The organism is Neorhizobium galegae bv. orientalis str. HAMBI 540, from assembly GCF_000731315.1.
Lineage (GTDB): Bacteria > Pseudomonadota > Alphaproteobacteria > Rhizobiales > Rhizobiaceae > Neorhizobium > Neorhizobium galegae.
Genome location: NZ_HG938353.1, coordinates 2,364,235 through 2,587,777, shown reverse-complemented (window position 1 = coordinate 2,587,777; position 223,543 = coordinate 2,364,235). Strand labels below are relative to the sequence as shown.

Below are 223,543 nucleotides of genomic sequence, written 5' to 3'. Positions count from 1 at the left end.
CGGTGAAATACGGCGCGCTCTCCAACGATACGGGGAGGGTTGCAATCGACTGGCGCATCGAAGGCACGGGAGACAGCGCGATCTTCTATCTCTCCTGGCGGGAAACCGGCGGGCCGCCCCCACGCCAGCCGGAGCGCAAAGGTTTCGGCTCAAAACTTATTCGCATGGGATTGATCGGAACCGGCGGTGTTCTTGTTAGTTATGATCATCCGGGGTTCAGCGCTGAGATGACAGCTGTGCTCCTTCAGCTAGCACAGGCAGACTGACCGGATGGGACGATCCGCACCGCCAAAAAAACAGGCTGTCCTCGTCGTCGAGGACGAGCCCATCCTGCGCATGATGGCAATCGACCTCGTGGAGGATGCAGGATTCGAGGCGGTCGAGGCAGCCGACGCCGATGAGGCGGTGACGATCCTGGAAACGCGCACGGATATCCGGATCGTTTTTACCGATATCGACATGCCTGGCAGCATGAACGGCATGAAGCTGGCGGCTGCCGTGCGCGACCGCTGGCCACCGATCGAGATCATCATCGTTTCGGGACAGGTCCGCTTGAGCGAGGAAGACTTGCCCGATCGCAGCGTGTTCTTTTCCAAACCCTATGATTGGCAGAAGGTGACCGCGACGCTGCGTCGCATGGCCTCGCATTAGGCGCGGTCGCACGAATCCGGAGCGTCATATCCGGTCGGCAGGCGGTCATGGAAATGCCCCATCCCCGGCGTCACGCCGGAGGCTGGGGCAGGTCAGCGTGACCTCATGTCAGCGCTGTCATTCCTACGCGGCTGCGGATTTCTTCTGCACCGGAGCACAGTAGATTTCTTCCAGCGTTTCAAGGACCTTGAGAACCGACTCGGACGAGCTGGAGTAATAAATGGTCTGCGCATCGCGGCGGGTCTTCACCAGCTTCTGAGCCCGCAGTTTGGAGAGGTGCTGAGACAGCGCAGATTGGCTGAGGCCAACTTGCGACGCGAGCGCACCCACGGCGACTTCGCCCTTCACCAAGCAGCAAAGGATCATCAACCGTTTCGGGTTGGCCATGGCCGACAGCAGGCCTGCGGCCGCGTTGGAATGCTCAGATAGTGCCATCGTATCCATACGTTTTAAATTCCCCTCGTATTCCAAAGCGGCCCCCGGCTTCAAAATCCGGCCCATCGTCCTATGGGTGAAAATTAGCAAGGAGCAAAAGGGATTGTATATCCCTAAATTTCAGGTAACCAGTTATCGTATTTTAGTGATCTCAAAAACATAATCAAGAACGGCTTCGGGAGTCTTTGCAAGAACTTCGAATTCGTGCCTGAGTTGAAAATCCCCCGCAATAAGGTCGATTCCCGCTCGATCGACGCCTCCGAAGCGCCAGAGTTTCCCGTTTTCCGTGCCGATATGGGCAGCAAATTTCTGAGCCTGCTCGGTCATATTTTTTACATTTTCCTGGAGGTCCAGCCACTCCGCCGTGATTCCCGGCTCGGGAATCACAAGGTCAGATCCTGTCAGCATGTATGCACGGCCGAATCCTCCATTCAGGGATGCTGCCTGTGGAGTGATTCGGAAAAAGCGAAAATCACCGAAATCTGCATACAATGCAGCCTTGGGATGACGATCCAGAAAACGCCGGCGTATGCGTGCATGTTCGGGCGTGTCGCGGGCGACGCCCTCGGCGAGACATTGAACGGTGATCCGCGGATGGGCGAGCGGATCGCCCTTGCCGGGCTCGCCGGCCAAAAGCGAGCAGCGCGGGTCGGCGATGAGGCCTTTCGTATGGCCGGAGAGGCCGGACACGAGAATGACCGGCACGCCGTCGACGTCGGTGCCAGTGAGGGCCCGGCTGGCGAAGGGAAAACCGGTTTCCGGATCGAGGACCGCCAGCGCCATGTGACGCGCTCCACGGACCAACGTGCGGGCAAGCCGGCGGGCCTCGTCGTCGGTGTCACGCAGCACCTGCGGCCTGTCGGTCTTCCCGGTCTGCTGTTCGTCCGCCAACGCTTCCCTCTCCTTGTTCAGTTGCCGGGAAAGCGACCCGGCTCAGCCGTCGGCATACCATTCGGCGGCACTAAACGAAAGGTGATTTTGCGGCTCAGCTTATCAGCTGTCGCGTCGGCGATGACGGGTCAGGCCGGCAATCACGTCATCGGACGAAATGGTGCCGACGATCACGCCGTTGTCGACCACCCCGATGGCGCCCGGCTGACGCGACAGCGCATCGAGGATATCGACGAGCGGCGTTGTCGATAGCGCGGTGCCAGCGACAGTCGTGGTGCCCGCCGTGGTGCTTACGCCGGCCCGCATCACGTCGCCGGCGGTCAGCATGCTGATCGGGTTGAGGTGCTGCACGAAATCGGCGACATACTGGTCGGCCGGCGCCCGGACGATCTCCTGCGGCGTGCCGCATTGGATGATGTGCCCGCCCTCCATGATGGCGATGCGATTGCCGATCCGGAAGGCTTCGTCGAGATCGTGGCTGACGAAGAGGATAGTCTTCTTCAGCCGGCGCTGGAATTCGAGAAGCTCGTCCTGCAGGCGGGTGCGGATTAGCGGATCGAGCGCTGAGAAGGGCTCGTCCATGAGCAGGATCGGCGCACCGGTCGCAAAGGCGCGAGCAAGGCCGACGCGCTGCTGCATGCCGCCGGACAGTTCGCCGACTTTGCGGCCGGCCCATTTCGTCAGGTTGACCAGTTCAAGCTGCTCGTTGACCCGCTTGGCACGCTCGGCATCCGCAACGCCGGCAAGTTCCAGCCCAAAGCCGACATTTTCCGCGACCGTGCGCCAGGGGAGAAGGCCGAACTGCTGGAAGACCATCGAGACCGTGTGCATGCGCAGATCCCGCAGAACCTTGGGGTTCGACTTGTAGGGATCGACCGGGCCCGAGGATGTGGCGACGCTGACATTGCCGCGCACGACCGGGGCCAGCCCGTTGACAGCGCGCAGCAGCGTCGACTTGCCCGAGCCGGACAGGCCCATCAGGACGAGGATTTCGCCCTCGTGGATGGTGAGCGACGCATTGGCGACGCCCAGGACGATGCCGGTCGCGGCACTGATCTCGTCGCGGGTCTTGCCCTGGTCGACCATCGCCAGCGCCCGTTCCGGCTTGTCGCCGAAGACGATGTCGACATTGTCGAAAACGACGCAATCGGTTTTCTGGGTTGTCATTGGCCGTCTCCCGTCGATGTGCGGAACATGCGGTCGAGAATGATCGCCAGGATGACGATGCACAGGCCTGAATCGAAGCCGCGGGCGACGTTGACGGTATTCAGTGCCCGCAGCACCGGCACGCCGAGGCCGTTGGCGCCGACCAGCGCGGCGATGACGACCATGGAGAGCGACAGCATGATCGTCTGAGTGAGGCCGGCCATGATCTGCGGCATCGCGTAGGGCAGTTCCACCTTGCGCAGGATCTGCGACGGAGTGGCGCCGAAGGCGACCGCCGCTTCCCGAAGCGAGCTCGGGGTCGAGACGATACCGAGGCGGGTGAGGCGGATAGGCGCCGGGATCGCGAAGATGACGGTGGCGATCAGGCCCGGAACCATACCGAGGCCAAAGAGGATCAGCGCCGGGATCAGGTAGACGAAGCTCGGCAGCGTCTGCATCAGGTCGAGGACCGGCCGCATGGCTTCGTAGAACCATTGGCGCCGGGCAGCGGCAATGCCGAGCGGCACGCCGACCACCATGCTGACGGCGGTCGATGCGAGCACCAGAGCCAGCGTTTCGGTCGTCTCTTTCCAGTAGCCCTGGTTGAAGATCAGGAGCAGGCCGAAGAAGGTGAAGGCTGCGAGCACGAGGGAACGGCGCAGCCACCAGGAAAGCCCGGTCATGGCGGCCATGACGAACAGCGGATGCGGTGTCGCAAGACACCACAAAAGCCCGTCGATCACGGCCAGGAGAACGGAAGAAAGCCAGTCGAAAAACCAGTCGGCATTCGCCGTCAACCAGTCAACGACCGCCTTCGCCCAGGAACCTATAGGTATTCGATGGTCTGCGATCCAATCCACGAGAAAACTGCCGTCCATAAGGAGAGAAAGGGCGGGCTCCGGGGCAGGCGGTGCGCCGCCCCGGAAACATTTTCGGGACTGTTAGAGGCCGAGCGCCTTCTTGACAGCGGCAAGGCCATCCTTGCCGTCATAGGTGGTGACGCCGGCAACCCACGGCTCGATGACCTTCGGATTGGCTTTCAGCCAAGTCTTGGCCGCGGCGTTGGCATCCTCGCTGTCGTTGAGGATCTTGCCCATGATGGTGTTTTCCATGTCGAGCGAGAACTTCACGTTCTTGAGCAGCTTGCCGAGATTCGGGCATTGGGCGACAAAACCGCCGCGCGCCACGGTATAGACCGTCGCGCCGCCGTAGTTCGGACCGAAGACGGTGGCGTCACCGCCGGCGAGATAGGTGATCTCATGGGCGACGTTCATCGGATGCGGCGCCCAGGCGAGGAAGACGACCGGCTTGCTGTCCTTGTCGGCGCGGGTGACCTGGGTCAGCATGCCCTGCTCGGAGGATTCGACGACTTGGAAACCCTTGAGGCCGAATGTGTTGGCATCGATCAGCGAAACGATCATGCCGTTGCCTTCGTTGCCCGGCTCGATGCCGTAGATCTTGCCGTCCAGTTCTTTCTTGTGGGTGGCGATATCCTTGAAGTCCTTGATGCCGAGCTTGGCGCCGGCGGCATTGGTGCCAAGCGTGTACTTGGCGCCTTCAAGATTGACGGCGACGCTCTCGATCGACTTGTCGTCGAGATAAGGCTGCAGCGCGTCCTTCTGCGCCGGCATCCAGTTGCCGAGGAAGAGGTCAATATCCTTGTTCTTCATCGAAGAATAGGTGACCGGGACGCCGAGGGTCTTGACGTCGGCCTTGTAGCCGAGCGCCTCGAGGACCTGGATGAAGGATGCGTTGGTCGAGGCGAGGTCGGTCCAGCCCACATCCGAGATTCGGACGGTCTTGCAGGCTTCCGGTTCGGCGGCAGATGCCGTGCCGACGATCGCGAGGATCGATGCGGCAGCGACGAGCGTGGTCTTCAGTGAGGTAGTCATGCGCATGGGCTGCTCCCGTTTTTTTGGTTCCCGCCATTATCAATATATGCTGCGACGAGGCAAGCGCGCGCATTCGCGGCGGACAATGGGGTGCATTTGCGACATTTGTGACTTTCTCGCCCAGCGTTGCGCAGTCTACAGTTTCCTGTGGTTTTCGGCAAAACCCGCTTTTTTCGAATCCCGATCGCGATCAGAAGGCAGATATGGCCAAGCTTTATTTCCACTACGCGACCATGAACGCCGGCAAGTCGACCATGCTGCTGCAGGCTTCCTATAACTACCGAGAGCGCGGCATGCGCACGGCGATCTTCACGGCGTCGCTGGACGATCGCGCCGGCCGGGGCCGAGTGGCCTCGCGGATCGGGCTCTCCTCCGACGCCATTCCCTTCGAGCCGTCCGACGATCTCTTTATGGGCATCGAGGCGATGCACCGGGAGGAGCCGATCGCCTGCGTGTTCGTCGACGAGGCGCAGTTCCTGTCGCCCGAGCAGGTCTGGCAGCTCGCCCGGATTTCCGACCGGGTCGGCATCCCGGTGATGACCTATGGCTTGAGGACCGATTTCCAGGGCAAGCTGTTTCCCGGCTCGCTGGAGCTGCTGGCGATCGCCGACGAGCTGCGCGAGGTGCGCACCATCTGCCATTGCGGGCGCAAGGCGACGATGGTGGTGAGGCTCGACGAGGACGGCAAGCTGGTGCGCGAAGGTGCCCAGGTCGATGTCGGCGGCAGCGAAAAATATGTTTCGCTCTGCCGGCGGCATTGGGAAGATCAGATGCATTGCGATTGATGCTCGGAATTTAAACCTCCGTTCACCGTACGCAACGGAAGACGGCGGCGGCGCGGCAAAATTGATGCTGGTCAAAGTCTGCGGCCGGAAACATATTTATGTATCACATCCGAAACGTCCCGGCCTGACGGGGCGGTGGTTCCCAGCAGGAGTTCCCCGCATGCGCAAGACCACCAAAACCTTTACCCTTGCCACCAGCCTCGCCCTGTTCGCTCTGCCGGCCTTCAGCGCCGAAATCGAGGTGAAGATGCTCAACAAGGGCAGCGACGGCGAGGCCATGGTGTTCGAGCCGGCGGCCGTGAAGGCGCAGCCGGGCGATACGATCAAGTTCGTGCCGGTCGACAAGGGGCATGACGTAGTTTCGATGCCCGGCCTGGTGCCGGAAGGGGTTGCCGAAATCAAAGGCAAGATCAGCCAGGAAGTTTCTTTCACCGCCGACAAGCCGGGCGTCTACGTCTTCAAATGCACGCCGCATTTCGGCATGGGCATGGTCGCGGTGATCGTCGTCGGCGACGCGCCGGCCAATCTCGACGCGGTGAAGGCTGCCAAGATGCCGAAAAAGGCAAAAGATCGCCTCGATGCGGAGATCGCCAAGCTCAAGCTCTGATCTTTTCAGGACTTTTGCCATCCTCCGATTTTCCGGCAATCGAGCCGGGACGGCGTGGCATAATTCTGCAGCGGCGTTATCTTGGTCCTCCGACGGTGGGAGAATGCGCGTGGCGGCACCTGGGAATTTCGACAGCGAGATCGAGCGGATCGGCAACGTGCTGGCTGCAATGCGCGATGCGCTCGGCCCGACTGGTGAGCTGCTTGCCGAAACCGCGCAGAATCTCGCACTGCCGGATGAGGAGACGCTGGCGGCGGAAGCCGAGCGGCTGACGGCGGAGCGGCCCGAGCGGCAGGCGATCGAGTTGGCAACGGCCCGACTGGTCGCAGATTTGGCAGCAGAGATCGGCATCTGCGCCCAGGAATTCGACGATCGGGAGGTGCCGACGCGCTTCGAAACGCTGATAGGCTACGTTTCCGGGGCTGCCAAACACCGCCGGCAGCGGGCGCGCTGGCGCAGCCCGGCGCCGCTCAACCGGCTGGCTGAGCTCCTGCGGCGCGCCGACCTGCTTGCCGGTCTGGTGCGGCAGGAGCGGGACTTCCTGATTGGACAACGCAGGGAGAGCGAAAGCGACCTGGTGACGTTCATCGACCACCGCCCGGAGATCACCGAAAAGCTGCGCGGCGAGGACGGTGTTGCGAAGACAGGCACGGACCTGGTCGGCCGCACGGAGCCGGCGATCCAGGTCTTTCAGGACTTTGTCGCAGGATTGAACGCGCGGATGGGCACCTGCAACATCCTCCTGCACAAGCTGATCGGCGATACGGAAAACCTGCTCATCCTCTACCGGGTGGTTGCCGATGCCGGGGGGCGCGGCGATGCCGGCCTGAAGCCCGAACTTTTCCCGCATCTGGTGCCCGAGGTCGAGCGTTTCGCAAACGGCATGCTGACATTGCACGGGCTCGACCGGCGGCGGCATCGCGCCGACCAGGCCTTTGCCGAGCGATTTCCCGCCGAGGCCACCGGGGAGGTGGCAAAATCCGGCGGCGGGCAAGGCGGCTTTCGACTGCCGACGATTGCCGGCTTCAAGCTTGTCCGGTCCCGGTAGGGCTCTCGAGAGGCCGGCTACGCATTCGTTTCTTGCGGTTGCGACGAAACGCTGCGCCCCGTTGTGCTTGTGAGCCCGAGCACATATGTGTGAGCCAAGCCCAATCGGATGCACCCCGCCTCACGAGGAGACAGCGATGCTCGACCGGATTACCGCCTTCTTTCAAGGAATCGGCCAGGCCGTCGGGCGAGGCATAGGGCTGTTGATCGCCTGGATCGTCTGGCCGTTCATGGCAGCGCATGGGTGGTACCGCCAGCGTCACTGGATGGTGAAGGGGCCGATCCTCGCCTTCCTGGTGCTGATGATCGGGCTCTACGGCTATTTCTTCTGGCAGACGCAGGTCTGGACCAATTTCAACCCAAATTTCGTCGACAGCTACCGCTGGTCGGAGCGCAACGTGCCGGCCGGCCAGGAATTGCCCGCAACGGCCCCCGCAAGCGCCAATGCGACCGCTCCGGCGACCGGCGCGAAACAATGCCAGTCGTCGGCGATCGTCGATGCGGCCGCCGATCTCACCGACATGAACGTCAACCAGAATGCCTGGATCTCTTCGATGCTGCTCTACCGGCTCGGGTTCTTCGGCATCGACTGGGATCACACGCCTTTCCTCGACAACAAGGCCTCCTTCCAGCGCGGCGTCAACCAGGCGGTGCGGCGCACCTCGACGGAACTCGTCGATTCGCTTGGGCGCGTCCGCGGCACGTCGGGCATCAACAACAACCTCCAGGACGCCCGTGGCAACCTGCAGTTCGATGAATTTTCCTGGTATTTCGGGCTCAGCCCCTTTGGGCCGAAGACCCCGACCCCAAGCTATTATCGCGCGGCGATCAGCAAGCTGAGGGCGTTCAATACCGATCTGACCTCCTGCAACGCGACCTTCGACAGCCGCGTCGACAACCTGATCCAGTTCATCGACCGGATCGCCAACGATCTCGGCGGCACGTCGGCGATTCTGCGGGAGCGCTCGGAGAACTACAATGCCGGCTGGTTCGATACACGCGCCGACGATCGCTTCTGGTTCGCCTACGGCCAGCTCTACGGCTATTATGCGGTGCTTGCAGCGGCAGGAGCGGATTTTTCCCAGGTGATCCGCGAGCGCAATATCGGGTCGCTGTGGACCGATACACTGTCGCAGTTCAAGTCGGCGCTGCGCATCCAGCCGGCGATCATCTCCAACGGCCGCGAAGACGGCTGGATCATGCCGAGCCATCTGGCGGTGATGGGTTTCTACACTCTCAGGGTTCGCTCGAACCTGGTGGAATTGCGCTCGGTGCTCGACCGGTAAGCCGGCCGGTGCCGGTTGGGTTTTTAGGGAGTCAGGTTTTCGGGAGACTTGGTTCGTCGAGAAAGAACGTCACGCCTGGACGCTCGGCAAAGAACTCGTAGGTCATGCCGACGACCTCGCCGCTCGTGCCCGGCTTGTCGCGGAATTTGCCGACGCTGCGGACATATTTGTAGTCCTCCGCATCGGCTCGGATACGATAGATATTGTGGTAGGTCAGGCGCTCGCCGCTGGCGCGCTCGAAGGTTTCCATCAGTTGCGGCATGTCGTCGGGATGGATGCGCGCGGTGAGGGCAACCAAGTTCAAAGGACCGTTCTTCGGCTCCAGTCCGAAGATACGGCAGACGTCTTCGGTCGCGAAGAAGTGGCCGGTATCCAGGTCGATTCGCCAATAACCATAGAAACGGAAGGCCGAGGCAAGTTCAACCACCTCGTCTGTCGTAAGTCCCACTTCCCGGTATTGAGTATTGACGCGTTTTTCGGTGTGTTCGACCCAAAACGTCAATCTTTTTCTCCCATAGGCCGGGAGATAACGCCCCAACCTCACACTATGAGTCTCAATCTCAGAGCCTTAGCTACCAACTGGGTGCGGTTGACGCAATCCAGTTTCTTTATGGCATTGGTCATATATGCGTTAACGGTGTGGTCCGAGAGGGAAAGAATCCGCCCGATTTCGGAGGATGTCTTGCCCTGCGCCGTCCAGCGGACCACCTCCAGTTCGCGGGTGGTGAGGGGGCCGGCGGTACCGGTCCTGGCGCTGCGGCGGATCTTGTCGAAGACATCGAACGCATGCAGCACGATCATGCCGATCTCGTTGAGCTCCACCTGGCTCAGCCGATGCCGGACGCCGTCGAAACGTAGCATGAAGCGGCCGCCATCGATCGAATGCACCGCCATCGCGACGCTGGTGATGATGTCGTAGCGGCGCTGCAATTCGTCCATCTCGACAGGCACCGGGAAACCGCGCACGCTTTCCGGATCGTCGATCGACCAACAGTAGGGAAGGGCGGATTTCGAGATGATCGGCGCGACCGGACAAAGCTTCAAGAGCCGGCGTCGATCGAATTCCTGGACATAGCTTACGGGCAGCGTCGTCTCGACGATCATCCGCGACAAAAGCGTCTCATCCGCTCTGGTGGCGGCGAAAAGCGTGATGTGGCGAAACCCGAACTCGTGGGCAACGCGCTTCATCGCAGCAAATATTTCCAATCGCGAATCCGCGGCGGAAATCTCGCTGTTCAGAATCGATTGCCGTTCCAAAGTGATCATGCGGGCGAGCAGACAGGTGATTTATGTGATCGTTAACAAATATACAAATCGGTTTGAATAGCCAGCGAAATTTCCTGCGCTGCAGCAGAAACCGGCGCGGTTTCCGATATAGGCTCACTTTATTTCCATGAATTCATGGAGTTACGGGGTCAAGATTTATACGGGGATATATCCGGTCCCTTTAATTTCCTCCATGACTGCATAAGTGTGGGTCTCCCTGACCCCCGGAAGCGGGAGAATCACCTCCGAGAGGAACTGCCGGTAGGCTTCCATTCCGGCGACCCGCGCCTTCACCAGATAATCGAAGCCGCCTGCCACCATGTGGCATTCCATCACGTCGTCGCTGCGCTTCACCGCGGCGGCGAAAGCGTCGAAAACGTCGGGCGTGGTGCGGTCTAGCTTGACCTGCACGAAGACGAGCAGATTGCGTCCGAGCTTTTCCGGCGACAGCAAAGCGCTATAACCGGTGATGTATCCTTCGCGGGTCAGCCGCTTGACCCGTTCGGCGGTCGCCGTGGGTGAAAGCGACACGCGATCGGCTAGTTCGAGATTGCTCAGGCGCCCTTCTTTCTGGAGCGCGCGGAGGATTTTTCGGTCGAGACGGTCGATGTCTTTCATATCTCGCTACATTTTGCTGAAATTGCCGCGATATGTCTCGTTAATGCCATAAAAATCCGCCGAAATCACCACGAAATTCCAGCTATGGGGAGAATGCAACGGAGATGCATATGAGCCAGATTCTGACCGAGCCCTTCATTCCCTTCAATGCGCCCTATGCCGGCGACGACGACCGGCTGATCCGGCAGTTCGCCGCCCGCACCAGCTTCACCTCGGCGCAGGACGCGGCGATCGATCAGCGGACGCGGCGGATGATCAATGCCATCCGCGACGGAGCCGGAAAGGTCGGCGGCGTCGAGGACTTTTTGCGCGAATACGGGCTTTCGACGCGGGAAGGGCTGGCGCTGATGGTGCTTGCCGAGGCGCTGCTCCGCGTGCCCGATGCGTTGACCCAGGACCGGCTGATCGAGGACAAGCTGCGCGAAGGTGGCTGGAGCACCCATGAGGCCTCCGGCGAAAGCTGGTTCGTGTCGGCATCCGCCTGGGCGCTTGCCGTTTCGGCGCGCGTCATCGGCCCAGGCGAGACGCCGGAGGGAATTTTGCGCGGCCTCGTCAAGCGCGTCGGCCTGCCGACCGTGCGCACCGCCACCAAGCAGGCGATGCGTTTCCTCGGCCACCATTTCGTGCTCGGCGAGACGATGAAGGACGCGCTGGTGCGCGCCGCCAAGAGCGAGGAGAAAGGCTACCGCCATTCCTTCGACATGCTGGGCGAGGGCGCCCGCACCGCCGAAGACGCCAAGCGTTATTTCCGCTCCTATGCAGACGCGATCCAGTCGATTGGCGCGCATATGAAAAAGCACGGCAAGGGTAGGCAACTTCCCGACCGGATGGGAATTTCCGTCAAGCTTTCGGCGCTGCATCCGCGCTACCTCGCCACCCACCATGACCGGGTGATGGCCGAGCTAGTTCCGGATCTCCTCGACCTTGCCCGGATGGCGAAGGAACATCAGCTCAATTTCACCGTCGATGCGGAAGAGGCCGACCGGCTGGAACTGTCGCTCGACGTGATCGCCGCTACCTTCTCCGACCCGTCGCTTTCCGGCTGGGACGGGTTTGGCCTGGCGATCCAGGCCTATCAGAAGCGGGCACCCCAGGTGATCGACTATATCGACCAGCTCTGCACCACCCATGGCCGGCGGATGATGGTGCGGCTGGTCAAGGGCGCCTATTGGGACACCGAGGTGAAGCGGGCGCAGGAGCGGGGGATCGAGGACTATCCGGTCTGGACCCGCAAGCCGGCGACCGACCTTGCCTATCTCGCCTGCGCCCAGCAGCTTCTCGCCAAGCGGGCGCGGATCTTTCCGCAATTTGCAACCCATAACGCGCTGACCGTCTCGACCATTCTGGAACTTGCCGGCCCCGACCGCACCGGCTTCGAATTCCAGCGGCTGCATGGTATGGGCGAGGCGCTCTACGACGACCTGCTCGAAAGCAACGACCGGATCGCCTGCCGCATCTATGCGCCGGTCGGCGGTTATCGCGACCTGCTTGCCTACCTCGTGCGCCGGCTTCTCGAAAACGGTGCCAACTCGTCCTTCGTGGCGGTTGCCGGCGACAAACAGGTGCCGGTCGAAAAGCTGCTCGAACGACCGGCCGCGCGGCTCGGTCTCGATGACGGCATCAGCGCGCGGCACAAACAGATCCCGCTGCCCTCCGACATCTACGGCCGCCGCAAGAACAGCGCCGGTTTCGAATTCGGCCACCGGGTCGAGCTCGAAAGGCTGATGGCCAGCGTTTCCAAGCCGTGGGGCGAGGTGAAGGCCGGGCCGCTGATAGCAGGCGTCACCTCCAGGGCGGAGGAAAAGCCGGTTCGGTCTCCCTCAGATCGCTCGAAGATCGTCGGCACCGTGCGCGATGCGACGCCGGCCGATGTGGACGCAGCCTTCACGGCTGCGGCCAAGGCATTCCGGGCCTGGGCGCGCCAGCCGGTGGAAATCCGCGCCGCCTGCCTGGAGCGGGCCGCCGGGCTGATGGAGGAAAACCGCGACCGGCTGCTGGCACTTCTCGCCGCCGAGGCCGGCAAGACGCTGGACGACGGGATTGCCGAAATCCGTGAGGCGGTGGATTTCTGCCGCTACTACGCCGATAAGGGCCGCGAGCTGTTCGCCATGCCGAGCCTGATGCCGGGGCCGACCGGCGAGGACAACCGCCATTTCTGGCGCGGCCGCGGCGTGTTCGGCTGTATCTCGCCGTGGAATTTCCCGCTGGCGATTTTCCTCGGGCAGATCTCGGCAGCGCTGGTGGCCGGCAATACGGTCGTCGCCAAGCCCGCTCCGCAAACGCCGCTGATCGCCTACGAGGCGATCAAGTTGTTCCATCAGGCAGGCGTTCCGGCCGAGGTACTGGCGCTGGTGCCGGGCGGCCCGGATGTCGGCTCGGCGATCACCGCGCATAGCAAGCTCGCTGGCATCGCCTTCACCGGTTCCACGAAGACGGCGCATGCGATCAACCGGGCGCTGGCCGCCAAGGATGGGCCGATCGTGCCCTTTATCGCCGAGACTGGCGGCATCAACGCGATGATCGTCGATGCGACGGCACTTTCGGAACAGGTGGCGGACGACGTGGTCGTTTCCGCCTTCCGCTCCGCCGGCCAGCGCTGCTCGGCGCTGCGCATCCTCTTCCTGCAGGAGGATATCGCCGACGGCATGCTGAAGATGATCGAGGGGGCGGCGGCCGAGCTCAATCTCGCCGACCCAGCGAAACAGAATACCGATGTCGGACCGATCATCGACGAGAACCAGACAAAGATGCTGACCGATCATGTCGCGGACATGCGGGCCAAAAAACAGAAGATACGTTATGCCGGAGGCGCGCCGGCGACCGGCAATTTCTTCGCCCCTCACATCATCGAACTCGACAGTGCCGCTGTGCTGACCAAGGAAGTGTTCGGCCCGGTCCTGCACGTGGTGCGCTGGAAGGCAAAGGAGTTCGACAAGGTGCTTTCGGCGATCGATGCCACTGGCTACGGCCTGACGCTCGGCATCCACAGCCGCATCGAGGCGACGATCCGCAAGGTGACGGAGGCGCTCGACACCGGCAACGTCTATGTCAACCGCAACATGATCGGCGCCGTGGTCGGCACCCAGCCCTTTGGCGGCTCCGGCCTTTCCGGCACGGGCTTCAAGGCGGGCGGGCCTGCCTATCTGATGCGGTTTGCCGAAGAGCAGGTGATCTCCGTCAACACCGCTGCCGCTGGAGGGAATGCGAGCCTGATCGCGATCGGGGAAGGGTGAGACGCGACGGCTTAGCCGTCAAAACGCTCCAGTGAAGCGTTTTGAGCGTCGAACGCGCCGAGCCCAAGCGAGGCGCCAGGGGGCGGTTTTGGAGCCAGATGCGGCAGACCATCTCTAGCCCCCGAAGATGGCGCGATTGTCCAGAACCAAAAGGCTCGGAGCGATCCGGGCCTTTTTTGCATTCGGTCCTGTTGTATTTTTGCCATGGAACCGGGCTCGCGTAAATATGATCATTAGAGTCATGTTTTAATAATTGACAATAATACTCATGTTTTCTAATGGCATGAATAAGGCATCTTCTGCCTCCCGCCACATTCTTGCCAGAATTGAAAAAGGGCCGCCGCCTTCCGGTGCGTTCGCGCGCGCCGACGGTTTCGTGTGCCCTGTTTGAAAGGACAGTCATGGTCACCCGGCGCCTGCGATCCACCCTCACCACCTGCACCGCGCTCGCGGTGTTTTCCCTCGCCCACGGTGCGGCCGCCCAGCAGGCCGCACCGCCACAGGCGGACACGACGCTGAAGCCGATCGTGCTCAAGGGGAAACGGGTGAAGGCGGGGAATTTGGCCGCGGCCACGCCGCTTGCGAGCACGACGACGGCGGAGGAGATCAGGAAGAAAGATATCGGCAACCTGCAAGATCTCGGCAGAACGACCGAGCCCGGCGTGGACTATGTCGACACCAAGCCCGGCCAGCGCGGCGGCCTGTTCATCCGCGGCCTCGGCGGCGCTCGCGTCGTCACGCTCGTCGACAACATTCCGATCCAGTATTTCGAGAACTTCGCCCGTGAAGGCCAGGCGACGACCGGCCTCAGCAGCACCAATTCCACCTTCGACTTCTCCTCGCTTTCTACTGTCGACGTGGTCCGTGGCGCGGATTCGAGCCGCGTTGGCTCCGGCGCCCTCGGCGGCGCGCTGGTCCTGCGCACGCTGGAGCCCGAAGACTTGATCGGCGACGACAAGGATTGGGGCGGTGTCGCGAAGGCAAATGCCGACAGCGAAGACAAGAGCGTCGGGGGCTCTGTGGCGGTTGCCAAGAACATCGGCAATACCTCGATCCTCTTCCAGGGTTCCTACAAGCATGGACAAGAACGTGACAACCGCGGCGTCAGGGATATAGACGGATCCACCCGGACGGTTCCCAATCCCTCCGACACGGATCAGAGCAACCTGATGGTCAAGATCCGCCACGACATCGAGGGCGGCCACCGCATCGGCATCACCGCGGAAAGGTTCCTGTCGAAAAGCGAGACCGACTTGAGGACGCTGTGGGGCGGCACCACACCCACCTCCTACTTGACGGGCGAATATAGCGGGGACGAAAACAGAGAGCGCGACCGCGTATCCCTCGACTACGAATACGAGGCGCCGGAAGCCGGTTCTCCAGTCAGTCGCGCCAATTTTTCGCTCTATTGGCAGCGCCTTGCGCAGGAATCCGGTTCGGGCAGCCTCCGGAACAACGGTACCACTTATATCCGCAACGACAGCATGCAGAACAATGCCTATGGTATCACTGGCGGACTGGAATCCGATTTCGCCACCGACGGCATCGGCCATACCGTTCGCTTCGGTGGCAGTGCTTCGCTACAGTATTTCAACGAGTATCTTTTTGCCAACACGGCCGGTTCGACCGCGGCATCTGAATCCGACATGCCGGATATCACAGGCAAGTCGCTCGGCATCTATCTCGAAGACCAGATGGCTTTCGGCAACAGCGGCTTCACGCTGACGCCAGGTATCCGGTTCGATGCCTACAGCTACGACCCGGATGCGTCTCTGGCGGGCAATACCGGCTACGGTCCGCTTGGCATTCCGACCGCCAACGATGGCTCGCGGTTCTCCCCGAAGCTGCTCGCAACATACGATCTGACGCCGGAAGTGCAGCTGTTTGCGCAGTGGTCCATGGCGTATCGCGCCCCGACCATGAACGAACTGTATCTGATGTTCCCGAACATCGCGACGGCAGGCTATGCGGTGGTGGGCAATCCCACCCTGAAAGCGGAAACCAGCAATGGCTTCGAAATCGGCGCGACTTACACGGATGCCGACCTTACTGGAAAGCTTACGTTATTCCACAACAGATACAAAAACTTCATCGACCAGGTCACCGAAACCACGACACTGTGGGCAAGCCCGTTCCCTCCTTTTGGGCCAGGATCGATCTTCACCTATCGTAACCGCGCCAGTGTCGAGATTTCCGGCGTAGAGGCCAAGATTCGCAAAGAATTTGCCAATGGCTTCTTCACGCATGCCTCGCTGGCTTACGCTTTCGGCAGAGATACCGATACAAATGAGTACATCCGGACTGTCGCGCCGTTCAAGGCGATCCTCGGTATTGGTTACAATCAGGAATCATGGGGCACTGAGCTGACCGGAATCTTCTCTAGCGGTATGCGTCCTGACGGACAGAGCAGCACATTCGAGGCGCCCGGCTACGGGATCGCCAACCTGACGGGCTGGTGGGAGCCAGAACAGGCCAAGGGGCTTCGGGTTCAGGCTGGCGTCTACAACATCTTCGACACGCGATACTATAACGCGGTTGGTGTGCGCGGCATCAATCCCAACACCACCAGCGGCACCAACCAGCCGGTTGCCTTCTATTCCGAACCTGGCCGGTCGTTCAAACTCTCTCTGACTCAGCGGTTCTGAACCAATCCAACGGCGGGGGCGCCTGGGGAGGGTGGTGCGAGAAATCGCGCCGCCCTTTTCTTTGTCCGGGAGAAGTTGTGGCTGGCCGCCCCGCCGCTATTCACACATTGCCTTTCCCCCGCTAATCATAACCAAACGGGCATATTTGGGTTCGTCCAATGAACGGGGAGCGAAGCTATGGCAGAGGTCAGATCCGACATCGAAATCGCCCGTGCCGCGAAAAAGAAGCCGATCGCGGAGATCGGCGCGAAGCTGGGGATTCCCGTCGAGGCGCTTGCTCCCTATGGCCACGACAAGGCGAAGGTTGGGGCGGAGTTCATCGCGTCGCTTTCGGGAAAGAAGGACGGGAAGCTCATCCTCGTGACCGCCATCAACCCGACGCCGGCGGGTGAGGGGAAGACAACCACTACCGTGGGCCTCGGCGACGGGCTGAACCGGATCGGAAAGAGGGCCGTCATCTGCGTGCGCGAGCCGTCGCTTGGCCCCTGTTTCGGGGTCAAGGGCGGGGCGGCCGGCGGCGGGTATGCGCAGGTCATTCCGATGGAAGACATCAACCTGCATTTCACCGGCGATTTCCACGCCATCACGTCCGCCCATAACCTGCTGTCGACGATGATCGACAACCATATCTACTGGGGCAATGCCGAGAACATCGATACGCGGCGGATCAGCTGGCGGCGGGTGATGGACATGAACGACCGGGCGTTGCGCCAGACGGTCGTCTCGCTCGGCGGCGTCGCCAACGGCTTTCCGCGCGAGAGCGGTTTCGACATCACCGTCGCCTCGGAGGTGATGGCGATCCTGTGCCTGGCGGCCGACCTCAAGGACCTCGAAAGGCGGCTCGGCGACATCGTCATTGGTTACCGGTTCGACCGCTCGCCGGTGTTTGCCCGCGACCTCAAGGCCGACAAGGCGATGACGGTGCTGCTGAAGGACGCGATGCAGCCGAACCTGGTGCAGACGCTGGAAAACAATCCGGCCTTCGTGCATGGCGGGCCGTTTGCCAATATCGCCCATGGCTGCAATTCGGTGATCGCCACGCGCACGGCGCTGAAGCTCGGCGACTATGTGGTGACGGAAGCAGGTTTCGGGGCCGATCTCGGTGCCGAAAAGTTCTTCGACATCAAGTGCCGCAAGGCGGGGCTGAAGCCGGATGCGGCCGTCATCGTCGCCACGGTGCGGGCATTGAAGATGAACGGCGGGGTGAAAAAAGAGGGTCTGGGCCGGGAGAATGTCGAGGCGCTGAAGCGCGGCGCGGCCAATCTCGGCCGCCACATCGCCAATGTGCGGAAATTCGGCGTGCCGGTCGTCGTCGCCATCAACCATTTCACTTCGGATACGGAGGATGAGATCGCCGCCGTCAAGGATTACGTGGCGCGGCACGGCGCAGATGCCATCCTCTGCCGGCACTGGGCTGAGGGTTCCGCGGGCATCGAGGAGCTTGCCAACAAGGTGGTCGAGCTTGCCGAGGGCGGCCAGGCAAAATTCCAGCCGCTCTATCCCGATCACCTGCCGCTCCTCGAAAAGATCGAGATCATCGCCTCGAAGATCTATCACGCCGGTGAAGTCACCACCGACCGGGGCGTGCGCGACCAGCTGAAGGCCTGGGAGGAGCAGGGTTATGGCGACCTGCCGATCTGCATCGCCAAGACGCAGTATTCCTTCTCGACCGACCCCGCCCTGCGCGGCGCGCCGGAGGGGCATGTGGTGCATGTGCGCGAGGTGCGGCTCTCGGCCGGCGCCGGTTTTGTCGTCGCGATCACCGGCGAAATCATGACCATGCCCGGACTGCCGCGCGTGCCGTCTGCGGAACGCATCTTTCTGAACGAGGATGGGTTCGTGGAGGGGCTCTTCTGAGGGCTTGAGCGCCCGAGCCGCCTTGTGTTAAAGCTCTTCCGTCGAAAAAGGCAGGGCCGGATATGGTAAGCACGGCCCCTTCCGCAAGGAAGCTCTGATCCTTCGGTCCACCGTTGAGAACCCGCGACGAGAAACGGCACATCCCGTGCCGCTCTCGGCGGATTCTCGTGGCTTTTTTCACGTCGCGTACCGCCGGGGTAACCTTGCGAGAAAACGATGCGTATGAACCATATCGATATCCACGTGGCCGACGTTGCGGCAACCACTGCCTTCCTCGTCCGGCATTTCGGCCTGACTCTGCGTGAGACGCGCGGTGGGAATGGCCTTGCCATCCTTACCGACGATGCCGGGCTCGAAATCGTCATCAGCCGGCCGGTCGAAAAATTCGGCGGGGCCGAGCAGCAGGCGCTCGGGGTCGTCACCTATCATCTCGGTTTCATCCAGCGGGAGCGAGCCGAAGTCGATAGGCTCTACCGGGAACTCAAGGAGGGCGATGCCGAACTGGTGGGGGAGCCGCGAGAGATGCGCGGCGGGTACCTCTTCTACTGCCTAGCGCCCGGCCGGGTGTTGGTCGAGGTGGGGTGGCGAGAATGAAGGTATTGCCTGCCCGGACTGTCCGGGCGGGCTTTCCATTGCGAAGAGTTTTATGCGCGCAGTTGGGATGAGGTGGTTGCCAGCTTCAGAAGCGCTATGAACAGATGAGTGCCGCGCTCGAATTCCGGCCCGACGCCATGTGCGTGCTTGATCCCGTCCATCGCGGCGGCGATCAGGGCCGCCAGAGCTGCGGGCTGGTTTCCCACAGCGGTCAGGTCAATTTCTCGATTCTTGTCCGCTTCGGCCAATGCTTTCGTCAGCAAGTCCAGCAGCGTCGTTCGTGCGTCAGCCGTGATGTCCTGAGCCAGTTCCATATTGGCCGCAAACAGTTCTTCAGCATTGTCGCTCCCGCCGAACGGAGCGATCAATCCATCCTGAAAGGCGAGTATGGCGGTCGAAATGCGGTCGAAAATGGTTCCTGACCGACCAAGCGTTTTCGCGACGTCATTCATGGTCTGGGAATGGGCACGTATCGACCCGGCGCGGAATAGCTCTTCCTTGCTGTTGAAGCAGAGATAGAGCGAGGCGCGCGATATTCCTGCCGCACGGGCAATATCGGCCATCGTCGTCTTTCGAAAACCGAAACGGATGAACACGGGAAGTGCGGCATCCAGGATCTGGGCCGATTTGGAGTCGATTTCGTTCATCTAGACACATTGACATTTCTTGTCTTTTTCGTCAAAAGACGATTAGACATATTTTGTCCATATGTCTAATTGACTTAAGTTTCCCAGGAGCCGACATGATCGAAGAAGAGCGTATTCGTGAAGCCGAGCGTGCCAGGCTGCGCGCCCTGGTGAGTGCCGATATCGTTACCGCGCAGCGCCATCACGCGCCGGATTTCCAGTTGATTACGCCGATCGGCGTTGTCCTGTCGCGAGAACAATATCTCGGCGCGATTGCGGCCAGGCAACTTAGATACCTTTCCTGGGAGCCGGAGGAGATCGCGGTACGCGCTTATGGTTCTGCGGCCGTCATCCGCTATCGCTCGCAGCTAGAGGTCATCTTCGGTGGGCATCATGTACCCCTCAGCGGCTACTGGCACACTGACAGCTATGAGTATCAGGACGACCGCTGGGTCGCCGTCTGGTCGCAGGCGACCGCTGTTAACCGGGAATTCGGATGATCTAGCTCGGGCCGCTGCATTCAACGGCAATACCGATATCCGCCCTTCCGCTCCAGCACATCGAGATGCAGGTGGTTCTGGTGGGCGGCGTCGCTGCCTGGTGACAGGACGGTGGTGAAGTGTAGGCAGGCGCCGGCAGTGGCGGTGCGCTGGAAGGCGCCTTCCATGGTGGAGTCCTCGGTCCGTGGCTTCATCTCCAGCTTCTCGCCGTTATCGAGCTTGAACGCGGCGACGTCGAAGGCGTTGCCACGGGCGTGTTCGGAAATCTTGCCGGTCGAGGCGCTGTTGCGCAGGCGGCAGGCGTAGGTGGAGCCGGGCACGAGGCCGGTGATTCTGCGGCCAGGCATGGCGATGTTGAGCGCCGGCTGGACGGTGTCCTTCAGCCAATGCGCCAGGCTGACCGCCGTCTTGCAGCGCATCGTTGCGCCGCCGACCTCGACCCCCGGCAGCACTGTGGCAACGTCGATCGGGCTCTCGATGCCGCAGCCATTGCCTTCGTCGATCGGATCGGTGGCTTCGAATTTCGCGCCGAGCGAGGTGAGTTCGGCAAGGCAGGCCTTCAGCTCTTCGGGATCTTCCTTGACAAGCGGTGGCGGTGGAGGTGGTGGAGGGGCTTCGGCCTTCTGCTCGTCCGGTTGCTTGCCGTCTTCTTGGCCGTCAGGCTTGGTTTCGCTCTGCTTGGTCTCCTCCGGCTTTGCCGCATCCGTTTTGGGCGTCGCCGCCTGGCCAGGTTTGTCAGTCGGCTGCGCCTCGGCGGCCGTCGTGCCTGGCTTTGGCAGGGGCTTCGGAACTTCGGCTTCATGGGCCGGCTCGGAAGCGGTGCCGGGCTGCTCGACAACGGGCGGCGTTTCAGGGGGCTTGGCCGGATTTTCACTCGGCCGGTTCTGCGCCACGGGTGCCGGTGCCTCGGGAACGGCGGGTTTTTCGGCGGGGCGCTCCGCCTGCTGAGGGGCCTCGGTCGGCTTCTCCACCTCTTCAACAGGCTTCGGGATCGGCAGGGGAACGTTTGCTAGCGCCGGCGGTTCGGGAATTGCAGCACGTCCCTGTGATCGCGGGGACGCGCGGCGGCGAGGCGCGCGATCGCGCGATCCGTCCTGCAGGAGGCGGGTCAGGAAGTTCACCTCCACGACGCCGGGCGGGACGTTGGAGTGTTGCGGTATCGGTCTTTCGGGCGGCAACCCGGCTCCGATGATCAGGGGCAGGCCTGCCAGAATAGCGATCCACGGATGCTGCATGCCGTATCCTTCTCGGCTGCGTTTCTTCGATCCTTGCGGGACGCTAAACGCCTCTCTCCGGTTTTGGTCGCATCGCAGCGCCAGAATTCTGTTTCCGGCTCGTGGAAATTTGCTTGCGCGGCTCGAAAACCCCAGCTAACAATTCGGCCCATGATGAATTCGATGACCATTGCTAACTGGTGGCCGGCACGCTCAACGCGGCCTTGACCAGTCATGTCCATCGACAAGACCACAAGCCGCCCGGAACCCGAGGCGGCTTTTTTGTTATCCGCCGCAGGCACCCGGGCAAAGACATTGGAGAGGCAGGACAATGGTAACGATCATTCGGGATGACGGTTCGGAAGTCTACGAGACGAGGGGCGGGATTGCGGTCAGCCGCCAGCGGCGCGCAGCCCCTTATGCAGATGCGATCTCCTCCTATGTCGACAGGCTCGACGAGCGGCGCGGCGCGGTATTTTCCTCCAACTACGAATATCCGGGCCGTTATACCCGTTGGGATACGGCGATCGCCGATCCGCCGCTCGGGATCTCCTCGAATGGCCGCCGGGTGTGGATCGAAGCCTTCAACGGCCGCGGCGAAGTGCTGCTCGGTTTTGTCGCGGACAAGCTGAAGACGGTGGCCGAGTTGACGCTCGGGGCGCGGACGGACCGGCGCCTCGACCTCACCGTCAACGAGCCGACGCGCGTGTTCACCGAGGAAGAGCGCTCGAAGATGCCGACGGTGTTTTCCGTGCTGCGGGCTATCGTCGACCTGTTCCATTCGGAAGCGGATTCGGCGATCGGCCTGTTCGGTGCCTTCGGTTACGACATCGCCTTCCAGTTCGACGCGATCAAGCTTTCGATGCAGCGGCCGGAAGACCAGCGCGACATGGTTCTGTTCCTGCCGGATGAAATCCTCGTCGTCGACCATCATGCGGCCAAGGCCTGGATCGACCGCTACGACTTTTCCAAGGATGGCGTGACGACGCAAGGCAAGGACCAGGAGATCGCGCCCGATCCGTTCCAGCGCAATGACACGATACCGCCGAAGGGCGACCATCGGCCCGGCGAATATGCGGCCCTCGTCACCAAGGCCAAGGAGAGTTTCCGGCGCGGCGACCTGTTCGAGGTGGTGCCGGGGCAGAAGTTCATGGAGCGCTGCGACAGCAAGCCTTCGGAAATCTCCAACCGGCTGAAGGCGATCAATCCGTCGCCCTATTCCTTCTTCATCAATCTCGGCCACCAGGAATATCTGGTCGGCGCCTCGCCGGAAATGTTCGTGCGGGTGTCGGGCCGGCGCATCGAGACCTGCCCGATTTCGGGCACGATCAAGCGCGGCGAGGATCCGATTGCCGACTCGGAACAGATACTCAAGCTCCTGAATTCCAAGAAGGACGAGTCCGAACTCACCATGTGCTCGGATGTCGATCGCAACGACAAATCCCGTGTCTGCGAGCCGGGCTCGGTGAAGGTGATCGGCCGCCGGCAGATCGAAATGTATTCGCGGCTCATCCACACGGTCGACCATATCGAAGGGCGTCTGCGGCCGGACATGGACGCGTTCGACGGCTTTCTCAGCCACGCCTGGGCCGTCACCGTCACCGGTGCCCCGAAACTGTGGGCTATGCGGTTCATCGAGAACCACGAAAAGAGCCCGCGCGCCTGGTATGGCGGGGCGATCGGTATGGTCGGCTTTAACGGCGACATGAATACCGGCCTGACGCTGCGCACCATCCGCATCAAGGACGGCATTGCCGAGGTGCGCGCCGGCGCGACGCTGCTCAACGACAGCGATCCGAACGAGGAAGAGGCAGAAACCGAACTGAAGGCGTCGGCTATGCTGACAGCGATCCGTGATGCAAAGGCCGGCAATGTGGCCAAGGCCGGCCGCGACGTGGCGCGGGTAGGCCAAGGGGTCAAGATCCTGCTCGTCGACCACGAGGACAGTTTTGTCCATACGCTCGCCAACTATTTCCGCCAGACGGGGGCTATGGTTTCGACCGTGCGCACGCCGGTGCCGGAGGAGGTGTTCGACCGCTTCGATCCGGACCTCGTCGTGCTCTCGCCCGGGCCCGGCAATCCGAAGGATTTCGACTGCAAGGCGACGATCAAGCTGGCGCGCTCGAAGGGCTTGCCGATCTTCGGCGTCTGCCTCGGCCTGCAGGCGCTGGCCGAAGCCTATGGTGGGGAACTGAGACACCTGGCGGTGCCGATGCACGGCAAGCCGTCGCGCATCCGGGTGCTGGAGCCGGGCATCGTCTTCTCCGGGCTCGCCAAGGAAGTCACTGTCGGGCGCTATCACTCGATCTTCGCCGATCCGAAGACGCTGCATCCGGATTTCATGATCACCGCCGAAAGCGAGGACGGCACGATTATGGGTATCGAGCACGTCAAGGAGCCGGTTGCGGCGGTGCAGTTCCACCCGGAATCGATCATGACGCTCGGCGGCGATGCCGGCATGCGGATGATCGAAAACGTCGTGGCACATCTGTCGCGGCGGGCAAAGACCAAGGCGGCGTAAGGTGTCGGCCGAAGCCATCGCGATCGACTCTATCCGCGAGGACCATATCGAAAGCTTCCACAAAGCGCTCGACACGGTCTCGCGCGAGCGGAAATATCTGACCTTCCTGGAGGCGCCGCCGCTCGAAAGCGTGCGGACATTCGTGCTCGACATGATCGAGAACGGCCATCCGCAGGTCGTCGCCGTTGCCGGCGGCGACGTAGTCGGCTGGTGCGACATCCGCCGGTATCCCCAGCCGACGCATGCCCATTGCGGCACGCTCGGCATGGGCATCATCCCCGGCTATCGCGAAAAGGGGCTCGGCACGCGGCTGATCCGCGCCGCGGTCGGGCAGGCCCGAGACCGCGGCTTCCACCGCGTCGAACTGCATGTGCACGCCGACAACCTGCGCGCCATCGCGCTCTATGAAAAGGTCGGCTTCGTGCGCGAGGGCGTGGCGCGCGATGCGGTGAGGATCGACGGGCGGTACATCGACAGCATCGGGATGGCGGTGATATTGAGTTGAATGGTTAGCGCGCAGCTTTCTCAATCAAAGCAAACAATTGATTTAGCGTATTATCATCTGGTTTCTTTACAAAGATACTCCTGAACGTGAGTTTCATCTCAGGCGAGTATAAAAAGTAAGCTGCGAGATGAGCTAACAATTGATTTGTGTATTTCACTCTAGCTGAAAACTCGCGCAGCGCATGAATATCGAGGGCTGATTTATCCGTTCCAACGAATGTTTTCCACGGCACTAGCTTTGAGACGGTGGGAGAAATCACTTTCCCAGTGTCATCGCGCGGACCTTCTTGATATACCTCTATCCAATGGACAATTTTATTCCGCATAATATCGAGCCTCTCGATACGCTCTCGGACTTCTTGCCAAAAAGGCATGGCTTCGGTGGCCAATGGCTGGATCAAATCTCCCACTAAAACTAAACGAGATTTTGAATTTAACATGCCAGATGCGATGGAAATGGCCTGTTCATGTGGTATTTTCAGTAATATTGAAATTATCGCAATATAATTGTGCTCCATTGCTATATAATTTTCGATAGCGTCAAGCCGCGCCGCTTTGAATGCAGGTATCTGAACTTGTTCTTGTTCCATAATTCAGTTTAGCGAATCTCAAGGCAAATCAACAGAGACCTTTTTTTGACAATGGGTGTCATACTGGTACGAAACGGTAGCCACTTACGAGGAAAGCTTCTCGCACGTCTCCGTGAACAGTTTCTCGCTCAAAAAATCGACCAGCACCCGCACTTTCGGCGACAGGTGCCGGCTGGAGGGCCAGAGGAGGTGGAACTGGCCAGGGGCGTTGAGGTGTTCGTCGAGGATCGTCCGCAGCCGGCCGTCGGCGACGGGTGCCCTTGCCAGGAAATCCGGCATGCAGCCGATGCCGAGGCCGGCGATGACGGTGCTGCGCAGTGCCTCCATGTTGTTGCAGGTGAGCGCCGTGTGCAGGTGCGGCTCGGCGCCTTCGGGCGGCAGGGTGATCGGCAAATCCTGGATCTTGCGGCTGTTCGGATAGCGGAAACGGATCGCCAGATGGCCATCGAGCTCGCGCGGGCATTCGGGAGTACCGTGGCGTTCGAGGTAGGAAGGCGCGGCGCAGAGAAGCATCTGGAAAGGCCTGAGTGTCCGTGACATCAGCCGCGAATCCGGCAGGTTGCCGCTGCGGATCGCCACGTCGACCTCTTCGTCGATCAGGTCGACGACCCGGTCGTTGAAATCGAGATCGAGTTCGATCTCCGGGTAGCGCTCGACGAATTCCGGCAGCACCGGCAGCAGAAGATGATAGGTGACGATCGGCACGCTGACCCTGAGTTTTCCGCGCGGCACGGCGATGGCGCTTGCCAGCGAGGCTTCGGCATCGTTCAGCTCGTCGAGCACGCGGCGGCAGCGTTCGTGGAATAGCCGGCCTTCTTCGGTCAGGCGCAGGCTGCGCGTCGAGCGCTGGAAAAGCCGGACGCCGACATCCTTTTCGAGATTGGTGACGGCCTTGCCGACCGCCGAAGCCGAAAGACCGAGCACCCGGCCGGCTGCGACGAAACTGCCGAGATCAGCGGTGCGCACGAAGGCCGTCAATCCACCCAGGCGATCCATAACCATCTCCCATTCGAGCGTTTTCTTCCGTCATGTAAGGAACAGACGGAGGATTTTCTAATCATTGTGTCAAAACTATCTTGTGTTGGTCAATCGATACCCTTCCGGCCGGATCGGTTTAGGTGACGGCTTCTCCCAGGCCGCCAGCCTTTCCTTTTGCTCCAAAACAGCGGAATCTCCGATATGAGAGACAACACACATGCTGCAACGCCAGCCGGACGGCTGTTCGTTCTGTTCGCAGTCTGCTGCGCGGCGGCCGCCATGCCGCTCACCTTCACCGGCACGGCCGTCGGCCTGCCCGCCATCAGCCGGGCCCTCGGTGGCAGTCCGATTGCCCTCAACTGGGCCACCAATGCCTTCATGCTGACCTTCGGCAGCACGCTGATGGCCGCCGGCGCGCTCGCCGACAGTTATGGGCGCAAGCGAATTTTCCTGAGCGGCCTCGGTATCTTCGCGCTATTTTCGATCGGTCTCGCCTTCGCGGGCGATATCGTCTGGTTCGACGTGCTGCGGGCGCTGCAGGGCATCGGCGCGGCGGCCGCCTTTTCCGGCGGCATGGCGTCGCTCGCCCAGGAATTCGACGGCGCGGCGCGGCTCAGGGCTTTCAGCATCGTCGGCGCCAGTTTCGGCATCGGGCTCGCCTTCGGGCCGATCGCATCGGGATGGATGATCGCCATGTTCGGCTGGCCGGCAATCTTCATGCTGGTCGTCGCGCTGGCGGCGGTGGCGCTCATACTCGGTGCAATCTTCGTGCGGGAATCGCGCGATCCGGACGCGTCCGGTCTCGACTGGAAAGGGGCGCTCAGTTTCACCGCGGCGCTGACCGCCCTAACCTTCGGCGTGCTGCAGGCGCCGGAAAGCGGCTGGGGCGATCCGCTTGTCATCGTCATGCTTCTGGCGGCAGTCCTGCTTTTCCTCGCCTTCGGCCTGATCGAACGGACCGTGGCACGGCCGATGCTCGACCTCACGTTGTTTCGTTATCCGCGTTTCGTCGGCGTGCAATTGCTGGCGGCGGCGCCGGCCTATGCGTTCGTGGTGCTGCTCATCCTCCTGCCAGTGCGGTTCATCGGCATCGAAGGCATGGACGAGATCGCTGGCGGGCGGATGATGATCGCGCTGTCCGGGCCGCTCCTCGTCCTGCCGATCGCCGCCGGACTGCTGACGCGCTGGTTCGCGCCGGCGACGATTTGTGGCGCCGGCCTTGCGATTTCGGCGGTCGGCCTGTTCTGGCTCAGCCAGTTTCCGGTGGGCTCCGTGCCAGTGGCGCTGATTGCGCCGCTCTTGACGATCGGCGTCGGCATCAGCCTGCCCTGGGGCCTGATGGACGGTCTCGCCGTCAGCGTCGTGCCGAAAGAAAGAGCCGGCATGGCGACCGGCATTTTCAGCACCACGCGGGTTGCCGGCGAAGGTGTGGCGCTTGCGGTGGTGACGGCGGTACTTTCGGCGCTCACCAGCGCGAACCTCGGCAGTGGCGCCGGCGACCAGGCGGGCGCGATTGCCCAACGGCTGGTGACCGGCGACCTGCGGGATGCGGCGGGACTGGTGCCGTCGATGGGGCAGGCGGCCCTGCTGCAGGGTTATAGCCACGGGTTCTCCTCGCTCCTGTGGCTGCTGACCGCGATCACGGCACTGACGGCGGTCGTAGTGTTCCTCTTCCTCGGGCGGGGAGGTGAGACAGCGGAGGATATCGCGGAGGAGGCGGAACTGGCCGCGGTTGCCGCGACGCGATCCGACGAGACCTGACTACGCCAGCCGGCCCTTTGACAAACGCCCTTTGACAAACAGGTTCATCTGCGCCATATGCAGGCCATCCGAAACCGCCGCAGCGAGACCATCTCGCTGCGGCGGTTTCGCCGTTTTGGGCCTTCGGTCCTGCAAATCATTCGCACGCGCAAAAAGGAAGACATCGTGGCGAGGGAAGTCAAAATCGTCGAGCGGCTGGCCTTCTGGGGCATGCCGCTGTCGCTCGGCGTCATGTCCTTGAAGATGCTGGCCTGGTGGGTGACCGGTTCCGTCGCGCTGCTCTCGGACGGGCTGGAATCCTTCGTCAATGTCGCCGCCGCCTTCATCGCCTATTTCGTCATCCGCTATGCGCAGCGGCCGGCAGACCACGACCATCAGTTCGGTCATCACAAGGCGGAATATATCTCGGCGGTCGTTGAAGGCGGGTTGATCATCGTCGCGGCATTCCTGATCATCAGTGAGGCCTGGGACGGGCTGCTCGCGCCGAAACTGCCGGATGCGCCGGTGCTGGGCCTTGCGATCAACGGACTGGCAGCGGTCATCAATGCCGTCTGGGCGACGACGCTGATCCGGATCGGCACCGCCCATTATTCGCCTGCAATGGCAGCCGATGGCCAACACATCATGTCCGACGTGGTGACTTCGGCCGGGGTCTTCGTCGGCCTCGTCCTCGCTGTTGCTACGGGATACGCGATACTCGACCCAGTGCTCGCCATCCTGGTCGCGATCAACATCCTCTGGCAGGGCTACAAGGTGATCGCCCATTCCATCGGCGGGCTGATGGATCGGGCGCTGGAGCCGGACGAGGAGGCGGCGGTGCGCGAGGCGATCGCCACCCATTCGGTCGGCGCGCTTGGTGTCCACGACTTGAAATCGCGCCGGGCGGGGGCGGCTGTCTTCATCGATTTCCATCTGGTCGTGCCGGCTGGCATGAGCGTCGCAGAAGCGCATGCGATCTGTGACCGCTTGGAAGATGCGATCAAAGCGAGTATTGCCGGCGCCACATTGGCAATCCATGTGGAGCCCGAAGGCGAGCGCGCCCATGGACAGAAAGTAGACGTTGAAGGAACAGGCAAATGACGATGACCGATGTCACAGGGCTCTCGCAGCTCGGATCTCACGTGGAAGCCCCGCAGAGCCCCGAAACCGCGGTTCTCGAAAAGGTGCCGAACGGCAACCAGGGCACCGATTACGTGGTGCGCTTCACCGCGCCGGAATTCACCTCTCTCTGCCCGATGACCGGCCAGCCGGACTTCGCGCATATCGTCATCGACTATATTCCGGACGGCTTTTTGGTGGAGTCGAAGTCGCTGAAACTATTCCTGCATTCGTTCCGGAACCACGGCGCGTTCCATGAGGACTGCTCGATCTACATCGCCAAGCGGATCGTCGATCTGCTCGCCCCGAAGTGGCTGAGGATCGGCGCCTACTGGTATCCGCGCGGCGGCATTCCGATCGACGTGTTCTGGCAGACGGGCGAGGCGCCGGCAGGCGTGTGGCTGCCGGAGCAGGGGGTCGCGACGTATCGCGGGCGTGGGTGAGGCGCGACGGCTTGCCGGCAAAACGCTCCAGTGGAGCGTTTTGAGCGCCAGGCGAGCGCATTCCGGCGTAGAAAACCGGCCCTCCGCCCGCACATCGAGGAAAGGCCCGGCGGCTTAGCCACCGTAGACCACTCACACATCCATCGAATCGTCGCTGCCCATGTCGCTGTTGTCGAAATCCGGCTGGTCGTCGGAAAAGTCGTCGTTGCCGTAATCGGCCTGCTGCAGGCCGGCATTAGATCCGGAATTGTCGGCTGGGTCATTGGTGTTGGCGGCTGTGCTGTCGTTACCGGAGGCTTGGCGCACCGCATCATCCCCGAAATAGTTGTTGTTGATGACGGTTTCCTCGACGGGACCGTTGCCGCTGCCGAAAGGGTTGCTGCCGGCAAGCGGCGAGCCCAAGCCGAGGGAGTTCATGTGGCTGCCGAAAATGCCGGAGAGCGAATTGGCGAGCAGCATGCCGCCCGCGACGCCGGCTGCGGTGCCGAGCGCGCCGCGCAAGAAGCTGCCACCACCGGCTGACGGAACCGACGTCTGGCCGCTCCAGGAGGCGGCAGGCGGCTGGGGCGCGCGATAACCGTCATCATAGTCGCTGCCGGTGCGGTAGTTCTGGCGTGGGGCGCTACCCCATGGGCCGGACGAGGGACCTGCCTGGGGCGCTTGCTGCGGACCGGGACCGGTTCGAAGACCGGGCTGCGGGGCGGGGGATTGCTGGGCCTGGCCAGTGCCGAAGATCGAACTCAAGAACCCGCCGCTCTGTTCGGCACGGTGATGATCGCTCGTCTCTGCTTCAAGCTGGCGGACGCGGTCTTCCAGTTCCTTGATGTGGTTGGAGGCGGCTTCCAGGCCCTTTTCCTGCACGATGACGGCCTGTGCCAGGTAGTAGGTGGCGTAGGGCTGTTCGCGGGTGGCCTGGTCGATGAGGGTTTCGGCGTCGCGGTCGCGCGGGGTGGCTGCGGCGGTGCGGACGCGGTCGAAAAGGGCGGTCAGGAGCTGGCGTTCTTCGGGTGACATGCTTGCCTCCTTGGGGGCGTTTGCCGTGGACAAGAAGGTAGGCAGGGATTCCGGCATTTCAAAGCCGGGATCCCTTACATTTCGGTAATCTTGGCTCGTGACCGGGGCTCAGGCGAAGGCCAGCGACAGGCCGAGAAGCGCGGTCGCGGCGCCGAGGATACGGGCGATGTAAGGGCTGACGCGGGCAATGCCGAGGCCGAGCGCGATGCCGGCTGCATGCAGGAGGGCGGTGGCGATCATGAAGCCGATGCCGAACTGCAAGGCACCTGCCGAGCCGAGTTCGCCGCCATGGGCGTGGCCGTGGAACAGCGCGAACACGCCGACGACGGCAGCTGCCGCCGAAACCGGCAGCTTCACGGCCGCTGCGACGAGCAGGCCAAGGCCTATCACCGAGGCGAGGATGGCCGGTTCGACGAAGGGGAGGCCGATGCCGCCGAGTGCGAGCAGGAAGCCGGCGGCCATGGTGCCGACGAAGGCCAAGGGAATTTGCCACAGCGCATTGCGGCTGCTGTCGCTAGCGATCTGTGCCGCCCACAGGCCGACGGCGACCATGACCAGGATATGGTCGGCGCCGAAAAGCGGATGGGAGAAACCGGCGAGGAGCGATCCGTGTTCTGCCGGATTGAGATGCGCGAAGGCAGGTGCGGTGGCGGCGGCAAGAATGGCAGCGGCGAGCGAAAGGCGTTTCAGCATTTGGTTCCCCTGGAAATTATGTGCATGCGGAATGACTGCGAAGATAGGCAAGCGCTTTGTGGCTGTCCATCGGCAATTGCCGCGACAGAAGGCTCGGTACTACGTCATTCACCTTAGTCCGTGGAAGGTACCGTCTTAGACTCTACGCTCCATTGTTTTACGGCGGCGAACACATTATGTCCGGTATATGAATCTGATGCAGGAGACTCTCAGCGTGCTCGACGACGAAGACGACAAGGACGACAAGACCAAGGAACTGCCGCTCGGCAAGGAAACGGAAGCGAATCTTTTCAAGTCGCGTTCGATCTTCATTTATGGAACGATTACCCAGGAACTGGCGCAGAAGGTCAACACGCAGCTCGTGGCGCTTGCCGCCGCCAGCGACGAAGACATCCGCGTCTATGTGAGCTCGCCCGGCGGCCACGTGGAATCGGGCGACTCGATCCATGACATGATCAAGTTCATCAAGCCGAAGGTCTGGATGATCGGTACGGGCTGGGTCGCATCGGCCGGCGCGCTGATCTACGTGTCCGTTCCGAAGGAGCGCCGCATCTGCTTGCCGAACACCCGCTTCCTGCTTCATCAACCGTCCGGCGGCACCCGCGGCATGGCATCCGATATCGAGATCCAGGCCCGCGAAATCATCAAGATGAACGAGCGGCTGAACAGGATCATGGCTGAAGCCACTGGCCAGTCGGTCGAGAAGATCGCCGCCGACACGGACCGCGACTACTGGCTGTCCGCCGAAGAAGCCAAGGTCTACGGCCTGGTTTCGAGGATCGTGACGTCGCAGAGCGAAATCTGATCGCTCTGCGCCATTTGAATTTGAAAAGCCCCGCCGGTTGCCGCCGGCGGGGCTTTTTGTTGTTTGCGGCTTGCGTTACCGCAGATGGCGTCCGCCGGACCAATCCGGCCGCTTTCCCGTCTGCGGTTCAGGCGACCTGCGGGCGCCAGGCGATGACGCCTTCGGTGCGGGCGCGGACGTCGGGCGCGGCAAGGCAGGTGGCGACGGCTTCGTAACCCGGGGCGCCCGGAATGGGCGCGACGCGGCTCGGCGGGTTGTGGTTGGCGGGGCAAAGGATGATCGCCTCGTCCGGTCCGATGGCGCCGAGATCGAGGATCGCCGAGGAGCGGGTCATGATGAAGAGCGGGCGGGCGCCGGGACCGCGATTGCGCAGATAGGCCGAGATCGCCTCCTGCGATGGCTGGTCCAGACCCTGCTCGATCATGTCGACGACCGGGATGCGGGCCGCGTCAGCTTCGATCGCGACGAGGAGGGCGATGAGGGCAGGCGTCACGGCTGCGCCTTCCTCGACGAGCCAGGCGAGCGCCTGCTCGACGCGCTGCTTCAGCGCCGGATCGGTTTCCATCGGTGCCCGGGCCTCGGCGGCATCGTTGGCGGCGCGATCGAGGTCGACGAAGACCGCGCCCGGCAGATGTTCGGCGATCGCCCGGGCGAACCGGGTCTTGCCGCTGCCGAGCGGGCCGATGACGTAGTTGAGCGGTCTTATATCCCTGAGCTCGAAGCGTTCGCCGCACCAGGGCCAGGGAAGGTCGAAAGCCGCGACGATCTCGGCCGCCGGCCGCGCCAGCCGCGTCAGCTCATGCAGCCGCGGCGGTTCGCCGGCGGCAAGGCCCGCGCGCAGGTTGCGGACTTTTTCGACCGTCTCGGCGATCCGGCGGGCTTCCGTTTCAAGCCGCGCCTGATGGGTGGCCAGCGCTGTAGCAAGGTCCTGCGCCTCACGTTTCAGCACCCGCGCCACCTGTGCGAGGCTGAGGCCAAGGGCTCGCAATGCGGCGATCTCGCCGGCGCGGGCCATTTCGACAGGCCCGTATGTTCGCCATCCGGCCGCGGTGCGCACCGGGGCGATCAGGCCGCGCTGTTCATAAAGGCGCAGCGCCTTCGGGGATATGCCGAGCCGTTCGGCGGCGTCGGACGGATTGAGGTAGCGTGCGGAAGAACTCAAGGAATCACCTCGTCGGTTGTTGACCGCTCCTCCTATCGGGGCAGCCCCAGGGGCCGGGTCAACAGGTGTTTTGTGAGGTTTCGATTTTTTCCGGCGGCAGTTCGCTCAGTCGACCAGCGCCGCCGATGACGCGAACCGGGAATGGTTGCCGGCCTCCCAATCGATCGCGAACGTGATGAACTCGTTGGCAGGCATCGGCTTGGCGAAGACGTAACCCTGCAGGGTCTGGCAGCCGAGGCTGCGCAGGATGTCCACATGGGCTGCCGTCTCCACTCCTTCGGCAACGATCTCAATGCCCTGCGAGCGACCGATCTCGATAATCGAGGCGACCAGCCGGCGCTGCGAGCCGGCGGCTTCGAGCGGGGCAATCAGCTTGCGGTCGATTTTCAGCCGCTTGGGCCCGAGTTCGATAAGGCTGACGATCGAAGCGTGGCCGGTGCCGAAATCGTCGATCTCGATATCGATACCAAGCGCCTTGAGGCTGAGGATGGCGGACCTCAGCTCCTTGTCCTGATCTTCGAAGGAGATCGATTCAAGAAGTTCGAACGACAGGGTCCCAGGAATGATCGGCAGGTCGGCCAGCCGTTTGAACAGCCTTTCGTCCTTCAGGCGCTGCGCCGAGATGTTGACGGAGAGATGCGGGATGTCGAGCCCTAGCGCACGCCATCTCACCGACTGGAAGAGCGCCTTTTCAAGGATGATCGCATCGATATCGGCCGACCGGTGCAAGCTCTCGGCGATCGCCAGGAAACTGTCCGGCGCCAACAGGCCGCGTTTGGGATGCTGCCAGCGCGCCAGCGCCTCGACGCCGACGATAGCGAGCGAATGCGCGTCGAATTGCGGCTGGAAGAAGGGGATGATCTGGTCGCCTTCGAGCGCTGTCAAGAATTCGTCGGACATGCGCTTGCGCAGCACCACTGCCGAACGCAGTTCCTTGGAGAACAGCTCGACGCGGTTGCGGCCGCGCTTCTTGGCCTCATAGAGCGCGATATCGGCATTGATCAGCAACTGGCTCAGTTCCTCGCCGGCTGCGGTCTGGCATGCGATGCCGGCGCTGCAGCCGATGCGACATTGATGCCCGTCGATATCGATGGGGCGGGCAAGCGTGCTGACGATCGACTGGGCGAGATATTCGGCCCGGCGTTGCGGCTCCGCGCCCCCGGTCACGACGACGAATTCGTCACCGCCTATACGCGAGGCGAACTCGTCGTGGTCGATCAATTCGAGCAGGCGGGACGTGGTGGCCTTCAGGACCGCGTCGCCCGCCGCATGGCCGAGCGTGTCGTTGACTTCCTTGAAGCGATCGAGATCGATGTGGATGAATGCCAGCCGGTGACCTGCAGCCTGTTTCTCCCCGGCAGTCATGAACTGGTCGAGGAAGCGCCGGTTCGGCAGGCCCGTCAAGGCGTCGTGCAGCGACTGATGTTCGAGCGTGCGCCTTGCCGAACGCAATTCGTCGTTCTGCAACTCGGCCTTCGTCTGGGCCTGCCGCAGTTCGGAATGCAGCGTGACGTCCCTGGTAACGTCCCAATTGGCGCCGACGACCCGCTTGACGCCGCTCGCGGTCCGGTAAGTGGCGCCGTGTGCACGGATGTGGCGAACCTGGCCGTTGCCGGACATGACGCGGAACTCGGTGCGGTAGCTCGTTTCGTTCTTGAGCGCGTCGCGGAAGTACGCTTCGGCGGCTTCCACGTCGTCGGGATGCAGCGCATTGCGCCAGTCCGCGTATTCGCGAGCCGTGCGGTCCGGGGCAGAGTCGTAGAGCTCGCGCATGCGCCCGTCCCAGATCAGAGTATCGGTCGAAGGCTCATATTCCCAGACGCCGACGCCCGAGGCCTGGAGCGCCAGTTCGAGGCGCTGGGATAGCGTTTCCAGCTGTTCCTCGCGCTGCTGCAGAGTGAGAATGTTACCGTGGCGCTGCTTCATCAACAGGCCCGCCCAGAGGAGCGGCGCGGCGATGCAGAAGGCGATCAGAAGGGCGGTGACCCGGAAGCCGAACATGTCCAGCGGCGAGCCCTCCCATCCGCCCTTCGGGACTGCTGCGAGATACCAGGTGTCGTAACCGAGCTCGATCCTTGATTTGACCGGGTCTTGCGAAAATATCGCAACGTTTCCGAGGAAGATGTCGCGCTCGGCGGGGATGGGCCGCTGCGAGATTGCGATGTCCAGCGTCTGTCGCTGGGTATTGACATTGCTGTCCGTATAGAGCCGATCGAGATCGATGACAGCCGAAACGACACCCCAGAACCGGCCATTGGCAAGCGAGAAGACCGGATAGCGGGCAATCAGCCCCTGGCCGCCCTGCACCAGATTAACCGGGCCGGTGATGACGAGTGTCCGTCGCTCGACGGCTCTCATCACGGCATCCCGCTGCAGCTCATTGGTGCGGTAGTCGAGGCCGATGGCCTTTTTGTTCGGCTCTTCGGGATAGACCAGGCCGACTACCAGGTCCTTGGCGGCGACAACATTGCGCAGCTGTGACGGAACGTCGAAAACCCGCTCTGAAAGCGCCGTGAATTGGGGTTGGTTGATGTTCGGATTGGCGGCAATGGCGGCGACCAGTCCGTAGATCAGATTGACGTTGCCATGAATATTGGTCTCGAGGCCTGCGGCCACTTTGGCGAGCTGTTCAGCCGCCTTGACCTGCTGCGCTACATGGTACTGTTCGCGTTTCTCGATATCGGCACGGACCACGCCGACCAGCAGGCCGGCGACCGCAAGGATGGCCGGGAAAAAATAGCCGAGGCCGAAGAACTGAAGACGAGATGATTTCGATTTCGAGAGAAATGGCAGCGAGGTCATGGAGATTTCCGATGGTGTCCCCCACTGTCGCCGACAAAATTTAAGATTGTCTAATTTACCTGCGTATCAACTACGCAACGATGTGCTGAAGAGGCACAAATTTTTCGTTTGTACGGAAATGGGACCTCGGCCGTGCCTATGCGGGGCTGATCCGGTTCCTGCCGGCACGCTTGGAACGGTAGAGGCCGTCGTCGGCCCGTTTCAGAATGTCCTCGGAGGAGGCATCCGCCGACAGAAATTCGCTCAAGCCGCCGCTGATCGTGGCGTGGTGGCCAAGCGTCTCCCGGACCTCGGTTGCGACGCGCTGGCGCAGCCGGTTGGCGATGACGATGCCGTGCTCCTGCCGGGTGGCGGGCATGACCACGACGAACTCATCGCCGCCGAGGCGGGCGAGAAAGTCGGTCTTGCGCAATTCCAGGCGACAGACGCCGGCAATTGCTTTCAGAACCGCATCGCCCATCGCATGTCCAAGCTCGTCGTTGACGGTCTTGAAGTGGTCGATGTCGAACATGAAAACGGATGTCGGGATATGCTCGTCCCGGAAAAGCTCGAACTTCAAGGCGAGCACGTCCATCAGCTTGCGGCGGTTGAAGAAACCGGTCAGCGCGTCGGTCTCGCTCTGATGACGCAACTGGTTTTCGACGGCGTTCTTTTCCGTGATGTTGCTGGCGACCCAGACGATCGCATCCTCGCCGTCGACCTGGAAATCAAGCGCCTGCAGGCGACCCTCGAACCAGATCGGATGTTCGGGGCCGTCGTTCTGCAGCCCCTTCACGTCGCTGCCGGAGAGGCTGTATTCGATGATATGCAGGGCACGCGAGGCGAGCGCCTTTTCGATCTCTCGCACGAAGCGTTGCGCCTTCTCGACGACGAGGACGTCGTAGAGGCTCTTGCCGACGAGATAGCTACCCTCATGATAATAGCGCGTGTCCTGGCCGCCGAAGAGCGCGGCATAACGGCCGCTGCGGGTGAGGACGAAACAGGGATCCGGGAGCGCCGACAGAATGAAATAGAGCTGATCGCGGGAAAAGGCGGTTTCCCGTCCGATCTCGATACTTGGCGCTTGGTGAGCTGGCGATGCCGTCATTGAGTTCCCGGGGGCGTTCGATGCGATCCGAGCTTCGTGGCCGGATCGACCGGAAGCAACGGGCGCACAGTTCCGAGACTATCGCCAAACTCCTTCGAAATTATCAACAGATGCGAATATTCGCATGCACGAACAAAGGACGGTTGCTCGCGGCCCGGCAAAGCCGAATGGCTGACTGCAGCCATGGCTTTCCCACTCGGCCGTACCCTTTTGCGGCAAACGCGCCTTGCCTTTGCGGGGAGGCTTATGTTCGATTGCGGACTTTCAAGCTCACGAGTCCCGCCTGCATGATCAAGGATTTCTCCGTCTCGGCCCTGATGATGGGGCTGCTCACAGCCTTTGTCGGCTTTATCAGCTCGTTTGCCGTCATCATGCAGGGGCTGCAGGCGATGGGTGCGACCGCGCCGGAGGTCGCCTCGGCTCTCCTGGCTCAATCGATTTCGATGGGCTTGCTGGCGATCGTGTTCTCGAGTTGGTATCGGATGCCGGTCAGCATCGCCTGGTCGACGCCGGGCGCAGCGCTTCTATCCGGCATCAGCGTGATCGAGGGCGGGTTTCCGGCCGTTGTCGGCGCCTTCGTGGTCTGCGGCGTGCTGATCATTCTTTCCGGTCTGTTCCGGCCGCTCAGCCGGGCGATCCGGCTGATCCCGGCGCCGCTTGCCAATGCCATGCTTGCCGGCATTCTCCTGAGCCTCTGCCTCGCACCTGTGAAGGCCGTCGCCTTCAATGCGGCGCTCGGCCTGCCGATCGTGCTGACCTGGATGGTCGTCGTTTCCAGATGGCGCCTCTGGGCGGTGCCGGCCTCGCTCGGCGCGCTGATCCTTGTGCTTGTCTTCGGTGTCGATCTTCCCCCGGACGCGATGGCGCAGATCGGTCAGGCGATCCATCCGAGCCTCACCTTCGTCACGCCGGTCTTCACCCTGCATGGGGTGATCTCGGTGGCGCTGCCGCTCTTCATCGTCACCATGGCCTCGCAGAACATACCCGGCATGGCGATCCTGAGGGTGCATCATTACGAGCCGCCGCCGGGTGTGATGTTTGTCGGCACCGGCATCTTCTCGATCCTCGGCGGGCTGGTCGGCGGTGTTCCGGTCAACATGGCGGCGATCACGGCGGCGATGTGCGCCAGCGAGGACGCCAATCCCGATCCGGCCAGACGCTACTGGGCGGCGATCGTCGCCGGCTTCGGTTATATCGTGTTCGGCCTGATCGCCGGGGGGATCATCGCCTTCGTGTCGCTGGCTCCGCCGATCCTGCTGCAGGCGGTGGCGGGCCTCGGCCTCGTCGGCGCCTTTGCCAATGCGGCGTTTGCGGCCTATCGCGACCCGGAGACCCGGGAGGCTGCGGCGATCACCTTTCTCGTGACGGCATCGGGCCTCTCCTTTGCCGGGATTTCCGGGGCCTTCTGGGGCCTCGTCGCCGGTGGCGTGATGATGACGCTGCAGCGTTTTATCCAGACTCTGAAAAAGTAGAGGGCACTTGCGTCATTCGGGACACGCGGCTATACATCCTGCCCATGACCATGACAGGCGCAATCATGTCCGACCGTTCGTCTATCCGCCGCACCGCGGCCGGGACGATGGTCTTTGCGCTTTCCTCGCTTCTTAGCCTCGACCTTACGCGCGGTTGCCGGGTCCGTTGAGGAGCGCCCGGCGGCCGAAAGCCCGCCCGGCATAAGAGCTCCTCTCACGAACATTCAAGACCGAGCCACAAAAGACCGCTAAAGGTCCGCATCGACGACGGCCAATTCCCCAGACGGATGCCGAGCGACGCGTGAAGCGAGAAGAGACGACGACAATGGACGCCAAGACTCATTCCCCCAAATCCGGCCCGAAATCCGGAATGCCCGATGCGGCAGTGAAGTATCGCGCTTACCCGACCATCAACATTCCCGACCGCACCTGGCCTTCGAAGGTCATCGACAAGGCGCCGATCTGGTGTTCGGTCGATCTGCGCGATGGCAACCAGTCGCTGGTCAACCCGATGGGCCATGACCGCAAGGCCCGCATGTTCCGCATGCTGCTCGACATGGGCTTCAAGGAGATCGAGATCGGTTTCCCGTCCGCCTCGCAGACCGATTTCGACTTTGCCCGCTGGTGCGTGGAAGAGGGCGGCGTGCCGGAAGACGTGTCGATGCAGGTTCTGGTCCAGTGCCGGCCGGAGCTGATCACTCGCACTTTCGAATCTTTGGAAGGCGCCCACAAGCCGATCATCCATTTCTACAATTCAACCTCCGAACTGCAGCGTCGCGTGGTGTTTGCCAAGGACGTCGCCGGCATCAAGCAGATCGCGGTCGATGCGGCCAAGATGATCACCGACATGGCGGCCAAGGCTGCCAATGGTGCAAATGGCGGGTTTCGTTTCCAGTATTCGCCGGAAAGCTTCACCGGCACCGAACTGGAAGTGGCGTTGGAGATCTGCAATGCGGTCACCGAGGTGATCAAGCCGACTGCCGAGGACAAGCTGATCCTCAACCTGCCCTCGACGGTCGAGATGGCGACCCCGAACATCTATGCGGATCAGATCGAATGGATGTGCCGAAATCTCGACAACCGCGAAAACATCATCATTTCGCTGCATCCGCATAACGACCGCGGCACCGGCATTGCCGCGACCGAACTCGGCCTGATGGCAGGTGCGGATCGTGTCGAGGGCACGCTGTTCGGCAATGGCGAACGCACCGGCAATGTCGATGTGGTGACACTCGCTTTGAACATGTACACGCAGGGTATCGATCCGGAACTGGATTGCTCCGATATCGAGCGGATCAAGGCGGTCTACGAATATTCCAACCAGATGGTCATTCCCGAACGCCATCCTTATGTCGGCGAACTGGTCTACACGGCCTTTTCCGGCTCGCATCAGGATGCGATCAACAAGGGCATGAAGGCGATCAAGGTCGCCAATCACCCGGTCTGGGAAGTGCCCTATCTGCCGATCGACCCGCGCGATGTCGGCCGTTCCTACGAGGCGATCATCCGCATCAACTCGCAGTCGGGCAAGGGCGGCATCGCCTACATCCTGGCGGAGGATTACGGCTTGAACCTGCCGCGTAACCTGCAGGTCGAGTTTCGTGAGGAAATCCAGCGGATCACCGACGAAGAGGGCGTGGAGCTTCCCGCCAAGCGCATCTACGAGAGCTTCATCGAGCGCTACGTGGAACAACCTGGCGCACGGCTGAAATTCGTCGACCACCACACCTATCCGGCAGGCGCCGACCATAAAGGCATCCGCATCGTTGCAGCCGAGATCATCGACGGCGGCGAGGTGAAGCGGATCGAAGGCAAGGGCACGGGGCCGATCGACGGCTTCATCAACGCGCTCTCGACCTATCTCGGCATCGAGCTGTCGGTCGCCGACTATTCCGAACATTCGCTGCAGCACGGCTCGAACGCGTCCGCCATCGCCTATGTGGAGATGGAGCACCCGAACGGAAAACTGTTCGGCGCCGGCATCAACAAGAACATCGTCGCGGCTTCGCTGGAGGCGATCGTCTCGGCGGCGAACCGGGTGCTGGCGGCGCGGTGAACGCTTTGACATAGTCCGCGTATCAAAAGAACAGGCCGCCCGAAATCAAGCGGCCTTTTTTGATTGTGGAAGGTGGTCATTCGGTGCTGAGCATTTAGGTGACGAAAGGTGGCGCATGCCTTTGCGTCCTAGCTCAACCTGATGCCGCGATAGAGTTGGGGATACCCGTAGGCTGCGTAGATTGATGATGCATATTCCACGGCATCGTCACGTGTTCGAAAGCGTTTGATAGGGCCTCTCCAGGTCGATGAGCACCAATACACGATATGGTAGCCTGCTCGGCCTTCACATCGAACAGTCACGATGATGAGAATTGGTAAATCCATGCTTCGTTCTCCTTTGATTGGAGAACAATTCATCGCGAATGGTTGCCGGCACCAATCTGGTGTCAGGGAGGTGTCAACTCGATCGCCCGAAGGGCGGCACATTTTCCGAGTCTCAAATGCTTAGCCTGAATTGAGCAGAATAGTCGGATGCACTTTCGGCTAACAACCGCCCTAAATCAACCCCGCCGCCTTTGCCGCGATATCATCCAGATCTGCCGCAGACGAGGGGCCGACGACCATGTAGGTGGCGAGCGGCGTGACCCAGGAGACGAGGCCGGTATCGTTGCGGATTTCCTCGATCGAGCGGTTACCCTCGGGCCGGGCCTTGGTGAAGGAAATGGCGATCACGTCGCCGTCTCCATCGCCGTCGGTGCGCCGGTAGAGAAGCTGGCCGACCGGCGCGCCGCCAGCGGCAAACAGGCGGGCACCCTGGAAGGTCAGGCCGCTGTCGCTGAGATCGGGGATACGAAAACCGACGCCGGTATTGGTGGTCAGCCATTCGAGGATATCGGCTGGCCTTTCGGCGGGGATTTCGGCGAGATGATTGGTCTGGCGCGCATAGAGGCGGTAGTGGGCGATGATATCGTCCAGCCAGTCGCGGCTGCTGGTGCCGGGAATGGAAATCATCGAAAACTGCGGAGCCGCCGGGTTGCCGCCGACCATATAGCCGATACCGCCGCCGAACACGAAAAACAGGGCGCAGGCGGCGACCGCCTGCAGGCCGGACGGTTTGAAGGAAAGCGTCGGGCGCGGCCCCTGCGGCAGGCGTATGGCCCGGCGCGGCAGCGGTGCATTCTTGATGGTGCGCACCAGATTGAGCGGAACCGGTTCCTTCAGCATATCGTCAAACGCGCGCCGGCCGAGATCGGCCCCGCGCTTCAGGGCATCTTGCAGGGACCGTGCCTGCGGATCGTTGACCAGCAGTTCCTCGACATCGTGCCGGTCCTGCTCGTTGATCTGGCCATCGATATGGGCGGAAAGCCGCAGTTCGAGCGACGACGGATGGGGGATGTTCATCCTCACGCTCTCCGCTCGCTCGTCTGGGCGGCGGCGGTCGCCAGGCTAAGACGTGCAGCGCAAAGACGGGTGGCGAAGAGATCCGGCTGGATGCCGAGGATGGCGGCCGCCTCGGCATAGGCGAACCCCTCCACGTCGGCGAGCAGGAAAACGCTTGCCAAGCCGTCCGGCAGGCAGACGAGGGCGGTCGACGGACGGGAGTTTTCGGCCGGGGAGGTATCGTCGACAGCATGGATTTCGGCGCGCCGGCGCTTCTTGGATTCGTCGACGAAGGTGCTGCGGATCATGCTGAAAAGCCAGCTTTCCAGCCGGCCTTCGCCCTTCCAGTGATGGCTTTTCTGGATCGCCCGGCCAGCCGCTTCGCGAACCAGGTCATCGGCCTCGACAGCACTTCCTGTCAGCGTCAGCGCAAAACGGCGCAGGCGCGGCAGGAGCGCTACGAGATCGCGCCGAATGTCGGTCGATGGGCTCGATTGGGTCATGGATAGGAGCGGCTTACCTGTGATTTACTGCAATAACCGGAACGAAGTAATAGCTATGACGAGATTGTGGCGATTCCGCAACAATCGCGCCATTGATTCTACAACATTCTCGCGACTTGCGGAATCGACATCGTCGCCGGCTCTTCACCATAGAGGAGGCGGCTGTTGTCGAGCGCGACACCGTCGCCCCATTCCGTCAGGCCGTAGCGTTCGCAGAGCAGGTTCCAGGCGCCGGCTTCGCCGGAAAGCGTGAAGAGGTTATAGGCGGCGCGCGGCTTGTGTCCGCCGGGCCCCTGGGAGGCCGATGCGATGCCGACCACCGGCACGTTGCCGCTATGACTTCGCAGCCAGTACAGCGTGTTGAGATGCGTATGCCCGTGCAGCACCAGTTCGGCGCCGCCGGTGGAGATCGCGGCTGCGAACCGCCGGATGCCGAGCATGCGCTTGTGCGAGGAGGCGGCGCCTCGGATCGGGGGGTGGTGGATCAGCACGACCCGGAAGAGACCCTCATCTCCCGCTTTCTTCAACAGATTGACCGTCTCGCGCGCCTGCCGCGAGCCGTAATAACCGGACGCCGAAAAGGGCAGGGTGGCATTGGAGGTCGAGCAGCCGATGATGGCGAGCGGTCCGCGCCGGCGCAGCGTCGGGAAGATATGATCCTCCTCCGGCCATTCAGCCGGGTCGTCGTCGCTCTTGATGAAGGGGTACCATTCGTTGACCGACTTGTCGTGCGCGCCGGGTACATAGGCGTCGTGGTTGCCGGGCACCACAGTCGTATCATAGGGGTCGCCGATGGTGCGCAGCCACTCGCCGGCAAGCCGCGTCTCGATCTTCGTCGCCAGGTTGACGAGATCGCCGGTGATGACCAACTGGTCCGGTTCGCGCGTCTTCAAATCGCTCAAAAGCAGGTCGAGCGTGTTGACGAAAAGGTGCTTGCGCCGATTGCGGTGCCAGTTCACAAAACCGGTGATCCGCTTCGAGAAAAGCTCGCGAAGCGTCAGGTTTGGAAGCGGCCCCAGATGGATGTCGGAAATATGCGCGAATTTGAACATGGCGCACACATAACGCATGAGCGCAGAAATCGTTATCGATTTTCTGGGCGCTCCCGGAGTTATGAATGAGCGGCGAAGGGGTGCCGGAAATCCGCAGTTGGCGCACCCGGATCGTCGTCTGGCTGCTCCACCGCGTCTTCATGCTGACGCGCGGCATGACGCTTGGCGTACGCGCCGCCTGTTTCGACGCAGAAGGCCGCATCTTCCTCGTTCGCCATACCTATGTGCCCGGCTGGTACATGCCGGGCGGCGGCGTTGAGCGCGGAGAGACGGTGCTCGATGCGCTACGCAAGGAGTTGCGCGAAGAGGGCAATCTGGAAATCCGCGGAGAGATCGCGCTTTTCCACGCCTACTACAACCGCAATGCCAGCAGGCGTGACCATGTGCTGTTCTATCGGGTGACCGTGGAGCAGACGAAGCCGCGTGCGCCGGATCGGGAGATTGCCGAGAGCGGGTTCTTTACGCTCGATGCGCTGCCGGAGGAGACGACCGCGGCGACACTGCGGCGGTTGCGGGAGTTGAAGGACGAGGTGAAGCGGGCGGATTATTGGTGAGGGTCGTGGGGTGCCCCTCATCCGCCCTGCCGGCACCTTCTCCCCGTTCTGACGGGGAGAAGGACAGATGCCGCACCGTCTCATCCTATCCTAAACGCTTTGGTTTGAGGGAGACTGGGGAGCTTGCCGCTTGCCTCCTTCGCCCCGCTTTGCGGGGAGAAGGTACCGGCAGGCGGATGAGGGGCAGATGCGTCTCGGTCAAGCCGCTCGCTTCACCTTCTCCCGCCCATGCGGCGCGTCGAGGTCCACTACCGGGCCGACGGGGACGATGCCGGTAGGGTTGATGGTCTTGTGGCTCTCATAATAGTGGTGCTTGATGTGGAACAGGTTGCAGGTCTCTGCGATGCCGGGTTGCTGATAGAGATCAGCGAGATAGCCGGACAGGTTCGGGTAGTCCGCGATGCGGCGGATGTTGCACTTGAAGTGGCCGACATAGACCGGATCGAAGCGCAGCAGCGTGGTGAACAGGCGCCAATCGGCTTCAGTCGTGGTGTCGCCGAACAGGTAGCGGCTGCCTGAGAGGCGCCTTTCCAGCATGTCGAGCGTCTCGAACAGGCGGGCGACGGCACCCTCATAGGCGTCCTGGGCAGTTGCGAAACCTGCCTTGTAGACGCCGTTGTTGACGGTGTCGTAGACGACCGCATTGAGTTCATCGATTTCGCCGCGCAGCGCCTGCGGATAGAAATCCGCCGTCGAGCCCGTCAGGCCGTCGAAGGCGCCGTTGAACATACGGATGATTTCCGAACTCTCGTTCGAGACGATGGTGTTCTCAAGCTTGTCCCAGAGGACGGGCACGGTGACGCGGCCGGAATAGTTCGGATCGGCCTTCAGGTAGACCTGGTAGAGATAGTCCGAGCCGAACAGGTCGTCGCCGGTGGCGCTGTCGCGTTTCTTGAACTCCCAGCCGTTCTCCAGCATCAGGTAGTCGACGACCGAGACCGAGATCAGGTCTTCGAGCTTCTTCAGCTTGCGGAAGATCAGGGTGCGGTGCGCCCAGGGACAGGCATAGGAGACGTATAGGTGATAACGCCCGGCCTCAGCCTTGAAGCCTTGCTTGCCGGTGAGACCGGCGGAAGCATCCGCGGTCACCCAGTTGCGGAACTGCGATTCGGCGCGCTTGAAATGGCCCTTGTTTTCCTTGGTGTCGTACCAGACGTCCTGCCATTTTCCTTCGACGAGCCTGCCCATGGTTATCTCCTTGGATTTTCCTTGAGGGGATAGATACGGCACTGTCCGCCGAATGCGAGGCAGGATTTTATGAACGGTGTGTTTTTGCGTTGGACGCGGGAAATTTTTCCTGCTAATTCGCTTTCCGGATTTTAAGGATACTTTCCTCTATGACCGAAGTGCGGACACTGCGACGACGCTGATCATCGACCACGACGCTAGAACAAGCGTCATCGATATCCCTTGTCCTGTCCGCTCTTTATCCTACGGCTTCGGTCCATCCATGTCTCAGCACAACGTTCTCTACAAGCACGACCTCGTTTACCTCACGGAAGATACGTCTCACGACGAGGTCATCGAACTGATCAACGCGGAAGCCTTCGGCCCCGGCCGGCATACCCGCGCCGCCGCCCGCATCCGCGAGCAGGGGCCGCATGACCGGACGCTCTCCTTCGTCTGCGCCGACGATGGCGAAACGATCGCTTCGGTCAGGATGACGCCGGTCTATGCCGGTTCGGTGAAGGGCCATCTGCTCGGGCCGCTTGCGGTCCGGCCGTCGCACAAGAACCGGGGCATCGGCCGCGAACTGGTGCGGATCGCCATCGAGGCGGCAAGACGCAAGGGTTCGGAAGCGGTGATCCTGGTCGGCGACCCGCCCTATTATGGCCCGCTCGGGTTCGAGAAGGTTGCCTACGGTGCCCTGGAATTCCCGGGGCCTGTCGATCCCGGCCGGGTTCTGGTCGTGCCGATCGCAGCCGACGTGCATGCCCGGCTCAAGGGCGTCATCGGCTGGCGCGGATAGGCCATTTCCTTTAAGCAGATGATGGATCGGTCGGTGAAAGCCGGCTGGAGGTGTCGTCGAAGCGAGGGACAGGCGGATGGCTGCAATCACCATGGACGAGGCGCTCGACCGCGCCGGAGCGGGGACCTATCAGCGACGATTGATGGGCATTTTCGGGCTCGTCTGGACGGCGGATGCCATGCAGGTTCTGGCGGTCGGTTTCACCGCTGCTTCGATCGCGGCAAGTTTCGGGCTGACCGTGCCGCAGGCGCTGCAGACCGGCACCGCCTTCTTCCTCGGCATGCTGCTCGGCGCGCTCGGTTTCGGCAGGCTCGCCGACCGGATCGGCCGGCGGCGGGTGCTGATCGTCACGGTCGCCTGTGACGCGGTGTTCGGCACGCTCTCCATCTTCGCGCCGGATTTCACCATCCTGCTTCTGCTGCGCTTCCTGACCGGCGCTGCCGTCGGCGGTACGTTGCCGGTCGACTATGCGATGATGGCGGAATTCCTGCCAGCGAAGAACCGCGGCCGCTGGCTGGTCCTGCTCGAAGGGTTCTGGGCGATCGGAACGCTGATCGTGGCGCTCGCCGCCTGGGCCGCAAGCCTTGCCGGCGTCGCGGATGCCTGGCGGTATATTTTCGCGGTCACCGCCATTCCGGCGATCGCTGGCATCGGCCTGCGTTTCCTGGTGCCGGAATCGCCGCTCTACCTGATGCGCTCCGGGCGTCACGACGAGGCGAGGGAAATCGTCGACCGGATGCTCGCCGTCAACGGACACACGCCGCTCGGGGCAGGCACCAGCCTGGTCTCGCCGCCGCCGGTCAAGACGACCGGCATCTTTTCGGGCGAGCTTCGCCAGCGCAGCATCATGATCCTGGCGATCTGGTTCCTTGTCTCCGTCTCTTATTACGGCGTCTTTACCTGGATGCCCGCGAAGCTTGCCGGCGAGGGTTTCGGTTTCGTGCGCGGTTACGGTTTCCTGGTTCTGGTCGCGCTTGCCCAGATCCCGGGTTATGCGCTTGCCGCCTATGGCGTAGAGAAATGGGGCCGCAAGCCGACGCTCATCGGTTTCTGCCTTCTATCGGCGCTCGGCTGCCTGATGTTCGTCGTCGCACCCAGCGCCCTCCTGGTCGGGGCTGCGCTGCTGATCATGAGCTTTGCGCTGCTCGGCACCTGGGGTGCGCTCTACGCCTATACGCCGGAACTTTACCCGACCGCGTCGCGGGCGACCGGCATGGGGGCAGCCGGTGCCATGGCGCGTCTCGGCGGACTGCTGGCGCCGTCGCTGGTGGGTTATGTCGTGGTTCAGGGGCTCGGCCTGACGATCGGCATCTTTGCCGGCCTGCTGGTGATCGCGGCGATTGCCGCGACGATGATCAATGCGGAGACGCGGCAGGTCTCTCTCGCCTGAGCTAGAAGCGTTTTTGCAGCCACGTCACCGAATGGCCTCCTTCGAGGCCTTTCAGCGTGCCGATCTCGGTATAACCCTGTTTCAGGTATAGCTTGAGCGCTTCCGGGTTCATCGTGTCGATATAGGCGCCGATCGCGCCGCGAGCTTTGGCTTCGACTTCGGCCATGTCGAGCATGCGGGCGCCGAGGCCTTGGCCGCGCAACTCGTCCGGCACATAGAGCATCGAGATATAAAGCCAGCCGCGGCCGGTATAACCTGTCAGCCCGCCGATCAGATTGCCGTCCCCGTCATGCAGCGGCACCGCCAGTTCGCGGCGGTTGCTGGGGCCGAACGTTGCGGCATTGTGGGTCATCAGCCGTTCGAGGATGAAATCCTCCTCGTCGGCGTTCATGCCTTCGGTGAGTTTCAGGTCGATATCCATGCGGCGATTCTTCGTCCCCATTTTTCGGAGCGAATGGATAACCTACAGAGCTTTCCTGAGGAAGGTGCGGGTGCGGCCCTTCGGAAATTCCGGCAGTTCCCCGAAGATTTCGTAACCCTGGCGCATATAGGCCTTGCGGGCGAGCGGGCTGAACGTGTCGATCCAGGCGCCATGGCAGCCGCGGGCGCGGGCTTCCTGTTCGGCTTGGCTCAGCAGCTTGCCGGCCATGCCTTCACCCCGCAATGTTTCCGGGACGAACAGCCATTGGGTGAAGAGCCAGCCCCAGGCGGTGTAACCGGAAAGCCCGCCGATCACCTTGTCCTCCACATCGCGGATCAGCACGGCGAGCGGCTTGCGGTCGGATGGGCCGACATCGGCGTCGTTGAAGGCGGTCAGTCCTTCGCCGATCACGGCCAGTTCCTCGGGCGAGGGCGAGGCGGTCACATCAAACTGCGTCATATGTCAGCGACCCTCGCGCCACCACATGGCCGCGACCGCGAAGAGCAGCGCGGAGAGGCCGGCGAAACCGGCAAACAGCGGCAGCGTGTTGATGCCGCGCAGCACCGTCTCGTCGGTCATGCGGATGACCATGCGGTTGGGATCGTTGACGCGCACTTCGCCGCGAACCGGCAGGATGTCCGGCAGCGAAATACCATCGCCCGAGGCGATGCGGGTGACGAGGCCACGGGTCTTGTCGGCATAGGGTTTCAGCGTGCTCTCGGTCGAGATCATCGCCTTGAATTCCGGCGCGTCCACCGTGCCGACATGTACGAGCGTCGAGAACTGGCCGTTGGTGACTTCGAACAGGCCGGTCTCTTCCATACGGCGTTCCAGCCGGTACTGGCCGGGGCCGGCAGCCGTCATCGGCACGGTCTCGGTACGGCCGGACGGGTATTTGATCGTCGCGGGACCCGGATCGTCGCCGATCGTCTGGCGGGTCGCTTCGAGCGTGCGGCCGACGGCGCGGGCGGTCAGCGCTTCTTCTTCCAGCTCCGGTTCCTTCATCAGCCAGTGGGCGATGCGGCGATAGAGCGACACATGCGGGCCGCCGCCTTCGAAACCGCGAGCCCAGAGCCAGCCCTGGTCGGAGAGCAGCATGGCGACGCGGCCTTCGCCCTGGCGGTTGAGGACGAGCAGCGGGCGGTCGCCGTCGCCTTCCATGACCGTCTGGCCCTGCGGCGTGTCGACGTCGATGGTGCGGAACCAGCGGCCCCAGGCGGGCGGATTCGAGTTGGAGCCGTCGAGGCCGCGGGTCACGGGGTGCTTTTCACCCTCCGGCGACAGATGCGGATAGAAGGCGGCGCTGTGGATTTCGCCGGTCGGGGCGGCCGGCAGGACCTGTTCGAGCGGCGTGGACGCAATCGAATCCTCGCCGGCATGCTCGGGGCCGGCGGCGATCAGCAGTGCGCCGCCATTGTTCACGTACTGGGCGATGTAATCGTAATAGAGGATCGGCAGCACGCCGCGATGCTTGTAGCGGTCGAAGATGATCAGGTCGAAATCCTTGATCTTCTCGACGAACAGTTCGCGGGTCGGGAAGGCGATCAGCGACAGCTCGTTGATCGGCGTGCCGTCCTGCTTTTCCGGCGGCCGCAGAATGGTGAAGTGGACGAGGTCGACCGAGGCATCGGACTTCAAAAGGTTGCGCCAGGCGCGCTCGCCGGCATGCGGTTCGCCGGAGACGAGCAGCACACGTAGGTTCTGACGGATGCCGTCGATGACATGGACGGCGCGGTTGTTGGCGATGGTCACCTCGCCCGGAAGCTCGGCGACCGAAAATTCCATGACGTTGTTGCCGCCGCGCGGAACCGTGAACGAGAAAGGCGTCTCCTGGCCGGGCGTGGCGCGCAGCGTCGCTGTCTGCTGACCGTTCATGCGCACCGTGACCTGGGCCGGGCCGCCACCGGTGCGACCGTCGTCGAAGACCCGCAGCGTCAGTTCCTGTTCCTCGCCGACAATGCCAAAGCGCGGGGCGCGGACCACTTCAACGCGGCGGTCGAATTCGTCCGGCTTGCCGGTGATCAGGCCGTGGACGGGGGCGTTGAAGCCGAGGTCCTGGTTGATGCCGGGCAGGTCGTGGATCTGGCCGTCGGTCAGGAAAACCGCCCCGCCGATACGGGCCGGCGGCACGTCGGAAATGGCGGAACGCAGGGCAGTGAAGAGCTTTGTCGAGGGAGTGTCGGTATCGCCATCGTCATCGACCTCGACGATACGCGTCTCGATGCGCGGGTAGCGGGAGAAGCGGTCCTTGAGGCTTGCGAGCGCCTCGTCGGTCTGTTGCTTGCGCTGGGCGGTATCCTGGCTCTGCGAGCGGTCAACAATGACCGGCACGACGGTCGAAAGCTGGTCGCGGTCCTCCTGCAGCAGCGTCGGGTTGGCGAGCGCCAGGAGCAGGGCGGCGAGCGCCAGCGTGCGCAAGGCGGCGCCGCGAATGCCGCGCCAGAAGGAGAGGCCCGCGAGGATCAGCGCGAAGACACCGAGGGCGGCCAGGATCGGCCAGGAGAAAAAGGGGGCGAATTCGATGGTCATGTTCGGCTGTCCTTACTGGCCAAGCCGTTCGAGAAGCGCCGGGACATGCACCTGGTCGGCTTTGTAGTTGCCGGTCAGCATGTACATCATGATGTTGACGCCGGAGCGATAGGCATATTCGCGCTGCATCTCGTCCGGGGGCACGGTCGGCAGGACCGGGGCGCCCTGGCTGTCGACTGCCCAGGCACCGGCGAAATCATTGCCGGTGATCAGCAACGGGGTCACCCCGTCGCCGCTGGAGGAGAGCTGGGCGCCGGTGTTTTTCGCTTCCTGCCGTGCCTCGACCCAAAGCGGGCTGCCGGTATAACGACCGGGGAAATTGGTGAGCAGGTAGAAGGAGCGGGTCAGCACGTGATCGGTAGGCGTCGGCTCCAGCGGCGGGATGTCGATATTGGCGAGGATCGCCTGCAGGCGCTCGCCATTCGGCGTGGTGCCGCCACCGCCGAGCGACGAATATTGATCACGGGTGTCGAAGAGCACAGTGCCGCCATTGCGCATATAGGCGTCGATGCGAGAGATCGCCGCCTGCGACGGCATCGGCGCCGTGGCAGAGATGGGCCAGTAGATGATCGGGTAGAAGGCGAGCTCATCCTTGGTGATGTCGAGGCCGACCGGAGCGCCTGGTTCCAGCGTCGTGCGGTAGGTGAGGAACTGGCTGAGACCCTCGAGACCCTGTTCGGAAATCCGGTCGACATCCTGCTCGCCGGTGGTGACATAGGCGAGGTGGGTCGTGTCGAGCCGTTCGAGGATCTGCTCGTCACCCGGCTTGGCACCGGCACCGGGCGCCATTTCTTGCGCTTTGGATTGGCCGGGCGTCAAGGCAAATAGGCCGAAGGCGAGGGCGGCGATCGCTGCTGCGGCAGCACCGCTCGGCCTGCGGCGTCCGCCGGGGCCACGGGAGAAAGTGCCGTTCATGAAGAGCACCACGAGGCTGTCGAGGATCAGCAGCGCGAAGGCGGCGGCGAAAAGGGCGGGGCGCAGCGATACGGCTTCGCCGCCGGCAAGGCCTTCGCGCACCAGCGGCCGGCCCGCTGTGGTCGGGTCGAAGCGGGCGATGACGGTCTTTGGCGCCAGCAGGTTGACGGCGGTGAAACCGTCCTCGGTGCCGTAAAGACCCGGCGGATGGTCGAAACTCGCGACCGGCACCTGGTTTGCGGCGATCGCGATCGGACGGGCCGTGCCGGTTTCGGTGGTGAGGACGCCGTCGGCGGTGAGCAGCCGATAGGGCGCGAGTGTCGCAGCGGCTCCCTCTGCTGCCGCGCCGGACGCGGCACCTCCGGCGCGGGCGAGCTGGACCAGGCGGCGGAGCATTTCGACGAAATTGCCCGACAGCGGCAGGTTCGACCAGGTCGCCTCGGCGCTCGTGTGGAAGAGCACGATGCGGCCGGCATCGACTTCCTTTTCGGTGACGAGAGGCGTGCCGTCGGAAAGGCTTGCCCAGGTGCGTTCGGCAAGGTCCGGCGTCGGTTCGGCGAGAACTTGGCGGGTGACGGTGATGTCCGCGGCGCGCGGCATGCCGGCGAAGGGGCCGAAACTCGGGAAATCGGCGAGCGACTGCGGCTCCGACCAGGACATGGCGCCGCCGAGCGCGCGTTCACCCTGGCGCAGGATCACCGGCACCAGCGGATCGTCGGCGGGGGCGGCGGCAAGGCGCGGGCCGGCGAAGCGGATCAACGTACCACCCTGAGCGATCCATCGCTGCAGTGGCGCGTAGGTTTCTGACGGCAGGCGGCCGACATCGGCAAGGATGATGGCGGAAGGGTTTCCCTGGAGGATCTGCGGGATGGCGACCGAAAGATCGGCGGTATTCGGCTGGATGACATCCGCATAAGGCAGGAGCGCGCGGCTGATGTAATAGAGCGGCTGCAACAGCGGCTGGAAATCGCTGCCGCTTTCGCCAGCGAGAAGCGCGATGCGGCGGCGCTTGAAGCCATCATCGAGCAGGTGTGCTGCGCCGGCGGTGGCGAGACCGTCGATGCTGAGGCGCGCGAAATCGTTGCGAAGCTCGAACGGCGAGGTGATCTCGGCCGTGGCGGTCGCAGCACCGGCCGCAAACTGCAGCGTGCCTGAGGCGAGCGCGCGGCCCTGCGCGTCGAGCGCGTTGACGTTCATCTGCTGTGCCGATGCGGTCGAAAGGCGTGTTGCGGTCACCGACATGGCGGCGGCGTTGTTCACCGCGTCGGTCAGCGCCACGGCGCTATGGCCGTCGCCTTCGATCAGGCGCATTTCGGCGGGCGACAGGGCGGCGAATGTCGACATGGCCTCGTTGTCGCTGGCGGCCGCCATGCCATCGGAAAGGATGACGAGCGTGCCGGGACGGGTGGTGTTCATGGCCTCTCTGACCGCCTGGGCGGCGCGGGCGCGATCGGGAACCAGCGGCTTGGGGTTGGCGGCCGTCAGCTTGTCGCGGGCGGCGGCGGCGGTCCCGGGTACCGCCTCATGGCTGGCATCGGCGGTAAAGGTGATCGAGACCGGCACGTCGGCGCTTTCGGCGTCGTCGATCAAAAGGTTGGCGGTCTGGACGCGGCGTTCCCAGTCGGCAGCGGTCGCCCAGCCGTTGTCGACGACGAGCACCAGCGGGCCCCCTGCATTCAGAGAATTGGCGCGCGGGTTCATCACCGGATCGGCGATCGCCAGGATCACGGCGGCGGCGAGAAGCATGCGCAGCAGCGTCAGCCACCAGGGGCTTTTCGAGGGCGTTTCCTCGCGCTTCAGGACCGTCGCAAGGATCCGGAGCGGCGGAAAGATTTCCGCCTTCGGGCGCGGCGGGGTGAGCCGCAGCAGCCACCAGATGACCGGCAGCGCGATCAGGCCGAAGAGGATGGCGGGATTGGCGAAAATCAGCGCGCTCATGACCTGTCTCCGACCGGTTTCGGTGACGGCATGCCGGAAAGATAACCATGCACGGCAACCAGCGCCTCGGAGGCCAGGTGGTCGGTCCGGTGGAAAACGAAGCTCCAGCCGAGACGGCGCAGCGATTCACCGAGTGCATCGCGACGGGCGAAATAGGCGCGCTGATAATCCTCGCGGATCATTTCGGCGCGGCCGGAGACGAGCTTTTCGCCGGTCTCGGGATCGGTGAACTCGGTGCGGCCGGTATAGGGGAAGGTCTCTTCCGCCGGATCGGCGATCTCGACCACGTGGCCGCGTAGGCCGCGGCGGCCGAGCGGGGCAATGCGTTCCATCACCCGGTCGGCGTCGTCGAGGAAATCGCCGATCAGCACGATGTCGCTATGGCCGCGGATCATCGCGGTATCCGGCAGGCCGGTGGTCAGCGGCGCGTGCATGATCGAGGCGGCGAGCCGCTCGGCGGCGTTGCGGGCCGATACCGGCTCCATGATGCCGGGGCAGCCGATGCGCTCGCCGGACCGGGCAAGGATTTCGGCCAGCGCCAGCATCAGCACCAGCGCCCGGCTTTCCTTGGAAGCGATGGCAAGCGTCGACTTGTACATCATCGACGGCGACATGTCGGCCCAGAGCCAGACGGTGTGGGCGGCTTCCCATTCGCGCTCGCGGACATAGGTATGGTCGTCGCGGGCGGAGCGGCGCCAATCGATGCGAGACAGGCTTTCACCCTCGGCATAGGGCCGGAACTGCCAGAAATTTTCGCCGACGCCGCGCTTGCGGCGACCATGCCAACCGGCGATCACCGTGTTGGCGATGCGCTTTGCTTCCACCATGCAATCCGGCACAAGCGTCGCGCGGGCCTGGGCTCGAGAGAGGAGTTCGCTACTCGGTGTCTGCTCTACGATCTGGCCAATGGTGGAAGCCACGCATTATCCTTTCTAGCCGGCGGACTTAGCCGCGGGCCTGCTTCACCAGGCCGGCGATGACGTCGCGCACCGACATGCCTTCGGCGCGGGCCGCAAACGTCAGCGCCATGCGGTGTTCAAGCACCGGTTCGGCAAGCGCGTAAACGTCGTCGAGCGACGGGGCCAGACGGCCTTCGTAAAGGGCGCGGGCGCGGGCCGTCAGCATCAGCGACTGGCCGGCGCGCGGGCCGGGACCCCAGGCGACGTGCTTGTCGGTATGGGCATTGCCGTGGCCGGGGCGGGCAGAGCGCACCAGCGACAGGATCGCATCGACCACCTTGTCGCTGACCGGCATCTGGCGGATCAGCATCTGGATTTCCTGGAGCCGGGCAGCATCGATGACGCCGCGCGCCTTGGCTTCCGAAAGGCCGGTGGTTTCGAGCAGGATCTGCCGCTCGGCGGCAAGTTCCGGATAAAGCACGTCCACCTGCAGCAGGAAGCGGTCGAGCTGCGCTTCCGGCAACGGATAGGTGCCTTCCTGCTCCAGCGGGTTCTGGGTCGCGAGCACGTGGAAGGGAGCGGGCAGATCGTAGCGCTGGCCGGCCACCGTGATGTGGTATTCCTGCATGGACTGTAGCAGTGCCGACTGGGTGCGCGGCGAGGCGCGGTTGATTTCGTCGGCCATCAGCAGCTGAGCGAACACCGGCCCCTTGATGAAGCGGAAGGAGCGGCGGCCGGTATCGTCGGTATCCATGACTTCCGAGCCGAGAATATCCGAAGGCATCAGGTCGGGCGTGAACTGGATGCGGTTGCCGCCGAGGCTGAGCACGGTGCCGAGCGTGGTGACGAGCTTGGTCTTGGCGAGGCCGGGGACGCCGACCAGCAGTGCATGGCCGCCGGACAGGACCGCCAGAAGCGTGTTCTCGACCACCTTTTCCTGACCGAAGATCACTTTCGCGACTTCGGCGCGAATGGCGGCGATGTCGGAAAGGGCCATTTCCGCGGAGGCGATGATGGCTTTCTCATCGAGGGCGGTATCGGTGGAATTCATCAGGCCCATGTCGCTCTCCATCATCCAAACTGGCGGCATCCAAACTGGCTGGCATCCAGAACCTGCTGGCACTTAGAAACCGGCTGGCTTTTCCAGGCCGGGCTCATTGATATCCCGGCGGCGAATCGCTGCGTCGCAGCATCCGGCTTATCCGATCAAACTTATTCCCCGAAATATGGCTGACAAGCACGTATTGAATGACTATCTCGTGAGGAACAATTGCTTTGGTGGATGCTTACGGTCGAACCGGGACTGAAAGATGGCAGCGCAAACGATAAATTCGGCACCCGATGCCGCAGGGCTTGCGGCGCTGATCTCGCGTGCTTCCGAGCAGAGCGGCGACGGAAAGCGTGGTTTACCGCCTGTCGAGCGGTGGAATCCGCCCTTTTGCGGTGATATCGACATGGAAATCCGTGCCGACGGCACGTGGTTCTATATGGGCACCCCGATCGGCCGCGCACCGCTCGTGAGGCTGTTTTCGACGGTGCTGCGCAAGGATGAGGACGGTCGGACCTATCTCGTAACACCTGTGGAAAAGGTCGGCATCCGCATCGCCGACGCTCCCTTCCTTGCGGTCGAGATGCAGATGACGCAGCGTGAAGGCCAACAGGTGCTCACGTTCAGGACAAATGTCGGTGATGTGGTGGAGGCGGGGCTGGAACATCCCTTGCGCTTCGAGATTTCGGGCGAAAACCGCGAGCTGAAACCCTATCTCCTGGTCCGCGGCCGGTTGGAGGCCCTGGTCTCCCGCGCTGTCATGTACGATCTCGTGGAACTCGGCGAGGCTATCGTGATAGACGGGGTGCCGATGTTCTCCGTCCGCTCCGGGACGGAGGTCTTTCCCGTGATGCCCGAGGCCGAATTGGACGCCTTATCGCAATGAGTGACTATCCCCTTTTTTCGGCCGGCGATTTTCGCCGCCGGGCACTGAACCAGAATGGCGGGCCGGTCGACCACGCCTGGCGCGACCATGGCGACCACCTGCTCAATCCGACGCTCGTCGATCTCGCCGCGGGACTGAAGCTCAAGGATGCCGCCGTGCTGGTGCCTGTCGTCGACGACGGCGACGAAGCCAAGGTGATCCTGACGCAGCGGACATCGACGATGCGCAAGCATTCCGGCCAGATAGCCTTTCCGGGCGGTGGGATCGACCCGGAGGATAGATCCCCGGAACAGGCGGCGTTGCGTGAGGCGGAAGAGGAGATCGGCCTCGACCGTTCCTTCGTCGAAACGCTGTCGCGACTGCCGACCTATTATGCCGCGACCGGTTTTCGGATCACGCCGGTGCTCTCGGTGGTCAGGCGCGGCTTCGAGATCACGCCCAATCCGGCCGAGGTGGACGACGTGTTCGAGGTGCCGTTATCCTTCCTGATGAACGCGGCCAACCACCAGCGCGACAGCCGGGAATGGGACGGCACGGAGCGGCATTTCTATGTGATGCCCTACGAGGAACGAAACATCTGGGGCATTACCGCGGGCATCCTGCGCACGCTCTATGAAAGGCTTTACGCATGACCAGTGTTGCTGACGAGGCCTGGTTCCGGGACCCGGCGCTGCAGCGCATCCTGACGCTGCTGAATGCCGATGGCGGCGAGGCGCGGGTGGCGGGTGGCGCGGTGCGCAATGCGCTGATGGGGCTTCCAGTCGCCGATGTCGACGTCGCCACCACGCTTGTCCCGGAAAAGGTGGTCGAGCGGGCGGTGACGGCCGGTATCAAGGCCGTGCCGACCGGCTTCGAGCACGGCACGGTGACGCTGGTCATCGGAGGCCACGGGTTCGAGGTCACCACGTTGCGCCGCGACATCGAGACCGACGGCCGGCGGGCCAAGGTCGCCTTCGGCACCGATTGGCAGACGGATGCCGAACGACGGGACCTGACGATCAACGCACTTTATGCCGACGCTCAAGGCGCGGTGATCGACCTCGTGAACGGACTGCCGGATATCGACACGCGCACCGTCCGCTTCATCGGCGATGCGGCCGAGCGGATCGCCGAGGACTATTTGCGCATCCTGCGCTTCTTCCGCTTCTTCGCCCATTACGGTTCCGGCCGGCCGGATGCGGATGGCCTGAGGGCCTGCGCCCGTGCCAAGGACAAGCTTTCGACGCTTTCCGCCGAGCGCATCTGGGCGGAAACCAAGAAGCTGCTGTCCGCTGCCGATCCTTCCCGCGCGTTGCTGTGGATGCGGCAGGCGGGCGTGCTCACCGAAATCCTGCCGGAGACGGAAAAGTGGGGTATCGACGGCATCCACGGCCTCGTGGCGGCAGAGAAGTCGCTCGGCTGGACGGCCGATCCGATCCTGCGGCTGGCGGCGATCGTGCCGCCGGATGCCGAGAGGCTGGATGCACTTGCGAAGCGGCTCAGGATGTCGAATGCAGAGGCTGCCAAGCTTGCGGCCTGGGCAAATGCGCCGGTGCTGCCGGACGAAGTGACGGATGTCGGGTTTGACCGGCTGCTCTACCGCCATGGTGCGGAGGGGCTGGTCTTCCGGCTGAGGCTGGCTCTGGCGTCGGCGCGAACTGCGGCCGAAGGCGATCCGGCGGCGATGCGCAGATCCGCGCGGCTGTCGGTCTTGCTGAAGAGGGCGGAGAACTACGAGAAGCCGGTCTTTCCGGTCGGTGGTGCTGATATCGTCGCAGCCGGCGTGCCGGCCGGAAAACGGGTCGGCGAAATCCTGAAGGAACTGGAAGATCTCTGGGTCGAGCGCAATTTTACTCTCGACCGGGCGGCGCTGACCGCCCGGCTGGAGGATATGATCCGCAGATCGCTTTGAGATCAGTCAGTTCGACGCTCTGACATCGGGTGCTTCGAAATCAGATGCAGCCGTTCCGATGCGGATGACCGATCTCGGTCGCGCCGGGCGTCAGGCCGCGGCCGCTCCGTTTTCGTCGCGAATGCGCGCCTTTATGTTTTCGACCATGTTTTCGCGGATGATCTCTTCGCCATGGACAGTGCGAAGATGTTCCACGGCGCGGCGAACCACTTCGGCGTCTTCATCGGCCCGGGTATGCCATTGGCAACCGGGGACGAGCGTACCGCATTCGAACAGTCGCATGATACTTCCTCCTATTGTCGTCGCACTGGAGGCGGGCGGACAGCTCCTCATATCCGCCGGCCCCAATCTCGATAACTCGAAAGCGACGACGCTGTTCCCGATGCCTATTCGGAAAACGCCCAGGCGTGGAAAACGGAAGCCTCTTCCTTGCCCTTTTCCCGCGCCGTCTCGGTGTTGGCGGCCGACGTGGCAACCGACTTGCCGGCAAGCTGGCGCTTTACCTGGTCCACATAAAAGGAATGGGGGAGTTCTCCGCCAGTTCTCGCGCGCATTTCCGTCGCGAGGCGGTCGATCATTTCAGCGGTATCAAGGGAACGGGAGTCCCTGTCCTTAGACGCTTCCGGCATGGGCATGCTATTCGGTGCCATCATGGCGATCCTCCTCCGGTACAACCAAAGGGACGCTACCACCATCGCACTGATTCCGATATCGCATTTGTTAAGGATGAGATATTGGGGCCGGTTTATACCCGAAATCGTTAATTTTGTGGTCTTCGATCTAAGGCCACCTTACAACCGGAGGCAGTGACGAGAGGATGGACTCGACATTGCCGCCGGTCTTCAACCCGAAAATCGTGCCACGGTCGTAGAGCAGGTTGAACTCGACATAGCGGCCGCGACGGATCAGCTGTTCGTCGCGATCATGTTCCGTCCAGGGCTTGTTGAAGTTGGCCCGGACGATCCGCGGATAGACGAGGTTGAAGGCGCGCCCGACATCCTGCACAAACGCGAAATCCGCATCCCAGCCGCCTTTTTCGGCAACCGGATGCAGCCAGTCGAAGAAAATGCCGCCGACGCCGCGCGGTTCGTTGCGGTGCTTCAGGAAAAAATAGTCGTCGCACCAGGCCTTGTAGCGATCGTAGTCGGCGACCGCCTCGTGGCGTTTGCAGGTGATTTCCATGACCCGGTGGAAGAGGGTGGTGTCCGGATCTTCCTGGGTGCGGCGCCGGTCGAGGACCGGGGTAAGATCCGCGCCGCCGCCGAACCACTGGCTCGACGTCACCACCATGCGGGTATTCATGTGGACGGTCGGTACGTTCGGATTGACCGGGTGGGCGATCAGCGAAATGCCCGACGCCCAGAAGCGCGGGTCTTCCTCGGCACCCGGCATCTGGCTGCGGAAGTCGGCGGAAAACTCGCCGTGGACGGTCGAGGTGTGGACACCGACCTTCTCGAAGACGCGCCCCTCCATCATCGACATTCTGCCGCCACCGCCGGCACCGCCGTCGCGCAGCCAGTCCTTGGGTTTGAAGCGGCCGGGCTCCTGATCGGAGAGGGGGCCGGTCAGCTCATCCTCAAGGCCTTCCAGCGAGGCGCAGATCGTGTCGCGCAGGCTCTCGAACCAGGTCCTCGCAGCCACCTTCTTGTCTTCGATGTCCTCGGGCAGCCCCTTGGGCAGTACCGGCCGTTCCATATCTCTAATCCTCTCGCCATCCCCTTGGCGCGACTCGCATTTTTCCGATCGGGAATTAGCATTTCTGGCTTTCGCGAACCATTCCATCGATTGTCGCGGGTGGAAAATGAGACTCGCAAAGCGTGTCGCCTGGCACTATCTTTACCGCATAAACAGGTGCTGATCAGGGGCTTTCATGGCAAAGTTCACACCCCCGCCGCTCGACGGGCTGAAACGCAGGATCGACCGCCACCGGCAGGAAAAAGCCGGCGAGCGCCAGGGCATGTTCGTGCGGCAGACATTTCAGCTCTCACGGGAAGAAGCGCGCGAAAAGGCGCGCGAGTGGTTTCACGAATTTCCGAAGGCCGCCTATTGGACGGAAGTGGAAAGCTGGCGCCAGCTCGAAGGTGACAAGATCGAATTCACCATGCGACGGCTGCCGACTGCGGATTGATCCGGTCAATCATTGCGGATCTTCATAGGTGTAGAGCGCGCACAATTCAGCGTTGCTCTTCGGCGGATTTCTCCCTGTAAACACGGCGATCGCCGACATGCCCTTGCCGGATGCCCAGTTGGCGACATAGGTGACGTCGCCCGATCCGCAGAGCTGGTTACCGTTTTCAAGTTCCGGATCGGCCGGTTTTGCGACGCGATAGACCGATGCCGGCACACGTCTGCCATCCACCCGGAAATTATCGGCAACGAGGTCGGAGAATTCGAGGGATTCTTCGTTCTCGAAGGTGATACTGAAATCGTCCAGCCAGACGTCGCCGGTGACGCTCATCGCCGTCTTGCTGACCGCAGTATAATGCTCGGCCTCCTGGCCGTGGACGGACGAAGCCATCAAGGCAAGAGCGGCAATGGTCATCGGGTAACAAAGCAGAGTGCGGAAATTGCGCATCGAGGTCCTTGAAGGCTTGGCGTTTGTGGCTTTCGGAAGAACGAAACTCCGTTGCGGAAACATATGCGATCTCCGAGGTTCGGCCCATGGGCCTCGATCGGTTTGGCAGGTGTTTTTCAAAAGATGCTAAACGGAGACGGAGGCTGCTGGTACCGAAGACTCAAGCATAAACCTATCCGTGCAATCAACTGACATTCACCTCTTCATCCGTTTCCAGCAAAATCGGTCCCGCACCCTTTTCGCCGAGCATGTCGAGCGGGTTCCTGAGCGGGCAGTCCTCCATCGACAGGCAGCCGCAGCCGATGCAGCCGGTCAGGTGGTCGCGGAGCGCCGTGAGGCTGGCGATCCTGGCGTCGAGCTGGCGTTTCCAGGTTTCCGATAGACGCTGCCAGTCCTTTGCCGTCAGCGGCCGGTCGTGCGGCAGGACGGAGAGCGCTTCGGCGATATCGGCAAGCGGTATGCCGGTCTTCTGGGCCACCTTGATGACGGCGACCCGGCGCAGCACGACGCGTGGATAACGGCGCTGGTTGCCACGGTTGCGGCGGCTCTGGATCAGTCCCTTGGTCTCGTAGAAATGCAGGGTGGAGACCGCCACGCCGCTGCGTGTCGCCACTTCGCCGACCGTCAGTTCGAGCTCCAGCCTGGCACCCGGATTTTTCTTCATCATTGTTGTTGACCTCAATATTACTTGAGGTTCTATAGCATAGGCTTCCTGAAAGAGAACCGGAGCCAGTTCAATGGTGACGAAAACCGCCTTGTCGCAGCGCCTCGCCGACGATCATCGCCGCCGACATAGCGACGTTGATGGAGCGCTGGCCTTCGACCATGGGGATGAGGATGCGGGCGTCGGCTGCCTCATGAACATTGTCCGGCACGCCGGCGCTTTCGCGGCCGAAGAGGAGGATGTCGTCCGGCCGGAATTCGAAGCGGGTATAGGGCAGGGCGGCCTTGGTGGAGGCAAGCACGACGCGCCGGCCATTCTCCTTGCGCCAATCGTCGAAACGCTGCCAGTTGACGTGGCGGGTAAGCGTGACGCTCTCCAGATAGTCCATGCCGGAGCGCTTCAGGTTTCGATCGGAAATGTCGAAGCCCGCCGGCTCGATGATGTCGACGGAAAGACCGAGGCAGGCGGCGAGCCTCAGGATCGTGCCGGTATTGCCGGCGATATCCGGCTGGTAGAGGGCGATGCGCAGGCCAGAGGAAATGTTGCTCATATGCCCGTCCTTACGGGAAACCGGCGCTCGATCTCAAGCCTTTTCGATGCGCGGCATAGATGTGACGATCGGGCAACAGATAAGCCCTGGGTGGCCGGACGCGGCGATTTGCTCTTTTCAATTTGTACCCGAGAGGGTAGAAGGCTTGTATCACTCAACGCCCACTCAAGGAGGCCTACATGGATATGACCGTGCTTTCGCGCCTCCGCCGCCAGATTACTCGCTTTCTGGCCTAGGCGTTTCGCGGTTTCTCGCAAACTTTTCCTCGTCTGACTCGTTACGTGGCCGACATTCGGCCTCGATATCCTAGGTTTACGTCGCCCGATTCTGGCCGCCTTGCGTGCCGATCCCGTGCGGCAATCCGATTTACGGAGCTATTTTCATGTTCTCGTGGTTCGAACGGCGTGTTGATCCCTATCCGGACGAAGCGCCCTCATTGCCGCCTGCCGGCCTTGCGGCCTTTCTGTGGCACTATACCAAGCCGGTCTGGCCGTGGGTCGTCATCATGTCGACCTGTACGATGCTGATTGCCGTCGGCGAAGTGGCGCTGTTCCAGTTCCTCGGCGATATCGTCGACTGGCTGACCAATGCCGATCGGGCGACTTTCCTTGAAAGCGAAGGGCCGAAACTGTTCTTCATGGCCTTCGTGGTGCTGATCGGATTGCCGGCGGTCGCGACGCTCAATTCGCTGATCATGCATCAGATCCTGATGGGCAATTTCCCGATGATTGCCCGCTGGCAGATGCATCGGTTCCTGCTCAGGCACTCGATGACGTTCTTCGCCAATGAGTTTGCCGGCCGTGTCTCGACGAAGGTGATGCAGACCTCGCTCGCGATCCGCGAAACGGTGATGAAGGTGCTCGACGTGTTCGTCTACGTCTTCACCTATTTCATCTCGATGATCGCCATCGTTGCGGCGGCGGATCTGCGTCTTGCGGTGCCGCTCGTCCTCTGGATCGTCTGCTACTCGATGACAGTCGCCTATTACGTGCCGCGTCTGAGGAAGATTTCGGCGGAACAGGCGGATGCGCGTTCGATGATGACCGGCCGCGTGGTGGACAGCTATACGAACATCGCCACCGTCAAGCTATTCTCGCATGCGGGAAGGGAAGAGGCTTATGCGCAGGACGCGATGGATGTCTTCCTGAAAACCGTACATGCGCAGATGCGCAAGGTGACGGGTTTCCAGGCGCTGGTCTACTTCTACAATTGCGCGGCGCTGTTTACCGTCGGCGCATTGTCGATCTGGTTCTGGCTGGACGGCGTCATCTCGATCGGCGCGATCGCGATCGCCATCGGCCTTGCGATGCGTATCAACGGCATGTCGCAGTGGGTGATGTGGGAAGTCTCTGCGCTCTTTGAAAACATCGGCACCGTCTATGACGGCATGTCGATGATGACCAAGGCGCATGATGTGGTGGACCGCAATGGTGCTTCGGCGCTGACGGCGAAAAAAGGCCATATCCGCTACGACAACGTCCACTTCCACTATGGCAAGGGCAAGGGCGTTATCGAAGGCCTGACGCTCGATATCCCGGCCGGGCAGAAGATCGGTCTGGTCGGCCGCTCCGGCGCCGGCAAGACGACGCTGATGAACCTGCTCTTACGCTTCTACGATCTGGAGGGCGGTCGCATCACCATCGATGGGCAGGACATTTCCGGCGTGACGCAGGACAGCCTGCGCTCGCTGATCGGCGTGGTCACTCAGGATACCTCGCTGCTGCACCGCTCGATCCGCGACAACATCGCCTACGGCAAGCCGGATGCGACCGATGCGGACATCATCGAGGCGGCGAAGCGCGCTAATGCCTGGGAGTTCATCGACGGGCTTGCCGACATGCAGGGACGAAAAGGTCTCGATGCGCATGTGGGTGAACGCGGCGTGAAACTGTCGGGTGGCCAGCGGCAGCGCATCGCGATCGCCCGCGTCTTCCTGAAGGACGCGCCGATCCTGGTGCTCGACGAGGCGACCTCGGCGCTCGACAGTGAAGTCGAAGCGGCAATCCAGGAGAACCTGTTCGCGCTGATGGAGGGCAAGACGGTGATTGCGATTGCGCACCGCCTGTCGACGCTCACCGAGATGGACCGGCTGATCGTGCTCGACCGCGGCCGGATCGTCGAGGCCGGCACCCATCGCGAACTCGCTCAGAGTGGCGGCATCTATGCCGACCTCTGGAACCGCCAGTCCGGCGGCTTCATCGGCCATGACGACGTGATCGAGGAAGAGGCGGCGGAGTAATCTCCGCCGTCGCCCCCTTCCTCGCTCTGAGGTCGTATTCCAGGGCATGCTTCCGCGGAATTCAGATTCGGTTTTCGCGGGTGTGCCAGATACGAAGGAGAAGATCGTCTCGCTCCGTATCGGGTTGGCGGGCACATTAAGAAAATGTAAGCCGCGGCCCGTCCGCTTTCGCTTTGCCGCCGATCAGAATCCGCCTATATCCGGTCCATGTTGAAACCGGTCTTCCGCATCTTCGAAAGCTTTATCAAGCCGTTCGCGAGGCGGGACGACCTGAAACCGCCTGTGGGCCTGATCGGCTTCGTCTGGTTCTATGTCAGCCAGGCCAAGCTTCCCTTCTTCGCCATGCTGCTTCTTGGCGGTCTTGCCGCAGGAGTCGAGGCGGCGATGTTCTGGTATGTCGGCCGGCTGGTCGATATCCTCGACACGACGAAGCCCGCCGACGGATGGTCGGGGCTTTTGGCCAACCATGGCACCGAATTGGTGGTCATGGCGCTGGTGGTCGGCATCGGCCGCTTCCTGATCGGGCTGATGACGGCGCTGGTCGACCAGCAGATCATCACGCCAGGTTTCTACAATCTGGTGCGCTGGCAGTCGTACATCCATGTGTCGCGCCAGTCGCTTTCCTTCTTCCAGAACGATTTCTCCGGCCGGATCGTCACGAAAGTCTGGTCGGCGGGGCAGGCGACCGGCGACGTGCTGACCTCCTTTATGGAAAGCGTCTGGTTCGTCGGCATCTATTCCGTCTCGACCATCGCGCTGGTCGCAGGGCTCGACTGGCGGCTCGCCGTCGTCGTCGTCGCATGGCTTGCGATCTTCGCGCTGCTCGCCCGCCATTACGTGCCGCGCATCCGCGAGCACTCCAAGGCCTCGGCCGAGGCCGGATCGATGATCAGCGGCCGCATGGTCGACGCCTATTCGAACATCCAGACGCTCCGGCTGTTCGGCCGCGACGAGGCCAATGACCGCTATATGCTCTCCGGTTTCGAGAGCTTCCAGGACACGATCATTGCGTTCACCCGGCTATTGACCAGCGTGCGCGCCTCGATGGCCTTCCTCTCCGGCACGATGATCGTCACGATGGCGGCGATGAGCGTGCATCTCTGGCTCTCCGGCCTGATCTCGTCGGGTGCGGTCGCCTTCACCATGGCTCTGATGCTGCGGCTGAATTTCCTGCTCGGCCGGCTGATGACGCAGCTCAACGGGATCATGCGCAATATCGGCACGATCCAGAATTCCGCCGAGCTGATCTCGCAACCGATCGGTCTGGTGGATGCGCCTGATGCAACGCAGCTGGTGGTAAAACGCCCGGAAATCCGTTTCGAGAATGTCAGCTTCCACTATGGCAAGGCGAAGGGCGTCATCGACAACCTGTCGCTCACCATCCGGCCGGGCGAAAAGCTCGGCATCGTCGGGCGCTCGGGCGCCGGCAAGTCGACGCTCGTCAACCTGCTCCTGCGGTTCTACGATCTCGAAGGCGGCCGGATCCTGATCGACGGGCAGGACATCGCCAAGGCGACGCAGGAATCGCTGCGGGGCCAGATCGGCATGGTGACCCAGGATACCTCGCTGCTGCACCGGTCGATCCGCGACAATATCCTGTTCGGCCGGCCGGATGCGACCGAGGCACAGCTTGTCGAGGCGGCGCGCAAGGCTGAAGCCGACACGTTCATCGCGGCTCTCGAAGACCAGCGCGGCCGCAAGGGATTCGACGCGCATGTGGGCGAACGTGGTGTCAAGCTTTCCGGCGGACAGCGCCAGCGTGTCGCGATCGCCCGCGTGATGATCAAGGATGCGCCGATCCTGGTGCTCGACGAGGCGACCTCGGCGCTTGATTCCGAGGTGGAGGCGGCGATTCAGTCGAACCTGGAGCGGCTGATGCAGGGCAAGACCGTGCTTGCCATCGCCCACCGGCTTTCGACCATCGCAGCCCTCGACCGCCTCATCGTCATGGACCAGGGCCGGATCATCGAGGACGGCACGCACAACGAACTGATCGCGCGGCGAGGGCTCTATTCGGAGCTCTGGGCGCGACAATCCGGCGGCTTCCTCGCGGCGGATGCTGCCCAGTAACAGGCTCACTGTCCGGTGACGGCGATCTCGGCGATCAGTCCGTAATGGTTTGAGCCGTGTGCATCGGCAATGCGGGTCAGGGACTTTATCTTGAGCGGCGCCCGCGCATAGACGTGGTCGATCGGCAGGCCGAACGCGCCCGCCCGGATCGGCCAGGTGGCGGGCTCGAATTGGGCGGTGGCCAGATCGGTATTGTTCAGGAACCGGCGCATGTTGGGCGCGAGACTCGAGGCGTTGAAATCGCCGGAGAGGAGCAGGGGGCCGCTTGTTTCCGAGATCGCCAGTGCGGCGCGATCGAGTTCCAGCGAGTGGAAATTATCGAAATAGGGCTTGGTCGTATGCATGCCGACGAAATTGATCGGCCGGCCGGCTACGGTCACCTTCGCAAGGATGAAGCGATCCGGGAAGATGTCGCTCAGAGACTGGACCATCGGCGTCTCGATCGGCACCTTGGAAAGCATCAGCTGGTCGCAATCTTCGATCAGTGCTCCACAGCCGACCCGGTAGGGATAGGTCTTCGCCAGCTCGTCCATATAGACCCTCAGCGGTGCTGCTTCCATGATGTTGACGAGGTCGGCGCCGGAGGATCGGATGGTCTCGACGATGTCTTCGGCATGGTCGAAGTTGTCGTTGAGGATGTTGAAGGACATCAGCTTGAAGGTCCGCGCATTGGCATCCGCCGATGTCATCGGCGCCGCGAAACCGCGGCCCATGAGCACGGCGTGGCCGGTGAAGAGCAGCGAGACTGCGAACAGCAGCCAGACGACGAAGTGGCGCTTGATGAGCAGCGCAACGGCCACTGCCGCCACGCAGGCCGCTGCCGCATGCAGCTGCAGGCTGTAAAGCGTTCCTAAAATCCAGTGAGGGTGCACGTAACGCGTCCCGATCGCCATCAGTACAAGCGACACGATGACGCAGATGGCAACCGATAGTGTTTGTCTCATTCGGGTATGTCCGGGACGGCCGCCTTCTGTCGTGCGGTTGGCCTAACATGGGGCCGGTTTTGTTGCAATGCGGCACAGGGCAAGGGAGTTAACAGGAAGCGCGTGTCTTCCGCCGTTTTTCTTGAAAAAGGCCTGACTTTTCCGGGCCGAGCAGGCCTTGCCGCGCCATGTTCGGCGGCCCTGTGCTCTGCCTGACACGTCGCCCCGGAACCCTTCGGGTTTTCCCGCGACAAACTGGTCGCGGCCCCTTGCCAAGACTGGACATATTTTGCGATCAAGCATAGAACGCGCCGGATTGCTGGGGAATCTATGGTCGAATTGTGTTCAACCGAGATTCGCCGGGACGGGGGCAGAGCGGTTTCCGCGAATTGCGTGAGAAGGATGATTGAGCCGTGAGCGAGCACGACACACATAGCGAAATACCGGGCGAGCCCACTCGCCGAGATTTCCTTTACCTGACGACCGGTATGGCCGGCGCCGTCGGCGCTGTTTCCGTGGCATGGCCCTTCATCGACCAAATGCGTCCGGATGCTTCGACGCTGGCGCTCGCCTCGATCGAGGTCAATGTCGCCGCTCTCCAGCCGGGCATGTCGCTGACGGTCAAGTGGCGCGGCAAGCCGGTCTTCATCCGCAACCGCACCCCGGAAGAAATCAAAGCCGCCGCCGACGTGCCGATGGCCGAACTCAAGGACCCGGCCGCCCGCAATGCCAACCTGGCCCCCGATGCGAAGGCAACCGGCATCGACCGCTCGGGCGGCGCCGGCAAGGAAAACTGGATCGTGATGATCGGCTCCTGCACCCATCTCGGCTGCGTGCCGCTCGGTCAGTCCGGCGAATACAATGGATGGTTCTGTCCGTGCCACGGGTCGGTCTACGATACGGCTGGCCGTATCCGCAAAGGTCCGGCTCCGGAGAACCTCGCCATTCCGACTTTCAGTTTTAAGTCCGATACAGTTATCCAGATCGGGTGAGGGGATAAATACCTATGAGCGGTCATTCCACATACCAGCCATCGACCGGCATCGAGAAGTGGATCGATTCGCGGCTTCCGCTGCCGCGCATGATCCATGACAGCTTCGTCTCCTACCCCGTTCCCCGCAATCTGAACTATGCCTACACCTTCGGCGCCATGCTGTCGGTGATGCTGATCGTCCAGATCATCACAGGCGTCGTGCTTGCCATGCACTATGTCGCTTCGACTGGCGCTGCCTTCGACTCGGTCGAAAAGATCATGCGCGACGTCAACCACGGCTGGCTGCTGCGTTACATGCATGCCAATGGCGCATCGTTCTTCTTCGTTGCCGTCTATCTCCACATCGCCCGCGGCCTCTATTACGGCTCGTACAAGGCGCCCCGCGAAATCCTCTGGATCCTCGGCGTGGTGATCTACCTCTTGATGATGGCGACCGGCTTCATGGGCTACGTCCTGCCCTGGGGTCAGATGTCCTTCTGGGGCGCGACCGTCATCACCGGCTTCTTCTCGGCCTTCCCGCTGGTCGGCGAATGGATCCAGCAGTTCCTGCTCGGCGGCTTTGCCGTCGACCAGCCGACGCTGAACCGCTTCTTCTCGCTGCACTATCTGCTGCCCTTCATGATCGCCGGCGTCGTCGTGCTGCACATCTGGGCGCTGCATGTCACCGGCCAGACCAATCCGACCGGCGTCGAAGTCAAGACCAAGACCGACACGGTTGCCTTCACGCCCTATGCGACGATGAAGGATGCGCTCGGCGTCTCCGTGTTCCTGATTGTCTACGCGTGGTTCATCTTCTACATGCCGAACTTCCTCGGCCATCCGGACAACTACATCCCGGCTGACGCCCTGAAGACGCCGGCTCATATCGTTCCGGAATGGTATTATCTGCCCTTCTACGCAATGCTGCGCGCCATCACCTTCAATGTCGGTCCGATCGACTCCAAGCTCGGCGGCGTTCTGGTGATGTTCGGTTCGATCATCATCCTGTTCTTCCTGCCTTGGCTCGACACGTCGAAGGTTCGCTCCGCCGTCTACCGTCCCTGGTACAAGCTGTTCTTCTGGCTGTTCGTCGCCAATGCCATCATGCTCGGCTGGCTTGGCTCGCAACCGGCGGAAGGCATCTTCACCACGCTCTCGCAGCTCGGCACGGTCTACTACTTCGGCTTCTTCCTCGTGATCATGCCGCTGCTCGGCCTGTTCGAAACGCCGAGGCGCATTCCGAACTCCATCACGGAAGCAGTTCTTGAAAAAAAGAACGGCAAATCCGCCGAAGCCCGCGCCTGACGCCTGCGACCGAGAGGGATTAGAATTATGAAAAAGCTTGTTACGAGCCTCGTCTCGCTGGCCTTCCTGGCGGGAATGGGCGTTGCCTCGGCCGTGGCGCAGGAAAATCACGCTGCGGCCCCGGCCGCAGAACATTCGGAAACGCCGCATTTTCCGATCAACCATCCCAAGGAAACCGATTGGAGCTTTGCCGGTCCTTTCGGTCATTACGACAAGGGTCAGTTGCAGCGCGGCCTGAAGATCTACACGGAAGTCTGTTCCGCCTGCCATTCGATGCGCCTCGTTTCCTTCCGCACGCTGGAAGGTCTCGGTTACTCGGAAGCGCAGGTGAAGGCGTTCGCGGCCAACTACAAGGTCCAGGACGGCCCGAACGACGAGGGCGAGATGTTTGAACGCACCGCCGTTCCGTCCGACTACTTCCCGTCGCCTTTCCCGAACACCCAGGCTGCTGCTGCTGCCAACAACGGCGCCGCACCGCCGGACATGTCGCTGCTTGCCAAGGCGCGCGGCGTAACCCGCGGCTTCCCGCAGTTCATCTTCGACATGTTCACCCAGTACCAGCAGGGCGGCCCGGACTATATCCATTCGCTGCTGACCGGTTACCAGGAGCCGCCGGCCGGCGTCCAGGTTCCTCCCGGCGGCCACTACAATCCGTATTTCTCCGCCGCCGCTTCGCTCGCCATGGCGCCGCCGCTCAGCGCCGACCAGGTCACCTACGAGGACGGCACGCCGCAGACGGTCGATCAGTATGCCAAGGATATCTCGGCCTTCCTGATGTGGGCCGCCGAGCCGCATCTCGAAGAGCGCAAGCGCACCGGCTTCATGGTGATGATCTTCCTTCTGATCTTCACCGGCCTGATCTACCTGACCAAGAAGTCGGTCTATGCCAGCAAGGAACACTGAGGTTTTCACCTCGTGATCCGAAAAAAGGCGGCCTCCGGGCTGCCTTTTTTGTTGGGAGGAGAGCCATCCGTTGATAGGCTCGTCCTCCTCCTGCCGCCAAATATGTGGATCATATGTCTTCCAAAAACGCTCTCTCCGCTGCCATTCGCTCCATCCCGGATTATCCGAAACCCGGCATCATCTTCCGCGACATCACCACGCTGCTCGGCGACGCCGTCGCCTTCGGGCAGGCGGTGGATGAGCTGGTGGCGCCCTATGCGGGCCTTGGCGTCGACAAGATCGCCGGCATCGAGGCCCGCGGCTTCATCCTCGGCGGCGCGTTGGCGCATCAGCTGAAGGCCGGTTTCGTGCCGATCCGCAAGAAGGGCAAGCTGCCGCACCAGACGGTGCGGATGGCCTACAGCCTCGAATACGGAACCGACGAGATGGAGATCCATGTGGATGCGGTAAAGGCCGGCGAGAAAGTGATCCTCACCGACGACCTGATCGCCACCGGCGGCACCGCGGAAGGTGCGGTGAAGCTGCTGCGCCAGCTTGGGGCCGAGATCGTCTCGGCCTGCTTCGTCATCGACCTGCCGGATCTCGGCGGACGCAGGAGGCTCGAAGAACTCGGTGTCGAGGTGAGGACGCTGGTCGAGTTTTCAGGCCATTGATAGGCCGCCGCCGCGAAGACTGATCGGGGTGAGGGGCAAATCCCTCACGCGAATTCCAGCACCGTACCTTCGTAACGCATAACCACGTCGCCATGCTGATTGACGCCATCGCAGGCGGTCATGTTGATCCAGGTGCCGGGGCGCGAGGTGAGCGGCCGGCTTTCGGTCAGCGCGACGGAGTAGGTGATGCTGTCGCCGGCATAGACCGGTTTCAGCCATTGCAGCTTCTTGAAGCCCGCCGACGGCCCGAGCTTCGGGGCTGTGAGGCCCTCGCTTTCGAGACGCGCTACTTCCGCTTTCCAATAGGCGATATAGGTTTTCATCCAGCCGGCGCAGGTGTGCCACCCGGAAGCGCAGAGAGCGCCGAAAACGTAGTTTTTGGCGGCTTCCGCATCCACGTGAAAGGGCTGCGGGTCGAATTTCCGGGCGTAGCGGACAATGTCCTCGGCGGTGAAGAGAAGCGTCCCGGTGATGACCTTCCTGCCGGGCGGGGAAAGCTCGATCAGCCTCATGCGGCATTCTCCTCGGCGTCGCGCAGCCGCATCATGATCGGGTTCTCACCGCGCATGACGATCTCGCCGCGCTGGTTCTCCACCTCGTGCAGGAACTTGACTATGCCGATGCCGGGTCGCGAGCGAAGGGTGCGGGATTCGATCACCCTCGAGCGGCCGGACAGCGTGTCGCCGTCCAGAACCGGTCGTTTCCATTCCATGAACTCGATGCCGGGTGAACCCTCCGACGACGAGCTTGACAGCCAGCCGTCGTACATCATCCGCATGAACATGCTCGCCGTATGCCAGCCCGACGCAGACAAGCCGCCGAGGATGCTCGCCTTGCCGGCGGCTTCGTCGATGTGCATTGGCTGCGGATCGAACTCCGCGGCGAATTCGACGATCTCGTCAGCCGTCACCAGCTTGGATGCGAGCGGGAAAACCCGCCCAACCGAAAAGTCCTCGAAATAATACACGGATTCCGTCATGTGGCCCTCCCGCCCACGGTCTCAGGTGTTGAAGCGGAAGTGGATCACGTCGCCGTCCTGGACGACATATTCCTTGCCTTCGTCGCGGCCCTTGCCGGCTTCCTTGGCGCCGACTTCGCCCTTGAAGTTGATGTAGTCGTCATAGGCGATGGTGAAGGCACGGATGAAGCCGCGTTCGAAATCGGTATGGATGACGCCGGCGGCTGCCGGTGCCTTGGTGCCGCGCACGATCGTCCAGGCGCGGGTTTCCTTGGGGCCGACGGTGAAATAGGTGATCAGGTCGAGCAGGTGGTAACCGGCTCGGATCAGCCGGTCGAGGCCGGCTTCCTCAAGCCCGAGGGCTGACAGGAATTCCTTGGACTCTTCCTCGGGAAGCTGGGCCACTTCGGACTCGATCGCGGCAGAGATGATCACGCATTCGGCGCCCTGTTCCTTGGCCATGGCGGCAACGGCGTGCGTGTGCTCGTTGCCGGTCGAGGCATCGGCTTCCGCGACGTTGCAGACATAAAGAACCGGGTGCGAGGTCAGAAGGTTGAGGTCCTTCAGGATCTCGATCTCTTCGGGCGCAAGTGACTTCAGGAGCAGACGCGCCGGCTTGCCATCGTTCAGGAGCTTGATAACCGCATCCATGACCGGCAATTGCGCGACGGAATCCTTGTCCTTGCTGGCGGCGCGCTTGCGGGTCTGCTCGACACGGCGCTCCAGGCTTTCGAGGTCGGCGAGCATCAGCTCGGTCTCGATCGTATCGGCATCGCCGACCGGGTTGATGCGACCTTCGACATGGGTGATGTCGTCATCCTCGAAGCAACGCAACACATGCACCACCGCATCGACTTCGCGGATATTGGCAAGGAACTTGTTGCCGAGGCCTTCACCCTTCGACGCGCCGCGCACCAGGCCGGCGATATCGACGAAGGAGATGCGGGTGGGGATGATTTCCTTGGAGCCGGCGACCGCAGCCAGCTTCTGCATGCGCGGATCGGGCACGGCCACTTCGCCGGTGTTCGGCTCGATCGTGCAGAACGGATAGTTGGCCGCCTGCGCCGCCGCCGTCTTGGTCAGCGCATTAAAGAGAGTGGACTTGCCGACATTCGGCAGGCCCACGATACCGCATTTGAAACCCATGGGTCCGGACCCTGTATCTGAAGAAATTTCGTTGCTGTGGCTATGGGGGAAAGTGCCGGAGCGGTCAAGGCTCTGCTGTCAGGCAATCCTTGCAAGTAAGGCATATTTGCCTTACTTTAAGTCAATGGAGAATGGCGATGGTTAGATTGAAAGTTACCGCGAAAGGACAGGTTACCTTGAAAAAGGAAGTTCTTGATCACCTTGGCATCAAGCCCGGCGATGAGATCGATGTCGATCTCCAACCAAAGCGGCAGGCTATGATCCATCCGATTGCCGGCAAACTTCCGATCGAAAGCGTCTTCGGAATGTTCAAGAATACGACCGGCAAAAGCTATTCGATCGATGAGATCAACGAGGCGATTGCGGCAAGCTACGCCGGCGAGGCCGAGCAATGAGCCTGATCGTCGATACCAATATCCTTTTGAGGGCAATGATCTTCGACCATGAAGTCGAGAGCCCCAAAGCCCAGGCTCTTTTAGCTTCGAACGAGGTGATCATTTCAAACCAGACCCTATGCGAAATGGTGTGGGTTCTTCGTCGGCTCTACAAAAAAAGCCAGAGCGACCTTGCCGTCGCAATCCGGACGTGGATGAGCGTCAAGACGGTAGCGCTTGATCGTGGGGCGGTCGAAGCCGGTCTCACTTTCCTAGAAACGGGAGGCGACTTCGCAGATGGTGTAATCGAATTCGAGGGACGTAGGCTCGGCGGCGACATATTCGCTACCTTCGACAAGCGGGCGGCTTCGATCGTCCGGGCACAAGGCCGGGATTGCGTTCTCCTGGATGCCGATTGACCCGCATTCCACTCCGATCAGCTGCTTGAAAAATTCCGGTTGCGGTGCGATATAAGCCGGAATGCCTAGTGTCGGACGCCGTCATCAGGAGGCGAGACGCCATGAGCGAAGATACCACCCTAAAACCAAAGACGAAAACCAAGACCAAGCTGGAGCGGCCGAAGCTCTACAAGGTTCTGCTCGTCAACGACGACTACACGCCGCGCGAATTCGTCACCATGGTGTTGAAAGCCGTGTTCCGGATGAGCGAGGAAACCGGCTACCGAGTGATGCTGACCGCGCACAGGATGGGGTTGGCGGTGGTCGTCGTCTGTACCAAGGACATCGCCGAGACCAAGGCGAAGGAAGCGGTCGATCTTGCCAAGGAGGCGGGTTTCCCGCTGATGTTCATCACCGAGCCAGAGGAATAGAGAGGGCTACCTCTTTTTTCCCGCCTTCACGCCGAGCGCTTCGGCGCTGATCCAGAAGACCGCGTCCTGCGATTCGGCCGTTTCCAGCCATAGGAAGTCGAGGTCGGGGAATTCCTCTTCGAGGATTTCGCGGCCGGAGCCGATTTCGCAGATCATCCCGCCGCCGATGTTGAGATGCGCCGGCGCTTCCCCGAGCAGCCGGCGCACGAGGTCGAGACCGTCGACGCCGCCGTCGAATGCCATTGCCGGTTCGGAGCGGAATTCGGCCGGAAAACCGTCCATCGCCTCGTGATCCACATAGGGCGGGTTGGTGATGATCAGGTCGTATTTCTTGTTTCCGAGTGGCGTGAAGAGATCGCCGTTGAAAAGCGTGACCTGATCTTCGACGGTGTGCTCGGCGACGTTCAGCCTTGCCACCTCGAGTGCATCGGTCGAGAGGTCCACGGCATCGACCTCCGCATTCGGGAAGAATTTTGCCGCGAGAATCGCAAGGCAGCCGGAACCGGTACAGATATCAACGGCGCTTTCGACGCTCAGCGGATCGGGCAGGAAGGTTGAGCCGTTCTCGCTCAGATATTCGCTGAACAGGATTTCGCCGATATGGGAGCGGGGGACGATCACCCGCTCGTCGACGAGAAAGCGAACGCCCTGGATATAGGCGTGGCCGGTCAGGTAGGACGTGGGCTTGCGGGTGGTGACGCGGGCGTCGATCCGCTCGGCCAGCAGGCGGCGTTCGGCCGGCAGAAGGCGGGCGTCGAGGAAGGGATCGAGCACGTCGATCGGCAGGTCGAGGCTGTCGAGGATCAGGAACGCAGCGTCGTCGCTTGCCGTTGTCGTGCCGTGGCCGTAGCTGAGGTTGGCGGCGTTGAAGCGGGAGATGGCATAACGCCAGTAATCGCGAAGGGTGACGAGTTCGCCGGTGATGTCATCCATGTTCGGGACCTGGTTCATGTTAGCTTCCGTTTTCGATCAGCCCTCCCTTAGCCGCTCCGAAAGCGGCGCGCCACCCCTTTAACCTGTAGCGATACGGGCTGTCTAAGCGCGGCGGATCTGGAAGCCGGTCTTGTTCTGAACAAAACCGCAGCGTTCGTAGAAGCGCAGCGTTGCCGGGTCCGTCGAGCCGGTCAGGAGCATGACCTTGTAGCAGCCGTCATTCCAGGCCTGATCCATGGCCCTGCGGATGAGGGCGCCGGCATAACCGCGCTTGCGGTGGTCGGCATGAGTGACGACGTTTTCGATCAGCGCATAGGGCGCCCCCTTGCGGGTGAGGTTCGGCACGACGATCAGTGTCACCGTGGCTGCCGCGCGCCCGTCTGCGAAGCCGATCAACACCGTCATGCCGGGCTGGGCGAGAATGGCGGCGAAACGCTCCTGAGCCAGTGCCGGCTCCGGGTCCGGGTCGTGGTTCAGGTGGTGATAGAGTTCGATCAGGTCGGCAAGATCGCCGTCGCGGGCCGGGCGAATGACGAAGTCGGCAGGGGGCATCGACACTATTCGCCCTTGCCGCCGAACATCTTCTTCAGCATCTCGGCCATCGGGCCCGAGGTCGGCAGGTTCGGTTTGCCGCCGCTGCGGGCCTGATGGATATGCGATTGCCCGGCCGGCTTGGCGGCAGGCTTCTTTTCGGGTTTTGCGTCCTTGGCTGGCTTTTCCTCGTCCGGCTTGCCGCCGACGGCGAGCGCCAGTTTGTTCATCAGCTGCGAATCCTCTCCCTTCACCAGCATTTCGGCGTTGTCAGCTAGGGCATCGAGGAGAGGGGACAGCCAAGTCTGGTCGACTTTGGCGAAATCGCCGAGCACATGGTTGTGGACGAGCTCCTTTGCTCCCGGATGGCCGATGCCGAGGCGGAGCCTGCGGTATTCGCGGCCGCAATGGGCATCGAGCGATTTGACGCCATTGTGGCCGCCGTGGCCGCCGCCGGTCTTGATGCGGGCCTTGGCCGCCGGCAGATCGAGTTCGTCATAGATGGCGATGAGGTTTTCCGGGCCGAGCTTGTAAAAGCGCATCGCCTCGCCGACCGCTTCGCCCGAGAGGTTCATGAAGGTCTGCGGCTTGATCAGCAGCACCTTTTCGCCGGCGAGTTCGCCTTCCGAGATCAGTGCCTTGAACTTCTTCGACCAGGGCGAAAAACCGGGACGACGCTGGATCGCGTCCGCTGCCATGAAGCCGATATTGTGGCGGTTGCCCGCATATTGGGAACCGGGGTTGCCGAGGCCGGCGATGATGAGCATGGAGACGTCCATCCTTGACTGCTGGCCTTTCACCACCGCGAAACGCCGTCAAAGTCAACCGGTTTCGACGCTTGAGCCTTTATTGAAGCTCATCAATGCCGTAGCGCTTCAGGATTGCATTCTGGACGCCGTCCTTGATGATACGGTCGAGACCTGCCTGCATCCTGACGATCAGCTCGTCGGGCACATCGAGGTTGCAGGCAATGCCGAGATGCTGCTCGGAGAACAGCATGACCTTTTCGATCGGTGTCCCGTCTGCCTTCAGCTTTTGATAGACGCCTTCCGACATAGGCATCATGTCGATACGGTCCTGGAGCAGCTTTCTGAGCGTCGTGTCGACATCGGCGCTGAGATCGATCTTCGGGAAACCGAAGCTCTTCAAAAGCCCCTCGGTATAGTCGGCGCGATGGGTGCCGGTCGTGTATTGCTTGGCCTCGTCCAGGGTGGCCGCCGCGACCTTCGAACCCGCGTGGCGGACGAGGATGCTGCGGTCGATGAAAAGAGGCACGACCCATTTGAAACGCGGCTCGCGTTCGGGCGTGCGGGCGGCGGCGAAGACGCAGTGCATGGGTTGGGTCTCGGCCACCGCAATGGCGCGAGCCCAGGGCATGATTTCCAGTGTGTAAGGCGTGCCCACGTCGCGCATGATGATCTCGACCTGGTCGATACCGACGCCGCGATAGCTGCCACCCGGCTCCTGGTAACTGAAGGGCGGGTATGACTCCGTCGAAAAGACGATCGGCTGCTGGGCATGGGCGCCCGCCGTGAGGCAGAGGCTGGCAAGAAGCGGCACTGCGATTTTCATCTGTCCACCTTCCAAACGCGCATGTTGTCATTTCTGACCCAGCATCTGGTCCGGTGGTGAGGGCTTGTCAGCTCGCCATGGACTCGATTTCGGCCTGCCGGGCGGATAGGGCCGAGAGCAGTTCGGAGATTTCGCGGGGCTTCGAGAAGAGGTAGCCCTGGGCGTAGTCGATGCCCATTTGCTGCAGCAATAAGCGCTGTTCTTCCGTCTCGACGCCTTCGGCGACGACCTTGCAGTTCATCTTGTGAGAAATAGCACTAATGCCTTCGACAAGCATCCTGTTCTTGCTACCTATGTCACCTGTCTGTTCGGTCAGCGAACGGATGAAGGACTGGTCGATCTTGACGATATCGACGGGGAAACGGCTCATGTAGCTCAGCGACGAATAGCCGGTGCCGAAATCGTCAAGCGCGATGCGGCAGCCGAAGCGATGGATCTCGTTGAGGATGGTGCGGATTTCCGGGTTGTCGTGCATCAGCACGGCTTCGGTGATTTCCACCACCAGGCGCGACGGATCGATGCCGTAGCGGCCGAGCAGGCCGGCAAGGCGGGCCGGCAGGCCGGGCTCGAATTGCAGCGGCGAGAAATTGACCGCGACATAGGCCTCGCCCATGCCCGGCAGGCGTGAGACGCGGGCAAGGTTCGCCATAGCGTCTTCCAGGATGAGGTTGCCGATCTGGCCGATCGTGCCGGTCTCCTCGGCAACGCTGATGATGCCGGCCGGCGACATCAGCCCCTTGCGGGGGTGGCGCATGCGCATCAGGGCTTCGAAGCCCGACGGAACGCCGGTCTCGATGTCGACGATCGGCTGGAAATGCGCCTCGAACCAGCTTGCGGCAATGGCGACTTCGATGTCGCTCTCGATCTCGGCCCGTTCCCGCGTCTGGTCGAGAATGGCGGGATCGTAGACCTGCGCGCCGTTCTTGCCGTCGCGTTTGCGGGCATACATCGCCATGTCCGACTTCTGCAGCAGCTCGGCCGCACTGGCGGCATGGCTCGGATAGAAGGCAAGCCCGATACTGGCGCTCAACCGCACGCCGGTGCCCTGGATCCGGAAGGGAACCTCGAACATGTCGACGATCTTTTGGCTGAGTTCGACGGCGCGGCGCTCGGCACCTTCCCCGGTGATCAGGATGGCGAACTCGTCGCCGCCGAGGCGGGAGGCGGTGTCGTCGTCGTTGAGCATCGGTTTCGTCCGCTCGACGAACTGGCAGAGCACCGCGTCGCCGGCGGCATGGCCGAGATTGTCGTTGATCGCCTTGAAGCGGTCGAGATCGACGAACAGGCAGGCGACCTCGGTCCGTGCCCTGTCGGCCTCGGCAATCTTCTGGTCGAGCGTCGCTTCGAAACCCTGGCGGTTGAGAAGCCCGGTCAGATGGTCGGAGATGGCCTGCTGATGGTTGCGCAGTTCCGACTGCCTCAGTTCAGTGACGTCCGTCATGACGCTCAGCGAGCCGGGAATGCTGCCGCCGGCCGTGCCGAGTTCGATTTCGACGATCAGCACGTCCATCAGGCGGCCGTCGGCGCAGAGGAAGCGGACGGTGGCTTCGATCGCCAGGCCGGTCGATTTCGCCTGCTGCTTGCGCCTTGCATAGATCTGGCGGTCCGCCGGCGCGACAAGCTCGGAAAAGGGATGGCCGATGACGTCCTCACGGCGATAGCCGGTCGCGAGCAGCCAATAGTCGCTGACGGCGGCGATCTGGTCGCCCGAGGTCAGCGAAAACAGCATGGCCGGCGTCAGGTTGTAGATTTCCGTGGTCTGCTGGTGGGCGCGCTTCAGTTCGCGCTCTTCGCGCTCCAGCAGGGTCTGCATTTCGTTGAAGCTCTTCGCCAGCCGCCCCATTTCGTCGTTCGAGCGCCAGTCGACATGGTGGCGCGAACCCAGCCTGCGGGTTGCCTCGATGGCTGCGGTCAACCGCATCAGCGGCTTGATGACCATGACGCGGTTGCCGAGGATCGCTGCGCCGAAGACCGTCAGGATGGTGATGATGAAGATGGAGATGAAAGCCATTTCCATCTGGTGCAAGGCGGAGAACCAACCGAGCTTCGGCACATAGACGGTGATGCTGCCGACGTTGCGGGTGCCCTGCTGCGATTTGTAGAAGATCGGCTCGGAGATTGCTTCAAGCCCGCGGAAATCGGCCGGATTGACGTCGACTTCGGAAATATTCAGCTTGCCCGTATTGTCGCTGATCTGCACGCCGCTGATGGCCGGGTCGGCGACGAGCATCGATGCGACCTGGTGGATGCTGTCGGTGTCGAGATCCCAGAGCGGCTTTCCGAGCGCCTGGGAGTTGGTCACCAGCACGACATTGACGTGCTCGCTGAGGTTCTTGGCGGCCTGTTGGGAGGAAAGCGCCAGAAACAACGTGAACAGGGGCGCGACGACGACCAGAAGGGCGCCCGAAATAATCGCAATAAAACGACTCTCAACGGAATGAGTCATCCGTCTTCCCCGCATTCATCGTCTGGCTGCCGCCGGACTTTCCCCGTCATGCTGAAGTAGCGTCCATCGTTTCACCTATTCATTAAACTTCACTGAAACGACGATGCCAAGATTCGAACGAATTACGGAAGCAGCGTTACTAAACTGTATTCGGCGGGCAATAAAAAACCCGCTTTCTTGCGAAAGCGGGTCCCATTTCAAGAATTTCGGCCAGGTTATTCGGCAGAAGCCGGTTCTTCCTCGGCAACGCCTGCAGCCGGGGCGACGATCGTCGCGATGGTGAAGTCGCGGTCGGAGATGACCGGACGTACGCCAGCCGGCAGCTTGACGGCGGAGATGTGGAGGCTGTCGCCGATCTTCGCGCCCGTCAGGTCGACGGTCAGGAATTCCGGGATGTCGTTGGCCGGGCAAAGCAGCTCGACTGCGTGACGGACGATGTTGAGAACGCCGCCGATCTTGATGCCCGGGGACTTCTCTTCGTTGACGAAGTGAACCGGAACTTCAACGGAAACTTCCGTGTTGCCCGAGACGCGCAGAAAATCCACGTGCATGGTGAAGTCGCGGACCGGATCGAGCTGATAGTCCTTCGGGAGGACCTGGATCTTCTCGCCGTTGACGTCGATCGTGGCAACCGTGGTCATGAAACCGCCGGCATGGATGCGCTTCGTCACTTCGTTGGTCGACAGAGCGATCGCGATGGGGGACTGCTTGTCACCATAGATGACAGCAGGAATGAAACCGTTGCGGCGAAGTTCACGGGAGGACCCCTTACCTACCCGTTCGCGCGCCTCGGCCTTGAGCTCGTATGATGCGTGGCTCATGGCATATCCTTTCGAGGTTGTTTGGAGAGTTTTCCGCAAGCGTTGTCGGCTCGCGTCAAACTGAAGGGCATCATCCGATGCGCTTCATCCGCGTTGCCTCCAAGGGTGTCTACGCGGACCGGCGCGCTATAATACAACGAGCGGAGATGTGCAAGCTTTTCGGCCTGGAAACAAGGGGCTTGCGCTTGACTTCGGCGGCCCGTCTTCCAAATTGGTGCCCGTTGAATGAGGGAAGGGTTTGATTCATGAAACGTACTTTGATCGCGACCGGACTGATGGCTGCGTCCTGCGTATATCCGGTTGCGGCGGCTGAGATCAACGACAAGGGTGCCCGTACCCTCAAAGAAAGCCTCAGCTATTTCCTGCCGGATACAGCGAAGTCCACAGGCTTCCTGACCGTCAAACCGGCCGGCGAACGCTACGAGATCAGCTATGATATCGCCAAGCTTCTGAAATCCATCAACAAGAAGAATTTCAAGATTTCCGGCCTGAAACCGTTTTCGGTTTTCGCCGCACCCCTCGACAACGGCCAGTGGAAGTTCAACAGCGACAGCGACATGAATTTCACCGTGCAGGGCAAGATGCCCGACGGCAAGCCGACGAACCTCAGCTATTCCGTCACCGACATGGTGTTTTCCGGCATTTTCGATCCGGCGATCAGCTACCTGCGATCAGGTGAGGCGACGTCCGGCCCGCTCCGAATGGTCTCGAAGAGCGGTCCGGAGGAGGTCGAGGCGAGTTTCGCCGGCATGAACTATTCACTGGCGTCCGCGGCGAGTGCGACAGCCGGCGGCACGGATTTCACCGGCAAGGGCTCGTTCCTGCGCTTCTACGAACGGATTGCGACGCCCGAAACCCCACCCATACAGGTCCGCGCCGAAAGCCTCGATTTCGATGTCGGTGTCCAGGGCGTGATGGCCGAGAAGATCCGCAATCTCGTCGCCTTCATGCTGGAACTCGTCAAGGATGAAAAGCCGTCGCAGGCCGAGATCGCCAAGCTCAAGGATCTCATCCGCGGCGCGATGCCGTTCTTCACGGCGCTTTCCGAAAAGATCAGCTTCAACCAATTCACCGTGGCAAGCCCGATCGGCGATTTCGGTATCAACAAGCTCGATTATACGTTCACGATGAGCGAGCCTGCCGTGGCAACCCGGATCGGCTTCGGGGCGCGCATCGAGAATATCTCGACGCCGGACGGCATCATCCCCCCGCTCTACGCCCAGCTGGTGCCGGACATGGCGGAAATGGAGGTCGGGGTCGCCGACCTCAACTTCCAGCGGTTCATCGACACCTTCATGGAAATCGACTTTTCCAAGCCCGGTCAGCTGCCGGACGCGGAGGGCGAGCGTCTTGGCAAAGCCTTCCTCGACAACGGCCAGTTGACCGTCGATTTCCCACGGGTCGCTGCGAAATCCGCGCTTTACGACGTCGAGGCCTCCGGCAAGGTCAAGGGTTACCCGGACGAGAAGGACCGCTACACGCTCGAAACCTCGATCCTTGCCCGCGACATCGACAAGCTGATCCAGTATTTCCAGGCCGCCGCCAAGAGCGACCCCGAATTCAACCAGGTTTCATTCGCGATAATGATGGCGAAGGGCATGGCCAAGACTGAACCGGACGGCCGCCTGCGCTGGGACGTCAAGTTCGAGGACGGCAAGAGCTTCAGCGTCAACGGACAGCCGATCCAATGATCTGACGACCTGTTCACGCCTTTTGATGCCGGCTTTGCTTTTGCCAGTCAGCCGGCATTTACCATCCAAAGGAACGGTTCAAACATGTTTCAATGCTAAAACTTCTCGACCAAATCCGTTGAAAAGTAACAGGCATTCATGTTTCGCGTTTTTTCCTGCATCTTCGTAGAGCACGATCTTCGGTATATCGCTTCCGCAGTGTTGATCTGCGTAATCGGATCCTTCCTGACCATCCGTCTTTTTTCCCGCGCCCGGAGGGGGAGTGGGATCGAGAAGGTCATCTGGCTTTTCCTCGCGGGCTTCATGGGGGGATCGACCACCTGGACAACGCATTTTCTAGCTATGCTCGGTTATCTATCCGGCGGGCAGGCGGGATATGAACCGGCTCAAACCCTTCTTTCTTTCATGATCGCGGTCGCCACGGCCACGATCGGGTTGAGTATCGCAAGTTATGGCGGCCGGTCCCTGCTTGCCGAGGCCGGCGGGATGGTGATGGGGCTCGGCATCGCTGCGATGCATTACACGGGCATGGCCGCTTATGAGGTGCAGGGCAGCATCGACTGGGATCGCCGCTACGTCATAGCATCGCTGATCTTTGCAGGTCTATTCGGCGTGTTGACGACCAATCGCGTCGTGCGTCCGGTGACGCATTTCTGCAAATACGGTTCCGTTCTGGCGATGATCCTGGCGATCGCCACGACCCATTTCACCGCGATGGGCGCGATCGATGTCGTCCTCGACCCCCGCGCCGTGATGCAGAACGAGGTCGTTCCGCCGGTCGTGCTCGGTTTCGGCGTGCTGTCGCTGATGCTGATCCTGCTGGCGCTGACGGCGGCGACCTACCTGATCGATGCCCGCACGACCCAGGCCGCCGTCGAACAGTATCGCCGCCTTTCCCTGCACGATGCACTGACGGGGCTTGCCAATCGCGCCGCCTTCAACGAGCAGCTCGCCGATATCGCCATGCGTCCGGCCGACCTCGCGTCCCGCATCGCGGTGCTTTCCTTCGATCTCAATCGCTTCAAGGAGGTCAACGACGTCCACGGCCATGCGGCCGGCGACGAGGTCTTGCGCAGGATCGGCGGCAGGCTTGCTCAGGCGGTCGGCGAGGGCGAGTTCATTGCCCGTGTCGGCGGCGACGAGTTCGTGGCGCTGAAGCACCTGTACTACAAGCGCTCCGACGCGATGACGCTTGCCAATCGCCTGCTTGTCGAAATCTGCAAGCCGATCGAATGGAACGGGAATACGCTCACAGTCGGCTCGAGCGTCGGTATCGCGCTCTATCCCGAAGAAGCAAAGACGATCGACGATCTCGTGGCGCAGGCGGATGTGGCCATGTATCGCGCCAAGCAATCCGGCGGCAGCATGGTGTGCTTCTACGATTCGTCGATGGACCAGGCCGCCCGCGAACGCAACGCGCTTGCCATGGACATGCGTTCTGGTCTCGTGGCCGGGCAGTTCGAACTCTATTATCAGCGGCAAAACGACACGTTTTCCGAAGAGGTGGTCGGTTTCGAGGTTCTGCTGCGTTGGAACCACCCGACACGCGGCCTGGTCAATCCCGGCGAGTTCATCCCGATCGCAGAGCGCACCGGCTTCATCGTCGAGCTTGGCGAATGGGTGCTCCGGAGCGCCTGCCTGGAGGCGGCGACGTGGAAAAATCCGTTCGGCATTGCCGTCAACGTCGCCGCCCAGCAGCTCGCCGATCCGAGATTTCCGACCAAGGTTCGCGATATCCTCAACGAGACGGGGCTCAGTGCCGACCGGCTGGAGCTTGAGATTACCGAATCCGGCATCATCGGCGACCATCAGCGGGCGCTTCAGATCGTTCGCCATCTGAAGAGCCTCGGCGTCAAGATCGCCATGGACGACTACGGCACCGGTTATTCGTCGCTTTCGACGCTGATGTCCTTCCCGTTCGACAAGATCAAGATCGACCGAACCTTCGTCGACGGACTTTCCAACAACGAACAGTCGGCGGCGATCGTGCGCTCGACGTTGATCCTTGCCTCCAGCCTCCACATCCCGGTGCTTGCGGAAGGGGTGGAGACCGATGCGCATATCGCCTTCCTGCGCAAAGAAGGCTGCATGCAGGTCCAGGGTTATCTGTTCGGCAAGCCCGGTCCGCGGGCCGGGATCGAGCATATCGTCAATGGTGAAGCCCGGGACGAGAGCACCCCGGTGGTTGCCAAGGTCGCCTGACCTTAGCGTCAGCGTCGGGGTTCGCCCCCCGGTGCATAGACCGTCTTCTGCTCGAAACGGAACTTGTGGCCGCACTGGCTGCAGCGGATCATGTACTTGCGCGGATCGGTCGAGGCGAATTCCGTCAGGAAGCCTTTCGGCAATTCATCAATGCGGAAATCGCGATTGCCCTGCCGCCTGTCGTCGGTCTCGGAAACCTCGGCGAAACCGACATTGCCGCATTGGGAACATTCGAGTTTTCGGGAATAGCGGTCGCGTGCGGCCATGCTTGTCTCCTTCTTCGGAGGGCCTTCTAGCCGAAGCTTTGGCACAAAGCAAAACGCCGGAACCTCGGTTCCGGCGTTTTCCGTCGACGATTTTGGGAGCCTTCAAGCAAAGCCGCTTAGCGGCGGCACTCACCGGAAGCCACGACGCTGAAGCCGGCATTTGCCGCCTCGCAGGCGTTCGGGAAAGTCTGGGTGCGTCCGCCCTGCTGGCCGCAGACGGGACGGTATTCGCGCGTGCAGAAGCCGGGCTGCTCGGGCCTTCCGGGACGATCCGGGCGACCAGGACGGCCTGGCTGGTTCCAGTCCGGGCGATCCGGCCGGTCCGGACGACCGGGCCTGCCGGGTTGGTTCCAATCCGGACGGTCGGGTCGCTGCGGACGATCCCAGTCGGGACGATCAGGCCTCTGAGGACGGTTCCAGTCCGGCCGCGGCCGTTCCGGCGGATAGTAGCCGCCCGGCCTGCTACCGCCGTCGACGCAGGCCGACAGCAACGGAATTACAAGGAAAATGGCCAGTCTCTTCGAGAGGCCAATAAAGGAAAACATCGCGACTCACCCTCTGTTTGCGTTCGAGGGCGAGTCTATCCAAATACTTGTGACAGAAGAAGGTCAGTCGAAAAGGCTGGAGACGGAGGATTCCATTGCCGTGCGGTTGATCGCCTCGCCGAGCAGGTTGGCGGTGGTGATGACCCGGATGTTGTGCGCCGACTGGACCGCCGTGGTCGGCTGGATCGAGTCGGTGATCACCAGTTCCTTGAGTTTGGAGGCGCCGATACGCGCAACCGCGCCGCCGGACAGCACGCCGTGGGTGATGTAGGCGGTGACGCTGGTGGCGCCGTTCTTGAGAAGTGCTTCAGCCGCATTGCAGAGCGTGCCGCCGGAATCGACGATATCGTCGATCAGCAGGCAGTCCTTGCCGTCGACTTCGCCGATGACGTTCATCACCTCGGATTCGCCAGCCCGCTCGCGGCGCTTGTCGACGATTGCCAGCTGACAGTCGATGCGCTTGGCGAGCGCCCTGGCGCGAACCACGCCGCCGACATCGGGCGAGACGACCATGACGTTGTTGAGGTCGTAATGTTCCTTGACGTCGCGTGCGAGCACCGGCACCGCGAAGAGATTGTCGGTCGGGATATCGAAAAAGCCCTGGATCTGCCCGGCATGCAGGTCGAGTGTCAGGACACGGTCGGCCCCGGCCTCGGTGATCAGGTTGGCGACGAGCTTTGCCGAGATCGGGGTGCGCGGGCCGGCCTTGCGGTCCTGGCGGGCGTAACCGAAATACGGCAGGACCGCAGTGATGCGCTTGGCCGACGACCGGCGGAACGCATCGATCATGATCAGCAGTTCCATCAGGTGATCGTTGGTCGGGAAGGACGTGGACTGGATGATGAAGACATCCTCGCCGCGCACGTTTTCCTGAATTTCAACGAAGATTTCCTGGTCTGCAAATCGCCTTACGCTGGCTTTTCCGACTGGAACATTAAGATAGCTGCAGATCGCGTCGGCGAGATGCCGGTTCGAATTGCCTGCGAAAACCTTCATTGCGGTCCGCCTGTTTTGAAGCTGGATGCGGGCCTTTTACCGCCGCCGCCTTCGAATGCAAGTGCGTTTCGCACCCGCTCCCCCTTTTTTATGAAGAAACTGTGACCAGTGGCTTTTGAGGTTCAGTAGGAATCGGCCGCCGCGATCGCCAAAGCCGGATCGCTCAGCCTTGGGATTGGCGCCAGGCCACATAGTCCTGGATCGTCTTGGCGGCGATGGTCTCCATGGTCGAAGCCGGAACCGCGGCCCAGGGATCCTGGCCGCTGCCGGGCACGCTTTCCTGGCCCTGCATGCGGTGCAGCCGGGCGCCGGAACTGTCAAGGATGTCCCAGACATAGACGATGGTGACCTTGCCGCTGTCGGAAAAGGCGGAGAAATAACCTTTCAGGATGTGCTCGGTGCTGTTGTCGCTCGACGGCCGGATCGTCAGTCCGTTGGCGCGGGCCTGAGCGCCGAGCTGGCGGGACAGCGGGGTGACCGCCTGGACCGGAGCGCCAATGATCGGCAGGAAGCGGACCGTCGGACCGGATGCGGGCGGCAGCGAGGCGCTCTGCTGCTGACGGGATTGTTGTTGCTGGGCTGCTGACGCCGGCTGCTGCGCCTGAGGCTGCTGCATGGTCTGCTGCTGGCCCTGGCTCCCCTGGCCCTCCCATTGCGGCGGCGGGCCGGAGGAGGAGGGCGAGACGGCGCTGCCGGATTCCAGCGCCCGGGCCTGCGCTTCAAGCGTGCTCTGGGGGCCGGATTGATAGCCGCTGTTGCTGTTATAGGTTTCCGGCTGTGCCGAGCGGGCCATGCGGTCGGTTTCGGCCTGGGTGACGGGCGAGGAGGTTCGGGCGCCCCCGCCGCCGACATTCCCCTGTGGCGTCAATGCTTCCGTGGTGTTGCAGGAGGTAAGCGCAACCGCCAGCAGGGCAGCGGAGAGCAGTGTTCCGAAAGGCCGCATACCCGTCTCCCGCCACAGATTCCTCGGCAGGAGCTTAGGGTTTGCTTTCCCAAACTGTCAATTGCCTGATTTTTTGAGCATTCAACGCTGAATGAGCTCCAAAGCATGGCGGGAAAGTGGCTGCGGATCGCCTTCGGTCGTCAGGTAGGTGTGGCCGAGGGTCATCGCCGCGCCGCTGTCGGAATCCATGATGATCATGTGCACGAACAGCGTCATGTCCGGCAAAATCTCCTGAGGATTGCCGAAATGGAACATCTGGTGCTCCATCCAGGAGGGCGAGAAGCGCGCGCCGAGCGAATAACCGCAGGCGTTGAGGCGGTGGCGCGACAGGCCGCGTTCGTCGAGGATGCGGGCATGGGTGTCGAAGACGTCGCCGAATGTCTGACCGGGGCGAAGCACTTCCTCGATCGCCTTGATGGTTTCGAGGCAGGCCTTGTAGAGCTCGCGGTGGCGAGGCGACGGTTCGCCGACGATGACCGTGCGCATCATCGCCGCATGGTAATGCGCAGCCGTACCCGCCCATTCGAGCGTCAGCTGGTCGGTCGCGTCGAGCTTGCGGCGGCCGGCCTTGTAGCGGCAGAGCAGGGCGTCGGCGCCGGAGCCGATGATGAACTCGTTGGCGGGGTAGTCGCCGCCGCCGAGAAAGACGGCGCCCTGCATTGCGGCGAGGATTTCCGCCTCGTCGCCGCCGGCCCTGATCAGCGGCAGCGCCGCGTCGAGCGCGTCGTCGGCAAGCTCGGCAGCGCGCCGCGCAAAGGCGATTTCCGCCGGGCTTTTGACCAGGCGCAGAGCGCTGACCAGGTAGGAGGCGTCGCTGATCTGGCCGAAGGTGGCGAGCTGGTTGTCGATGAGCCGGGCAATGCGGCCGGTCATGCCGTGGGTATCGTATTCGACGCCGATCCTGGCGCCGAGCAGGTCCATGTCGCTCAACAGGTTCTTGAGGTCGAGGGTCGGATCCGCGTTCACCCGGTCGACCCAGACGACGATGTTCTCGACGATCGAGGTGTGGCGGGCCTGGCGCAGGTCGGCGGAGCGGGTGAGCAGCGTCATGCTGCCGTCCGCCTTGACGATCAGAGTCTGGAAAAAGCAGTAGCCAAACGTGTCGTAACCGGTCAGCCAGTACATGCTTTCCTGGGCGAAGATCAAAAGCGCATCCAGCTTGTCGGCGCGCATCTTCTCCGTCAGCCGCGTCAGCCGGTCGGCGTATTCGCTCCTCTCGAAATGCAGGGCCATATCAATTCTCCCGAAGTGCGATTGCTGAAATCTGACGGCCGTAATCCGGCTCTTTGGCATGGGTGGTGCGGCGGTAGGAATAGAACCGTTCCGCATCCGGGTAGGTATCGAGGCCGAGGCTTTCTGCCCGCACCCCGGCATCCCTCAGCCGCCTTATGGTCAGCGAGGGCAGGTCGAACATAGAATGCCCCGTATTCGATGACGATGTGAAGAAGTCCTCGTAGGACGGGTCGTAACCCAGGAACCGCTCGACAAATTCCGGGCCGACCTCGTAGCTGGCCGGGCCGATCGAGGGGCCGAGGACTGCGGTGATGTTTTCCCGCGCGGCGCCCAGCGAGATCATTGCCTCGATGGTGTTTTCGAGCACGCCGGTCAGCGCACCTTTCCAGCCGGCATGGGCTGCACCGATCACGCCGTTCTCGCCGTCGGCAAACAGGATCGGGCCGCAGTCTGCCGCAAGCACGCCGAGCGCCACGCCCGGCACGCTCGTCACCATCGCGTCGACCTTCGGCCGTTCGCCGGCATAGGTCTCGTCGACGACGAAGACGTCGGGCGAATGGACCTGGTGGACGGTCGCAAGCTTTTCGACGGGCAGGCCGAACCAGGCGGCCACCCGGCTGCGGTTCTCGATCACCCTCTCGCGGTCGTCGTCCGAGCCGATGCCGACGTTGAGGCCGGCATAGAGGCCTTGCGAAACACCGCCCTTGCGGGTGAAGAAACCGTGGCGGACGCGGGCGCCGGCCCTGTCGTTCAACAGGGGGCTCTCGATCGGCTCCGGCAAGGGTCTGTCCTGCATCGGCGTTGTCTATCCGGTTGATTTCAAGGGGTTTTGGGCTTCTCTCAAGGCATGCCCGCTGCTTCGATTTAGGGCGAGAGTGGCGCAAGAAAAGGGCGGATGTCAATCGGTTGATGAATTGGCGGCCGCTGTTTACTCCACTGCCCGGAACGGCATCAGCTTCAACGCCGGGCTCGATACCGCGATGACTTTGAAGAGTTCGCCCATCTTGCCGGCCCCTTCACCGGCAAGCCGATCGACGGCGGCGGCGATCAGGCGCTGTTCGGTCGGTTCCTTGTCTTTGGCAAGCGCGGTCGCCCGCTCGGCAAGGCCCAGGCCGAACAGGAAATCACCCTGGTGCAGGCCGCCGTTCAAGTGCACGCCCATGGAAACGGCAATGCGTGCGAGGTCCTCGAAGTCGACATGGCTGGTGAGATCCGCTTCGCCGGGATTTTCGAGCGGCGGATCGTAGTCGTGGTGACGGATGGCTTGCAGCGTATCGCCGAAACCGGTGACCAGATGGCCATAATCGATGATCAGGGCCGTGCCACCGAAGGTCCTCAAGCGTTCGCACAGCGTCAGCATCACCGCCTGGCGGGCCGGCGACAGTTCGAAGATCGTGCCGTCGGGAATACCGGCGAGCGGCGAGGGAAGGAGCTGCGGGTCGAGTGTCGCGACGCCGGCGGCAAAGCCGAGTTCATCTTCGGCGTTGAGGCCGACGAGACGTTCGCGAAAACCGGTCGGCGTCTTGATGAACTGGCGGATCGGGATCGCATCGAACAATTCGTTGGCGGCGATCAGCGTGAAACCTTCGGGGACTTCCTCGAAACTGTCATGCCAGGAAATCTTGGTCGAGAAAGCCTCGAGCGTGATGCGCTGGACGCCGCGCAAACGCTCGCTGGTCTCGACCAGATGCACGTGCAGGTCTTCGAAAAAGCGCGGCGCGATGCGTTTGATCACCCGCAGCATGTCGGTCATCATCGTGCCGCGGCCGGGGCCGATCTCCACCAGCCGGACGCCCGTGGGCGTGCCGTGCTGCTGCCAGGCGTGCACCATGAAGACGCCGATCATCTCGCCGAACAACTGGCTGATCTCCGGCGCGGTGATGAAGTCGCCGTGACGGCCGAAAGGCTCGCGGGTGCGATAATAGCCGTATTCCGGATCGGCGAGGCACAGCGCGAAATAGTCGGTGACGCTGATCGGGCCGTTGGTGCGGATCAGGGTCTTGATCTTCTCTGTGAGGGGAGTGCTCACCGGGTGTGCCTCCCTCAAGCTTTCGCCGCGGACGTTGCCGCCGCGCGGGCCCGGACAATGGCCCAAAGGCCTGCTGCGATCATCGGCAGCGACAGAACCATGCCCATGGTCAGCCAATTAGTGCCGAGCAGATAACCGAGTTGCGCATCCGGCTCGCGGAAAAATTCCACAAAAATACGGCAGAGCGCGTAACCGACGACGAAGGTGCCGGCGATGGTGCCAGGGACTTTCAGCGCCTTGAAACGGAAGATCAGCAGGGCGAGGACGAGTACCAGCACGATGCCTTCGAGGCCTGCTTCATAGAGCTGGCTCGGATGGCGCGCGAACGGGCCGCCGGTCGGGAAGACGACTGCCCAGGGCGCGCTGCTGAGGCGTCCCCAGAGTTCGCCGTTGATGAAATTGGCGATGCGGCCGAAGAACAGGCCGAAGGGTACGACGGCGGCGACCGTGTCGAACATGCTCCAGACCGGAATGGCATTGCGGCGGGCGAAGATGATCATCGCGATCGTTGCGCCGATGAAGCCGCCGTGGAAGGACATGCCGCCGTTCCAGATCTCGATCGCGCGGATGGGGTTCGCGGCCACGGCCGCCATGTCGTAGAAGAGGATATAACCGATGCGGCCGCCAAGCACGATGCCGGCAGCGACCCAGACGAGGAAGTCGTCGAGCTGGACAGCCGTGATCGGCGACTGGCCGTCTCTCCACAGGGAAGCGTTGGCAGCCAGCCGACGCGCATAAAACCAGCCGAGCATGATGCCGGCGACATAGGCGAGCCCATACCAATGGATGGCGAGCGGGCCGATGGAGAAGGCCACCGGATCGATGTTCGGGAACGGCATCAGAGCGAAAAGATGAAGCGCTTCGTACAAATTACAGGGTCCAACCTAACGGCATTGCGCGGAACATGGCGTTGCGGCCATCGACGGTCAAGGTGAATCTAAGCGAGTGCTCATGCGAACGGTGGATGATGCTTGCAAGCGGCCCGCACAGGCCCTACTTGAACCCTATGGACATTCGCCGGCCGGATTGCCGGCCAGACGATATGGGAGTTCAGAACCATGGCAACCGGCACGAACCGCATTCTCGACGACTTCGCGCGGCTGATGACCGATGCCGCCGGCGCCGCCCAAGGGGTGCGCAAGGAGGTCGAAACCGCATTTCACGCCCAGGCCGAGCGGTTCCTCAACAGCATGGATATCGTCAAGCGCGAGGAATTCGAGGCCGTCCGCGAAATGGCAGCCCGCGCCCGCGACGAAAACGAAGCGCTGAAGGCACGGATCGAGGCGCTGGAAGCCAAGCTCTCGGCGCAGTGATCTGCGTTTCCCGGGGACGATCTGCCTCTCTTGCGTAGAATCTAGCACTTAGCTTGTCAGCTAAGGTGCTGTTTTTCTTTCTCTTCCCATGGGGAAAGAAAAAGGGCGTACCCAATACCTTCCCCGCCCTTCCAACCCATGCCTACAATCCTCCCGCTTCCGTCGCCGGAGTGTTTCGCGAGACGTTCGCGGGCAGGCGGAGGCCGGCGCTTTCATCAAAACCGTAACGTGCGGGGATGGTGGAAGAGGTGAAAGCCATGGAGGGTGGGCTGAAAGGCAAGCCTTCCTATCAAGCCTCCCCCGGACAGCCATGTCCGGTTCGGTTGAGCCGTGCAAGTGGCAGGATTTCCCGAAAGGAAGTCGCCAATGAAGCCACGCAGCGAGGCGAGATGATCACCTGTAGGGGCCGGAAGCCTCGAAAGAACGCCGAAGGCCACGCGAATGCGGAGCCACACATACTCAACAAAATGAGGTTCCGCATTCGTGTGGGCTCTCCGATCGAACCGTGCCGAACAGATTTTCGGCGCGGGCGCAGGTGTTGAAGCGAAAAAATGACGCCCTGTGGACACATTCAAAAAAGCCAGTGTCCAGAGTCGCTTATGACTCCGTTCTGATCTCCGCTGCGAACATGTTTCGAGTTTTGCCCATGTAAAAACCAGTGGAGGGGCTGGCAGCCGGACTCCGTCTAGGTACACTGATTTTAAAGGATGATTCGAAACGGCTTTGTAAGCTCCAGACAGGGTGACTGCGTTATTCTGGAAGCGTCGGACGATCATCGACAGTGTTGTTCCCGGTTAGTGTTCGCGTGTTTTTGGCGTTTTACCGCACGAATTCGCATTCATTCCGGTCAAGAAGGTGCCGCATGACGCTTATGGAAATGGAAATCGAACGCCAGTCGAATCCGGTCGATATGATCGAATTCGTTGCTGCCTCGAACGACTGGACGTTCGAACGGTCGGGTGAAGACGAGATCGCCATGACCGTGGAAGGCCGCTGGACGGACTACCATGTTTCCTTCTCCTGGATGGAGGAGTTCGAAGCGCTGCATCTCGCCTGCGCTTTCGACATCAAGATTCCCGACGCCCGGGTCAACGAGGTCATCCGCCTGCTGAGCCATGTCAACGGGCAGGTGCTGATGGGCCATTTCGACGTATGGCGTCAGGAAGACGTGGTCATCTTCCGGCAGTCGCTGCTTTTGGCCGGCGGCGCCGAGCCCAACAACCAGCAGGTCGAAGTGCTGCTTTCGAGTGCGCTCGATGCCTGCGAATCCTATTATCAGGCGTTCCAGTTTGTCGTATGGTCGGGCATGGAGGCGAAGGCCGCCATGGAAGCCGTTCTGTTCGAAACTGTGGGCGAGTGCTGATGGCCTCTGGTCAGTTGGGATCCATCATTCTGGTCGGCGCCGGCAATATGGGCGGCGCCATGCTGTCCGGCTGGCTGAAAAAGGGCGTGCCTGGCGCGTCCGTAACGGTCATCGACCCATCGCCTTCCGATGCCATGAAAACGATGATGTCCGAGGCCGGTGCCCATCACTTCACCACGTTGCCCGACGATGCGTCCGCCGATATCCTGTTTCTCGCGGTCAAACCGCAGCTGATGGATGCCGTCCTGCCGCCCTTGAAGCCGGTTGTCGGCCCCGGCACGGTCGTCGTTTCGGTCGCGGCCGGCAAGACGCTCGCCTATCTCGAAAAGCATCTCGGCGAAGCCGCCATGGTGCGTGCCATGCCGAACACGCCTGCCATGATCGGCCGCGGCGTCACCGGCGCCTATGCCAATCCCAGGGCCACTGAAGCCCAGCGCGAAGCGGTGCAATCCTTGCTCAAGGTCAGCGGGCCTGTGGAGTGGGTTGCGAGCGAAGCGGATATCGACGCGGTGACCGCCGTTTCGGGCAGCGGCCCGGCCTATGTGTTCTATCTCGTGGAGTGCATGGCGGAAGCGGGCCGGAAAGCGGGCCTGCCGGCGGACCTCGCCATGCGCCTCGCGAGGGAAACCGTCTCGGGTGCCGGTGAGCTCCTCCACCAGTCCACTGACGAGGCGTCCCGGCTTCGCCAGAACGTCACCTCGCCGAACGGCACGACGGCCGCGGCACTTGCCGTGCTGATGGCCGACGACGGCATGCAGCCGCTGTTCGACAAGGCGATCGCGGCTGCCCGCGGCAGAGCCGAAGAACTCGGCGCCTGAGTGAATTCGAATGGCTGAAGAGATTACCTATTCCGACTTCGAAAAGGTGGACATCCGCGTCGGCACGATCGTCGAGGTCGAGGCTTTTCCGGAGGCCCGCAAGCCGGCGTTCAAGCTGAAGATCGATTTCGGTCCCGAGATCGGCATCAAGAAATCGTCGGCGCAGATCACCGTACATTATACGCCGGAAACGCTGGTCGGACGGCAGGTGCTTGGCGTCGTCAATTTTCCGCCGCGGCAGATCGGCCCGTTCCGCTCGGAAGTGCTGACCCTCGGCTTCGAGGACGAAAATGGCGCAATCGTGCTTGCCGCGGTCGAGCAGCCAGTGCCGAACGGCCGGAAGCTGATGTAACCGAGTGCTGGTGCGCAGCAAATCGTCAGTGGATATCGCGGCTCTCGACGTCACTGAGGCTGAACGACCGGAATTCCACCTCGAAGCCGGCGCGCTGCGGCGAGCAGAAGGTCAGACCGACGGAGAGTTCGGTGAGTGCAGGCGGGAAATAAGCGAGCCGCGCCATCCGCCAGTCCGGCTGCGTGTCGGTTCTGTACTGGACGAAGAGGGCGTCGCCCATGCGGGTGACGCGGACGAAGATCTCCTTGAAGTCGTCGGTGAGCCGGAAGGCGGACCAGTCGGAATGGCCGTTGGTCACCACGACGCTGAAATGGCGGGCGCCATCGGTGAATTCGATGCCGCATTTCATCCAGCGTTTTTCGTCATGGCGGATCATCAGCCCGGCCTGGTCGTAGAGCGCCTCGTACCTCCCGACGAAGGAGGTTTCGGCGGTGAAGTCGCCCTTTTGCGTCCGATGGAGGAAGTGGCCGCTGTCGCGATGAAACCCGTAATAGGTGCCCTGCCAGAAATCGGTTTCCAGGCCGGAGCGGGCGATCAGGCGGCCGTCCTCCTCGCGGCTTTCGGGTGGCGGGTTCAGCCAGGACATCTCGGAAAGGTCGATCGGCATCGGTTCCTCGCCAACGATCAGGCGGGGACGCGCACGACGGCGCGCAAGCCGCCCCGCGGGCTGTCGGCGAGGGTGACGTTGCCGCCATGGGCGCGGGCGATGTCGCGAGCGATCGCCAGGCCGAGGCCGGTGCCGGACGAGTTGAGGTTGCGGGCCTCGTCGAGACGATAGAAAGGCTTGAAGACGTCCTCGCGCGACCCTGCCGGAATGCCGGGGCCGTCGTCGTCGAGTGTCAGCGTCAGCCACTTGGCGCTGTGCCGCGCATCCACATGCAGCGATTTGGCGTAGCGCTCGCTGTTGGACACGAGGTTGGCGACCAGCCGGGTGAAGGCGTTGGGGCGCACGGCGATCTCGTCCTCGCCGTCGATCTCGTAGGTCATGGTCTTGCCATGCAGGGTAAATTCCAGGCACAGCTTTTCCAGCAGCTCACTTAGACGCAGCTCGCCAAAGTCCTCTTCGGCTTCGCCTTTGGCGAAGGCGAGATAACCTTCCAACATCGACTGCATATCGTCGACGTCCTGGCCCATGCCGGCCAGTTCCGGCTTGTTGCCGGCGAGCGCCAGCTGCAGCTTGAAGCGGGTGAGGATGGTCCTCAAGTCGTGGCTGATGCCGGCGAGCATGGCGGTGCGCTGCTCCATCTGCCGCTCGATGCGTTCGCGCATCTGGATGAAGGCAAGGCCGGCGCGGCGGATTTCTTCAGCGCCGCGCGGCGAAAAGCCATCAGTCTTCTGCCCCTTGCCGAAGCTCTCGGCAGCGCTCGCAAGCGTCAGGATCGGCCGGATCTGGCCGCGCAGGAAAAGGATAGAGATGATCACCAGAACGACGGCGGCGCCGATCATCCAGACGAGGAAGATGTGGGTGTTCGAGGCATAGGTGGAGCCGCGGCGGACGAAAACGCGCAGCACCCTGGTGTCGAACTTGATGCGGATCTCGACGAGCCGGCTGTCGCCCACCGTATCGATCCAGAAGGGCATCTTGATCTGGCGGGTGATCTGCTCGGCTAGGATATCGTCGAGGATGGCGAAGAAGGGGCGGGAGCGGGGCGGCGGCAGCTGGCCGTTTTCCTCGATCGCGATGGTGAGGTTCAGTGTGTCACTGGCGATGCGGCTGACGGCATCATAGTTGCTATCCTGGGGATAGGCCTGGATCACTTCGATAATGCCGGCGATATCGCGGACGGTGCTTTCCGACAGGCGTTCGGTGACCATACGCCAGTGCCGTTCCATGAAGACGGAGGCGACGACACCCTGCAGCAGCAGCATCGGCAGGATGACGATCAAAAGCGAGCGGGTGTAGAGCCCGGTCGGCAGGCGGCGGCGCAGCCAACGGGTCATCGGCCGCCAGCCCGGCAAAGTGAGCCGGTCCATGTCACGCTTCAGAGAGTCGAAAAGTGCCATCCTGCGCCTTCAGCCTGTGCCGGGTCTCTTCGGCTAATCGATACTCAGCCTGTATCCGATGCCGCGCACCGTCTGGAGATAGACGGGGTTGGCCGGATCCTCCTCGATCTTACGCCGCAAACGATTGATCTGCACGTCGATCGTGCGCTCGCCGACCTCAGCGTCATCGCCGATCAGCTCGTGGCGGGGAATGGTATCGCCGGCGCGCAGCGCGAAAAGAAGCATGATCTCCTGCTCGCGGTCGGTCAGCCGGATGGTCTCGGCCGCCTTGCGCAATTCCTTGCGCGGGATCGAGAAGGTGAAGGGGCCAAACATGATCTGCTCGATCTTCGGCGTATCGGGCGAAGTGCTGCGGCGCAGGATATTGTTGATGCGCAGGACCAGTTCGCGCGGATCGAAGGGTTTCGACAGATAGTCGTCGGCGCCTGCTTCGAGACCGGCGATGCGGGATTCCGATTCGGCGCGGGCGGTCAGCAGGATCACCGGCACCGTCTTCTTCTGGTAGAGCGACTGGGTGAGCGAAATGCCGGATTCGCCGGGCATCATCACGTCGAGAATGATCAGATCGAAATGCAGGCCTTCGAGCTTGCGGCGGGCTTCGGCGGCGTCGCCGGCTACCGTGATACGAAAGCCCTGTTCCATCAGATAGCGGTTGAGGAGATCGCGGATGCGGGTGTCGTCGTCGACCACGAGAAGATGAGGCGCATCATCGGAAGGGGGCAGTGTCGTCATCTCAAAGGTCCCACTTATTCCAGGTCGCTGTCGATAGGCTCGAGACTTTCGTCGCGGCCGCGCATGTGGCGCAGGAATTCCTTGACCGAGGCCCGCGTGTCCGGGGTCAGCTCCTCCATGGCGCGAGCGATACGGCGCGATTGCGGCTCGGAAAGGGCGAGAGCCAGTTCACGGCCGGCAAGCGTCGGGTAGAGCCTGCGCTGGCGGCGATCCTTGGCGCCGGCCATCTGGCGAATATAACCCGATTCGATCAATTGCTTGAGGACGCGCGCCAGGCTCTGCTTGGTGATCTGCAGCGTATCGAGAAGGTCGGTGACCATCATGCCCGGCTGGCGGCTGACGAAATAGACGACACGGTGGTGGGCGCGGCCCATGCCGATCTTGGCGAGGATCGCATCCGGATCGGACACGAAATCGCGGTAGGCGAAGAAAAGCAGTTCGATGGTCTCGAAGTCGATCTGGGCCTCGTCGACTGCCGGCATGGTCGGCAGGACCTTCTTGACGGCCTTTCCCGTCGATGCGCGCGACACTCGCGTTTCCTTTCCCTTTGGGGCTTCTTGCCCCACGCTCAGATGTTCGTGGCGCCGAAGCTCTTATTTGCTGATTTCACAGTGTAGATTGACGGATGTCATAAAGCGCGAACAGGCTGAACAATCAACAGCATTTGTTGGGAAGGGCGGATGCGCGGCAGGCGCAGAGGGAAAGGGCGCCGTCAGGCAGCGCCCCTTCATGGGAATGCTCAATCGTAGATGTGGACGATGCGGCGGGTGCCGGGATCGACGAGCACGGGCCGGTCGTTGACCACGACATAGTCGTAGTCGTAATCGGGCACTTGCCGGACCACGACGCCTGGCGGCAGGGTGGCGCCAATCGCCACTTCGTTGCGCACATAGACCGGCTGGACCGGGTGCTCCTCGATGTAGCTGATGACGGTTTCCGGCGGCTCCACGACGTCGACGGCGCCGACCGGGCCGAGCAGGATATCGCCCGGACCGGGGACGGGTGCCGGCGGAACGACGCTGGCCGTCGTCTCGTAGGTGACGTTGGGGACTTCATACTGGGTGCGGTATTGCTCAACCGCGACCGGCGCGCCGTTGTGGCGGATGGTCAGGTATTCCGCATAGACCCAGCCGCGCATGCCGTTGACATCGATGCGGCACCATTTGCTGCCCTGAAGGCAGCCATCCATCATCGCCGGGCTGCCGCGGGTGGCAAGGCCGATTTCGGGATAGTCTTGGCCGGGGCCGGAGCGGACGATGATGTCCGAGGCGGTCGTGGTGGTCATCTGCGCCTGGGCGGGCAGGGCGAGCGCCGAAAGGACGGCGCCGAGGCCCAGCCACTTCAATTCCGGGCATTTCAACCAAGTCGTCATGGATTTTCTCCTCATGTTGACTGGCGGGGTAACACCCGCATGTCCCGGTGGTTCCGCCGAATGCGGGTGGATTCTGCAATCTGTGGCGGGGGCGCCACAGATAGAAAGGGCAGGGAACCTTTACGCCGCCAGTCCATTGATCCCGCCAGAAGCACCGGAGAGATCCCATGACGACCCAGACGATGACGACCCAGACCTTTGCCGCGCTGCCCCCGATCCGCATGGAAACATCGAGCCCCTCCCACCCGCTCAAGAGCTTGCTGATGACTGTTTTCGTGCTGAAGATCATGGTTGCGGCTTTCCTGATCGCCACCGTATCGCTCGCGCCGCCGGTTTCCGCTGACGCCCATTACACGACCCTTGCCTCGAATTGATCTTTTCGGCTGAAATGCCCTGCGTTTATCGGTATACCCCGGCAAGCATCATAGTTTAGGCCGAGGCATCATGGGCAAGTTACAGGCCGGTATCATTCCGGTTACGCCATTCCAGCAGAACTGCACGATCCTCTTCGACGAGGAGACTAAAGAGGGCGTGGTCGTCGACCCGGGCGGCGATGTACCGACCATTCTTCAGGTCATCAAGGAAAATGGCGTCACCCTCAAGGAGATCTGGTTGACTCACGGGCATATCGACCATGCGGGCGGCGCGGACGAATTGCGCGAAGCGCTCGGCATCCAGGTGATCGGCCCGCATGAGGCGGACCTGCCGCTGCTGCAGCGCCTGGAGACGCAGGCGGAAAAATTCGGGGTGAAGATGGCGGTGCGCAACGTCGTGCCGGACCGCTGGCTGAACGAAGGAGACAAGGTTTCGTTCGGCGAGCATGTGTTCGAGATCTTCCATTGCCCCGGACATGCGCCCGGGCACGTGATCTACTACAATCGGGCCCAGGGTTTTGCACATCTCGGCGACGTGTTGTTCAATGGCTCGATCGGGCGCACGGATCTGCCGGGCGGAGACCACGATACGCTGCTCGCCTCGATCCGCGACAAGGTTCTGCCGCTCGGCGATGAGGTCGGGTTCATCTGCGGCCACGGACCGGGCAGCAGGATTGGCGACGAACGGCGCACCAATCCATTCCTGCGCGGCCTCGGTGGACCTAAGCCGCAACACACGTCGGTTTAAAAAAAACCCGGCATCTCTGCCGGGCTTCAACTCGAAATGGCAAGCGTCGGAAGGCTTAGCCGGCGATCTGCAGATTGACGGCCTTGGGGCCTTTGCCGCGACGATCCGGTTCCGTGTCGAAGCTTACTTTCTGGTTTTCCGACAATCCGGACAGGCCGGAAGCCTGTACGGCAGAGATATGAACAAAGATATCGGCGCCACCATTGTCAGGCTTGATAAAGCCGAAGCCTTTGTCGGTATTGAAGAATTTTACAGTGCCAGTCTCGGCCATGCAGCAGGTCCTTTTCTCTCTGTCCGTGTTCAGCGGCGGACAGCATCACAGTGTAGCCCCGAAGGGCGGCGGCAGGCAGCTTTAAGAAAGGGTCCCTGTCTTTACCGCGATGACCGGAAGGAATTGCTTTGAAATCTCCGCCCCCGGCCTACCGCCCGAAGTCTTAGCGCCTTCGGAGCGCGTCATTATAGGTCTTCCCATGCTCGTAAATTGCCCGAACTTGCACAGAGTGCTGTGTTTATCGAAAATTGGCAAGAAAAAGTTTTTTGAACTGTGGCCACAATGAGAAATTGCAAATCGCCAGAACGCCTGAAAATGCGGGCTTTGCGCGGTTCTCTACGGCCCGGGAACGCAAACCCATCGCTGGCAATGCTTCCTTAACCCTGTTCTGTGCCATTTTGGCGCTAAGGGCGCGAAAAGAAAAAATCGCCGTTCAAAGGTTTCAGGGGCGCGAGGGCTGCTTAGGTATCGATGATCGCCACCATGGCGGCAGCCTTCCAGGGCGTAAAAATTGCCGTTTGCCGCATCATTCGCCGTTGGATTGCCGGCGGCCGAAGGCACGGGCAGGCCTTGCGAATACCGGCTTTGCTAGAACCGGAGGAGGTGCAACGACTGCAGCCCGGCTGACCCCGAGCGTGATGTCGTTGCCGCCTGATTGGAGCGAGGTGAAGTCGGCAAAACTTTCCGGAAAGTTCTCGTTGAATGTCGTCGGTGCGAGTTCGGGCCGGGCAAGGGCATACCCCTCCATCAGCGGCACGCCGAGTTCCTCGCACAGATCCACCTGCCAGAGCTCTTCGAGCCCTTCGAAGATAGGGTCGATACCATCGTCGAGCATCTGCCGGACGATGACGCGCAGCAGCGCGTAACCGGCGGAAGTGTCGAGGAAGTCGCGAACCCAGGAGGCCTCGAACTTCACATAGTCCGGCTTGATGCGCTTCAGCCGGTCGAGGTCGGAATCGCGGGCGCCGTAGTCGTCGATCGCGATGCGAAACCCGATCGCCTGCATATGTTCGGTAAAGGCGACGACGATATCGTCGGCCGCGCCGGATCTTTCGGAGATTTCGCAGACGATCCGTTCGGGCGCGAGGCCTGCCTCGTGGCTGGCGACCTTGATGCGATCCACTTCCTGGCGCATTTCCTGTGGCGTGCGGAAGAGGCCGGGATGGAACTTGACGAAGATCCCGGCGCGGGAACGGTTCAACCGGCCGGTGTTGAGGATGTGGATCGTGCGCAGGATGCTGTCGACATCGGCCATGTCGACTGGCGATACGAGCGGAAAGAATTCGGCCGGCGAGACCGGTTCATTGTCACGGGAGGGGCGCAGCAGGCCCTCGAACGCTTCGATTTCCAGGCCTGTGTCGGGCTTCGAGCGAAAAATCGGTTGCAGTGCGGATTGCAGCAGGAAAGGACCGTAGACGGTGGAAAACGACCCGTTGTCGCTGCGAACCAGATTGGCGAAGATGCTTCTCGGCGTCATGCCCGTGCCCGTCGATTTCCGTTATCCATCCCTTCTGGTTGTAGCAGCCAAGGGTTACGCGGCTGTAAACAAGGTTTCGAAGGTTTTAATCAGCTTCTTTCATGGTTCTCATTCAAGCTTTGTGCTTGAAACCACGTCATAGTTTAGACATAGAGCGTACGGGCGGTTTTCGGCGCGCGATGCCGCCGTGTTCAACAGCTCTTCAGGACGAAGATTATGGCCTTTCTTGCCGACGCACTTTCCCGCGTAAAGCCCTCTGCCACCATCGCCGTTTCCCAGAAAGCCCGCGACCTGAAAGCAAAGGGCCGCGACGTGATCGGGCTCGGCGCAGGCGAGCCGGATTTCGATACGCCGGAAAACATCAAGAAAGCCGCCATCGACGCGATCAATCGCGGCGAGACCAAATATCCGCCGGTTTCCGGCATTCCGCAGCTTCGCGAGGCGATCGCCAAGAAGTTCAAGCGCGAAAACAATCTCGACTACACGCCGGCCCAGACGATCGTCGGCACCGGTGGAAAGCAGATTCTTTTCAACGCCTTCATGGCGACCTTGAACCCTGGCGATGAAGTGATCATCACCGCGCCCTACTGGGTTTCCTATCCGGAGATGGTTGCCATTTGCGGCGGTACCTCGGTGATCATCAAGGCGAGCCAGGAAAACAACTTCAAGGTGACCGCCGCTGATCTCGAAAAGGCGATCACGCCGAAGACCAAGTGGTTCCTGTTCAACTCGCCGTCCAACCCGTCGGGCGCCGCCTATAGCCATGACGAGCTGAAGGCGCTGACCGACGTGCTCCTCAAGCACGAGCATGTCTGGGTGCTGACCGACGACATGTACGAGCACCTGACCTATGGCGACTTCAAGTTCGTCTCGCCGGCGGAAGTGGAGCCGAAGCTCTACAACCGCACGCTGACGATGAACGGCGTTTCCAAGGCCTATGCGATGACCGGCTGGCGTATCGGTTATGCGGCTGGCCCGCTCGAACTGATCAAGGCGATGGATATGATCCAGGGCCAGCAGACGTCAGGCGCCTGCACCATCGCCCAATGGGCTTCGGTCGAGGCGCTGAACGGCCCGCAGGACTTCATTCCGGCCAACAAGAAGATCTTCGAAGCCCGCCGCGATCTGGTGGTGTCGATGCTGAACCAGGCGAAGGGCATCGTCTGCCCGTCTCCTGAAGGCGCCTTCTACGTCTACCCGTCCTGCGCCGGGCTGATCGGCAAGACTTCGCCGTCGGGCAAGGTCATGGAGACCGACGAAGATTTCGTCACCGAGCTTCTGGAAACGGAAGGCGTGGCCGTCGTCCACGGTTCGGCCTTCGGCCTCGGCCCCAATTTCCGCATTTCCTATGCGGCTTCGGAAGAACAGCTGGAAGAAGCCTGCAAGCGGATCCAGCGCTTCTGCGCAAACTGCAAGTAAGCCGGCCTCACTCAATCAGCAGAAGCCCGCCGGCGACGGCGGGCTTCTTGCTTTCGGGCATCCGTTGACCATGACGGCGACCGGACATACATTTCGGTTATGAAAACCGTTTCTCTCCGCGAAGCTCAGGATCGTCTCGACGAACTTGCCCAGGATGTGGAGCAGGGCGAGACCGTGACCGTGACACGGGATGGCAAGCCGGTATTCGATATCGTGCCGCATACGGAGGTGTCGAACCCGGTTGAGAAGAAGGGTGGCATCGATTGGGAAGCAGGTCAGGCCTATCTGCGGTCGAAGGGCATTACCAACCCTTTTCCGTATATCGCTGACGACTTCGACGATCCGTTGCCGGAAGATTTCCTGCTGAGGCCGTTGCCTTAGTGATGAGATGTCTGCTCGACACACATATGGTCATTGCCGTTCTGCGGGTCGAGGGTTGCAACTGGTGACGGTCGATCGGGCGCTCGTCGGACATCGCCTGACCTTCAAATTCTAGGCGAGGCGTCGCCGCCTGCCGAATTGCCCATCAGCTCTTGGTCAGCTTCACGATCGTCGATTCCCCGCCGCCGCGCTGTTCGGTGACGGCATAAACGGCGCCGTCGGGGCCGATCTTGACGTCGCGGATGCGGTCGCCGAGCGGCACGCGTTCCTCATAGGCCACCTTGTCGCCGTCCATGTGGATGACGACAATGCCCTGTGCGACGAGGCCGCCGATCAGGAAGGAATTTTTCCATTCCGGGATGGCGTCGCCATCGTAATAGGCCATGCCGGACGGGGCGATGACCGGGTCCCAGAAATAGACCGGCTGTTCCGTCTCCTTCATGGCCGTGATGCCCTTGCCGACCGGTTTGCCGCTGTATTCGATGCCGTAGGTGACCTCAGGCCAGCCGTAATTCTTGCCTGCTTCCGGGCGGTTCAGCTCGTCACCGCCGCGCGGTCCGTGCTCGACGGTCCAGAGGCGGCCCTGGCCGTCGAGAGTGGCGGACTGCAGGTTGCGGTGGCCGAGCGACCAGATTTCCGGGCGGGCGCCCTGCCGATCGATGAAGGGATTGTCGGGCAAAGCCTTGCCGTTCATGTCGACGCGAAAGACCTTGCCAAGGCCGCTCGCAATATCCTGGGCCTGCACGCGCGGCTGCGGATCGGAACGCTCGCCGACCGTCACGTAGAGCTCGTTGTTCGGGCCGAAGACGAGACGTGAGCCGAAATGCTTGTTGCCGTCATAGCTCGGCATCTGGCGGAAGATGACTTTGAGATTTTCCAGTCTGCCGCCGCCCCGATCGTCGGGGACGAGCTTGGCTGAGGCGACCGATGTGCCGTTGCCGTCGTCGCGCTGTTCGGAGAAAGAGAAGAAGATCATGCCTGAAGTCGCAAAGTCCGGGGCAAGCGCCACGTCGAGCAGGCCGCCCTGGCCACCGGAAAGCACTTTCGGCACACCTTCGATCTTCGGTCCCGCTTCGCCTTCCTCCGAGATGATGTGCATGGCACCCTGCTTGGCGGTTACCAGCATGCGGCCGTCGGGCAGGAATTCCATAGCCCAGAGGTGCGGCAGGCCGTCGGCGACTACTTCCTGAGTGATCTTCGGCATCTGGGCCGGCTGCGGAGCACGCGTCTGGTTGGCGAAGGCGGGTTTCTGGTCGCGAGCGTTTGGTGCTTTGGTTTCCGCGGGCTGGTCGGCGTTTTGAGCAAAAACGGGGCCCGCGACCAAGGCAAGCAAGAGGGCCGAACCGGTCAGGAGAAGACTGAGGCGTTTCATCATGGACTCCCTTTCAATGGGCGGATTACCGCCGAGGCCTGCAACGACACCCCGCACGCGGCGAAGGAGCATCGGCAATGGCCTTCATCTAGGGCGTTCATCGGCAAGCGCCGAACACAGTTCGTTCAAGATTATTTTATTGACGTGCCGCGAACAAAAGCCCGCCGGTGAAAGCGGGCTCGATGCGTTCGGACAACGTTGAGGATCAGTCGGCGAGTTCAGCCGGGACCTTGCCGCCGTTTTCGGCGAGTTTTTTCATCAGCGCCTTGTGGAGCCAGACGTTCATTGTCGCGGAGTCGTTGGTATCGCCGGTATAGTGCAGCTCAGCGGCCAGTTCCTTACGGGCGGTAAGGCTGGAGTCCAGATCGAGGGCCTTCATCAGGTCGACGATCGACTTGCGCCAATCGAGCTTCTGGCCACTCTTCTTGACGGCGGCGTCGAGTATGGGCGTGATGTCGACCGGAGCCGACGAGGAGGGGGATGCCGAAGGGATCGGCGTCGGATTGGCCATCGGTGCAGCGGATGCGGAAACCGGAGCGGCGGGTTTCAGAGGCTCAGCCGGCGTGGCGGACTGTGCCGCTTCGGCATGACCGCCCCAAATCGCGTTCTTGATCTTGTCGAATATACCCATTTTAAAAGTCTCCCGGAGTTTATTTGTCAGGAGAACGTCGGGCGGTGACGCGAATTCTCAAGAGCCGGCCGCAAGTAAATCGGTACCCGCGGCCGGAGGAGTGGATCAGGCCGTGCCCCAGATGGCTTCGGCGGTCTGGACGACGAGTTCCAGCTTGCGCTTCTGGTCGTCCTCGGTGATCGAATTGCCTTCTTCGGTCGAGGCGAAACCGCATTGCGGGGCGATGCCGAGCTGGTCGATGTCGACAAACTTGGAGGCTTCGTCGAAGTGACGGCGCAGGGAATCGAGCGTTTCCAGTTCGCCGGTCTTGGTGGTGATGAAGCCCGGATAGACGCGCTGCTTGGAACCCTTCTGGAGCAGGCTCAGCGGCTGCAGGCCGCCGGCGCGCTCGGTGTCGTATTCCATGAAGAACATATCGACGCCGGTCTTGTTGAAGATCGCGTCGGCCGCTGCATCGTAGCCGCCTTCGGCAGCCCAGGTGGAGCGGAAGTTGCCGCGGCACATATGCATGCCGATCAGCATGTCCTTCGGGCGGTCCTTGATCGCCTCATGCATCGTCAGGGCGTATTTCTCGATCAGCCAATCCGGATCGTAGCCTTCCTCGCGCTTCATGGCGCGCTGCTTCTCGTCGCCGAGATAGGCGAAGTAGATGTCGTCCATCTGCAGGTAGCGGCAGCCGGCTTCGTAGAACTTCTGCACGGCCTTGGCATAGGTGCGGGCCAGCGCAGCGAAAAGCGCTTCGGGATCCTGGTATTCCGGATAGGTCACATCGGCGCGGGCGGTGCGGTAATGCGCGACACTCGGGCCGGGGATGGAGATCTTCGGCGTCACCTTGGTGTTGGCGGCGAGGAACTTGAAGTGTTCCAGATGCGGGTGATCGTCCGGGAAGTCGAGCTTGCCGTTGATGGTCGGGAAGGTCGGCGGCAATTTGACGCCGTGGAAGGTGACGCCCTTGTGGGCTTCGCGGGTAACGAATTCCATGCCGTCGAGCAGGCCGAGGAAATCGTAGTGCCAGAAGTGGCGACGGGCTTCGCCGTCGGTAACGACCTTCAGGCCGACGCTTTCCTGCAGCTTGACGAGTTCCCGGATGCCTTCATCCTCGACGGCCTTCAGTTCGTCTGCGGAAATGCTCTTGTCTTCATAAAACTTCTTGCGGGCGTCCTTGACGGACGCGGGACGCAGCAGCGAACCGACGTGGTCGGCTCTGTAGGGAGGTGTAGACATTCGAAATCTCCTTCATGCGCAACACGGTGATCGCGCCCGTTGCTGGACGACCGGCTGTGAAGCCGGCCTTCGCCGCGGCGGACACGACCATATTTCAGACATTGATTCAACCTCTTCCCGACCCGATTCCGTTCCCGCGTGCAAGCCTTTGATGCGGAATCCTTTTCGCTTAGAGGCCCAGTGCCGTCAGCATCACGAATGTCGCAAAGAGAACGAAGTGGGTCATGCCTTCGATGGCGTTCGTCTGCCCGTCGTTGAGGTTGATCGCGGCGACGATCAGGGTGACGGCGACCATGACGGTCTGAACCGGCGTCATCGCCATGACGAAAGGCTGGCCGCTGTAGAGCGCAATGCTCTCCATGACAGGCACGGTGAGGATGACGGTCGATAGCGAGGCGCCCATGGCGATGTTGACGACCGACTGCATGCGGTTGCGAAGCGCTGCGCGCAGTGCGGTCAGGATTTCGGGCGCTGCGGAAATCGCTGCCACCACGACAGCCATCAATGTCAGCGGCGCACCGCTGCCCTCCAGCCCGGCATTCATGAGCGTGGACATGAATTCGGCGAGGAAGCCGATGATCAGGACGCCGACAAGAATGACGCCGATAGAGATCGCCGCGGATTCATGCTCGGCTTCCGCCTGCGGCGCCTGTGTGCCGGTTGGCGGCTTCGCAGCGCGCGGATAGGTGTAGCTGAAGAAATAGCTGTGCGGCCCGACCTGCATCTTCAGGAAGACCGCATAGAGCGCGATCATCGCGCAGATCGTGAAGGCGGAATAATAGTGCCAGCGGTCGCCGGGGATGAATTCCGGGACGATCATGGAAATGCCCATGGCGGTCAGGATCATCACGCTGTAGGTGCGGCTGGAATCGTCGTTATAGGGCTGCTCGCCATGGCGCAGGCCGCCGAGCAGGGCGGCGAGGCCGAGGATGCCGTTGATGTCGAGCATGACGGCCGCATAGATCGTGTCGCGCACCAGGGTAGGAGAACTGGTGTTTCCCATCATGATGGCGAGGATGAGCACCTCGACCGCCACCGCCGACAGCGTCAGGATCATCGTGCCATAGGGATCGCCGACCTTGTGGGCGAGTATTTCGGCATGGTGGGCGACACGGGTGGAGACGAGGATGATGATGCCGATCAGGACGGCTGCGGCGATCAACGACGCCGTTTTGCCGGCCTCGAGCACGGAATGCTCGACGAAATAGGCGACGAAGCCAGCCGCCAGCGCGACGATGAGAAACCTTTCCTGCTTCAGCAGGGACAACAAACCCACGTTCCGCTCCTGACCTTGGCCGATGACAATCTAATGCGGCAACCGGCGGCATCAAGCACGGTTCCGCTTTCGCCTCGAAGATTTGCGGTTGGCGGTCTTTGATGCCATAATTTATGACGTGATTTGCGATGTGGCTTGGAACTTCGTGGCACCTTTTTCAATTTTTCACGCCGATGCCGCGACAGGACAAGGATCCGAATGGATCGAGGCAGCCATGAAAGACAGGAGGGAATATGACCAAGGTTACCTATAAAGTCGTGCCGCATGACGGCGGCTGGGCCTATCGCCAGGGCGACGTCTATTCGGAAACCTTTCCCAGCCATTCAGACGCCTTGCAGGCGGCGCGCATCGTAGCGGCCGAACAGCAGGTCGGCGGAGAGCCGGAAGAAATCAGCTGGCAGGACGAAAAGGGCATCTGGCACACCGAATACAGCGAGGGTGGCGACCGGCCCGAGGCCGAGGTCATGGATGGCGACGAGGCGCCGACCACCCACTGAAAACGTCAGCCGCGGACATAGTCCAGCAGGCCTCTGACGAGTGCGTCGAAGGTGACGCGCCAGCGGGGAGACGATTTCAGGTTTTCGTGCATGGCGACCCAGGTATCGAGCTGCAGCTCGAAGACGTCAGGCAGCACGCGGATGAGGTCCGGGTCGCGCCGGGCGATGCCGACCTGACAGATGCCGATGCCGACACCCCCGCGGATCGCCGCCAGTTGCGCCAGATTGTTGTCCGCCCGGTAGCTCCAGCGGATATTTTCTATATCGGGAAAGGCTGGGGAGGTCATGCGGATACGGTCCGCAGCGGCGCGAACGAAGGCGGTGCGGCGATCGAAGCCGATCAGCCGGTGGGTGGCCAGGTCTTCAGGGCTTTGCGGAACTCCATGTCGGTCCAGATAACGGCGATGGGCAAAAAGCCCGAGCGGGATTTCGCCGATATGGCGGGTGACGAGCGCATCCTGGGCCGGGCTGGTCATACGCACGGCAATATCCGACTCGCGCCTTAAAAGGTCTTCCAGCGAATCCGACAATGACAGTTCCAGCTCCAGCCCGGGATATTCGTCCTGGAGAGCCGCTAGGATGGGCGGGAGAACTTCAACGCCGATCACTTCGCTGGCGCTGATCCTCACCGTTCCCCTGACGGTGCCGATCTCGCCCGAGGCCAGCCGCTGCATGGCGGCGGCCGTGATGGCGAGATTTTCCGCATAGGGCTTCATCGCCAGCGACGGTTCGGTCGGCAACAGGCCTTGCTGCGAGCGAGTGAAGAGCTGGAAGCCCACTGCCTCTTCCAATGCATCGATGTGGCGGCCGACGGTCGGCTGGGTCAGGCCGAGTTCACGCGCGGCTGCAGACAGCGAGCCGAGCCGCAGGACGGCGAGGAAGGTGCGGTAGAAGTCCCAGCTGATATCATTCATTTTTGTATGGATGCCAAAGAAATTCTGTCAATTCCGTATAGGAGCGAAAGGCGCGATAGTCCAGCCAACGAAACGCAACCAACCGGAAGGACTATCGCCATGTCCGAACAATCAATGTCAAACCTCATCGCCCTCGTTCTCGGCGCCACCGGCGGCATCGGCGGCCACGTGGCGCGCGGCCTTATCGCCCGCGGCTGGACCGTCCGCGCCCTCAACCGCAAAGCCGGAGAGGCGGCGAAGCGGGAACCCCGCTTTCACTGGCTTCAGGGCGACGCGATGAATGCGGCAGACGTCCGCCGCGCCGCCCAGGATGCCAAGCTGATCGTCCACGCGGTCAATCCTCCCGGCTACAAGGATTGGGAAAAGCTGGTCCTGCCGATGCTCGACAACACGATCGCGGCGGCCCGCGCCGTCGGCGCCCGTATCCTGCTGCCCGGCACGGTCTACAATTACGGGCCGGATGCCTTTCCTGAGATCACTGAGGAGAGCCCGCAGAACCCGGTGACGCGCAAGGGCGCGATCCGGGTCGAGCTGGAACGCCGGCTGGAGGTCGCGTCGAGCGAGGGCGTGCCGGTGCTGATCGTGCGGGCCGGCGATTATTTCGGCCCCGGCGCAGCAAACAGCTGGTTCGCCCAAGGCCTGGTGAAACCCGGCAAGCCGGTGACATCGGTCAGCAGGCCGAATGCCCAGGGCATCGGGCATCAATGGGCCTATCTGCCAGACGTCGCCGAAACCATGCTGCGGCTGATCGACCGGGAGGGTGAACTACCGCGTTTCGCGCGTTTCCAGATGCGCGGCTTCTGGGACCGGGATGGCGGCGAGATGATCGCGGCGATCAGCCGGGTCGTCGGGCATCCGGTCAAGGTGAGGGCGTTTCCGTGGTGGTTGTTGAAGCTCGGCTCGCCCTTCGTGCCGATCCTCCGCGAGCTGGGCGAGATGCGTTACCTCTGGAAGACGCCGGTGCGGATGGGCAACGACAAGCTGCGGGCTTTCCTCGGCGAGGAGCCTTCGACGCCGATCGATGAGGCAGTTCGGACGACGCTTGTCGATCTCGGCTGTATCGAGCCCAAGCCGACCAAGGCTGCAAGGCCGGTGGCGCTTTTAGCCTGAGCGGTATTCTCAAAAGGAAAGGGCCGCTTTTAGGCGGCCCCGTCTCTGTTTCAATCACGCAACGGCTTCGAGTACCGGATAGTCGGTATATCCCTTGGCGCCACCACCGTAGAAGGTGGACTTGTCGACTTCGTTGAGCGGCGCATTGTCCTTGAAGCGCTGCACGAGGTCCGGGTTGGCGAGGAAGAGCTTGCCGAAGGCGACAGCGTCCGCATAACCGCTTTCGACGGCCTTGGAGGCGCTTTCGCGGTCATAGCCGTTGTTGACGAGCCAGCCGCCCTTGCCGCCGGCCTTGCGGTAGATATCCTTGAGTTCCTGGTAATCGAAGGGCTTGTCGCCCTGGAAGAAGGAGCGGTCGCCGCCGGTCGCACCTTCGATCACGTGGATGAAGGAGAGGCCGCGATGACCGAGCTGCTCGACGACATAGTTGAAGACGGCCTGCGGATCCTGATCGCTGACACCATTGGCGGGTGTCACCGGCGACAGGCGGATGCCGACGCGACCGGCGCCGATTTCCTTGGTCACCGCGTCGACGACTTCGAGCAGGAAGCGGGCGCGGTTCTCGATCGAGCCGCCGTATTCGTCGGTGCGCTGGTTGGCGCCCGACTTCAGGAACTGGTCGATCAGGTAGCCGTTGGCGCCGTGGATTTCGATGCCGTCGAAGCCGGCGTCCGTCGCGGCGCGGGCGCCCTTGGCGAAATCAGCGACGATGCCGGCGATTTCCGCATGTTCGAGCGCGCGGGGAGCGGAGGTATCGACAAAGGCGCCGTTGCCATCCGGATTGATGATGTAGGTCTTGCCGCCGGCGGGAATGGCCGAGGGTGCAACGGGAGCGCCGCCGTTCGGCTGCAGGGAAGTGTGCGAGACACGGCCGACATGCCAGATCTGGGTGACGATCTTGCCGCCTCTGCGGTGGACGGCATCCGTCACCTTTTTCCAGCCTTCGATCGCCTGCGGCAGATAAAGGCCCGGCACGTCCGCATAACCCTGGCCCTGCTGGCTGACCGGAGTGCCTTCGGTGACGATCAGGCCCGCGCTGGCGCGTTGTTCGTAATAGGTGACGTTGAGGTTGTTGGGGATCGCTTTCGGCGAACGGTTGCGCGTCAGGGGAGCCATGACGACGCGATTGGCGAGTTCGATATCGCCGAACTTTGTCGGATCAAAAATGCTTGTCATCGGAAATTCCTTATGCGGTTGGGAGGAGGGGCGGAGGGATCAGAGGGTCGATCTGAGATCGTCGAGGAAGGCCGCGATGGTTTTTTCGTCGCGGTGGTAGAATGCCCATTGGCCGACCCGGTCGATTTTCACCAGGCGAGCTTTCTCGAGCGTCGAAAGATGCGCCGAGACCGTGGATTGGGAGAGGCCGCAGCGTTTTTCGAACTGGCTGGCGCAGATGCCCATTTCGAGCGGATGCGCCTGATCGCAAAAATGACGTTCCGGCTCCTTCATCCATTCCAGGAATTCGACCCGGGTCGGATGCGCTAGCGCCTTGAGAATTTCCGTCTTGTCCATCGTCAGGATCCAACATCGGAGTTTCCCGATATATAGATCGTCTTGAGTCGATTTAAAGGAAGCGATTTGCGGAGAAGCGAAGGATTGTAAAAAAATGGGCCGCCGGATCGCTCCGAGGCCCAATAATTGTGAAGGTCAAAACCTCCAGAGGGGAACAGCCAACACAGACAACCAGGAGGTCGTCAGCGCGCGCCGGCTCAACTCAATATGGGGAGCCGGGTTTCGCTCGACAAGGGTGCGGATGGGATATTGAACAGAAGTTTTTGGCAACGATGGTTATGAGGAACCAGCGGGATGAGCCAATTCAGTATTTTGAGCAAAAAAAGAGGGCCACTGGATCACTCCAGGGCCCTATAAGTGTGAAGGTCAAAAAAAACCTCCAGAGGGGAACAGCTGCTGCGGCGGAACTGGGAGGAAAAGCCGCCATATGCATCAGCTATGTGCGATATGGTGGTTTTTTGTGCAGCGAACAATAGTCTTTTGTGCAGGCCAGCCATGCGCAAGCTGCAATGCTTTTATTTCACGCGCTCAATGGTTACATATCAGGCGGCCGCAGAAGCGTGAAACTCTCTGGATTTTCAGGGATTTTTCGTCGAACGCGGCTCATGCGCGAGCCTCAGAAATTCCAGTTGCGAGCCTTGCCGACCACGAAGTCGCGGAAGACTTTCAGCTTCGCGGCGTTCTTCATTTCATCCGGATAGCAGAAATAGGTATCGAAGGATGGAATGTCGGCATTGATCGCCAGCTGAATGAGGCCCGGGTCGCGGCCGACGATATAATCCGGCAGGCAGGCGATTCCTATCCCCAGCAGGCAGGCGCGCTTGATCGACGTCTGGCTGTTGATCTGCAGGTGCGGCGTGCGGGTATTGTCCGATGACCGGCCGGCATATTCCAGCCAGTTGACGTCGAGCAGGTAGTTCGGCGCCGGTTCCCCGAAGGTGATGATGCGATGATGGTCGAGATCCTCGACCGATTGCGGCTCACCGTAACGGTTGATGTAGGAGGGCGCTGCATAGACGTGCATGTGCACGGTGAAGAGCTTTCGCTGGATCAAGTCGGACTGGACCGGCTGGCGCAGGCGAATGGCGCAATCCGCATGGCGCATGTTGACGTCCACCTCCTCGTTGTCGAGGATCAATTGGATCGACATTTCCGGATAGAGCTGCAGGAATTCCTGCACCTTGTCGGTGAGCCAGCCCTGGCCGAGACCGACGGTCGTCGTCACGCGCAGCTTGCCGGACGGCTTTTCCGTCGTCTCGGTAAGCTGCATCTTCACGGTTTCGAGCTTCAGCAGCACATCGTGGGCGGTGCGGTAGAGCAGTTCGCCCTGTTCGGTGAGAATCAGGCCGCGCGCATGGCGGTGGAAGAGCTTTACGCCGACATCCTGTTCCAGGGCACTGACCTGGCGGCTGATCGCCGACTGGGAAAGATGCAGCTTGTCGGCCGCATGGGTGAAGGACCCTGCCTCCGCCGCCGCGTGGAAAATGCGCAGTTTATCCCAGTCGAGCGGCACACCCATTGTTCAACGTCACTCCGCGGCTATGGCGACCGGCTGAATGCCGGAGAGGTAGCGTTCGGCCTCGAGCGCTGCCATGCAGCCCATGCCGGCGGCGGTGATCGCCTGGCGGAAAGTGTCGTCCGTCACGTCGCCGGCGGCAAACACGCCGGGCACGTCGGTGGCGGTCGAATCGGGAGCCGTCCAGAGATAGCCGTTCGGCTTCATCTTCAGCTTGCCCTTGAAGAGTTCGGTCGCCGGCGCGTGGCCGATCGCCACGAAGACGCCGTGGATCGGGAAGTCCGTGACCGCGCCCGTCTGGGTATTGCGCAGCTTGACGCCCTCGACGGAGGGCGGCATCGGCGCCTTGGCCGGCTTGCCGGTGATTTCGGCGATTTCGGTGTTCCACAGCACATTGACATTGACGCGCTGGGACAGGCGTTCAGCCAGGATCTTTTCCGAACGGAAACTGTCGCGGCGATGCACCACGGTCACCGACTTGGCGATATTCGACAGGTAGAGCGCTTCCTCGACGGCGGAATTGCCGCCGCCGACCACGATCACGTCCTTGTTGCGATAGAAGAAGCCGTCGCAGGTGGCGCAGGCGGAGACGCCAAAACCCTGGAACTGCTGTTCTGTTTCGATGCCGAGCCATTTTGCCTTGGCGCCGGTCGAGATGATGATCGTCTCGGCGGTCCAGACGGCTCCCGAATCGGTGCGCACGGTGAAAGGGCGATGGTTGAGCTCGACTTCGGTGACGAGGTCGTTGACGATCTCGGCGCCCACATGGGTCGCCTGCTTCAGCATCTGCTCCATCAACCAGGGGCCTTGGATCGGATCGCCGAAACCGGGATAGTTTTCGACATCCGTGGTGATCATCAGCTGGCCGCCCTGTTCCATGCCGGCGATCAGAACCGGTTTCAGCATGGCGCGCGCTGCATAGATGGCGGCGGTATAGCCAGCCGGGCCGGAGCCGATGATCAGGACCTCGGTATGACGGGAGGACATGGATTATTTCCTTTCAAAGACCGGTCGACGTTTCTTTGCCCCTCATATAGGTGGTCGATGTCCGGTCTGCCGCTATAGAAGCGCCATGTAAGATCGATCCATGCAGCAATGCAAGGGCAGCCTTGCACTAACAACAGATCAGTTGGCATGGAACACGAAAGCCAGGCGCCTCGAGACATATTCTTGCGTAAAATTCGTCTTGCGATAAAAGCACTGCAGAACGAAGGGGACTTCTGTGCTTCGCGCCGATCTTGATGCCATCGACATAAAAATCCTGCGGGAATTGCAACGCGACGGGCGTATGACCAATGTCGAGCTCGCCGAGCGCGTCGGCATTTCCGCGCCGCCCTGCCTGCGCCGCGTGCGCAAGCTCGAGGAAGCCGGTATCATCGAGGGCTATCACGCGCTGCTCAACGCCCCGAAACTCGGCGTCGATCTCGTCGCCTTCTGCATGGTCGGGCTGAAGCGGCAGTCGGACGCGGACTTGAAGGCCTTCGCGGCGAAGGTGCAGCAATGGCCGATGGTGCGCGAGGCCTGGATGGTCAACGGCGACAGCGATTTCCTGCTGCGCTGCGCGGCCCAGAACCTCACCGTCTTCCAGGACTTCGTCATTGAAGTGCTGACCGCAGACCAGCACGTGGACACGGTGCGCACCATGCTGACCATCCGGCAGGTGAAGCATCTGGGCCTGGTCGAGATCTGAGGCGTACCGGCATGGCGAATCGCTTCGTCACTTGCTGCCGGCTGACCGAAACCGCTTTTTGTGGATGAAGGCAATCAGCTTGTCTTCCATCAAGCGCCGCTGCTTGGCGAAGGCGTAGAACCATTTCCGCTTGTTGGTTTTTCTGGCGCGGCCGGAGCTCGCCAGGATTTCGCTTGCGGCATCCGTGGTGGTGACGGGCGAGGGCCAAAAGGAATAACCGTGGCCGGTGCGGGTCAGCCAGTGGCGGAAATAATTGTCAACCGGGGCGAACATCTTGCGGTGCTCTGCGAGGAAAAGCCGGGCGCCTTCGCGCGACCAGACGATGGCGCTGGTGGTCATCGGAAAATAATGGGCCGCTACCAGTTCGCAGTCGTGGCCGCCGATGCCGTAGCGGGAAAGGGGAGTAGCGATCTTCAGCTTGTTGTTGCCGATGTTGATCAGCCGCCAGTCGGGATCGACCTTTTCAAGATCCGGGAGCGCCGCTTCGAGCAGTTCGACCGGGTTGCAGAGCGGTAGCGCATCGTCTTCCAGCACCAGCGCATAACGGGCTTCGGATTTCAGGAAATGCTCGGCGACCTTCAGATGGCTGCGGTAGCAGCCGATCTCGCCGCCGACGAGGGTGCGGCCCATATAGCTCTGGGCACGCTCGGCGTCGTAATCCGGGATCGTCGCGAGATCGAATTTGCGGCCGTCGACGGCGGAAATCCGCTCGAAGGGTACTCCAAAGGCTGAAAGCCGGTCGCTGATGGTCTGCAGGCGGTCATTGCTGCCATCCAGATTGATGACATAGGTCTCAAGCGATTGCATTTTTCCCTTTTCCGCCAAGGAGGCGCAGCGGCTTTTGGTCCGCCACTTCCGCTTCCGTCGCCGGTAGACTTGTGATGATGTAACGATGTGGTCGAAATTGTTCAGACGTTGCTATATCGCGGCCGTATCGTTTTTGGAACAGCGGCGCGTTTATGCCTGATAACATCGTCGGCTTGGAGGCTGAAGTCCTTCGGCAGCGCATGCGCAGCAGGGCCAACATTTCAGGGACAACCATTCGCCTACCCCTTGCGCAGGTTTTTCAACCGTAACATATAGGCGGCGCTGCCTATAGATGCTGGTTTCCGGTACAAAGCGGCGGAAAACAGACAGGCGAGGCGACATCGATGCGGGTTCACCAGTATATTTTCGGCAAGGACGGCGGAGCGGAGAAGTTCTTCGTGCATCTGGTCGGCGCGCTTGCGCGGCGTGGCGTAGAGCAGACGGCCGTAATGCGCTGGAACCGCCGCTGGAAGCCGGATGTCGAGGCCCATGCCCGCGTTATCGAAAGCAATTTCCGCAACCTCTCCATCGACCGTATCCTTCTGCCGATGAAGGTGCTCTCCATGGCAAAGCGAGACAAGGCCGACGCGATCATTTCCTGGTCCACCCGCGGCGCCCGGCTGATGCCGGACTATAAGGGCGGTATCAAGCTCTCCCGTCTCGGCGACTACCCCACCCATCTCGGCTATTTCAAGAACTCGGACATTCTCGTCTGCAATACGCCGGGCATTGCCGACCATGTGCGCAACAATCTCGGCTGGACCCGCGGCGTCGAGGTGATCTCGAACTTCACGGACACGTCGGTCGTGGCGCCGATCTCAAGGTCGGTTGCCGATACGCCGGACGGCGTGCCGCTGATCATGACGATGGGCCGTTTCGTCAAACGCAAGCGTTTCCATCTGCTGATCGAGGCGATGACGGCGGTGCCGGACGCCTATCTGTGGATCGCCGGCGACGGCGAGGAGCGGGAAGCGCTGGAAGCGGTCATGCGCGAGCACAAGATGGAGAACCGGGTACGGTTCCTCGGCTGGCACAAGGATACGCGGCCGTATCTGGCCGCCGCCGACATCTTCATCATGCCCTCCAGCCACGAGCCGCTCGGCAACGTCATTTTCGAGGCATGGGCGCAGAGCAAGCCGGTGATTTCGTCGCGCTCGGAAGGTCCGTCCTGGTTCGTACGCGACGGCGAAAACGGCCTGCTCGTCGATATCGATGACGTCGCCGGGTATTCGCGCGCTATCAACCAGGTGATCGCCGACCCGCAGTTGGCTGCGAGCCTTGGCGAACAGGGCAGGGCGACGCTGGTCGGGCAGTTTTCGGAAGAGGCTGTGGCGAACGCCTATATCGAGCTTTTCAAGCGGAAGCCGTGATCCGGTAGATATTGCCGAGCAGCTTTGCTTCGCCCTCGATGCTGAAATTTTCGAGCGCATGGGCGCGGGAGCGAATCGAGGCAGCCTTGCGGCGGGGCTCGTCGTCCATAAGGGCGGCGGCCGCTTCGGCCATCGCATCGACGCTATCGCGGGCGATGATCAAGCCGGTTTCCTCTTCGCCGGTCACTAGCAGTTCCGGGAATGCACCGACATCGGTGGCGATCACCGGCACCGCGGTCGCCATGGCTTCCAATGGCGTCAGCCCGAAACCTTCCCAGCGCTGCGGCGCGATGAAGAGGTCGAGGGCGCGATACCATTCGTTGATATCGGTATGCTCGCCGACGAACAGGATGCGGTCGGCGAGGCCGGCGGCGGCGACCTTCTTCTTCAACCCATCCTCGAAATCCACATGCGGGCCGGTGGCGCGGCCGGCGACGATCGCCGACCAGTCCCTGCGCTCGGCAAGCACCTTGATCATCGAATCGACGAAAAGATCGGTGCCCTTCTGGCGGCGCACGCGGCCGAAACAGCCGACAATCTTCTGTGCGGGATCGAGACCGCGGGCGCGCTTGGCCTCGGCCGTGTCCGATGGTGGCGAGAAGCGGTTGGTGTCGATGCCGTGCAGCACGACGGTGTTCTTGACCGTCAGGTAATCGGCCGTCTTGCCGCTGGTGGCGATCACGCCGTCCATTTTCGAGACCAGCCATTTCGTCCAGCCGGTATGGCGGCGCTGCGAGGCTGAGGTGAAGACGATCTTCATCGGCATGCGCAACACGTCACGCATGAAAATTGCCGGCAGCATCTCGATATTACGGCGTGCGTGCCAGATCCGGCACCGCCTGCCGCGCGGCGGCGACCAGAGGCGGAAGAGGTCGCGATAGCGGATATGCGGCAGATCGCTGGGCAGGCCGGGGCCAAGCGCTGCGACCTTCTGGCCAAGCGATCTCTGGACGGGGACGAGCTGGATGATCGTCGACGTGACGCCGGAGAGGCGCCGCTTGAAATTCGGCGCGATGACTTCGACGTCACGGATATCGATGATGGCGGGATCGCCGTTTTTGCCCACGGGCGTATCAGCCCCAGGAAATGGCGAGGATGGCGTAGGCCTTGGAGCCGCCGGGAGCGACCACTTCGATGGAATCACCCTTTTCCTTGCCGATCATCGCGCGCGCGATCGGCGAGGAAATGGAGATGCGGCCGGCCTTCACGTCGGCTTCCTGGTCGCCGACGATCTGGTAGATCTTTTCCTCGTCGGTGTCCTCGTCGATGAGCTTCACGGTGGCGCCGAACTTGATCTTCGAGCCGGACATTTTCGACAGGTCGATGACTTCCGCACGCGCGGTCAGGTCTTCAAGCTCGGTGACGCGGCCTTCGTTATGGCTCTGTGCCTCCTTGGCGGCATGGTATTCTGCATTTTCCGAAAGGTCGCCATGGGCGCGCGCTTCCGCGATTGCCTCGATGATACGGGGGCGCTCCTCCTGCTGACGCCAGCGCAGCTCCTCCTGCAGCTTGGAAAAGCCACTCTGCGTCATCGGTACCTTTTCAACCATTTCCTTGTCCTTCAGGCGCATGCCCGCGGATGCCGCGGACACAAAAAGAAACAGGTTCCGGAGCGAAACTTCGGAACCATCGTAAAATCAGAATGTAGGTCACTATAACAGAATTTCGACAGCGAACGCTAGGAATTTCGAAACCTTGTCCGTGTGCCCCTCCCTCAGCATGTGGATACAAGCGGCACCATTTGTCAATGACTTGACAGGCGGAAAAAGAACGTTTAGCGAACACTCCAATGAAGAAGTCGCTGAAAGAACGCCTGGCGTTCCTTTCGGATGCTGTTACATGCGATGCTTCCCGTGCCTCCAGCGAAACCGTGACGCGGGGCTTGTCCGCGACAGGCCGGCTAGGTTCGACGGTAGTTCGGACGTCTGCCATGCCTATACGCCAGACGGGCGATGCATATCGCTCCTCAAGAAGAACCTGCTCACCAATTTCTGCTCCCCGGTAGCGGGGCCGACTCAGGCAGGATTTGAATTGGATCAAGCGCTTGGCGGCGCGAGCGCAGAGACTGATTCAGGCCGCCGGGGGACGAAAGTGGGGTTGTTCGGCAGGTTGGGTGGATTGTAGCCACCGGCCGCAATGCGCTTCTGCACCGAGACATGGATCTGTGCGTTGGCGTCGATTTTGCGCGGTTCTCCGAGTGGGATGTAATAGGGGCCAAGCCGTGGCCATTTCCGCGTGGACGTCTTGGAGAAACGGCGAGGGATAAATTCGACGAAACGCCAGAAGAAGCCCTTCAGGGATTCGTTTATTGGCCCCAGGGGGTCCGGAGCGACATATTCCGGGTTGCCGATGCCCAGGACCAGCATGGGTGCGCTGTCCGGGTTTGGTTCAACGCCATGGGCGCATGCCTCGTCGAACAGCCATTCAAGCGCTACCTTGGCGAGGCCGCTATCTTTTTCGGGATTGCCGCCGCCGACGTCGCCGTGGCAGCCCGCAAACCATACTTCCTGGAAATCCTGGGGTTTCTTTTGGAACGCTTGAGCCGCTTCCGACCAATAGTCGTATTGTTGTTCCGGTTTCCAGAGAGACGGACGGAACATCGACCGCCGCTCGTCAATCGCAACTGCATGGCGCACGATTTCGATGCGGTCGTTCTGGTTGGTGAAAGGCTGCTGTTTTAGTTGAAGGCCGAAACCGGTGGGGCGCGGTTCGAAAACGGAACTTACCGTGTCCCAAAGGCCGACGAAATGAATACGTATCTGCCGCGCTTGAAGGACTTTCTGATAGTGCCTGATCTCACCGCCGAAGCCACCGCCGGCATCCAGACGTTTGTAGGCGCGATAGGCATAGTCGAGGAGATTAAGCTGATCGCTTGAAATCAATCCGACCATCCGAATAAAGCCGGTGAGAAGGCGCACAGTATAGGCGCCCCTGCTGAAACCGAAGGCGAAGATGCGGTCACCGGGTTTGTAAACCTCAACAAGAAACCGATAGGCTTCGAGCACATTGTCGTCGATCCCGACGCCAAAGGCGAGGCCGGCCCTGATTTTGATCCACGACCGGACCCGTTTCAGCATGCCCGTCATGCCAAAAGTTCCCACGCCGGGATCATAGAAGACATGTTGTCGAGCATTACGCTCAAGCGCGCCGTAAAGCCTCAGGACGTTCGTCCTGTCGCCACCGATTTCATTCGACGTGCCATCGCACAATATTACGATATTCTTGGACATGCCTTGCACCCCGAGCATCCGTTTGAACGGTAGCATTCGAAGGCAATTTTTGCAATCCTGAGTAGATTTCGTGTTCAAAAGCCCGCGCAGGAGTAGGCGCGGGACCTGTCAAGATTTCAGGCGAAATAGCTCTGCAGCGGGCGGACTTCGAGATTGCCGGCTTTCAGCGCCTTGATCGCGAGTGCCGCAGCTTCAGCGCCGGCCATGGTGGTGTAGTAAGGCACTTTCTGCATCAGCGTCGCGCGGCGCAGCGATTTGGAATCGGAGATCGCCTTGTTGCCGTCCGTGGTGTTGATGACAAGCTGGACCTGGCGGTTGCGGATCGCGTCCTCGATATGCGGGCGGCCTTCCAGCACCTTGTTGATGCGGGTGGAGGCAATGCCCTGTTCGGCGAGGAAGCGGGCGGTGCCGCCGGTCGCCAGAACCTTGAAGCCGATGTCGGTCAGGATGCGGATTGCCGGAAGCACCCGGATCTTGTCCTCGTCGCGCACGGAGACGAAGACCGTTCCGTCACGCGGCAGTTCGACACTGGCGCCGAGCTGCGACTTGGCGAAGGCTAGCGCGAAATCCGTGTCGAGGCCGATGACTTCGCCGGTCGAGCGCATTTCCGGGCCGAGCAGGATGTCAACGCCAGGGAAGCGAGCGAACGGGAAGACGGCTTCCTTGACGGCGATGTGCTTCAGCGCGCGCGGATCCGGCTTGGTGCCGTAGGCCGCGAAGGTCGCGTCGAGCTTTTCGCCGGCCATGACGCGGGCGGCGATCTTGGCGATCGGCGCGCCGATGGTTTTTGCCACGAAAGGCACGGTGCGCGAGGCGCGCGGGTTGACTTCCAGCACATAGACAGTGCCGTCCTTGATGGCGAACTGGACGTTCATCAGGCCGACGACATGCAGAGCCTTGGCCATGGCCTTCGCCTGGCGTTCCAGTTCGTCGATCATCTCAGGCGACAGGGTGCGCGGCGGCAGCGAGCAGGCGCTGTCACCCGAATGGATGCCGGCTTCCTCGATATGCTCCATGATGCCTGCGACATAGACGTCGGTGCCATCGCAGACACAATCGACGTCGACTTCGATGGCGTTGCTCAGGTAGCTGTCGAACAGAAGCGGGTTCTTGCCGAGCAGGGTATTGATCTGGCCGGTCTTGTCGTTCGGGTAACGCTGCTTGATGTCTTCCGGCACCAGGCCCGGCACCGTGTCGAGCAGATAGGTCTGCAGCATCGATTCCGAATGGATGATCTGCATGGCGCGGCCGCCGAGAACGTAGGACGGGCGCACGACCAGCGGGAAGCCGATTTCCGAGGCGACCAGGCGGGCCTGTTCGACGGAATAGGCGATGCCGTTGTTCGGTTGGTTGAGGTCGAGCTTCATCAGGAGCTTCTGGAAACGGTCGCGGTCTTCCGCAAGGTCGATCATGTCGGGCGCGGTGCCGAGGATCGGGATGCCGTTCTTTTCAAGCGCTTCGGCGAGCTTCAGCGGCGTCTGGCCGCCGAACTGGACGATGACGCCGACCACTTCGCCCTTTTCCTGCTCGGCGCGCAGGATCTCGATCACGTCTTCGGCTGTCAGCGGCTCAAAATAGAGCCGGTCTGACGTGTCGTAGTCGGTCGAGACGGTTTCCGGGTTGCAGTTGATCATGATCGCTTCGTAACCGGCATCCTTCAGCGCGAAGGCGGCGTGGCAGCAGCAGTAATCGAACTCGATGCCCTGGCCGATGCGGTTCGGACCGCCGCCGAGGATGACGACCTTCTTGGCGGTCGACACTTCCGCTTCCGAGCGCAACTCGCCGACGAACGGCGTTTCATAGGTCGAATACATGTAGGCGGTCGGCGAGGCGAATTCGGCAGCGCAGGTGTCGATGCGCTTGAAGACCGGGCGGACGTTCAGGCTGTTGCGCAGTTCCGCCACTTCCTTCGGCCGTTTTTTGGTGAGGCTGGCGAGGCGGGCATCGGAAAAGCCCATGGCCTTCAGCATACGCAGGTTCTCGGCATCGTCCGGCAGGCCGTGCTCGCGGACGCGGGCTTCCATGTCGGTGATGCCCTTGAGCTGGGCGATGAACCACGGGTCGATCTTGCAGGCCTCATGGACTTCGCCTTCGGTGAGGCCAAGGCGTAGCGCCTGGGCAACCATGCGCAGCCGATCCGGGGTCGGCGTGCCGATTGCGGCGCGAATGGCGTTCTTGGAGTTCTCGCCTTCCTCGAAGCCGGGAATTTCGATCTCGTCGAGGCCGGTCAGGCCGGTTTCAAGGCCGCGCAGCGCCTTCTGCAGCGATTCGGCGAATGTGCGGCCGATCGCCATGACTTCGCCGACCGACTTCATCGCAGTCGTCAGGACCGGCGAGGCGCCCGGGAATTTTTCGAAGGCAAAACGGGGGATTTTCGTGACCACGTAGTCGATCGACGGTTCGAAGGAGGCAGGGGTGGCGCCGCCGGTGATGTCGTTGTCGAGTTCGTCGAGCGTGTAGCCAATCGCGAGCTTGGCGGCGACCTTCGCGATCGGGAAGCCGGTGGCCTTGGAGGCGAGCGCCGACGAGCGCGAGACGCGCGGGTTCATTTCGATGACGACGAGGCGGCCGTCCTTCGGGTTGACGGCGAACTGCACGTTCGAGCCGCCGGTCTCGACGCCGATCTCGCGCAGAACCGCGATCGAGGCGTTGCGCATCATCTGGTATTCCTTGTCGGTCAGCGTCAGAGCCGGCGCGACGGTGATCGAGTCGCCCGTGTGGACGCCCATCGGATCGATGTTCTCGATCGAGCAGATGATGATGCAGTTGTCCGCCTTGTCGCGGATCACCTCCATCTCGTATTCCTTCCAGCCGAGCACCGATTCTTCGATCAGCACTTCGGTGGTCGGCGAGGCATCGAGGCCGCCGGAAACGATCTCGAAGAATTCCGAGCGGTTATAGGCGATGCCGCCGCCGGTGCCGCCCATGGTGAAGGAGGGACGGATGATGGCGGGTAGGCCGACCACGTCGATCGCCTGGGCGGCGATCGCCATGGCGTGGCTGATATAACGCTGCTTGCGGTCGGTCTCGCCAAGGTTCCACTGGTTTTCGAGCTCGTCGAGTGCCTTGTCGAGTTCGGCACCCGTCAGGCTTTCCTTTACCCGGTTGCGCTCGATCTCATGAACTTTACGGTCGGTATCCTTGATGTCGGTGGCGTTGGCCAGCATCGACTTCGGGGTTTCTAGGCCGATGCGGGACATGGCTTCGCGGAACAGGGCGCGGTCTTCGGCCATGTCGATGGCGGCCGGCTTGGCGCCGATCATCTCGACATTGTAGCGGTCGAGCACGCCCATTCTCTTGAGGGAGAGCGCGGTGTTGAGAGCCGTCTGGCCGCCCATGGTCGGCAGCAGTGCGTCCGGACGTTCCTTGGCGATGATCTTGGCGACAACTTCCGGGGTGATCGGCTCGACATAGGTGGCATCCGCCAGTCCCGGGTCGGTCATGATCGTCGCCGGGTTGGAATTGACCAGGATGACCCGGTAACCTTCTTCCTTCAGCGCCTTGCAGGCTTGGGTGCCGGAATAGTCGAACTCGCATGCCTGGCCGATGACGATCGGACCCGCGCCGATGATGAGGATCGATTTCAAATCTTGGCGCTTTGGCATGGGTTGTCTTTCCGCTTTTTGCCTGCGCAGAAAACCGGCACGGCGTGGAATACCACCGGTCGGGTCGCGCGAGCATGTCTTTTCAGGCTAGACGCGGCTTATAGGCAAATGTTCTAGCGAACGGAACCCCATAAATCGCCAAATCGACAGAAATCGCGGCCGGTTTTTGAGGCGTTCCAATAAAGAAGTCTTAATCAGGTTTGCGTATTGTCAAGAAATCGGGGGCTTTCTATCGAGACGTTTGCAGATGCGGCAACGGGGGTTGCGCACGGGGCAGGCCGTGCGGTTTCTGGCATGTTTCGTGCGCGAGTGCGGCTTTCGGCTGCGCAAGGATGCGTTGCTCTACGCGCTTATCGGCTTCTATTCGCTCGGAGGCCTGATATTCCTCGGCCTTACCGGCACGACGGAGATGATTTCGTATCAATTTTACTTCGATCAATGGCCAGCGGTGTTTGCTGTTTTCCTGCCGCTGATGGCGGTCATTATCGATCTGTCCATGCTGACATTGCGTTTCGACAGGCGGCGGCCGCTTGCCTATCGCCGCGTTTTTTCCGCCCGCCGCGTTGCCTCTCTGGTCTCCGGTGTGCTGTTGATGATGGGCCTGATGGTTTTCCAAGGCACGTTCACCTCGATCAAAAACGCCTTGCCGACGCTGCAAGGTGGTTTCCATTACGACAAGATACAGGCGGATATCGACGCCTGGATATATTTCGGCTTGGATCCGTGGCGGCTGCTGCATGCGGTGGCCGGTTACGACGTGGTTCTTGCCATCGTCGAATTCAACTATAGCGCGGCGTGGTTCATCATCTGCTTCGGCGCGCTCTTCTTCGCCCTGACGTCACCAGCCGCAGACGATATTCGCCAACGTTACATGCTGCTTTTTCTGTTTGTCTGGGTCATATGCGGCAATGTGCTTGCGGGTATGTTCCTGTCGGCCGGTCCGGTCTTTTACGGTGCCGTGACCGGCGACCACACACGGTTTGCCGCGCTGACGGCGTTTCTTGCTCAGAGCCAGTGGGTGAATTCCGCAGCGCATTACCAGTCCTATCTCTGGAGCCTCTACGAACAGGGCACCTCTGGTTTCGCAGGCGGTATTTCCGCCTTTCCGAGCGTCCATGTCGGCTTGACTACCCTCAACGCTTACTTTCTGGCCGAACGTTCCCGCGGCCTCGGCATCGTGGGCTTCATCTATGTAGGCTTCATCCAACTGAGCTCCGTCTATCTTGGCTGGCACTATGCCATCGACGGGTAAGTCTCGTTCATGATCGTGACGCTGGCCTATTTCTCCGCGTCGGCGTTGTGGCGAGTGCCTTTCGTGTTCACCCGGCGTTCGGACGCTGCTGCAGCGTAGCCAAGGGGTGGTAATCTAGTCGAACCGCGACCGCACGGCGTCCATATAAGTGCGGCTCACGGGGATTTCAGTGCCATCCTTCATCATCAGCACAAGCTTGCCGTTGTCGCGTTTCAGTGTTTCGACATGGGCATCCGCCACCCAATGGGAGCGGTGCACCTGCAGGCCGGGCGTGGCCCCAAGTTCCTTCAGGGCGTCGGCGAAACGCAGGAGGACCAGTTCATGGCCGCGGGTGGTGACCACGTCGGTATAGTGATCCTCGACTGAAAGCCGCAGGATTGCGCCGCGGTTCTGGGGTTTCAGCCGGGCGAGGATTTCAGGTTCGGATACGGGCCAAGCGGCCTGCGCTGCAGCAGGAGAAGGTGATGCAGGCGGGGCTGGCGTGGAAATCTCGGCGATCTGCCGGTGCATGGCCGTGTAGGTCAGAAGACAGAAGACGGCGCAGAGCGGCAGCGCAAACAGCGCCCGGTGGAAGCCGGTTTCCATCTCGGTCCAGTGGCCGAAGAAGGCGAAATCGATGGCGCCGAGTGCAAAGCCGATCGGTAGGGCTGCAACCAGCGAACCGATCATCATGCGGGCGAGCGTATGGTTGATGCGGTTGCGCAGCAGGATTTCCGCCATGATCGACAGACAGATGGCGATCGTCCAGGTGACGGCATGGACGATCAGCCAGTAACCGAGCCGGACGCCGAGCGTCATCCGCTCCAGCGTGCCGTAGGGGCCGGTGACGACAAAGATCAGGATGACGAGCGTAAAGGTCGTCCAGAAGCGCCAGGAGCGGGTGAAGAGCTGCAATTCACGAAGCGTGGAGCTCAAAAACGAGTGATTCACGAAGTTTGTCCGTCGTCTGCGCCATTCCGATTGAGGGCAAGCCAGTCATGGCGGAAACAGGCGATCAATTCAATCGCCTCCCGTTCTCGCCGATTTCGACAGGTACTTCCCATGAACCTTCAACCGCTTCTTGACGCCCCGCTTGCCGTGCAAGTCCATGTGGCGGCAGTTCTGCCGGCATCGGTGCTCGGCGCCTATATCCTTCTCAATCGCAAGGGCACGCCGGTCCACCGCCTGCTCGGCAAGATCTGGATGGCGCTGATGGTCATTACCTCGCTTTCCAGCTTCTTCATCCACGAGATCAATCTGTTCTACGGCTTCAGTCCGATCCATCTCCTGTCGGTCTTCGTGCTCGTGGGGGTGTGGCGGTCGATCAGTGCGGCGCGCGCTCATAATATGAGGGCGCACAAGGCGACCGTCATCGGCATGTATTTCGGCGGCATCGTCATCGCTGGCCTGTTCACGCTGATCCCGGGCCGGATCATGAACACCGTGGTGTTTTCCGGCGGACCGAGCTGGATTTTGCTTCTGACGCTCATCGCGATCGCCGGGACGCTTCTTCTTCAGCAGAGGCTGGCGTCGCGGCGAATTTAGGAGCTTGTATCAAGAATTTCCTCGAAGCGTACCGTTCGGCGCCTTCCTGTCATGGACAGGCCAGGATTGCGGGATTAGAGCTGCAACCAAGACACTTGCAGCAACGGCCATCCGCGATGACGACCGCTTGCGCGGAGGAAATTCAATGGCCGATGCAACATCCAAACCCGTTTCCGCAACTGCCGCCGAAGTGACGATCCTGCCGATCATCCTGGCGGTCAGCTTCTGCCATATGATCAACGACATCATGCAGTCGATGATCTCAGCGATCTATCCGATGCTGAAGACGGATTATGCCCTCGATTTCTGGCAGATCGGCATATTGACGCTTGCCTTCCAGTGCACGGCCTCGCTGCTACAGCCGGTGATAGGCATCATCACCGATAAGAAGCCGTTCCCCTATTCGCTGCCGGTCGGCATGGGTTCGACCTTCATCGGCCTGTTCATGCTGGCGAACGCACATTCCTATGGGGTGCTGGTGATCTCCGCCTCGCTGATCGGCATCGGCTCGGCCGTCTTCCATCCGGAATCCTCGCGCGTGGCGCGGCTTGCTTCCGGTGGTCGTTACGGGATGGCGCAGTCGGTCTTCCAGGTCGGCGGCAATTTCGGCCAGTCGATCGGCCCGCTGCTCGCAGCCTTCATTATCGTGCCGAACGGTCAGGGCAGCGTTGCCTGGTTCTCGGGAATCGCGCTGCTCGGCATTGTCGTCCTGTCGTGGGTGGCGCGCTGGTACAAGGCGCATATGCTCGCCAACCAGGGCCGCAAGCGGGTGCTGAAGGCCCATAACCTTTCAAAGCGGACGGTGACCATCTCGCTCATCGTGCTGACCATCCTGACCTTCTCCAAGAACGCATACATGGCGTCGATCAGCAGTTATTATACATTCTTCGTCATCGAGCGCTTCCAGGTGACGGTGCAGCAGTCGCAGATCATGCTGTTCATCTTCCTCGGCGCCGTCGCACTCGGCACTGTCATCGGCGGGCTAGTCGGCGACAAGTTCGGCTCCAAGGTGGTGATCTGGTTCTCGATCCTCGGCGTGCTGCCGTTCACGCTCGCCATGCCGTTTGCCAACCTGCCGGTGACGATCGGGCTTTCGGCGATCATCGGTTTCATCATGGCATCGTCCTTCCCGGCGATCGTGGTGATGGCGCAGGAACTGGTGCCGGGCCGGGTGGGGATGATCGCCGGCATCTTTTTCGGGATCGCCTTCGGGATCGGCGGCATCGCCGCGGCGGTGCTCGGCATCTTTGCCGACCGCTACGGCATCACCTTCGTCTACAATGTCTGCGCTTTCCTGCCGGTATTCGGATTGCTGACGGTTTTCCTGCCGGGCAAAAAGGCTCTGCGGGTCGCCTGAAGACGAATCTTCGGCTATGTGATGCGGGGACGGATCGCTTTTGCGGCCGCCAGCGTTATATCGGCCAGGATTCGGTCGAACAGGAGAGCACGACATGGAATGGAGAGGGCGCCGGCAATCGGACAATGTCGAGGACCAGCGCGGCGCTTCCATGGACGGCAGTCCGCTTGGTCGAGGCGGCCTGCGCATCCCGATCGGTGGCGGTGGCCGCCGCGGCGGAGGGCTCGGCATCGGCGGGATCATCGTCATCCTGATCATCTGCTGGATCACCGGCATCAACCCGCTCTCGCTGCTATCAGGCGAGCTCGGCATGGACGGTTCGGGTTTCGAGCAACAGCAGACGACCGGCAACCGCACGCCGGCCAATGACGAGACGACCGCATTCGTGCGCACCGTGCTGGCGGAAACGGAAGATACCTGGAACGGCATTTTCCAGGCCAACGGCCAGCAGTATCAGGAGCCTACATTGGTGCTGTTTTCCGGCAAGGTGAACTCCGCCTGCGGATTTGCGTCTTCCGCGACGGGGCCCTTCTATTGCCCCGGCGACCACAAGCTTTATCTCGACACCAATTTCTTCAAGGAGCTCGAACAGCGCTTCGATGCTGCCGGCGATTTTGCCGAGGCCTATGTGATCGCCCATGAGGTCGGCCATCACGTGCAGAATCTTCTCGGCATCCTGCCGAAATTCAACCAGGCCCGCCAGCGGATGAGCGAGGCCGATGCCAACCGCATGTCGGTGCGCGTCGAGCTGCAGGCCGACTGCTTTGCCGGCGTCTGGGGCAAGTTCACCCAGCAGAAGGGCATTCTCGATACCGGCGACCTCGAAGAAGCGCTGAACGCCGCGCAGCAGATCGGCGACGATACGCTGCAGAAGCGCAGCCAGGGCTACGTCGTGCCGGAAAGTTTCAACCACGGCACTTCGGCGCAGCGCGCACGCTGGTTCAAGCGCGGGTTTGATACGGGCGACATGAAGGCCTGCGATACGTTCTCGGGGAATGTTTAGGCTCTAGAGAGGGGCGATCTGGCGCCGCGCTTTATTGGTTCCCGATCTCGAATGCCGCGTGCGTTCCCTCACCCCGCAAGCGGGGAGAGGGAGGAGTAAAGTCAGGCGCCTACTTATACATCCCCTCGCGCAGGTTGATGCCGTATTCCACATAGGCTTTCAAGGCGCAGAGCATCTGCGACCAGCCCTGGCAGTTGCCGTAGGAGGCTGAAAGGCCGCCGGGTGTTTCGCGCCAGCCTTCCTCGGCGATCGTCACCAGCGTGCGATCGCCCTCCAGTGGCTCGAAGGTCATGGTGACCGTTGTCTTGTAGTGGGCGGGAGTGACGTTCTCCGGTCCCTGTTCGGCCGCATTGCCTTCCGTCGCGTCCCAGCGCAGCACGATCTTGCTGTTCTTCTCCACCTCGACGACTTCAACGGGAAAGGCGCCCGGGAAGTCGTGAAAATCCCAGGTGACCGTTGTGCCGGTCTCCAGCCGCCCCTTGGCGCCGCCTGTGGTGAAATAACCCGAAAGCTTTTTGGGATCGGCGACGGCCTCGAACACTTCCTCGACCGGTTTTGAAATCCGGCCGGATACCTTGAATTTCAGTTCCATGATCTTTCTCCCTTGTTTCTCCTCACATTATGTTATAAAAATATAACATGTCAAGCAGTGAAAAAAATGATCGTATTTTCAAGGCTCTAGCGGCTCCGGTTCGCAGGGAGATTCTGGACGAACTGAAGGACCGGCCGCAGAAGACGGGCGATCTCTGTGCCCGGTTTCCGAAGCTCGACCGCTGCACCGTCATGCAGCATCTGAAAGTTCTGGAGGGTGCCGACCTGGTGCTGGTGAAGCGCGAGGGCCGGGAGCGCTGGAACCATCTGAACCCGCTGCCGATCAAGGCGATCCACGACCGCTGGATCGGCGCCTATGCGGCGCATGCCGTGGATATGCTCGACCGGATGAAGCGGGATCTGGAAGACTAGCGGATCAGCAGCGCGGTGCCGTAAAGCCCAAGCGCGAAAACGGTGTGGGCGGCGAAATTGAGAAAGCGAACCTTGTTCGGCCTCGGCGTCTTCGACGCGGCCCAGCCGAGGCCAAGGCCCGGCTGCATCAAGAACCAACCGGCGCCGATGGTGACGATGCCGAAGATCCAGGCGGGAATGAAGCTCGGCGCAGCGAACCAGCTCTGCCCAATGATCAGGGCAAGGATCACGCCGTAGAGAATGCCGATGGCATAATGGCCTGCCCAGCCGAGCGGGAGCTCATGTCGATAGGGTTCGGCTGCCGCGATGCTGTCGTGAAACACCTTTCCGCGCTGCAGGTGCCAGAACCAGCGCCCGGCCGGAGCCCAGTTGGCCTTGGGCTGACCGAAGACCCTGTTCAGCACGATCGCCCAGAGGTCCATCAGGATGGTGGCGCCGAGCCCGATGAGAATGCCGCGCCAGAGAAGTTCGATCATGAGAGGCCGCCGAAGAGAGGGAAGTTCAATTCCAATCTCTAAGAGGTCCGGTTTGGGCTGTCGAGATCCTCCGGGCTCCGAGACTAGGGAAACATCTTGTCGGCGGTGGCGGTCGCGAGTGTCTTGCCGCCGGCGTCCAGAGCATTCACCGTGAAACGGTATTTGTGCTTGCCGGAGGGAGGGCAGGGGCCGGTATAGCTGAAGGCGCCGTAGGCGAGCGATTTCTGGGCGGAATAATCCACCTTGCCGCCGCCGTGGTTATAATCCGGGACGTTCATATCCTTCATGCGGATATCGAGCGCCTTGGTGCCGGCTGGCACGCCCGACAGCGAGATCGGCGGCGATTTCGAATCGAAACATTTCTTTGTCGGTCCCCAGTCGAAGGAGACCTTCATATCCGCCATCGCGGCGGTACACGATGCCAAGAGAAATGCGATCACCATCAATCCGCGCATGACAATCCCCCAATCGATCACGGTCGAAACAATGAGAGGTCAGACTAGGCTTTTGCGTGCACCTGTCAACGGAGATCGCGCATAGAGGGTGGATGGCCGGGCTGAGGAACTAACGTTCTGGAAGCGGAGGAGCGCCGGGTGGCATGACCATCCACTGCGGTTGTGCCTTTCATCAAAAACTTTGAAATGTTCACGTATTGTTTCGGTTTTCCTTTACCGCTATGTAGGCAGCCCGGCGAATTGATCGTCTTTCAAGAAAAGACCATTGCTAGAGAGACATTTAATGCTCGACCCGAAATTTGTCCGCCGAGGCCTTTTCCTCGTCTTCATGATCCTGTTTCTGGATATCATCGGGATCGCAATCATCATGCCGGTGCTGCCGACCTTCCTGCGCGAGCTGACCGGCGACGACATGAGTGCCGCCGCCGTCGACGGCGGCTGGCTGCTGCTCATCTATTCCGGCATGCAGTTCCTGTTTGCGCCGCTGCTCGGCAATCTCAGCGACCGTTTCGGCCGCCGGCCGATCCTGCTCGCCTCGGTGCTCACCTTCGCTCTCGACAACCTGATCTGCGCGGCCGCCACCAGTTTCTGGATGCTGTTCGTCGGTCGTGTGCTGGCCGGCATTTCAGGCGGTAGTTTTGCCACCTGCTCGGCCTATATCGCAGATATCAGCAATGAGAAAAACCGCGCCAAGAACTTTGGCCTGATCGGGATCGCCTTCGGCGTCGGTTTCACGGTCGGCCCGGTGATCGGCGGCCTGCTCGGCGAACTCGGTCCGCGCGTGCCGTTCCTGGGCGCCGGGCTGCTATCGCTCGCCAATTTCGTCGCCTCCTGGTTCCTGCTGCCGGAGACGCTCGACAAGGCGAACCGCCGCAAGTTCGAGCTGAAACGCGCCAATCCGCTCGGTGCGCTGCGCCAGATGCGCCACTATCCGGGGATCGGCTGGGTGATGCTGGTGATGTTCCTGTATTGGCTGGCGCACGCGGTCTATCCGTCCGTCTGGTCCTTCGTGTCCGCCTATCGTTACGGCTGGAGCGAGGGGCAAATCGGCCTGTCGCTCGGGCTGTTCGGTATCTGCGCCGCATTTGTCATGGGCGTTATCCTGCCGAAACTCGTGCCTGTGCTCGGCGAATGGAAGACTGCGGTGCTCGGGCTTTGTTTCTGCTGCCTCGGCCTTACCGGTTATGCCTTCGCGTGGCAGGGGTGGATGGTCTATGCCGTCATCCTTGTGACGACGATCGAGAACGTCGCCGATCCGGCGCTGCGTAGCATCGCTTCGGCCAAGGTGCCGCCGTCGGCCCAAGGGGAGCTGCAGGGCGCAATGACGAGCCTCACCAGCCTGACCACGATCGTCGGTCCGGCGATCTTCACGCAGTTGTTCAGTGCGTTCACGGGGGAGCATGCGAAAATGGAGTTCGCAGGCGCGCCGTACATGATGGCGGCGATTTTCATGGCTTGTGCCATTTTGGTGTTCCTGAGCCGGATTTCACGAAAAACACAGGCGGCTGGGCGCGAAACCGAGCTCACGCATCAGATTTCTTGAAGAAACGTCCAAAAATTCTGCTGAATCGCCTGTAAGTGTTGCCGCACGGATGATGCTCCTCTATAGGCTGTATCATCCGCCGCTCGCCAGTTTCTGGAAGCGGCTTTTTTCGTCTGCGGAGGAGTGTCATGTCGAGCCTTTCCACCACCATGGCTGTGACGGTGACGGACAATTCCTGGTCCACACATATGCGTGCGACCCTTGCACTCGGCGTGCCGCTGGTCGGGGCGCAGCTGGCGCAGATGGCGATCAATACGACCGACGTCATCCTGGTCGGCTGGCTCGGCACGACCGAGCTCGCCTCCGTCGTGCTCGCCACGCAGATGTTCTTCCTGGTCTTCATCTTCGGCACCGGTTTCACCAGCGCCGTGGTGCCGCTGGTGGCGCAGGCGCTCGGGCATGGCGATAGCCGCTCGGTGCGCCGGTCGGTTCGCATGGGGCTGTGGATCGTGCTTGCGTTCGGGGTGCTGACGGCGCCGATCCTGTGGTTTTCGGCACCCATCCTTCTCGCGCTCGGGCAGCAGCCGGATGTCGCGGCAAATGCACAGAGCTATTTGCGCATCGCCCAATGGGGCATTTTCCCGGCGCTTGGGCTGATGGCGCTTCGAAGCTTCGTCACCGGGCTCGAGAAGGGCGGCATTGTGCTTTATGTCACGATCGTGATGTTCTTCATCAATGCCGGCCTCGCCTATCTGCTGATCTTCGGCCATTTCGGTGCGCCGGAAATGGGGCTGCACGGGGCGGCGATCGCTTCCGTCGCTGCCAACCTGTTCGGTTTCGTGGCCGCTCTCATTTATGTGGAAAGCCAGCCAAAGATGCGCGCCTACGAGATCTTCGTGCGCTTCTGGCGGCCGGACTGGAGCATGGTGCGCGAGATCGTCGTGCTCGGCCTGCCGATCAGCTTCACCATTCTGGCGGAAACCAGCCTGTTTTCGGCTGCCTCCCTGCTGATGGGCATCATCGGCAAGCTGGAACTCGCGGCCCACGGCATCGCGCTGCAGCTGGCGGCGATCGCCTTCATGATCCCGCTCGGCCTGTCGCAGGTGGCGACGGTGCGCGTCGGGCTTGCCAATGGCCGCGGTGATCTTCTGGGCGTCAAGCGGGCGGCGCTTGCCGTACTTGCGGTCAGCGTCCTGTTCACCGCAATCGGCAGTGTGCTGTATGCGACAATCCCGCACTTCTTCGGCAATCTCTTCCTGGATACACGCAAGGAGGACGCCGCGACCGTGCTGAAATTGGCGGTGCCGCTGATCGTCATCGCCGGGGCTTTCCAGCTGGTAGACGGGTTGCAGGTGGTCGGTGCCAGCCTGTTGCGTGGCCTCAAGGACACCAGGGTGCCGATGGTGCTGGCGCTGATCGCCTATTGGCCGATCGGTTTCTCCTGCGCCTGGGTCTTCGCATTCCCGCTCGGTTTTCGCGGCGAGGGTGTCTGGTTCGGCTTCGTGACCGGGCTTGCGGCCGCGGCCATACTGCTTTGCGGCCGCTTCTGGCTGCTGGTGCACCGCCGGACGATGAAGGCCCGCTGAGTTTCAGCGGGCTGTCCGTGTTGGTCAGGCCGGTAGGAGTTCTTGTAAAACCGCCCTGTGGTAGAAGCCGACATTGGTCTCTACGCCGAGGCGTCGGCTCAACGCCTGCCGATCGATGCCTGCCTCCTCATCCGATTTTGCGACTGCGGCAATGACCGGCTGAAGAGCGTGCTCGCCTTCGAACTGGAGGATGGTGATGACGTTGAACAGTCCGGCAATGGAAGCCTGTTCCAGGATCAGATCGTCGACGAATCCCGGCTGGGCGCGGATAACCTCATGCGTCCTGTGAACCAACGCCATGAATTCTTCGCGCCCTTCGACCGGGACCGCAAACCTGTTGACGCGAAAAATGCGTCGATTCTGTATTTCGCTCATAAGAAAAACCCCTGCTCGATCTTGAACAGGGGCGTTTATGGGACCTCAACCAAAGTTGAGGTCAATAGGGTCGCTGGATTTTTTCAAGCGCCGGAGTTCAGCGCTCAGCGAGGGCAGGTTCGCCCTTCTTCTCGCGCACCATGTTGATGAAGCGACGGAAGAGATAGTGGCTGTCCTGCGGGCCGGGCGAGGCTTCCGGGTGATGCTGGACCGAGAACACCTGCTTGCCGGTGACGCGCAGGCCGCAATTGGTGCCGTCGAAGAGCGAAATGTGAGTCTCCTCAACGCCTTCCGGCAGAGACTTCGAATCCACCGCGAAGCCGTGGTTCATCGAGACGATCTCCACCTTGCCGGTGGTATGGTCCTTGACCGGGTGGTTGGCGCCGTGATGACCCTGGTGCATCTTCTCGGTTCTGGCGCCGAGTGCCAAGCCCAGCATCTGGTGACCGAGGCAGATGCCGAAGGTCGGGATGTCCGTCTTGATGACGCTCCTGATGACCGGCACGGCGTATTCGCCGGTCGCCGCCGGGTCGCCGGGGCCATTCGACAGGAAGATGCCGTCCGGCTTCAGCGCCAGGATGTCTTCGGCCGAGGTCTGGGCGGGTACGACCGTCACCTTGCAGTCGAGGCCGGCGAAAAGGCGCAGGATGTTGCGCTTCACGCCGTAATCGACGCAGACGATGTGATATTTCGCATCTTCCGGCTTCAGTTCGCTGTAGCCCTCGTTCCAGACCCAGGGCTTCTGGTTCCATTGCGAGGACTGGCCGGAAGTCGCTTCCTTGGCGAGGTCGAGGCCTTCAAGCCCGCTCCATGCCCTGGCTTCGGCCTTCAGAGCCTCGATATCGAAGACGCCGTTGGGATCATGGGCGATGACGGCGTTCGGTGCGCCGTTCTGGCGGATCCAGGCGGTCAGCGCGCGGGTGTCGATGCCGGAAAGGCCAATGATGCCGCGGGCTTTCAGCCAGCCGTCGAGATCCTTGCCGGCGCGGTAGTTGGAAGGCTCGGTAATGTCGGCCTTGAAGATGGTGCCGACCGCGCCGCGGCGGGCCGCCGGCGTCAGGTCCTCGACGTCTTCTTCGTTGGTGCCGATATTGCCGATGTGGGGGAATGTGAATGTGACGATCTGGCCGAGATAGGAAGGGTCGGTCAGGATCTCCTGGTAGCCGGTCAGCGCGGTGTTGAACACCACTTCGGCCGGCACCTTGCCGGTTGCGCCGATCCCGGTTCCTTCGATCACGGTGCCGTCGGCCAGAACGAGCAATGCGGTGGGTTTCTTGGTGGTCCAGGGAGCGGTCGCGGTCATATCCATCCTTCTGCCTCACCGGTCCCGTCCCTTGAAGAGACAGGCTGCGAGGGCCATTTATGGTCGTGAGAGACGGGCGCGCGGAAATCCCGGCGCAAGCCCTAACCTCTAAATCTCGTGCAGGTGCCGGAAAATAGACAAAGCGGGCGAGGTGGTCAATCTCGCAGCCCAAGAATTCCATGGGGGATTATAAGCCATCGGATTCAACGATTTGGGTGATTTGATTTGATCGACCCCGACCCGTCGTCTATGACAACGGTGTGAATGCCAAGGAAAAGCCACAATTCACTATGCCTGCGCCTAAGCTTTTCCCAAGGAGAAAAAACGATGTTGCGCGACAAGCTTTCCGATGCGCTCAAGGACGCTATGAGGGCCAGGGAAACCCGCCGGCTTTCGACCGTGCGGCTGATCCAGACTGCGATCAAGGATCGAGATATCGCCAATCGCGGTCTCGGCAAGGACCCGGTCAGCGATGACGACATCCTGCAGATCCTGCAGAAGATGGTGAAGCAACGCGAGGAATCGGCGAAGATCTACCAGGATGCCGGACGCGCCGAGCTTGCGACGCAGGAGCGCGAGGAAATCGACATCATCAAGGGATTCATGCCCGAGCAGCTCTCGGACGAGACAGTGCAGGAACTGATCAAGGCGGCGATCGCCGAATCCGGTGCCCAGGGGCTCCGCGACATGGGCAAGGTCATGGCGGTGCTGAAGGAAAAGCACCCGGGCCAGATGGACTTCGCCAAGGCTTCCGGCGTGGTGAAAGAGCTTCTGAAGTAAGCGGCCTTTTGCGAGGCGGCGAATAAACGAAAGGCGGGAACCCGATGATCGGATTCCCGCCTTTTTGCTCTTCAGGATTCCGCCGGCCGACTGCGAACTGGCCGCTGGCGAGAGGGTCCGAGGTGCTGCGATACATTGCGACACGCCCCGTCCCGAAGAGCGAAGGAAATTCTTACCGTTGTGTGTCAGGACGCTGCCGGCATTTCCGAATTTGGAAAAGAGCTAAATCCCGCAGGGTCTGTCTGGCAAATTACAAAAAGATAATCTTGCCGGCTGATGATCTGCCAAAAATTTGCCCCACGTTGGGGCAAACGGGAGCGCCGGACTCACGCTGGGCTGATCAGGCGGCGACCAGCCATTCGCCGAGAAACGCTCCGCCGATGATGGCGAGCAGTGCACCTCCGATGAAGGCCACGAAGGCGATGGTCGCAGCGATCGGTTTCCGCGACTGGAAGAAATAGATGAGCAGCCCCAGAGGCGCGAGAAAAACGGTGGCTGTCTGGGTCAGCGTCGCAGCGGTGCCGCCCCGCAACTTCGCATCCTCCATCTCCCACCAGACGCAGAGGACAATGGTCGCGATCAGCTGACCAGCATCGTTGAGCGTAAATCCCATCGCGTCTGAACCCCCGGTAAAGGCGTCGATGATCGGGCCGGTGGCAAGCGCAATCAGCAGCGCCACATAGATGAAATCGCGTTTCGTCATGAAATATCTTGGCCTTTGAAAACCCATTGCGCGGATGATGGTAGGTCACGGGAAAAGAGAATCAAGCCTGGACAGAATGGTGCCGGCGAGCCGCTTGCCTCGTTCGCGCCCTGTGAATAGCGGGCAGCATTTCCCTTGGCGGTGGCGTTCCTGAAGGTCTGCGCTTATATGGAAGCTGGCCCCAAGAGGTAGAAATGCGCTTTTCCAACAGTTTTCTCGACGAGATCCGCGACCGCGTGCTGATATCGGCCGTTGTCGGCCGTCGGGTGACATGGGATCGCAAAAAGACCAACGTCTCGCGCGGCGACTACTGGGCCTGCTGCCCGTTCCATGGCGAGAAGAGCCCGAGCTTCCATTGCGAGGACCGTAAGGGCCGATACCACTGCTTCGGCTGTGGTGTCTCGGGTGATCATTTCCGGTTCCTGACCGATCTCGAAGGGCAGAGTTTTCCCGAGGCGGTGCAGACGGTCGCCGACATGGCCGGCATCGCCATGCCGCAGCCGGACCCCCAGGCCGAGAAGCGCGAGAAGGAACGCACAACGCTGCTCGACGTCATGGAGCTGGCGACGCAATTTTTCCAGGACCAGCTCCAGAGCGCCGTCGGGGCCAAGGCACGCGCTTACCTGCGCGACCGCGGGCTGACGGGCCGCACGATCGAGACCTTCCGTCTCGGCTACGCGCCGGAAAGCCGCAATGCGCTGAAGGAGCATCTCGCCGGCAAAGGCGTGCCGAAGGACCAGATCGAGGCTTGCGGGCTGGTTGTGCACGGGGAGGGGATCGCGGTCTCCTACGACCGTTTTCGCGACCGCATCATGTTTCCGATCCTGTCGTCGCGGGAAAAGGTGATCGCGTTTGGCGGCCGGGCCATGGCGCCGGATGCGCCGGCGAAATATCTCAACTCCAACGAGACCGAGCTCTTCCACAAGGGGCAGGTGCTCTACAATTTTTCGCGTGCCAGGCGGGCTCAGGGTGTCGGCAAGCCGGGACAGGGCGAGGGCACGATCATTGCGGTCGAAGGTTACATGGACGTCATCGCGCTGCATCAGGCGGGCGTCGAGAATGCCGTCGCGCCGCTCGGGACCGCGCTGACCGAAAACCAGCTTGAGCTTCTGTGGCGGATGACGCCGCAGCCGGTGCTCTGCTTTGACGGCGATGGCGCCGGCCTCAGGGCAGCAAGCCGTGCCGCGGATCTGGCGCTGCCGTTCCTGAAGCCGGGAAAATCGGTGCGTTTCGCGCTGCTTCCCGATGGCAAGGATCCAGACGATCTCGTTCGCCATGAAGGCCGCGCGCCCTTCGACAAGGTGCTCAATGAAGCAAAGCCGCTGGTGGAGATGATCTGGCAGCGCGAAGCGGCATCGGCAAGTTTCGATACGCCGGAAAAGCGTGCCGAACTCGAGGCGCGGCTGAAGCAGATCGTTTCCGTCATCGCCGACGAGAATGTGCGCCGCCATTACCAGCAGGCTATCCGCGACCGGCTGAACAGTTTTTTCGCGCCGGCTCAGCGCGGGGGCAATGATCGGCGCCAGAATTTTCAGCGCGGCGGCGGTGCCGGTGGCAGGCCGGGGCAGGGTGGCCCGCCGCAGGGGCCGCGTGCTGCGGGAAGGGCTGCCGGCGTTTCCGATCGGCTTGCGCGCTCTGGTCTCGTGCGTGGTTACCGCGACCTGCCAGCACTGCGGGAAAGCGTGCTGGCGCTCACCATCGTCAATCATCCCCAGCTGCTGCTGGAGGAATATGACGAGATCGCCGCGATCGATTTCGAGAATCGTGACCTGCAGCGCTTCTGGTCGGCGATGTTGCCGGCAGCCGCGACTGCGGGCGCCAACCTTTCGCGCGAATATCTGATGCAGCGGCTTGCCGGCGAGGGGTTTGACGTCATCCTGAAGTCGCTGGACCAGCAGGTGCGCAACGCGCGGCTCTGGACTGCGACCGAGATCGCCGCGCTGGAGGATGCCCGCGAGGGTTATCGCCAGGCGCTGTCGCTGCACAAGCGCACCAAGGCGCTCAGGCTCCAGAAGATCGATCTGGAGCGGGAAATCGCCGAAACGACGGAAGCGGGAGATGCGGGTGAGATCGAGCCGCTGCTGCGTGCGCTGTCGGAAGTCCAGCTCGAAATCCTCCGCATGGAAAACCAGGAAGCGATCATCGACGGGTTCGGCGTGCTGTCCGGGCGGGTAAAGGGGGCGGCCGTCAGCCACGGCTGAGGGACCTGCGGTTGGTGAAATCCTGCCCTTGCCGAATGATGACGTGGCTCTATCCTATGCGGGCATCGAGTCGCTTGAGCGGGGAGCTTGATGCGGATTACCGGAAGCTGTCATTGCGGCAATATCGCCTTCGATGCGGAGGGCGAGTTCGATACGGCGATGGAATGCAACTGTTCTTTCTGCCGGCGCAAAGGGGTGTTGCTGGCCTTCGTTCCACGCAATCAGTTCCAGCTCGCTACCTCGCGGGCGAACCTATCTTCCTACCAGTTCAACAAGCATGTGATCACGCACTACTTCTGCGCCGATTGCGGCATCGCGCCGTTCAGTGAGGCGACGATGCCGAATGGTACGGAGATGGCGGCGATCAATCTGAGATGCGTGCCGGAAATCGACATTGCTGCACTGACGGTAACCCAGTATGACGGCGCTTCCCGCTAAGGAATATGCCGGACCAAAAGCATAAGCCTTTATGTCTAGGCAAACCCTTGTCTTTCAGGGCCTGCCGCCTACATATCGGTTAAATCTGGTGAGCGTACCCCTATTAGACCCCCTCAAAGGGCATATTTTCGACTTTTCCTGGGTATGACCTATGGAAAAGCTTGACGGAACGTTAATTTGTGGGAATCACCATTTCAGGCAAAATAGGCGGAGTGGGTCAATAGCACCGAACATGACCGGTGATCCTCTAGTAGGACGGTCCTGAGTCAAAAACGGCCGCCGAATGGTAATCGGGAATTAAAGGTCATTCCGTTACGTGTTGGACAGTGATTCGCGGCAAAGGCGGTCAAACCCGTCTTCAGCCGGTGGCCACGAAGCGCGGCGAAAGTGGCGTTCAGGGAAAGTGACTAAATACATGGCAACAAAAGTCAAAGAAAACGAAGAAGCTGAGAACGAACGCGAAGGCTCGCACGACGGTCCGCTTCTCGACCTTTCTGACGACGCCGTCAAGAAGATGATCAAAGCCGCCAAGAAGCGCGGCTATGTGACCATGGACGAGCTGAATTCGGTCCTTCCGTCGGAGGAAGTCACCTCCGAGCAGATCGAAGACACGATGGCGATGCTGTCGGACATGGGCATCAACGTCGTCGAAGACGAAGAGGCAGAAGAAGCCACCGCCAGCGACGACGATGCTGACGGCGACAGCGACGATAACGAGAGCGAAGGCGGCGAAATCGCCACCACTTCCAGCACCGCGCTCGCGACTGCTAAGAAGAAAGAGCCGACCGACCGTACCGACGACCCGGTGCGCATGTATCTGCGCGAAATGGGTTCCGTCGAGCTTCTGTCGCGCGAAGGCGAAATTGCGATCGCCAAGCGCATCGAGGCCGGCCGCGAAACGATGATCGCGGGGCTCTGTGAGAGCCCGCTGACCTTCCAGGCGCTGATCATCTGGCGTGACGAACTGAACGAAGGCACGACCCTGCTTCGCGAGATCATCGATCTCGAAACGACCTATTCGGGTCCCGAAGCCAAGGCTGCGCCGCAGTTCCAGAGCCCGGAAAAGATCGAGGCCGACCGCAAGGCTGCCGAGGAGAAGGAAAAGACCCGCAAGGCGCGCTTCTCCGCTGCCAACGACGACGACATCACTGCCGTCGGCGGCGAAGGCATGAACCTTGAGGAAGAGGAAGAGGACGACGACGAGTCGAGCCTTTCTCTCGCCGCGATGGAAGCGGAACTGCGTCCGCAGGTCATGGAGACGCTCGATACGATCGCCGACACCTACAAGAAGCTGCGCAAGCTGCAGGACCAGCAGGTCGAGCAGCGTCTGGCGGCAACCGGCACGCTGTCGTCCGCCCAGGAGCGCCGTTACAAGGAGCTCAAGGACGAACTGATCACCGCGGTCAAGTCGCTGTCGCTCAACCAGAACCGCGTCGACAGCCTGGTCGAGCAGCTCTACGACATCTCCAAGCGCCTGATGCAGAACGAAGGCCGCCTGTTGCGTCTTGCCGAATCCTACGGTGTCAAGCGTGACTCGTTCCTCGAACAGTACCAGGGTGCGGAACTCGATCCGAACTGGATGAAGTCGATCGCCAATCTGGCCGCCCGCGGCTGGAAGGAATTCGCGCGCGCCGAGAACACGACGATCCGCGATATCCGCCAGGAGATCCAGAACCTTGCGACGGAAACCGGCATCTCGATCGCCGAATTCCGCCGGATCGTCTCCATGGTGCAGAAGGGCGAGCGCGAAGCGCGTATCGCCAAGAAGGAGATGGTCGAAGCGAACCTTCGCCTCGTCATCTCGATCGCCAAGAAGTACACGAACCGCGGCCTGCAATTCCTCGACCTCATTCAGGAAGGCAATATCGGCCTGATGAAGGCGGTCGACAAGTTCGAATACCGTCGCGGTTACAAGTTCTCGACCTATGCCACATGGTGGATCCGGCAGGCGATCACCCGTTCGATCGCCGACCAGGCCCGCACGATCCGCATTCCGGTGCACATGATCGAGACGATCAACAAGATCGTCCGCACATCGCGCCAGATGCTGCACGAGATCGGCCGCGAGCCGACCCCGGAAGAACTGGCCGAAAAGCTCGCCATGCCGCTCGAAAAGGTCCGCAAGGTCCTGAAGATCGCCAAGGAGCCGATCAGCCTCGAAACCCCGGTGGGTGACGAAGAGGATAGCCACCTCGGCGATTTCATCGAGGACAAGAACGCGCTTCTGCCGATCGATGCGGCGATCCAGGCGAACCTGCGCGAGACCACGACCCGTGTACTCGCCTCGCTCACCCCGCGTGAAGAACGCGTGCTGCGCATGCGCTTCGGCATCGGCATGAACACCGACCACACGCTCGAAGAAGTCGGCCAGCAGTTCTCGGTTACCCGCGAACGTATCCGCCAGATCGAGGCGAAGGCGTTGCGCAAGCTGAAGCATCCGAGCCGGAGCCGCAAGCTGCGGAGCTTCCTGGATAGCTGAGCGGTTTCAGTTATGGAACACCCAGAACCCGGCCCGCGAAAGCAGGCCGGGTTTTTTGTTAGCATCTAGCCGATCCGCTCAGGCTGGTTTCACCAAGGCTTGAACGATCCGCTTCGTCACGGGGAGGGCGCCCAGTAAGGTTGGAAAGGCGATGATCCAGGAAATCGCCCAGGCGGACATCCAACTCGGGAAATATTCGAACGCCATGCCGAGATTCTTGACGGTTGCGACGCCTGATACGACGAACGTCATCAGGATGGAGAGAACAAGCGGCATCAGCAGGCTCGCATAGCGGGCAGGGAGGAATTTAAGCGTCATAGTAATTGCTTTCTGACGTGGTCGGTCGGGACCGGTATTGCATCCATGTGAGATCGACGGTTCGACCACCCGGTTGGGATGCGTTGCTTGACGTCAGACGCTTACGGCTGGTGTTGCCAGCGGGTGTTCTTTAGTTGGAAAGCAATAAGCTGGCAAGACGAGGCGTTCGGTTAATGCCCGACCGAGCTCGAAAACAAGTTGACCACCACGACGCCGGAGATGATCAGGCCGAGGCCGATCATGGCGGCAGTATCCAGGGTCTGGCGGAACAGGATCAGGCCGACGGCTGAGATCAGCACGATGCCGAGGCCGCTCCAGATGGCGTAAGCGACGCCGACCGGCAGGGTGCGCAAGGCGATCGACAGGAGATAGAAGGCGATCGCATAACACAGCCCCATCAGGATGGTGGGCAGGGCGCGGGTGAACTGCTGGCTCTGCTGCAGGAAAGTCGTGCCGATGACTTCCAGCACGATTGCACCGGCGAGCGAGCCGTAGGTGAGGATTGCGGGGTTCATTTCCGTTACTCTTGTTTCGTGAGGCTTTGGAGGTGGTCGCGGAGTTCGGCGAGTTCTTTTGCCGGTAAACCATCCGCCTCCATGAGATTGGCGAGCCAGATGCCATCCGCCGCGTAGCGCGCGAGCGTGAAGGCCGGATGACTGTCGGTCTGCGCATGCCGCGCGAGCCGTTCGCGCATCCATTCCGACCAGAGTTGTCTGAGCCGCGCATCGGTCATGCAGGAGATCGACAGTGCCGCCCAGGGGCTTTCGATCCCATCGCGAGTCACCTGGAAAAAGGCGTCGACATAGGCGCGCGTGAACCGGCCCTGGTCGGTTTCGTCCTCGCTCATCAGCCGGTCGATTTCCACATCGAGCTTGCCGAGCAGGTCCTCGAAGACGGCTTCGATCAGCGCCTGCTTGCTCGGGAAATGATGCAGCAACCCGCCCTTGGTGACGGCGGCCGCATCAGCGACCGCCTGCAGGGTGAGGCTGGCGAGACCTTCGGAAACGGCGCATCGCGCCGCATGATCCAGGAGGGATCGCCGCACATGGTCTGGCTGTTTTTCGCGTCTGTGAGCTTTCGACATATTGCAAACATACCGTATGGTCGGTTTGTTTGCAACGACAAACTCCTACGAGTCCCATGGGGAGAGGGGCGGCAGCGCAACTCGCTCCCGGAAAGCTGGATTTTGCGTTGTTTTGATCACCCGGGGACTCGATCCGGCCGGCTTTCCATCTTACATCCGCTGCCATGACGGATTTATCTGGAAAGCCGCGCGGCGACATAAGATGGGGCATCCCTGCCTCCATCCTGGTGCATGTCGTTTTCGTGGCGGCCCTGTTCTTGCACCTGCCGGCCGATTCCTCCGAGCCGCAGAAGGAAGAGACCGTCCAGGTCGAAATCGTGCCTCCGCCGGAAGAGCCAGAGAAGAAGCCGGAAGAGAAGAAACCTCCGGAACCTGCAAAACAGGAAGAGGCGAAAAAACAGGAGCCGCCGCCACCCCCGCCCGAGCCGCCGAAACAGGAAGAAGCGAAGAAGGCGGAGCCTCCACCCCCGCCGCCGCCAAAGCAGGAGGAGGCCAAGAAGCAGCCGCCACCTCCGCCAGCCCCCGAGGAGAAGCCTGTCGAGCCACCGCCCTCCGCCAAGGAGGCCAAGGGGCAGCCGTTGCCGGTTCTGCGGCCCGTCTTCGAATTTGGCGAGAAGGACAGCGGGCCGAGGAAATCTCAGACCGGTAATGCATCGAAGGAAACGACCAATCCGCCTGCCGAGAGCAAGGCGGATGCGAAATCCGTCGAACCGGTAAAACAGGCAAAGGAAGCGCCTGCCGTCGTGGAGGCACCGCCAGCCAATCCGGTGCCGGATGATATCCAACTGCCGGAGGTCGGCATTGCGGCAGCCAACGGATTGCGGAACGGCCCGGTTGCCGGGGTTTCGCCGGATGCGACCAAGACCGAGATCGTGACGGCGCCGCCAGCCGCGTCGCCCAAGAGCGACCCTTCCAAGAAGCCGAACCCCGGCAAGCCGGTTGAGCTGACCGAGGCAAAGACGCTGTTTTCGCAGAGCGAGACGGGCGATGCAATCGCCACGACGGCGATGGGCGATGTGCCGCGAGGGGTGCGCGCCGGCCAGCTCTGCGCGACGGAACTTCGCGAGCAGCTGCGACATTCGGCTCAATCCTACAGACCGGAAATGTTGCCGGCCTATCGTCTACCGAACGGCACGGTCCTTGAAGTCAAACGGGGCGCATTCCGGGCCAATGCCCAGTGGTACGACCTGAGTTTCCGCTGCGAGGTCGACGACAACGCGACCAAAATCGTGTCCTTCGCATTCGACGTCGGCGCGCCGGTGCCGCAAAGTGAGTGGCGCAAGCGCGGCTTTCCGGAATTGTGAGAACCTCCCCCCGCACGCCTAGTCGTGACGCGATCGATGCAGGTGTTGCAGAAGGCGCCGCATGGGTTGATTGACCCGCGAGCCGGTTTGACTATGCTGCGGCCGCGTTCAAGAAGGGGCCTGCCATGAAAGCCATGTTCTACGATGCCTTTGAAAAGGCACCCGAAATCCGCAACCTCCCCGACCCGGAACCGGGTTTTGACGGCGTCGTGGTCAAGGTCGGCGCGAGTGGGCTCTGCCGCAGCGACTGGCATGGCTGGATGGGGCATGATCCGGATATAAAGCTGCCGCATGTGCCGGGCCATGAATTGGCCGGCAAGGTGGTGGCGACCGGCAAGGGCGTCATGCGCTTCAAGATCGGCGACCGGGTGACGGTGCCGTTCGTCTCGGGCTGCGGCCATTGTTCGGAATGCCATTCCGGCAACCAGCAGGTCTGCCCCAACCAGTTCCAGCCGGGCTTTACCCATTGGGGCTCGTTCGCGGAATATGTGGCGATCGACTATGCCGACACCAACCTCGTGCACCTGCCCGAAGAAATCGACGATGCGACGGCGGCCAGCCTCGGCTGCCGGTTCGCGACCTCCTTCCGGGCGGTTGCCGACCAGGCTCGCACCGGGCCTGGCGACTGGGTCGCGGTGCATGGCTGCGGCGGCGTCGGCCTGTCGGCGATCATGATCGCCACGGCGCTTGGAGCGAATGCGATTGGCATCGATCTCTCCGAAGACAAGCTGGCGTTCGCCCGCCAATGCGGTGCGGTCGCCACTATCAATGCGAGCACGGTTGCCGATGTGGTCGAGGCGGTTCGCGAGATCACCAAGGGCGGAGCGCATGTGTCGATCGACGCGCTCGGCCATCCCGTCACCTGCTTCAATTCGATCAAGAATCTCCGCCGCCGCGGCCGGCATGTACAGGTCGGGCTGATGCTCGGCGAGCACGCCACACCCTCGATTCCGATGGCGCAGGTGATCGGCCACGAACTGGAGATCTACGGCAGCCACGGCATGCAGGCCTGGCGCTATGACGCCATGCTCGCCATGCTGACGGCCGGCAAGATGAGGCCGCAGCAGCTCATTTCCAGGCGCATCAGCCTGGAGGAGGCGGTGCCGGGGTTGATGACGATGGACAAGTCCGAAACACCCGGAATCAGCGTGATCACCACATTCTAACGTTCGGAATTGTTCGTCAGCCTTGCCCGGAGCATTCCGCTTCGGCCGCTTGGTGACGGTTAGGCGCGCCCTATATGGAAGGCATGCGTCGAACTCGAAAGGACGAGCCATGAACGCCAGAGCCCAGAGAATTCCAGGACCGGATCATCCGATCACCGTCGAGCACAACCCCTCGCGGGTGGTGGTGAAGCTCGGCGGCAAGGTGATCGCCGACAGCGTCAATTCGCTGACGTTGCGCGAGGCCTCCTATCCGCCGGTGCACTATATACCCCGCAAGGATGTGGACATGTCGCTGCTTGAGCGAACCGACCACCAGAGCTATTGTCCGTATAAGGGAGAGGCCTCCTATTTCAGCATTCCGGCTGGCGGCGAGCGATCAAAGAATGCCGTCTGGTCCTATGAAAACCCGTATGACGCGGTTGGCGGGATCGAACAGCATGTCGCCTTCTATCCGGACCGGGTCGATTCCATCGAGGAGTTGGGGGCGCCCGAAGCAGGCCAGTTCTGACGGCCCGTCGGAGGCAAGATCGTATGTCCGCCATCGTCCGCCCATCATGTGGATTGACAAGTCTGCGTTTCGGGCGGAACAGGAGCCTATAAGTTTCCTATAAATGGCAGGCTCCGCGAGCCGACAGGCGACGGTTCGAATGGATAGTGGGCAACCGACAAAGCAAAGCGTACTGCATCACCCCGCCTATCTGCATCTTGCCGCGTCGCGGGTCCTGACCGCCCTCGCTTCCCAGGCGGTGACGATCGCCGTCAGCTGGATCATCTACGACATGACCGAGAGCGCCTTTGCGCTTGGTTTCGTCGGTTTCTGCCAGTTCCTGCCGCGCTTTTTTCTGACGCTGGTCGTCGGCCACGTGGCCGACAGCTTCGACCGGCGGATGATCGTGCTGATCTGCCAGCTCGTCCAGGCGGCGATCGCCGCGATGCTGGCGGTGGCGATCTTCGAGCAGTGGATCACGCCGACGCTGATCTTCGTCGCTGTGACCCTGCTCGGCGCGGTCAACGCCTTCCAGCAACCGAGCACGGTCGCGCTGCTGCCCAACGTCGTGCCGCCGTCGCTGCTCCAGCAGGCCGTCGCCACATCGACCTCTCTGCAACAGGCAGCCTTCATCATCGGCCCGGCGGCGGGCGGCTTGCTCTACGGTGTGCATCCGACGGCGCCTTTCGTCATCTCCGCCGTGCTGCTGCTGGTCGGCGGTGTCAACGTCGCGCTGATCCATGTGGAGCGGCGTGTGGTGGTGCGCGAACCGGTGACCATTGCCTCGGTCTTTGCCGGCGTTGCCTTCATCCGCAGCCGGCCGGTGATCCTCGGCGCCATCTCGCTCGACCTCTTCGCCGTGCTGCTCGGCGGCGCCACCGCGCTGATGCCGATCTTTGCCCGCGATATTCTGCATGCCGGCCCCTGGGGTCTGGGCTTCCTGCGCGCCGCGCCGGCGATCGGTGCGCTCGGCATGGCGCTGCTTTTGGCGCGCCGACCGCTGAAGACCCATGTCGGGCGACGGATGATGGTGGCCTGCGCCGTCTTCGGCGTTGCGACGATCGTCTTTTCGCTCTCTACCAACATCGTGCTGTCGATCGTCTGCCTGGCGATTTTGGGTGCAGCCGACACGATCAGTGTCGTGGTGCGCAGCTCGATGGTGCAGCTGATGACCCCGGACGAGATGCGCGGGCGGGTGAGCGCGGTGAATTCGCTCTTCATCGGCACCTCCAACCAGCTCGGCGAGTTCGAGTCCGGCGTACTCGCCGGGTTCTTAGGCCCGGTCGCCACCGGCGTTATCGGCGGTGTCGGCACGCTGATCGTCGTGCTCCTGTGGATACGGCTCTTCCCGGAGCTTGTGCGGGTGAAAACCCTGGAGGGGTGAAGAAAAAGCTGCTGCCCTTGTCGGCTACGCTGTTGTTCCCACGTTCTTGGGATGTGACGCAACAAGGAGGAAAATCATGCCCTATGTCGACGGGTTTATTCTTGCCGTGCCCAAGGCCAATCTCGAACGCTACAAGGACATGGCGCGCGTTGCCGGCGCCGTGTGGATGGAAAACGGCGCGTTGTCCTATGTGGAATGCTTGGCCGACGACGTGCCTTATGGGGAACTCACCTCCTTTCCGCGGGCCGTGCAGGCCAAGGAGGAAGAGACCGTCATCTTCTCCTGGATCACCTATGAAAGCCGGGCCCGCCGGGACGAGATCAATGCCAGGGTGATGAAGGACGAGCGGTTCTCCGGAGACGAATGGACGCAGGTCTTCGACGGCAAACGGATGATCTTCGGCGGTTTCGAGCCCTTCCTGACATTGTAGCCGGCCGGTGATAGGAGTGCCGTCTCCCTGCCGGCGCTTCTATTTTGCTGCCGGCGCTTATCGTCGATAAGGATCGTCCCATGCCCCAGACCGTGATCTCGATCTCCACAAGCGGCCAGGGGCTCTACGAATTCACCGAAGCGGCGCAAGATTTTTTGCGCCGCACGCAGGTGGGCGAGGGGCTGCTCACCGTGTTCGTGCGCCACACGTCCTGCTCCCTGATCATCCAGGAAAATGCTGATCCGGATGTTCGCCGCGACATGAAGACCTTCTTCTCCCGCCTGGTGCCGCCTACCACCGATCCCCAAATGCGCTGGGTCACCCACACGACCGAAGGGTCAGACGACATGCCGGCGCATATCAAGGCGGCGTTGACTGCCGCCTCGCTCGGCATTCCCGTCCGGGACGGTCGGTTGATGCTCGGCACCTGGCAGGGCATCTACCTCTTCGAACATCGCGACCAGCCGCATGTCCGCCAGGTCGTGCTGCATCTTTCACCATGATTCCGGCTTTAAGCAGGACATGAATACCGGCTGAATGACCAGTTAGGATGTTGTTCAGACCCCTTGGGCTAGGGTCGCGCCAATCGCTGGGGAAGGCGAGAACAACAACCTTGGGGCCTGCGAAAACTGGCCCGGATTTCGGAGAACCATTCTATGACCAGCATGATCGTCAAAGCCGGTGTGGCCGCTCTCATCGCGCTTACCGGCCTTTCCGCAACGGCCCCGGTGGCTGCTGCCGCCGGCCCGGATTTCGCAATCCAGGTGCAGTATCGCGACCGTGACCGCGATTGGCGTCCGGATCGTGGTGGTGATCGCGACTGGCGCCCGGATCGCGGTCCGCGCGGTTGCGCTCCGGGGCTGGCAGAAGAAAAGGCAAGCCGCATGGGCCTGCGCCGCGCCCGTGTCGTGGATGCCGGCCGCCGCGTCGTGGTCGTCGCCGGTTTCGGCCACCGTGGCCCGGACCGCATCCTGTTCGCCAACGAGCGCGGCTGCCCGGTTATCCGTCGCTAGGCTTAACCCAAAGAGCCCTTCCGTCTCCATCGCCCGTTGACGGAGGACAAGCGCCCCCACCAGGTCTGACGATCTGGTGGGGGCGTTTTATTTTTCGCCTTATCTGCCGGACGGGGGGCGGGCGCCATTGCGGACGGGCGCGCAGCTCCTGTTCAACGACCCGTAATTATTGCTCGAGAGCAAAGGTGACGTTGACGGTCACCGTATAGGTGTTTTCGCCGCCGGCGACCGGAACTGCCTCGGCGGCCATGTCCTTGGCCATCGCCATACGCATCATCGGCTGGGGTGCGGGGCGCATCGAATTCTCGCTGATTTCCAGGATCCGTCCAAGCTTGACGCCGGCGGCTTCCGTCAGCGTCTTTGCCTTGGCAAGCGCCTCGGCGACCGCCTTCTTGCGGGCCTCGGTCATCGTGTCGTCCGGTTTGTCGTTGGTGAAGGTGATCTGGCCGCCCTGGTTGACCCCGAGCTTCACCGACCGGTCGATCAGGCCGCCGAGCTTCTCGAGATCGCGGACCTTGAGGGTCAAAGTGTTGGAAACCTCATAACCGATGACCTGCGGCGGCTGCATGACGCCATTCTTCGCCTCGGGCTGGCGGTATTGCGGGTAGATCGAGAAATTGCTGGTCTGGATATCGCGATCGGCGATGCCGTCGCTCTTCAGGGCCAACAGCACATCCTTCATGGCTGCGCTGCTGGCCGAAAGTGCTGCTTGCGCTGTCTGGCCATTGCGAACCACCGCAAGCGTCAGGATAGCCATGTCGGGTGCCACGGAGGCCTGGCCTTCGCCGAGCACATTGATGACCGGTTCGCGGGGACGGATATCCTGGGCAAAACCCTGACCCGCAGAAGAAATGGCGACCGCACCTGCAAATGCGGCTGCAAGGACGATACGTGACGACGAAAGCGCAGCGCGCATGGATATTCTCCCCGATCTGTCCGGGCGGAAGGGACGTTTCTCCCTCGACCTGCCCATAATGTTCTATCTACCCCGCGAACAGATCCAACCGGGAATCGGCTCGGCATATTCGCGCCAGACGAGCCTACCTGCCGGTTGATTGTGAAGCTATTGCGGCAACGGCTTGTGGCTTGCGATGAATTACGTTAGAGCGAACCTCCGGGTGAGGGTGGACCATTGCGCCCCACTTCTGCCGGATCGGCGGGCCTGTAGCTCAATGGTTAGAGCCGGCGGCTCATAACCGCTTGGTTGGGGGTTCGAGTCCCTCCGGGCCCACCATTCCGTTTAAAATCAATTACTTAGAGACCGGTTTTTCTTGGGTGTAGCCGGGCGCCGCTTTCCGGAATTTTTTCACCAAGATCCGGAATTTCTGGAAATCTCGTGCAGCCTCGGAGACCCGAGCTCGGGGTTGTCGAACTTCGTTTCAAAGGCATCTCGAACTTCCTTTGAAGCCCATTCGAATCATCCCGCTTCAAATCGACCTGTCGCCGGAACTAGAACCTTCCTTTATTGTTGATAGGCAGTCGCGAGGGCAGCGCGTCGGCCCCCTCCTGACCTCACCCCCTCGCGACCTTCCATTCTGCCTATTTTTGTTCCTTGGCCTCGTTAGCCGAAAGCAGCTTTGAGAGTTCTCCACGCATACGCTGCAGCCAAACTGACCACTCCGTTACCGGCCGCGTCGGATCTGTCCATCCTATTGGCCAGCCCATGATCCAGTCCGAAAAGTTCGGGTTGAAGGTCAGGTCGTTTGTCGAGGATCGGGCTCCAACGTTCAAACTGAGATGGAGAGGGCGGGAAGATGGGAAGCTGAAAGGCTTCGTTGGTCTCGCTCCGCAGGCCTTCATCAGCAGCCATAAACGCCTGTCTTGGCGCCGGCCGAGCCGACGATATTGTTGATCTCGCCCGCCAGCTTGTCGGCCGGCACGGAAGCCGCCGAATGCGCCACGCGGACGAAGGCGAGATCGGCAACGATGCCTTCGGATTTGATCTGCGAGACCGTGTCGAGGGCAAGACCGGCGCCGAGCTTCGCCAGCTGGTCGGTGTCCTCGGTCGAGAGCCGGACCGGCTCATTGAGCGGAAACGCGGTATTGTCGGCAAGCGGCGCAGGAAGCACCATGCCGATGACGGTGCTGTCGCGCGTATCGATTTTGGCGACGGTCGATCGCAGATCTGAGAAGACGCGAACGCCGACGAAATCAGTAGTGCCAGCCATGAAAGAGCCATCCCCTGGGCAAGTGCATATTCCGGGGTCAAGCTACATGCGCGCGCAAAAAAGCCGGGGCTGACAGCTGTCAGCCCCGGCTTTTGATCAGCCTTCAAGGTATCAGCTGGCGGCTGGCCAGTAAACCGGATTGGTGGCGAAGTCTGGCGGGATCGGCGCCATGCTCTTCAAATCGCTGGCAGCGAAGATATGGCTCGCTTTGTGAGCCAAGGCCGCGTAGCCGAAACGAAGCACGGTCGGCGCATCCATTGGTACGCGGGAATTGTCGGAAGCGATCCACTCGAACACTTCCGGTCCACCGGGATCGAGAAGCTGGCGCCAAGCGAAATTTCCGGCCTGGGCACCAAACAGCATCATCGCATCCGACGCGGCCTTGTGCGCGCCCATGATGTTTTCGCGCGCCTCTTTGTCGGACTGGTACAACACGCCTTCGAAGATGAAGCCGGCGGTGATGCGCCGGTCACGCTCGACGTCCACGTCAGAGGTGGTTGGAGCGGGGTCCAAGAAACGCGCCTGGTCGAAGCTCCACCGCTGCGAAGCGGAAAGCGGAGCAACCGGAACTGCGATAGCACTCCCTGGCGCAGGTCCCTCAAAAGCTCCGAGCCACTCGCCGTCGAACGTTACGTAGAATTTCTCGCTCATGGTTTAGCCCTCAGCACGATCTTCCAGCTTGTCAGCGTCAGCGTTATTGCCACACCGGTACTAAGGTTGAACGTCAATCCGATCGCAGTATTACCAATCCTACCGTATATGTTCGTGGCATCTGCCCACACCATCACACCATACCCGGCGGTGGAGCCGATGTGGTTTGTCGTGACGCGGATCTCATTATCAACTTGAAAATTGAACTCAGGGGACGTGCACACGGCGTAAGCTTCGTAGAACGTTGGTTTCACACCGAAGCCATGAGGAGCTTGAACAAGTCCGCCGAGCGTAGGAGTGAGCGGATTGCTTGAGAACTTCCGCTCAAGTACCGCAATCCTCGCCCGCGCGTCGGTGACATCGTTTAGCACCTGCGCTGCCGCTAGTGTCCCCGCATCAACGGCCGCACCGTAGGCCTTGATGTAGTAGGTGACCGTCATGTTGGCAGGTCGGGTCTCCGCCGCAACGCGAGGAGCACCGTTGACCCCATCGGTTACGGGAGCGCTGCTATTGACCTGCTTGTACAGGGCACCGTCACCGAGCGAGGGGTTCAGATAGGCGAACGAACCAGAGTTGTTTCCAGGCGTCGTGTGTATATGACCTTGGAACGCATCTTCCTGCACCGAACCAAAGGTTCGCCCGGCATCACGCGTCTGCCCACTTTTCCAGCCGCGCTTGAAGAGTGCGTCGCCGCTCGGCATGACAGGGTTGCCAGAACCGTTTACAGCCCATCCATTCGCCAAACCGAAAGCCCGAAGCTCCGGAAGAGCTGCCGTGATCTCGAGTCCCGAGACCACTTTGACATAGCCGGGGATTGCGGATGTACCGTTGCCGTAGACGTCGATGACCGTGCCGATCGGGACAGCGCTGAGCGCATCGACTTCCGCCTTTGTGTAGACGTCAGTCTTTGCCGCCTTCTCACCCAAAAGCGCCAGGATCGTTGTTGCGAAATTCGGATTGTTACCAAGTGCGGCGGCCACCTCGGCAACGGTGTCGAGCGTCGTTGGAGCCGCGCCGACCACTGCCGCGACTGCCGCGTTGACTACAGCCGCCAGGCCGACGATATCGCCAGTGGCATGCTGATGCGGACCGAGTGCGGCTATCGCCGAGGACGGCACCCATTGACCGCTGGCATTCTTGACCAGGACGTAATTGTTCGCCGCGCCGGCCGCACCGCTCACGCCGCCATCCGACGAACCCACAGAGCCGGCCTTTCAGTCCGGGTCGAAGTCCTGACCATGTACTCCCGGGAGGGAACCCTGCCGCAATTGGAGTTTGGTACCCTGGATAGGCAACATGGGACGATCTGACCCCACAAGATGATGGGGCAGTGGGCTAGGCGGCTGCCATCGCGCGCTTGCGAGTTAGGGCTTTACCCAGCGCCTGACCGGGGATCTCAATCCATCTGTATCCAATCGCAGCAATCAGATATGTGACCGGCACGGTGATCGCCAGCGCGGTAGCCCATCGGGCCGGGTTTGACATCGGATGGTTCGCGATAAGATACGCGATAACTGGTTGCATCACGAGAAGGTGGGCGAGGTAGGCGCCAAACGAGAGCTCGCCGAGCAGATGGAAGAACCTGTTCCCAAGTAAGCTACTGATCTTCGACAGCAGCGGCCTGAGTGGTTGCCACACCACACGGTGATGAAGGAGAAGGAAGAACACTCCGACAATCGCCAGCCGCGCACCGTGATGGATTACGCCCATTGCGCCGCCGATCGGGATCAACATAAGCGCCGCCGACAGAGCGGCGGCTAACCAGACACGCTTCGCGTCCGCGCCGAGAACACTTGCCATCAAAATTCCCACCGCGAAGACATGCATCTTCAAAGGCAAGAATGCAGGCATTGGGAAGCGATATCCAAGCGCATAGGAAATCACCGCAGCAGCCAGGCCGGCGAACACAACAGCACCCATGCCCACAAAGAGGTTCAAACGTTTGATGACGAGCATCACAAACGGAAGCACGAGGTAGAACTGCATTTCGAGGCCGATACTCCAATCAGGGAGCGCAGTTCGATATGCATATCCCGGTATGGCGCCGAAGGCGAACGTCAGATGCGCCACCCAATTCCAGAAGCTTTGATCGAGGTAACGCCCTGCCGGCTGCACCGGAACAGAGTTGTAAGCGTCGATCACTACCCGGGCTTCGTAGATCGCGGGGCCGAGGGCCATCGCAAAAATCAACATGATGTAATAGAGCGGCGCAATCCTAAAAAAGCGGCGCAGCCAAAATGTTCGCCACGTGGATGGTAGCTCCCATGGTTCCTTCGCTTCCCGCAGCCGATAATGAAACACCATCAAGAAGCCAGAAAGGACAATGAAGAGATCTACGCCAAGGTCCGGATCACCGATTAAAGGCACCCGGAACCGGGTCAAGAGGTGCGCATGACCTATCAAAACCCATAGCGCAGCGATACCTCGCAATCCATCCAGGCACTCAATGCGGTTTGGCGCAGTTTCGGTCATTAGGCTGCCTCCGATGGAAATGCAGTATTCCTGCACCATCTAGACGATTACAGCAACCGGATGATCCAAAGAGTGTGAGAGCTAAGATCGCAGGTACGACTGCGCCTCTGACACGTACTAGCTACCGGGCGAATTCGGATCTATCCTGACCTGGATGAACGCTGAATAGCGGATGCGCGAGGCGGGAATCGTGGAAGACGCCAAGGTCCTTAGCGATCTTGAAGATATCGCCTCGCGCACCGCCAAGGCGATCGACGCCTTCGACAATCTGACGTGGACGTACTGTCACGGAGACTGTCATGGCTTCAATGCCAGGATCAACGACGCGGGTGACGCGGTTTTCTTCGATTTCGATGACGGCGGCCCCGGATACCTCGCGTACGACCTGTCCGTGTTCCTGTGGGCGAAAGTGTCTTTCGGCCGAACGTTGACACCGATGTGGGACGCGTTCATCGAGGGATATTGAACCGCACCGGGTACGCCTTCAACAACGGCAAGATACATGTTGCCGAAGCCAAAAAGTTGACCGGGCGGCGTTGGAACACATGGAAAAGGACCTTGAGCGGCTGGTGAGCGCGGGTCTGCTGGAGTTCGTGTCAGGGCAGTATTCCGGCGATCCAAAGGCTCATTACGCCATCGTCAAGCGCTAGTACACGGCGGCCAGACATAAGCTGCAGAGCCGCATACTGATCGGTACGAGTTTCAGCATTGCTAGCCTCAAGTTGCGAAAATCGGCGAATGTGACGAACTACACGTTTTTCACGGCCGGCACTGTGGGTTGGCGGCGTCGCGGGAGGACTGATGCGCGCGGTCCTGCTTTCTTTCCTGGAACAAAGTCTCAAGTCGTGCGTTGCGGCTCCATGTCCGGCTGACGGCCGAATGGCGCGATGGGTGCTTGTCGAATGGATGATGACCGCTTGACCGGCGTTGGCCGGCCAATCCGATCAGGACAAGACATCGGCCAGGATGGCATTTCGGGCGGGCATCGGCCGGCAATCCGGGTAACCGCGATCATCCTTCTTCTCTCTCCGCTTTTGGCGTCGTGTTCCGGCGTCCAGTCGGCACTCGATCCGGCAGGCCGCGAGGCGAGCGCGGTCGCAACCCTCTTTTTCGTTATGCTGATCGGCGGCGCGGTGATCTGGGCGGGTGTCGTCGGACTGCTGTTCCATGCGGCGCGCAAGCGTCGAACCTATTCTGAAAAAGGCGCGGGGCAGCTCATTCTCTGGGGCGGCGCCGTTTTGCCCTCGGTTATCCTTGCGGCCCTCCTTTCCTATGCGGTCTGGCTGATGCCCAATGTCCGGCCCTGGTTCCAGGCGGAAGATCGCGGTCTGCGGCGCGTCGAGGTGACGGGCGAGCAGTTCTGGTGGCGGGTGCGTTATCTCGACGACGGTGGCGCGGTCGTTTTCGAAACGGCCAACGAGGTGCGCGTGCCGACCGGAAAGCGCGTCGTCTTTTTGCTGAAATCGCCCGACGTCATCCATTCCTTCTGGATACCCGTGCTCGGCGGCAAGATGGACATGATACCCGGCCGTGAGAACCGCCTGACACTGCAGGCGGAAAAGCCCGGTACCTATCGGGGCGTCTGCGCCGAGTTCTGCGGCGCCAGTCACGCGCTGATGGCTTTCACCGTCCATGCGATGGAACCGGAAGCGTACGAGGACTGGTACAAGGCGCGGCAGGCATCCACCGGCACCCGTGACGCACAGGGGTTGGAACTGTTCCTCAGACATGGCTGTGGTGCCTGCCATGGCATTTCCGGCACCGAGGCACGGGGGACAATAGGCCCCGATCTTACCGCCTTCGGCGAGCGTGGCTCGGTTGGAGCCGGAACCTTGGCCAATGAGAAGAACCAAATTGCGCGATTTCTGCGCGATCCCGACGCCGTGAAGCCGGAGGCCCGCATGCCTCATTTCAGCATGCTGCCGGAGGCCGAGATCGATCGGATCGCCGCCTATCTGAAAGGGCTCAGATGACCATGGAGCTCGGCAATTTTTCGCCGGAGGAGAGGGCGGCACAGGAGGAACGGCTCCGAAAGGTATGGGAGACGCCGAAGGGCGTCCGCTACTGGACGTCTGTCAACAACAGCGAGATCGGGCTGTGGTACGGCGTCACCGCCTTTGCCTTCATGCTGTTCGCGGGCCTGCTCGGGCTCTTGATGCGCCTGCAACTGGCTGTGCCGCAGAACGACTTCATCTCCGCCGAGCTCTTCAACCAGGCCTTCACGCTGCATGGCACGGTGATGATGTTCCTGTTCGCGGTGCCGATCTTCGAAGCGGTTGCGATCTTCCTGCTGCCGTCGATGCTCGGTGCCCGGGAGCTGCCGTTCCCGCGGCTGTCCGCCTTCGGCTTCTGGAGTTTTCTCATCGGCGGCGTCTTCGTCTGCGGTTCGATCTTCTTCAACGCGGCGCCGAACGCCGGCTGGTTCATGTATCCGCCGCTTGCGACCGATGACGAATATGCCGGCATCGGCGCGGATATCTGGCTGCTCGGCCTGTCCTTCATCGAGGTGGCCTCGATTGCCGCTGCCGTGGAGATCATCGTCGGCATCATGAAATGCCGGGCGCCTGGCATGCGTATCAACATCATGCCGATGTTCGCCTGGTATCTCCTGATCGTCGCGGGCATGATCTTGTTCGCCTTTCCGCCGTTGATCGCGGGCGACATCCTGTTCGAGATGGAGCGGATGTTCGACTGGCCCTTCTTCGACGCGAGGCGAGGCGGCGATCCACTGCTTTGGCAGCACCTGTTCTGGATATTCGGCCACCCGGAAGTCTACATCATCTTCCTGCCCGCAATCGCGTTGATGGCGATGATCGTGCCGACCTTCTCGCAGCGGCCGATCGTCGGTTATTCCTGGATCGTGCTGGCTGCCGTCGGTACGGGTTTCCTGAGTTTCGGGCTCTGGGTGCACCACATGTTCGCGACCGGCCTGCCGCAGATCTCGCTCGCCTTTTTCTCGGCGGCATCGGAGGCGGTGGCGATCCCGACCGGGGTGCAGATCTTCGTGTTCATCGCCACCATGCTCGCCGGCCGGGTGGTCTCTTCGGTGCCGATGCTGTTCGGTGCCGGCGGGCTGATCATCTTCGTGATCGGCGGGCTGACGGGCGTCATGGTGGCACTCGTACCGTTCGACTGGCAGGCGCATGACACGTATTTCGTCGTCGCGCATCTGCATTACGTATTGATCGGCGGCATGCTGTTTCCGGTCGTCGCCGGCATCTATTACTACTTTCCGTTCGTGACGGGTAAGAAGCTCAGCGATGCCTGGGGCAGGGCCGCTTTCTGGCTGATGTTTGCCGGGTTCAACATCGCCTTCTTCCCCATGCACTTCTCCGGCCTGCGCGGCATGCCGCGGCGGGTCTTCACTTATCCGGAAGATATCGGCTGGGACTGGTTCAACCTCATTTCGACCATCGGCGCCTTCGTCTTCGCCGCCGGTGTCGCGACCTTCGTCATCGACATTTTTCGCCCGAAACAACAGCCGGCAGGGCGCGACCTCAATCCCTGGAACTCCGGGACGCTCGAATGGACCAACGATCCGTCGGAAAGCTGGGGCATGCGCTCGGTGCCGATCATCAACAGCCGCTATCCGCTCTGGGATCAGCCAAACCTGCAGGCGGATATCGAGGCCGGGCGCTTTTATCTGCCGGATGCGAAGTCCGGCAAGCGCGAGACCCTGGTGACCTCTGTTCTGGATGCGAAGCCGATCCAGTGCCTGCGGGTCGGTGGCGTCTCCTACGTGACGATCATCGCGGCGATCGCTCTCGGCGGCGTGTTCATCGCGCTGACATTCAAATTGTGGATCACGACGATCGTCTTCGCGATCATCACCTTCATCGCCATCATTCACTGGCTCTGGAACGGAACGGCGCCAATCCCCGAAGCGCCGGAGATCGATGTCGGGCTTGGCCTTAAATTGCCGATCTATGTCTCCGGGCCGGCTTCGGTCGGCTGGTGGGCGATGTTCATCACCATGGTCGGCGACGGCACGGCGTTCGCGAGCCTGATCTTCGGCTATTTCTTCTACTGGACCATCCATGACAATTTCACCGCGATCGCCAAGGGGCCGGGCGTCCTGTGGCCGATGGCGGCGCTGGTGCTCTACGTCATCGGCTGGGCGCTGACGCTTCTGGCGCGCCAACTCAACGACAAGGGCCGGCCGGATGCGCGGTTGGCGCTCACCGCAGCCTTCGCCGTTTCGGTCGCCGCTTCGCTTGCGGGCCTTGCCGGTCCCTATCTGCATGGCATGGATCCGACCGCACATGTCTATTCGGCCATCGTCTGGATCGTCGTTATCTGGACGGTGACGCATGGCGTGGTCGGCGCGATCATGCAGGCCTATTGCCTCGCCCGCAGCGTCGCCGGACGAATGACCGCGGAATACGACCAGGATATCCGCAATATCGTCCTTTACTGGCACTTCATGGCCTTCACCGCCGTCGTCACTTTCGCGGTCATCGGCCTTTTCCCGCTGGTGGCGTCATGAAAAGCATCATTCCGCGCGAAGTCGAAACGCTTTGGACCCTATTTACGGCGCCGACCGTCTGGGCGCTGCATTTCATTGCCTGTTACGCCACGGTTGCAGTGTTCTGCGCCAAGCGGCTGCCATCCTCATTCACTTTCGACGGCGTGCGGATCGCGCTTGTCATCGTGACTCTGCTGGCGCTGGCGATGATCGTGCTGGCGGGTTATCTTGCCTGGCGGCAATGGGGGTTCGGAGCGGCTGATCCGCCGCATGACGAGCCGACCTGCGATGCCCGCACCCTGTTCCAGGGTTTTGCGACACTGTTGCTGTCCGGCCTCAGCTTCGTCGCCGTGGTTTTCGCGTCCATCCCGCTGATCTTCATTGCGGAGTGTCAGCCATGACAAAGGCGGCGCTCACAACCGGCCTCGTCCTGCTGCTGTTGCTGTGGGGCGTGTTTCTGCCCTTTGCCGACCGCAATTCCTTTTCCGTCCACATGATTGCGCATATGGGAGTGGTGGCGGGCGCAGCGCCGCTGATTGCTGTCGGAATATCGGGGACGGAGCGGGACTTTACCGCCGGCCGGCCGTGGTTCACTCCCCTGCTTGCCTCTATCACCGAGCTTTTAGCGGTCTGGATCTGGCATATCCCGGCGCTGCGAGCGCTTTCCGAAAGCTCGATCCTTTTCGCGGCACTCGAGCAGGCAATCTTTTTCGGGGCAGGGCTGGCGCTTTGGCTCTCCTGCCTTGGCGGATGGCAGACCGGGAAGGAGGAGCGGCGCCTTGCCGGCACGTTCGGTCTGCTTTTCACATCCATGCATATGACCCTGCTTGGCGCGCTGCTGGCACTTTCGCCGCGTCCGCTTTATGGAGAAGGAGACGTGACCTGCCTCGGCGTCACTCTCGACGCCGCCGCGGATCAACAGGTCGGCGGCGTTGTCATGCTGCTGGTCGGCGCTGCGGTCTATTTGGCCGGCGGCGTGGCGCTATTGGCCCGCACGCTGAAGGCGCCGGTGCCGGATCGCTGAGTCGCGGCGGAAAAGTGGATATGCTCCGCTCCGGTTGGTTGGAAGAGCAGGTCCACAGGTCTGCGGTTGCGGGACAGGTCGCCTCCGGTCATTGGAAAATCTCGATCTTACGGAGAACGTGTCGTTGTGGCGTGGAAAAGGCGGAGGAAAGAACGGTCGACCGTTGACATCGTCGTTTGCATGACGCTGATCGATGCCATCTCTCCAGCCATCCGGCGCGGCGCTGACCTTCCTGCCCAAATTGGCGTTGCAAGTTTCAGGCTCTGGCTTATTTGATGGAACGTGAACAACGGATATCGGAGTATCAGTTGAATCAAACCCGGCCAGCGCTCCTTCTCGTCACTGCGTCGCTCATCCCGCTCATCATTCTCGCCGCAGTGATGGGCAGGTTCTTCATTCAGGAGCAGCAGAACGCGCTCGACGCCGACATTCGCAGCAAAGCGACGGCCATGGCCGCCACGCTTCAGCGCGAGCTTAAAAGCCAGATTCAGCTTCTGACCGTCGTTGCGGATTCGCCCCGTCTCGATCCGCCGATTCCCCGTTCCGCTTTTGCCGAGACCGCTCGACGTCTGCGGGAGCGAGTGCCTGAATGGGAGCAGATCCGGATATCGGACGAAAAGGGCGAGGTGGTGCTGTCGCTGCCGCCATTGGAGGGTTCGGTTGAAAAACAGGTCGTGGACATCGAGAGCCATCAGGCCGTGGTTCGCACGGGCGGCGCTGTGATCGGCAATGTTTCGATCGGGCCTCGGGGGCAGGCGGCCTTTGCCGTAAGGGTTCCGATCCAGAGGAATGACAAGCTGCGAGCTATTCTCTCGGTTGTCATCCGCCCGACGATCGTGACAAACCTCCTCTACGCCAACGGGTTGCCGGAAAACTGGGCGGCCTGGATCGTCGACGGTCAGGATCGTCTTGTCGCTTCAACCGGTGCTCCTGCTCTCGCCGGCAACGCGGCAAGCGAGTTCGCAAGCTTTTCCGGAACGGATTTTGGTCTGGCAACGCTCAAAAACGGGCTGGAGTTGCGGGTTGCCGAAGTTGCGCTGGGGGAAACCCCATGGCGGGTGAGGGTAGGTCTGCCGGTTGCCGAATACGACAGGCTGGCACGCAAAGCGACATTGCTGCTCGCCGCAGCCAGCTGCTTTACGCTGCTGCTCTCAGGCTCGGCTGCATTTCTCTTTCACAGGGAGATTAGGGCCAGGAACCGCGAACGCGAAAGCATGGCTAACTGGCAGCGAATGGATGCGCTTGGAAAGCTGACAGGCCAGGCGGCCCATGATTTCAACAACCTGCTCATGGTGTTTCAGTCCGGCGTCGAAGGCATCAGGAGGAGGCGGAACGACGAGCAGCGGGTGACGCAGCTCCTTTCGCACATGAGTGACGGAGTGACGAGGGGAAAGACGATCACCCAACGACTGCTGTCTTTCTCCAGGCGCTCCAACCAAGGTGCCGGACATGTGGAGCTGGACATCAAGCTTGCCGAATTGAGACCGCTGCTGCGACAGGCGGTCGACGACACGATTGTCATGGACATCAACGTTCCGGATGACATCTGGCCCGTTCATGTGGATCCCGCGGGTCTCGAGATCGCGCTGATCAATTTCCTGACCAATGCGCGCGAGGCTATGGGCAGCGGTGGTCAGGTGACGATCTCGGCAAGGAACGTCCTCGATGGCGCTGCGGAAGATCCGACGCTTCAAGGGCAATTTGTTGCCTTGACGATCGCAGACACCGGAACAGGGGTCGCATCCGCGCATCTGGGGCGGGTTTTCGAACCGTTTTTCTCCACGAAGAAGAACGGCGGTCCAGGTCTCGGCCTGACCCAGGTCCATAGCTTTGCGAAGGGGAGCGGCGGTGCCGTCAAGGTGTCGAGTGTGGTTGGCCACGGCAGCGCCTTCACGCTGCTACTCCCCCGCTCGAACGAACAGCGCATTCCGCGCGAACCCGCAAAGCAGGCGGTAGATCTTCCTGGCCGGCTTTTGATAGTGGACGACACGCCATCATCGCTGGAATCGGTGCGCCTGGCTTTGGAAGGACTGGTTTCCACGATTTTCGTGGCGACAAGCGGCAGCGAGGCAATCGAGGTTCTCGAACGTCACCCGGAGATCGAGGCCGTGATCAGCGACATCATGATGCCGGGCATGTCCGGCATCGAGCTTGCCGAGGAAATACGTCGGAAGAACTCGCGCCTGCCGGTTGTTCTGATGACCGGCTACAGCGACAAGCTTGAGGCCGGCACGGAGGTCGGGTGCCCGGTTGTGGCCAAGCCGTTCAAGATCGAAGACCTAGCTGCTTCACTGGAGGCGGCTCAAATATCGACGGAAAAATCGACAAACGTTGTCCGCCTGGAGATTCCGGCGAAAAGCTGATCGGCTCGAGAACGCTTCAACTTACCCGACCAGGCTAAGCGGTTTGTGGACCTGCGGTGGAACGGGAGCCTCCAGAAGCCCGGTCAGATATCGTCCATAGGCGCTCTTCCCATATTGCCTGGCGAGGCATTCAAGCTGAACGGCGTCGATAAAGTTCAGGCGGTAGGCAATCTCCTCGGGGCAGGAAATCTTGACACCCTGCCGGCGTTCAAGCGTCGACACGAATTCCGACGCTTCCAACAGACTGTCCGGTGTTCCTGTGTCGAGCCAGGCATACCCACGTCCCATCATCTCGACATGGAGCGTGCCGCGATCGAGATAGGCCTGATTGACGTCGGTGATCTCCAGTTCGCCTCGGGCGGAAGGTCTCAGGTTGGCCGCAATGTCGATGACGTCCTTGTCATAGAAATAGAGGCCGGTAACCGCCCAGTTCGAACGAGGGCGTTCCGGCTTTTCTTCGATCGAAGCAGCCTTCATCTGCTTGTCGAACTCGACCACGCCGTAACGCTGCGGATCGTTGACATGGTAGGCAAAAACCGTAGCGCCGCTTTCCCGCGCCATGGCGCTCTTGAAGAGGTCGGTAATGCCATGGCCGAAAAAGATGTTGTCGCCGAGGACCAGGCAGGACGAACTGGAGCCGATGAAGTCGGCGCCGATGATATAGGCCTGCGCAAGGCCGTCAGGAGAGGGTTGTTCGGCATAGGACAACGAGAGGCCCCATTTGGAACCGTCACCGAGCAGCAGCTGAAAATTCGGGAGATCCTTGGGGGTCGAGATGATCAGGATGTCGCGGATCCCCGCCAGCATCAGCGTCGACAGGGGATAATAGATCATCGGCTTGTCATAGATCGGCATCAACTGTTTGGACAGCACCTGGGTCATCGGATGTAGCCGCGTACCGCTGCCGCCGGCGAGAATAATCCCCTTCATCACTTCACCTCCCGAACTTTCTGTTTTCAAGGTCGACCGGCTCCAGCAGGCGCCTGACGACATATCCCGTCGAACCCCGCCAATCGGGCATGACAATGCCGTGGCGCCTGTAGAGTCTTGAACAGTCCAGTTGCGAATTGGCCGGTCGCCGCGCCGGCGTCGGATAGGCGCTGGTGGGGATGCGGACGACCCTTGCGGAAGGCCCGCCATTCGCTGCCGAAATTTTGAAAATCTCGTCTGCGAAGTCTGCCCAGCTCGCCGCGCCCGTTCCTGCCATATGAAAGATGCCGCGCAGTGCATGGTCGTTTGAAGCCAGCAGATTTTGCCCGACGGCGATGATGGCATCGGCAATATCGATCGCCGAAGTCGGGTTGCCGATCTGATCGTCGACGACCTGCACCTCTTCCCTTGCCTCAGCGATCCTCAGCACCGTGCGCAAGAAATTCCGGCTGAACGGGCTGTAGACCCAGGCGGTGCGAAGGATGGCATGATTTTCGGTTGCTGCGGCGACGTTCCGCTCGCCCACCAATTTGTCGCGGCCATAGACGCCAAGCGGTGCGACCGGATCGGATTCGACATAGGGGGAGGACTTGCTGCCGTCGAAGACATAGTCTGTGGACAGGTGGACGATCGGCACTCGGAGCGCTGCCGCTACGCGCGCCAGTTCCGCAGGACCTGTTGCGTTGACGGTAAAGGCCACCTCCCGGTCGATTTCGGCCTGGTCGACCCCAGTAAAGGCGGCAGCGGAAACGATCAGATCGGGACGGGCGGCTTCGACGGCTGCAGCGATTGTCTCCGGCATCGCTAAATCGAGTTCAGGGCGGCCAAGCGCAATGATCTCGACATCGCTTCGCTTTTTCGTGTTTTCGAGGAGAGACTGAACGACCTGTCCCTTGAGCCCGGTTACCACGTATCGCTTGGGATTACCCATCATCCAGCCCCGGCCTTGAGAAGCCCGAGGCGACTGCCGTCATATCCCTGGCGAAGCGGCGCCCACCACCATTCATTGTCGAGATACCAGCGCACCGTCTTTTCGATCCCGGTCTCGAAGCTCTCCTGCGCCTTCCAGCCCAATTCCGTTTCCAGTTTGCCCGCGTCGATCGCGTAACGTGCATCATGCCCCGGCCTGTCGGTCACGAACCGGACCAGATTTTCATGGGGGCCTCCGCTCGGCCGCAGATCGTCCAGGATCGCGCAGATGCGTTTTACAACGTCGATATTGCTGCGCTCATTGCGGCCTCCCACGTTATAGGTTTCGCCGACCCTGCCGCGCTCGGCGATGAGATCCAGCGCCCGGGCATGATCCTCGACGTAAAGCCAGTCGCGAATATTCGCGCCGCTCCCATAGACTGGCAGAGATTTGCCTTCGAGCGCATTGAGGATCGTCAGCGGGATCAGCTTTTCCGGAAAATGGAAAGGGCCGTAATTGTTCGAGCAGTTGGAGACGATGACCGGCATGTCGTAGGTGCGTGCCCATGCCTTGGCGAGATGGTCCGATGCGGCCTTCGATGCAGAATAGGGTGAACTCGGGTCGTAGGGCGTTGTTTCCGAGAACAGCCCATCCCGCCCTAGCGAGCCGTAGACCTCATCCGTCGAAACATGCAGGAAGCGGAAAGCATCCTTTTTCCGACGCTCAAGCGACGCCCAGTACTCCCGGACACATTCGAGCATGGTGAAAGAACCGAGAATATTGGTTTCGACGAATTGACGCGCACCGAGGATGGAACGGTCGACGTGGCTTTCTGCGGCCAGATGCATCACGCGGTCCGGCCCGAATGTCGAAATCGCGGAGCTCACCGCCGCAGCATCGCATATGTCTATCTTGAAGAACCGATAGGACGGCTTGGCTTCAACCGACCTCAGCGACGTCAGCGTGCCGGCATAGGTCAATTTATCGATGTTCAGGACCTCGTATCCCTTTTCGAGCACGAGGTGGCGGATGACCGCCGATCCAATGAAACCCGCCCCACCGGTCACAAGCACGCGCATGCTTTGAATTACCCCCAAGAGCTCTCGTCAACCGCTGCGGCTGAGTCTGCCGAATTGATCGTTGACGGCATAACTGAAGTTGGATTGAAGCTCGGCGAGCGTCGGCTGCCCCCGATCCTTTTCCGACAGGATCGCCTTGTCTGCCGCGACGGGCCATTCGATCCCAAGCTCGGGATCGTTCCAGAGCAGGCCTCGCTCGTGTTCCGCGCTGTAATAGTCGGTTACTTTGTAGGTGATGACCGTATCTGCCGTCAGGGTGCAGAACCCATGTGCAAAACCCGGCGGCAGCCAAAGCTGAAGGGCATTCTCGGCCGATAGTTCCACCGCGACGAACTTGCCATAGGTCGGTGATCCTGCACGGATATCAACCGCCACATCGAGGAATGCACCGCTCGAACATGAGACCAGCTTGCCTTGTGCACGAGGATGGATTTGAAAGTGGAGACCGCGGACAGTTCCCGCCTCTGCCGAGTAAGATCGGTTGTCCTGAACGAACGTGAAAGGACCTACTTCTGATTCAAAAAGGCTTTTCCGAAAGGTTTCCAGGAAATAACCTCGGGAATCGCCGAATTTCTTCGGAACCAATAATAAAACGTCCTCAATGATCGTTCTATCGAAGCGCACAGGGCCCCCATGATCCTGAAACTGCGGAATGTTTAGCCATAAGGGCACATGGGAATTAGCAGCGCAATTCAGACGCGGCTCATCAGATCGGCCATGGATCGTCCATTAGCGGTAGTGAAGCCTACGCCCTCTATCTTCCGTCGTTTTGACGGCAAAAGTATTGGAGGAACGGGTGCGGGCAGATCGACGCCGCCGTAAATCGTCGTCCGGGCGCTCGACCGATATCACCCGTTCGGGCCGAAAGGTTACTTATGTCTCTGGATTAAACCGTGAGCCATGTGTTCAAAATGGATCAGGAACAGCTTGGCTGGGGCGCCTGGATTCGAACCAGGGATGACGGTACCAAAAACCGTTGCCTTACCGCTTGGCGACGCCCCACCATGACGGCGGTGATGATACCGCCCAGGCAATGCGGCTTGCTCTAGCAAAGCTTCATTCGGCGAGCAATCACGGAGCCGTCGTTTTTTGTTAAATCTCATACTTTCATTTGGCTTTGGAAATTTACTCGGAGCTGGTGCGCCGCCGCCCCGCGCCCCGAATGCCAGTGTTCACCTTTCGCAAAGCCTGCGCTCTCCCCGAAAAGGTTGATAAGTGCAGTCGGAGGCCCGGAAAGATCGGTAGGTGCGGGAGCAGGCGGTGATATTGCAGGAGGGCGCAACGCCCGGCTCGCCGGTCGCCAGACCCTTGTCCAAATCGAAATCGGGAGCGGGTTCGGTCATCGCCGCGCGGATGAAGTCCCGCCAGATCCGGGCTGGAAGCGACCCGCCCGTCACGCCTTTCATCGGCGTGTCGTCGTCATTCCCGACCCAGACGCCGACGACCAGGCGTTCGGTGAAGCCGACGAACCAGGCATCGCGATTGTTCTGGCTGGTGCCCGTCTTGCCGGCCGCGAACGTGCCGGGATCGGCATCGCGGCCAGTGCCGCGTTCGACGACGAGTTGCAGCAGGCCAAGGAGGTCGGACTCGTAAGGCGACAGATCGATGGAGGGCGTCCTCTTTTCGCCCACCCTGAAAGTCTGGGATTGTCCCGATGCTCGAAAATCAACAATCCCCCATGGCTCGACCGGCGCCTTGCCGAGGCGAACCGACGCATAGGCGCTGGTGAGGTCGAGCAGGTTCACCTCCGATGTTCCGAGCGCCAGAGATGGGGTCGGTGCCAGGGGCGTGTCGATGCCGAGTTCCTTTGCGGCGGCGACGACGTTGTCGAGCCCGACATCCTGGGCGAGCGCGACGGTTGCTGCGTTCAGCGAACGGGCGAAAGCTTCCGCCAAGGTGACCCAGCCGCGGTAAGCACCGCCGGAATTTTCAGGCGACCACCCGTCGATTTCGATCGGTGCGTCGAGGACGCGGTCGAAAAGGGTCAGTCCTTTCTTCAAGGCGGCGTAATAGACGAAAAGTTTGAACGTGGAGCCGGGCTGCCGCATCGCCGTGACGGCGCGGTTGAACTGGCTCGTCTTGTAGTCGTGCCCGCCGACCATGGCGACGACGGCGCCCTCTGGCGTCATCGCCACAAGCGCCGCCTGGCTGGCGCCAAGCGACTTTCCGTCTTCGTCGAGAGCCTGTGTTATCACCTTTTCGGCAATGCGCTGAAGACGCGGGACCAGGGTTGTGCGTACCGTCGTCGAGCCTGGGGTGGCGCCTGCGATCTCGCTTGCCTGCGGCGAAATCCAGTCGGCGAACCAGCTTCCCGAGCGGGGTGTCGGCGTCGTCGGGCGGAGCTTGCCGAATTCCGCCCTGGCGGCGGCTGCTTCGTCTGGCGTCAGCTTGGCGTTGTCAACCATGGCGGCGAGCACCGTCGCTGTCCGTTGACGGGCGCCCTCGATATTGTCGATCGGGTTCAACTGGCTCGGCGCCTTCAGGAGGCCGGCAAGTAGCGCCGATTCCGAGACATCGAGGTCTCGGATGTCCTTGTTGAAGTAAATCCGTGCGGCGGCCGGCATTCCGGTCGCACCCGAACCGAGATAGGCGGCGTTCAGATATCGGGTCAGGATTTCCTGCTTGCCCAGTTTCCATTCCAGCCAGAACGCAATGACCACTTCCTGGATCTTCCGCTTCAGCGTCCGGTCGCTTTGCAGATATTGCAGTTTGATCAATTGCTGGGTGATCGTGCTGCCGCCTTGGACCACCGAGCCTGCCTGAAAATTCCTGATGAATGCGCGGCCGATGCCCTGCGGATCGACACCGTAATGGGTCATGAACCGCCTGTCCTCGATCGACAGGACAGCGTCGACGAGGGACTGCGGAAACTGATTGTAAGCCGCATAGGGCCCCTGATACGGGCCTTGCCGCACAAGCGGCCCGCCATCCGCCGTTTCAAGCACGATGACAGGCTTCAGCGTGCCTGCCGCGATCTCCCGCCACGGCACGTCCTTCAAGGCCCATATTAGAACGCCCGCCATGACGAGGACGCAGGCGAATGATGCGAGTGCAGCCACGGTTATCCAGGACAACCGTCTTGACTGCCGGTTCTGCCTTGAAATTGGCCGCCAATGCCGCAAGGCGACCATTGCGGACAGGGCTTTGCTGCGGAGGCCTGAAAGGCGTTCCGCTGCCGGCCAAGATGCCGGGTCGGGTTCTCGCTTTTTCGGCCTTGCGTATTTCTCCCGAAGCGTGGCGGCGGCGTTCCTTATCCAGAGAGAGCCCGATCGCCACGACGTTCCGATATCCTGGCGGAGCGCGGTCAGCAATTCGCGGACGGCCCGCCCGCTTTGCCCAAAGACGGCAGCAGGATGACCGTTCGCTTTCTGCTCGTCTGGCGGTTCGCCCGAATGCAAGCCTTCTTCGTGAAGTTCGCCCGTTTCCGGCACGTCTTTTGGTGGCGCCTCTGTGTCAGTCATCGGCGCAGGCTCGCTGAGGGCACGTTCATCCGGTTTCTTCGAGCTGTCCTCAGGGCGGGTCATTCACTGCGGTGCGGTTGGGTCTCGTAAATGAAATAGTGCGTGACAGTACAAAAGGAAGGTGCTGCCGCGCCTATCGGTGATCAGAAGCCGTGATGCTCTACTCCCAATGAAGTAAGCGCGGTCAAATAGATAGACGGCGGAAGCCGTGTCACTATCGGATCTGCAAGTTTGATCTGCAAGCGGAGGAAATGCATGAAAAAACGGGTGATGAGCGATCCGAACTGGCCGGAGCCGGTGATCATAACGGTCGGGCGAAGGTCTCCGGAAATTATTCGAACTCCCGCAGAGGCCTTGATCTACCTTACCAACAAATGGCCTGGCGCGCGCAATGAGCGCTACAGAACGGCAACCGAATTCTGCTCGGCTGCGCTACGCAGACAGGTAGACGCCGCATCTGCACGTGAGACGTTTCTGTCCGCCGCACTCGAAGCGGGAATGCTCCAATAAGCCTCATCTTTTGCGACACGGCCAATCTTCATGGACCTGTTCGCGGATAGATATAGCGAAGCGCTGAAAAATCCCGAGCCGCAAAACCGTCGCTGTCGAACAGCGTCGGTTGCGCGCTGCTTGTACGGCCGGAAGCGAGGCCGGAGATCACCTGCCATAGCGCGATGACCATGTGATGTCGTTCAGTCCTTGTCGTTCATGGCGGCGCGGAGCGTATCGTTGATGCGATCCTGCCAGCCGGGGCCATCTTCCTGAAAATAGGCGAGCACGTCGCTATCGAGCTTCAGCGACACGAGTTCCTTGACATTGGGTGGCGCCCGCCGCTCGACGGCGGGAGCCGGAGCGACCTTCTTGGCCGGCGAGAACAGCGCCTCGGCAGCTTCGAGTGGATTGACGGGCCGGCGCGGGGGACGTGTCATGATTATCTCCGTATCAAAAAAGGGGAGGGCGTTCGCCGTCGCAGTTCTGGCCTGCAGACGCGGCTCTTTTCCCGAACTATCAGCAAGCTTGGCGAAATAGCAATCACGGAGCAGGGCGGTCAGAGGGAACGGGCATCACCAATCGGGCATGTGGGCCGCACTGGCATCCGCGAACCTCGGAAACCCACTATGGGATTTCTGCTCTTGGTCGTATAACCGTGCTCGATCCGAGAACGCTCTCCCGAGCACTTCTGTTGACGCACGCTGTCTCCGCCGATCGTCCTCGGATCAGTCCCGTTCGACTGGCCTCCGGTCAGTCTGTCGAAGTCCCGGAGCCCATCCGTCTCACCCAAGGAGAACGACCATGGATCGTACCGCCGTTGAAAGCCGCCGCAAGGCATCGTTGAACACTCCCTCCGATCTGCCCTCCAATGCCACCGCCGATATCGCCGGTGCGCTTGCGGCGCTGCTTGCGGACACGTTCGCGCTCTACCTCAAGACCAAGAATTTTCACTGGCATATGAGCGGCCCGCATTTTCGCGATTACCACGTGATGCTCGACGAACAGGGCGAGCAGATTTTTGCCATGACCGACGCGATTGCCGAACGTGCCCGCAAGATCGGCGGCACGACCATCCGCTCGATCGGCCATATCGGCCGGCTGCAGCGCCTTCTCGACAACGACGCCGATTTCGTCACCCCGCGGGATATGCTCGCAGAACTGAAGGACGACAACCAGCAGCTCGTCTCGTTCCTGCGCCAGGCCCACGAAGTCTGCGCCGAACATAACGACGTAGCCACAACGAGCCTGCTGGAAGTCTGGATCGACGAGACGGAACGCCGCGCCTGGTTCCTATTCGAGACGACACGTAGCGCCGAATAAGTCGGTCGCCAATTGAGATCTATAAAGGAACCCCGGCGGCAACGGCGTCGCTGCCGCCGATCGTCGCGATGACAACCTCATCCATCGTTCAGAACCAGTACAGGCATTTCATGATTCAAGACTTCTCCTCCATCATCGACCGCTTCGGTATCGGCAGCCGCGGAAGTTCGGCTGTCGTGCATCAAGGCACCGGCTATTTCGCCGTCACGCCTCAAGCCCCCTATGACGGTAATTTGAGCACCGCCGAACAGACCCGGCAACTGCTCGCCAAAGCCGAAGCGCGGCTTGCCGAGATCGGCAGTGCCAAGCAGGGCCTGATCTTCTGCGCGATCATATTGGCCGACATGGACGGTTATGCCGAAATGAACGAGGTCTGGGATGCCTGGGTTTCGGGCATGGCTCCGCCCGCCCGGGCCTGTTTCGAGGCGCGGCTTGCCAATCCTAATCTGAAGGTCGAGATGATCATGGTGTGCGCTGCGGCATCGACCAAGGCGGAATAGCAGGCATTCCTGCGAGACCAATGCAAGTTTTGCATGGGTGCCCTGAGGCTTTGTTGCTTTTGCAGGCAGGTGAGAAGGATTATATCCCTGTCATCGAACGACGCCGGAGCCAAGAACGGTTGCTGACGTCAGACAGTCTCAGGAAAGGGACCCGATCATGAACGTAGCACGCTCTTTCAACAACTGGCGCAAGTATCGTCAGACCATCACCGAACTCGGCCGCATGACCAGCCGCGAACTGCAGGACCTCGGTATTGATCGCTCCGACATCCGCAGCGTCGCCCGCGCAGCCATCGGTCGCTAATCGCGATATTGCTGCCTGGACCATTCACGACGCCCGCCATTGCCGCGGGCGTTTTTGCGTCAGAAGATGCTCCGCGCACCCGGCCTCTTTCAGACTTTCACTCCCCCGTTTTCCGGTATGCGTTTTCAGAATAGCTGCACTGCAACATAATGGCTATCAATCGTGCAGGATTGGTGTATAGTCATACTTATCGAAGCAATGCACCTCCTCCCGCAGAGCTTCGTGTTATCAGACGGCCCATTCCTCCTCCCAGGGACGTCTGTAGGAACGGTGGCACTCCTCCTCCCAGCCGCTGTTCGGTTCTTTACGGAAAGCCTGCCGCACCTCCTCCCGCGGCAGGCTTTTTCGTTTTGGGGCTGAGGGTTTTCCAGAATTCAAAATCGCGCGTTTAACCGAGGTCGCTCAGGCGGCATCCGGCGATATCGATTCGTGCCTGAAAGTCGAAGACACGGCGAGGCGATCCGTTGCCGCATCGCCGAGAAGGGGCCGCCCGCCGGAAACGGGCTTCTGCGGATTCTCACGGCAACCGAATCTCCATGGCAGCCCAGAATCGCAGCCACCACCGAAGCGCCGGGAGAGATGATTCGCGCCCGGCGCATCGTCTTGTCGACCGCCCCTTTTCTTCCTCGCGCCCGGTCTTCTCTTCATTGCGAAGCCTATGTCGGCGAGGTGGGCCTGGTGCAAGGGAAGATCGTAACGATCGGTTAAAACCAGGCCCTCCAAGAGCTTCTTGTTTACCAATTGTTAACCATATCGGGGCTAAAAAACGGTCACGATTTCTTTACGCAGATGACCAAAATGCTAACAGACGCTCGCGCTATCCGTATCAAGGGCCGTTCTTTTCTGGCGGTCGTGCTTGCTCCCGATCTTCCTTTCGACGATTGGCTCGTCCGGCTGGATGATCTCGCGGCGCGTTCCGCCGGGTTCTTCCTTGGCCGACCGGTCGTGCTTGATGTGACCGATCTGCCAATCGATCGCGCTCAGTTGAAAGAGCTCATCGCCGAGCTTGCCGGGCGCAGCGTCAACATCATGGGCATCGAAGGTGGTCGTCCTTCGATCCTGGGGCCTGGCATGCCTCCGGCACTCAAAGGTGGCCGGCCGGTCTCCGACGATGCGGTCGCCAAAGAGCCGCTCATCGAGCTGCACAACAGCGAGCAGAAGCCGTCAGTGCCCGAGGTGCGTCCGACCTTGCAGTCCATCGTCATTCGCGATCCCGTGCGGTCGGGGCAGTCGGTGATCTTCCCCGAAGGCGACGTGACGATCATCGGATCGGTCGCCTCGGGAGCTGAAATTATCGCTGGCGGATCGATCCATATCTACGGGACCCTGCGTGGCAGGGCCATGGCAGGATCGCTCGGAAACGCATCCGCGCGCATCTTCTGCCGCAAGCTCGAAGCCGAGCTTTTGGCAATCGACGGCATCTACAAGATGGCGGACGACATGGCCCCAGGCCTTCGCGGACATTCAGTCCAGCTTTGGCTCGAAGGGGATTCGATCATGGCAGAGAAACTTATTTGAGCCGTAACCGGCCAGCAAACAGGAGAGCAAGATGGGGAAAGTCATCGTAGTCACTTCAGGCAAGGGCGGGGTTGGCAAGACGACTTCGACTGCCGCACTTGGAGCGGCTCTGGCTCAGCGAAACGAACGGGTTGTCGTCGTCGATTTTGACGTCGGGCTGCGCAATCTCGACCTGGTGATGGGCGCCGAGCGCCGGGTCGTCTACGACCTGATCAATGTCATCCAGGGCGAAGCCAAGCTCACGCAGGCGCTGATCCGCGACAAGCGGCTGGAGACGCTGTTCCTGCTGCCGGCATCGCAGACGCGCGACAAGGATAACCTGACGCCCGAGGGTGTCGAGCGGGTCATTACCGAATTGAAGCGGGTCTTCGACTGGGTCATCTGCGATAGCCCCGCCGGGATCGAGAGCGGTGCCACGCTCGCCATGCGCCACGCCGACATGGCGGTGGTTGTCACCAATCCGGAAGTCTCGTCCGTCCGTGACTCGGACCGCATCATCGGTCTGCTGGATTCGAAGACGATGAAGGCCGAGCGCGGCGAGCGGATGGAAAAGCACCTGCTTCTGACGCGCTACGATTCCAACCGCGCTGAGCGGGGGGATATGCTCAAGGTCGAGGACGTGCTGGAAATCCTGTCCATCCCGCTGCTCGGCATCATCCCGGAGAGCATGGACGTGCTGCGTGCCTCCAATATCGGTTCGCCCGTCACCCTGGCGGACGCCCGCAGCGCTCCGGCCATGGCCTATTTCGAAGCTGCACGCCGGCTCGCAGGAGAGGTTCTGCCGATCACGATCCCCGGGGAGAAGCGAGGGATATTCGGCAAGATCTTCGCACGGAGGGCCGCATGACGATATTCAATCTCTTCCGCAAACAGCGCTCCGCACCGACGGCGCGTGAACGCCTGCAGGTGCTTCTCGCCCACGAACGCTCGTCGAACGGCTCGGACCTCGTATCCTTGCTTCGCGAGGAAATCCTTGCGGTGATCGCCAAGCACGTGCAGGTCGACAGCGACAAGGTGCAGGTCAAGATGGACCGCGACGAGAACGTCACGATCCTCGAGATCGACGTCGAGATCCCATTGGGTGCCGTCAGCCAGGCTGCCTGAGCCGGCAGCATTCGGCCAACTCGAATTTTGAAACGCGGACAACCTGGTTGTCCGGGTTTCGTATTTCGCCTTCTTGCGCGAAGGAAGACGGCCGGCTTGGCATCTCGCTCGGCCGGCAGCTCCTCTCGACCGTCTCTGCGCGCTGAGTGGAAATGGCCGCCAATCCGGCCGGCTTGACAGGATTGCTGAAAACCGACAGTTATCGTCGTAATTCCGAGGGGGGCATCTTGACGATGCTGAGATGGCGGTGAGCCGGACCCTTGAACCTGATCCGGGTCATGCCGGCGTAGGAACGGAAATAGGCGTCGACCGACGGCACTTTCTCTTCTCCGCTTCACCTGGGTCTCCGTGATTGACTGATCTGGAGATCGACCGATGACATCCATTTTCGCCATTTCCGTAAAAGGGTATCCGGCCGCCGTTTCCAGTTTCGACGCGTAGCAGCATGCGCGCGTTCCATGCGGGTATCGGCCTCGTCCTGCTCATCGCCCTCTGGCAAGCCGGCGTCTGGCTGTTTGCTCCACCCCACTATATTCTGCCGTCGCCTGTAGCCGTCGCGTCCGCCTTCCTGCGGCAGCCGGGTTTCCTGCTGCAGAACAGCGCCGTCACGCTGATCGAAATCGCGCTGGGCCTCGCGATCGGGGCTGGCCTTGGCATAGCCACGGCCTTCGGCGTTGCGGCGCTGCCGCGGCTCGGCCGTCTCGTTTGGCCGATGGTGCTGATCCTGCAGGCCTTTCCCGTCTTCGTGCTGGCGCCGATCCTGGTTCTCTGGCTGGGCTTCGGCCTCGCCTCGAAAGTGGCGATGACGACGATCATCATCTTCTTTCCGGTCGCCTCCGCCTTTGCCGACGGCCTTCGCCGCACCGATCAGGAAATCCTCGACGCCGTTTCGCTGGAGGGCGCCAGCCATTGGCAGACGCTGGTGTCGATGCGCGTGCCGCTGGCGATCCCGAGCCTCGTTTCCGGCCTGCGGGTCGCCGCACCGCTAGCGCCGCTCGGTGCGGTCGTTGGCGAATGGGTGGGCGCGTCCGGCGGGCTCGGCTTCGTGATGGTCCAGGCCAATGCCCGCATGCAGACCGACACGGTGTTTGCGGCGATGGTCATACTCGCCATTCTCACCCTCATTTTGCGGCTTCTCATCGACTGGCTGACATCCGGTCTCGCCCCCTGGGCCAGCGAAGCCGACCCTGAATCCTCATCCGCATCAAGGAGTTCCGTCCGATCATGATCCGTATCCTCACCGCGTCCCTCATCGCGCTGGCAAGCCTCGCCGCGCCCGTTCCCTCGCAGGCGGCCGACAAGCTCAGCGTGCTTCTCGAATGGTTCGTCAATCCGGATCACGCTCCGATGGTGATCGCCCAGCAGCGCGGACTGTTCGCCTATGCCAATCTCGACGTCGAGCTCATTCCGCCGTCCGATGCCTCCGCGGTGCCGCGGCTGGTTTCGGCCGGCCAGGCGGATATCGGTATCCACTACCAGCCAAACCTCTATCTTGATCATGAGGCTGGCCTGCCGCTCGTGCGGTTCGGCACGCTGGTCGAGACGCCCTTGAACACCGTCACGGTGCTGGCGGACGGTCCGATCAAGAGCCTCAAGGATCTGAAAGGCAAAAAGGTCGGCTTTTCCGTCACGGGTTTCGAGGATGCGATGCTGAAGCGCATGCTGGCCTCCGAAGGGCTTTCCAACGACGACGTGGAGCTGATCAACGTCAATTTTTCTCTCTCACCGTCGCTGATCGGCGGCAAGGTGGATGCGACACTCGGCGGGTTCCGCAATTTCGAGCTGACCCAGATGAAGCTCGAAGGCCATGCGGGGCGGGCGTTTTTCCCTGAAGAGCACGGGGTTCCGGCCTATGACGAGCTGATCTTCGTCACCCGCCGCGATTCTGCTGGCGATAACCGGCTGACGCGTTTCCTGCATGCGGTCGAACAGGCCTCGATCTTCATCACCAACCATCCGCAGGAGGCCTGGCAGCTTTTCATCAAGGCCTATCCGAGCCTTGACGACGAGTTGAACCGCACCGCGTTCTTCGACACGCTGCCGCGTTTTGCCAAGCGTCCGGCCGCACTCGACCAAGGCCGCTACCAGCGCTTCGCCGCCTTCATGAAGGAAACGGGACTAATCAAGGCAGCGCCTCCGGTCTCCGACGTCGCGGTCGAAATCAAATAGGCCAAGTTGCTGATATCGTTTGATTTGAGCTCCGGGGTTCGCGTAACGTGATTTTCATGCCAGACAGGCTTTCCACGTTACGTGACCCGGAGTTTGCTTGACCATCGGACTTGCCCATGCGGAACTGATCGCGGTTCTGTCCGCCGTCACCGGCGACGAGCCGCGCGTGATGACGGTACGCTCGGGAGATGCGCTGCCGTCCGGGCCTTTCGAGCTCGGCCATCGCAGCCTGCAGGCCGGGCTTCGCGAATGGGTCGGCGACCAGACGGGCCATCCCCTCGGTTATCTCGAACAGCTCTATACGTTCGCTGACCGCGACCGGACCCATGAGGATGCCGAGGGGCGGACGATTTCGATCAGCTATCTCGGCCTCGTTCGCGAACAGGCAGCGCCCGGTGCCGGAAAACCCGGCTGGCACGGCTGGTATGAATATTTCCCCTGGGAGGACCATCGCGGCGGGAGGCCGGAAATACAGGCGGCCATCACCGACCGCCTGCAGGATTGGGTCGCTTCGGAAACGGCGCGCCGCGAACACCGCCAGCGCCGCGTCGATTTTGCCTTCGGCCTTGACGGTGCCGCCTGGAACGAGGATCTCGGCCTGCAGCGTTATGAACTGATGTATGAGGCTGGCCTCGTGACCGAGGCGGGCTGCGCGTCAGCAAGAAGTTTTGGCCGTTCCATGTTTGCCGATCACCGCCGCATCCTGGCGACCGGGATCGCGCGGTTGCGCGCCAAGATCAAATACCGTCCGGTGGTCTTCGAACTGATGCCGGAGAGTTTTACGCTGTCGCAATTGCAGCGCACCGTCGAGGCGCTGGCCGGCCTCACCCTGCATAAGCCGAACTTCCGCCGGCTGATCGACCAGCAGGAACTGATCGAGGAAACTGGCGAGGCGACCAGCGAGACCGGCGGCCGGCCCGCCAAGCTCTTCCGATACCGTCACGCGGTCCTCGAAGAGCGCGCGCTGTCGGGTTCAAAACTTCCGCTTTCACGCAATTGACATAAACTCGAATCGAGAATATCTCTTTGCGCCGGATATACTCACTTCGAGTATAAAAGGAGCTGTTGATGAATTCTCCGCTTTCGGTTTCCTCGCTTTACGATCGTGTCAGCCGCGTCATCCCCAAGGCCGAATGGATGAGCTACGAGGCGGATGTTGCAGCGATCCTGGAGCTCAAGCGCACCCGCAACGCTGTCATCCTCGCCCACAACTATCAGACGCCGGAAATCTTCCATGGCGTCGCGGATATCGTCGGCGACAGTCTGGCGCTCGCCCGCAAGGCGATCGACGTGGATGCGGATGTCATCGTGCTCGCCGGCGTCCACTTCATGGCCGAGACGGCAAAGCTGCTCAATCCGGGGAAGACGGTGCTGATCCCGGACATGGCGGCGGGCTGTTCGCTGGCGGATTCGATCACGCCGGAAGACATCGCGCTGCTGCGGCAGGCGCATCCGGGCGTGCCGATCATCACCTATGTGAACACCTCCGCGGCGGTGAAGGCGGCGTCCGATATCTGCTGCACCTCCGGCAATGCCAAGCAGGTGGTGGAATCGCTTGGCGTTCCGAAAGTGCTGATGATCCCGGACGAATACCTGGCCCAGAACGTGGCGCGGGAAACCAATGTCGAGATCATCGCCTGGCATGGCCATTGCGAGGTGCATGAGTTGTTCAACGCGAAGGATGTCCGCGATCTGCGCGAGGCACATCCGGGGGTGGTGGTGCTGGCGCATCCGGAATGCCCGCCGGAAGTGGTGGCCGAAGCTGATTTCGCCGGTTCCACGGCTGTCATGTCCGATTATGTCGGCCAAAAGAAGCCGGCCCGCGTCGTGCTTCTGACCGAGTGCTCGATGAGCGACAATGTCGCCGTGCATCACCCGGACGTGGAATTCGTGCGGCCCTGCAATCTCTGCCCGCACATGAAGCGCATCACGCTCGCCAACATCCGCAAGGCGCTGGAGGAAAACCAGCACGAGGTGACCGTCGATCCGTCGATCGCGGTTGCCGCCCGCCGCGCCGTCGAGAGGATGCTCGCCATATGACCGAGATCCTCGACCATCTCGCCGGCCGCGTTGCGATCGTCGGCAGCGGTCTGGCGGGGCTGGTGACGGCGCTGACCTTGGCGCCGCAGCCCGTCGTCCTGATCACCCGCGCCGCCTTGGGTGCGGAAACGTCGAGCGCCTGGGCACAGGGCGGCATTGCCGCAAGCCTCGGGCCCGACGACAGCGCGGACCTGCATCTGGCCGATACGCTCGCAGCCGGCGACGGACTTTGTGATCCGACTGTCGCGGCTTCGATCCTGAACGAAGCCCCGAACGCCATCGCCATCCTGGAAAAATTCGGCGTGCGTTTCGACCGGGCCGGCGATGGCTCGCTTTCGCTCGGCCTGGAGGCTGCCCATTCGCGCCGCCGTATCGTGCATGTGGCGGGCGACGGATCGGGCGCGGCAATCGTCCGGGCTCTTGTCGAGGCCGTCTCCGCAACACCGTCGATCACGGTGCTTGATGGCGTCGAGGTGCGTCGGCTTCTGACGGATGGCGATGCGGTGTCCGGCCTGCTATGCGCGGCGGCGAAAGGCGCGGTCACCCTGCCGACCTCGCGGGTGGTTCTGGCGACCGGCGGCCTCGGCGGGCTTTACGATGCGACCACCAATCCGACCGGCAATTTCGGGCAGGGCGTGATGCTTGCTGCACGAGCAGGCGCGGTGCTCGCGGATATGGAATTCGTGCAGTTCCACCCGACGGCGCTCGACTCGGTTCGGCGGCCGCTGGCGCTGGTGAGTGAAGCGGTGCGCGGCGAGGGCGCGGTGCTGGTCAACGAAAGAGGCGAGCGTTTTCTCGCCCGCGAACCGGGCGCCGAACTGGCTGCGCGGGATATCGTGGCACGTGCCATCAGTGCCGAGATCGCCCGCGGCGGGCGTGTCTTTCTCGATGCCCGGCCGGCGCTCGGAAACGGGTTCTCCAGACGGTTTCCGGCGATCGACGCCCTCTGCCGGGAAGCGAGTGTCGATCCCAATTCCGACCTCATTCCGGTTCGTCCCGCTGTTCATTACCATATGGGCGGGGTGGCGACGGACGCGAATGGCCGCAGTTCTGTGCCCGGTCTCTGGGTGGTCGGCGAGGCGGCCTCGACCGGTCTCCATGGTGCCAACCGGCTGGCCAGCAACTCTCTGCTCGAAGCGGCCGTCATGGGCATGCGGGCCGCGCTAGATCTCTCGGCAACGTCCGCCGGAATACCTCATCAGGTCACTGATGCCGAGCTGCCGGTGTCGGCGGATATTTCCGCCGTGCGGCCGATCGTATCGCGGCATCTCGGCGTCCTCAGAAACGCCGGTGCCATTCATGGTGCGATCGCAAGCCTGCTGCCGCTCGTCGAAATCGAAGGATCGGCCGCCGATCCGGCGATCGTCGCGTTGCTGATTGCTGTTTTCGCGTCGCTGCGAAAGGAATCCCGCGGCGCGCATGCCCGCACCGATTTCCCGTTGAAACTCGCCTATGCGGAACGGCGGCAGATGCGCCTTGCCGACGCGCTGGAAATCGCCCGCGCGACCACCTCCCATCCCCTTGCCCGGAGTGCCTGACACATGACCCTTGCCGCCCTTCCGCGACTTCTCGTCGAACCGCCGGTGCGCGCCGCACTTCTGGAAGACCTCGGCCTGGCCGGTGACATCACGTCCACGGCAGTCATTCCGGCCGGTCACCGCTCGACGGTTGTCATGGCGGCCCGCAAGCACGGCGTCATCGCCGGCCTTGATGCGGCCGAGCTCGCCTTCCAGCTCGTCGATCCGAAGATCGTCATGACCCGTCATATCGAGGATGGGGGGGCGGTGAAGCCGGGTGACGTGATCGCGACGATCGAAGGTCCGTCCCGCGGCCTTCTGACCGGCGAACGGACGGCGCTCAATTTCCTCGGCCATCTCTCCGGCATCGCCAGCGTCACGGCCGGCATCGTCGCGGCGATCGAAGGCACCAGGGCTTCCGTCGTCTGCACCCGCAAGACGACGCCGGGGCTTCGGGCGCTGGAGAAATACGCGGTGCGCGCCGGCGGTGGCATGAACCATCGCTTTGCGCTCTATGACGCGGTGCTGATCAAGGACAATCACGTGGCGATTGCCGGCGGCATCGCCGAATCCATCCGCCGCGCCAAGGCGGGCGTTGGGCATATGGTCAAGATCGAGGTGGAGGTGGATACGCTCGACCAGCTTCACGAAGCCATGGAGGTCGGCGTCGATGCGGTGTTGCTCGACAACATGACGCCGGACCAGCTTCGCGAGGCCGTCGGCATCGTCGCGGGCCGGGCGATCACCGAAGCGTCCGGCGGGATCACGCCGGCGACGGCCGCAGCCGTGGCCGCCTCGGGCGTCGATCTGCTCTCCGTCGGGTGGATCACGCATAGCGCGCCGACGCTCGACATTGGGCTCGATTTCCGGTCTGCAAATTAGGTGACTGACGGCGCCGGAGGCTTCCGGTGTCGTTGAAAACAATGGTACATCCTTGATCCGGAACACCGAACGGGCAAGGAGTGCAAGATGCCGAGAATACCCGAAGACCAGATCGATGCCGTGCTGGCTCTCGTCGATGCCGATATCGACAAGAGCCTCCAGCGCCTCTTTGATCTGATCCGCATTCCGAGCATCTCTACCGATCCCGGCTATCGCGATCAGTGCAAGGCGGCCGCCGAGTGGCTGAGCCGCGACCTCGACTCGATCGGCTTCGATGCGTCCATCCGGCCGACCACGGGCCATCCGATGGTCGTCGCGCACCAGAAGGATGCAGCCGGGCCGCATCTGCTGTTCTACGGGCATTACGACGTCCAGCCGGTCGATCCGCTGGCGCTCTGGACCAGCGATCCGTTCGAGCCGCGGCTGGAACCGTTGCCGAACGGCGACACCGCGATCGTCGCGCGCGGCGCTTCGGACGACAAGGGCCAGATGATGACCTTCGTCGAGGCCTGCCGTGCCTGGAAGGCGGTGACCGGCAAGCTGCCGGTGCAGGTCAGCATTCTTTTCGAAGGCGAGGAGGAGGCAGGCAGCCCGAGCCTTGCGCCGTTCCTCGATGCGACCGCCGAAGAGCTGAAGGCCGACATGGTCTATGTCTGCGACACCGACATGTGGGACCGGGAGACGCCGGCAGTCACCACGATGCTGCGCGGGCTCTACAGCACCGAAGTCGAGATCGCCTGCGCCGACCGGGACCTGCATTCCGGTATGTTTGGCAATGCCGCCCGCAACGCGCTGCAGGTGCTGTCGGATGTCGTGTCGAGCCTCAGGACGCCGGATGGCGGCGTGGCGGTCGAGGGCTTTTACGACGGCGTCAAGGAACTGCCGGAAGCCATCAAGGCGCAGTGGCAGCGGCTGCCGTTCGACGAAAAGGGCTTTCTCGCCGATATCGGGCTCACGATCCCCGCGGGTGAAGCGGGCCGGTCCGTCCTCGAACAGGTCTGGGCACGGCCGAGCTGCGAGATCAACGGCATGAGCGGCGGCTATACCGGCGAGGGCTTTAAGACGGTCATCCCGGCCAAGGCGACCGCCAAGATCTCGTTCCGCCTGGTCGAGGGCCAAGTGCCGGAAAAGATCCGAGATGCCTTCAAGGCGCATGTCGCGGCGCGCATTCCGGCCGACTGCTCGGTGACGTTCAAGGATTTCGGCCTGGCGCCGGCGACCGTGATGCCGATCGAAAGCCCGTTCCTGACGAAGACGTTAGCCGCACTTTCCGCCGAATGGGAATGCGAGGCGGCACTTGCCGGAACCGGCGGCTCGATCCCGATCATCGGCGAGTTCAAGCGCCGGCTCGGCTGCGACGCGTTGCTTGTCGGCTTCGCCCGTTTCGACAACCGCGTTCACAGCCCGAACGAGAAATACGACCTGTCGAGCTTCCACAAGGGCATCCGCTCCTGGGTGCGTATTCTCGCCGAACTTGCCGAGTGACCTGACCGATTGATCCTGCCGCCGCTCAGGCTTTTTCGAAGAGCGGTGAGATCACCATTTCCGGCACCAGGACAAGTCCCTTGTCGGTGATGCGGATTTCCGGGATGACCGACAGCGGGATGAGGTTGAAGCCCATATAGGCGATGGTGCAGCCGGCCTTTTCCCATTCGAGCTTGAGGGCCTTCACCTCGCCGGCGACCTCGTGGACGCGTTTGTCGGAGAGCAGGCCGGCGATCGGCAGCGGCACCATCGCCGTAACCTTGCCATCCATGACAACGCAGACGCCGCCCTGTTTTTCCTCGATCGCATCCAGCGCCAGCTGCATGTCGAGCTCATTGGTGCCGGCGACGATGATGTTGTGGCTGTCATGGCCGACGGAGGAGGCGACGGCGCCCTTTTTCAGGCCGAAACCGTTGAGCAACCCATGTGCGACATTGCCGGACGATTTGCCGTGCCGCTCGACGACGGTGACGAAGCAGAGGTCGTGACGGTCGAAATGAGTCTGCCAGCGGTCGGCGGGTTCGAGCGTCACCGTGAGATGGCCGAGCGTGATGCCGGGAAGCTCCGTGCGGATCGTATGGGCAGTGACGGTGTCGACGGGAAGATCGGGCGCCAGTTTCAGGTTTTTCGGCAGCTTGACGGTGTGGTAGGCGGCCTCCGGATAGCGATAGGGTTTTGAAAGCGCTTCATCCAGGATTGGCGTGATCTTGCGGTTGTCGACCACCAGTTCGCCGCCGTACCAGGTGCTGACCGGCTTCAGGTCGTCGGTCAGAAGCACGAGGTCCGCCCTCCGTCCGCCGCCCATGCCGCCGATCTCGCCTTCCATGCCGAAACGGGTCGCGCCGTGCAGTGAGCCCATCGCCCAGGCCTGTTCCGGCGTCATGCCGGCCTTGACAGCCTCGCGTGTCACCCAGTCGAGCCCGAAGGCGAGCAGGTCCTCGGCGTCGCGATCATCGGTGCAGACCGCGACGCGTTTATGCGAGGCGCCGAGTTCGGTGATCGTCTTGATCGCATGCGGCAGCGAATGCCACGGCGTCGTCGGCGGACCGCCGCGCAGGAAGAGCCAGACGCCCGCTTCGAGCAGGTCGTCGGCGATGTCGCGGTCGATCGCCTCATGGGTATCGGTGACGCCGGACGCGGCATAGGCCGCGACGAATTCCCGGCCGTAGACGTGGCCGGAAACCGGCCGGCCGCGCTGGAGCGCTGCGGCAAGGATCGCATGGCTGCGCTCGTCGCCCATGGCGACGGGGACGAAATCCATCTTTTCGCCGAGCGCCACCGCTTCCGGCCATTTGTCGAAGAGCGCGGCGATCTTGGCGGGTGTCAGATCGCCGCCGGCGGTTTCGAGTTCCGGAGATGTCGCGGGCACGGTGCTGGGCACAGTGAGGAAGATCGACAGAGGGGCAAGTCGGGCATCTTCGAGCATGGCCTCGACGCCCGCGACGTCCATGACATTGCCGATCTCGTGGCTGTCGCAGAAGATCGTCGTGGTGCCGTTGAGGAGTGCCGCTTCGGCATAGGCGCAGGCCGTTACCATCGAGGATTCGATATGGATATGCGGATCGACGAGGCCGGGCGCGATGATGCCGCCTTTGGCGTCGTAGAGCTTTGCCGAGCCGTTCCGGTAGCTGCCGGCCGATTTGACGGCTGCGATGCGACCGCCGGAGATCCAGACTTCGCGACCCTCGAGAATGCGCTCCGAATAGGTGGAGAGGACGCGTGCACCCTGGATGACCAGATCGGGGTCGCGACGGGCCGAGGCGACATCGGCGAGACGGCGGGTCATGGTTGACAGGGGCTGGACGGAGAAGCGGGTGAGGGCGGTCATGAAAACCTCATTTTAAGGATTGAAAAGAACTGGCGGGATTGTAGGGAAAGCCGCCAGAGCAAGGAAGCATCAATCGGGAGAGAAACATCCGAGCGTTGCCGAAATTCGAACTCTTGCGGCGAAATATGCTGCTTTTCAGCAACGCCAAGGTTTGGGATAGTGCTGCGGATGCAATGAGAGGCAAACGATCAGATGGCCTATATCATCACCGAACCCTGTATCGACGTGAAGGACGGCGCCTGCACCGCGGCCTGTCCCGTCGACTGCATCTACGAGGGTGGGCGGATGTTCTATATCCATCCGGACGAGTGCATCAATTGCGGCCTTTGTCTCTCCATCTGTCCGGTGGATGCGATCGCCTATGACGAGGAGGCGAACGAGGCGCAGATGGCGTTCATTCCGGTCAACCGGGATTATTTCGGAGCCGACGTCACCGGGTTGGGATCACCCGGCGGCTGGGACAAAAGCCGGACGCGGAATATCGATCACCCGGTAGTGACATCGGCGCCCGTGCGCGAGGCGGCTCACTAAGCGCTGGTCCAGCTTCCGTAATAGGCGCGGGTGGCGGCGATCAGCTTGCCGCATCTTTCGCGTTCGATGGTCAGGCGCGGCAGGTCGGCTCGAGCCTGAGCCAGCAGTTCCTTGCGAGCCGCATCGAAATCGACATTCACGAGCCTGCCGTCCCGCATGACCGGCTGGCCGGCGACATAGACGGCCTTGGCATGAGCGGCGGACATGCGGTTGAGGAGCACTTCCGCCTCATCGAGATCGTCGAAGATGCTGTCGGCGATCAGAGCGCCGTAGTTGATCACCGTAAAATCCTCTCCGAGCGGGGCGTTGACGACAGTCGCGCCGGTCTGGATTGCTGCGTCGAAAATACGGGCTGCAGTAAAGCTTCGCTCCAATTCGCGGCCTCCATGCAGGAAATAAAGAAGCCGCATTTCGCGCCAGAGATCCTGGTCGTCGTCGAAGGCGCTGCCGTCGAGCCCGATGCCGAAGCGGAGGCCGCGCTTAACGGCATCCGCGAGCGGCGCGGTGCCGGAGCGCAGGCGCAGGTTGGCGGAGGGATTGGAGACGAGCTGGACGCCGCGCTCGGCCAGCAGTTCGTATTCGTCCGGCCGGAGCTGAACGCCGTGGGCGACCGCCAGGCGCGACGAGAGGAAGCCGATCTCGTCGAGATAGCGGACGATGCCCTGCGGGAAGCGACGGTCCAGCCATGCTCTCTGTCGTGGGCTTTCGAGCAGGTGCATGTGGATACGGCGATCGTTGGCGGCGGAGGCCTCGGCGATCGCTTCGAGCAGGGCGTTCGAGCACCATTGCGGGCCAATCGGGCCGTATTGGACATCGACCAGCGGATTGAAATTCGCTGCCGCGACGGCATCGGCGGCGGCGAGCTGATCCTTGAAGGGCGCATAGCGGGGCGCTAGGGGAGAAAGGGCTTCCCAGTCCGCGGGGCTCAGGAACGGCTTCAACCGTTCAGGGCCACCGTCATAAGCCCAGGCGTCGCGGTCGAGGAGCGGGCAGGAGAGGCCGAGGCGGATGCCGACATCCTTTGCCGCCCGGATCACCTCCAGGGCTTCATCGACCATGCGGGCCGCATTCAGGGAATTGTGGCAGTGGATGGTCGCGGCGACGCCGGTTTTTGCGAGGCGTCCGAAGGCGACGAGGGCTTCGAGATAGGCATCGGTGCGGGGCCGCAGCCGCATCGTCGGGATCCAGCTTTCCAGCGCGTCGTCGAGGCTGCCGAAATCGAGCGTGCGGATGCCGTAGCCGTGGTCATGGGCGTTGACCGGCATCGGCAGAAGCAGCTCGCCGCCGGCAAGTGGAATGGCCGAGGCCAAGGCGGGAAGGGCAGCTTGCGCCGCGTCGCCGCGCAGGGCTTTTTCATGGCCCGGATGCGGCAGGAAACGCGTGTCCTCGTTTGATGTCACCGCTTGATGACCTCCGCGATCTGGTTGCTGAACTTTTCGAGATCGACGCTGAGCGCCTCGATCACGGCTTCGGTGGCGTGGGTAAGCTGCCGGTTATGGGGTGCGACGATGCCGACCTCCATGTTCTGCAGGCGGGAGCCGGCGATCGGCAGGGCGACCACGTCGCCGGCCTTCAACTCCTTCAGAAGGCCGAGCGGGGTGAAGAAGGCCACACCTTCGCCCGATAGGATCAGCGGCTTCAGCATCATCTGGTTGTTGGTAGCGACAAGGGTTCGCCCGACGCGATCGAGCGAGGCGAGTTCGACAGCGATCATCGAGCTCATCACCTCGTTGTCGAGCTGCAGCAGCAGCTTGAACTGGGCGCATTCCTGCAGGGTGGCGCTTTTCTGGCGGGCCAGCGGATGGTGTTTTGCGACCATGACCATCAGCGGCATGCGCACGCCGTGGACCAGCTTGATATCGTGTGGCCGGGCGAGATCGAAGGTGATGCCGATATCGCAGTCGCCGTCGGCAACGAAATGGAAGATGTTGTTGAAGTTGTCGGCGCGGATGCGGAAGTCGACGGCGGGGTTCTTGCGATGAAATCCCATCACGAATTCCGGCATGAACTGCACGGCCAGACTGTCGAGGCAGGCGATGTGGACGCGGCCGGTGCGCTTGCCCTGCAAGTCGCCGAGATCGGATTTCATGATCTCGTAGTGATGAATAGTCTCCTTGGCGTGCTTCAGCACCACCTTGCCGGCGGAGGTGAGGCGCAGGCCATCGGAGAACCGTTCGAACAGCGGCGTGCCGAGCTCGTCCTCAAGCTTGCGGATTTGGCGGCTGACAGCGGAGGTCGCCACATGCAGCTCTTCGGAGGCCTTGCGGATCGAGCCGGCGCGCGCGACTTCGACGAAATATTTCAGGATACTGGCGTGCATATTCATCCCCCGAGATCCTGAAATTCATAGCATGCCTACCGGCCCTGCCAAACCGGAGCGCGCTTTTCGCGGAAGGCCGTCACGCCTTCGACGGCGTCTTCGCTCTGAAGCGCACGGATCAGCGCGGGGGTGCGCAGGCCTTGAGCTTCGGCAGGGCTGAGATGACCGGTGCGGTTGACCGTCTGCTTGATCGCCTTCAACGACAGCGGTGCGCAGGCGACGATATCGCTCACCCATCTGTCGACGGCCGCATCCAGTTCATCGAAGGGCACGGTCTCGTTGACGATGCCGAAGCCCTGCATTTCGGCGGCGGTGAACTGCCGGCCGGTCAGCATCACGGACATGGCAAGGTTGTGCGGGATTTTCCGCTGCAGGAGCACCATGCCGCCGTCGAGCGGCATGCGGCCGACGCGTGCTTCCGGCAGGCCGAATTTCGCGGTGTCGGCGGCAATCACGATGTCGCAGCCGAGCACCATTTCGAAGCCGCCGCCGAGCGCATAGCCGTTGACGCGGGCGATCACCGGCACGTCCAGCGATTTGCGGAAGGCAAGGCCGCCGAAGCCGTTGGTGCGGCTTTCCGCCCAATATTCGAGGCCACTCTTGGTGGCGCCGCCCTTGAGGTCGGCGCCGGTGCAGAAGGCCTTTTGGCCGCTGCCGGTCAGGACCACGCAGGAGATGTCGTCGCGGGATTCGATCTCGGTCCAGATCGCCTCGAGTTCCTTTTCGGTCGCGGCATCGACGGCGTTCATGCGATCCGGGCGGTCAAGCGTGACCCGTGCGACCCGGTTCTCGACGGAAAATCCGACGGTCATGCCGCATCTCCGCGGCGGGCTTCGAGGGAAGTCAGGATCTCGTCATTGTGCTGACCGAGCCGCGGCGGCGCGATGCGCACCGAAACCGGAGCGGCCGACATGTCGATTGGCGAACCGATCAGGCGGATGGGACCGGCAGCCGTTTCACCCGCTTCGAGGATCATCTTGTTGATGACCGTCTGCGGATCCTGCAGCGCTTCGGCGAGGTTGCGCACGGGCGCGCAGAGGATATCAACCTCTTCCAGGCGCTTCAGCCAATGGGTATTGCTATTCTTGGCAAAATTCTCGCGGAAGATCGCCTGCAGTTCGGGGCGATGCGTCATCTGGGAATCGAAGTCCTTGTAGCGATCTTGAGCCGACAGGTCCTCGATTTCGAGCGCGTTGCAGATGTCCTGCAACGGGTTCTGCTTAAAGGCGCCGACCATGACGATCGCGCCGTCGGTCGTGTCGAACACGCCGGTCAGCGGGAAGGCGCCCCAGTTCAAATCCTTCTCGCGCATCATGTGCGCGGCACCTTCCTGCATCTGCATGGCGAGCATGGAATTGTAGAGGCTGACGGCGACCTGCTGGCCTTCGCCGGTTTTTTCTCGATGCAGGAGCGCAAGCAGGATGCCCTGGACGAGGTGCATGCCGGCGGAATAGTCGGCAAGCGGGGTGGCGTAGATCGAGGTCGGGTGGGCGCTGTCGGACTTGCGGCGCATGACGCCGGACAGAGCCTGGGCGAGAATATCCTGGCCACCCTTGTGCTGGTAGGGGCCGGTGAGGCCAAAGCCGGTGCCGACGGCATAGATCAGCCGCTTGTTGATCTTCTTCAGGTCCTCGTAACCGAAGCCCATGCGCTCCATCACGCCAGGGCGGAAGTTGTTGACCACCACGTCGGCGCCGGCGATCAGCGTCAGCACTGCGTCGCGGGCTTCGGTGAGCTTCAGGTCCAGCGCCAGGCTCTTCTTGTTGCGGTTCAGCGAGCAGAAGACCGGATTGTTGAGGCCGTCCGGGTCGGAGCCGAGCGACCAGCGCGACAGGTCACCGATCTTGGCCTTCTCGATCTTGATGACTTCGGCGCCGTAGTCGGCGAGCGTCTGGGTGCAGCAGGGGCCGAGCATGACCTGCGTGAAATCGATCACGCGGATGCCGTCGAGGGGTAGAGAGTTCATTCCGCAGCCTCCAGGAATGTTGCATTGTCGGAGGGCACGTCGCCGGGATCGGCACCTTGGGCCCGCATCTGTTTCTGGATCGCACGAACATCGGCTTTCCGAACGGTGGTTCCGGCATTGAGCGCCACGACGGCGGCGACGCCTGCGGCCTCGCCCATCGCCATGCAGGGCGGAATCTCGCGGCTCGATTTCTGCGCCTGCGGTGTCGCCGAGTAGTGACGTCCGGCGACGATCAGCTGGTCGACTTCGCGCGGCAGCATTGAGCGGTAGGGCGTGTAATAGTCGCGGCCGCGGCAGACGGTGTCGGAGAAGTGGATACGGTTCATCACGTCATCCTTGGTGACGACGTATTCGCCTTCGAGAAGACGCGTCTGGCGCACGCCGGTCTGCGGCGCGAAATCGACTACATAGGCCTTTTCGAAACCCGGCATCTTTTCGCGGGTGAAATCAAGCAGGCGGGCGATGCGGTTGCGGCCTTCGAGTTCGGCTTTGGTCAGGTCTTCGGTCTTGAGGCCGGAGAGGTTCGGCATATGCGGACAGTTGAGCCAGACGACGCCGGGCAGAGGGGTCTTCAGCCACCAGAAGGACCAGCAGCCGCCGATCAGGCGTTTTGCTTCATGGTCGATCTTCTTGAAGGCTTCCGGCTCCTCGAACTCGAAACGTTCGGCAGCATCCGTATCGACGCCGCCCCAGCGGGAGACGGTGGTGAGGATGAAGTTCGATTCCACATGCGAGGCGCCGGCCGAGGCGGCGACATCGAGGTCGCCGGTCGTGTCGATGACGATATCGCCGAGGATCGCTTCCATGCCGGACTTGGTCTGGCAGATGACGCCCTTGATGGTCTTGCCTTCCATGATCGCGGAGGAGAACCAGCTATGGGTCCGAAGCTTGACCCCGGCTTCGGTGAGCACGTCATAGGAGGCGCGCTTGAAACCGTCCGGATCGAAGGCTGCGGAAAAGCAGATCGGATGCGGCATGGACTGGGTGTGGAAGTCGAACAGGCCCCAGCGCGCCCAGCGCCGCCAGGCCTCCGGCGTCTCGCGGATGTCGAGTTCGCGGTCGCGGCCGGTTGGCGTGACGCAGAGATCCCACTTCTTCATCCGCTCGATCATCTCCATGCAGATGCCCTGCACGGTGATTTCGAGGTTGTTGATCATGTCGTCGAGCACCAGCACCATGCCACCGGCGGCAAGCCCGCCGACATAGGGGTAGCGCTCGAGAAGGGTCACCTTGGCGCCATTGCGGGCCGCGGACACGGCGGCAGAAATACCCGCCGGTCCTCCGCCGACCACGACCACATCGGAACGGTCGACCACTGCGACGTCGCGCGCCGCCTGAAGAATTGTCTGTTGCATTGGTTCAAACTCCCAAAGAGTTGGGCCTGAGGACAAGTTGGCTCAGTGTGTTGGGCTCAGTGCGATCCGGCCGGCTTCCAGCGGATCATCCGGGCTTCGATCACCGAGACGATGAAGAAGAGGACGACGGCAAGGACCGCAGCGATCACGACGGTTGCGTAAAGCAGCGGCGAGCGGAAATTGTAGGTCGCCTCGATGATGAGGGCTCCAAGGCCGAAGCTGGAACCGATCCATTCGGCGACGATGGCGCCCATGACGCTGCTGGTTGCGGCGATCTTCAGTGCCGCAAACAGGAACGGCATCGAACTCGGCAGCCGCACCTTCCAGAGGATTTCCGTGCTGCTGGCGGAAAGCACCCGCATCAGATCGAGCATGGCGGGGCTCGCGGATTTCAGGCCCTGGACCATGTTGACCAGCGTCGGGAAGAAGCAGATCAGCCCGGCGATGATGATTTTTGGCGCAAGCCCGTTGCCGAAGATGAGCACGAGGATCGGAGCGAGCGCGATGATCGGGATCGCCTTGATGAACACGGCGATCGGGTAGAAGGCTTTTTCCGCCGTCGCACTGTGGACGAACCAGATCGCCAGCAGGATGGCGACGAGATTGCCGAAGACGAAGCCGAGGAAAGCCTCGAGGATCGTCGGCAGCATGTTGGTCCAGAGCAGCTTGGCATTGTCGTGGAAGGCGTAGGCGACTTCGACCGGGCTCGGGGCCATGAAGGTCGGGATCTTGAAGGCCCAGACGACGAACTGCCAGAGGACGACGAGCCCGACAGCGGCTGATATCGCCGGCATATGTTTGGTGAGCACGCCGGCGGTGGCATCGAGAAGCGCGATCTTGCGATCGGCCTCGGTCTTGCGGGTGGAGGAAACGACGTGGCTCACAGGCATTCCTCCAGAAGGCGGCGCAGATGCGCGGTGACGCCGATGAACTCGACGGTGTCACGCACGGCGAGCGAACGCGGGAAGGGGAGATCGACCTTCATGAACTCCTTGACGCGGCCCGGATGGGCCTGAAGCATCAGTACGTTCTGGCCGAGGAAAGCCGCTTCCGGGATGGAATGGGTGACGAACAGGATCGTCGTTCCCGTTTCCTGCCAGACGCGCAGCAGTTCCTCGTTCAGACGGTCGCGGGTGATTTCGTCGAGCGCCCCGAAAGGCTCGTCCATCAGAAGGATGCGCGGCCGCGTGATCAGCGCCCGGGCGATCGCCACGCGCTGGCGCATGCCGCCAGAGAGCTCGTGAGGGAGCGAATTTTCGCGCCCCTTCAGCCCGACCATGGCCAGCAGTTCATGCGGGTCCGCATAATTGCCGGGCATAGTATGTTTCTGTGCGTGTTTTCCGACTTCCAGCGGCAGGCGGACATTGTCGAGTACGTTCCGCCAGGGAAGCAGCGTCGCATCCTGGAAAACGAAGGCGAAGTCGCGGCTCTGGCGAGCCTCCTGCGGGCTGCGGCCAAAGACGGAAATCGAACCTTCGCTGATGTGGACGAGATCCGCCACACATCTGAGGAGGGTCGATTTTCCGCAGCCGGAGGGGCCGAGCATGGTGACGAAGGCACCTTCCGGTATGTCCACGGAAACATCGGAAAGGGCCGTGAATTCGTTGTTCCTGTCGCCGAACCTGACGGAGAGGTTTCGGATCGAAACCGCCGTGGCTGCCGGTTCTGTGAGGGGAACGTTCGGCATCAACTTCGCCGTTCCTAACATGACTATCACCCCACCTGTTTGCGGATGTCGCTGGTGGCTTCGAGGATGGAGAAGTTCGCGACGTCGTCGACCGTCGGAACTGTTCCCTTGAACTGCTTGAGATCGGCATAGGCCTTGATCTGCGCCGCCCAGTTTTCACGCGACATGGTACCCCAGCCCGATGCCTTGGTGGTGGCGCCGAAGGAGAAGTCGACGCACGGGACCACAGCCTTCATTTCGCTGGCCTTGTCGAGGATCGGATAGGACTCGCAGAGCATCTCGACCGCTTCCTTCTGGTTGCTGCGAACATAACCCCAGCCCTTGGCGGCGGCGCGGGTGAAACGTTCGAGAACATCTGAGTGTTTGGCGATCTGGTCGTCGGTCGTGTAGTAGACGTTGGCATAGAGCTGCAGGCCGCTGTCCCAGAGCATCATGTCGACGCGATTGTCGCCGAGGACATCGAGGGCATTGACGTTGGTGAGCCAGCCGGTGACCGCATCGGCCTGGCCGGTGATCAGCTGGTTCATGTCCGAACCCATGTTGACCATCTTCACCTGGTCCTCGGCGATGCCGTTCTGGGCGAGCAGTGCGCGCAGCAGGATGAAGGCGGTCGGCTGGGTGGCGATCGTCTTGCCGATCATGTCTTTCGGGGTCTTGATCGCCTTGTTCTTCAGCGAGAAATAGGTGAAGGGGTGCTTCTGGTAGCCGGACAGGAAGGCCTTGACCGGCAGGCCTGCCGAACGCGCCAGCATCACGGACGGGCTGGAGGAAATCTGGCCGGTTGCGGACTGGCCGGACGCGACGCCCGCGACGCCGTCGACGCTTGGTCCGCCGGGGACGATTTCAAGCTCGATGCCCTGTTCTTCGAAGAAACCCTTCTTGATGGCGGCGACTTCGCCGAGCACGCCGTTCGAGACGAGCCAGCCGAGCTGCATGCGCACCTTGGCCACATCCTTGGCATTGCCGGCGCGGATGCCGAGGACGCTGGAGGCGGCGGCGAAGCCACCCAAGGCCGCAGCGTTGGATATGAAACGTCGGCGATTCAGTGTGAAATGAGACATAGCGTTCCCCTGTTGGCCTTATGGCCTGATACATTTTCGCTTGACTTGGCCGGTCTCAGCGCCGGATTGAGGGGAGGATGGCGCAATGTCGCGTTCTAATAAAGAACAATATTTCGCATATTTGGTTGCCGAAAAGGCAACACCAAAACGCGCGGCGATTCTATTGAATTTGCAATCGTCAAGTCCGTCGCCCGAACCCAAGCTTCGATCTAAGGCCAAGCCTTTGCGAAGCCCTGATTTATGGTGGACGTTTACTTAATTATCCACTCAAGATAGAAAATGCTTGAAGGGGTACTCGGCAACTTATCGATGATAGGATACAAATAACACGTCAGTATCCTAGTGCCAAAGAGATGGTCCCTCAGTGAGCAAAGCACCGAATGCAGCCGACAGAGAGGTTGGAAAGCGGATCCGCCTCTACAGGCGAGAGAAAAAACTTACGCAGCCGCAACTTGCCCACCACGTGGGCATCACGTCTCAGCAGCTTCAGAAATATGAAAATGGCATTAATCGGATTGCTGTCGGCAAGCTCGTGGAGATCGCGACCGCGCTGAAGGTCGAGATGGTGGCGTTCTTCGATCGGATCCCGACAGTCGAACCGTCGAACGACAATCAGCTCGAAGACCCGCAATTCGATTTCACCCATGAAGCGCTGCTGATGAGCACCGCATTCATGAGCATTTCCAAACCGTTTCTTCGCAAACGCATCCTGGAATTGGTTCAGGCGGTTGTCGCAAGGGAATTCGAGGCGGAAGCGCTTTTGGCCGATATCGAAAGACAGCCGGCCCAGTCAGCGGTCCCTGACGTTTAAGTCCTGGGACCGTCCTCATCGAGGGCTATCTTCGTCTTGCTGCGGAATATCGCATTCAGCTTCACGCTCCTCTCGTTTTCGGGACTGGTGCCTTCCCAATCGAGCGAGAGTTGAAGGAGAGCCATGTTCGTCAAGTGGACGACCGTGGAGAGCTGAAGTGATTCCGCTTCCTTGTTGACCGCGGAAAGCATGCGGAACAGGCGGGCAAATTCGTCGCTGGCGACGTCGTGGGCGAGATCAATCATTCATGGATCCTTGCGCCGAGTCCATCTCGTCGCGCAGTTTTTCCCAATGGGCGGTCTGTGCGAACGTCCATTTGGAGTGTTTACGGGAACTGGTAATGCCGTTGAGCCAAACGAGAACGGCCCTCGCATCCTCACGTTTCAATTCCACCTTGTGGCGTTTGATGTCGTGAAGGATCACCGCACCGCGCTGAGGATCACTGAACTCGCATCGTTCGAGAATGGCCTGATAGGTCCGCTCGGTGTAGTGCATGAAATTGGCAGCGAGAAAAAACCGTTCCCGCTCGGCAGCTGAAATGAGCCCCATCCGCCCAAGCTTGCGGATCGTCGCCTCGTAGTCGACGCGCGGCACCGAGAGCGGCATCCATCCGAGCTCCTCGGGGCCGTGGATCAATGCTACGGCCTCGTCATCGATCAGCCGGCCGGCGGCATAGTCGGAATATATCCGGCCGATGCCGATCATTCCGAATGCCTCGCATTCGGCAGCGCGCAGCGCCCCCATGCTCGAGCCGCCGCCGATGGAGACATCGCGGCTCAGCGCATAAAGGATCTCCTTGTGCCACACGGAGGCGGACTCGCCGAAATAGCCGTCGATCAGGGCGACCGCCGTGGCGCCGTCCTCGACCGCCTTCAGGATGTCTCCGCGGGCCGCAGGTCCACGGAAGGTCAGCGATGGGAATCGCTGTTTCATCTGGCGGGTCGACGACCCGAGGCTTGGCCCGACGAAAACGACTTTCAATGCCGTGACCTCCTTATGGCATTTGCAGCGCGGATACCGAGCTGCAAATATTGTCCGGAAAGTTCGACTTCCAGGCCGGGAACGATGACCCGGACGACCGAAACGGGAAGCCCGGCATCCTGCATGGGAACCGCAACCACCTGCCTGATGCCGGCAAGCCTGAGACGACCGACTATGTGATCGATCGTGCCGTTGATGGAGTGGCGGGTTGCGTCAAGCTCGCGATACTCGACCGGGCGCCTGTCCAGCGACGACAGGGCAACCAGGCGGCTGAGAGCGTTATCCGCCCGTATGTGCTGATAGATGCGGGGCGAAAAATCGTCGCGGCTGCCGGCAATCGCAGTCAAGCGGCTCTGTGCTGCTTCGGTGATGGCGCGCAGCATTGCGCGCACCGGGTCGGGATGGCAGCCGCAGCCGCCGCAAATCTGGCTCCAGCGCGGGTCTGATCGTTTGGATGTCGAATCCGGGATGAGCACGGCCAGGAATGCCGGAACCTGGAGGTCCGTCGTCATGTCGAGGAGGAGGAGCTGCATGCCTGCATCGCGGAGGCGGCCGACCAGCAGGTCGATCAAGGCATCCTCGACCGTGGTTGGATCGACGAGGCAGGCATTCAATTCTTGTTCGGATTTGAGCTGGACAAGGGTCCAGGCGTCGCGCTCGACGAGTTCGCAGAGCCCGTGCAGAAGTGCCTCGGCGCGGGTGTTTCCGGATGCAAGACCATCGCTGGACTGTTCGAAACCGGCCGGCCGTTCGCCCCGGTGGTCCATTCCGGCAAGCCACCAGGGCACCATGACCTGATTGCCGGAAAGGATATCCAGACCGGGGACCCAGGGTATCTGACGGTCGCCGATTTCGGAGGGCACGCATCGGGCGGTCGAATGAAGGTCGATCACCCCCGCTTGCGAGCCCGCGACGTCGTTGACGGTCGCCCAGGTGAGCGATGCCGGTTCGACTTCGGCGACCCGTGTCTCCAAGGCCTCCATGGCGGCCGAGGTGCGCGCCGCATCGGCGTCGACGCCTTTGCCCTGGAAGACGGAGAGAGTGTAGCTGTTGGGCCGTGTCGCAAAAGCGACGGGAATGCCGACCCGGTCGAGGCCGGTCAGGAAGCCGACCCGTGTAATGCCGAGATCTCTAAAAAACGGGCTGATCGCGTCGAAGGTTTCCGCCGGCGAAACGCGCCGGTCATGATACGTACTGAAACCCTGCTCCCGCTGCGTCAGGGAGGTTGCGAATGTCTGGATCGTTTGCGTCGATGACTGGATCTGCATCATCATTTCCGGCTGCCGAATTTCGAAGGACCCTGACCTGGAGCGAGATCGGGCGGGCGACTGCCGGGTCTGCAAAAGTGGTTGCGATGCCGAACTCATCTCGTCGAATCGTCCTCTCTAAGGGTCTCTATGGGAGAGGAGACCAAAGGCACCGTGACTTGGGCGTGACAGGCTTGTTAAGGGGCAAGTTTGGTTGCTGAAAAGACCTTTTGCTTGGCGGCATTCCAGAGCCGTCGCGGCTCGTGGTTAAGCCCAAGGCAACCGTCGGCACCTTGGGCTTCCAGGCTCATTACTGATATCTCATCGCATGCGTGACCTGAGAGAGCGCGTTCGCCGCAATCTCGGTCCGGCCGCCAAGCACGGCTTCGGCAGCGGCGGAAAACCGCAGCGTTGGGGCAGAGGCAGTGGCTTCAACCGGCTTGGATGTCTTGAACTTCGTTTCCATGCTTTCTCTCCGCTAAAAGGCAGCTTGTGCTGCGTTGCGTAGAGAAAGGACCACACCGGGTGTTATTCCAGCGTGACAGGCATTTTCACGCCTGTTTACGGCAGCCCGGCGAGCCTGAGGCCATGAATGAGCAGTTCGGCATGCGCCGGGTCACGGTCCGGCACGAAGTAGCGGATATCTTCGCTGCGGAAATCGGGGAAGTTTTCCCGGACGATCGCCGCATATTTACGCGCGGCAGGCATGTCGCCTGCCATCGCGTGACTGGCGGCAAGCAGCCGCGCGGTGGCGTGTTTGGTGCGGACCGGGTCGATCGTATCGATCGCCTTCGAATATTCCTGGCGCACGTAGTAGGTGGAGCCCAGTATCCAGTAGTAATAATCCGGCGGCAGGGGGTTCAGCTTGAAGGCCGCGAGCCCGAGATCGAGAGCCTTGTCCAGGTCACCCGCATGCGACAGAGCGTCCGAATAATCTATCAGCACATCCGCATCGCTCGGATTAAGGTTCTGGGCCTCTTGAAAAAGGTCCAGGCTTTCGTCGAAACGTCGGCGATAAAGCGAGATGAAGCCGAGCTCGCGGAAGGCGCGGCCGCTGCCGGGATCGAGATCGCGGGACGCGCGGGCGGATTGATTGGCCACATCCAGCAGCTCGTTGTCCTTCATGCCGCGAACCAGCCATTCCATGCCGAGCGAGCGCGAAATTCCGGCATGCGCCGGCGAAAAGCTGTCACACCGCTTGACCGCTGACTTGAACCATTTGCGCGCCTGACGCAGATGCGGCAGGTCCGTGCCGGACAGATAGCGCTTTCCTTCGAGGTAAAGGCGGTAGGCGGAGGGGTCGACGTCGTCGAGGGACCTGGCGATTTCATGCCGTTCGATGACATCGGTCAGCGACATCGAAATACGCCGCGCCAACTGGCTGAAAGATGCTCTCATCTGCTGGACGTCGAGCGGCAGGTTGATGGCCCAAAGCACTTCGCCGGTGCCCACCCTCGTTAGCCTACAGGTCGCAAAAATCTCGTCGCCTTCACCCTGGATCGTCACGAACACGGAATAGTCGAACTGAAGGTCGCTGAGGGCCGATTGGCGTTGATTTGGATCGCTCGATCGATTGAGCAGTTCGAAACTCGTATGGGCGGCGATGATCTTGAAAACACGCTGGTGGCTGAGACCGATCGTGACGTCTTCCAAAAGAGCTCTGCCGAGGCGCTGGACCAGCGCATCCTGGACGATCGTCTCGGGCGGCAGGATCACCACGCGCGGCTGTGCCGGCATGACGCCCCTTGGGCGTTCCTCCGCTTCGGGCGTGCGGTCCGAGCCTGGCCGGCTGAGGATGCCGAGTTCGTGGGCGAGCCCAACCGTCTCCGGTGTCGGCGGCGTGCCATAATCGGCCCTCAGTTGGTCCCGGCATCGGCTATAAGCCTGGCGAGCGGCGGCGAAGTCGCCATGGCCGACGTGATACTTCATCAGGGCTCGCGCGGCGCCCTCGTGAGAGGCATCCAGCTCGATCAGGCGGTTGGCAAGCAAGGGTAGTGACGAGGATTGCTGGTGGGACGATATCGCGAGCAGGCTTTCGATGTGGCTCAGTCGCCAGTCACCGACCTTGCGCCGCGCGTCCAGAAGCCAGTCCTCCGCGCCGCCGGTCGGAGCCTCCACGGCTTCGAGCAGTTCGCCATGAACAAGGTCCCAGTTGTTCTCGGCTAAGGGGCCTGCCTCCATCAACGCGAGGAGATCGACCGTGAACCGATCGCAATCAAGCCGCAACGTTTCTTCGTCAGTGAGGAGGATGGCCGGGGCGTCCGGGCCGACCGCCTTGGCGATGCGCGCCAGGAGCTGACGCAGGCTGTTGGCGCGTTTTTCCGGATCGTGGGAAGGCCAGAGCAGCCGCCGTATCGTTTCGCGGTCGACCGTCAACCTGGGCGCCATCGCAACGACGGCAAATAGAAAATAGGCCTTTTCCGGCAGAGCGATGCTCACGCCGTCCAACTCAAGCGAGGGGCGACCGAGCAACCGGATTTGGAGCATCGTATTTTCGAGCATTGTATTGCTGTTCGGAACTACGCGTTGTTGTAGAAAATATGTATCGTTATGGGGACTGTCTGTACATTCATTTCTGATACTGCTGAGCTAATAAGCTGCAAGTACCAAACCGCTTCGACGAGTTACGTTGCATTGCCTCGATCGAAGACGCGTTTCCAACCTCCGCCACGGGTCGGAAGCGGATGGCAGGATGTTTACTCGACCGACATCAGGATATCGGCCTTGGTCGGACCGGATGAGCTCTGGATTACGAGCTCAGGAATTACGCCGGGCTTCCGAGGAACTGAAAATACGCCCAGGCGAGAACAAGACATACGATCACGGCTGCAACAACTGCCAACTTGCGTAGCAACGGATTCGGCTCTCGCGGCGGCGGTTCCGGGCGTCGGAATTTGATGACGTTGTCGTTCATGGATCTGCTTTTACCGCTGAACGTCTTGAACCGCTACAGGGTTGCGATTGTTTTATGGTGTTGCGGGTGCGAGCCGCATCCGAGACGTGCATAACAGCACATCGATCCATGTTCAACTTGCCATATTCACGGCAGTCCCTGCGTTCAATGGGCATTCCAAGCGTGGTTCCTGGCCTCCCTACTTCACTGCTCCCGCCGTCATGCCGTTGATGAACTGGCGGGACAGGATGATGTAGACGATGATGACCGGCGCCGAGGACAACAGAAGCCCCGCGAACAGCACGCCCCAATCGGTCGTGTATTCGCCCATGAAGGTCGTGAGGCCTTGCGGCAGGGTCTTCAGGTTGTCCTTCTGGATGAAGATCAGCGGAAAGAAGAAGTCGTTCCAGATCGGCACGACGTTCTGGATGCCAGCGATCACCAGTGCCGGCCGCACCAGCGGGAGCATGATCGACCACATGATCCGAGGTTCGCTGGCGCCGTCCATGCGGGCCGCGTCCTCGAGTTCGTTCGGAAGCGTGGCGATGAAGCCGGTCATGATGAAGACGGTGGTCGGCAGACCCATCGCCACATAAATGACGATCAGCGACAGCTGCGTGTTGAGGATGCCGAGATCGCGCATCAGGATGAAGAGCGGGATGATCGCGAGTTTCAGGGGGAGCGTCAGTCCGGCCAGGAAAAACATCAGCACGAAGCTCGAGCCCCGGAACTTGTAGCGTCCGACCGCATAGGCCGCCATCGTCCCAAGCGTCAGGATCACGACGATCGACGCGCCGGTGACGATCATCGAATTCAGGAGATAGCGCAGGAAGTTGGTCTGGCTCCAGATCTTGATGATGTTGGCGAAGTTGGAAAAATCCGGGATTGAGAATGGCGACTGGAAGATCTGCGCATTGGTCTTGAACGCGGCAAACAGCATGATGACGATGGGAGCGAGCATCACCACCGTGTTCAGGATCAGGATGATCTGGATCAGCCCATCCTTGCCGAGCGTGGCGAGCATGCCGCGCCGATCGTAATAGCTTTGCGAAGCAGTGCTCATATCTGAATTTCCCTGGCCCGCAGCTTGAAGGTGATGACGCCGGCCACCAGCGCGATGAAGACGAAGATCAGCACGGCAAGCGCGCTGCCGGCGCCGAAATCCTGCCCCGAGCCGGACATGTTGCCGAAGGCTGTGCGGTAGAAATAAAGCCCGAGCACATCGGTTGCTCCGTGCGGAGAGCCTTCAAGGCCGACCATCACGTAAGGGATCTCGAACCAGTTGAAGCTGCCGACAAAGAGAAGGGTGAAAACGACGGTTGCGCTCGGCGCCACCAGCGGCCAGACGATCTTGGTGATCTTGGTCCACTCGCTTTCGGTTTCCATCCTGACGGCGTCGAGGATTTCGCCCGGAATGCGCTGCATGCCGGCGAGGAAGACGAGCGTCGGGAAACCGACCATGTGCCACGCATTGGCGAATATTAACGACCAGAGCGCGGTGGAATCCTGACCCAGCCAGGGCTGGGCAAGTCCGCCAAGGCCCAGCCCGCGGAACGAGATGTTGACCACGCCGAAAAGCGGATGAAGGAAGAGCTTCCAGAGAAAGCCAACGATGATGGTTGATAGTACGACCGGCAGGAAGACGGAAATCCGGTGGAAGGCAGCACCCGGCAGCTCGCGCCAGAGACAGTAGGCGAGCAGGAATCCGACGCCGTTCTGCAGCACCATCAGCGCAAAGAAGACCCAGACGTTGTGAAGGAACGCGTTGACGGTCCAATCGGCATAGGGCTGGGTGAACAGCACCTTGTAGAAGTTTGCGAAACCGACGAATTCGCCGCGCGCCAGCCCGTTCCAATGGAAAAAGGCATAGGCGAAGGCCGAAATGATCGGGTAGACGACAAACAGCGCTACGAAGGCAAGCGGCGGCACGATCAGGGCCGAAATCCAGAGCCTTCGCGAAACAAGGGGCGATCCGGGCATTACAACTCTCTTGAGATTGGAGGCGGGGCGGCTTGTAAAACCGTCCCGCCGCTTGAGGTCACTTCTTGAACGGGGCGTACCAGTTCGCAAGGCCGGTCGTCAGGTTCTTGCCGACCTCTTCCGGGGTCGCCTTGCCGCCAAGCAGCTTCTGGATCTCGCTCTGCAGCAGGACCGAACCGGACGGCTCGCCGTAACGGAAATGGACCAGCATCAGATAGGGGATCGAGTGCTTGTTGAGGTCGGCGACTTCGCCAAGCAGCGGTTCCTTGAACGTCACGCCCGGCACGGCCGAGATGTTGTTCAGGTCGTTGGCGAACATCTGGCCAAATTCCTGGCTGGCGAGGAAGTTCAGGAACTTGACCGCTGCTTCCTGGTTCTTGCCCTTGGCATTGGCCGCATAACCGCCGTCGAAATAGAGGGCGACGAGCTTCTCGTCCTCGGCCTTCAGGCCGGGAGCAGCGAAGATGCCCATCTTCATGTTGGGGTTCTGCTTCTTGAAGTTGGCAAGCTCGTAGGAGCCGCCGACGAACATGCCGGCCATGCCGGAGGAGAAGAGCTGCTGGGCGGAAGCGTAATCAAGACCGATGAAGCCGTCCGGGAAATATTTGGTGATTTCCTTGAGCTTGGTGAGAGCCCCGACATAACGCTTGTCGGTGAAGTCGGCCTTGCCGGCCATCAGGTCGTCGTAGAAACCGCGGCCCATGATCGAGGATACGAGGCCGCCGACCACGACTTCGTTCTGCCAGGCGGTTGCCGTGCCGTTGGCAAACGGCATGACGCCGGCAGCCTTCAGCTTTTCGGATGCCTTGATGAAGTCATCCCAGCTCTGCGGCTCGCTCAAGCCGTTCTTGTCGAAGATATCCTTGTTGTAAATCACCAGCATGGTCTGGCTGGCAAAGGGAACGGCGTAGGTGATCTTGTTCGAACGCATCGTCTCGGAGGCGAGCGCCGGCGCGGTGAAGGTAGAGAGGGCCGGGACATTGGTCTTGTCCAGAGCCAGAAGATAGCCACCGCTCGCGATCGTTTCCATGCCGCCATAGGTGCGGGTGAACATCAGGTCCGGTCCCGAACCGCCGGCAAGCGCGGTCGACAGGATCGTGTTGTAGTTCGTCGCTTCGAACGTTTCGAACTTGACGGTGATGCCCGGGTTCTTCGTCTCGAAAGCGGAGATAAATTTCTGGTACTGGGCCTTATCTTCCTGCCGCCAGCTCCAGAAGGTCAATTCCTGCGCCATTGCCGGCAAGGCCGTCGCCAAGGCTCCCAAGGCTACTATCGTGCTGCAAACTAGCTTTTTCATCTGGTTCCATCCTCTTGGTATTTATAGGAGACGAAAGTGCTTTCAGGCCGCCAACCTCTCCCTCGTTGCGCGACTGAAATAGTGGATTTCCTCTGAAGCCACCGTGATGACGACCGGCGTGTCCGGAGGCAGGTCGACCGAGGCCGAGGACCGGATGCCGACCAGCGTGCCGTCGCCGAGACGCACATACACATACGTGTTCTCGCCCAGATATTCCGTGTAGACGACGCTGCCCTTGAAACCCTCAGTGCTTTCGTCCGTGGAGACCGTCATCGCATCCGGCCGGACGCCGATCACGAGATCGCGCTCGTCCGATTGCGGCAGGCGGGAAACGCTGACCGATCCCGATCCGGCAAGCCCGAGATTGTTGCTGTCGCGTTCAACATTGAGAAGCGACATGCGGGGCGAGCCGATGAAGGTCGCGACGAACGTGTTGGCCGGCCGTTCGTAAAGTTCGCGCGGGCTGCCGAACTGTTCGACCTTGCCGTTGTTCATCACGACGATCCGGTCGGCAAGCGTCATCGCCTCGACTTGGTCGTGGGTGACGTAAATCGTGGTGCCGCCGATTTCTCGGTGAAGCCTGGCGATCTCCAGGCGCACGTCGGAGCGCAGCGCCGCATCGAGGTTGGAAAGAGGTTCGTCGAGAAGCAGGACCTTCGGCTTTCTGACCAATGCGCGGCCGATCGCGACGCGCTGGCGCTGGCCGCCGGAAAGTTCGCGCGGCTTGCGCTTCAGGAGCGGATCGAGCCGCAGCATCTTGGAGGCCTCGTCGATGCGCTTTTCGACTTCGTCCTTTTCGAGGCCCATCAGCCGTGCGCCAAAAGCCATGTTTTCATAGACATCCATATGCGGATAGAGCGCATAGGACTGAAACACCATGGCGATGCCGCGGCGCGACGGGGCAACGTCGTTCATCCGGCGGTCATCGAGGTGAAACTCACCGGAACTGATCGTATCAAGGCCGGCGATCAATCTCAGCAGCGTCGATTTTCCGCATCCCGACGGGCCGACGAAAACGACGAATTCCCTGTCGGAAATCTGGAGGTCGATACCGTGCAGCACGTCAACGGATTTGAAGCTTTTCTTGATGCCGCTGAGGGTCATTCGAGCCATGCCGAAACTCCGTACTCGTCAATTCAAAGTGTGCTCGGCGGCAAGTGCCGTGAGCAATTCAGCCGTTTCAAACGGATCGCGATGAAGGATGCAATTCTGCCATCCAAGCTTGTGTGCCGCCACGACGTTTTCCTCGATGTCGTCGATGAAGATGACGTCCTTTTCCGAACATCCTTCGACTTCCGACACCGCCTGGAAAATCATGCGGTCCGGTTTTTCAAGGCCCATGTCCTGGGACAGGTATGCGCGATCGAAATAACCGGCGCCCAGGAGGTTGTCGCTGATATAGCGCCAGTGGATCGCCTGATTGTTGCTGAGGCAGACGACGCGATGATTTTCCTTGAGCTTGCGGACGAAACCGATGAATTCGCCAAAACCTTCGGCGACATAGGCATGTTCGGCTTCATAGACGCTTTCGGCCGGCACGCCGAATACCCCGGCAAGCGCCTGCACATAATCGGGCTCCGTCGACCGCCCCAGCCGGAAATCGCGGAAGATCGCCTCCGGAACGTCGCTATACCGCAGGGACGGGCCTGCGCCGCCAGGCTTCGATACCGCGCGGTCACGGGAGGCCGGATCGAGCTTCACGAACACGCCGCCAATATCAAAAATGAAGAGCTTTTCGCGTTTCTTCATGAGCCGGTTCCAGCACCACTCCCTCATCCCTTAAGTGTTAACAACCTATTAGATAATTCCGCCCTGTCAATTAAGTATGGAATTTTTTATTCGTATCAGATGTTTTCAACAGGCTGTTGCCGCCTTCGCTTCATTTTGGTCTGGGATCTACTATGGGCATTGGTGCGGGATGTAATGAGCCGCAGGCGATAAGGCCTTAGAAACACGCCTGATTTGCGGGTGAGTCGGTCATCTCGCGACGGCAATGCCGCGTAGCGGAATGGAATATAAAATTCTTTATATTTTTACTGATGGGAATTTTCTATCGTAATCGTTTTGGTCACAAGGATCGCCGATCGAATGATCGGCGGGAAGACCGATATCGGGGTGGCCAGCATCATAGTGGCAGGCGGTTGATTGTGTTGGGGAAGCGCGGCCGCTCGGATATTACCGGCAGGAAGGTCGCCGTGGTGTTCGTGGCAGACCTCGTGGTTGAGATGGCCCAGTAGCCGTGCCCGGACCAGCACAGTCGAGCCGAGCCACGGGGAATGGCTGCTTCTCAAGGTCCGCAGCACCATGCAGTCGTCCTCTACCGCAAGCGGGCGAGGGTGGGATAGGGCGACGGGATATTATCGTGAGTTACCCGATCGCCTGTATCTCTTGGACCAGGCGACCGGAGGACGGCTCCGACGGGAGCTTAGTCGGGGCGATCGTTACGCCGCGACTGGCTGGGCGGGCGCCTTGGCGCCCGTCATGAAGGCGACGGCGTCGGACATCGTGTACTCTTTCGGATCGATGACGGTCAGCCTTCGTCCAAGCCGATGAATATGGATACGGTCGGCCACTTCGAACACATGCGGCATGTTGTGCGAGATGAGTACAATCGGAATGCCGCGCGAGCGCACGTCGAGAATAAGCTCCAGAACTTTCCGGCTTTCCTTGACGCCGAGTGCGGCGGTTGGTTCGTCGAGGATGATGACCTTGGAGCCGAAGGCGGCGGCCCGGGCCACCGCAACGCCCTGACGCTGCCCGCCAGACAGGGTCTCGACGGCCTGGTTGATGTTCTGGATCGTCATCAGCCCGAGTTCGGTGAGCTTGTCTCGGGCCTGCTTTTCCATCGTCGGTCGGTCGAGCATGCGGAACCACTGTCCGAGCATGCCCGGTTTGCGGATTTCGCGCCCGAGAAACATGTTGTCGGCGATGGATAGCGCCGGTGAGAGCGCGAGGTTCTGGTAGACGGTTTCGATGCCCGCATCGCGGGCTTCGAGTGGTGATTTGAAGTGCACCGGCCGGCCTTCCAGGGTGATTTCGCCCTCGTCGGGCCGCACCGCGCCGGAGATCGCCTTGATCAGCGAGGATTTGCCGGCACCGTTGTCGCCGATGACGGCGAGGATTTCGCCGGGGTAGAGATCGAAATCGGCGTTGTCGAGAGCGGTCACGCGTCCGTAACGTTTTACCAGGCCGCGGGCTGTGAGGATGGGTTCGACACTCATGATTACACCGAGACCTTTCTGATCCACTGATCGATGGCGACGGCGGCGATGATGAGCCAGCCGGTCAGCATGACTTTCCATTGAGGATCGGCGCCGAGCATGTTGAGCCCCATCGACATGACGCCGACGAGCATGGCGCCGAACAGCGTGCCGAGGATGGAGCCGCGGCCGCCGAACAACGAGATGCCGCCGATCACCGTTGCGGTGATTGCCTGCAGGTTATAGTCGGTCACCGCGGAGGAGGGGGATATCGAACCGTTGCGGCCGATCGAAACCCAGGCGGCGAAGGCGGCGATGATGCCGGCGATCGTGTAGACGCTGAGCAGAACCTTGCGGGTCTGGATACCGGAGAGTTTCGCTGCTTCGGGGTCGTCACCGACGGCGTAAACATGCCTTCCCCAGGCCGTATGGTTGAGGATGTACCAGAGCACTGCGACGAGCAGGACCATGGCGATGACGCCCAGCGTCAGAATTGCGCTGCCTACCTTGAAATTGAGAGCGAAGAGATGGAGGAGCGGCGCCTTTTCGTCCACGTCGGTGTCGCGGATCGTCTCGTTGGCGGAATAGATGAAATTCGTCGCCATGATGATGTTCCAAGAGCCGAGCGTCACGATGAACGGCGGCAACCGCATGACCGCGACAAGGAACCCGTTGAAAAATCCGCAGACGCCGCCGGTGATTAGGCCGACAAGGATCGCTATGCCCGCAGGCATGCCGTAGGTGACGGCGAAATTGCCCATGATGACGGCCGATATCACCATCACTACCCCGATCGAAAGATCGATGCCGGCGGTGAGGATGATCAGCGTCTGGGCAGAGCCGAGAATACCGACAACCGCGATCTGCTGAAGGATCAGCGTCAGCGTATAGGACGAGAAGAATCGTCCGCCGATGGCGATGCCGAAGATAATGATGGACAGGATCAGCACGATCAGCGGCACGGCAGCGGGTGTCGAATGCAGAAAATGCTGCGCGCGTTTTAAGAGAGAGACGTCCTGGCTCTCGAACGAGGCAACGCTTTTGTCGCTGCCGTCGAGAACACGCTCGAATTCCTGTGTTCCACTCATGTTTCCTCCTCCGCGCGCCGAATGCGCAGGAACCATCCGTTGAGTTCGCCCGGTCTTCGCCGGTTGCTTCCCAGCGGCGTATCGCTGGTCGAAAACGGCCGGGGATCTCGCCCCGGCCGAGATGTGGCTAGATGGCGGGGATCAACCCCAGCACTTGGCCGTACCTTCCTTGACGTCGATCGACTTGACACCGGGAACCGGTTTGTCGGTGACCAGCGAGACGCCGGTGTCAAAGAAGGACTTGCCTTCGGTCGGCTTCGGCTTTTCCTTGGTGTCGGCGAACTTCTTGATCGCCTCGATGCCGAGCGATGCCATCAGCAGCGGATATTGCTGCGAGGTGGCGCCGATCACGCCTTCCTTGACTGACTTGACGCCCGGGCAACCGCCGTCGACCGAGACGATCAGCACGTTCTTTTCCATGCCGACAGCTTTCAGGGCCTGGTAGGCACCGACGGCGGCGGGCTCGTTGATCGTGTGGATGACGTTGATACCGGAATTTTTCTGGAGAAGGTTTTCCATGGCCTTGCGACCGCCTTCCTCGTTGCCGTTGGTCACGTCGTGGCCGACGATGCGCTTGTCGGTTTCGTCACCGATCTTGTCCGGGTTCTTGGGGTCGATGCCAAAGCCGATCATGAAGCCCTGGTCGCGCAGGACATCGACCGTCGGCTGATCCGGGGTCAGGTCGAGGAAGCCGACCTTGGCATCCTTGGCCTTGTCGCCCATGGTTTCCTTGGCCCACTGGCCGATCAGCTTGCCGGCAAGAAGATTGTCGGTAGCAAAGGTAGCGTCGGCGGCGTTGATCGGGTCGAGCGGGGTGTCGAGGGCGATGACGAGGACGCCGGCATCACGGGCTTTCTTGACGGTCGGCACGATGCCCTTGGTGTCGGACGCGGTGATGAGAATGCCCTTGGCGCCGTCGGCGATGCAGCTTTCGATGGCTGCGACCTGGCTTTCGCTGTCGCCGTCGATCTTACCGGCATAGGATTTCAGCGTCACGCCGAGTTCCTTGGCCTTGGCCGAGGCACCTTCCTTCATCTTGACGAAGAAGGGATTGGTGTCGGTCTTGGTGATCAGGCAGGCGGACACGCCGGCGGCCTGGGCAGGGGCGGAAAACGCGACGCCCAGGACGAGGGCGCCGAACGCGGCGGACAATACGGATTTCTTCATGGTCTCCTCCCAGAGTTAAGATTGTCCGCCATGCGGACCAACGTTCGGACACCGGTGCCACCGAGTTCGACAGGCGTCTCCTCCAAGCCGTCCTGTGCCCTTACACCCTAATTAAGAACGAGTTGAAATAGCCTGTCAATAATTAATTCCGATTGAATTATTTATTTCTCGTGCCATAGTTTGCCGAAGTGGAGGTTCAGAATCTGGGCGGTCCGTGTGCTGTGCACCTTTGGGTTTAGCTCGGGATATCAAGAGGATATCCTGCTTTCTCGAATGAGGTTTCTCCGTCGATTCAAGGCTTCTGGGAGGAAGAGCCATGTCGGTTTCGGATAGTGTGGCGCAAGGCCACGCGCTGCTGGGCAATTTCACCGGCGGCTCAAATCAGGTGCGGGTGAGGGCCTATAATGAACGGCTCGTGCTTTCGCTTGTGCGTCTGAACGGCTCGATGTCGAAGGCGGATATCACGCGACGCAGCGGGCTTTCCGCCCAGACCGTCTCGGTCATCATGCGGGCGCTCGAAAAGGACGGTCTCTTGTTGCGCGGTGAACCGGTGCGCGGCCGGGTGGGGCAACCTTCGGTACCGATGCGCCTCAATCCGGATGCCGTCTATTCGTTCGGCGTGAAGATCGGCCGGCGTAGCGCCGACCTGGTGCTGATGGATTTCGTCGGTCATATACGGCTGCAATATCACGAGACCTATGCCTATCCGCTTCCCGGGAAGATCATCGAGATCATCACGTCCGGCATTGCCCGGCTCGAAGGCCAGTTGAATGAGGCACAGCGCGGCCGTATCGCCGGGATCGGGATCGCCGCGCCATTCGAACTCTGGAACTGGGCCGAGGAAGTGGGCGCTCCACAAGGGGCGATGGAGGTTTGGCGCGGGTTCGATCTGCAGGCGGAAATCGCAAGCCAGGTCCAGCACGCGGTCTATCTGCAGAACGACGCGACCAGCGCCTGCGGCGCAGAACTGGTATTCGGCGTTGGCCCGTCTTATCCGGATTTCGTGTATTTCTTCATCGGATCGTTCATCGGCGGCGGGATCGTTCTGAATTCCGCGATTTTCTCCGGCCGGACCGGAACCGCCGGCGCGGTGGGGCCGCTTCCGGTGCGTGGCAAGGATGGCGAAACGCGCCAATTGCTCGACATCGCCTCGATCTTCGTTCTGGAGAACCTTCTGAAAGAGCGGAACCTGGATCCGCAGCCGCTCTGGTATTCCGCCGACGACTGGATCGATTTCGGGGAACCGCTCGATCTGTGGATTTTCCAGACCGCAAATGCGCTTGCCCAGGCGATCGTCGCGGCAGCCTCGATCATCGATTTTGGCGCCGCCGTGATCGACGGCGGTTTTCCGGCCTGGGTGCGGCAACGAATTGTCGCCTCGACCATCGAGGCGGTGGCACGACTCGACCTTCAGGGCGTCATCATTCCCGATATCATCGAGGGAATGGTCGGCTCCCAGGCGCGGGCGATCGGCGGCGCCAGCCTGCCGATCTTTGCCAAATACCTCACCGACCAAAACGTGCTTTTCAAAGACCTGCGCGAGATGCCGACAGGTTAATAGACTGCCAGCCGGGTTCCATTGATCCCGACGCCGTTTCGTTTGATCGGTGGAGAAAGTTGCCTCAGCGGCCCTTGGCCTGGCGCCAGCGGGCGAAATCCGTCTTGGTCTCTTCCCTGGTCGCCGGATAGAGGCCGATGATCGAGCGGCCACTCAAGACCTCCTCGGTGACGAAATCCTCGAATGCGGTCATCTCGATCACCTCGTCGGCGATCTCGTCGGCTATGCCGGCCGGAACGATGACAACGCCTTCATTGTCGCCGACAACCACGTCGCCCGGCCAGACCGCGACGTCGCCGCAGCCGATCGGCACGTTGATATCGAGCGCCTGATGGAGCGTCAGGTTGGTTGGGGCGGAGGGGCGGTTGTGATAGGCGCGGATGCCGAGTTCGGCAATTTCGGGGCTATCACGAAATCCGCCATCGGTGACGACGCCGGCGACGCCGCGCACCATCAGGCGCGACACGAGGATGGAACCGGCGGAGGCGGCTCGGGGATCCCTGCGGCTGTCCATGACCATCACATGGCCCGGCGGGCACTGCTCGACAGCGGCGCGCTGCGGATGCTGTGGGTTCTGGAACACCGAAAGCGGGTTGAGGTCTTCACGGGCCGGGATGTAACGCAGCGTGAAGGCCTGGCCGACCATGTTCTGCGGCTTTTGGGAAAGCGGCCGGACATCCTGGATGAACTGATTGCGCAGTCCACGCTTGAAGAGCGCGGTGCAGATCGTCGCGCAGCTGATGCCCTGGTATTTCTTGCGCGTGGTCTCGGAAAGAACGTAGTCGGTCATGGGTTCTCCACTCAGAAAATGTCGGGCTCGCCGGCGGTCGCGCCGAATTGCCGTTCGAGGAAATCGAAATCGCAGCCTTCGTTGGCCTGCTTGATGTGCTTTGAGAACATCCAGCCATAACCGCGTTCATATTTATCGGCCGGGGCCACCCATTCGGCGCGGCGGCTGGCGAGCGTCTCTTCGTCCACCAGCATGTCGATTGAGCGGTTCGGCAGGTCGACGCGGATGATGTCGCCGGTGCGCACCAGCGACAGCGGCCCGCCGATATGGGCTTCCGGCGCCACATGCAGGATGCAGGCACCGTAGCTCGTGCCGGACATGCGGGCATCGGAAATGCGCAGCATATCGCGATAACCCTGTTTCAGGATCTTCTTCGGGATTGGCAGCATGCCCCATTCCGGCATGCCGGGACCGCCCTTCGGGCCGGCATTGCGCAGAATCAGGACGTGATCGGCGGTGACGTCCAGATCCTCGCGGTCGATCATCGCCTTCATTTCGGGATAGCTGTCGAAGACGAGGGCAGGGCCTTCGTGAACCCGCAGCCGCGGTTCGCAGGCCGAGGGCTTCATGACGCAGCCGTCCGGCGCGAGATTGCCTTTGAGGACCGCCAGCGAACCCTCGTGGTAGATCGGGTTGGAAAGCGGGCGAATGACGTCGCTGTTATAGACTTCCGCACCCTTCAACGTTTCGCCGAGCGGGAAACCGCTGACGGTCATGGCGTCGAGTTTCAGGAGATCCTTGATCTCCGACATCAGGGCGCGCAGGCCCCCGGCGTAATAGAAGTCTTCCATCAGGTATTTGTCACCGGTCGGACGAATGTTGGCGACAACCGGCGTCGTGCGTCCCGCCTTGTCGAGATCGTCCAGCGTCAGCGGCACGCCGGCGCGGCGAGCCATCGACAGGAGATGGACAACGGCATTGGTGGAACAGCCGGTCGCCATGGCGACGGTCGTGGCGTTGTGGACCGCGTCGGCCGTGATGATCTTGTCCGGAGTCAACTCGTCCCAGACCATTTCGACGATCCGGCGGCCGCACCGCGTGCTCATGCGGATATGGTTGACGTCGGCGGCGGGAATGGAGCTCGCGCCGGGGAGGGTTAGGCCGAGCGCCTCGGCGATCGCTGTCATCGTGCTTGCGGTGCCGAAGGTCATGCAATGGCCGTAGGAGCGAGCGATGCCTTCCTCGACACCGGTCCACTGCTCTTCGGAAATCGTGCCGGCGCGGCGTTCGTCCCAGTATTTCCAGGCGTCAGAACCGGAGCCAAGCCATTCGCCCTTGTAGTTGCCGCGCAGCATCGGGCCGGCGGGCAGGAAGATCATCGGGAAACCGGCGCTGATGGCGCCCATGACCAGAGCTGGCGTGGTCTTGTCGCAGCCACCCATCAACACAGCCCCGTCGATCGGGTGGGCGCGCAACAGCTCTTCCGTCTCCATGGCGAGGAAGTTGCGGTAGAGCATGGAGGTCGGCTTCAGCGCGCTTTCGGAGAGCGACTGCACCGGCAGTTCCACCGGAAAGCCGCCCGCCTGCAGGACACCGCGCTTCACATGCTCGACGCGGTCCTTGAAATGGGCGTGGCAGGCGTTGAGGTCGGACCAGGTATTGAGGATAGCGATGATCGGCTTTTTGCCCCAATCCTTCTCGTCATAACCCATCTGCATCATGCGGGAGCGATGTCCCGACGAACGAAGATCATCCGGCGCGAACCAACGTGCGCTGCGGAGATTGGCTGCTTGCTTAGTCATGCTTGCTCTTCCAGAAATCCTGCCATCATTCCGGTGTCGATTATGTTTCGATCCGGGGACGGAGCTCCTCCCGCCCGGCATCAACTTAAACAGGCTTTGCGGAAATTGATATATCAAGTTTCAGATTTCTGCCTTGATATATCAAATTTCAGGTGTTAGATCAGCGCCATAAGGATGGAGGATATGAATGGGAGGTGACGACGCACTTCTGCCCGTGGAGCCGGTTTTTCTGAAAAGCCTGCGCGACCACGTCTATGGCCTAGTGCGCGACGCCATTCTTGCCGGCCGGTTGAAGGGTGGTGAAAAGCTCAACGAGCGTCATCTCGCCAGTCAGCTTGGCATCAGCACGACGCCGCTGAAGGAGGCCTTGCGCGTACTCGAAGCCGAAGGCTTGGTACGATCAGAGCCCCGCCGCGGGATCTACATCACCTTCAATGCCGGTCAGGCGGAAGAGATGATGCTGGCGCGTGCCGCGCTCGAAAGCATGATCGCTCGCCAGGCCGCCAAGCGGGTCAAGGATGAAGATATGGCCATGATGCGCGAGCTCATCGTTGAGATGCGGGCCGGCCTCGAGACGGTGGACGTGCTGCAGCTCATCGCTCTCAACGAGCGCTTCCACAACGCCATCCATGAAGCATCTGGTTGCGGTTATCTGCGTCGCCTGCAGGGCGGCCAGAACATCTACACCCATGCGGCCCGTCTCAGCGTGCTGTCGGAAGAGCGGGAGCGCTTCCTGGCGGTCGAGGAACATGAGGCCATTGCCAACGCGATCGCCGCCCGCGAGCCGGATCTCGCCGAGCGGCTGATGCGCGACCACGTCATTCGCTCGGGCGAGAAACATCTTCTCCGGGTGTAGCAAGTCGGGAATGGGGGAAACGGACATGAATATCCGCGATTACAAGCGCGTCCTCACGGGCATTTCGGGCGTCCACGTGACTGCCTACGACAACCAGGGGACGATCGATCCTCACTTGACCGGCAAGATCATCCGCCGCATTGCCGACGCGGGCATTCACAACATCGTCTGCGGCGGCAATACCGGCGAGTTCTACAGCCTTCAGCATGAGGAAGTGCTTCGACTGCAGGCTATCTGCGTTGCAGCTGTCGAGGGCAAGGCAGTTGTCACCGCGGCAGCCGGCCGTTCGGTCGGCGAGGCGATTGCGACCGCCAAGTCGGCCAAGCATGAAGGCGCTCAGGGAGTGATGGTCCATCACCCGCTCGATCCATTCGCCGCACCCCGCTCGCAGGCCGACTATTTCATCGCCATCGCCGAGGCTTCGGAACTGCCGCTCGTCGCCTATGTGCGGTCCAATGCGATGGCCGTCGACGACCTTGCCCGCATTGCCACCCATCCGAACATTGCCGGCGTCAAGTTCGCCTCGACCGATATGATGCTGTTTTCCGAATGCGTGCGGGCGACCGAGGGCACGGATGCGGTCTGGATCTGCGGTCTCGCCGAGGGCTGGGCGGCACCTTTTTACGCACTCGGCGCCAAAGGCTTCACGTCCGGCCTCGTCAATATCGATCCGACCCGGTCGCTGGCGATCTGGAATGCGCTCGAAGCGGGCGATTATGCCAGGACGCGGGCGCTGGTCGCCAAGATTGCAGGCTTCGAAATGTTGCGCACCAAGTTCAACAACGGCGCCAATGTCACGGTCGTCAAGGAGGCTTTGGCCTTGCGAGGCGAAAACCTCGGGCCGGTGCGTCTGCCGGGCCTGCCGGCACTCGATGCCGCCGACCGCGATCGCCTCGAACAAATCTTAAAGGGCTGGGAACCTGTCGCCGCCTGAGCGTCGAAGGAGAGGCCTCGCGAATACCGGCGTTCCTGGCGCCGTTCACTGATCCCGCGACGACGGATCACCCGCCGTCCCGTCCTTCGTTCATCCGGATAGACCCCATGAAAATCACGGCGCTTGAAACAGTCCAACTTCCCAGCCTGAACAATATCATCTGGCTTCGCATCCATACGGACGAAGGGATCATCGGCCTCGGCGAGACCTTTCGCGGGGCGGATGCCGTCGCGACCTACCTGCATGCGGAAGTCGCGCCGGCGCTGATCGGTAAGAACCCGCTGGAGATCGACCGGATTTCCAAGCAGCTGACCGAAACCTACGTGGGCTTCCGTTCCTCGGGCGTCGAAATCCGCGCGGCATCCGCCGTCGATATCGCGCTCTGGGACATCCTCGGCAAGGTCACGAACCAGCCGATCCATCAGCTTCTCGGTGGCCTCTCGCGGCCGTCGATCCGCACCTACAACACCTGCGCCGGCTATTCCTACAACAGCCGCGGCTCGCGCCGCTACATCGGCGACGCCGACAAGCCCCAAGGCCCCTATGATGATCAGGTCGCCTTCACCAATGATGCGGGCGCACTTGCCGAAAGCCTGCTGTCCGAAGGCATCACCGCCATGAAGATCTGGCCGCTCGATCCGTTCGCGGTCGCCAGCGGCGGCAATTTCATTCATCGGGATGACCTCGAAAAAGGGCTTGAGCCGTTCCGCAAGATCCGCGATGCGGTCGGCACCAAGATGGAAGTGATGGTCGAGTTGCATTCGATGTGGGATTTGCCGTCGGCGCTGGCGATCGCCCGCGAGATCAAGGAATTCCGCCCCTTCTGGATGGAGGACCCGATCAAGATGCAGGACACCGAGGCGCTGGTGATCTATGCGGAGCGTTCGGGCCTGCCGGTCTGCGCCAGCGAGACGCTCGCAACCCGCGCCCAGTTCGTCGAACTCCTGCGCAAGAATGCCGTCGACTACGTCATGCTCGACATTTCCTGGTGCGGTGGTTTGAGCGAGGCGAAGAAGATCGCCACCATGGCGGAAGCCTTTCAGCGGCCGATCGCGCCGCATGACTGCACCGGCCCGGTCGTCTTCACCGCCTCTATCCACCTGGCGCTCAACGCGCCGAACGCAGTCTTCCAGGAGTCGGTACGCGCCTATTACTCGACCTGGTACCGCGATCTCGTCACCGTCATGCCGCGTATCGAAAACGGCCAGATCTATCCGTTCGAAGGAGCGGGCCTCGGGCTGGAACTCAGCGATTACGTTCTCGACAATCCCGATGTCATCCGCCGCACCACCAAGGTCGGCGACCTGTGATGCGTTTCGAACCGGTTAGTCGCCTCAGTCTCGGGCTTGGCGAAGGCCCGGTCTGGGACGAAAGACGCAATCTCGTCTTTCTCTGCGACATCCCGACCGGCCGGCTGCTGGCGATCCGGCTCGGCGACGGCCAGGTCGATGAGTGGGTTCTCGGTACCAATGTCTGTTCGCTCGGGCTTTGTGAAAGCGGCCGGCTGGTCGTGTCGCTGGCGCGTGAGATTATTCTCTTCGACCCGGAGACCGGGGAGCGTGAGACGCTCGCACATCTCGACGGCGAGCTTGAAACCAATCGGCTCAATGATGGCAAAGTTGGACCTGACGGTGCCTTCTGGGTCGGCACGACCGACCAGCGGCCGGAGCGGCAGCCAATCTGTTCGCTCTACCGCATCGGCGCGGACGGTAAGTTTGCTGTCAAGAAGAGTGGGCTGCTGATCTCGAACGGGCTCGCCTGGTCGCCCGACGGCGCGAGCATGTATCATTCGGATTCGGGCGGTCAGTGGATCGAGCGGCATGATTTCGATGCCGCGACGGGCGAGATCGGCGAAGGTGTTCGGATCGCCACGCCCGGCGAAGCGGATGGGCGGCCGGATGGCGGCGCGACTGATGCCGACGGCTTCTACTGGAGCGCCGGCGTTTCTGCCGGATGTCTCAATCGTTATTCGCCTGAAGGAGTGGTGGCCGGCAAATATCCGCTGCCGGTTCCGACGCCGACCATGCCGTGTTTCTGCGGTCCTGATCTCAAGACGCTGCTCGTCACCTCGCACCGCTATCTTTCGCAGGAGAGGCTGGAGGCATATCCTTTGAGCGGCGCGGTGCTGGTCGCATCCTCGCCGGTCGCCGGGGTGCCGGTGGCACGCATGAAAGGATTTTGACGTGGAATTTCGACAAGGCAAACAAAATCGATGACTGACGCATCCATTTACACGCTCAAGGCTGACCGTTGCGAACTGGTTGTCGATGCCGGCCATGGCGCCAGCCTCACCTCCTTCCGGTGGCGAAAGCCTGATGGTGAGTGGTTCGAGATCCTGCATGCCTGCCCGCCGGCGCAGGTCGCATTGACCGGCGGCTCTTTCATCATGGCGCCGTTTGCCAATCGGCTGGATGCCGGCCGCTTCCTGAACGCCGACGGACCGGTTGAGGTCCCCCTCAACCGGCCGGAACAGAACATGGCGCTGCACGGATTTTCCCGCGACAGGGCCTGGCAGGTTATCGAGGCCACAGAAAACACGCTGACCCTGGCCGACGATTTTACCCATGAGGCGATCCCGTTCGCCTATCGGCTGGTGCAGCATATCTCGATCGGCCCGGATGGCGCCGAACTGTCGTTGACACTGACCAATACCGCGAACCGTACGCTTCCCTATGGGATGGGTTTTCATCCCTGGTTCCGCAAGGACGAGGAAACCTGGCTGAACTTCGACGCTGAGATCGGTTTCGGCCGTGATCAACGAGGTTTGCCGACCGAGGCCGTTCCAGCCAATAGGGGACTCGATTTCGCCCGCGGTCTCGATACGTCGAAGATGCCGTGGTTCGATGGACATTTTTCGGAATGGGCACCGCGCCAGGCCATCGTCGAGTGGCGACGGGCCGGGGTCAGCATGACGTTTTCGGCGACCGGAGCCCTGACCAACCTGCATGTCTACGTGCCCGACGATCGGCCCATTCTCTGCGTCGAGCCCGTCAGCCACGTGCCCGACGTCCACAATCGACGGGAACTGGCGCGATACGGCGACCTTGAATGGTTGGCACCTGGAGAAACTATCGCGGGGTCCATGGTTCTTCGATTCTCCTGAGCGCAAGAGGACAGAACCATCATTTCTGTTTTTGCCGCGGATCTTGTGAGCTAGACCGTTCGGCGGATAAAAATGCACCGCACAAAATATTTGTCGGATGCGCTCTTCCAGAACTCGCACATTGCATAAATCGCCCTACATAACAGTGGCTTTTATGTGTTCCAGGCCAAGTCAAACGAGGTGGTGACTGGCGATCCGGAGGGAAATTCTGTCATGTCTTTGAAGAAAAAGCTTTTGGGCATAGCTTTTGCGTTTGGCGTCTCGGCCACCATGGCGAATGCCCAGGTCGTCGTCTCGTCCAAGATCGATACCGAAGGCGGCGTGCTGGGCAATATCATCCTTGCCATGCTGAAGGCGAACAACATCCAGGCCACCGATCGTATCCAGCTCGGAGCGACGCCGGTCGTGCGCAAGGCGATCACCGCCGGCGAGATCGACATCTATCCGGAATATACCGGCAATGGCGCCTTCTTCTTCGAAAAGGGCGACGATCCGGCCTGGAAGAACCCGCAAAAGGCCTATGAAGCGGTCAAGAAGCTCGACTACGACGCCAACAAGATCGTCTGGTTGACGCCGTCTTCGGCCAATAACACCTGGGCAATCGCGGTGCGCAAGGATGTCGCGGATGCCAACAAGCTCAAGACGCTGACCGATTTTGGTAAATATGTCGCCGGCGGCGGCAAGATCGTGCTGGCGGCATCGTCCGAGTTCGTCAATTCGGCCGCAGCCCTGCCGGCCTTCCAGACCACCTACAGCTTTAAGCTGAAACCCGACCAGCTGATCACGCTCTCGGGCGGTGATACGGCTGCGACCATCGGTGCGGCCGCCAACCAGACCAACAATGCCAATGCCGCCATGGTCTACGGCACCGACGGCGGCATCGCGCCTTCCGGGCTCGTTGTTCTCGAAGACGACAAGGGCGTTCAGCCGGTCTATCAGCCGACCCCGATCATCCGCGAGGCAGTGCTCAAAAAGAACCCGACCATCGAGGCGGTGCTGAAGCCGGTTTTCGCCAAGCTCGATCTCGTCACGCTGCAGGACCTCAATGGTCGCGTGCAGGTGGGTGGCGAACCGGCCAAGGCGGTTGCCGAGGATTTTCTCAAGAAGAATGGCTTCCTGAAGTAATTCCTTTTCGGCGCGGTTTCGTGTCAACATGGGCCGGGCGCTCCAGCGTCCGGCTTTTTCATCAGTCGTAAGGCAGGGGGCGGTTTGAGAGTTCGGTTCGACAAGCTCGGCATCGTCATAGCCCTTCTTGCCGCCTATGGCGTGCTGTGGTCGTCCTTCGCGACGCTCAAGCCCAACCGCATCGTGCAGGGACAGGCGGAGGCGATGCTTCAGTCGCTGCCGGCCTGGGCGGGCTGGGGCCTGGTCGGCGTGCTCGTTGTCGCGATCGCCGCAGCCCTCTTTCGCACTTCCCCCTGGATAAAGCTGCTTGCCGCCGTTGCGGCGCTTGCGGCGCTGACGCTTTCGATCGGATACGCGGCGACATTCCTGACGCCGGCCGGCAATGCCTATGCCCGCGTCTCACCCGCCTCGGGCTTTTGGATCCTGCTGTTCGCCTTTGCGCTTCTGGCTGCCGATGCGATCACGCGGCTCGATCCGCCGCCGGGGATGCGGGTCCTGTTTCTAGTCCTGGCAGCGGCGGCGATTGGCGCTCTGCTGATGTCGGGAAGCTGGAACGGGCTGTCGATCATGAAGGAATATTCCGGCCGCGCCGATGTCTTCTGGGTCGAAGCGGGCAAGCATGTGGAACTGGCGCTGGGATCGCTGTTTGCTGCTGTCCTGGTCGGGCTGCCGCTCGGTATTCTCTGTCATCGGGTGGCACCGCTTCGGGATGGCGTGCTCAACACGCTGAACCTCGTCCAGACCATCCCGTCGATCGCGCTTTTCGGCCTGTTGATCGCGCCGCTTGGCTGGGTCGCCGCCAATGTGCCGGGGGCTGCGGCGATCGGCATCCGCGGCATCGGGGTGGCGCCTGCCTTTGTCGCGCTGTTTCTCTATTCGCTGCTGCCTGTCGTCGCCAATACCGTCGTCGGGCTTGCGGGCGTGCCGCGCGCGGCAAACGACGCTGCCCGCGGCATCGGCATGACCGGCCGGCAGCGGCTGTTCAAGATCGAGTTTCCGCTGGCGCTGCCGGTGATCCTGACCGCGATCCGCATCGTGCTCGTCCAGAATATCGGCATGGCGACGATTGCTGCCTTGATCGGGGGCGGTGGTTTCGGCGTCTTCGTCTTCCAGGGTATCGGCCAGACGGCGATGGACCTTGTCCTGCTTGGCGCCGTGCCGACTGTGGCGCTCGCCTTTGCTTCGGCCGTCGTCCTCGACGCGCTGATCGAGATGAACTCCCGCGTCCCCAACGGAGCCAGATCCGCATGATCGAGATCGATGCCATCACCAAGCGCTATGACGGTATCGCCGTCGTCGACAATGTCTCTATGGTGATCGAGCCCCGCACCGTCACGGTTGTCGTCGGCACGTCCGGCTCCGGCAAGACGACGCTGATCCGGATGATCAACCGGCTGGTGGAGGCAACCGAAGGGGCCATCCGGCTTGACGGTGAGGACAACCGGTCCATCCCGGGCTACGAGTTGCGGCGCCGGATCGGCTACGCCATCCAGGGCCATGGGCTTTTCCCGCACCGGACAGTGGCGCAGAACATTGCGACGGTGCCTGGCCTGCTCGGTTGGACGAAGGCCCGCACCGACGCCAAGGTCGAAGAATTGCTGACGCTCTTCCAACTCGAGCCGAGGACGTTCGGGCCGCGTTATCCGCACGAACTCTCAGGCGGCCAGCAGCAGCGTGTCGGGGTGGCGCGGGCGCTTGCGGCCGAACCGAACGTGCTGTTGATGGACGAGCCCTTCGGGGCGCTCGATCCGATCATCCGGGCCAAGGCGCAGGAAGATCTGCTGGCGATCCAGAAACATTTCGCCACGACGATTGTCCTGGTGACCCATGACATGAATGAGGCTTTCCTCCTCGCCGACAAGATTGCCGTGATGGACAAGGGCAGGGTGGTGCAATACGGGCCGCCGGCCGAACTCGTCCGTGCACCGGCAACGCCCTTCGTCGAGACGCTGATCGGCGATGCGGAACGGCCGTTCCGGCTGCTTTCGATTGCAAAGGCTGGCGCAGCGGCAGAGCCGGGCGAGGCCGAGGGCGAACCGATCCGCGAGGATAGGAGCCAGCAGGAGGCGCTTGCCGATCTCATCTGGAGCGGTCGGGATGCGCTTCCGGTCATCTCCAGGAGCGGCGCTCCGATGGGGCGGGTGACGCTTGACGCGATCCTCAAGCGCGCCGCGAGGCCACGATGAGGGCTTGGGTGCCGACCATCCTGCGCAGCCTTCTGCTTCTCGTGTTGATCGCCTTCCTGGTCTCGCCGGAAAGTTTCGAGCCGCTGCTGAAGCCGCTCGTGCAGCCGAACGCGCCGGCGATCTACAATCAGGGCAGCCTACTTAGCCTGACGCTCCTGCATCTGCGGACCGTCTTCATCGCGACGCTGGCTGCGACGATCATCGCCGTGTTTCTGGCGATCCTCGTCACCAGGCCGTTCGGGGCGGAATTCCTGGCGCTTTCCCGAAGCCTCGTCAATATCGGCCAGACGTTTCCGCCGGTTGCTGTTCTGGCGCTTGCCGTCCCGGCTGTCGGTTTCGGCGAGAAGCCGACGCTGATTGCGCTGTTTCTCTACGGGCTTCTGCCGATCTTCGAAAACACGCTGACGGCGCTCACCAACCTGCCACGATCGGTGATGGAGGCGGCGCGTGGTTCCGGCATGACACCTTTCCAGCGGCTCATTCAGGTCGAGTTGCCGCTGTCCTTGCCGGTGATCGTCGCCGGCATCCGGCTGTCGGTGGTGATCAGTCTTGCCACAGCGACGATCGGTTCGACGGTCGCGGCAAAGACGCTCGGCGAGGTGATCATTGCAGGGCTGCAGTCCAACAACCTCGCCTTCGTGCTGCAGGGCGGGCTGATCGTCGGCGCGCTGGCCGTGTTGATCTATGATGGGCTCTCGGCGATTGAAGCCATGATCGCCCGCCGGACAGGTGCGGCCTAGCCGTGGCTGGAATCGGTCGGTACGACCGGTTCGACATCCTGTTTCAGGTTGCCGCGATGGAAGATGAACAGCCCGGCGATGACGATGATGCCGGCGCCGGTCAGCGTCTGGACATCCGGGAAATCGCCGAAGAAAATCCATCCGAGCACGATCGCCCAGAGCAGCAGCGTATATTGCAACGGTGCCAGCACCGAGGCCGGCGCCAGTTTCAGCGAGCGGGTGATCAGCAGATGCGCGCCGCAAGAGACGATGCCGAGCAGGAGCAGGGCCAGCAGTTCCCCGGTATTGAACGGGCTCCAGTTGCCGACGGTCAGGAATGCGCCGGCCACGAGGCATGCAAGCGTCTGCCAGGTGACGAGGGTCGCATCCGGGGTTGACCGGAGCGTGCGGTTCAGTACCAGCGCCAGTGCGAAGGAAAGACTGCCGATCAGGCCGAAGATCGACGGCAATGACAGCATTTCGGAAGAGGGACGCAGCGCGATCACCACCCCGATGAAGCCGATCAAGACGGCGAGCCAGCGCCGCCATCCGATGCGCTCGCCGAGCAGGAAATGCGACAGGGCCGCGACGTAGATGGGGCCGGCCATGTAGAAGGTCATGACGTCGGCGAGCGGCAGGTAGGCAACAGCGGCGTAGAAAAGACCGGTATCGGCGGTTGCCAGCACGATCCGCAGCACATGTAGCGGCGGCTTCTCGACCTTATAGAGTGCCGAAATCGGCTGACGGGCGAGCATCGGGCCGAGCACGAAAAAGGCGCCGACCGATCGGATCAGCAGGACCTGTCCAACCGAAAAGCTCGCCACCAGCCATTTGCCCATGGCATCGTTGAGGGCAAACATGAAATCGCCGAGCAGCATCAGCAGTATGCCTGCCAGTACCGCATTGCCCGCTATCGCCGAGGCCGCTCTTTTGTTCATGCTGTGCGAGCGCTCCCGACTCTGATCATGCAATTTGAAAGTGCGGACTTACCCGGCGAGCTTACCACCTTGCAAGGGCTTTGGTGCACCCGTGGTTGTCGGAAAGCTGATCGGCATGCCGCGTAATACGCGAACCGCGAGGAACGCGAAACACTCGGCCTCGACCGCATCCCCCCGCCAGCCGAGCGTATCGGCGGAAACGGCCTTTACGCCGGCACGGCTTTCGAGCATCGACATGATCGTCGGGTTGTGGCGGCCACCGCCGCTGACGATGAGGCGTTTCGGCCGGTGCGGCAGCAGGTCGAGCGCCTTGCCGACCGCGGACGCCGTAAAGGCCGAAAGGGTTGCCGCGCCGGTGGCGTCGTCGAGACCGTCCGCCATGGCAGCCGTGAAGTCGAAACGATCGAGCGATTTCGGATAAGGCGCCGCGAGATAGGGATGCTCGAGAAGCTTTGCGAGGCGTTCCTCGTCGACCTTGCCGGAGGCGCCGAGCGCGCCGTTACGGTCCATTTCGCCGAGGCCGCGTGCCTTGATGAAATCGTTGAGCGGTGCATTGGCCGGGCCGGTGTCGAAGGCGATCATCAGATCCTTGCCATCCCACCACGTTACGTTGGCGACGCCGCCGAGATTGAGCACGGCCGTATCGCCGCTGGTATCGACACCGCGCAGCAGAGCCGAATGATAGGCAGCGGCAAGCGGTGCGCCCTGGCCGCCGGCTCGTACATCCGCCGAACGGAAGTCGTAGGCGACCTTGGTGCCGAGGATCGAGGCCATCAGTTCGCCATCGCCGAGTTGGCGGGTGTCGCCGAGCCTGTCTTTGGTGGGTGCCCGGTGCAGCACACTTTGGCCGTGAAAACCGACGATGCCGATATCGGCCATGGTCAGCCCCGTGCTTTCGACCAGTTCCCCGACGGCGTAGGACTGTGCCTTTGTGAGCGCCTGTTCGGCCTCGCGAAAGATTGCCGGATCGGGTCCTTCGAAATTCCAGACGCGGGCCTGCGCGAGCGTTTCCTCCAGGAGCGTGCGTATTTCCGGCGGATAAGGAGCCAGCGTGTAGGCGCCAAACGTGTCGATCGTCTCGCCGTCCGTCTTCAGGAGCGCCACGTCTATATTTCCGTCGAGAACGGTTCCGGTCATCAGGCCGACAGCCCAGATTGGCTCCATGGTCAGTTCCTCAGGTTTGGTTCACGAGATTGCAGACCGCCTGCCTGAGCGGCAGGATGCCGCTGTCGAAATGGCGGGTCGGGTGAATGCGGTTGGTGAGCAGCGTCACGGCACGGCCCTTGTCGAAATCGATCAGCAGGCTTGTGCCGGTAAAGCCCGTGTGGCCGATCGTTCCGGGGCTGCACAGGCTTCCACCCCACCAGTCGGCATAGGGATGTTCCCAGCCGTGGGTGCGCCTGTTCGAGAGTGGTGCGCGCATCAGCGCGATCGCACTCCCGGACGCGCCGGTGCCGTCGAGCAGGCTTTCGGCGAAGTCCAGAACCGACTTTACCGTGCCGAACAGGCCCGCATGACCGGAACCCTGCAGCGCCGAGCAATTTTCGTCGTGCGCTTCGCCCGAAAGAATCCGCTGCCGCCAGGCGCAGTCTTCGGTGGCGGCGGAATTTTCCGGATCGGTAGACCAGGCGAAGCCCCGGCCGGGATCGAGGTCGCGGATCGTCTTCTTCGCCAGCCGTTCGAGCGCGAAACCGAGCAGGATGAAGTTGATGTCGGAATAGACCGGCGGACCGGCCTTCCATTCCCGCTGCAGGATGAAGGCGCGCAGCAGGTCCGGATCGCGGCCGTAGGTGTAGATCGGTTCGACACCCGGGAACGGCGTCTGATGGCCGAGGCACTGTCGGAAGGTGATCTTCCGCTCCCAGGCCTCTGCATTGTATTGGCGCAGGTCCGGCAGCAGGGTGGTGAGCGGCGCGTCGAGATCGATCGTGCCTTCGTCGGCGAGCTTCAGGATGCGCGTCGTGGTGAAGATCACCTTGGTGAGCGAGGCGAGATCGAACCAGGTGTCCACGGTCATCGGACGTTCAATCGGAACGACTTGCGCCGAGCCGGTCGCGCGGGTCATGCGCCCATGTTTCAGGTCGACGATGCCGAGCACGCCGCCCGGAATGCGCTTGTCGGTAACGGATTTTTCGAGCGGGGCGAAGGCTCTCTCGAAGACGGCGGCAAGTTCGGGACTGGCGGAAGCAGTGTCTTTCATATGGTTACATCCTCAGGCTTCCGCCCGTGCCCGGTGATCCGGTCCACAGGACTGCCATTCGGCGGGCGGCGGCTCGAAACCCGGTGGTCGAACCAGAGACGGGACCTGGCGGGTATCGAGTTCGAAATGCTGGTTGCGGCGCTCGATGCTCGGCACGGCGGAAATCAGCCGCTTGGTGTAGGAATGCCGCGGGTTGGACAAAATCGAGGCAGCATTGC

General features: G+C 61.6%; 222 protein-coding genes, 2 tRNA genes, 2 pseudogenes and 1 riboswitch (2 of these 227 running past the window's edge). Of the genes and pseudogenes, 101 read left to right on the top strand and 125 right to left on the bottom strand.

Annotation, left to right across the window (positions count from 1 at the left end; translation table 11 throughout):
• Window positions 1–266: the 3' portion of a GAF domain-containing protein gene (locus tag RG540_RS12810; RefSeq protein WP_051909379.1), read on the top strand. It extends 1,738 nt beyond the left edge of the window; the window shows 266 of its 2,004 coding nt (coding positions 1,739–2,004); its start codon lies beyond the left edge, outside the window; the stop codon is at window positions 264–266.
• Window positions 267–270: 4 nt separating this feature from the next.
• Window positions 271–651, top strand: coding sequence for a response regulator (locus RG540_RS12805; protein ID WP_038588450.1), 381 nt, complete (start codon window positions 271–273; stop codon window positions 649–651).
• 123 nt (window positions 652–774) lie between these two features.
• Here RG540_RS12805 and RG540_RS12800 read toward each other — a convergent pair whose 3' ends face one another.
• From RG540_RS12800 to choX, 5 genes are all read right to left on the bottom strand, one after another.
• The gene (locus RG540_RS12800) at window positions 775–1,095 is read right to left on the bottom strand and encodes an ArsR/SmtB family transcription factor (protein ID WP_038544336.1); all 321 of its coding nucleotides are present in this window, start codon (window positions 1,093–1,095) and stop codon (window positions 775–777) included.
• A 123-nt stretch (window positions 1,096–1,218) separates the two neighbouring features.
• Window positions 1,219–1,977 (bottom strand): HugZ family pyridoxamine 5'-phosphate oxidase, encoded by a 759-nt coding sequence (locus RG540_RS12795; RefSeq protein ID WP_038588448.1) that lies wholly within the window; start codon window positions 1,975–1,977, stop codon window positions 1,219–1,221.
• Between the two features lie 102 nt (window positions 1,978–2,079).
• Complete coding sequence (gene choV, locus RG540_RS12790; RefSeq protein WP_038588445.1) at window positions 2,080–3,144, bottom strand: choline ABC transporter ATP-binding protein; 1,065 nt, start codon at window positions 3,142–3,144, stop codon at window positions 2,080–2,082.
• Window positions 3,141–3,983: a choline ABC transporter permease subunit gene (gene choW / locus RG540_RS12785; RefSeq protein ID WP_038549479.1), complete on the bottom strand. Its 843-nt coding sequence runs from the start codon at window positions 3,981–3,983 to the stop codon at window positions 3,141–3,143. Before choW ends, choV begins: the two co-directional genes overlap by 4 nt.
• Before the next feature lie 81 nt (window positions 3,984–4,064).
• A complete protein-coding gene (gene choX / locus RG540_RS12780) occupies window positions 4,065–5,021 on the bottom strand; it encodes a choline ABC transporter substrate-binding protein (RefSeq protein WP_038588442.1) in 957 nt (318 codons plus the stop codon).
• 197 nt (window positions 5,022–5,218) lie between these two features.
• Between choX and RG540_RS12775 the strand changes: the two genes are divergently transcribed.
• The 4 genes from RG540_RS12775 to RG540_RS12760 all read left to right on the top strand — a co-directional run bounded on the left by RG540_RS12775 (window position 5,219) and on the right by RG540_RS12760 (window position 8,740).
• A complete protein-coding gene (locus tag RG540_RS12775) occupies window positions 5,219–5,800 on the top strand; it encodes a thymidine kinase (RefSeq protein WP_038544328.1) in 582 nt (193 codons plus the stop codon).
• Window positions 5,801–5,960: 160 nt separating this feature from the next.
• A complete protein-coding gene (locus tag RG540_RS12770; RefSeq protein ID WP_038544326.1) occupies window positions 5,961–6,407 on the top strand; it encodes a pseudoazurin in 447 nt (148 codons plus the stop codon).
• Between the two features lie 109 nt (window positions 6,408–6,516).
• On the top strand, window positions 6,517–7,455 hold the full coding sequence (locus RG540_RS12765) for a hypothetical protein (RefSeq protein ID WP_038588439.1): 939 nt from the start codon (window positions 6,517–6,519) through the stop codon (window positions 7,453–7,455).
• Window positions 7,456–7,591: 136 nt separating this feature from the next.
• Window positions 7,592–8,740 (top strand): DUF2333 family protein, encoded by a 1,149-nt coding sequence (locus tag RG540_RS12760; RefSeq protein ID WP_038588437.1) that lies wholly within the window; start codon window positions 7,592–7,594, stop codon window positions 8,738–8,740.
• A gap of 31 nt (window positions 8,741–8,771) precedes the next feature.
• Here the strand turns inward: RG540_RS12760 and RG540_RS12755 are convergent, their stop codons facing one another.
• The 3 genes from RG540_RS12755 to RG540_RS12745 form a co-directional block, all read right to left on the bottom strand.
• The gene (locus tag RG540_RS12755; protein WP_038588434.1) at window positions 8,772–9,242 is read right to left on the bottom strand and encodes a PAS domain-containing protein; all 471 of its coding nucleotides are present in this window, start codon (window positions 9,240–9,242) and stop codon (window positions 8,772–8,774) included.
• Between the two features lie 38 nt (window positions 9,243–9,280).
• Complete coding sequence (locus tag RG540_RS12750; protein WP_244446557.1) at window positions 9,281–9,946, bottom strand: helix-turn-helix transcriptional regulator; 666 nt, start codon at window positions 9,944–9,946, stop codon at window positions 9,281–9,283.
• 216 nt (window positions 9,947–10,162) lie between these two features.
• On the bottom strand, window positions 10,163–10,624 hold the full coding sequence (locus tag RG540_RS12745; RefSeq protein WP_038544317.1) for an Lrp/AsnC ligand binding domain-containing protein: 462 nt from the start codon (window positions 10,622–10,624) through the stop codon (window positions 10,163–10,165).
• Window positions 10,625–10,734: 110 nt separating this feature from the next.
• Here RG540_RS12745 and putA point away from each other — a divergent pair, with 110 nt between their 5' ends.
• The 4 genes from putA (at window position 10,735) to RG540_RS12725 (ending at window position 18,953) form a co-directional block, all read left to right on the top strand.
• Window positions 10,735–13,857, top strand: a complete 3,123-nt coding sequence (gene putA / locus RG540_RS12740) for a bifunctional proline dehydrogenase/L-glutamate gamma-semialdehyde dehydrogenase PutA (RefSeq protein WP_038593698.1) — start codon at window positions 10,735–10,737, stop codon at window positions 13,855–13,857.
• Window positions 13,858–14,258: 401 nt separating this feature from the next.
• A complete protein-coding gene (locus RG540_RS12735; protein ID WP_038588429.1) occupies window positions 14,259–16,502 on the top strand; it encodes a TonB-dependent hemoglobin/transferrin/lactoferrin family receptor in 2,244 nt (747 codons plus the stop codon).
• Window positions 16,503–16,679: 177 nt separating this feature from the next.
• Window positions 16,680–18,359 (top strand): formate--tetrahydrofolate ligase, encoded by a 1,680-nt coding sequence (locus RG540_RS12730; protein ID WP_038588427.1) that lies wholly within the window; start codon window positions 16,680–16,682, stop codon window positions 18,357–18,359.
• Window positions 18,360–18,575: 216 nt separating this feature from the next.
• On the top strand, window positions 18,576–18,953 hold the full coding sequence (locus RG540_RS12725) for a VOC family protein (protein WP_038588424.1): 378 nt from the start codon (window positions 18,576–18,578) through the stop codon (window positions 18,951–18,953).
• 50 nt (window positions 18,954–19,003) lie between these two features.
• On the opposite strand, the gene RG540_RS12720 is transcribed toward RG540_RS12725, so the two are convergent.
• Window positions 19,004–19,516, bottom strand: coding sequence for a TetR/AcrR family transcriptional regulator (locus RG540_RS12720; protein ID WP_244446556.1), 513 nt, complete (start codon window positions 19,514–19,516; stop codon window positions 19,004–19,006).
• A 179-nt stretch (window positions 19,517–19,695) separates the two neighbouring features.
• Between RG540_RS12720 and RG540_RS12715 the strand changes: the two genes are divergently transcribed.
• On the top strand, window positions 19,696–20,079 hold the full coding sequence (locus RG540_RS12715) for a nuclear transport factor 2 family protein (RefSeq protein WP_080724931.1): 384 nt from the start codon (window positions 19,696–19,698) through the stop codon (window positions 20,077–20,079).
• Between the two features lie 20 nt (window positions 20,080–20,099).
• Here RG540_RS12715 and RG540_RS12710 read toward each other — a convergent pair whose 3' ends face one another.
• Both RG540_RS12710 and RG540_RS32380 read right to left on the bottom strand, forming a co-directional pair.
• On the bottom strand, window positions 20,100–21,314 hold the full coding sequence (locus RG540_RS12710) for an extensin family protein (RefSeq protein ID WP_080724930.1): 1,215 nt from the start codon (window positions 21,312–21,314) through the stop codon (window positions 20,100–20,102).
• Window positions 21,272–21,625: a hypothetical protein gene (locus tag RG540_RS32380; RefSeq protein ID WP_151043417.1), complete on the bottom strand. Its 354-nt coding sequence runs from the start codon at window positions 21,623–21,625 to the stop codon at window positions 21,272–21,274. Before RG540_RS32380 ends, RG540_RS12710 begins: the two co-directional genes overlap by 43 nt.
• Between RG540_RS32380 and RG540_RS12705 the strand changes: the two genes are divergently transcribed.
• Window positions 21,625–23,814: an anthranilate synthase gene (locus RG540_RS12705; protein ID WP_038588418.1), complete on the top strand. Its 2,190-nt coding sequence runs from the start codon at window positions 21,625–21,627 to the stop codon at window positions 23,812–23,814. The genes RG540_RS32380 and RG540_RS12705 overlap by 1 nt on opposite strands.
• A gap of 1 nt (window position 23,815) precedes the next feature.
• Window positions 23,816–24,319, top strand: a complete 504-nt coding sequence (locus RG540_RS12700; protein ID WP_038588415.1) for a GNAT family N-acetyltransferase — start codon at window positions 23,816–23,818, stop codon at window positions 24,317–24,319.
• A 4-nt stretch (window positions 24,320–24,323) separates the two neighbouring features.
• On the opposite strand, the gene RG540_RS12695 is transcribed toward RG540_RS12700, so the two are convergent.
• A complete protein-coding gene (locus tag RG540_RS12695) occupies window positions 24,324–24,908 on the bottom strand; it encodes a hypothetical protein (RefSeq protein WP_038588413.1) in 585 nt (194 codons plus the stop codon).
• Between the two features lie 84 nt (window positions 24,909–24,992).
• On the bottom strand, window positions 24,993–25,904 hold the full coding sequence (locus RG540_RS12690) for a LysR substrate-binding domain-containing protein (protein WP_038588411.1): 912 nt from the start codon (window positions 25,902–25,904) through the stop codon (window positions 24,993–24,995).
• Between the two features lie 183 nt (window positions 25,905–26,087).
• Here RG540_RS12690 and RG540_RS12685 point away from each other — a divergent pair, with 183 nt between their 5' ends.
• The 3 genes from RG540_RS12685 to queF all read left to right on the top strand — a co-directional run bounded on the left by RG540_RS12685 (window position 26,088) and on the right by queF (window position 29,188).
• Window positions 26,088–27,647, top strand: coding sequence for an MFS transporter (locus RG540_RS12685; RefSeq protein WP_051909378.1), 1,560 nt, complete (start codon window positions 26,088–26,090; stop codon window positions 27,645–27,647).
• 210 nt (window positions 27,648–27,857) lie between these two features.
• A complete protein-coding gene (locus RG540_RS12680; RefSeq protein WP_244446677.1) occupies window positions 27,858–28,727 on the top strand; it encodes a cation diffusion facilitator family transporter in 870 nt (289 codons plus the stop codon).
• Window positions 28,724–29,188 (top strand): preQ(1) synthase, encoded by a 465-nt coding sequence (queF, locus tag RG540_RS12675; RefSeq protein ID WP_038588408.1) that lies wholly within the window; start codon window positions 28,724–28,726, stop codon window positions 29,186–29,188. Before RG540_RS12680 ends, queF begins: the two co-directional genes overlap by 4 nt.
• A gap of 132 nt (window positions 29,189–29,320) precedes the next feature.
• On the opposite strand, the gene RG540_RS12670 is transcribed toward queF, so the two are convergent.
• The gene (locus RG540_RS12670) at window positions 29,321–30,202 is read right to left on the bottom strand and encodes a DUF2076 domain-containing protein (RefSeq protein ID WP_038588406.1); all 882 of its coding nucleotides are present in this window, start codon (window positions 30,200–30,202) and stop codon (window positions 29,321–29,323) included.
• A 108-nt stretch (window positions 30,203–30,310) separates the two neighbouring features.
• The gene (locus RG540_RS12665; RefSeq protein ID WP_038588403.1) at window positions 30,311–30,895 is read right to left on the bottom strand and encodes a HupE/UreJ family protein; all 585 of its coding nucleotides are present in this window, start codon (window positions 30,893–30,895) and stop codon (window positions 30,311–30,313) included.
• Between the two features lie 214 nt (window positions 30,896–31,109).
• Between RG540_RS12665 and RG540_RS12660 the strand changes: the two genes are divergently transcribed.
• Window positions 31,110–31,700 (top strand): ATP-dependent Clp protease proteolytic subunit, encoded by a 591-nt coding sequence (locus RG540_RS12660; RefSeq protein ID WP_244446555.1) that lies wholly within the window; start codon window positions 31,110–31,112, stop codon window positions 31,698–31,700.
• A gap of 127 nt (window positions 31,701–31,827) precedes the next feature.
• On the opposite strand, the gene RG540_RS12655 is transcribed toward RG540_RS12660, so the two are convergent.
• The 3 genes from RG540_RS12655 to RG540_RS12645 all read right to left on the bottom strand — a co-directional run bounded on the left by RG540_RS12655 (window position 31,828) and on the right by RG540_RS12645 (window position 36,751).
• Window positions 31,828–32,862, bottom strand: a complete 1,035-nt coding sequence (locus tag RG540_RS12655) for a MerR family transcriptional regulator (RefSeq protein ID WP_038588400.1) — start codon at window positions 32,860–32,862, stop codon at window positions 31,828–31,830.
• 105 nt (window positions 32,863–32,967) lie between these two features.
• Window positions 32,968–35,664 carry a bifunctional diguanylate cyclase/phosphodiesterase gene (locus RG540_RS12650; protein ID WP_051909376.1) on the bottom strand — a complete coding sequence of 899 codons (2,697 nt, stop codon included), beginning with the start codon at window positions 35,662–35,664 and terminating at the stop codon, window positions 32,968–32,970.
• A gap of 136 nt (window positions 35,665–35,800) precedes the next feature.
• The gene (locus RG540_RS12645) at window positions 35,801–36,751 is read right to left on the bottom strand and encodes a GGDEF domain-containing protein (RefSeq protein ID WP_046601342.1); all 951 of its coding nucleotides are present in this window, start codon (window positions 36,749–36,751) and stop codon (window positions 35,801–35,803) included.
• 287 nt (window positions 36,752–37,038) lie between these two features.
• Here RG540_RS12645 and RG540_RS12640 point away from each other — a divergent pair, with 287 nt between their 5' ends.
• Window positions 37,039–38,223 (top strand): benzoate/H(+) symporter BenE family transporter, encoded by a 1,185-nt coding sequence (locus tag RG540_RS12640; protein ID WP_038593683.1) that lies wholly within the window; start codon window positions 37,039–37,041, stop codon window positions 38,221–38,223.
• Between the two features lie 325 nt (window positions 38,224–38,548).
• Window positions 38,549–40,279: a 2-isopropylmalate synthase gene (gene leuA, locus RG540_RS12635; RefSeq protein WP_038588397.1), complete on the top strand. Its 1,731-nt coding sequence runs from the start codon at window positions 38,549–38,551 to the stop codon at window positions 40,277–40,279.
• A 497-nt stretch (window positions 40,280–40,776) separates the two neighbouring features.
• Here the strand turns inward: leuA and RG540_RS12630 are convergent, their stop codons facing one another.
• The 3 genes from RG540_RS12630 to RG540_RS12620 all read right to left on the bottom strand — a co-directional run bounded on the left by RG540_RS12630 (window position 40,777) and on the right by RG540_RS12620 (window position 43,156).
• Window positions 40,777–41,622, bottom strand: coding sequence for an anti-sigma factor family protein (locus RG540_RS12630; RefSeq protein WP_038588394.1), 846 nt, complete (start codon window positions 41,620–41,622; stop codon window positions 40,777–40,779).
• Between the two features lie 2 nt (window positions 41,623–41,624).
• On the bottom strand, window positions 41,625–42,104 hold the full coding sequence (locus RG540_RS12625; protein ID WP_038588391.1) for an RNA polymerase sigma factor: 480 nt from the start codon (window positions 42,102–42,104) through the stop codon (window positions 41,625–41,627).
• 98 nt (window positions 42,105–42,202) lie between these two features.
• Window positions 42,203–43,156: a metallophosphoesterase family protein gene (locus tag RG540_RS12620; protein WP_038549459.1), complete on the bottom strand. Its 954-nt coding sequence runs from the start codon at window positions 43,154–43,156 to the stop codon at window positions 42,203–42,205.
• Window positions 43,157–43,221: 65 nt separating this feature from the next.
• Between RG540_RS12620 and RG540_RS12615 the strand changes: the two genes are divergently transcribed.
• Complete coding sequence (locus RG540_RS12615; protein WP_038588388.1) at window positions 43,222–43,710, top strand: NUDIX domain-containing protein; 489 nt, start codon at window positions 43,222–43,224, stop codon at window positions 43,708–43,710.
• A 198-nt stretch (window positions 43,711–43,908) separates the two neighbouring features.
• On the opposite strand, the gene RG540_RS12610 is transcribed toward RG540_RS12615, so the two are convergent.
• The gene (locus tag RG540_RS12610) at window positions 43,909–44,898 is read right to left on the bottom strand and encodes a glutathione S-transferase family protein (RefSeq protein WP_038588385.1); all 990 of its coding nucleotides are present in this window, start codon (window positions 44,896–44,898) and stop codon (window positions 43,909–43,911) included.
• Window positions 44,899–45,160: 262 nt separating this feature from the next.
• On the opposite strand from RG540_RS12610, the gene RG540_RS12605 reads away from it, so the two are divergent.
• Together RG540_RS12605 and RG540_RS12600 are read left to right on the top strand one after the other, a co-directional pair.
• Complete coding sequence (locus RG540_RS12605; protein ID WP_038588382.1) at window positions 45,161–45,679, top strand: GNAT family N-acetyltransferase; 519 nt, start codon at window positions 45,161–45,163, stop codon at window positions 45,677–45,679.
• 76 nt (window positions 45,680–45,755) lie between these two features.
• Complete coding sequence (locus tag RG540_RS12600) at window positions 45,756–47,069, top strand: MFS transporter (protein WP_038588379.1); 1,314 nt, start codon at window positions 45,756–45,758, stop codon at window positions 47,067–47,069.
• 1 nt (window position 47,070) lies between these two features.
• Here RG540_RS12600 and RG540_RS12595 read toward each other — a convergent pair whose 3' ends face one another.
• Genes RG540_RS12595 through RG540_RS12570 form a run of 6 tightly spaced genes read right to left on the bottom strand, consistent with a single transcriptional unit; the run spans window position 47,071 to window position 54,831 of the window.
• On the bottom strand, window positions 47,071–47,490 hold the full coding sequence (locus RG540_RS12595) for a GNAT family N-acetyltransferase (RefSeq protein ID WP_080725024.1): 420 nt from the start codon (window positions 47,488–47,490) through the stop codon (window positions 47,071–47,073).
• 42 nt (window positions 47,491–47,532) lie between these two features.
• On the bottom strand, window positions 47,533–47,949 hold the full coding sequence (locus RG540_RS12590) for a GNAT family N-acetyltransferase (protein ID WP_038588377.1): 417 nt from the start codon (window positions 47,947–47,949) through the stop codon (window positions 47,533–47,535).
• Window positions 47,950–47,952: 3 nt separating this feature from the next.
• Window positions 47,953–50,019, bottom strand: coding sequence for a membrane protein (locus RG540_RS12585; RefSeq protein WP_038588374.1), 2,067 nt, complete (start codon window positions 50,017–50,019; stop codon window positions 47,953–47,955).
• A gap of 12 nt (window positions 50,020–50,031) precedes the next feature.
• Complete coding sequence (locus RG540_RS12580) at window positions 50,032–52,872, bottom strand: DUF4159 domain-containing protein (RefSeq protein ID WP_038588371.1); 2,841 nt, start codon at window positions 52,870–52,872, stop codon at window positions 50,032–50,034.
• A complete protein-coding gene (locus tag RG540_RS12575; RefSeq protein WP_038588368.1) occupies window positions 52,869–53,792 on the bottom strand; it encodes a DUF58 domain-containing protein in 924 nt (307 codons plus the stop codon). Before RG540_RS12575 ends, RG540_RS12580 begins: the two co-directional genes overlap by 4 nt.
• A gap of 25 nt (window positions 53,793–53,817) precedes the next feature.
• Entirely contained in the window at window positions 53,818–54,831 is a 1,014-nt protein-coding gene (locus tag RG540_RS12570) for an AAA family ATPase (protein ID WP_038588365.1), read from the bottom strand.
• Between the two features lie 250 nt (window positions 54,832–55,081).
• Between RG540_RS12570 and RG540_RS12565 the strand changes: the two genes are divergently transcribed.
• Genes RG540_RS12565 through RG540_RS12555 form a run of 3 tightly spaced genes read left to right on the top strand, consistent with a single transcriptional unit; the run spans window position 55,082 to window position 57,596 of the window.
• Complete coding sequence (locus RG540_RS12565) at window positions 55,082–55,705, top strand: DUF1285 domain-containing protein (protein ID WP_038588363.1); 624 nt, start codon at window positions 55,082–55,084, stop codon at window positions 55,703–55,705.
• Window positions 55,702–56,337, top strand: coding sequence for a CoA pyrophosphatase (locus RG540_RS12560; RefSeq protein ID WP_038588361.1), 636 nt, complete (start codon window positions 55,702–55,704; stop codon window positions 56,335–56,337). Before RG540_RS12565 ends, RG540_RS12560 begins: the two co-directional genes overlap by 4 nt.
• A complete protein-coding gene (locus tag RG540_RS12555; RefSeq protein WP_038588358.1) occupies window positions 56,334–57,596 on the top strand; it encodes a CCA tRNA nucleotidyltransferase in 1,263 nt (420 codons plus the stop codon). The genes RG540_RS12560 and RG540_RS12555 overlap by 4 nt, the downstream gene beginning before the upstream one ends.
• Before the next feature lie 90 nt (window positions 57,597–57,686).
• Here the strand turns inward: RG540_RS12555 and RG540_RS12550 are convergent, their stop codons facing one another.
• From RG540_RS12550 to hemF, 3 genes are all read right to left on the bottom strand, one after another.
• On the bottom strand, window positions 57,687–57,878 hold the full coding sequence (locus RG540_RS12550) for a DUF1059 domain-containing protein (protein WP_037076377.1): 192 nt from the start codon (window positions 57,876–57,878) through the stop codon (window positions 57,687–57,689).
• A 104-nt stretch (window positions 57,879–57,982) separates the two neighbouring features.
• Window positions 57,983–58,249, bottom strand: coding sequence for a hypothetical protein (locus RG540_RS12545; RefSeq protein ID WP_038588356.1), 267 nt, complete (start codon window positions 58,247–58,249; stop codon window positions 57,983–57,985).
• Window positions 58,250–58,376: 127 nt separating this feature from the next.
• Complete coding sequence (gene hemF, locus RG540_RS12540; RefSeq protein WP_038588355.1) at window positions 58,377–59,291, bottom strand: oxygen-dependent coproporphyrinogen oxidase; 915 nt, start codon at window positions 59,289–59,291, stop codon at window positions 58,377–58,379.
• A 175-nt stretch (window positions 59,292–59,466) separates the two neighbouring features.
• On the opposite strand from hemF, the gene RG540_RS12535 reads away from it, so the two are divergent.
• Window positions 59,467–59,724: a hypothetical protein gene (locus RG540_RS12535; protein WP_038588353.1), complete on the top strand. Its 258-nt coding sequence runs from the start codon at window positions 59,467–59,469 to the stop codon at window positions 59,722–59,724.
• Window positions 59,725–59,733: 9 nt separating this feature from the next.
• Here the strand turns inward: RG540_RS12535 and RG540_RS12530 are convergent, their stop codons facing one another.
• From RG540_RS12530 to RG540_RS12520, 3 genes are all read right to left on the bottom strand, one after another.
• Window positions 59,734–60,234 carry a hypothetical protein gene (locus RG540_RS12530; protein ID WP_244446554.1) on the bottom strand — a complete coding sequence of 167 codons (501 nt, stop codon included), beginning with the start codon at window positions 60,232–60,234 and terminating at the stop codon, window positions 59,734–59,736.
• A 121-nt stretch (window positions 60,235–60,355) separates the two neighbouring features.
• Window positions 60,356–60,835, bottom strand: coding sequence for a redox-sensitive transcriptional activator SoxR (gene soxR / locus RG540_RS12525; protein WP_038593674.1), 480 nt, complete (start codon window positions 60,833–60,835; stop codon window positions 60,356–60,358).
• Between the two features lie 70 nt (window positions 60,836–60,905).
• On the bottom strand, window positions 60,906–61,385 hold the full coding sequence (locus RG540_RS12520; protein WP_038588350.1) for a tRNA (cytidine(34)-2'-O)-methyltransferase: 480 nt from the start codon (window positions 61,383–61,385) through the stop codon (window positions 60,906–60,908).
• A 382-nt stretch (window positions 61,386–61,767) separates the two neighbouring features.
• Between RG540_RS12520 and RG540_RS12515 the strand changes: the two genes are divergently transcribed.
• Together RG540_RS12515 and RG540_RS12510 are read left to right on the top strand one after the other, a co-directional pair.
• Window positions 61,768–63,624: an ABC transporter ATP-binding protein gene (locus tag RG540_RS12515; RefSeq protein ID WP_038588347.1), complete on the top strand. Its 1,857-nt coding sequence runs from the start codon at window positions 61,768–61,770 to the stop codon at window positions 63,622–63,624.
• 207 nt (window positions 63,625–63,831) lie between these two features.
• Window positions 63,832–65,694, top strand: a complete 1,863-nt coding sequence (locus RG540_RS12510; protein ID WP_157884616.1) for an ABC transporter ATP-binding protein — start codon at window positions 63,832–63,834, stop codon at window positions 65,692–65,694.
• Window positions 65,695–65,699: 5 nt separating this feature from the next.
• On the opposite strand, the gene RG540_RS12505 is transcribed toward RG540_RS12510, so the two are convergent.
• A complete protein-coding gene (locus RG540_RS12505) occupies window positions 65,700–66,638 on the bottom strand; it encodes an endonuclease/exonuclease/phosphatase family protein (protein ID WP_038588345.1) in 939 nt (312 codons plus the stop codon).
• A 392-nt stretch (window positions 66,639–67,030) separates the two neighbouring features.
• Here RG540_RS12505 and petA point away from each other — a divergent pair, with 392 nt between their 5' ends.
• The 4 genes from petA (at window position 67,031) to RG540_RS12485 (ending at window position 70,451) form a co-directional block, all read left to right on the top strand.
• The gene (petA, locus tag RG540_RS12500; protein ID WP_038588342.1) at window positions 67,031–67,609 is read left to right on the top strand and encodes a ubiquinol-cytochrome c reductase iron-sulfur subunit; all 579 of its coding nucleotides are present in this window, start codon (window positions 67,031–67,033) and stop codon (window positions 67,607–67,609) included.
• Between the two features lie 14 nt (window positions 67,610–67,623).
• Window positions 67,624–68,895: a cytochrome b gene (locus RG540_RS12495; RefSeq protein WP_038588340.1), complete on the top strand. Its 1,272-nt coding sequence runs from the start codon at window positions 67,624–67,626 to the stop codon at window positions 68,893–68,895.
• 27 nt (window positions 68,896–68,922) lie between these two features.
• The gene (locus RG540_RS12490) at window positions 68,923–69,798 is read left to right on the top strand and encodes a cytochrome c1 (protein WP_038588337.1); all 876 of its coding nucleotides are present in this window, start codon (window positions 68,923–68,925) and stop codon (window positions 69,796–69,798) included.
• A gap of 113 nt (window positions 69,799–69,911) precedes the next feature.
• Entirely contained in the window at window positions 69,912–70,451 is a 540-nt protein-coding gene (locus RG540_RS12485) for an adenine phosphoribosyltransferase (RefSeq protein ID WP_038588335.1), read from the top strand.
• A gap of 44 nt (window positions 70,452–70,495) precedes the next feature.
• On the opposite strand, the gene RG540_RS12480 is transcribed toward RG540_RS12485, so the two are convergent.
• Genes RG540_RS12480 through ychF form a run of 3 tightly spaced genes read right to left on the bottom strand, consistent with a single transcriptional unit; the run spans window position 70,496 to window position 72,555 of the window.
• Window positions 70,496–70,963, bottom strand: a complete 468-nt coding sequence (locus RG540_RS12480; RefSeq protein WP_038588333.1) for a MaoC family dehydratase — start codon at window positions 70,961–70,963, stop codon at window positions 70,496–70,498.
• Window positions 70,960–71,430, bottom strand: coding sequence for a MaoC family dehydratase (locus tag RG540_RS12475; RefSeq protein ID WP_038588330.1), 471 nt, complete (start codon window positions 71,428–71,430; stop codon window positions 70,960–70,962). The genes RG540_RS12480 and RG540_RS12475 overlap by 4 nt, the downstream gene beginning before the upstream one ends.
• A gap of 21 nt (window positions 71,431–71,451) precedes the next feature.
• Entirely contained in the window at window positions 71,452–72,555 is a 1,104-nt protein-coding gene (gene ychF, locus RG540_RS12470) for a redox-regulated ATPase YchF (RefSeq protein ID WP_038588328.1), read from the bottom strand.
• A gap of 176 nt (window positions 72,556–72,731) precedes the next feature.
• Between ychF and RG540_RS12465 the strand changes: the two genes are divergently transcribed.
• From RG540_RS12465 to clpS, 3 genes are all read left to right on the top strand, one after another.
• A complete protein-coding gene (locus RG540_RS12465) occupies window positions 72,732–72,950 on the top strand; it encodes an AbrB/MazE/SpoVT family DNA-binding domain-containing protein (protein ID WP_244446553.1) in 219 nt (72 codons plus the stop codon).
• Window positions 72,947–73,348 (top strand): type II toxin-antitoxin system VapC family toxin, encoded by a 402-nt coding sequence (locus RG540_RS12460; RefSeq protein ID WP_244446552.1) that lies wholly within the window; start codon window positions 72,947–72,949, stop codon window positions 73,346–73,348. Before RG540_RS12465 ends, RG540_RS12460 begins: the two co-directional genes overlap by 4 nt.
• A 101-nt stretch (window positions 73,349–73,449) precedes the next feature.
• Window positions 73,450–73,758 carry an ATP-dependent Clp protease adapter ClpS gene (clpS, locus tag RG540_RS12455; protein ID WP_038588323.1) on the top strand — a complete coding sequence of 103 codons (309 nt, stop codon included), beginning with the start codon at window positions 73,450–73,452 and terminating at the stop codon, window positions 73,756–73,758.
• Window positions 73,759–73,764: 6 nt separating this feature from the next.
• Here clpS and prmB read toward each other — a convergent pair whose 3' ends face one another.
• The 6 genes from prmB to RG540_RS12425 all read right to left on the bottom strand — a co-directional run bounded on the left by prmB (window position 73,765) and on the right by RG540_RS12425 (window position 80,061).
• Window positions 73,765–74,709, bottom strand: coding sequence for a 50S ribosomal protein L3 N(5)-glutamine methyltransferase (prmB, locus tag RG540_RS12450; protein WP_046601353.1), 945 nt, complete (start codon window positions 74,707–74,709; stop codon window positions 73,765–73,767).
• An 84-nt stretch (window positions 74,710–74,793) separates the two neighbouring features.
• Entirely contained in the window at window positions 74,794–75,243 is a 450-nt protein-coding gene (locus tag RG540_RS12445; protein ID WP_038588321.1) for a GNAT family N-acetyltransferase, read from the bottom strand.
• A 5-nt stretch (window positions 75,244–75,248) separates the two neighbouring features.
• Window positions 75,249–75,989 carry an aminoacyl-tRNA hydrolase gene (gene pth, locus RG540_RS12440; RefSeq protein WP_038593664.1) on the bottom strand — a complete coding sequence of 247 codons (741 nt, stop codon included), beginning with the start codon at window positions 75,987–75,989 and terminating at the stop codon, window positions 75,249–75,251.
• A gap of 79 nt (window positions 75,990–76,068) precedes the next feature.
• The gene (locus RG540_RS12435; protein WP_038588319.1) at window positions 76,069–76,794 is read right to left on the bottom strand and encodes a substrate-binding periplasmic protein; all 726 of its coding nucleotides are present in this window, start codon (window positions 76,792–76,794) and stop codon (window positions 76,069–76,071) included.
• A gap of 67 nt (window positions 76,795–76,861) precedes the next feature.
• Window positions 76,862–79,240 (bottom strand): EAL domain-containing protein, encoded by a 2,379-nt coding sequence (locus tag RG540_RS12430; RefSeq protein WP_038588316.1) that lies wholly within the window; start codon window positions 79,238–79,240, stop codon window positions 76,862–76,864.
• Window positions 79,241–79,455: 215 nt separating this feature from the next.
• Entirely contained in the window at window positions 79,456–80,061 is a 606-nt protein-coding gene (locus tag RG540_RS12425) for a 50S ribosomal protein L25/general stress protein Ctc (protein ID WP_038588314.1), read from the bottom strand.
• 245 nt (window positions 80,062–80,306) lie between these two features.
• Here RG540_RS12425 and RG540_RS12420 point away from each other — a divergent pair, with 245 nt between their 5' ends.
• Together RG540_RS12420 and RG540_RS12415 are read left to right on the top strand one after the other, a co-directional pair.
• Window positions 80,307–81,752, top strand: a complete 1,446-nt coding sequence (locus tag RG540_RS12420; RefSeq protein WP_038588312.1) for a hypothetical protein — start codon at window positions 80,307–80,309, stop codon at window positions 81,750–81,752.
• Window positions 81,753–81,890: 138 nt separating this feature from the next.
• Complete coding sequence (locus tag RG540_RS12415; RefSeq protein WP_038588308.1) at window positions 81,891–83,954, top strand: putative bifunctional diguanylate cyclase/phosphodiesterase; 2,064 nt, start codon at window positions 81,891–81,893, stop codon at window positions 83,952–83,954.
• Window positions 83,955–83,962: 8 nt separating this feature from the next.
• Here the strand turns inward: RG540_RS12415 and RG540_RS12410 are convergent, their stop codons facing one another.
• The 8 genes from RG540_RS12410 to lgt all read right to left on the bottom strand — a co-directional run bounded on the left by RG540_RS12410 (window position 83,963) and on the right by lgt (window position 90,805).
• Window positions 83,963–84,220, bottom strand: a complete 258-nt coding sequence (locus tag RG540_RS12410) for a hypothetical protein (protein WP_037076303.1) — start codon at window positions 84,218–84,220, stop codon at window positions 83,963–83,965.
• Between the two features lie 116 nt (window positions 84,221–84,336).
• On the bottom strand, window positions 84,337–84,765 hold the full coding sequence (locus RG540_RS33155; RefSeq protein WP_151043335.1) for a Kazal-type serine protease inhibitor family protein: 429 nt from the start codon (window positions 84,763–84,765) through the stop codon (window positions 84,337–84,339).
• A gap of 63 nt (window positions 84,766–84,828) precedes the next feature.
• Window positions 84,829–85,761, bottom strand: a complete 933-nt coding sequence (locus RG540_RS12405; RefSeq protein WP_038544209.1) for a ribose-phosphate pyrophosphokinase — start codon at window positions 85,759–85,761, stop codon at window positions 84,829–84,831.
• 163 nt (window positions 85,762–85,924) lie between these two features.
• The gene (locus RG540_RS12400; RefSeq protein ID WP_038588306.1) at window positions 85,925–86,704 is read right to left on the bottom strand and encodes a hypothetical protein; all 780 of its coding nucleotides are present in this window, start codon (window positions 86,702–86,704) and stop codon (window positions 85,925–85,927) included.
• An 81-nt stretch (window positions 86,705–86,785) separates the two neighbouring features.
• On the bottom strand, window positions 86,786–87,937 hold the full coding sequence (locus tag RG540_RS12395) for a M24 family metallopeptidase (RefSeq protein WP_038588303.1): 1,152 nt from the start codon (window positions 87,935–87,937) through the stop codon (window positions 86,786–86,788).
• Window position 87,938: 1 nt separating this feature from the next.
• Window positions 87,939–88,733, bottom strand: coding sequence for a peptidoglycan editing factor PgeF (gene pgeF / locus RG540_RS12390; protein ID WP_038588301.1), 795 nt, complete (start codon window positions 88,731–88,733; stop codon window positions 87,939–87,941).
• A gap of 132 nt (window positions 88,734–88,865) precedes the next feature.
• Window positions 88,866–89,966, bottom strand: coding sequence for a class I SAM-dependent methyltransferase (locus tag RG540_RS12385; protein ID WP_038588299.1), 1,101 nt, complete (start codon window positions 89,964–89,966; stop codon window positions 88,866–88,868).
• 14 nt (window positions 89,967–89,980) lie between these two features.
• Window positions 89,981–90,805 carry a prolipoprotein diacylglyceryl transferase gene (gene lgt, locus RG540_RS12380; protein ID WP_038593661.1) on the bottom strand — a complete coding sequence of 275 codons (825 nt, stop codon included), beginning with the start codon at window positions 90,803–90,805 and terminating at the stop codon, window positions 89,981–89,983.
• Window positions 90,806–91,024: 219 nt separating this feature from the next.
• On the opposite strand from lgt, the gene RG540_RS12375 reads away from it, so the two are divergent.
• The 4 genes from RG540_RS12375 (at window position 91,025) to RG540_RS12360 (ending at window position 93,812) form a co-directional block, all read left to right on the top strand.
• Window positions 91,025–91,279 (top strand): accessory factor UbiK family protein, encoded by a 255-nt coding sequence (locus tag RG540_RS12375; protein ID WP_038588297.1) that lies wholly within the window; start codon window positions 91,025–91,027, stop codon window positions 91,277–91,279.
• 862 nt (window positions 91,280–92,141) lie between these two features.
• Window positions 92,142–92,642 carry a type III secretion system chaperone family protein gene (locus tag RG540_RS12370; protein WP_038544200.1) on the top strand — a complete coding sequence of 167 codons (501 nt, stop codon included), beginning with the start codon at window positions 92,142–92,144 and terminating at the stop codon, window positions 92,640–92,642.
• Window positions 92,642–93,460, top strand: a complete 819-nt coding sequence (gene proC, locus RG540_RS12365) for a pyrroline-5-carboxylate reductase (RefSeq protein WP_038588295.1) — start codon at window positions 92,642–92,644, stop codon at window positions 93,458–93,460. Before RG540_RS12370 ends, proC begins: the two co-directional genes overlap by 1 nt.
• A gap of 10 nt (window positions 93,461–93,470) precedes the next feature.
• The gene (locus tag RG540_RS12360; protein ID WP_038588293.1) at window positions 93,471–93,812 is read left to right on the top strand and encodes a tRNA-binding protein; all 342 of its coding nucleotides are present in this window, start codon (window positions 93,471–93,473) and stop codon (window positions 93,810–93,812) included.
• 25 nt (window positions 93,813–93,837) lie between these two features.
• Here the strand turns inward: RG540_RS12360 and RG540_RS12355 are convergent, their stop codons facing one another.
• From RG540_RS12355 to RG540_RS12335, 5 genes are all read right to left on the bottom strand, one after another.
• The gene (locus RG540_RS12355; RefSeq protein WP_038588291.1) at window positions 93,838–94,419 is read right to left on the bottom strand and encodes a DUF1349 domain-containing protein; all 582 of its coding nucleotides are present in this window, start codon (window positions 94,417–94,419) and stop codon (window positions 93,838–93,840) included.
• 17 nt (window positions 94,420–94,436) lie between these two features.
• Window positions 94,437–95,816, bottom strand: coding sequence for an ATP-binding protein (locus tag RG540_RS12350; protein WP_038588289.1), 1,380 nt, complete (start codon window positions 95,814–95,816; stop codon window positions 94,437–94,439).
• 33 nt (window positions 95,817–95,849) lie between these two features.
• Window positions 95,850–96,548, bottom strand: a complete 699-nt coding sequence (locus RG540_RS12345; RefSeq protein WP_007758087.1) for a response regulator — start codon at window positions 96,546–96,548, stop codon at window positions 95,850–95,852.
• 14 nt (window positions 96,549–96,562) lie between these two features.
• Window positions 96,563–97,030 (bottom strand): MarR family winged helix-turn-helix transcriptional regulator, encoded by a 468-nt coding sequence (locus tag RG540_RS12340; RefSeq protein ID WP_080725022.1) that lies wholly within the window; start codon window positions 97,028–97,030, stop codon window positions 96,563–96,565.
• Window positions 97,031–97,287: 257 nt separating this feature from the next.
• Complete coding sequence (locus tag RG540_RS12335) at window positions 97,288–97,920, bottom strand: DUF1236 domain-containing protein (RefSeq protein ID WP_046601362.1); 633 nt, start codon at window positions 97,918–97,920, stop codon at window positions 97,288–97,290.
• A gap of 167 nt (window positions 97,921–98,087) precedes the next feature.
• Between RG540_RS12335 and RG540_RS12330 the strand changes: the two genes are divergently transcribed.
• Entirely contained in the window at window positions 98,088–98,294 is a 207-nt protein-coding gene (locus RG540_RS12330; RefSeq protein ID WP_038588286.1) for a hypothetical protein, read from the top strand.
• Between the two features lie 70 nt (window positions 98,295–98,364).
• Window positions 98,365–99,042 carry an MBL fold metallo-hydrolase gene (locus RG540_RS12325; RefSeq protein ID WP_038588285.1) on the top strand — a complete coding sequence of 226 codons (678 nt, stop codon included), beginning with the start codon at window positions 98,365–98,367 and terminating at the stop codon, window positions 99,040–99,042.
• A 55-nt stretch (window positions 99,043–99,097) separates the two neighbouring features.
• On the opposite strand, the gene RG540_RS12320 is transcribed toward RG540_RS12325, so the two are convergent.
• Window positions 99,098–99,313, bottom strand: a complete 216-nt coding sequence (locus tag RG540_RS12320; protein ID WP_003494703.1) for a cold-shock protein — start codon at window positions 99,311–99,313, stop codon at window positions 99,098–99,100.
• Between the two features lie 526 nt (window positions 99,314–99,839).
• Window positions 99,840–100,790, bottom strand: a complete 951-nt coding sequence (locus tag RG540_RS12315) for an EAL domain-containing protein (protein WP_038588283.1) — start codon at window positions 100,788–100,790, stop codon at window positions 99,840–99,842.
• Between the two features lie 216 nt (window positions 100,791–101,006).
• On the opposite strand from RG540_RS12315, the gene RG540_RS12310 reads away from it, so the two are divergent.
• Together RG540_RS12310 and RG540_RS12305 are read left to right on the top strand one after the other, a co-directional pair.
• On the top strand, window positions 101,007–102,209 hold the full coding sequence (locus RG540_RS12310) for a pyridoxal phosphate-dependent aminotransferase (RefSeq protein ID WP_038588280.1): 1,203 nt from the start codon (window positions 101,007–101,009) through the stop codon (window positions 102,207–102,209).
• Between the two features lie 99 nt (window positions 102,210–102,308).
• Window positions 102,309–102,590, top strand: coding sequence for a type II toxin-antitoxin system Phd/YefM family antitoxin (locus RG540_RS12305; protein ID WP_038588278.1), 282 nt, complete (start codon window positions 102,309–102,311; stop codon window positions 102,588–102,590).
• Window positions 102,591–102,735: 145 nt separating this feature from the next.
• Here the strand turns inward: RG540_RS12305 and RG540_RS12300 are convergent, their stop codons facing one another.
• From RG540_RS12300 to RG540_RS12285, 4 genes are all read right to left on the bottom strand, one after another.
• Window positions 102,736–103,962: a PQQ-dependent sugar dehydrogenase gene (locus RG540_RS12300; RefSeq protein WP_038593655.1), complete on the bottom strand. Its 1,227-nt coding sequence runs from the start codon at window positions 103,960–103,962 to the stop codon at window positions 102,736–102,738.
• Window positions 103,963–104,167: 205 nt separating this feature from the next.
• Complete coding sequence (locus tag RG540_RS12295; protein WP_038588275.1) at window positions 104,168–104,593, bottom strand: DUF3597 domain-containing protein; 426 nt, start codon at window positions 104,591–104,593, stop codon at window positions 104,168–104,170.
• Window positions 104,594–104,698: 105 nt separating this feature from the next.
• Complete coding sequence (locus RG540_RS12290) at window positions 104,699–105,817, bottom strand: 5-methyltetrahydropteroyltriglutamate--homocysteine S-methyltransferase (RefSeq protein WP_038588272.1); 1,119 nt, start codon at window positions 105,815–105,817, stop codon at window positions 104,699–104,701.
• A gap of 169 nt (window positions 105,818–105,986) precedes the next feature.
• Window positions 105,987–107,093, bottom strand: coding sequence for a calcium:proton antiporter (locus RG540_RS12285; RefSeq protein ID WP_038588269.1), 1,107 nt, complete (start codon window positions 107,091–107,093; stop codon window positions 105,987–105,989).
• A gap of 233 nt (window positions 107,094–107,326) precedes the next feature.
• Here RG540_RS12285 and RG540_RS12280 point away from each other — a divergent pair, with 233 nt between their 5' ends.
• Window positions 107,327–107,590, top strand: a complete 264-nt coding sequence (locus RG540_RS12280; RefSeq protein ID WP_038544166.1) for a DUF2188 domain-containing protein — start codon at window positions 107,327–107,329, stop codon at window positions 107,588–107,590.
• A 5-nt stretch (window positions 107,591–107,595) separates the two neighbouring features.
• Here the strand turns inward: RG540_RS12280 and RG540_RS12275 are convergent, their stop codons facing one another.
• Window positions 107,596–108,504, bottom strand: a complete 909-nt coding sequence (locus RG540_RS12275) for a LysR family transcriptional regulator (protein WP_038588266.1) — start codon at window positions 108,502–108,504, stop codon at window positions 107,596–107,598.
• Window positions 108,505–108,603: 99 nt separating this feature from the next.
• Between RG540_RS12275 and RG540_RS12270 the strand changes: the two genes are divergently transcribed.
• Complete coding sequence (locus RG540_RS12270) at window positions 108,604–109,614, top strand: NAD-dependent epimerase/dehydratase family protein (protein WP_038588263.1); 1,011 nt, start codon at window positions 108,604–108,606, stop codon at window positions 109,612–109,614.
• Window positions 109,615–109,668: 54 nt separating this feature from the next.
• Here the strand turns inward: RG540_RS12270 and RG540_RS12265 are convergent, their stop codons facing one another.
• The 4 genes from RG540_RS12265 to trxB form a co-directional block, all read right to left on the bottom strand.
• Window positions 109,669–110,790: an alkene reductase gene (locus RG540_RS12265; protein WP_038588260.1), complete on the bottom strand. Its 1,122-nt coding sequence runs from the start codon at window positions 110,788–110,790 to the stop codon at window positions 109,669–109,671.
• Window positions 110,791–110,829: 39 nt separating this feature from the next.
• Window positions 110,830–111,126 carry an ArsR/SmtB family transcription factor gene (locus RG540_RS12260; protein WP_038588257.1) on the bottom strand — a complete coding sequence of 99 codons (297 nt, stop codon included), beginning with the start codon at window positions 111,124–111,126 and terminating at the stop codon, window positions 110,830–110,832.
• Window positions 111,127–111,742: 616 nt separating this feature from the next.
• Window positions 111,743–112,639: a LysR family transcriptional regulator VtlR gene (locus tag RG540_RS12255; RefSeq protein ID WP_038549439.1), complete on the bottom strand. Its 897-nt coding sequence runs from the start codon at window positions 112,637–112,639 to the stop codon at window positions 111,743–111,745.
• Between the two features lie 15 nt (window positions 112,640–112,654).
• Entirely contained in the window at window positions 112,655–113,629 is a 975-nt protein-coding gene (gene trxB / locus RG540_RS12250; protein ID WP_038588254.1) for a thioredoxin-disulfide reductase, read from the bottom strand.
• Window positions 113,630–113,864: 235 nt separating this feature from the next.
• Here trxB and RG540_RS12245 point away from each other — a divergent pair, with 235 nt between their 5' ends.
• Window positions 113,865–114,332 (top strand): Lrp/AsnC family transcriptional regulator, encoded by a 468-nt coding sequence (locus RG540_RS12245; RefSeq protein ID WP_038544156.1) that lies wholly within the window; start codon window positions 113,865–113,867, stop codon window positions 114,330–114,332.
• A 27-nt stretch (window positions 114,333–114,359) separates the two neighbouring features.
• Here the strand turns inward: RG540_RS12245 and RG540_RS12240 are convergent, their stop codons facing one another.
• Together RG540_RS12240 and RG540_RS32370 are read right to left on the bottom strand one after the other, a co-directional pair.
• Window positions 114,360–115,139 (bottom strand): glycosyltransferase family 25 protein, encoded by a 780-nt coding sequence (locus RG540_RS12240; RefSeq protein WP_038588251.1) that lies wholly within the window; start codon window positions 115,137–115,139, stop codon window positions 114,360–114,362.
• Window positions 115,126–115,374, bottom strand: coding sequence for a hypothetical protein (locus tag RG540_RS32370; protein WP_151043300.1), 249 nt, complete (start codon window positions 115,372–115,374; stop codon window positions 115,126–115,128). Before RG540_RS32370 ends, RG540_RS12240 begins: the two co-directional genes overlap by 14 nt.
• A gap of 109 nt (window positions 115,375–115,483) precedes the next feature.
• On the opposite strand from RG540_RS32370, the gene RG540_RS12235 reads away from it, so the two are divergent.
• On the top strand, window positions 115,484–116,509 hold the full coding sequence (locus tag RG540_RS12235) for a glycosyltransferase (RefSeq protein WP_038588248.1): 1,026 nt from the start codon (window positions 115,484–115,486) through the stop codon (window positions 116,507–116,509).
• On the opposite strand, the gene RG540_RS12230 is transcribed toward RG540_RS12235, so the two are convergent.
• Entirely contained in the window at window positions 116,493–117,551 is a 1,059-nt protein-coding gene (locus RG540_RS12230; RefSeq protein WP_038593652.1) for a glycosyltransferase family 4 protein, read from the bottom strand. The genes RG540_RS12235 and RG540_RS12230 overlap by 17 nt on opposite strands.
• 31 nt (window positions 117,552–117,582) lie before the next feature.
• The gene (gene greA, locus RG540_RS12225; RefSeq protein WP_038593649.1) at window positions 117,583–118,059 is read right to left on the bottom strand and encodes a transcription elongation factor GreA; all 477 of its coding nucleotides are present in this window, start codon (window positions 118,057–118,059) and stop codon (window positions 117,583–117,585) included.
• 239 nt (window positions 118,060–118,298) lie between these two features.
• Here greA and RG540_RS33150 point away from each other — a divergent pair.
• A pseudogene (locus RG540_RS33150) lies at window positions 118,299–118,504 on the top strand (putative DNA modification/repair radical SAM protein); the annotation flags it as partial.
• Window positions 118,505–118,545: 41 nt separating this feature from the next.
• Here the strand turns inward: RG540_RS33150 and RG540_RS12220 are convergent.
• Together RG540_RS12220 and carB are read right to left on the bottom strand one after the other, a co-directional pair.
• On the bottom strand, window positions 118,546–119,739 hold the full coding sequence (locus RG540_RS12220) for a DUF2235 domain-containing protein (RefSeq protein ID WP_038593646.1): 1,194 nt from the start codon (window positions 119,737–119,739) through the stop codon (window positions 118,546–118,548).
• A 116-nt stretch (window positions 119,740–119,855) separates the two neighbouring features.
• Window positions 119,856–123,344, bottom strand: a complete 3,489-nt coding sequence (gene carB / locus RG540_RS12215; protein WP_038588245.1) for a carbamoyl-phosphate synthase large subunit — start codon at window positions 123,342–123,344, stop codon at window positions 119,856–119,858.
• Between the two features lie 166 nt (window positions 123,345–123,510).
• Between carB and RG540_RS12210 the strand changes: the two genes are divergently transcribed.
• Window positions 123,511–124,596, top strand: coding sequence for a phosphatase PAP2 family protein (locus tag RG540_RS12210; RefSeq protein ID WP_157884615.1), 1,086 nt, complete (start codon window positions 123,511–123,513; stop codon window positions 124,594–124,596).
• 114 nt (window positions 124,597–124,710) lie between these two features.
• Here RG540_RS12210 and RG540_RS12205 read toward each other — a convergent pair whose 3' ends face one another.
• A complete protein-coding gene (locus RG540_RS12205; RefSeq protein WP_038588243.1) occupies window positions 124,711–125,526 on the bottom strand; it encodes a LytTR family DNA-binding domain-containing protein in 816 nt (271 codons plus the stop codon).
• 111 nt (window positions 125,527–125,637) lie between these two features.
• Between RG540_RS12205 and RG540_RS12200 the strand changes: the two genes are divergently transcribed.
• The 3 genes from RG540_RS12200 to ypfJ all read left to right on the top strand — a co-directional run bounded on the left by RG540_RS12200 (window position 125,638) and on the right by ypfJ (window position 128,480).
• Window positions 125,638–126,120 (top strand): DUF2306 domain-containing protein, encoded by a 483-nt coding sequence (locus tag RG540_RS12200; RefSeq protein ID WP_038588240.1) that lies wholly within the window; start codon window positions 125,638–125,640, stop codon window positions 126,118–126,120.
• Window positions 126,121–126,265: 145 nt separating this feature from the next.
• Window positions 126,266–127,477: an MFS transporter gene (locus RG540_RS12195; RefSeq protein WP_038588238.1), complete on the top strand. Its 1,212-nt coding sequence runs from the start codon at window positions 126,266–126,268 to the stop codon at window positions 127,475–127,477.
• Between the two features lie 94 nt (window positions 127,478–127,571).
• Window positions 127,572–128,480, top strand: coding sequence for a KPN_02809 family neutral zinc metallopeptidase (gene ypfJ / locus RG540_RS12190; RefSeq protein ID WP_038544141.1), 909 nt, complete (start codon window positions 127,572–127,574; stop codon window positions 128,478–128,480).
• Window positions 128,481–128,589: 109 nt separating this feature from the next.
• On the opposite strand, the gene RG540_RS12185 is transcribed toward ypfJ, so the two are convergent.
• Window positions 128,590–129,072, bottom strand: a complete 483-nt coding sequence (locus RG540_RS12185; RefSeq protein WP_038588236.1) for an SRPBCC family protein — start codon at window positions 129,070–129,072, stop codon at window positions 128,590–128,592.
• 47 nt (window positions 129,073–129,119) lie between these two features.
• Here RG540_RS12185 and RG540_RS12180 point away from each other — a divergent pair, with 47 nt between their 5' ends.
• Window positions 129,120–129,443, top strand: a complete 324-nt coding sequence (locus RG540_RS12180) for an ArsR/SmtB family transcription factor (protein ID WP_038588234.1) — start codon at window positions 129,120–129,122, stop codon at window positions 129,441–129,443.
• On the opposite strand, the gene RG540_RS12175 is transcribed toward RG540_RS12180, so the two are convergent.
• The gene (locus RG540_RS12175) at window positions 129,440–129,919 is read right to left on the bottom strand and encodes a DUF2938 domain-containing protein (RefSeq protein ID WP_038588231.1); all 480 of its coding nucleotides are present in this window, start codon (window positions 129,917–129,919) and stop codon (window positions 129,440–129,442) included. The two genes, RG540_RS12180 and RG540_RS12175, sit on opposite strands and share 4 nt — an antisense overlap.
• A gap of 83 nt (window positions 129,920–130,002) precedes the next feature.
• Window positions 130,003–130,374 carry a phospholipid-binding protein gene (locus RG540_RS12170; RefSeq protein WP_038588228.1) on the bottom strand — a complete coding sequence of 124 codons (372 nt, stop codon included), beginning with the start codon at window positions 130,372–130,374 and terminating at the stop codon, window positions 130,003–130,005.
• Between the two features lie 283 nt (window positions 130,375–130,657).
• Between RG540_RS12170 and RG540_RS12165 the strand changes: the two genes are divergently transcribed.
• A complete protein-coding gene (locus RG540_RS12165) occupies window positions 130,658–131,917 on the top strand; it encodes a TCR/Tet family MFS transporter (protein ID WP_038588225.1) in 1,260 nt (419 codons plus the stop codon).
• 128 nt (window positions 131,918–132,045) lie between these two features.
• Window positions 132,046–133,443, top strand: a complete 1,398-nt coding sequence (locus tag RG540_RS12160) for an MATE family efflux transporter (RefSeq protein WP_051909371.1) — start codon at window positions 132,046–132,048, stop codon at window positions 133,441–133,443.
• 24 nt (window positions 133,444–133,467) lie between these two features.
• Here the strand turns inward: RG540_RS12160 and RG540_RS12155 are convergent, their stop codons facing one another.
• Window positions 133,468–133,818 (bottom strand): hypothetical protein, encoded by a 351-nt coding sequence (locus RG540_RS12155; protein ID WP_038588222.1) that lies wholly within the window; start codon window positions 133,816–133,818, stop codon window positions 133,468–133,470.
• 97 nt (window positions 133,819–133,915) lie between these two features.
• Window positions 133,916–135,121, bottom strand: coding sequence for a glutamine-hydrolyzing carbamoyl-phosphate synthase small subunit (gene carA, locus RG540_RS12150; RefSeq protein ID WP_038593640.1), 1,206 nt, complete (start codon window positions 135,119–135,121; stop codon window positions 133,916–133,918).
• 327 nt (window positions 135,122–135,448) lie between these two features.
• Here carA and RG540_RS12145 point away from each other — a divergent pair, with 327 nt between their 5' ends.
• Window positions 135,449–135,901: a GatB/YqeY domain-containing protein gene (locus RG540_RS12145; RefSeq protein WP_038588219.1), complete on the top strand. Its 453-nt coding sequence runs from the start codon at window positions 135,449–135,451 to the stop codon at window positions 135,899–135,901.
• A 340-nt stretch (window positions 135,902–136,241) separates the two neighbouring features.
• On the opposite strand, the gene RG540_RS12140 is transcribed toward RG540_RS12145, so the two are convergent.
• A complete protein-coding gene (locus tag RG540_RS12140; protein WP_038588216.1) occupies window positions 136,242–136,604 on the bottom strand; it encodes a hypothetical protein in 363 nt (120 codons plus the stop codon).
• A gap of 194 nt (window positions 136,605–136,798) precedes the next feature.
• On the opposite strand from RG540_RS12140, the gene dnaG reads away from it, so the two are divergent.
• The 3 genes from dnaG (at window position 136,799) to rpoD (ending at window position 141,722) form a co-directional block, all read left to right on the top strand.
• Entirely contained in the window at window positions 136,799–138,805 is a 2,007-nt protein-coding gene (gene dnaG, locus RG540_RS12135) for a DNA primase (protein WP_038588213.1), read from the top strand.
• Between the two features lie 90 nt (window positions 138,806–138,895).
• Complete coding sequence (locus RG540_RS12130; RefSeq protein ID WP_038588211.1) at window positions 138,896–139,243, top strand: GFA family protein; 348 nt, start codon at window positions 138,896–138,898, stop codon at window positions 139,241–139,243.
• 415 nt (window positions 139,244–139,658) lie between these two features.
• Entirely contained in the window at window positions 139,659–141,722 is a 2,064-nt protein-coding gene (gene rpoD, locus RG540_RS12125) for an RNA polymerase sigma factor RpoD (protein ID WP_038544121.1), read from the top strand.
• Between the two features lie 78 nt (window positions 141,723–141,800).
• Here the strand turns inward: rpoD and RG540_RS12120 are convergent, their stop codons facing one another.
• From RG540_RS12120 to RG540_RS12110, 3 genes are all read right to left on the bottom strand, one after another.
• Entirely contained in the window at window positions 141,801–142,040 is a 240-nt protein-coding gene (locus RG540_RS12120; protein ID WP_038588208.1) for a DUF2798 domain-containing protein, read from the bottom strand.
• Between the two features lie 170 nt (window positions 142,041–142,210).
• On the bottom strand, window positions 142,211–142,555 hold the full coding sequence (locus RG540_RS12115; protein ID WP_038588205.1) for a DMT family transporter: 345 nt from the start codon (window positions 142,553–142,555) through the stop codon (window positions 142,211–142,213).
• A gap of 5 nt (window positions 142,556–142,560) precedes the next feature.
• Window positions 142,561–143,085 carry a TetR/AcrR family transcriptional regulator gene (locus tag RG540_RS12110; RefSeq protein WP_244446551.1) on the bottom strand — a complete coding sequence of 175 codons (525 nt, stop codon included), beginning with the start codon at window positions 143,083–143,085 and terminating at the stop codon, window positions 142,561–142,563.
• Between the two features lie 203 nt (window positions 143,086–143,288).
• Between RG540_RS12110 and RG540_RS12105 the strand changes: the two genes are divergently transcribed.
• From RG540_RS12105 to RG540_RS12075, 7 genes are all read left to right on the top strand, one after another.
• Window positions 143,289–144,428 carry a DUF930 domain-containing protein gene (locus RG540_RS12105; protein ID WP_038588199.1) on the top strand — a complete coding sequence of 380 codons (1,140 nt, stop codon included), beginning with the start codon at window positions 143,289–143,291 and terminating at the stop codon, window positions 144,426–144,428.
• 125 nt (window positions 144,429–144,553) lie between these two features.
• A complete protein-coding gene (locus RG540_RS12100) occupies window positions 144,554–145,594 on the top strand; it encodes a zinc-dependent alcohol dehydrogenase family protein (protein ID WP_038588196.1) in 1,041 nt (346 codons plus the stop codon).
• A 109-nt stretch (window positions 145,595–145,703) separates the two neighbouring features.
• Entirely contained in the window at window positions 145,704–146,102 is a 399-nt protein-coding gene (locus RG540_RS12095; protein WP_038588193.1) for a DUF427 domain-containing protein, read from the top strand.
• Window positions 146,103–146,241: 139 nt separating this feature from the next.
• Window positions 146,242–147,465 carry an MFS transporter gene (locus RG540_RS12090; RefSeq protein WP_038588189.1) on the top strand — a complete coding sequence of 408 codons (1,224 nt, stop codon included), beginning with the start codon at window positions 146,242–146,244 and terminating at the stop codon, window positions 147,463–147,465.
• A 76-nt stretch (window positions 147,466–147,541) separates the two neighbouring features.
• Window positions 147,542–147,895 carry a DUF1428 domain-containing protein gene (locus RG540_RS12085; RefSeq protein ID WP_038588186.1) on the top strand — a complete coding sequence of 118 codons (354 nt, stop codon included), beginning with the start codon at window positions 147,542–147,544 and terminating at the stop codon, window positions 147,893–147,895.
• An 80-nt stretch (window positions 147,896–147,975) separates the two neighbouring features.
• A complete protein-coding gene (locus RG540_RS12080) occupies window positions 147,976–148,398 on the top strand; it encodes a secondary thiamine-phosphate synthase enzyme YjbQ (RefSeq protein WP_038593637.1) in 423 nt (140 codons plus the stop codon).
• A gap of 153 nt (window positions 148,399–148,551) precedes the next feature.
• Window positions 148,552–148,908, top strand: coding sequence for a hypothetical protein (locus RG540_RS12075; RefSeq protein WP_038588183.1), 357 nt, complete (start codon window positions 148,552–148,554; stop codon window positions 148,906–148,908).
• 166 nt (window positions 148,909–149,074) lie between these two features.
• On the opposite strand, the gene RG540_RS12070 is transcribed toward RG540_RS12075, so the two are convergent.
• Window positions 149,075–149,824, bottom strand: coding sequence for an SIMPL domain-containing protein (locus RG540_RS12070; protein WP_038588180.1), 750 nt, complete (start codon window positions 149,822–149,824; stop codon window positions 149,075–149,077).
• Between the two features lie 242 nt (window positions 149,825–150,066).
• Here RG540_RS12070 and RG540_RS12065 point away from each other — a divergent pair.
• Window positions 150,067–150,142: transfer RNA gene (locus RG540_RS12065), tRNA-Ile, on the top strand.
• Window positions 150,143–150,707: 565 nt separating this feature from the next.
• On the opposite strand, the gene RG540_RS12055 is transcribed toward RG540_RS12065, so the two are convergent.
• From RG540_RS12055 to RG540_RS12040, 4 genes are all read right to left on the bottom strand, one after another.
• Window positions 150,708–151,076, bottom strand: a complete 369-nt coding sequence (locus RG540_RS12055) for a phage tail sheath protein (protein WP_038588174.1) — start codon at window positions 151,074–151,076, stop codon at window positions 150,708–150,710.
• Window positions 151,077–151,187: 111 nt separating this feature from the next.
• Window positions 151,188–151,727, bottom strand: a complete 540-nt coding sequence (locus RG540_RS12050) for a DUF4376 domain-containing protein (protein ID WP_038588171.1) — start codon at window positions 151,725–151,727, stop codon at window positions 151,188–151,190.
• Window positions 151,724–152,908, bottom strand: a complete 1,185-nt coding sequence (locus RG540_RS31130) for a hypothetical protein (protein ID WP_051909369.1) — start codon at window positions 152,906–152,908, stop codon at window positions 151,724–151,726. Before RG540_RS31130 ends, RG540_RS12050 begins: the two co-directional genes overlap by 4 nt.
• A gap of 154 nt (window positions 152,909–153,062) precedes the next feature.
• Window positions 153,063–154,199, bottom strand: a complete 1,137-nt coding sequence (locus RG540_RS12040) for an acyltransferase family protein (RefSeq protein ID WP_038588168.1) — start codon at window positions 154,197–154,199, stop codon at window positions 153,063–153,065.
• 184 nt (window positions 154,200–154,383) lie between these two features.
• Between RG540_RS12040 and RG540_RS12035 the strand changes: the two are divergent.
• The 6 genes and pseudogenes from RG540_RS12035 to RG540_RS12010 all read left to right on the top strand — a co-directional run.
• Window positions 154,384–154,662 (top strand): annotated as a pseudogene (locus RG540_RS12035) (phosphotransferase); the annotation flags it as partial.
• A 439-nt stretch (window positions 154,663–155,101) separates the two neighbouring features.
• Window positions 155,102–156,172 carry a cytochrome c oxidase subunit II gene (coxB, locus tag RG540_RS12030; RefSeq protein WP_080724928.1) on the top strand — a complete coding sequence of 357 codons (1,071 nt, stop codon included), beginning with the start codon at window positions 155,102–155,104 and terminating at the stop codon, window positions 156,170–156,172.
• Complete coding sequence (ctaD, locus tag RG540_RS12025) at window positions 156,169–158,685, top strand: cytochrome c oxidase subunit I (protein ID WP_038588162.1); 2,517 nt, start codon at window positions 156,169–156,171, stop codon at window positions 158,683–158,685. The genes coxB and ctaD overlap by 4 nt, the downstream gene beginning before the upstream one ends.
• Window positions 158,682–159,065: a hypothetical protein gene (locus RG540_RS12020; RefSeq protein WP_038588159.1), complete on the top strand. Its 384-nt coding sequence runs from the start codon at window positions 158,682–158,684 to the stop codon at window positions 159,063–159,065. The genes ctaD and RG540_RS12020 overlap by 4 nt, the downstream gene beginning before the upstream one ends.
• Window positions 159,062–159,688 (top strand): cytochrome c oxidase assembly protein, encoded by a 627-nt coding sequence (locus tag RG540_RS12015; RefSeq protein WP_038588156.1) that lies wholly within the window; start codon window positions 159,062–159,064, stop codon window positions 159,686–159,688. Before RG540_RS12020 ends, RG540_RS12015 begins: the two co-directional genes overlap by 4 nt.
• Window positions 159,689–159,996: 308 nt before the next feature.
• Window positions 159,997–162,051, top strand: coding sequence for a response regulator (locus RG540_RS12010; RefSeq protein ID WP_038588153.1), 2,055 nt, complete (start codon window positions 159,997–159,999; stop codon window positions 162,049–162,051).
• Window positions 162,052–162,072: 21 nt separating this feature from the next.
• Here RG540_RS12010 and rfbA read toward each other — a convergent pair whose 3' ends face one another.
• From rfbA to RG540_RS11980, 6 genes are all read right to left on the bottom strand, one after another.
• A complete protein-coding gene (gene rfbA / locus RG540_RS12005) occupies window positions 162,073–162,981 on the bottom strand; it encodes a glucose-1-phosphate thymidylyltransferase RfbA (RefSeq protein WP_051909367.1) in 909 nt (302 codons plus the stop codon).
• A 4-nt stretch (window positions 162,982–162,985) separates the two neighbouring features.
• Window positions 162,986–163,915 (bottom strand): dTDP-4-dehydrorhamnose reductase, encoded by a 930-nt coding sequence (gene rfbD, locus RG540_RS12000; protein WP_080724926.1) that lies wholly within the window; start codon window positions 163,913–163,915, stop codon window positions 162,986–162,988.
• Window positions 163,912–164,970 (bottom strand): dTDP-glucose 4,6-dehydratase, encoded by a 1,059-nt coding sequence (rfbB, locus tag RG540_RS11995; RefSeq protein WP_038588148.1) that lies wholly within the window; start codon window positions 164,968–164,970, stop codon window positions 163,912–163,914. Before rfbB ends, rfbD begins: the two co-directional genes overlap by 4 nt.
• Before the next feature lie 27 nt (window positions 164,971–164,997).
• The gene (rfbC, locus tag RG540_RS11990) at window positions 164,998–165,594 is read right to left on the bottom strand and encodes a dTDP-4-dehydrorhamnose 3,5-epimerase (protein ID WP_038588145.1); all 597 of its coding nucleotides are present in this window, start codon (window positions 165,592–165,594) and stop codon (window positions 164,998–165,000) included.
• 304 nt (window positions 165,595–165,898) lie between these two features.
• Window positions 165,899–165,972 (bottom strand) — tRNA-Gln (locus tag RG540_RS11985).
• A 170-nt stretch (window positions 165,973–166,142) separates the two neighbouring features.
• Window positions 166,143–167,993 carry a PBP1A family penicillin-binding protein gene (locus RG540_RS11980; protein ID WP_038593629.1) on the bottom strand — a complete coding sequence of 617 codons (1,851 nt, stop codon included), beginning with the start codon at window positions 167,991–167,993 and terminating at the stop codon, window positions 166,143–166,145.
• Between the two features lie 693 nt (window positions 167,994–168,686).
• Between RG540_RS11980 and RG540_RS31650 the strand changes: the two genes are divergently transcribed.
• Window positions 168,687–168,941 carry a DUF982 domain-containing protein gene (locus RG540_RS31650; RefSeq protein ID WP_080724925.1) on the top strand — a complete coding sequence of 85 codons (255 nt, stop codon included), beginning with the start codon at window positions 168,687–168,689 and terminating at the stop codon, window positions 168,939–168,941.
• Between the two features lie 28 nt (window positions 168,942–168,969).
• On the opposite strand, the gene RG540_RS31645 is transcribed toward RG540_RS31650, so the two are convergent.
• Both RG540_RS31645 and RG540_RS11975 read right to left on the bottom strand, forming a co-directional pair.
• Entirely contained in the window at window positions 168,970–169,113 is a 144-nt protein-coding gene (locus tag RG540_RS31645) for a hypothetical protein (RefSeq protein ID WP_080724924.1), read from the bottom strand.
• Window positions 169,114–169,123: 10 nt separating this feature from the next.
• Entirely contained in the window at window positions 169,124–169,360 is a 237-nt protein-coding gene (locus RG540_RS11975) for a BrnA antitoxin family protein (protein WP_038588142.1), read from the bottom strand.
• Between the two features lie 364 nt (window positions 169,361–169,724).
• Between RG540_RS11975 and RG540_RS11970 the strand changes: the two genes are divergently transcribed.
• From RG540_RS11970 to RG540_RS11915, 13 genes are all read left to right on the top strand, one after another.
• The gene (locus RG540_RS11970) at window positions 169,725–170,243 is read left to right on the top strand and encodes a Dps family protein (protein ID WP_038588139.1); all 519 of its coding nucleotides are present in this window, start codon (window positions 169,725–169,727) and stop codon (window positions 170,241–170,243) included.
• Between the two features lie 68 nt (window positions 170,244–170,311).
• Window positions 170,312–170,743 carry a RidA family protein gene (locus tag RG540_RS11965; RefSeq protein WP_244446550.1) on the top strand — a complete coding sequence of 144 codons (432 nt, stop codon included), beginning with the start codon at window positions 170,312–170,314 and terminating at the stop codon, window positions 170,741–170,743.
• A 157-nt stretch (window positions 170,744–170,900) separates the two neighbouring features.
• Window positions 170,901–171,047, top strand: coding sequence for a DUF1127 domain-containing protein (locus tag RG540_RS31400; protein WP_065814420.1), 147 nt, complete (start codon window positions 170,901–170,903; stop codon window positions 171,045–171,047).
• A gap of 789 nt (window positions 171,048–171,836) precedes the next feature.
• On the top strand, window positions 171,837–172,565 hold the full coding sequence (minC, locus tag RG540_RS11960) for a septum site-determining protein MinC (protein WP_038588136.1): 729 nt from the start codon (window positions 171,837–171,839) through the stop codon (window positions 172,563–172,565).
• 31 nt (window positions 172,566–172,596) lie between these two features.
• Window positions 172,597–173,412 (top strand): septum site-determining protein MinD, encoded by an 816-nt coding sequence (gene minD, locus RG540_RS11955; RefSeq protein WP_007759329.1) that lies wholly within the window; start codon window positions 172,597–172,599, stop codon window positions 173,410–173,412.
• On the top strand, window positions 173,409–173,669 hold the full coding sequence (minE, locus tag RG540_RS11950) for a cell division topological specificity factor MinE (protein WP_007759331.1): 261 nt from the start codon (window positions 173,409–173,411) through the stop codon (window positions 173,667–173,669). The genes minD and minE overlap by 4 nt, the downstream gene beginning before the upstream one ends.
• 206 nt (window positions 173,670–173,875) lie before the next feature.
• A riboswitch (TPP riboswitch) is annotated at window positions 173,876–173,979 on the top strand.
• Window positions 173,980–174,114: 135 nt separating this feature from the next.
• On the top strand, window positions 174,115–174,897 hold the full coding sequence (locus RG540_RS11945) for an ABC transporter permease (protein ID WP_051909365.1): 783 nt from the start codon (window positions 174,115–174,117) through the stop codon (window positions 174,895–174,897).
• The gene (locus RG540_RS11940) at window positions 174,894–175,838 is read left to right on the top strand and encodes an ABC transporter substrate-binding protein (protein ID WP_038588132.1); all 945 of its coding nucleotides are present in this window, start codon (window positions 174,894–174,896) and stop codon (window positions 175,836–175,838) included. Before RG540_RS11945 ends, RG540_RS11940 begins: the two co-directional genes overlap by 4 nt.
• 97 nt (window positions 175,839–175,935) lie before the next feature.
• Window positions 175,936–176,838, top strand: coding sequence for an NUDIX hydrolase (locus RG540_RS11935; protein ID WP_038588130.1), 903 nt, complete (start codon window positions 175,936–175,938; stop codon window positions 176,836–176,838).
• Window positions 176,839–176,906: 68 nt separating this feature from the next.
• Window positions 176,907–177,878 carry a quinolinate synthase NadA gene (gene nadA, locus RG540_RS11930; protein ID WP_038588127.1) on the top strand — a complete coding sequence of 324 codons (972 nt, stop codon included), beginning with the start codon at window positions 176,907–176,909 and terminating at the stop codon, window positions 177,876–177,878.
• Window positions 177,875–179,416, top strand: coding sequence for an L-aspartate oxidase (locus RG540_RS11925; RefSeq protein WP_038588124.1), 1,542 nt, complete (start codon window positions 177,875–177,877; stop codon window positions 179,414–179,416). Before nadA ends, RG540_RS11925 begins: the two co-directional genes overlap by 4 nt.
• Before the next feature lie 3 nt (window positions 179,417–179,419).
• Window positions 179,420–180,277 (top strand): carboxylating nicotinate-nucleotide diphosphorylase, encoded by an 858-nt coding sequence (gene nadC, locus RG540_RS11920; RefSeq protein WP_038588121.1) that lies wholly within the window; start codon window positions 179,420–179,422, stop codon window positions 180,275–180,277.
• An 87-nt stretch (window positions 180,278–180,364) separates the two neighbouring features.
• Window positions 180,365–181,762: a dipeptidase gene (locus RG540_RS11915; RefSeq protein WP_038588118.1), complete on the top strand. Its 1,398-nt coding sequence runs from the start codon at window positions 180,365–180,367 to the stop codon at window positions 181,760–181,762.
• A gap of 25 nt (window positions 181,763–181,787) precedes the next feature.
• Here the strand turns inward: RG540_RS11915 and RG540_RS11910 are convergent, their stop codons facing one another.
• Entirely contained in the window at window positions 181,788–183,590 is a 1,803-nt protein-coding gene (locus tag RG540_RS11910; protein ID WP_038588115.1) for an adenine deaminase, read from the bottom strand.
• 192 nt (window positions 183,591–183,782) lie between these two features.
• On the opposite strand from RG540_RS11910, the gene fdxA reads away from it, so the two are divergent.
• Window positions 183,783–184,121, top strand: coding sequence for a ferredoxin (gene fdxA, locus RG540_RS11905; RefSeq protein WP_038588112.1), 339 nt, complete (start codon window positions 183,783–183,785; stop codon window positions 184,119–184,121).
• On the opposite strand, the gene RG540_RS11900 is transcribed toward fdxA, so the two are convergent.
• The 8 genes from RG540_RS11900 to RG540_RS11865 are packed head-to-tail and all read right to left on the bottom strand — an operon-like array spanning window position 184,118 to window position 192,510.
• Window positions 184,118–185,521: an amidohydrolase family protein gene (locus RG540_RS11900; RefSeq protein WP_038588110.1), complete on the bottom strand. Its 1,404-nt coding sequence runs from the start codon at window positions 185,519–185,521 to the stop codon at window positions 184,118–184,120. The two genes, fdxA and RG540_RS11900, sit on opposite strands and share 4 nt — an antisense overlap.
• Window positions 185,518–186,441, bottom strand: a complete 924-nt coding sequence (locus RG540_RS11895) for a LysR family transcriptional regulator (RefSeq protein ID WP_038593620.1) — start codon at window positions 186,439–186,441, stop codon at window positions 185,518–185,520. Before RG540_RS11895 ends, RG540_RS11900 begins: the two co-directional genes overlap by 4 nt.
• A gap of 35 nt (window positions 186,442–186,476) precedes the next feature.
• A complete protein-coding gene (locus RG540_RS11890; protein WP_038588107.1) occupies window positions 186,477–187,253 on the bottom strand; it encodes an enoyl-CoA hydratase-related protein in 777 nt (258 codons plus the stop codon).
• Window positions 187,250–188,407 (bottom strand): CaiB/BaiF CoA transferase family protein, encoded by a 1,158-nt coding sequence (locus RG540_RS11885; RefSeq protein ID WP_038588105.1) that lies wholly within the window; start codon window positions 188,405–188,407, stop codon window positions 187,250–187,252. Before RG540_RS11885 ends, RG540_RS11890 begins: the two co-directional genes overlap by 4 nt.
• On the bottom strand, window positions 188,404–189,762 hold the full coding sequence (locus RG540_RS11880; RefSeq protein WP_038588102.1) for an FAD-dependent oxidoreductase: 1,359 nt from the start codon (window positions 189,760–189,762) through the stop codon (window positions 188,404–188,406). The genes RG540_RS11885 and RG540_RS11880 overlap by 4 nt, the downstream gene beginning before the upstream one ends.
• A gap of 56 nt (window positions 189,763–189,818) precedes the next feature.
• Window positions 189,819–190,646 (bottom strand): ABC transporter permease, encoded by an 828-nt coding sequence (locus RG540_RS11875; protein WP_038588099.1) that lies wholly within the window; start codon window positions 190,644–190,646, stop codon window positions 189,819–189,821.
• Complete coding sequence (locus RG540_RS11870; protein WP_244446549.1) at window positions 190,643–191,449, bottom strand: ABC transporter ATP-binding protein; 807 nt, start codon at window positions 191,447–191,449, stop codon at window positions 190,643–190,645. The genes RG540_RS11875 and RG540_RS11870 overlap by 4 nt, the downstream gene beginning before the upstream one ends.
• Window positions 191,450–191,475: 26 nt before the next feature.
• The gene (locus RG540_RS11865; RefSeq protein WP_038588092.1) at window positions 191,476–192,510 is read right to left on the bottom strand and encodes an ABC transporter substrate-binding protein; all 1,035 of its coding nucleotides are present in this window, start codon (window positions 192,508–192,510) and stop codon (window positions 191,476–191,478) included.
• A 364-nt stretch (window positions 192,511–192,874) separates the two neighbouring features.
• Here RG540_RS11865 and RG540_RS11860 point away from each other — a divergent pair, with 364 nt between their 5' ends.
• Entirely contained in the window at window positions 192,875–193,321 is a 447-nt protein-coding gene (locus RG540_RS11860; protein ID WP_080724923.1) for a helix-turn-helix domain-containing protein, read from the top strand.
• Here RG540_RS11860 and RG540_RS11855 read toward each other — a convergent pair.
• The 13 genes from RG540_RS11855 to RG540_RS11800 all read right to left on the bottom strand — a co-directional run bounded on the left by RG540_RS11855 (window position 193,318) and on the right by RG540_RS11800 (window position 207,174).
• The gene (locus tag RG540_RS11855) at window positions 193,318–193,566 is read right to left on the bottom strand and encodes a hypothetical protein (RefSeq protein ID WP_038588089.1); all 249 of its coding nucleotides are present in this window, start codon (window positions 193,564–193,566) and stop codon (window positions 193,318–193,320) included. The two genes, RG540_RS11860 and RG540_RS11855, sit on opposite strands and share 4 nt — an antisense overlap.
• Window positions 193,559–194,302, bottom strand: a complete 744-nt coding sequence (locus RG540_RS11850) for a TfuA-like protein (protein WP_038588087.1) — start codon at window positions 194,300–194,302, stop codon at window positions 193,559–193,561. Before RG540_RS11850 ends, RG540_RS11855 begins: the two co-directional genes overlap by 8 nt.
• A complete protein-coding gene (locus RG540_RS11845; protein WP_407668817.1) occupies window positions 194,299–195,576 on the bottom strand; it encodes a YcaO-like family protein in 1,278 nt (425 codons plus the stop codon). Before RG540_RS11845 ends, RG540_RS11850 begins: the two co-directional genes overlap by 4 nt.
• A gap of 283 nt (window positions 195,577–195,859) precedes the next feature.
• Complete coding sequence (locus RG540_RS32850; protein WP_167551673.1) at window positions 195,860–196,015, bottom strand: hypothetical protein; 156 nt, start codon at window positions 196,013–196,015, stop codon at window positions 195,860–195,862.
• A 95-nt stretch (window positions 196,016–196,110) separates the two neighbouring features.
• Window positions 196,111–198,051 carry a BTAD domain-containing putative transcriptional regulator gene (locus RG540_RS11840; RefSeq protein WP_038588078.1) on the bottom strand — a complete coding sequence of 647 codons (1,941 nt, stop codon included), beginning with the start codon at window positions 198,049–198,051 and terminating at the stop codon, window positions 196,111–196,113.
• Between the two features lie 590 nt (window positions 198,052–198,641).
• Window positions 198,642–199,505: a carbohydrate ABC transporter permease gene (locus RG540_RS11835; protein WP_038588075.1), complete on the bottom strand. Its 864-nt coding sequence runs from the start codon at window positions 199,503–199,505 to the stop codon at window positions 198,642–198,644.
• On the bottom strand, window positions 199,502–200,422 hold the full coding sequence (locus RG540_RS11830) for a carbohydrate ABC transporter permease (protein WP_038543905.1): 921 nt from the start codon (window positions 200,420–200,422) through the stop codon (window positions 199,502–199,504). The genes RG540_RS11835 and RG540_RS11830 overlap by 4 nt, the downstream gene beginning before the upstream one ends.
• Before the next feature lie 58 nt (window positions 200,423–200,480).
• On the bottom strand, window positions 200,481–201,719 hold the full coding sequence (locus RG540_RS11825) for an extracellular solute-binding protein (protein WP_038588072.1): 1,239 nt from the start codon (window positions 201,717–201,719) through the stop codon (window positions 200,481–200,483).
• A gap of 42 nt (window positions 201,720–201,761) precedes the next feature.
• Window positions 201,762–202,832, bottom strand: a complete 1,071-nt coding sequence (locus RG540_RS11820; protein WP_038588069.1) for an ABC transporter ATP-binding protein — start codon at window positions 202,830–202,832, stop codon at window positions 201,762–201,764.
• 18 nt (window positions 202,833–202,850) lie between these two features.
• Window positions 202,851–203,468, bottom strand: coding sequence for an HAD-IA family hydrolase (locus tag RG540_RS31125; RefSeq protein WP_051909361.1), 618 nt, complete (start codon window positions 203,466–203,468; stop codon window positions 202,851–202,853).
• A gap of 692 nt (window positions 203,469–204,160) precedes the next feature.
• A complete protein-coding gene (locus RG540_RS11810; RefSeq protein WP_038588066.1) occupies window positions 204,161–204,940 on the bottom strand; it encodes an ATP-binding cassette domain-containing protein in 780 nt (259 codons plus the stop codon).
• Between the two features lie 2 nt (window positions 204,941–204,942).
• Window positions 204,943–206,007, bottom strand: coding sequence for an ABC transporter permease (locus RG540_RS11805; protein WP_038588063.1), 1,065 nt, complete (start codon window positions 206,005–206,007; stop codon window positions 204,943–204,945).
• A 141-nt stretch (window positions 206,008–206,148) separates the two neighbouring features.
• Entirely contained in the window at window positions 206,149–207,174 is a 1,026-nt protein-coding gene (locus RG540_RS11800) for a sugar ABC transporter substrate-binding protein (protein ID WP_038588060.1), read from the bottom strand.
• 316 nt (window positions 207,175–207,490) lie between these two features.
• Here RG540_RS11800 and RG540_RS11795 point away from each other — a divergent pair, with 316 nt between their 5' ends.
• Window positions 207,491–208,732, top strand: a complete 1,242-nt coding sequence (locus tag RG540_RS11795; RefSeq protein WP_046599689.1) for an ROK family transcriptional regulator — start codon at window positions 207,491–207,493, stop codon at window positions 208,730–208,732.
• A 64-nt stretch (window positions 208,733–208,796) separates the two neighbouring features.
• Here the strand turns inward: RG540_RS11795 and RG540_RS11790 are convergent, their stop codons facing one another.
• Both RG540_RS11790 and araD read right to left on the bottom strand, forming a co-directional pair.
• Window positions 208,797–209,522, bottom strand: coding sequence for a ribonuclease activity regulator RraA (locus RG540_RS11790; protein WP_038588057.1), 726 nt, complete (start codon window positions 209,520–209,522; stop codon window positions 208,797–208,799).
• A gap of 11 nt (window positions 209,523–209,533) precedes the next feature.
• Window positions 209,534–211,264, bottom strand: a complete 1,731-nt coding sequence (gene araD, locus RG540_RS11785; protein WP_038588052.1) for an L-arabinonate dehydratase — start codon at window positions 211,262–211,264, stop codon at window positions 209,534–209,536.
• A 187-nt stretch (window positions 211,265–211,451) separates the two neighbouring features.
• On the opposite strand from araD, the gene RG540_RS11780 reads away from it, so the two are divergent.
• From RG540_RS11780 to RG540_RS11740, 9 genes are all read left to right on the top strand, one after another.
• Window positions 211,452–212,120: a GntR family transcriptional regulator gene (locus RG540_RS11780; protein ID WP_038588049.1), complete on the top strand. Its 669-nt coding sequence runs from the start codon at window positions 211,452–211,454 to the stop codon at window positions 212,118–212,120.
• A 25-nt stretch (window positions 212,121–212,145) separates the two neighbouring features.
• Window positions 212,146–213,054 (top strand): dihydrodipicolinate synthase family protein, encoded by a 909-nt coding sequence (locus RG540_RS11775; protein ID WP_038588046.1) that lies wholly within the window; start codon window positions 212,146–212,148, stop codon window positions 213,052–213,054.
• Window positions 213,055–213,161: 107 nt separating this feature from the next.
• Window positions 213,162–214,364 (top strand): mandelate racemase/muconate lactonizing enzyme family protein, encoded by a 1,203-nt coding sequence (locus tag RG540_RS11770; RefSeq protein ID WP_038588043.1) that lies wholly within the window; start codon window positions 213,162–213,164, stop codon window positions 214,362–214,364.
• Window positions 214,364–215,236 (top strand): SMP-30/gluconolactonase/LRE family protein, encoded by an 873-nt coding sequence (locus RG540_RS11765; RefSeq protein WP_038588040.1) that lies wholly within the window; start codon window positions 214,364–214,366, stop codon window positions 215,234–215,236. The genes RG540_RS11770 and RG540_RS11765 overlap by 1 nt, the downstream gene beginning before the upstream one ends.
• 30 nt (window positions 215,237–215,266) lie before the next feature.
• Window positions 215,267–216,157, top strand: coding sequence for an aldose epimerase family protein (locus RG540_RS31120; RefSeq protein WP_051909360.1), 891 nt, complete (start codon window positions 215,267–215,269; stop codon window positions 216,155–216,157).
• Between the two features lie 213 nt (window positions 216,158–216,370).
• Entirely contained in the window at window positions 216,371–217,282 is a 912-nt protein-coding gene (gene osmF, locus RG540_RS11755; RefSeq protein ID WP_038588037.1) for a glycine betaine ABC transporter substrate-binding protein OsmF, read from the top strand.
• Window positions 217,283–217,366: 84 nt separating this feature from the next.
• A complete protein-coding gene (locus tag RG540_RS11750; RefSeq protein ID WP_038588035.1) occupies window positions 217,367–218,533 on the top strand; it encodes an ABC transporter permease in 1,167 nt (388 codons plus the stop codon).
• On the top strand, window positions 218,530–219,468 hold the full coding sequence (locus RG540_RS11745; protein WP_038588033.1) for an ABC transporter ATP-binding protein: 939 nt from the start codon (window positions 218,530–218,532) through the stop codon (window positions 219,466–219,468). The genes RG540_RS11750 and RG540_RS11745 overlap by 4 nt, the downstream gene beginning before the upstream one ends.
• Window positions 219,465–220,208, top strand: a complete 744-nt coding sequence (locus RG540_RS11740) for an ABC transporter permease (RefSeq protein WP_038588030.1) — start codon at window positions 219,465–219,467, stop codon at window positions 220,206–220,208. The genes RG540_RS11745 and RG540_RS11740 overlap by 4 nt, the downstream gene beginning before the upstream one ends.
• Here the strand turns inward: RG540_RS11740 and RG540_RS11735 are convergent.
• The 4 genes in view from RG540_RS11735 to RG540_RS11720 are tightly spaced (at most 48 nt apart) and all read right to left on the bottom strand, a layout consistent with a single transcriptional unit that may run on beyond the window.
• Window positions 220,205–221,125: a DMT family transporter gene (locus RG540_RS11735; RefSeq protein WP_038588027.1), complete on the bottom strand. Its 921-nt coding sequence runs from the start codon at window positions 221,123–221,125 to the stop codon at window positions 220,205–220,207. The two genes, RG540_RS11740 and RG540_RS11735, sit on opposite strands and share 4 nt — an antisense overlap.
• A gap of 48 nt (window positions 221,126–221,173) precedes the next feature.
• Window positions 221,174–222,289: an anhydro-N-acetylmuramic acid kinase gene (locus RG540_RS11730; protein ID WP_038588024.1), complete on the bottom strand. Its 1,116-nt coding sequence runs from the start codon at window positions 222,287–222,289 to the stop codon at window positions 221,174–221,176.
• A gap of 10 nt (window positions 222,290–222,299) precedes the next feature.
• Complete coding sequence (locus RG540_RS11725) at window positions 222,300–223,325, bottom strand: serine hydrolase domain-containing protein (protein ID WP_038588021.1); 1,026 nt, start codon at window positions 223,323–223,325, stop codon at window positions 222,300–222,302.
• Between the two features lie 12 nt (window positions 223,326–223,337).
• Window positions 223,338–223,543: the end of an ABC transporter ATP-binding protein gene (locus tag RG540_RS11720; RefSeq protein WP_038588018.1), read on the bottom strand. Its footprint extends 1,540 nt past the window's final position; the window shows 206 of its 1,746 coding nt (coding positions 1,541–1,746); its start codon lies off the right edge, out of view — the gene reads right to left on this strand; it ends in the stop codon at window positions 223,338–223,340.

What these genes read in the sequence shown, in the direction of transcription:
- minE (WP_007759331.1), top strand. Translation starts at nt 173,409, where the DNA reads ATGACGATATTCAATCTCTTCCGCAAACAGCGCTCCGCACCGACGGCG.
- RG540_RS11870 (WP_244446549.1), bottom strand. Translation starts at nt 191,449, where the DNA reads ATGCCGAACGTTCCCCTCACAGAACCGGCAGCCACGGCGGTTTCGATC.
- RG540_RS12040 (WP_038588168.1), bottom strand. Translation starts at nt 154,199, where the DNA reads ATGACCGAAACTGCGCCAAACCGCATTGAGTGCCTGGATGGATTGCGA.
- coxB (WP_080724928.1), top strand. Translation starts at nt 155,102, where the DNA reads ATGGATGATGACCGCTTGACCGGCGTTGGCCGGCCAATCCGATCAGGA.
- RG540_RS32370 (WP_151043300.1), bottom strand. Translation starts at nt 115,374, where the DNA reads ATGGTTGTCCCTGAAATGTTGGCCCTGCTGCGCATGCGCTGCCGAAGG.
- RG540_RS11845 (WP_407668817.1), bottom strand. Translation starts at nt 195,576, where the DNA reads ATGATGATGCAGATCCAGTCATCGACGCAAACGATCCAGACATTCGCA.
- RG540_RS12320 (WP_003494703.1), bottom strand. Translation starts at nt 99,313, where the DNA reads ATGGCCGAGACTGGCACTGTAAAATTCTTCAATACCGACAAAGGCTTC.
- trxB (WP_038588254.1), bottom strand. Translation starts at nt 113,629, where the DNA reads ATGTCCTCCCGTCATACCGAGGTCCTGATCATCGGCTCCGGCCCGGCT.
- RG540_RS11725 (WP_038588021.1), bottom strand. Translation starts at nt 223,325, where the DNA reads ATGAAAGACACTGCTTCCGCCAGTCCCGAACTTGCCGCCGTCTTCGAG.
- RG540_RS12550 (WP_037076377.1), bottom strand. Translation starts at nt 57,878, where the DNA reads ATGCGACTGTTCGAATGCGGTACGCTCGTCCCCGGTTGCCAATGGCAT.
- choX (WP_038588442.1), bottom strand. Translation starts at nt 5,021, where the DNA reads ATGCGCATGACTACCTCACTGAAGACCACGCTCGTCGCTGCCGCATCG.
- RG540_RS31125 (WP_051909361.1), bottom strand. Translation starts at nt 203,468, where the DNA reads ATGAAGAAACGCGAAAAGCTCTTCATTTTTGATATTGGCGGCGTGTTC.
- RG540_RS12710 (WP_080724930.1), bottom strand. Translation starts at nt 21,314, where the DNA reads ATGCAGCATCCGTGGATCGCTATTCTGGCAGGCCTGCCCCTGATCATC.
- RG540_RS12175 (WP_038588231.1), bottom strand. Translation starts at nt 129,919, where the DNA reads ATGATCGAACTTCTCTGGCGCGGCATTCTCATCGGGCTCGGCGCCACC.
- RG540_RS11880 (WP_038588102.1), bottom strand. Translation starts at nt 189,762, where the DNA reads ATGCAACAGACAATTCTTCAGGCGGCGCGCGACGTCGCAGTGGTCGAC.
- RG540_RS12745 (WP_038544317.1), bottom strand. Translation starts at nt 10,624, where the DNA reads ATGAAAGACATCGACCGTCTCGACCGAAAAATCCTCCGCGCGCTCCAG.
- RG540_RS12340 (WP_080725022.1), bottom strand. Translation starts at nt 97,030, where the DNA reads ATGCCGGCAGTCGACGAGGCCCAGATCGACTTCGAGACCATCGAACTG.
- RG540_RS12260 (WP_038588257.1), bottom strand. Translation starts at nt 111,126, where the DNA reads ATGGACAAGACGGAAATTCTCAAGGCGCTAGCGCATCCGACCCGGGTC.
- RG540_RS12395 (WP_038588303.1), bottom strand. Translation starts at nt 87,937, where the DNA reads ATGGCCCTGCATTTCGAGAGGAGCGAATACGCCGACCGGCTGACGCGG.
- RG540_RS11795 (WP_046599689.1), top strand. Translation starts at nt 207,491, where the DNA reads ATGTCGGTTTCGGATAGTGTGGCGCAAGGCCACGCGCTGCTGGGCAAT.
- RG540_RS12200 (WP_038588240.1), top strand. Translation starts at nt 125,638, where the DNA reads ATGAACCTTCAACCGCTTCTTGACGCCCCGCTTGCCGTGCAAGTCCAT.
- lgt (WP_038593661.1), bottom strand. Translation starts at nt 90,805, where the DNA reads ATGCCGTTCCCGAACATCGATCCGGTGGCCTTCTCCATCGGCCCGCTC.
- osmF (WP_038588037.1), top strand. Translation starts at nt 216,371, where the DNA reads ATGTCTTTGAAGAAAAAGCTTTTGGGCATAGCTTTTGCGTTTGGCGTC.
- RG540_RS12520 (WP_038588350.1), bottom strand. Translation starts at nt 61,385, where the DNA reads ATGAGCAACATTTCCTCTGGCCTGCGCATCGCCCTCTACCAGCCGGAT.
- RG540_RS12485 (WP_038588335.1), top strand. Translation starts at nt 69,912, where the DNA reads ATGTCTTCCAAAAACGCTCTCTCCGCTGCCATTCGCTCCATCCCGGAT.
- RG540_RS11790 (WP_038588057.1), bottom strand. Translation starts at nt 209,522, where the DNA reads ATGACCGACTACGTTCTTTCCGAGACCACGCGCAAGAAATACCAGGGC.
- RG540_RS12685 (WP_051909378.1), top strand. Translation starts at nt 26,088, where the DNA reads ATGAGAGACAACACACATGCTGCAACGCCAGCCGGACGGCTGTTCGTT.
- proC (WP_038588295.1), top strand. Translation starts at nt 92,642, where the DNA reads ATGGCCTCTGGTCAGTTGGGATCCATCATTCTGGTCGGCGCCGGCAAT.
- carB (WP_038588245.1), bottom strand. Translation starts at nt 123,344, where the DNA reads ATGCCAAAGCGCCAAGATTTGAAATCGATCCTCATCATCGGCGCGGGT.
- RG540_RS12105 (WP_038588199.1), top strand. Translation starts at nt 143,289, where the DNA reads ATGACGGATTTATCTGGAAAGCCGCGCGGCGACATAAGATGGGGCATC.
- ctaD (WP_038588162.1), top strand. Translation starts at nt 156,169, where the DNA reads ATGACCATGGAGCTCGGCAATTTTTCGCCGGAGGAGAGGGCGGCACAG.
- RG540_RS12070 (WP_038588180.1), bottom strand. Translation starts at nt 149,824, where the DNA reads ATGCGCGCTGCGCTTTCGTCGTCACGTATCGTCCTTGCAGCCGCATTT.
- RG540_RS11770 (WP_038588043.1), top strand. Translation starts at nt 213,162, where the DNA reads ATGAAAATCACGGCGCTTGAAACAGTCCAACTTCCCAGCCTGAACAAT.
- RG540_RS12130 (WP_038588211.1), top strand. Translation starts at nt 138,896, where the DNA reads ATGCGGATTACCGGAAGCTGTCATTGCGGCAATATCGCCTTCGATGCG.
- RG540_RS12140 (WP_038588216.1), bottom strand. Translation starts at nt 136,604, where the DNA reads ATGACGAAACGCGATTTCATCTATGTGGCGCTGCTGATTGCGCTTGCC.
- RG540_RS11810 (WP_038588066.1), bottom strand. Translation starts at nt 204,940, where the DNA reads ATGAGTGTCGAACCCATCCTCACAGCCCGCGGCCTGGTAAAACGTTAC.
- leuA (WP_038588397.1), top strand. Translation starts at nt 38,549, where the DNA reads ATGGACGCCAAGACTCATTCCCCCAAATCCGGCCCGAAATCCGGAATG.
- RG540_RS12275 (WP_038588266.1), bottom strand. Translation starts at nt 108,504, where the DNA reads ATGAATGATATCAGCTGGGACTTCTACCGCACCTTCCTCGCCGTCCTG.
- RG540_RS12315 (WP_038588283.1), bottom strand. Translation starts at nt 100,790, where the DNA reads ATGACGCCGAGAAGCATCTTCGCCAATCTGGTTCGCAGCGACAACGGG.
- RG540_RS12615 (WP_038588388.1), top strand. Translation starts at nt 43,222, where the DNA reads ATGAGCGGCGAAGGGGTGCCGGAAATCCGCAGTTGGCGCACCCGGATC.
- RG540_RS31120 (WP_051909360.1), top strand. Translation starts at nt 215,267, where the DNA reads ATGACTGACGCATCCATTTACACGCTCAAGGCTGACCGTTGCGAACTG.
- RG540_RS12355 (WP_038588291.1), bottom strand. Translation starts at nt 94,419, where the DNA reads ATGCCGATCGACCTTTCCGAGATGTCCTGGCTGAACCCGCCACCCGAA.
- RG540_RS12590 (WP_038588377.1), bottom strand. Translation starts at nt 47,949, where the DNA reads ATGACGCAGTTTGATGTGACCGCCTCGCCCTCGCCCGAGGAACTGGCC.
- RG540_RS12400 (WP_038588306.1), bottom strand. Translation starts at nt 86,704, where the DNA reads ATGCGGCCTTTCGGAACACTGCTCTCCGCTGCCCTGCTGGCGGTTGCG.
- RG540_RS12670 (WP_038588406.1), bottom strand. Translation starts at nt 30,202, where the DNA reads ATGTCACCCGAAGAACGCCAGCTCCTGACCGCCCTTTTCGACCGCGTC.
- RG540_RS11730 (WP_038588024.1), bottom strand. Translation starts at nt 222,289, where the DNA reads ATGGAGCCAATCTGGGCTGTCGGCCTGATGACCGGAACCGTTCTCGAC.
- prmB (WP_046601353.1), bottom strand. Translation starts at nt 74,709, where the DNA reads ATGAACCAGGTCCCGAACATGGATGACATCACCGGCGAACTCGTCACC.
- RG540_RS12510 (WP_157884616.1), top strand. Translation starts at nt 63,832, where the DNA reads ATGTTGAAACCGGTCTTCCGCATCTTCGAAAGCTTTATCAAGCCGTTC.
- rfbD (WP_080724926.1), bottom strand. Translation starts at nt 163,915, where the DNA reads ATGATGGGTAATCCCAAGCGATACGTGGTAACCGGGCTCAAGGGACAG.
- RG540_RS11925 (WP_038588124.1), top strand. Translation starts at nt 177,875, where the DNA reads ATGACCGAGATCCTCGACCATCTCGCCGGCCGCGTTGCGATCGTCGGC.
- choV (WP_038588445.1), bottom strand. Translation starts at nt 3,144, where the DNA reads ATGACAACCCAGAAAACCGATTGCGTCGTTTTCGACAATGTCGACATC.
- RG540_RS12725 (WP_038588424.1), top strand. Translation starts at nt 18,576, where the DNA reads ATGCGTATGAACCATATCGATATCCACGTGGCCGACGTTGCGGCAACC.
- nadC (WP_038588121.1), top strand. Translation starts at nt 179,420, where the DNA reads ATGACCCTTGCCGCCCTTCCGCGACTTCTCGTCGAACCGCCGGTGCGC.
- hemF (WP_038588355.1), bottom strand. Translation starts at nt 59,291, where the DNA reads ATGGAACGGCCGGTACTGCCCAAGGGGCTGCCCGAGGACATCGAAGAC.
- RG540_RS12270 (WP_038588263.1), top strand. Translation starts at nt 108,604, where the DNA reads ATGTCCGAACAATCAATGTCAAACCTCATCGCCCTCGTTCTCGGCGCC.
- minD (WP_007759329.1), top strand. Translation starts at nt 172,597, where the DNA reads ATGGGGAAAGTCATCGTAGTCACTTCAGGCAAGGGCGGGGTTGGCAAG.
- RG540_RS12435 (WP_038588319.1), bottom strand. Translation starts at nt 76,794, where the DNA reads ATGAAAATCGCAGTGCCGCTTCTTGCCAGCCTCTGCCTCACGGCGGGC.
- RG540_RS12185 (WP_038588236.1), bottom strand. Translation starts at nt 129,072, where the DNA reads ATGGAACTGAAATTCAAGGTATCCGGCCGGATTTCAAAACCGGTCGAG.
- RG540_RS11780 (WP_038588049.1), top strand. Translation starts at nt 211,452, where the DNA reads ATGGGAGGTGACGACGCACTTCTGCCCGTGGAGCCGGTTTTTCTGAAA.
- RG540_RS31650 (WP_080724925.1), top strand. Translation starts at nt 168,687, where the DNA reads ATGAAAAAACGGGTGATGAGCGATCCGAACTGGCCGGAGCCGGTGATC.
- minC (WP_038588136.1), top strand. Translation starts at nt 171,837, where the DNA reads ATGACCAAAATGCTAACAGACGCTCGCGCTATCCGTATCAAGGGCCGT.
- RG540_RS12770 (WP_038544326.1), top strand. Translation starts at nt 5,961, where the DNA reads ATGCGCAAGACCACCAAAACCTTTACCCTTGCCACCAGCCTCGCCCTG.
- RG540_RS12695 (WP_038588413.1), bottom strand. Translation starts at nt 24,908, where the DNA reads ATGGAACAAGAACAAGTTCAGATACCTGCATTCAAAGCGGCGCGGCTT.
- RG540_RS12610 (WP_038588385.1), bottom strand. Translation starts at nt 44,898, where the DNA reads ATGGGCAGGCTCGTCGAAGGAAAATGGCAGGACGTCTGGTACGACACC.
- RG540_RS12570 (WP_038588365.1), bottom strand. Translation starts at nt 54,831, where the DNA reads ATGGGCCTGATGAATTCCACCGATACCGCCCTCGATGAGAAAGCCATC.
- RG540_RS12620 (WP_038549459.1), bottom strand. Translation starts at nt 43,156, where the DNA reads ATGTTCAAATTCGCGCATATTTCCGACATCCATCTGGGGCCGCTTCCA.
- RG540_RS12295 (WP_038588275.1), bottom strand. Translation starts at nt 104,593, where the DNA reads ATGGGTATATTCGACAAGATCAAGAACGCGATTTGGGGCGGTCATGCC.
- RG540_RS12345 (WP_007758087.1), bottom strand. Translation starts at nt 96,548, where the DNA reads ATGACGACACTGCCCCCTTCCGATGATGCGCCTCATCTTCTCGTGGTC.
- RG540_RS12650 (WP_051909376.1), bottom strand. Translation starts at nt 35,664, where the DNA reads ATGACCTCGCTGCCATTTCTCTCGAAATCGAAATCATCTCGTCTTCAG.
- RG540_RS12545 (WP_038588356.1), bottom strand. Translation starts at nt 58,249, where the DNA reads ATGATGGCACCGAATAGCATGCCCATGCCGGAAGCGTCTAAGGACAGG.
- RG540_RS12640 (WP_038593683.1), top strand. Translation starts at nt 37,039, where the DNA reads ATGATCAAGGATTTCTCCGTCTCGGCCCTGATGATGGGGCTGCTCACA.
- RG540_RS12720 (WP_244446556.1), bottom strand. Translation starts at nt 19,516, where the DNA reads ATGGCCGATATTGCCCGTGCGGCAGGAATATCGCGCGCCTCGCTCTAT.
- RG540_RS11735 (WP_038588027.1), bottom strand. Translation starts at nt 221,125, where the DNA reads ATGAACAAAAGAGCGGCCTCGGCGATAGCGGGCAATGCGGTACTGGCA.
- RG540_RS12580 (WP_038588371.1), bottom strand. Translation starts at nt 52,872, where the DNA reads ATGAGCGCGCTGATTTTCGCCAATCCCGCCATCCTCTTCGGCCTGATC.
- RG540_RS12090 (WP_038588189.1), top strand. Translation starts at nt 146,242, where the DNA reads ATGGATAGTGGGCAACCGACAAAGCAAAGCGTACTGCATCACCCCGCC.
- RG540_RS31400 (WP_065814420.1), top strand. Translation starts at nt 170,901, where the DNA reads ATGAACGTAGCACGCTCTTTCAACAACTGGCGCAAGTATCGTCAGACC.
- RG540_RS11825 (WP_038588072.1), bottom strand. Translation starts at nt 201,719, where the DNA reads ATGAAAAAGCTAGTTTGCAGCACGATAGTAGCCTTGGGAGCCTTGGCG.
- putA (WP_038593698.1), top strand. Translation starts at nt 10,735, where the DNA reads ATGAGCCAGATTCTGACCGAGCCCTTCATTCCCTTCAATGCGCCCTAT.
- pth (WP_038593664.1), bottom strand. Translation starts at nt 75,989, where the DNA reads ATGCTCATCATCGCCGGCCTCGGCAACCCCGGTTCCCAATATGCGGGC.
- RG540_RS12115 (WP_038588205.1), bottom strand. Translation starts at nt 142,555, where the DNA reads ATGAACCCCGCAATCCTCACCTACGGCTCGCTCGCCGGTGCAATCGTG.
- RG540_RS11835 (WP_038588075.1), bottom strand. Translation starts at nt 199,505, where the DNA reads ATGAGCACTGCTTCGCAAAGCTATTACGATCGGCGCGGCATGCTCGCC.
- RG540_RS12165 (WP_038588225.1), top strand. Translation starts at nt 130,658, where the DNA reads ATGCTCGACCCGAAATTTGTCCGCCGAGGCCTTTTCCTCGTCTTCATG.
- rpoD (WP_038544121.1), top strand. Translation starts at nt 139,659, where the DNA reads ATGGCAACAAAAGTCAAAGAAAACGAAGAAGCTGAGAACGAACGCGAA.
- RG540_RS11800 (WP_038588060.1), bottom strand. Translation starts at nt 207,174, where the DNA reads ATGAAGAAATCCGTATTGTCCGCCGCGTTCGGCGCCCTCGTCCTGGGC.
- RG540_RS12775 (WP_038544328.1), top strand. Translation starts at nt 5,219, where the DNA reads ATGGCCAAGCTTTATTTCCACTACGCGACCATGAACGCCGGCAAGTCG.
- RG540_RS12430 (WP_038588316.1), bottom strand. Translation starts at nt 79,240, where the DNA reads ATGACTCATTCCGTTGAGAGTCGTTTTATTGCGATTATTTCGGGCGCC.
- RG540_RS12715 (WP_080724931.1), top strand. Translation starts at nt 19,696, where the DNA reads ATGATCGAAGAAGAGCGTATTCGTGAAGCCGAGCGTGCCAGGCTGCGC.
- RG540_RS12290 (WP_038588272.1), bottom strand. Translation starts at nt 105,817, where the DNA reads ATGTCTACACCTCCCTACAGAGCCGACCACGTCGGTTCGCTGCTGCGT.
- RG540_RS12075 (WP_038588183.1), top strand. Translation starts at nt 148,552, where the DNA reads ATGACCAGCATGATCGTCAAAGCCGGTGTGGCCGCTCTCATCGCGCTT.
- RG540_RS12015 (WP_038588156.1), top strand. Translation starts at nt 159,062, where the DNA reads ATGACAAAGGCGGCGCTCACAACCGGCCTCGTCCTGCTGCTGTTGCTG.
- carA (WP_038593640.1), bottom strand. Translation starts at nt 135,121, where the DNA reads ATGACCGCGACCGCTCCCTGGACCACCAAGAAACCCACCGCATTGCTC.
- RG540_RS12220 (WP_038593646.1), bottom strand. Translation starts at nt 119,739, where the DNA reads ATGTCCAAGAATATCGTAATATTGTGCGATGGCACGTCGAATGAAATC.
- greA (WP_038593649.1), bottom strand. Translation starts at nt 118,059, where the DNA reads ATGGTTGAAAAGGTACCGATGACGCAGAGTGGCTTTTCCAAGCTGCAG.
- RG540_RS12335 (WP_046601362.1), bottom strand. Translation starts at nt 97,920, where the DNA reads ATGACGACTTGGTTGAAATGCCCGGAATTGAAGTGGCTGGGCCTCGGC.
- RG540_RS12160 (WP_051909371.1), top strand. Translation starts at nt 132,046, where the DNA reads ATGTCGAGCCTTTCCACCACCATGGCTGTGACGGTGACGGACAATTCC.
- RG540_RS12180 (WP_038588234.1), top strand. Translation starts at nt 129,120, where the DNA reads ATGTCAAGCAGTGAAAAAAATGATCGTATTTTCAAGGCTCTAGCGGCT.
- RG540_RS12145 (WP_038588219.1), top strand. Translation starts at nt 135,449, where the DNA reads ATGTTGCGCGACAAGCTTTCCGATGCGCTCAAGGACGCTATGAGGGCC.
- RG540_RS11965 (WP_244446550.1), top strand. Translation starts at nt 170,312, where the DNA reads ATGACAACCTCATCCATCGTTCAGAACCAGTACAGGCATTTCATGATT.
- RG540_RS12170 (WP_038588228.1), bottom strand. Translation starts at nt 130,374, where the DNA reads ATGCGCGGATTGATGGTGATCGCATTTCTCTTGGCATCGTGTACCGCC.
- RG540_RS12805 (WP_038588450.1), top strand. Translation starts at nt 271, where the DNA reads ATGGGACGATCCGCACCGCCAAAAAAACAGGCTGTCCTCGTCGTCGAG.
- fdxA (WP_038588112.1), top strand. Translation starts at nt 183,783, where the DNA reads ATGGCCTATATCATCACCGAACCCTGTATCGACGTGAAGGACGGCGCC.
- araD (WP_038588052.1), bottom strand. Translation starts at nt 211,264, where the DNA reads ATGACTAAGCAAGCAGCCAATCTCCGCAGCGCACGTTGGTTCGCGCCG.
- RG540_RS12415 (WP_038588308.1), top strand. Translation starts at nt 81,891, where the DNA reads ATGTTTCGCGTTTTTTCCTGCATCTTCGTAGAGCACGATCTTCGGTAT.
- RG540_RS12515 (WP_038588347.1), top strand. Translation starts at nt 61,768, where the DNA reads ATGTTCTCGTGGTTCGAACGGCGTGTTGATCCCTATCCGGACGAAGCG.
- RG540_RS11885 (WP_038588105.1), bottom strand. Translation starts at nt 188,407, where the DNA reads ATGAACTCTCTACCCCTCGACGGCATCCGCGTGATCGATTTCACGCAG.
- RG540_RS12480 (WP_038588333.1), bottom strand. Translation starts at nt 70,963, where the DNA reads ATGAGGCTGATCGAGCTTTCCCCGCCCGGCAGGAAGGTCATCACCGGG.
- RG540_RS12100 (WP_038588196.1), top strand. Translation starts at nt 144,554, where the DNA reads ATGAAAGCCATGTTCTACGATGCCTTTGAAAAGGCACCCGAAATCCGC.
- RG540_RS12280 (WP_038544166.1), top strand. Translation starts at nt 107,327, where the DNA reads ATGACCAAGGTTACCTATAAAGTCGTGCCGCATGACGGCGGCTGGGCC.
- clpS (WP_038588323.1), top strand. Translation starts at nt 73,450, where the DNA reads ATGAGCGAAGATACCACCCTAAAACCAAAGACGAAAACCAAGACCAAG.
- RG540_RS11970 (WP_038588139.1), top strand. Translation starts at nt 169,725, where the DNA reads ATGGATCGTACCGCCGTTGAAAGCCGCCGCAAGGCATCGTTGAACACT.
- RG540_RS12410 (WP_037076303.1), bottom strand. Translation starts at nt 84,220, where the DNA reads ATGGCCGCACGCGACCGCTATTCCCGAAAACTCGAATGTTCCCAATGC.
- RG540_RS11915 (WP_038588118.1), top strand. Translation starts at nt 180,365, where the DNA reads ATGCCGAGAATACCCGAAGACCAGATCGATGCCGTGCTGGCTCTCGTC.
- RG540_RS12240 (WP_038588251.1), bottom strand. Translation starts at nt 115,139, where the DNA reads ATGCAATCGCTTGAGACCTATGTCATCAATCTGGATGGCAGCAATGAC.
- RG540_RS12645 (WP_046601342.1), bottom strand. Translation starts at nt 36,751, where the DNA reads ATGACGGCATCGCCAGCTCACCAAGCGCCAAGTATCGAGATCGGACGG.
- RG540_RS12630 (WP_038588394.1), bottom strand. Translation starts at nt 41,622, where the DNA reads ATGAACATCCCCCATCCGTCGTCGCTCGAACTGCGGCTTTCCGCCCAT.
- RG540_RS12375 (WP_038588297.1), top strand. Translation starts at nt 91,025, where the DNA reads ATGGCAACCGGCACGAACCGCATTCTCGACGACTTCGCGCGGCTGATG.
- RG540_RS12360 (WP_038588293.1), top strand. Translation starts at nt 93,471, where the DNA reads ATGGCTGAAGAGATTACCTATTCCGACTTCGAAAAGGTGGACATCCGC.
- RG540_RS11855 (WP_038588089.1), bottom strand. Translation starts at nt 193,566, where the DNA reads ATGATTGATCTCGCCCACGACGTCGCCAGCGACGAATTTGCCCGCCTG.
- RG540_RS12595 (WP_080725024.1), bottom strand. Translation starts at nt 47,490, where the DNA reads ATGGATATCGACCTGAAACTCACCGAAGGCATGAACGCCGACGAGGAG.
- RG540_RS12585 (WP_038588374.1), bottom strand. Translation starts at nt 50,019, where the DNA reads ATGACCATCGAATTCGCCCCCTTTTTCTCCTGGCCGATCCTGGCCGCC.
- RG540_RS11775 (WP_038588046.1), top strand. Translation starts at nt 212,146, where the DNA reads ATGAATATCCGCGATTACAAGCGCGTCCTCACGGGCATTTCGGGCGTC.
- pgeF (WP_038588301.1), bottom strand. Translation starts at nt 88,733, where the DNA reads ATGCAGGACAGACCCTTGCCGGAGCCGATCGAGAGCCCCCTGTTGAAC.
- RG540_RS12300 (WP_038593655.1), bottom strand. Translation starts at nt 103,962, where the DNA reads ATGAAACGCCTCAGTCTTCTCCTGACCGGTTCGGCCCTCTTGCTTGCC.
- RG540_RS12760 (WP_038588437.1), top strand. Translation starts at nt 7,592, where the DNA reads ATGCTCGACCGGATTACCGCCTTCTTTCAAGGAATCGGCCAGGCCGTC.
- RG540_RS12600 (WP_038588379.1), top strand. Translation starts at nt 45,756, where the DNA reads ATGGCTGCAATCACCATGGACGAGGCGCTCGACCGCGCCGGAGCGGGG.
- RG540_RS11940 (WP_038588132.1), top strand. Translation starts at nt 174,894, where the DNA reads ATGATCCGTATCCTCACCGCGTCCCTCATCGCGCTGGCAAGCCTCGCC.
- RG540_RS12405 (WP_038544209.1), bottom strand. Translation starts at nt 85,761, where the DNA reads ATGAAGGTTTTCGCAGGCAATTCGAACCGGCATCTCGCCGACGCGATC.
- RG540_RS11840 (WP_038588078.1), bottom strand. Translation starts at nt 198,051, where the DNA reads ATGCTCGAAAATACGATGCTCCAAATCCGGTTGCTCGGTCGCCCCTCG.
- RG540_RS12235 (WP_038588248.1), top strand. Translation starts at nt 115,484, where the DNA reads ATGCGGGTTCACCAGTATATTTTCGGCAAGGACGGCGGAGCGGAGAAG.
- RG540_RS11745 (WP_038588033.1), top strand. Translation starts at nt 218,530, where the DNA reads ATGATCGAGATCGATGCCATCACCAAGCGCTATGACGGTATCGCCGTC.
- RG540_RS11820 (WP_038588069.1), bottom strand. Translation starts at nt 202,832, where the DNA reads ATGGCTCGAATGACCCTCAGCGGCATCAAGAAAAGCTTCAAATCCGTT.
- RG540_RS12305 (WP_038588278.1), top strand. Translation starts at nt 102,309, where the DNA reads ATGAAAACCGTTTCTCTCCGCGAAGCTCAGGATCGTCTCGACGAACTT.
- RG540_RS12370 (WP_038544200.1), top strand. Translation starts at nt 92,142, where the DNA reads ATGACGCTTATGGAAATGGAAATCGAACGCCAGTCGAATCCGGTCGAT.
- RG540_RS12265 (WP_038588260.1), bottom strand. Translation starts at nt 110,790, where the DNA reads ATGACAAGCATTTTTGATCCGACAAAGTTCGGCGATATCGAACTCGCC.
- RG540_RS12625 (WP_038588391.1), bottom strand. Translation starts at nt 42,104, where the DNA reads ATGACCCAATCGAGCCCATCGACCGACATTCGGCGCGATCTCGTAGCG.
- RG540_RS11895 (WP_038593620.1), bottom strand. Translation starts at nt 186,441, where the DNA reads ATGCACGCCAGTATCCTGAAATATTTCGTCGAAGTCGCGCGCGCCGGC.
- RG540_RS12310 (WP_038588280.1), top strand. Translation starts at nt 101,007, where the DNA reads ATGGCCTTTCTTGCCGACGCACTTTCCCGCGTAAAGCCCTCTGCCACC.
- RG540_RS12665 (WP_038588403.1), bottom strand. Translation starts at nt 30,895, where the DNA reads ATGCTGAAACGCCTTTCGCTCGCCGCTGCCATTCTTGCCGCCGCCACC.
- RG540_RS12325 (WP_038588285.1), top strand. Translation starts at nt 98,365, where the DNA reads ATGGGCAAGTTACAGGCCGGTATCATTCCGGTTACGCCATTCCAGCAG.
- RG540_RS12735 (WP_038588429.1), top strand. Translation starts at nt 14,259, where the DNA reads ATGGTCACCCGGCGCCTGCGATCCACCCTCACCACCTGCACCGCGCTC.
- RG540_RS12680 (WP_244446677.1), top strand. Translation starts at nt 27,858, where the DNA reads ATGCCGCTGTCGCTCGGCGTCATGTCCTTGAAGATGCTGGCCTGGTGG.
- RG540_RS12445 (WP_038588321.1), bottom strand. Translation starts at nt 75,243, where the DNA reads ATGCCCCCTGCCGACTTCGTCATTCGCCCGGCCCGCGACGGCGATCTT.
- RG540_RS12530 (WP_244446554.1), bottom strand. Translation starts at nt 60,234, where the DNA reads ATGTTTCCGCAACGGAGTTTCGTTCTTCCGAAAGCCACAAACGCCAAG.
- RG540_RS12050 (WP_038588171.1), bottom strand. Translation starts at nt 151,727, where the DNA reads ATGAGCGAGAAATTCTACGTAACGTTCGACGGCGAGTGGCTCGGAGCT.
- RG540_RS12495 (WP_038588340.1), top strand. Translation starts at nt 67,624, where the DNA reads ATGAGCGGTCATTCCACATACCAGCCATCGACCGGCATCGAGAAGTGG.
- RG540_RS11805 (WP_038588063.1), bottom strand. Translation starts at nt 206,007, where the DNA reads ATGAGTGGAACACAGGAATTCGAGCGTGTTCTCGACGGCAGCGACAAA.
- RG540_RS12505 (WP_038588345.1), bottom strand. Translation starts at nt 66,638, where the DNA reads ATGAGACAAACACTATCGGTTGCCATCTGCGTCATCGTGTCGCTTGTA.
- rfbA (WP_051909367.1), bottom strand. Translation starts at nt 162,981, where the DNA reads ATGAAGGGGATTATTCTCGCCGGCGGCAGCGGTACGCGGCTACATCCG.
- RG540_RS12690 (WP_038588411.1), bottom strand. Translation starts at nt 25,904, where the DNA reads ATGGATCGCCTGGGTGGATTGACGGCCTTCGTGCGCACCGCTGATCTC.
- RG540_RS12095 (WP_038588193.1), top strand. Translation starts at nt 145,704, where the DNA reads ATGAACGCCAGAGCCCAGAGAATTCCAGGACCGGATCATCCGATCACC.
- RG540_RS11830 (WP_038543905.1), bottom strand. Translation starts at nt 200,422, where the DNA reads ATGCCCGGATCGCCCCTTGTTTCGCGAAGGCTCTGGATTTCGGCCCTG.
- RG540_RS12565 (WP_038588363.1), top strand. Translation starts at nt 55,082, where the DNA reads ATGGCAGCGCAAACGATAAATTCGGCACCCGATGCCGCAGGGCTTGCG.
- RG540_RS11910 (WP_038588115.1), bottom strand. Translation starts at nt 183,590, where the DNA reads ATGACCGCCCTCACCCGCTTCTCCGTCCAGCCCCTGTCAACCATGACC.
- RG540_RS12080 (WP_038593637.1), top strand. Translation starts at nt 147,976, where the DNA reads ATGCCCCAGACCGTGATCTCGATCTCCACAAGCGGCCAGGGGCTCTAC.
- RG540_RS12730 (WP_038588427.1), top strand. Translation starts at nt 16,680, where the DNA reads ATGGCAGAGGTCAGATCCGACATCGAAATCGCCCGTGCCGCGAAAAAG.
- RG540_RS11740 (WP_038588030.1), top strand. Translation starts at nt 219,465, where the DNA reads ATGAGGGCTTGGGTGCCGACCATCCTGCGCAGCCTTCTGCTTCTCGTG.
- RG540_RS33155 (WP_151043335.1), bottom strand. Translation starts at nt 84,765, where the DNA reads ATGTTTTCCTTTATTGGCCTCTCGAAGAGACTGGCCATTTTCCTTGTA.
- ypfJ (WP_038544141.1), top strand. Translation starts at nt 127,572, where the DNA reads ATGGAATGGAGAGGGCGCCGGCAATCGGACAATGTCGAGGACCAGCGC.
- RG540_RS12460 (WP_244446552.1), top strand. Translation starts at nt 72,947, where the DNA reads ATGAGCCTGATCGTCGATACCAATATCCTTTTGAGGGCAATGATCTTC.
- queF (WP_038588408.1), top strand. Translation starts at nt 28,724, where the DNA reads ATGACGATGACCGATGTCACAGGGCTCTCGCAGCTCGGATCTCACGTG.
- RG540_RS12085 (WP_038588186.1), top strand. Translation starts at nt 147,542, where the DNA reads ATGCCCTATGTCGACGGGTTTATTCTTGCCGTGCCCAAGGCCAATCTC.
- RG540_RS12350 (WP_038588289.1), bottom strand. Translation starts at nt 95,816, where the DNA reads ATGGCACTTTTCGACTCTCTGAAGCGTGACATGGACCGGCTCACTTTG.
- RG540_RS12490 (WP_038588337.1), top strand. Translation starts at nt 68,923, where the DNA reads ATGAAAAAGCTTGTTACGAGCCTCGTCTCGCTGGCCTTCCTGGCGGGA.
- RG540_RS11945 (WP_051909365.1), top strand. Translation starts at nt 174,115, where the DNA reads ATGCGCGCGTTCCATGCGGGTATCGGCCTCGTCCTGCTCATCGCCCTC.
- rfbB (WP_038588148.1), bottom strand. Translation starts at nt 164,970, where the DNA reads ATGCGCGTGCTTGTGACCGGTGGGGCGGGTTTCATTGGATCGGCGGTC.
- RG540_RS12605 (WP_038588382.1), top strand. Translation starts at nt 45,161, where the DNA reads ATGTCTCAGCACAACGTTCTCTACAAGCACGACCTCGTTTACCTCACG.
- RG540_RS12330 (WP_038588286.1), top strand. Translation starts at nt 98,088, where the DNA reads ATGACGACCCAGACGATGACGACCCAGACCTTTGCCGCGCTGCCCCCG.
- nadA (WP_038588127.1), top strand. Translation starts at nt 176,907, where the DNA reads ATGAATTCTCCGCTTTCGGTTTCCTCGCTTTACGATCGTGTCAGCCGC.
- soxR (WP_038593674.1), bottom strand. Translation starts at nt 60,835, where the DNA reads ATGAAGAAAAATCCGGGTGCCAGGCTGGAGCTCGAACTGACGGTCGGC.
- RG540_RS11980 (WP_038593629.1), bottom strand. Translation starts at nt 167,993, where the DNA reads ATGGCGGGCGTTCTAATATGGGCCTTGAAGGACGTGCCGTGGCGGGAG.
- RG540_RS11765 (WP_038588040.1), top strand. Translation starts at nt 214,364, where the DNA reads ATGCGTTTCGAACCGGTTAGTCGCCTCAGTCTCGGGCTTGGCGAAGGC.
- RG540_RS12120 (WP_038588208.1), bottom strand. Translation starts at nt 142,040, where the DNA reads ATGACGCTTAAATTCCTCCCTGCCCGCTATGCGAGCCTGCTGATGCCG.
- RG540_RS11975 (WP_038588142.1), bottom strand. Translation starts at nt 169,360, where the DNA reads ATGACACGTCCCCCGCGCCGGCCCGTCAATCCACTCGAAGCTGCCGAG.
- RG540_RS11865 (WP_038588092.1), bottom strand. Translation starts at nt 192,510, where the DNA reads ATGTCTCATTTCACACTGAATCGCCGACGTTTCATATCCAACGCTGCG.
- RG540_RS12475 (WP_038588330.1), bottom strand. Translation starts at nt 71,430, where the DNA reads ATGACGGAATCCGTGTATTATTTCGAGGACTTTTCGGTTGGGCGGGTT.
- ychF (WP_038588328.1), bottom strand. Translation starts at nt 72,555, where the DNA reads ATGGGTTTCAAATGCGGTATCGTGGGCCTGCCGAATGTCGGCAAGTCC.
- RG540_RS12560 (WP_038588361.1), top strand. Translation starts at nt 55,702, where the DNA reads ATGAGTGACTATCCCCTTTTTTCGGCCGGCGATTTTCGCCGCCGGGCA.
- RG540_RS11890 (WP_038588107.1), bottom strand. Translation starts at nt 187,253, where the DNA reads ATGACCGTCGGATTTTCCGTCGAGAACCGGGTCGCACGGGTCACGCTT.
- RG540_RS12705 (WP_038588418.1), top strand. Translation starts at nt 21,625, where the DNA reads ATGGTAACGATCATTCGGGATGACGGTTCGGAAGTCTACGAGACGAGG.
- RG540_RS12425 (WP_038588314.1), bottom strand. Translation starts at nt 80,061, where the DNA reads ATGAGCCACGCATCATACGAGCTCAAGGCCGAGGCGCGCGAACGGGTA.
- RG540_RS12555 (WP_038588358.1), top strand. Translation starts at nt 56,334, where the DNA reads ATGACCAGTGTTGCTGACGAGGCCTGGTTCCGGGACCCGGCGCTGCAG.
- RG540_RS12055 (WP_038588174.1), bottom strand. Translation starts at nt 151,076, where the DNA reads ATGGCTGGCACTACTGATTTCGTCGGCGTTCGCGTCTTCTCAGATCTG.
- RG540_RS31645 (WP_080724924.1), bottom strand. Translation starts at nt 169,113, where the DNA reads ATGGTCATCGCGCTATGGCAGGTGATCTCCGGCCTCGCTTCCGGCCGT.
- RG540_RS12195 (WP_038588238.1), top strand. Translation starts at nt 126,266, where the DNA reads ATGGCCGATGCAACATCCAAACCCGTTTCCGCAACTGCCGCCGAAGTG.
- RG540_RS12535 (WP_038588353.1), top strand. Translation starts at nt 59,467, where the DNA reads ATGGCAAAGTTCACACCCCCGCCGCTCGACGGGCTGAAACGCAGGATC.
- dnaG (WP_038588213.1), top strand. Translation starts at nt 136,799, where the DNA reads ATGCGCTTTTCCAACAGTTTTCTCGACGAGATCCGCGACCGCGTGCTG.
- RG540_RS12155 (WP_038588222.1), bottom strand. Translation starts at nt 133,818, where the DNA reads ATGAGCGAAATACAGAATCGACGCATTTTTCGCGTCAACAGGTTTGCG.
- RG540_RS32850 (WP_167551673.1), bottom strand. Translation starts at nt 196,015, where the DNA reads ATGGAAACGAAGTTCAAGACATCCAAGCCGGTTGAAGCCACTGCCTCT.
- RG540_RS12800 (WP_038544336.1), bottom strand. Translation starts at nt 1,095, where the DNA reads ATGGATACGATGGCACTATCTGAGCATTCCAACGCGGCCGCAGGCCTG.
- RG540_RS12020 (WP_038588159.1), top strand. Translation starts at nt 158,682, where the DNA reads ATGAAAAGCATCATTCCGCGCGAAGTCGAAACGCTTTGGACCCTATTT.
- RG540_RS12420 (WP_038588312.1), top strand. Translation starts at nt 80,307, where the DNA reads ATGAAACGTACTTTGATCGCGACCGGACTGATGGCTGCGTCCTGCGTA.